Below are 230,686 nucleotides of genomic sequence, written 5' to 3' on the forward strand. Positions count from 1 at the left end.
ATAAAACTATTTCTAAACAACATTAATGGCTAACCTTTTTTTCGAAATCTGCAATCATTGCAGTGACCATTTTTAAGCGTTCACGAGGATTTGCCTCGCTAATAGCAAAGCGCAGTTTGTTTGCGCCATCCATTTTGTACACCTGCGGTGCACTTTGTATCAAACCTATAATGAAGCTAGGGTTAACCTTTGTATGTTGGCTAAACTCAAAATAGCCGCCTTTCGGGTTTGCTTCAATCTTCTTAATGCCAATATGACTTGCTTGTAGTTTTAATTGCTGCAGACTGAATAAGTTTTTCGTGGCGTCAGGCAGCAGACCAAAACGGTCAATCAGCTCGACCTGTAACTCGTCCATATCATTGAGGTTAGCACAGCTTGCAATACGTTTATAGATACCTAAACGCGCATTTACATCATGAATATAATCATCAGGTAATAACGCAGGCAGCTTTAAGTCAACTTCAGTTTGCTGACCGAGCAAGTTCTCAAGGGTTGGCTCTTTGCCTTCTTTGAGGGAGTTAACCGCCTGTTCAAGCATTTCCATGTACAAACTAAAGCCAATGGTTTGCATTTGACCTGATTGATCATCACCAAGCAGCTCACCGGCACCACGAATTTCTAAATCGTGCGTTGCTAGGGCAAAACCTGCACCTAGGTCTTCCAGTGATTCAATTGCTTCTAGGCGCTTAACGGCATCCTTAGTTAACGATTTGGGGTTGCCAGTCAGTAGGTAGGCATACGCTTGGTGGTGGCTGCGGCCAACACGGCCACGCAACTGATGCAGCTGTGCAAGACCGAGTTTATCCGCTCTATCCATAATAATGGTGTTGGCAGTCGGTACATCGATACCGGTTTCGATAATCGTGGTACACACAATCACGTTATATTTTTGGTGATAAAAATCACTCATAATTTGCTCAAGCTCGCGCTCTCGCATTTGACCATGTGCGGTTGTTACGCTGGCTTCAGGTACCCATTCAGTGATTTCTTCTGCAACTCTGTCTATGGTTTCAACATTATTGTGTAAGAAATACACCTGACCACCGCGTTTAATCTCACGCAGAATCGCTTCGCGAATAAGTTCAGCATCTCTTTGTCTAACAAAGGTTTTAACCGCTAAACGTTTCGCTGGCGGTGTGGCAATGATTGATAAGTCACGCATACCACTCATTGCCATGTTCAACGTACGTGGGATAGGGGTCGCAGTGAGCGTTAAAATATCGACATCGGCACGTAATGCTTTGATTTTTTCTTTTTGACGCACCCCAAAACGGTGCTCTTCATCAACAATCAATAAGCCCAAATCTTTAAATTGAATATCTTGTTGAATAAGTTTGTGAGTACCAATCACGATATCTAATTTACCCTCGGCCATTTTATCTAGGGTATCTTTTTGCTCTTTGGTTGAGTTAAAGCGAGATAAAACGCCCACCTCGATTGGTAAATCGGCAAAGCGGTCTTTAAAGTTTTCATAATGCTGCTGTGCAAGTAGTGTGGTGGGTACAAGTACCGCAACTTGCTTATTATCATTCACGGCTACAAAGGCTGCGCGCATTGCCACTTCGGTTTTACCAAAGCCAACGTCACCACATACTAAACGGTCCATCGCTTGCTTGCTTTGCATATCACCGAGCACAGACTCAATGGCGTTGCGTTGATCGTCAGTTTCTTCAAATGGGAAGCTGTCGCTAAACTGACGATAAGCACTGCCATCAAGGTTAAATTTATTGCCAGGCTTTGCTTGGCGTTTTGCGTAAATATCTAACAGTTCAGCAGCCACATCACGGACTTTTTCAGCGGCACGTTTCTTTGCTTTTTCCCATGCATCGGAGCCTAATTTATGGAGCGGGGCAGAGGCTTCTTCACCACCAGAATAGCGGCTAAGCATATGTAACGCAGAAACGGGCACGTATAGCTTTGCCTCGTTAGCGTAGATTATCGTAACAAATTCAGTGATCACACCGGCAGCATCGATAGTTTCAAGGCCTTGGTAGCGGCCTACACCATGATCAAGGTGAACAATTGGCTGGCCTTCGCGTAGTTCAGCAAGGTTACGAATAAGCGCATCTTGGCTGGCTTCATACTTATGTTTTCGACGGCGACGTTGCGAGACCTTAATGCCTAATAATTCTTGCTCTGTGATAATGGTTAAACGCGGTTTACCGTCTAACACCACACTTTGTTCAAGCGGTGAAACAATAAGGCCAACATCACTCGAACTATTGGTAAAATCGCTAAACGATTCAAATTCTTTAAGCTTTAAACCACTTGGTTTTAATAAGGTGAGTAATGATTCGCGGCGGCCATCCGATTCAACCGAGAGCAGCACGCGGCCTTTTTGTTTTTTCTCGCCGGCAACATAGTCAATTAAACCTTGGTACGGTTCATGTAACTTATGATCAATACGTACATTCGGCAGCTCTTTACTAGCAAGGTTTGTGTGACCCGCTTTGGTGCCTAACTTAGCTTGTGATAAACGAATACGTGCATATTTACCAAACTCACCAAATAGTTCATTAACGCTTTGATACAGCTTTACAGGTTCAAGTAAAGGTCTGAGCGGATCAACACGGCGGTTTTCATAGCGTACATTCACATCATGCCAAAACTGATCCGCAGCATGCTCGATATCGCCAAAATGCATAAACGTCGTATTGCTTGGTAAGTAGTCGAAGATGGTTGCCAGTCCATCAAAAAACAGGGGCATGTAATATTCGATACCCGCAGGCCAGGTTCCTTTAGTCACCTGCATATAAATTGAGTCTTGCTCAGAGCTTGCGCCAAATTGTTCACGATAGTTGATACGAAAACGCTCAATGTCAGCGTCGTTAGTTGGAAACTCGTGAGCGGGCAGTAACTCAATTTTGTCGACCTTTTCATCTGAGCGCTGGCTTTCAACATCAAACAAACGAATGCTGTCGAGCTCATCATCAAAAAAGTCTAAACGAAATGGGTGAGGGCTACCCATAGGGTATAAGTCAACGATAGAGCCACGGATAGCGTATTCACCGTGCTCCATCACTTGTTGTACATGTAAATAGCCCGCTTGTTCTAAGTTTTCACGCAGTGTGTGAGTATCTAAGGTATCACCCACTTTAAAGTTAAGGGTTGAACCATAAATAAACGAAGCAGGGGCAGTACGTAGCATCAAGGTCGATACAGGCACAATTAGTACGCTTTGTTGTTCTTTTTTTAAGGTATTTAACGTGGCTAAGCGCGCAGAAATAATATCTTGATGGGGCGAAAAATGATCATAAGGTAGCGTTTCCCAGTCAGGGAAGACCATGACTGGGTTTTCAGGCAATAGAAATTCGAGTTCAGTTTCAAGGCGTAGGGCGCTTGGTGTGTCTGGGGTGACAATCACAACCAGCTCGTTGTGTTGTTTTACACCTTCTGCGATGGCGATGCTAAGTCCGCTACCGGTAAGTTGTCCCCATTGAATTTTATCTTTTTCAGATTTTACCCAAGGCAATGCTGCCCATTGCGCAAACGCCATTTACTACTCCTTTAAACTGTTTTTACTGCTTAGTCTCGATAAATCTTGGTTAAGTCCTGATAGTGATCGATACGACGATCACGAAGGTAAGGCCAAATTCGACGAATGTTTTCACTACGTGCTTGGTCTAATTCAACAACTAATAATTGCTCATCGCTGTTGTTCGCTTCGGCTAAGATTTCACCTTGAGGACCCGCGATAAACGAGTTGCCCCAAAACTGAATACCTTCACTTTGACCGCTCGGATCACTTTCGTGGCCAACACGGTTACAGCTGATCACAGGTACACCATTGGCAACTGCATGAGCACGTTGTGAAATAACCCAGGCGTCTTTTTGACGTGTTTGCTCGTCTTTTTCATCACGCGGGTCCCAGCCAATAGCTGTTGGGTAAATTAAAATTTCAGCACCAGCCATTGCCATTAAGCGTGCAGCTTCTGGGAACCACTGATCCCAACACACTAATACGCCTAGTTTACCAACAGAGGTTTGAATAGGCTCAAAACCTAAATCACCCGGTGTGAAGTAAAACTTCTCGTAAAAGCCTGGGTCATCAGGAATATGCATTTTACGGTATTTACCGGCAATGCTGCCGTCAGTTTCAAGTACCACAGCAGTATTGTGATAAAGACCCGTAGCACGCTTTTCGAATAATGATGACACGATCACCACATTGAGTTCTTTGGCAAGTGCACCTAAGGAGTCTGTGCTTGGGCCCGGGATTGTTTCTGCTAAATCAAAAACGTCTACATCTTCGGTTTGGCAAAAATATAAACTGCGGTGTAGCTCTTGAAGAACAATAAGCTTAGCGCCTTGGCTTGCTGCATCACGAATACCAGCAATTGATTTAGCCATATTGTCTTGAGCATTATCGGTGTTTGATTGCTGAACAAGAGCAACCTTTAAATGCGTTGGTTTAGTCATTGTTTGTTCCTGCTAAAAAGCCGCGCGGTAATTGCATTGTAATACAGTGTAAGCTGCCAAATTGGTGAATAATTGGCACACAATTAATACCCACCACAGTGTGATCTGGGTATGCTTTGGCAACCTGACCAAGCGCCAGTTGGTCGTTTTCGTCACCATAAATTGGTACTAAAACGGTTTTATTGATAATTAAATAATTAGCATAGGTGGCAGGGAGTCTGTCACCGTCTTCATCGAATACCGCTTTTGGCCAAGGTAAGGCAATCAGCGTGTAGTTTTCACCTTCTGCTGTCTTAAATGTTTGCAGTTGCTTTTCCATTGCATCAACGGCTGCAAAGTGCTCATCATTTTTATCGTCGCACTTAACATAAACAAGGGTATTGTTTGGTGCAAAACGTACCAGCGTATCAATATGGCTGTCGGTATCATCACCCGCAAGGTAACCGTGATCAACCCAAAGAAACGACGTAGCGCCTAGTTGCTCAACCAGCGTTTGTTCTATATCTGCTTTTGTAAGTTCTGGGTTACGATTTGGGTTTAATAAGCATTCGCTGGTTGTGAGTAGCACGCCGTGTTCATTGATCTCGACACCACCGCCTTCAAGAACCAGCTCACTTTGCTGATAGCCATTTTTAGGGTTAGCCACTTGTTTTACAAGCACTTGATTAATTTGATTATCAAGATCACTTGCAAACTTATTGCCCCAGCCATTAAAAATAAAATCCATTACTTTTAACTCTGTTGCGTCATCAATATTCGCACAGGTTAATGGACCATGGTCGCGTGCCCAGGTATCGTTACACGGTGTCACTACAAAGTGAATGCGATTAGCATCGACATCTGCATTTGCAAGTAAAGCTGCAATATGTGCTTTTAGGGCATTATCATGGGCCACAATCACAACATCTTGTTGTTGGCTTATTGCTTGGCAAAGTGCTACATACACAGGTTCAACAGCTGTTAAATTTGCTGCCCAATCTGTGTCTTGGTGAGGCCAAGTGAGCATAACGGCATCTTGCTCAGCCCATTCAGGTAAAAGTCTAAATTTCATGAAGGTATTAAACAAACTAAGGTGGGGCTAGTTTAGCATTTTAGCCATAGATGTCAGCTTTTTGTGCGCGATAAAGCGTGATTTTTAACTGTCTTGCTGATTGTTTTCTTGCTGACGTTTTTTAAGTTGGCGTGTTTGTGCGTGCAAGGCCGCTCTTACGACTAAATCTTGGTCAGCATCACGAATGGCCGTAAACAATAAAGTATATTGGTATTTATCATCATCGCATTTTTCAATAGCCACTAATTCGGTATAGCAATAAATAGCTGATGCTTCGTGTTGCAAGAATAACTTAGTGCGAAATGTTTGGCCTAATTCATACACATCAGTTGAGGTAAGTTTTACACCGCCACCGCCATAACTATCGCAATAGTTTGCGTTATCGTCAGGCTGCTCTGAGGCTAAGATGTGACTCATAATTAAATCAATTTTACGAGACTGCGCCTGTAAAAAGGCTGCCAGTTCTTGTGCAACATCACCTAGATTACGCAGTGGTCGTAAGCTTGTTTGCTCAAGTTCGTTTACTTCGTTGGCAAGTTTAAATAGAGCAGGGATATCCGCTTCAAGTTCAGCATTGGTTTTTGGCACAGCACTTGGTTCAACGGCATATAAATTGACACGGTTGCTCTCGTTGATTTGAAAAAACTGTTCAAATTCGGCTAATTTTTGATTATTCATGCTGTACTCCACACATCTTTCCTTAATACTAGCGTTGGAAGCTGTAAATTGCTAGTAATCAAATAATCAAAAAAAGGGCAAACTCATTGTTTGCCCTTCATTTTTTACAGATTACCCTCTTGGGTTTTGACATGTTCTTGTTGATGATGTTCTGCTATCTCATCAGCAAGCTCTTGTCTTGAGCGTTTTTCAGTTAATTTACGCGCTGTTAACCAATAAAAGAACAGCGGCACAAAGAATACTGCAAGGAATGTTGCGGCCATCATACCGCCCATTACACCGGTACCAACACTATGACGGGCACCTGCACCTGCACCAGAGCTCAGCACTAAAGGCACTACGCCTAAAATGAATGCAAGCGAAGTCATAATGATTGGTCTAAAACGTAAACGTGCAGCCTCAAGTGCAGCAGTACTTGCGCTCCAGCCTTGTTGATGTTTCATCAAGGCGTATTCAACGATAAGAATCGCGTTTTTACTGGCAAGACCAAGTAGTGTTACCAGACCAATTTGGAAGTACACATCGTTTGTCATGCCAACAACCCAAACTGCTATAAGCGCACCAAAGGTACCAAATGGCAGGGCAAGCATAACTGAAAATGGTAATGACCAACGTTCATATAGCGCTGCTAAAATCAAAAATACCATGATCACAGCAAGGCCTAAGGCAATTCCTGTGGTGCCCGAACTGCGTTTTTCTTGGAATGCAGAGCCTGTCCATTCGTAGGTCATATTAGGGGGCAACACGGCTTGTGCAATTCGTTCAACCTCAGCAATGGCTTGACCTGAACTATAGCCTGGCGCTGCATTACCCATCAGTTTAACTGCTGGTAAGTTGTTGTAGCGGTTAAGGTTTTCTGGACCACGACTATACTCAATCGTGGTAAAGGCTGAAAGCGGTACCATAGTACCTTGGTTGTTTTTAACATAGATACGGCCAATGTCATCAGGCTTCATTCTAAACTCAGGTTCAGCAGACATTAGTACTTGCCATGCGCGACCAAATTTATTGAAGTCGTTAACGTAATAAGTACCTAAGTTACCCGCAAGGGCATTAAATGCAGCATCTATCTCAACACCCATAGCACGCGCTTGCTCACGATCAATATCTACTTTTAATTGTGGGGCATCTGGTCGCCAGAGTGTTTGCAGACCACTGATGATAGGGCTCTTTTGCGCTTCGGCTGTCATTAACTGCATGGCTTGCTGAAGCTTATCAGGGTCACTATCACCTTTGTTTTGAATGTAAAATTCAAAACCACCGGTATTACCTAAACCAAAAATAGCCGGAGGATTAAAGGCAAGCACCAGCGCCTCTTTAATACCTGCTGTTTTCATGAATAGTTCTTGCACCAATGCTTTGGTATCAACTTCACGTTCATCCCAATGCTTTTGTGTCACGAATAAAGTGGCAGCACTATTTTTATAACCACCGCCAATAAAGTCAAAACCTGTAAAGGCCACCACGTTCTCGTTAGCAGGGTTTGACTGCACTGCTTTTACAACTTGTTGCGTGACTTGTTCGGTGCGCTCAAGTGATGAACCGTCAGGTAAGAAAATCGCAGAGATGTAATAACCTTGGTCTTCATCAGGCACTAATGAACCAGGCGTATTTTGCCAAAGGCCTATAGTTGCAACAATCATCCCCGTCATAAGAATTAAACCGAGTAAACCGCGCCGAATCATAAAGCCAACGGCACCAACATATCGCCCTGTGATTTTTGTAAAAGTAGCATTAAACCATAAGAAGAAACGGGCTGTTTGCTTGTGTTCTTGTTTTAAAATAAGCACACAAAGAGCAGGCGTCATTGTTAAGGCGACCACACCCGATAAACTTACAGCAATCGAAATGGTAATTGCGAACTGGCGGAATAATTCACCAGTTAAGCCACCTAAAAATGCGATAGGCACAAACACTGAACACAGTACGAGAACAATCGCCACCACCGGGCCGCTAACTTCACCCATCGCCTTAACCGCGGCGTCTCTTGCGCCTAAGCCTTCTTCGTGCATGATACGCTCAACGTTTTCAAGCACCACGATGGCATCATCAACAACAATACCAATCGACAGCACCATGCCGAACAAGGTGAGTGAGTTAATTGAGTAACCCAGCATGTACATGCCGGCAAATGTGCCCAGTAGTGATACTGGCACTGCAAGAGTAGGTATTAAGGTCGCGCGCCAGTTTTGTAAGAATAAATACACGACTAAGAATACCAATACCATAGCCTCAAGCAGTGTTTTTACTACTTCACGAATCGATACTTCAACAAAGCGAGTTGTGTCATATGAGGTTAAATGAGCAAGCCCGATAGGGAACTGACTTTTCATTTCTTCGATAACACTGTTTACTTCTTCAGCAACATCTAGGGCATTGGCGCCAGGTTGTAAGAAGATACCCAACAGTACCGCTTCTTTGCCGTTTATTGTGCCTTTAAAGTTATAGTCTTTTGAACCTAGCTCAATGCGTGCTACGTCTTTTAATCTTAAGCTACTGCCATCAAGATTTGAGCGAATAATAATATTTTCAAATTGCTCAGGCTCTGACAAACGCCCTTGTGCCGTCACACTGTAAACCAGTTCCTGAGGAGATTTAGACGTTGGTGTCGCACCAATTTTACCGGCAGCATATTGTGAGTTTTGCACACGAATGGCGGCTGAGATTTCTTCAACAGTGACACCGAGCTGGCTCATAACATCTGGACGTAACCAAATACGCATGGCGTAATCTTTGGCACCAAATATTTGCACACTCGTAGTGCCTGGAATACGTTTAATACGATCCAGCACATTCATAGTGACATAGTTTGATGTCCACAAACTTGAGCGAGAACCATCTGGTGAATAAAAAGCGTGTACCTGTAAAAAGCTAGAAGAGCCTTTTTGTACTACCACACCTTGGCGGCGTGTTTCTTCTGGTAAGCGCGCTTCAACCTGCTTAACACGGTTATTAACATTGACTGCGGCCTGATCGACATCAGTGCCAATTTCAAATGTTACTTCGATTGTGGTCGAACCCGAGCTAGTTGATGTAGACGACATATACATCATGCCCTCAACACCAGTTATTGCATTTTCGATCGGCGCTGCCACTGTTTGTTCGAGTACCTCAGCAGATGCACCTGGATAGGAAGCTGTCACTTGCACTACAGGAGGCGCTATTTCAGGGTACTGAGCAATAGGTAAGCTGCGCATCGCAGCAAGCCCCGCAAGCACAATAACAATCGATATAACAAACGCGAAAATCGGTCTGTCTATAAAATAACGAGAAAACATAAGACTCCCTGTGCTTATTCTGCGTGGCTTGAGTTAGCGGCTGGTTTGCCAACATTGACTGGCATACCTGGGAAGAAAATACGTGCCATGCCATCAACAATAACTTGGTCACCTTCTTTTAAACCACTGCGAATTAACCAAAAATTTTGGAATTGCTCATTGTTTGGTTTTTTTATCCATTCACCCACTTCAACAGGCGCAGGTAGTGCTACATCCATACCTTGTTCATTTTTACTTACAACATAAACAAACTTGCCTGTGCCGTTATCGAGTACGGCGCGTTGTGGTACGATGATGGCATTTTTGCGTACCGCGCCAGTTAGCTCAATTCGGACAAATTGGCCAGGTCGTAACTGAAAATCAGGGTTTGGGATCACAGCTTGAAACTCGCTGGTACCGGTGTTCGGATTAATTCGTACATCAGAGAAGTTCACTTCGCCAGTTTTAGCGTATAAAGAACCATCTTGAAGTTTTATTTGCGTTCTCCAATGGCCTTGCTCTGGTAAAGTTAGTGAGCCATTTTTAACATCTTGACGCATTTGTAGTTGTTCGCGCTCTGATAAGCCAAACCGAATACGTATAGGGTCAAACTGGGTCATTTGCGTGAGTAAAACGTCAGGGCCTGAAACAAACGTACCTTCAGAAACAAATTCACGTCCCATCACACCCGCAACAGGTGCTTTTACTTGGGCATATTCAAGATTTAATTGTGCTTCTTTTAGCGCAACCTTGGCCGCTGCAAGGTTTGTTTTGGCAATATCATTAGCTGAGCTCGCGTTATCATAATCGCGTTGTGAAACTGACTTCTCTGCACGCAGTTTTCCTAAACGTTTAACGTCTCGTTCAGTTTGTACCAGCGATGCCTTAGCACCATCAAGAGCCGCCTGGGCACGATCAACAGCAAGCTGGTATGGTTCAAGATCAATAGTAAATAGTGATTGCCCTTGCTCAACACGCTGGCCTTCTTCAAAGTTACGCGATTCTAAAATACCCGCTACACGCGCTCGAACTTCAACTTCTTTAGAGCCTGATAGGGTTGCTGGTAATTCAATCGTGAATGGTGCATCTTCTGTTTTTATGGTCATTGTAGCAACAGCAGCAGGATGCATTTGCTCTTGTTGTTTAGGGGCTTCGGAACAGCCTTGCAATACAAGTGGTGCAGCGATCAAAAATAGTATAGATAATGATAATTTGGCAGGTGCGAAAGACAGACGCATGTTTACTCCACAGTCCAATTGTTAAGTATAGTAAGCATAGTCGATAGCCCACAAGTCATGAAAAGGCGAACCATGCTAGGATTAAGCGCAACCAGTGTATACCTAAAACTTTTAAAGGTACACCATTTAGTTTACTTTTTGGTTTGTTTTTTAGACTAAATAATGAATGCTCTATACATTAAAATTACTGAGTTGTGTGCGAAGCGAACAATAAAAGTATGAAGACTACCGTTTGTAGTCTTCTGAGGGTTTAATTAACGATTAAGTAGTAAAGCGAGCTCTTTTATATCATTAACAATGTAGTCAGGTTTTGTCGCTAGTGGGTATAGCGCTTTACCTGGTCTTGCAACAAAGGCAGTTTGCATACCTGCGGCTTTTGCACCAGCGACATCCCAACCGTGAGCGGCCACCATCAGCGCCTCATCTGGTGCTACATCAAGTTGTTTAAGTAGCCACTGATACGAGCGAAGATCGGGCTTATATACCTTGATATCTTCAACGCTGTATCGGTCGCTAAAAAAACTCGTCAACTCAGCGTGTTTAAATTGCGCTGCTACCCCTTTATTTGATGAATTAGTAAAGCTTACTAACTTAAAGCCTTTATCATTAAGCTGAGCAAGTCCGTGCTTTACATCAGGGTGTGCTGGAAGAGATAAAAGCGGTGGTACAATCGCTAGTTTTGCTTGCTCTTTAGTAATAATAATTTGATGGTTACTTGCCACCATCATTAATGCTGCGACACCAATTTCACCAAAATCATGGTAGTCATTCGTCACGGTGCTAACTAATGAGTGATGTAGCATGGTCGAAAACCAAAGAGGCAATAGTTGTGTTTGTCCGTTAAGTGCTTCTCCGACAGAATGCCTCATTTGTTCAAGGTCTAGTAAGGTTTCGTTAACATCAAATACAATTACTTTTGGGGTTTTAAGAGGTTGACTTTTTGCCACAGCTGCACTCCCAATAAAGGTGCTAAACATTAATATACAAGCACATAATAATTTAGTTGATAGACTGACATTACGCATTCTGCAACCCTTTTGCCACATTTAAAACATCACTTGGCTCTGCACGCAGAGTATAGTCTTCTTTAGCAAATGCATATTGAACAGTACGGTCTTTATCAATAACGTAGGTTGCAGGCAGAGGAAGTTCATAACTGTTATCCCCATTTGCAGTAGGAATATCTAAGCCCAGCTCTTTATATACTGGAATTAAGCGCTCATCTAATGTGAACACTAATCCACATGCTTTTGCTAGTGTATTTTCAACATCTGATAAGACCGTAAAGGCTAATTCATTCTGTTGTTCAGTTGATAACGAGTGATCAGGTAACTGTGGTGAAACTGCTACTAGTTGAACATGGTGTTTAGCAAACTCGTCCTTCAGTGCATTTAGCGCACGTAATTCTAAGTTACAGTATGGGCACCAACCGCCACGGTAAAAACTAAGCACCACAGGTCCTTTGTCTAATAACTGCGAGAGTGTCACGGTTTCACCATGACTATTTGGCAAGCTAAAGTCAGGAAATACGGCGCCTACTGGTAATGCATGTTGATTTAACTGCTCAGCGATCAGTTTCTCGGTGGTAATGTCCATTAAGTTTAGGATATCGCTCGGAACATTTGCTTTTTTCTGTACTTCGAATGCGTCAATTTGGCTTTTTAAAGACATAGTGTGGCTCCAGACCATTAGGATAAAAAATGCAGTATAGTGTTTTATTTTTTTATATATACTAGGCAAAAGTGAAAGCTAAATTCGAAAATGTTGAACTGAAAGTATGTATAGCCTATCCGATTTAGAAACATTTATAGCGGTTGTTGAGAACCAAGGGGTCGTGGCGGCAGCAAAAGCACAAGGCTTATCGCCAGCAACAGTGAGCCACCGTTTAAGTAAGCTCGAAAAGGCACTTTCTACCGTGCTTATCTTTCGAGATAGTCGGCGGATAAGGTTATCACCGGCAGGAGACGTCTTTTACCAACGCGCAAGTGCAATTTTGGAAGCGTTGTATGATGCTGAACATCAAATAGGTGCAAGAGGTTCGGCAATATCAGGGTTATTGCGTGTCACCATGCCGCCATGGGTTTTTTCTAAATTTGTGATGCCAAGGCTTAATCAGTTTGAGCAACAATACCCTGATTTAAAATTAGATTTTATGATCACAGATCATTTTGTGAATGTAGTGGATGACGCACAAGATGTGGCGATTAGGGTAGGACAGTTAGTTGACTCTAATTTATTATCTCGAAAACTTGCTGTTAATTCCCGTATTCTGTGTGCTGCTCCAAGTTATCTTGAAAAATATGGCATGCCGAAGTCTGTGGATGATTTAGTTGATCATTATTGGGTATGTTTACCGTGGCAGCGTCAGCTTAAGCTCATCGAAAATAATCAAGTCATTCACCATAATGCGCGTACTCGGTTTACTATTTCAAACTCAGATAACATGACTCAAGCAGCAATTGCAGGGCATGGTATTGCTATTAAATCGCGTATAGCCATTCAGGATGAACTTAGTAAAGGCGAGCTAATTGAAATATTACCCAATTGTCTCGCTGATGCAGATGCGCCAGTTTGGTTTTTAAAGCCTCAAAACAGTTTAGTCACTCGAAAAACAGAGATTTTTTATAATTTCATGAAAACTTTATTTACTTGAGGAACAGAAAATTAACAAATTGTCTTGTAATTAAAATGAAATCTCGTAACCTTAGCTATAAAATAACAAGTGCGAGTTACGGATGACGGAACAGACAGGAATTATTACCGCATTTACTGACATATCAAGCAAACTCAGACGATTTGTTGCACGTATTGTCAGCCCTGATGACGTTGAAGATATAATTCAAGAAACGTTTATTAAAAGTTACGAGGCTGATCTTAAGCAAAATATTGAATATACCCACAGTTATATGCTTAAAACTGCTAAGCACTTGGCATTAAATCACGTTGCGAAATGGGATAATAAATACAAAGAGTCCCTTGACGAGCATCAACAAGTCACCAATCAGATGCGCTCAATGGCACTTGAAGATGAAGTCACCTCAAAAGAGCGTTTTTTATTTTTTTGCCGCGTGACTAACGAGTTGAGCCCTCAAGTTAAAAAGTGTTTTATTTTAAAAAAGGTCTATGGTCTAAGCCAAAAGGAAATCGCAATTAAAATGAAGTTAAGCGAAAGTACAGTTGAAAAGCATATCGCCAAAGGGCTCCTGCATGCATTGCATGCCATGAAAGCACATGACACTCAGCAACTAAATCAATTAAATACCACTGATGTAACCGCCAAAGAGGTGAATAAATGAGTAATGTTCATCCTTTTTCGTCGAAAGATATGATTCAAGCTCAGGCGAGTCGTTGGGTAAGCGCAATTGACAGAGGCTTATCTGATAAAGAAGTGCGTGAGCTACAACAATGGGCAAAACAAAGCAATGCCCATCAAGATGCGTTATTTGAACTCGCTCAACTTTGGGATGAAATGAGTGTGCTCAATGAGCTAAGTAGCCTTTTTCCTGAAAAAACTCAGCATAAACAACCAGCGGTTTTTGGCTTGGCAACCGCAGCAAGTTTTCTAGTTGTGATGTTACTGGGTTGTGTTTTACTGATTTACTCAAGTTATTGGCAATCAGCTGAAGACGACCATGCGAAATTTACAAAGATTTATCGAACCAAAGTCGGTGAGCAGGCAACCTATGTCTTGCCAGACAGCACGATTGTTCAGCTTAACACCAATACAAAGTTAGAAGTGGTATACACGGGCGATCGTCGTCAACTTATATTGAATCGAGGCGAGGGGCGTTTCAATGTCGCCAAGGATGCGAGCAGACCTTTTACAGTCATTGCTGGGGATAAGTCTTTTACTGCTCTTGGCACCGTGTTTAATGTTCAGCGTAACACTTCATCAGATCTTGAGTTGGTAGTCACAGAGGGCAAAGTAATGATAGCAGAGCCACACACGCTTGTTGATGCAAATGACTTTGAGCATTTAAAAGATGCTTCAAACGAGAGTCTATCGATAAAAAAACTCCATGCGAACGTGGTTGTCTCGGGTGAAAAAGCGCTTATAAAACACAGTAAAACAGAGCCTGTAAAACAACTGTCGATGGATGATGTACAACGAGATTTAGCATGGCAGCATGGCATGATTATTTTTAATGGTGAGCCTTTAGGTGAAGCGCTACAAGAGGTTAGCCGTTACACGGCTACCCGTTTTGAATTGACTGATCCTGATTTAACTTCTTTAAAAGTTGCGGGCGTTTTCAAGGCTGGCGATATAAAAGGATTACTTGAGTCGTTACACGCTAATTTAGCGGTTAAACATCAACGCTTAGGCGAGCATCGTGTTAGTTTAAGTTTTGAAAGTAAAAGCTAATTTCCCTCATGAAAAAAAATGATTTTCACGTTGTTAATGTTAATCACAAAAAATTAAATAAAAAAAAGTTAAATTTACATAGTGGATTTTTCTTTCTGAACTGTTTGATTAAGTTGCGCAGTAAACAATTGCATTTATTTCCAGCGTCGATGGCTGTCTACGGCTTATGTATGGGGCAACCAGCCATTGCTGCTGAAAAGCAAATGCTGCAATTTGATATTAAAGCGCAACGAGCAGATTTAGCCTTGATTGAATTCGCTAAGCAAACAGACCAAACGGTTATTTTCTCTTTTGAGCTTGCTAAGCAATATCAAGCACAGTCGGTGTTTGGTTTTTATACCAAGCTAGATGCACTTGAGACCATGCTTCAAGGAACTAAGCTCGATGCGGTTGTTGATCAAACTGGTTTACTGAGTATAAAACTCAAACAAATCAATAGGAAAGATAACAACATGAAAAACCTTTCAGGGGTCAGTGCTGCAGTCGTGCCGTTACTACTTGCAAGCAATAATCAGGCATTTGCAGCAGAACAAGCTGCAGAAGAAAATATCGAGAAAATCGCTGTTGTTGGTAGTCGTGTAGCAGGACGCTCAGTTGAGGATTTACCGGTACCCGTTGATATTTTAAGTGCGGAGGCACTTGAAAATACAGGACAAACAGAAGTGGGCCGTATGCTTCAAGCTATCGCCCCTTCTTTTAACTTTTCCAGCTCGTCTATCAGTGATGGTACTGATGCGCTGCGTCCGGCTACACTACGTGGTTTGGGGCCCGACCAAACTTTAGTACTTATCAATGGTAAGCGTCGTCACCAAGCGAGTATCATCCATATTAATACGTCAGTAGGTCGTGGTACCGCAGGTACTGACATGAATGCTATTCCTGCGGCATCAATTAAGCGCATTGAAGTTTTACGTGATGGTGCAGCCGCGCAATATGGTTCAGATGCGATTGCCGGTGTTATCAATATCGTGTTAAAAGATGCTGAAGAAGGTGGTAAAGCAGCCATTAACTATGGTGAATACTCAGAGGGTGATGGCGAAACCGTTAATATTGATTTTAACAAAGGTTTTGCTCTGGGTGATGATGGTTATTTAAATACCACAATTAACTACCGTGATCGCGCTCCAACCAACCGTGCTGGCCTTCATGGCTCATGTCAATTTTATGGTTGTACGGAGCTTGATGACGGCACTTTACTTGCTGGTGACCCACGCGAACTCACAGCACCGCGTGATACATTTAGAATTGGTGATGCTGATTCTCAGCAATTTGCTTTAACCGTTAATACTGGTTATGAACTTGCTGGTGGTGAGCTGTATGGCTTTATCACTTATTCAAACCGTGAAAATGAATCAGCGGCATTTTTCCGCCATAACGCCAATGCGACTGGTAACCCTGTATTACAAGACGGTGATGCAACAATTCCAATGGGCTTCTTACCGAAAATTAATACCGTTATTGATGACGTGTCTTATAACGTAGGTTTTAAAAAGTCGTTCGATAATGACTCAAGTATTGACTTATCTTACACCTACGGTGAAAACAGCATTGATTACACCACAAGTGACACAATTAATGGTTCGTATGCGAACTTACTTCGTTATGAGCAAGGTTTATCAGCAGATGAAATTCGTGCCACCATCCCGCGTTCAGCGTTTGCATATGGCCTAGAATTATCTCTACAAACACTTAATCTTGATTACACAAAAGATTACGATAATTTTTCATTAGCATTGGGTGCTGAAATCCGCACAGATGAATTCCGCATCTTAGAGGGCAGTGAATATGCTTATCGTGATTACGACACCGTTGATGGTGTAAGCATTTATTCAGGCCTTAGTGGTGGTGTGGGTAGTGAAGATGCAGCCAGTGGTACACAAGGCTTTGGTGGTTCTGATCCTGCGTCGTCTGTGGATGAATCACGTGATGTGATTTCATTTTATGCGGATGCTGAAACTTACGTGATCGATGATGTTATTATCTCAGGCGCTCTTCGTTACGATAACTACAAAGGCTTTGGCGACACTGTTAACTTTAAGCTAGCGGCTAATTGGTCGATTACTGAAGATGTTTCTTTACGCGGTGCATTGAGTACAGGTTTTAGAGCACCGTCGATGCAACAGCTTTACTTTAATAATATAAGTACACAGTTTGTTGTTGGCGATGATGGCAGCTTAGTGGCTGAACAAGTAGGTACTTTTAGAAACGACAGTACACTCGCGCAATCGATTGGTATTCCTAAGTTAAAAGAAGAAAAATCGCAAAACCGTAGTTTAGGTATTGTGTATAACGTCACTGACAATATCAACGTAACCATTGACTACTATTCGATTGATATTGATGACCGTATCGTTATTTCTAACCGTTTAGGCAAAGGTTTATCAGATACACTTGATGCTGCACTTGTCAGCTCTGGCGCAGGGGCTGGTCAGTTTTTCTTAAATGGTGCGGACACAGAAACAGAAGGTGTTGATTTAGTTGCCACATGGAACACTGAAGGCCTTGGCGGCACGCTCGATTTCACCTTTGCTGCTAACTTCACCAAAACAGATGTGGTTGATTTATTTACGCCATCAGGCAGTGGTCTTGAAACGATTCCTGTTGAAGACGTGTTTTCTGCTCAAGAAACGTCAATCATCGAAGAGTGGCAGCCAGAAGATCGCATTAACTTAAGTGCACTTTACCGACTTGAAGACTGGACAGTAAACTTATCACTGAATCGCTATGGTGAGTACACTGTGGAAGACGGCGGACGTCAAACATACGGTGCTGAAATCTTAACGGATGTGAAAGTGAGTTACTTCTTTGATGAAAACTTATCGTTTAACATTGGTGCTAATAACCTATTTGATGTTTATCCAGATAAGAACACCATTGGTAATTCGCGCTCGGGTACGATTGTTGATGCAAATGGCAACACAATAGTGTCAAGCCCTGGTGTATTCACTTACTCTCGTCGCTCAGCACCATTTGGTTTTAACGGTGCATACTACTACGTAGGTGCAGAGTACAAGTTCTAAACGCTCTTTAGATTCCTTTATTATTATAAACTTGCAAAGGGCCGTTAGGCCCTTTTTTAGTTATAAAGAGCTGCTGATTGCAGTGTGGGTATCTTAATATTGTTTATAGGTACTCTAAGTTTATTAAATGCTTGTAGTATTTTTATAGGGGTAAACTATTTTTCGTTTAATGAAATCATAATGAGCTTTGTTGGGTCATCTCGATGTAACTAAGTTAAAAGGATGGATAAATGCTAAAAATTAAGTCTTTGGTTTGTGCTGTATCTCTTGTTTTACCCACAGCAAGTTTTGCGGAGCAATCAGTAAATGGGCAAGATTTCATAAATTTATTTGAGAAGCTCTCGGGTAAGCAGTCAGGTATCAGAAAAGGTCACGCCAAAGGTGTGTGCGCTGTCGGCACATTTACACCTAATCAAGCCGCAAAACAGTATTCAATCAGCCCTTTATTTAATGCGCCGTCTAAAGCGAATATCCGTTTTTCTATGGGCGGTGGTAACCCTCACGCTGATGAAAAATCACGTTCACCACGTGGTATGGGGGGGCAGTTTGTGCTAGAAAATGGCGATGTGCACAATATCGCAGGGCTTACCACACCTGTTTTTGCAGGTAACAGCCCTGAAGCATTTTTTGGTTTGCTAAGCACTTTGTTACCTGACGAAAAAACGGGTCAAATCGATTTTGCAAAAGTGAAAGCATACAGGCAACAACACCCGAGTACCTTAGGGCAGTTTAATTGGCTACAAAACTATAATCCGCCTGCATCGTATGTGTCTTCGCGTTATTTTGGTGTGCATACCTTTTACATGGTTGATGAAAAGGGTGCTAAGCATGCCTTTAGATGGACTATGGTGCCAGAAAAGCCAGAGCAGGTGCTAACTGAAGAGCAAATGAAAACATTACCCAAGTCATTTCTGGCTAAGCGACTTGAAGAGGATTTAGCGAAAGGGAAGGTTCATTATCGTTTTCAAGCAGAGTTAGCCGGGCCAGGTGATGCATTAACGGATCCCTCAGTTCGTTGGCCCGCTGAACGCACAACAATTAATTTAGGAAAGCTTACTATAGAATCTACGGGCGAATCAGGTTGCGACATCACAAATTATGACCCAAATCTATTGTCTGAAGGCTTTATGCCAAGTGATGACAAAGTACTTAAGCTACGCTCAACAGCCTACGCTATTTCATTTGCTAAGCGTTTAACGGGGCAATAAGTCTTAAGTGTATCTGTCAGGTTTGATTAAAAGGAATTAATAAACCTGACAGGTGTGTATGAGTGAGAAGCAGATTGGTAGATAAACCCTCTCTGGACATAATCGTGTCTATGACTTTACTAATTGAGTTCGTGACCAATAAGTATAAGTGTGGCAAACTTACAATTGAGTACCCAAAATTCTAAAACAATAAGTAGATTGTTAGAACTGAAAGAAAAACAACCGATAAAACTGGTATGTGTCGTGTGTATAACAGTATTTCGATATTTTCACGTAGGCAAGAAAATTTTCTCTCATCGTATTGCTGTCCTTCACTTTCAAAAATTGCTGGTAACCAGTACTCATCAATGAAGCCGTCATCCCTATTGAAAAAATCGTGCCCGCCTTTATAAAATCGATTTATAACACTAGTGCCAATAAAACCACTCCTACCGGCCATTCCCATGTCTACACACATGTAATGGCTTAATAGTAAAACAGTATCATTATACCCACATTCGTTATAAATCTTGTTAATAGAAAATCTCTTTATCATCTTCTCGAAGCAGTACTCTGATTTCATAACTGAACTAACCAAAAAAAGCTTATCTATCTTTAATTCACAACTAACTGACAATTTTTCAAGAGCTTTGACTATCGCATAAGTGCCAAAGCTATGTGAGAATACAACAAAATTTGAATCTGGGTATTTTTCTGCAAGTTTCTCAATTTTATCAGATAAATCATTTATTACTTTATCCCGATATCGAGGAAAAAGCAGTTGGATTGCTGAGAAATAATTATACCTATACTTTTCAACTAAAGGCTCGTCGTTATGGTTCTTTACCGAGCTTTCTAATTTATTCTGCCAATGACCTAAAGTTCTAATTCCATGTACAGAAAAAATAATATCTTTCCCTGTTATTCTAGGCTTAGAAGTACTCGATGATACCTCCCATGCGATTTTGTTCTGTAAAGCAACTTTCCAATCACTTAGTTCAAAATCATATAAAGAAAAGCAAAGACTCTCAAACTCTGAACTTTGTTCTTTTTTTAAGTTTTCGTATGATGTTAAACCAATAATTTGTTGTGGTAGGTTGTATTTATTTGAACTTCCTTTCAATTTACTTAGCAGTGTTATACCACCATTTTCGACCGGCTTCCCTTTTCTCGTCATAGGTAGATTCAAATCTAAAACCACCATTGAATAAATATTGGATTTTAAAAGAGTAGTAGCTTCATTAACGGAAACGACATGTTTAATATGATTATTACTAATATTGCCTTTTAACAATTCGCATTTTATTTCCTCGAACTTATCAAGGTTATCTTCAACTATTAGATACTTACCCATTGATTATTTCACTTGTTACCTTTAATAACTCTTGCTCCCAACTTTTACTTTGGGGATTGTAATAGACGCATCCTCTAAATATTTTTGGAAAGTCTTTCTTTAAGTCATCACTTAACTTATCGATACTTATTGCATCACTATGACGTCCAAAGATATCAAACTGAGTAACTACTATTACAGGAACTGATACCTTTCGATATTGCATTTTAGTCATTATATCCTTACCTGCTAGAGCTTTTAGTGACGGCCTTTCTCCAGGTTTAGGGTCGAAATTAGGCATCGACATATCAAGTATGATGATATCAAATTGTTGGTTTTTTATTTTTTTAGCTGTTCCAGAATAAGATACTGAATACTCAAAGTTAGAATCTGGATACTTGCCCCTTAGAACTGCAACTATGGAATTTGATTTATCTTCTTGGTCTTCTGCAATTAGAATATTAATATTTTTCATCAAAAACACCTCTTTCTTCCATGCGTATTGCAACACTAAAATTAAGCCCAGTCAGCTCTAGTTCAATAATATTATCTACCTTGATATCGTTGGAAATGACTTTCTTAATTTTAAAGAGTCCGCTTCCTGATTCTTTATTGGCATCATCAATGTAGGCTAAGTTTATCTTGTTATTTATAGCCCTGAGCTTTTCTACACTAATTCTGTTATCATCCGGGTCAATCTTATTTGATATAGTAAGCATAATGAAACCATCCTTACTATCAATATTGATTAATAAACTTGCTACCTCTTCTTCCTTTGTATGAACAACAGCATTATCAATCAGAATCAAGAAAATCATAACGAATTTTCTAAAGTGTTCACCTTTTATGAATTTCTTATCTATATCTTGAAATTCAATATCAACCTGTCTATTTGGATGCAATTCAAGTATCATTTCCTTTGCGGCATCAACAGAAGACCCTAGGAGAAAACTCTGACTGGTTTCGTTTTTCCACTCCATCCAGCCCATCAACTCATCTACCTTTTCATTTATCTCTCTTTGCGCAAGCCTTATTATCCTAGTAAGTTCTTCAAACCTATATCTAGATGATACTACCACTCCTTTAAGGGTATCAAAGAGTTGATTAATGCCACTACGGAAGTCACCATCGATATAATCTTTTAAGGAGGCTAAGGATTCGTCAGTTATTTCAATTAAATTGTCTATTATTTCTTCTACAATCTCCTCAACTAAAGAGTCGTTGTTTATACTATCCATTAGTCTTTCTATAAAACCTTGGTCAGTAAAATAGTTAAAAGCTTTTTCATTATCATTGAACTCGCCAGTGTTAATGTGTATATGTGATTTAATTTGTTGTATTTTGGTGTCAAGACCAATAGAAAAATCTCGAAAAGCATTATCTAATTCTATTCTAGTCTTAGGTGTCATATATGGATTTTGATCAAACCAATACTGATTTTTTTCAAAATATCCTTTATCTGTTTTTAAGTAACATAGATTATGTTTCTTAGCAGGCCCCCATAGTAGCTTTACAATACCACCATGTCTGATATTCATATTTAGAAAATAGTCTAAACCATTAGTAGGACTCAAAGTAAAAACATCTCTAACTTGAAGGTAAAAATCTAAAATATCAACGAAATATTCATTATTACTAACAGTGAAAGTGCCTTTTTTGGTCACTAATTCAGTATAATCACTATCACTAACCTTTTTCTTCTCAGATATTTTTAATGAGTCGAAAGTGTTGCTGAGACGTTTAATTACAGTGTTCTTAACTGAAAGAAAGTCAACCTCTATTTTTCCTAGCCCACACTCAGTAATACAGGTTTCTTTAATTAACTTCTCTAAGTTTCTGAATAAATCCTCTCTTAATTCATTGTTATCTAATTTAACAAGTAAGGACTTAATTATATAGAATCTAAATATATAAACCTCTTCAGATGACTCGAATATATCTATTTTTTCTAATGCTGCTGGAGTAAGAACTTCGCTAAAGAAGTATGCAAACTCCTCACCAATAGGGATTTGAATACTATTTACATCTTCAATACCCATCAGATCCAATATATCTTCACAAATTAGACCTAATATTTCACCACCTTTATTTCCTAGAAGTTTATAATATTGGTCACAAACTATAGCTCTATCTATCAGCTCAAGCTCGGATAGACCTGACTTATCTTCCTTATAAATATAATCATATATTTCTTTTACAGGTAGTAAGTTCTGTCCTTTTCCATCAACAATTAAGCGGGATAAGCTATGAATAGCTTTGTTATACAGTCCTAAATTGTAATTGCAAGAAATCAATTTTGATTGTGCATGTTCGGAAAATAGGAAATCTGAACTTCGACTTAATTCATCATAATATTCGATACAGTTACCAAAATTAAGATCTTTGTAGTGACTATCACCGATAATTTTGAGCATTCTATTGTCGTCAATCAATTCAAAGCTTTCCAAACTTTCGTCTGGGTTAAGTAGTACCCTTTGGGAAATATTTTTAAACTCCAGTTCTAAAGAGTTTTCTAGTTTAGTAAACGGATTAAATACAGAGCTATATATATCAATGTAGCCATATAATTTCTCTACATTTAATTGTTCGGGGCCGTGGGAGAACTTGTCGCAGTGAAGTTTTATAAAATATGACCAGTCTGTATGGTAGAACCTAAGGAAATATTTTTGGAGAGTTACTATAGACTTCCTTTTATCAGAAGTAGTGTATAAATCAATGATCTCATTAAATATACTACCAAGTAGATTATTTAAGCTAGACTTCAGCCCACATCTAATTAAGGATTTAATGTAAATTTCATTTATCGAAACAAAGCTAGGTCTTGTTGATAGTATTCTTTCTGACTCAACAACCACATCATCGTATTTTCCTTCTACATATAAGTCGCAAACTCTTAGCAATTCATTATCAAAATTATCTGCAATTGCGTTTGACTTTGTAATTAAGACAGAAATATTTCTAAGTGGCTTATCGTTGACCGCTTTTGCAAGGCTTTCAATTGAGTCTAAATACTTAAACAACTTCACGTTATTTAAGAAAAGAGAGTATAAGACTCTCCTAAATCCCAAAAACCTGTCTACTATGTTGCTTGCTGAGTTTTCATAAATTACGCCAGAGTAATCATCATATTTTGTTGAAGGAGAGAAGAAATGAGAGAAGTAGATTAGATCATTATTTCCTTTAGCCCCAAACTCCTCAGATTGATGCTGAATTGAAAATGAATACCTTTCAAATGAAACACTCTTATCACATCTAATAAATGGATAATTGGAATACACCTCAGATAAGCTGTCAGAACCATTAGTAGAAAAGAATTCAATCACCTCATTTCTAAATAATTCGGATTCACTATGTAAACCTCTTTCGTAAAAAAGATTAAGCTTAGATGATATATACCAGTTGCTGTATCCGAAACTGTCAAAAATCTCTTGTAACTTAACTTCAGCTCCATCTAAATCAGACAACAATATTAATGCATCATATTCTTCTGAAAGCTTTAAAAATCTTGCTATTTCAGAAGCAAAGGACTTTAAAATCTGACATTCAAAAGCAATATCGAAATCTAAACCATGTGGTGAATCCATATACCTCAAATTGCTTTTGATGTGAAAATCAGTAGGAAACTTACAATCTATAGCACTATCTCTAAGCTCAGGCTTTGCAAGCATGTTGCAAAGTTGGTGAAATGCTTCTTTTTCAGGCAACCCTCTAATTGAGGACAGTTTAATTCTAGTAGTGTTAGGCGAAGTTTTTTTCTTCAACCCTACAACTTGTCTAACTATCTTTGATTGAAGACTTAACCCTTTCTTGCGCTTTCTTTTCTTCGCCATATCAACACCTAATACATAATCTTCTGATATTATGCTCTTTCATATGATTATCGCAATAGGTCTCAAGAGTTTCAGGGGAAGATCAAGTTTTGTATGACAAAAAAGGAAGTCCATTTTGTTTTATAGACGGTTATTTCCGATTTTATAAGAATTAATCCTAACTTTATCGCAATCAGACTCAATCGAAGTCACTCAATCACGGTGCTTCTGAATATGTTCCATGGAAATTGCTGGAAGTGCTAGTATTAGTCCGGAAGCAACAGGAAATTCCGGCACTCAATTTATTCTTAGCCACAACGAGTACCGCTCCATCCTCATTAATCGGATTATATTTATAGGGAAAATATACGCCTCTACACTTTATAGAACATTTGATCTAACGGATTTAGGGGGCAGGACGAGTTATGGCTTATGTCAGCTATTGGACCTTAGCCGAACTTTGGCAAAGAACGAACTACGGATGGTGAATTAGTTCTTAGTTGTCTTTCAGATGATACCCAAATCTAATTGTTAAATTTTCAGGTAAAATACAAACCAATATCTAAATAGATAAAAGCCCAGCTGAACTGGGCTTTGATTAGTTAGCAAGTTAGTGTTTTTTAAGCTTACTCATTTCAGCGTGACAGCTTTGAATAGTAAGCAGTGTTTTTGATAACGCTGCTTCACAGTCGTGTGGCTGAGGCCTGTCGAGAGCATGCTTAATTTCAGCAAGTGTTTTGTCTTCAACTTCTTCAAGCTCATCAACGTAGGTTTTATCTTTATCAGCGCCAAGTTTAGTGATTAACGCGGTATAGGCTTTACGTGCTTCTACAGCAAATGCAGAGCCATTTTCGCGTTCACCTGTTTCATTGATGGCGTAAGGTTGTAAGCGCTCTATACTTACTTTACGAGCATCTATCATGCGTTGAAATAGTGCAATTATGGCTGGATCTTCAACCTTTTCCTGTGCTTTTTCATAAAAATCGATACCACTGTTCATAACTTGAATGATATCTGCAATATGATGAACGTCATGTCCTTGATGTGTTTGCATAATGACCTCTTTAAAATTTAAATTTAATAACTTAAAAACAATGCACGTAAATTAGAGCAAGACACGTTCCATAGTCGTCAATTATATATAAGGTCTTTATTTTCAATGGTTTGTAAAATTATAAAGAGATAAGAAAGGGGCTGATGTGTCCTCGAGAGAGCAAACATCAGCAATAATTACAGATTAATAGGTAAAATGTTACTTAAGCTCATCTGCGACTTCAGCCACTTTTTGACGTAACCATATGTGACTGGCATCACGGTGTAATAAAGGGCTCCAGATCATATCGAGCTCAAATGGAGGAATTGGGAAGGGTGGTTCAAGAATCGTTAAACCGGGGTCATCTAGGTATATATTGGCTGCTTTTGAAGGCAGAGTTGCAACCAGGTTTTGTTCTTTTGCTAAGTGAATGGCTACATGATAATTACGTGTGAAGGTTGCAATATTACGGTGCTTACCAAAATGAGCAAGTGCTTCATCTACCCAGCCAAGCTTTTGCACATCTTTAGGGTCCATACCCACGCCAACACCAAAGCCTGTTTTACTTACCCAGATATGGCGGGCTTTTAAATAGCTATCAAGGCTAAAGTCTTCAATAATAGGATTATCGGCTTTTACTAAGCAACAAAAGCTATCTTTCCAAATCTGCTTATAATGAAATGATTGTGGTAAGTTTTCAAAGCGATTTATAGCCATATCAACTTTACCGTTTTCAACATCATGAAAGGTCACATCGCTTGGTGTTAAGATATCGAGTGTTGTGTCTGGTGCTTCTTCGTGTAATTTACTTAATAAGCGTGGTGCGAGGGTGCTTGCAGCGTAGTCACTGGCCATGATACGAAAGACTCGCTTACTTTGCGATGCTTCAAATTCGCGGTTAGGGGCAAGCGTTTCTTCTAACGTCATTAAAATGCCGCGGATCACAGGTTGCAGTTCTTTAGCTCGTTCAGTTGGAACCATACCTTCACTGGTGCGAACTAAGATAGGATCGTTAAATAAATTGCGAAGACGCTTGAGGCCGTTACTCATTGCTGGCTGAGTAATACTCAGCTGATTGGCTGCTTTTGTTACATTACACTCCCTTAGCAGCGTATCGAGGTAAACAAGTAAGTTTAAATCTATTTTACTTATATTCATTGCATGTCCTTAGTGTTTACCAATAATGGATAAACCGTTGTCCGGCAGGGTACGGGTAAATATGACTCACCTTGCCTTGTTTTATATTCTTTTGCGCTTGTTGCCAAAACTCTGGGTCTTCAAGCTCTGGATGAGTACTCAGCAAGTATTGCTTATATACAGGGTTTGCCGTGACAAAGGTGCATAATTGTTCAGGGAAAACATCTTGTGGCGCAACTGAGTAGCTTTGCTCATTTGTTAAATAATCATCATATGATTTTGCTTTTGGCAATGCTCTAAAGTTCATATCAGTTAAATACTGAACTTCATCGTAATCGTAAAAAATAACGCGATTGTGTTTACTCACCCCAAAGTTTTTTAAGAGCATGTCACCTGGAAAAATGTTGACGGCAATCATTTCTTTTAGAGCTTGGCCGTACTCTTCAATGGCTTCAAACGCTTGTTGCTCAGTGGCATTCTCAAGGTACATATTAAGGGGCGTCATTCGCCTTTCAATATATAAATGTTTAATAATCAGCCACTCGCCCTCAATAATCATCGAAGAGCCAATTGTTTTATGTAATTCTTCAAGTAATTTACTATCAAAGCGAGCAAGAGGAAATACGACGTTCGAATACTCTATTGTATCTGCCATTCGACCAACGCGGTCATGGCTTTTAACGAGTTGGTAGCGTTTCAATACGGTATCACGGCCAAACGGTTTGCTTTCGCCAAAGGTGTCTTTAATCACTTTGAATACGTAACCAAACGAGGGGAGGGTGAATACCATCATCACCATCCCCGGTGTACCTGGGGCTATAACGAGGTTGTCTTTAGAATGGTTTAAGTGACTTAAAAATTCACGATAGAATTCTGTCTTGCCTTGTTTGTGAAAGCCAATAGCATTGTATAGTTCCGCTAAGGTCTTATTTGGCATAAGTTGGTTTAGAAAGCGAACGAGTGCCGATGGCGCATGGGTTTCAACCATGAAATAAGCACGTGCGAAGCCAAAAATAACTCGCATTTGTGATGACTTGGTCAGTAGCGCATCCAGATACAGGCCTTTGTCTTCATGGTGTAAAACAGCAATAATGAAAGGCTGCACACCACTTTGTGACACCACACGACCAACAATGTAGGCAGCTTTATTACGGTAAAAAGGTGCTTGCAGGATATCAAAACGCATTTGCCACGCTTGATGGTGTGTATCGGGTGCTTGTTTATAAAAGGCCTTTACCAATAGGCGGATGTCGCGTTCTAAATCTACAAATGGCGCTTTAAAATCAAATTGGGTGATGATTTTGCGAATAGTCGGTCTTAAGCCATCAACGACAGGAAAATAGCTTCTATACTCAGCCTCAACAGGAAGAGCAGGTGCATCAGCGAGTGTTGCTTCGACGAAAATAAAATCATTGTTAAAGTAGCGACGATGAAATAGTCGACAAAAAACGGAGTTATAAAATGTTTCGGCAAGCTCTGCTTGTGGGTGGAAACTTAAAAAATGTTGATAGATTTGCTTGGTTTCTAACCAGCATGTTTGATCAAGCTCGATGATTTGCTGCTCGTTTAACGATTTTAGTTTTGTAATTGTTTCGTTTACCCGATCATCGTAATGGCTGATCCTGAGTTTGCTAATTTCATTAATCTTTTGCCAATTTTGCTGAGCAAAGGCATAGGGGGCTTTAGCTGTTATTGCTTGAAAAAGTTTATAGTGATTGCGAAAGCCAGATAAAATTAGCTCTGCAATATGTTGTGGTTGCATATAAACCCCTTCTTAAAAACTCAATACACTTATATTAGAGCTTTAACTCTAGCGTGTTAAGAATATGTTATTTAATCATGAAACCCAATAGTTAAACATAACTAATTATATCGCTTTAACTTTTTTTCTAATCTAGCGAGTTTTTTAGTTAACACGTCAACATCTTGTTTGTATTGCTTATTAATTGATTTTAGCTGTTGCTTGATGTCTTTTTCGATTAGCTTTTTGTCTTGATCAGATAATATTCTGTTAAGGCGTTGCTCTTGCCGAAATTGGGCGCGATCACGCTCACGGTCTAAAATGGCAAGCTTGTGTTTATTACTGCGTATTTCAGCCTCAAGGTTACGAACAATTTGCTGGCGCTCTAATTCGTTTAACTGCTTAACAAAGTCTTTCGGTGCTTCAATATTAGGGTCAGTTACATTGATGGTGTGTTTAGTTGCGCGGCTACCGCAAGGTTGTTGACTAAAAATAGTGCCTTTATCTGTCGTACACTTATAGTATTGAGCTGCAAACTGTTTTGTAGGGTAGATAAAAAACAGAAAACTAAATAAAAAAAGGATTACGGCTTTCATGACATCCATGTCCTCTAAATTAATAGTGTTGAGTAACTATAATTAAGCCGTCATTTTTAGCATATTAAGGGGTAAAGCGTTTTAGTTTTTTTATGCTCTGTACTAAAAATGGAATGTCGAGTCCTTGCTCAATAGCAAAACCCTGTGCGGCCGATATATTTTTAAAGTTGCCATCTGAATCTATTAGTGTGATCCGATCCTTTTTAAATGCAATAAAGACATTTTGAGAATAGTTTACACCTGTGTCGTCATGGCGTTTATACAAATTACTACCCAGCATTGTTTGTTTAGCTAAGCTTTGGCATCCAAGATATTGACCAATGCTTGTTGCGATAATATCACTTGGCTGAATAAGTCCGTCAGTTTGGACAACTTTTTTATCTGAGCTATAAAGTCTTGAAGTTGTAACAATACCATTGTTTTGCTGTGCTAGGCTAAATGCAAAAATGGTGGTTGCATCTTCACGAACGTTGGTTGTGTTCGACGCATTAATGAGTCTAACGGCGGCATCTGACTGAGTAATATTCACATAATCGAATTGATTAAAGCCTTCTACATGCAATGAACGTTTTTCATTAACCCATAGCGGCAATTGCTGATTAGTAATAATAGGGGCTTTATAAAAAGCAGGTAAGCCGTATAACAAACTAAATAGTGTGTCTTCTGTTTCAATAGGTTGAAGAAATAAGTCCGTTTTGCGTAAAGTCGGCTCACCGGCTACAAACTGCTCTAATGCTTGATTATCTGAAAAGACTAAAATATCTACTTTAGCGGCAGTCTCTACACTACATTGTTCAATAGGCGAAGGTGGTAAATAGCCAACGTTATGAGGGTCGAGCCTGACATCGTGCGCTTCTTTATAGCTTTCTATATCGAGTAAATCGTTTTTAGCTAATAAGCTTTTGGCTGTTGTTGGGTATGACAGCGGGAGTACATTATCTTGTTTGGTAATATCAAACTTTAAGTTAGCATCAGCCCAGATATGAATACTATGGCTGAGTGCAAAACACACTAAAATAGTGCTAGTTGCATAACGTGCGAATTTGTATTGCTTTAAACGGGCAAGATGATGCCAAGTATAATTACTCACAAGTAACTGAAACGCGAGAATAAGCAGCACAATACCGCCTGCAAGTAAGGTTGTAAGTGCAGGAGAACTGGTTAAACGATGCCATAACAATGAGACAATTTCAGGTAATGCAGATGAATTTAAGTGATACCCTAAATTAAAATAGACATAGGCATCAAGTGTTAAAAGTGATGCCCCAACAGTGGCTATAAGTGCAGCCATACCGCGTATGTGTCGCGGGTATGGAAAGACTAAACTTAATGGAAATATCGTTAAAACAAAGGCAATAAAAGTAATAAAGCTGGTATGACTTAACCAGGTTACCAACATATATACAACCCCCATAAAGGTGGTCGGTGCGCTGTCTGCAAATAAATAACTCAGACTAATAAATAACACTAAGCCGATATTTGCGAAGGTAAACCAGTGCCCCCAGCTTAAAAGCTGACTTACTTTTGATGAGAATTGACTTTGTTGCGATAAATTCATAAATATTATTTAACCGACTGTGCTAATGCTTTTGCAAAGTTGTCGGCAACAGCTTGTCTTTTCTCTGACGGGACATGCTCTTTTAAAATATGCGTGATAGAATTTCCTAAACACATAAGACTTAAATCAACAGGCGCTTTATGCTCTGTCAGTACATCAATCAGCTGATCAACGATTTGTTCTACTTGGTCATTGGAATATTTTGATATGATAGGCATCAGTTGGTTCGATAAAAAGAGTTATATTCCCGTATTTTAACACCAGAGGCGTGAAAAACAAAGATGACAATAGATGTTAAAAAATTAGTCGTTCATTATGTAGACAAAAAGGACGACGATACAGAAATTCATTTACGCAATGATGAGATGGTTGTTAACGACAAAGTCGCTGTATTTATTGAACAGTTACACCATGCATACAATGGAAAACCGGGTAAAGGTTATTGCGCGTTTAGCGGTGATAAAAACAGTGTGGTTGCATCGGCGATGCAAAGCTATCGCAATGATGAGCTCGGCTTTTGGCATATGACCGAGCAAGCAACTAACGTATTAAAGGAAGAGCTCAATAAGTATGCCTTTAATGAAACAGGTTATTTAGTTTTTTGTCATTATCAGTATGTGGCAAGTGACTTCCTGTTAATTGCTATGATCAACATTAAAGAGCATTACTCAATTACGTCTGAGCTTGATTTAGCATCATCGCGTCACTTAGATATTTCTCGTATGCAATTGGCTGCACGTGTTGACTTAACCGCATGGGATACGCAACCAGAGGATAATCGTTATATTTCTTTCATTAAAGGTCGTGCGGGTCGCAAAGTTGCAGATTTCTTTTTAGACTTTTTAGGCTGCGAAGAGGGAATTGATCCTAAGCAACAAAGCCAAGTGATGCTAAATGCCGTAGAAGATTATTTATCAGAGCAGCAATACGATAAGTCAGAAAAAGACGAGCTACGCAAACAAGTTTTTGATTATTGTAATGACTGCGTAACGACAGGGGAAGATGCCAATGTTAAAGAGCTGTCGGCTACACTATCCAAAAATGACGATAGTCCATTTGAAAGCTTTTGCCAGGAGCAGAGCTACGACTTAGAAGAATCGTTCCCTGTAGATAAAAAGACCGTCACCAGCATGGTGAAATTTTCAGGTATGGGTGGTGGCGTAAGTGTCAGCTTTGAGCGTAAACATTTAGGTGAACGTGTGACGTACAACGAAGCAACTGATACGCTTGTGATAAAAGGCATTCCGCCTAATCTGAAAGATCAGTTGCAGCGTTTTATGGAGCAAGAAGAAGGTTAGCACTAGGTTTACTGTGAGTTGTTATTTCTTAGCCCAGCTGTTGCCGTAGTTGGGCTTTTTTTATCGCTTTCACTGACCACTCTTGGTTGTTTTTAAAACAGTGTTAGCTACCTAAGGCAGAATTGTAGTAATATTCTACGTAACTCACTAATTTTATGGAGAAATATATGCAATGGATTGCAGTTTTAGCAGCTATAGGCTGGAGCTTTTTGCAAGTATTTATGCTTTTTATAGCCACGCAATGTGTTTTTGCTCTGGTGGAGATTAGATCTAAAACAGAAAATATTTATCAAAAACTATTGTCCCGTTCAATTATTTTGCTTTTTTATTCTCTATTCATATTGCCATTAATTTCATTAGGTGTGTTTTATTATCAAGTAATCAATATAACCAGTTGGTCTGAGTTATTGCCTGCGGTATGGGTCTTTGCTATGTGGTGTGGATCATTTGTACTTTTTCTAATCTTATTGGACGTTAAAAGCTATATTGAGGACAAGAAAAGAAAATAGTATATGAACTCATGATTTTAGTAATGAATATAGTGATAACTTTTGGTTACTGGTAATCATGTTCAAGCTGTATAAGGTGCGTCGCTTTATTTGCAATAACAGAGCGGCAAAGCATTGTCTTTACGTATAAAAGTAATATTACAGTGGAAGATCTAATAAATCACTGACGAATATATAAGGATAACAAGTGAAATCAATATGCATTTTATTGCTGGCAATTGTTACGTTTAGTTCTGTAGCTAAAACGGGTTTTGTAAAAGTGAACGGCTATAAGGTTGAATACGAAATAAAAGGCCATGGCCAACACACTCTTTTTCTTGAGGCGGGTGGTTCGGCAGGTTTATCTGATTGGGATGCGATATTTGAACAATTATCAAGTAAAGCTAAGGTGATTAGATATTCGCGTATTGGCAATGGCGGCTCCGAAAAAGTAACTAAAAACTACAGTTCTGAAGAATATGCAGATGAAGCACATACCTTACTGACAGCGCTGAATATAAATGAACCTGTTATTTATATTGCTCACTCATATGGTGCTTATATAGCAAGGGTTTTTGCCTCACGTTATCCAGGTAAGCTCTCTGCACTGATGTTAATTGAGCCTGCGTCTGAACATGATGTTGATATTATGCGCCAGATAGATTTGCAACAAGCAGAAAAAGAGATAGCACAGGTAAAGTTAGACGATCTTGCGAATGGAATGTCAAATCAGTATTTGGATTTTTGGTCTAAGCGTCCATTACCTGATTATCCTGACATTCCTGATATACCCGTTACAGTCATTGCTTCTGTTAAAAAGTTTGCTAACCCTCCACTTTTATTTTTTACCGATAAAGGAAGGGAGCTTTGGGGGAAACTTCATTCAGAGTGGGCTGCGCAATTTCCGCAAGGAGAAAGTGTTCTAACCAGTAATAGTTATCACTTTGTACAAAATGATGAGCCTGATATGGTGATTGCTGAAATTGAAAAGCTGATGTCACGCACTCAGTCACAGTCGTTATATCCACAATGAGAAATCGATTTGAAAAATATTAATGTCTTTTTAGTTAACTCCTTTACTGCACAGGGGAGCGGTGGGAATCCTGCAGGTGTTGTTTTAAATGCCGATGAGCTTTCTGACAGTCAGAAATTAGCAATAGCTCAAGAAGTTGGCTTTTCAGAAACGGCGTTTGTTTCACGCGATCCTGAAGCTGATTTTGCGGTATCATTTTTTACGACCACGACTGAAGTCGATTTTTGTGGTCATGCGACACTCGCTGTGTTTTCAACTTTGTTTCGACATGGCCTTGTTAAAGCAGGTAGCTATACACAGAGAACCAAAGCAGGTTTACTTGGTGTCAGCATTGATGAAAGTGGCCTAGTTACCATGGAGCAAGCATTACCGCAGTTTTTAGGCACGTTCAGATACGATGAGATAGCAAAATTAATCGGGATTGATGTGAGTGTATTATCATCAACCAAGATGCCTATTGAGGTTATATCAACAGGCTTGGCAGATATAATTGTGCCTGTCCCTTTTGGTACACTCGATAAAATTAGTTGCGATGACTCTTTGATTGCTGATTTTAGTAAAATACATAATGTTGTAGGCATTCACGCCTTTGAGCTTGAAAACACGCAAACCCCTATAACTGCAAGCTGCCGCAATTTTGCGCCTTTATTTGGTATTTCGGAGGAATCCGCAACAGGTAGTGCGAGTGGGGCGCTAGCCTGTTATTTAACAAAGCATGTTTTTATAAATTCGAATAATCACTTTGTATTTGAGCAAGGTCGAGCAATGGGCTGTTCTTCATTAATTACCGCGTCAGTTGAATCTAATAATAAGCAAATTAAGAAAGTGATTGTCGGTGGTACAGCCAATGAAATAGGCACTAGGCGTATATCTTTAAGCTAATTCTTACATTAGGCCGCAAGGCCTTTAATTTTACACAGTATTTGCATTGCCTTTGTGTATTTTCGTTAACTTACTATTGCTCTGTAGTCAGCGTTATCAACTAACTTAGTTTATAAATCCCATCTTAAAAGGCCATTGTAACTTTACCCAACATACAGTAGGTTTGATGTACCTTATTTAGGTTTTATGTGTGTTTGGCTCTAGGGTTAACTTTATAACTAAAGGTGAAAACAATGATAAAAGTAAGTGTTATGTATCCTAATAGTGACAAGGCATTCTTTGACATAAATTATTATGTAAATACTCATTTCCCACTAGTCTCAGGGTTATTGGGAGACGCGCTGATTGGAGTGAGTGTTGACTCTGGTTTATCGGGCGGGACTATTAATGAAAAACCTGCCTTTATCGCGATTGGACATTTGATGTTTGATTCTTTAAAAGCATTTGAGGATTCATTTAGCCCCCATGCAGAGGAGATCCTTGCAGATTTACCGAACTTTACAAACTTACAACCACAAGTTCAGATCAATAAGGTTGAAATTTAAGTTAGGCCGTTAATACACTTATTAAGTGCGTTGGTATTTATGTAACTCAGTAAAAATAAAAAAGCCGCGTTATGTTGATAACGCGGCTTCATTTATTTGCTGAAGCTTATTAGTCTACTAGCATTGTTTTTGCCATTTCAGCACTTGCTTTTCCTGCAGGCTTTATTGAACCTGCACGTAAGCCGCTGTCTGGAATAGCAACACGCTTATCATGCGACATGGCTGCCGGAGTAGGCTGTGGCTCACTATCTGCAACTGGTGCAGGTTTAGCCATTGCAGCGCTTGCTGAACCTTTCACTAAAATTGTTTTCTCATTTTTAGCAGGTTCTTCAGTTTGTACTGGTTCTTCAGCTTGTACTGGTTCTTCAGCTTGTACTGGTTCTTCAGCTTGTACTGGCTCTTCAGCTTGTACTGGTTCTTCAGTTTTTACTGGTTCTTCAGCTTCTACTGGCTCTTCAGCTTGTACTGGCTCTTCAGCTTGTACTGGTTCTTCAGCTTGTACTGGTTCTTCAGCTTGTACTGGTTCTTCAGCTTTTACTGGCTCTTCAGCTTTTACTGGTTCTGCAGCTTGTACTGGTTCTTCAGTTTGTACTGGTTCTTCAGTTTGTACTGGCTCTTCAGTTTGTACTGGTTCTTCAGTTTGTACTGGTTCTTCAGCTTTCACTGGCTCTTCAGTTTTTACTGGTTCTTCAGCTTTTACTGGTTCTTCAGTTTGAGCTTGCTTTGCCTTTAGTTCAGCTTCATATTCAGCAGCAGCTTGATCTGCAACTGGGATGAATGCTGGTGCATCAGTTTTCTCATCACTCGATTTTTCATCGTGCTCTGGGCGACGACGACGTTGACCAGCGGCACGTAAGTGACGCGGCGAACGACGAGAGCGAGTACGTGGTTGGGCTTGCTCTTCTTCAGTTGATGTTTCAACCACTGATTCAGCTTGCTCTGCTTGTTTAGGCTCAGTGTCAGCTTTTACAGGTTCTGTAGGTACTTGCTTTTCAGCAACAGGTTGTTCTGCCTGTTCAGTCTCAACAGCTACAGCTTCTTTTGCAGGTTTAGCTGGTTTCTCAGCTTTAGCTGCTTGCTCAACTGTTTCAGTCGTAGTGTTTACTGTATTTGATTCATCTGCGTTTTCGTTTGTTACGCGAACTTTTTTGCGCAAGTTACGACGTTGACGACGAACCTTAGGCTTTGTCTCTTTAGGTTGCTCAGATTGTTTTTCTTGAGCAGTGTCTTTTGTCGTTTGTTCTACATCGTCATTACGTTTTTCATTACGTTTTCTGTTGTTAGAATTACGACGACGTTTGTTGCGGTTCTCGTTCCCTTCTTTTTGCTCAGGCTTATTCGAAGTGTTTGTGTTTTCTTCTTTAGCTTGTGCATCATCAGGACGCTTATTACGAGAATTGCGACGACGTTGATTGTTGCTACGGCGACGGTTGTCGTTGTTGCGACGATTGTTACTACGTCTTTGCGCTGCTTTTTTCTCTTCTTGCTCTTTTTCTGCTTCAGCTTCTGCATTGCTGAATAACGATTTGAAGAACTTACCAATTGCAGCAAATAAACCACCTTCAGACTTTTTAGCCGCAGGAGCCGGTTGTTCAGCTTTTGGTGCAGCTTGAGGAGCAGGCGTTGTAGGCATAACAACACCTTTTAACACAGGTTCTTCACGAACAGGTGCAGAAGGTGATTTAGCCATTTCGAATGATTCTGGTTCAGGCGCAACGACTTGCTCGTAGCTTACGGTTTCAATTGTTTCATCTTTGCGTAAGCGAACCACTTCATAATGAGGAGTTTCTAAATGCTGATTTGGAATAATTACGACATCAACATTATGGCGCTTTTCAATACGGTGCACGCTACGGCGCTTTTCATTTAACAAATAAGCGGCAACAGCGACAGGCACTTGCGCATTAACTTGCGATGTGTTGTCTTTAATCGCTTCTTCTTCAAGTAAACGAAGAATTGAAAGGGCAATTGACTCATTTGAACGAATAGTACCTTGGCCGCTACAACGAGGACATGGGCCTTGGCTTGCTTCACCTAATGATGGACGTAAGCGCTGACGTGACATTTCAAGTAGACCAAAGCGTGAGATCTTACCAATTTGTACACGAGCACGGTCTGGACGCGCTGCATCTTTTAAACGGTTTTCAACTTCACGTTGGTGACGAGGTGGAGTCATATCGATGAAATCAATAACAATAAGACCACCTAAATCACGTAAACGTAATTGACGGGCAATCTCGTCAGCCGCTTCTAAGTTTGTATTAAGCGCCGTTTCTTCGATATCACCGCCTTTTGTGGCTTTTGATGAGTTAATATCGATAGACGTTAATGCTTCTGTTGGGTCAATAACAATTGAGCCACCTGACGGTAAGCGAACTTCGCGTTGGAATGCTGATTCGATTTGGCTTTCGATTTGGTAATGTGTGAATAAAGGCACATCACCTTGGTACAGTTTCACACGGCTCATGAAGTCAGGGCGGAAGCGCTCAATATGCGCTTTTGCTTCTTCAAATACGCGTGCTTTATCAATTAAAATCTCACCAATATCACGACGTAGATAGTCACGAATAGCGCGGAAAATAACGTTGCTTTCTTGATGGATTAAAAATGGAGCAGGGCCGCTGTCAGCAGCTTGTTGAATCGCTTCCCAATGAACTAACAGTGCTTTTAAATCGTACTCAAGTTCTTCAAATGATTTACCAACACCGGCTGTACGAACAATTAAGCCCATACCTTTAGGTAATTCTAAACGGCTTAGTGCTTCTTTTAATTCAGTACGCTCATCACCTTCGATGCGGCGAGAAATTCCCCCAGCACGTGGGTTGTTTGGCATCAGTACTAAGTAGCTGCCAGCAACGCTGATAAAGGTTGTTAGCGCAGCACCTTTTTGGCCGCGCTCTTCTTTATCAACTTGTACGATGACTTCTTGACCTTCTTTAATTACGTCACGAATATTCGGACGACCTTGGAAAGTATAGCCTTGTGGGAAGTAAGTACGTGCGATCTCTTTTAATGGCAGAAAACCATGTCTTTCAGCACCGTAATCAACAAAGGCTGCTTCAAGAGATGGTTCGATACGGGTAATTTTACCCTTGTAAATGTTGGCTTTTTTTTGTTCGTGACCTGGGCTTTCGATATCTAAATCATACAGGCGCTGGCCATCAACCAGTGCAACGCGCATTTCTTCTTGCTGCGTCGCATTGATTAGCATACGTTTCATATTGTTACTCTACTAATTCTGTCGCTGACATGACGATTCATCTCGTCTGTTCAGTAGCTTTTGACGGTTGTTTTTGTGCAATCTCACGACTGGTTAAGGTCAAAAACCTTTATTGTATGCATACATTGAGCGTGTCTATGGTGTGGCTGACAATAACATGCTGTCACGTTATTAAATTCTTTTTGGTGCCAAAACTGCCGTTCTTATCTACGGCTCTTTATTACGAGTTCTGTCCAGAAGTCGACCATGTTCAAATTGTGATTCAATGTCTTGCTACAATTGTAAATTCTGAACGACGTTTTTACGTCGTCACTATCAGACAATTTATCTGTTCAATTGCTTTTTTAATCATTTATCAACATTCGTGCTCAAATTATGCAGGCAATATATTACGCGCATCGCCGATAATTGAACGCTCGTGTTGGCTGGGCAGTTATAAAAGCTTTGGAAAACTTAGCGCGGATCTGTATGATCGGCAACCCAGAATATGCATCACGAATGTATTAATGTGATAAAAAGCACCGTTGTTAATTGCAAACTTACGTTGCGTTAGTGATTATCCCACTATTACAACCGCGTTAGCAACTAAATTATTTACTTAAATCAGTGATTAGGCAATGTCAGAAAAAACCGGCTTACAAGTATCATTCGTTACCATCAGTGAAGACCATTTGGGTCAACGCATTGATAACTTTCTTATTACTCACCTAAAAGGTGTGCCTAAAAGTGCAGTGTATAAAATTCTTCGTAAAGGCGAAGTACGAGTAAATAAAAAGCGTATAAAACCAGTTTATAAATTACAACTTGATGATGTTGTAAGAATCCCGCCAATCAAAGTGGCTGAAAAAGAAGAGTTCGTACCTAAAAAGCTCGACAAAGTTAAACAGCTTGAAGACGCTATTTTATTTGAAGATAAGTACTTGATGGTGATTAATAAGCCTTCTGGTATGGCCGTGCATGGCGGTAGTGGCCTAAGTTATGGCTTAATTGAGGCACTGCGTGTACTTCGTCCAGAAGAGCGTAACTTAGAACTTGTTCATCGCTTGGACCGTGACACTTCAGGGTGTTTGCTGATTTCTAAAAGACGTTCAGTACTGACCGATTTACACAAGCAGTTACGTGAAAAAACCATGGAAAAGAACTATTGGGCATTAGTGGATGGCCAGTGGGATGCAAAAACTAAAAATGTCACCGAGGGTCTTCGTAAAAACACCTTGAAGTCTGGTGAGCGTGTTGTCCGTGTTGATAACACTGAAGGTAAACCATCGCATACTCGTTTTCGTGTGCTTGAGCGTTATGCAGAGTGTTCATTAGTGCAAGCGTCTCCGGTAACTGGCCGTACTCACCAAATTCGTGTGCATACACAATGTAAGGGGCATCCTATTGCCTGTGATGATAAATACGGTGTCGCAGAGTTTGACCAGTACGTGAATAAGCTGACTGGTTTAAATCGTTTGTTTTTACATGCCCATGATTTACGCTTTATGCACCCTAAAAACGAAACAACGATGCATGTTGAAGCGCCATTAGATAAAGCGTTAAGTAACTGTATTAAAAAATTACGTGCTGATAATGAACAAATTTAAGCTGGTTATTTTTGATTGGGATGGCACGGTGATGGATTCTGTGCCGAAAATTGTTACGTGTTTGCAAAATACTGCCAAACAGCTTGGTATCGATATACCAACAGAGCAGCAAGCAAAAGATGTGATTGGCTTATCGCTAGCCAAAGCGACTGAAGCACTTTTTCCGGCGCATTTACATTTAAATGATGAGCTAGTCGCAGGCTATAAAGCCCAATACCGTGAGTTAGATGTCACACCTACACCGTTATTCGCTGATGTAGAAACGGTATTAAATCAGCTAAGCGACGCAGGTATGCAATTGGCAGTGGCTACCGGTAAAGGGCGTGAAGGTATAGACAGGTTACTTAAAGAATCAGGCCTTGGTAAGTACTTTGTTAATGTAAAGTGCTCTGACGATGCTAAGTCGAAGCCATCACCAGATATGCTTGAGCAAATTTTACGCGAGCAAGACATAGCTAAGCGCGACGCTGTGATGATTGGTGACAGTCAACTGGATATGGCAATGGCCAATGCTGCGGGTATTGCCTGTATTGGTGTCAGTTTTGGTGCCCATAGTAAGGCGCAGTTAGAACAACATACGCCGTTATGTGTTGTTGATTCATACCAACAATTACTGCAAGTTTTAACTACGCCTCTTGAAGCATCAGCACATCAACATCAAATTCAGCCAGCAGTTTAGTTAAAGTGATCAGTGGCAGACCTATCAGTGTATTTGGGTCATCGCCACTGAGCTTTTCAAATAAGCAAATACCTAACCCTTCACTTTTAAAGCTGCCGGCGCAATTATAAGGCTGCTCAGCATCGCAATAAGCATTTATTTGCGCAAGTGTTAGTGTTTTGAATGTCACTTCGAAAGGCACCACAGTAGTGATAGCTTTATTGCTTTTGACATCAAAAACACTCAAACCTGTTAAGAATGTCACCGTATGACCACTGAATGAGGATAACTGTGCAACTGCATTATCTTTAGTGTGGGGCTTTCCTAAAATCGCATTGTTAAATACTGCAACCTGATCAGAGCCTATTACTAAACCTTCATCAAAATGCTGTGTTGCTACACGCGCTTTTTGTTCACTTAAACGCTTTACTAGTTGCTCAGGTGTTTCACCCGCGATAGGGGATTCATCAATTTCTGGAGAGAAACTTTGAAAAGGTAAGTTGAACTTAGTTAATAATTGCTGTCTAAATGGTGAGCTTGAGGCTAATATAAGTGTTGGTTTCATAAAAAATTCTGGATGAAAATTGTATTTCGCCAAGGATAAGCCACAATGAACCCGAAAACAAAGCGGAAGATCGTTAAAAACCGACTAAAAATGGTTTTTTACTTTGACTAACTTACTAACTATCTATATGATGCAGCCCCTATGCAAAAGGTGAAAATTCCCATCACTCTTCATCCCAGCAAAGCAGCACAACATCGTTTATCTTATGACGGTATTGTTCCGCTTGAAAAACTTTCTCGTTTAGAGCAAGTTGTGCAGGAGGAAGCAGGTGAAATAGCGGTAAAGATTCATTGCAAAATTGATGAGCAAGGTTTGGTAGTGATAAGTGGTAACTTATCAACACATGTAACTGTTACTTGTCAACGCTGTAATGGTGATTTAGGGTTGGATTTGGATCAAGACTTTGTGTATTCGCCAGTCGGTTTGGATGCAGAGTCAGATCATCTTCCTGCAGGTTACGATGAAGTAGAACTGGACGAAAACGGTGAAATCAACGTGTTTGAGTTAATCGAAGACGAATTGATTTTAGCTATTCCAATAGTGCCTACACACAACGAAGCCTCGTGCAGTTATTCATCAGAGCCTTCAAGCTTTGGTAAATTAGCAGCAGAAGATGACAAACCAAATCCATTTGATATTTTGAAACAACTTAAGAAAGATTCTTAGGAGAAGACTAATGGCTGTACAAAAAAGCAAAAAGTCTCGTGCAAGACGCGGCATGCGCCGTTCACACGATGCGATCAATGGTCCAACTTTAACTGTAGATCAAGTTTCTGGTGAGACTCATCGTCGTCACCACGTAACTGCTGACGGTTACTACAAAGGCGTTAAAGTAATTTCTAACTAAGAGATTGCTATATGCTGACCAATCTAACCATAGCGTTAGATATGATGGGGGGCGATTATGGCCCCCGTTCATCTATCCCCGCTGCCGTTAACGCGGTAAATGCTAATACCAACTTAAGACTCATCTTATGTGGTAATCAGCAAGTTATTTTAAAAGAACTCGAAGCACTCGATTCGTTATCTCATCCTCGTTTAATTATTCGCCATTGTAGCGAAGTTGTCACAAATGCGTGTGAGCCTGCTTCAGCGGTTCGTTCTAAAAAAGATTCATCAATGCGAGTTGCCCTCGATTTAGTTAAATCGGGTGAAGCGCAAGCCTGTGTAAGCTCCGGTAATACGGGCGCGTTGTTTTTTATGGCGCATTACGTATTAAAAATGCTGCCAGGTGTAAAACGTCCTGCCCTTATTTCTGCTGTTCCAACTGAACGGAAAACACCTGTTTACTTACTTGATTTAGGGGCGAATGTGCATTGTGATGCGCAAACACTTTATCAATTTGGCATTATGGGTTCTGTGGTGGCAGGGCAGGCCCTTGATTGCGAAAACCCAAGGGTCAGTTTATTAAATATTGGCTCTGAAGACATCAAAGGGCATGAAGGAATAAAACAAGCTGCACAATTAATGCAGCAGTGTAAATATCTCAACTATACAGGGTATAGCGAAGGCAGTGATATTTTCAGTGGCAAAGCCGATGTAATTGTGTGCGAAGGATTTGTAGGTAATGTGGCACTTAAAACCTGTGAAGGTATTGCCAAGCTTATTATGCATAAACTCACCAAAGCCTTACACAAACATTTCTTATACAAAAGTTTGGCTTTTTTACTGCGCCCAGTAATAAAAAAGCTCTACAAACGGGTGAACCCCGACCAGTATAACGGCGCAAGTCTGGTAGGATTGCGCGGTATTGTTGTTAAAAGCCATGGTAATGCCTCTGCGAAGGCATTTCATGCTGCTATTGATGAAGCCGCGCGGGAAGTCGAACGCCAACTCCCTGAAAAAATCGCTGCGATTTTTGAGCAAACACATCCAACAACAAAGTAGTGCAGCATAGTTAAAACTTGTTATGCTGCCTGCTACAGAATATTTTTTTGTTTAATTATAAGAGCAAAGTATGGCACATAAAATTGCACTCGTATTCCCAGGTCAAGGCTCACAAACTGTGGGTATGTTATCTGAACTATTAGCTGATTCACAAATTGCTAAAGCAACATTTGCTGAAGCATCTGAGGCTCTTGGCTATGATCTCGCTGCGCTTGTACTAAATGGTCCAGAAGAAGAATTAAATCAAACCCATCGTACACAACCAGCACTTTTAACTGCTAGTGTTGCTATTTACCGTCAATGGTTAGATGCAAACCCTGATGCTGAGGTTGTTATGGCTGGTCACAGCTTAGGCGAGTATTCAGCATTAGTTTGTGCTGGCGTTGTAAGCTTAAGCGAAGCCGTTAAACTCGTTGAAAATCGTGGTTTATACATGCAAGAAGCAGTACCTGCGGGTGTTGGTTCTATGGCTGCAATCATCGGCTTAGGTGACGACGAAATTAAAGCAGCGTGTGAAGCATCAGCAAATGGTGAAGTTGTTTCACCAGTTAACTACAACTCACCTGGTCAGGTTGTTATTGCAGGGCATAAAGCCGCGGTTGAACGTGCATCAGAAGCATGTAAAGAAGCAGGTGCTAAACGCGCTTTACCACTGGCAGTAAGTGTACCTTCTCACTGTGAACTAATGAAACCAGCCGCTGAGAAATTAGCTGCTGATTTAGCTGCATTAACATTTAATACACCTAATTGTGATGTCATCAACAACGTTGATGTAAAAGCTGAGCAGTCAAGCGAGGCAATTAAAGATGCATTAGTACGTCAACTTTACAGCCCAGTACGCTGGACTGAGACAGTACAGGCATTAGTTGCACAAGGTATTACACAAAGTTACGAGTTTGGCCCAGGTAAAGTACTTACGGGTCTTGCGAAACGAATTGATAAAGCAATGGTATGCGCTGCGGTTAATACGCAAGCTGCTATTGATGAAGCGAAATAAGTAGGAATAGAATGACAAATTTATTTTCTCTTGAGGGCAAAGTTGTCCTAATCACTGGGGCAAGCCGCGGTATTGGTAAAGCGATTGCAGAGACGTTAGTTGCACAAGGTGCAAAAGTAGCCGGTACTGCAACAAGCGAATCAGGTGCTGCTAAAATCAGTGAATACCTAGGTGACAACGGTAAAGGTTATGCCCTTAACGTTACAGAACCTGAGTCGATTGAGGCAACACTTGCTGCTATAAAGGCTGATTTAGGTGATATCGACGTATTAGTTAACAATGCTGGTATCACTCGCGATAACTTGTTAATGCGTATGAAAGACGGTGAGTGGGATGACATCATCGATACTAACCTAAGCTCAATTTTCCGTTTATCTAAGGCTGTTTTACGCCCTATGATGAAAAAGAAAAACGGCCGTATCATTAATATCGGTTCTGTCGTGGGCACGATGGGTAATGCGGGTCAAGCTAATTATGCTGCAGCGAAAGCGGGTGTAATTGGTTTTACTAAGTCATTAGCGCGAGAAGTTGCATCACGTGGTATTACAGTAAACGTTGTTGCACCAGGTTTTATTCAAACCGATATGACTGACGAGCTGACTGAAGAGCAAAAAGCAGCTACGCTTGCAAATGTACCTGCAGGTCGCCTTGGTCAACCTGACGAAATCGCAGCAGCAGTGTGTTATTTAGCGTCAGATGCAGCGGCGTATGTATCAGGTGAAACATTGCATGTAAATGGTGCGATGTATATGGTTTAATGAAAGTTAGCTTGAAAAAGCTAACGAAAGTTTATCGAAAAATATTGAATTTTTTGTGATCTTGCTTTAAACATACTTGAATTCGCTGTGAAAATAAGCGATAAATGAACAAATACCAATCAAGAGGTTTGACCAGATAAGTTATTATCAGCAAATCCTTGAATCACAGAATTATGCGGCGTAAACTACGCCGCAATCTGAAAATAACGCATTGGCGTTTTTAATAAAGGAAAGAAGAATGAGCGACATCCAAGAACGCGTAAAGAAAATTATCATTGAGCAACTAGGTGTTAAAGAAGAAGAAGTAAAACATGAAGCTTCTTTCGTAGATGACTTAGGTGCTGATTCACTTGATACTGTAGAACTAGTAATGGCTCTTGAAGAAGAGTTCGACACTGAGATCCCAGACGAAGAAGCTGAAAAGATCACTACAGTTCAAGCTGCAATCGATTACGTTACAGCTCACGCTGAGTAATTTTACGCATTTTGATTTTAAGGGCAGCATTACGCTGCCCTTAGTCTATCTGAAGAATGATACTAATAAATTTGGTATACACCCCACCTAAAATAATTTCCTTATTGGAGGCAACCCGTGGCTAAACGTCGAGTCGTCGTAACTGGCTTAGGAATGTTGACACCGCTAGGTAATGATGTTGAATCTACTTGGCAAGGTTTGTTAAACGGTAAAAGTGGTATTCAAACTATCACGCATTTCGATACCTCAAGTTTCGGCACCAAATTCGCAGGTTTGCTGAATGACTTTGATGCATCAGCTTACATGTCACCGAAAGATGCAAAGAAAATGGATTTGTTTATCCAATATGGCATTGCAGCGGGTGTACAAGCACTACAAGATTCTGGTCTAGAGATCACTGAAGAAAACGCCACTCGTGTTGGAGTAGCAGTGGGTTCTGGTATCGGTGGTTTAACTTTAATTGAAGAAAATCACATTAAACTATTAAACAGCGGTCCGCGTAAGCTTTCTCCGTTTTATGTGCCTTCGACCATTATCAATATGATCTCTGGTCATTTATCGATTATGCACGGTTTACGTGGTCCAAATATTTCAATCGTTACAGCCTGTACCACAGGCCTGCATAACATTGGTCATGCTGCGCGTATGATTGCATACGGCGATGCAGATGCAATGGTAGCCGGTGGTGCTGAAAAAGCATCGACACCAATTGGTATGGGTGGCTTTAACGCAGCACGTGCATTATCAACTCGTAACGACGATCCACAAGCAGCATCACGCCCTTGGGATAAAGACCGTGATGGTTTTGTGCTAGCTGATGGTGCAGGTGTTATCGTACTGGAAGAATATGAGCATGCTAAAGCTCGTGGCGCGAAAATCTATGCTGAACTGGTCGGTTTTGGTATGAGTGGTGATGCATATCACATGACGTCTCCACCTGAAGACGGTGCAGGCGCAGCACTTGCGATGGAAAATGCACTAAACGATGCAAAAGTTAATGCAGACCAAGTTGGCTACATTAATGCTCACGGTACATCGACTAATGCAGGTGATAAAGCCGAAACATCTGCCGTTAAAACTATTTTTGGTGATGCAGCGAAAGATGTGATGGTAAGTTCATCTAAATCAATGATGGGTCACTTGTTAGGTGCGGCAGGCTCGGTAGAGTCGATCATTACTATCTTGTCACTGGTTGATCAGAAAGTAAGCCCGACTATCAATCTTGATAACCCTGATGAGGGCTGCGATTTAGATTATGTACCGCACACTGCACGTGACGCTAAATTGGATTACGCACTATGTAATTCATTTGGTTTTGGCGGTACTAATGGCTCGTTGCTGTTTAAAAAGGTATAATTCTTTTTAACAACGGACTAAAAAGAAGAGCCCAGTTGTTTAACTGGGCTTTTTTGTATGAGCAAATTAAAACAGACAATAAAAATAACCAATTCAGATTCCACAATAAGCACCCAAGATCGTGGTTTAAATTATGGTGATGGCTTTTTTACAACAGCTTCTATTGTTGATGCTTGCATTGAGCATTGGGACTTACATAAAGCGCGTTTAGTTGAATGCGCTGAGCGATTATTTTTCCCTGAATTAGATTTAAACGAAATAGAGCAAGTAGTTAACAAAGCGATTTGCGATACACGCAGTGGCATATTAAAAGTTGTCGTGACCCGTGGCGCAGGTGGACGGGGTTATGGTTTACCTGACGAGCCAACTGTCCAAGTGCTGATCAGCGTATTACCTCAGGTTTCACATTATAAAAATTGGCAAGAGCAGGGTGTAAGCCTTGCAATCAGTGATATCAGGCTTTCACATCAACCTTTACTTGCTGGACTAAAAACCTTGAATCGCTTAGAGCAGGTGCTTATCAAACATCACATGCACTCTATCGAGTGTGATGACGTTATAGTGCTTGATTATGATGACAATGTGATTGAGTGCTCTGCAGCAAATCTATTTGCGATTAAAGACGGTCAAATCGTTTCCCCCAAGTTAGACTGCTGTGGCATCACAGGGGTTTATCTAAGCGCTTTATGTGATAAGTTAGCCATTAAGTTTAAAGCAATCCAAGTTGATGAGTTTTTAGCGATGGATGCAGTGTTTATGTGTAACAGTTTAATGGGCGTGGTTCCTGTAGCAAACATTGCTGATACACAGTTTGATATTACGTACAGTAAAGCATTATTAAAGGCGCAATTTGCCAAGGAGAGTCAGTGATTAAAGTCATTGTTAGCGTGCTATTATTAGCATTGCTATGTTGTGGTATTGGTTATCAACAACTTCAATCAGCATTGAAAATGCCGTTAAAAGTTGAAGACAATACTTTATTCAAAGTAGAGCGTGGCACTGGCTTTAATCAGCTTTGCCAAGCATGGCAAACAAATCACTGGGTTGATAGCTGCTTTAAGTTTCAAGTACTCGCTAAATTAGATCCTACGCTTACTGATTTAAAAGCGGGTCTTTATGAACTGGATACAAGCGCTGTTATTGATAATATTCGCCGCATCAATCAAGGCGCACAAGTAAGCTTTAGCTTCACCATTATTGAAGGTCAGCCACTTCGTGACGTCGTTGCCAATATCCAAAAGCAAGCCTATTTAACCCAAGATTTAGATACAGAAAATTTAGCGACGCAGATAAGTAACACACAAGAAAATTTAGAAGGCTGGTTATTTCCTGACACCTATCATTACCATAGTGAAGATAGCGCCAGCGGCTTATTAAAACGTGCATACAGTAAAATGCAGCAAGAATTAGATACAGCGTGGCAAAATCGAGCGCAAGATTTAGTATTAAATTCGCCCTATGAAGCGTTGATTCTTGCTTCTATTATTGAAAAAGAAACAGGCCTTGCAAGCGAGCGACCCATGATTTCAGCGGTGTTTACTAATCGTTTGAAAAGCAATATGCGACTGCAAACTGATCCAACCGTGATTTATGGTATAGGTGCTAATTTCGACGGAGATATTAAGCGCAAAGATCTAACTACTTACACGCCGTATAATACATACAAAATTAAAGGACTACCGCCAACACCGATTGCAATGCCATCTCGAGCAGCTTTGCTTGCAGCGGTCAACCCACCTGAGTCTGAGTATGTATATTTTGTATCGAAAGGGGATGGTAGCCATCATTTTTCGAAGACATTACAAGAGCATAACCGTGCTGTGCAGCAGTACCAGTTGAACAAATAACCAGAATAGAGTCATATGACAGCGAAATTTATAGTGATTGAAGGCCTCGAAGGTGCTGGAAAATCAACGGCAATAGCCGTATGCCAAGCTTATTTAGAGAACAAACAAGTCGATTTTATGAATGTGCGTGAGCCTGGTGGCACACCAATGGCTGAAGAACTTCGCAATATTGTTAAGCAAGATCACACAGAACAAGTAACGGGTGAAACTGAATTATTGATTATGTACGCTGCACGTTCTCAGTTAGTTGAAAATGTGATTAATCCTGCCCTTGAGAAAGGCACATGGGTTTTAGGCGATCGCCATGATCTTTCATCACAAGCCTATCAAGGCGGTGGTCGTGGCATTGAGCAAACTAAGTTATCATTTTTAGCTGATATGGTACTAAAAGGGTTAAAACCAGATTTGACCATTTATTTAGATATTGACCCTGTTGTCGGTCTTGCTCGTGCCAAAGGCCGTGGTGAACTTGACCGTATTGAACAAGAGGCGCTAGGCTTTTTTGAGCGCACTCGCGCACGCTACCTTGAAATTGCTAAAACTGACAGTAGTATCAAAACAGTGGATGCAAACCAAACAATGCCCAAGGTGCATGCGGCAATAATTACTGTACTTGACAACTTTTTTGCTGGATTAAACTAATATGCCTTTGCCATGGCTTGAAAGTCTTTATCAGCAATTAGCCCATAGCTTTTCGCAGCAGCGCTTTCATCATGCACAGCTGTTTAATGGTGATAAAGGGGTTGGTAAACAACACTTAGTCGATTCACTCGCCGATGGTCTGCTATGTGCTTCACCTGTGCAATTAAGAGCGTGTGGTCATTGTAAAAGTTGTCAGCTTAATCAAGCAGGAACGCATCCAGATAAGCGAATTGTGAGAGTTGATGGACAAACAATTGGTGTTGATGAAATTCGCGATATCACTCACTTTATTAATCATTCCGCGGCACAAAATGGCAACAAAGTAGTTGTTCTTGAACAATGTCATAAAATGACCACTGCGGCAGCGAATGCCTTATTAAAAACACTTGAAGAGCCAAGCTTAAACCGTTATTTGCTTTTAACCTGTGAGCAAACAGCTTTATTGCCCGCGACTATTCTAAGTCGCTGCGCTGTGCATGAAGTCAAAGTTGATAGTTCAATTACGACACAATGGTTAGCCTCTTTAAGTATTCCTAATTATTCTTGGTTAGCATTATTTGCTAGTCAACCGCTTTTAGTGGAGCAGTGGCATAAAGAGCATCAGTTAGAGTCTGTTGACTTACTTTATAAATTTGCAACTGAGATAAAAGACAGCCATAATTTCAGCACGTTAGTCGATATATTAAATAAAGATCATAGTCTTATTAATGTATTTGCTCTGTTTTTAACTGAACACCTTAAAACGCAATTAGTATTAGGTATGGACTTTTTCAGCTATCAAAAAGCACAAACTGCACTTTCTGAGTTTCTTTATAATAGTTCTCATGTGCTTGGCTTAAATATGTCACTTGCCATTTCACAATTAGCGTTGACTTTACGTGAGAGCCAAAATTAGGACATAGTGTGCAAGAATTACTAGTAGATATTGAAGACTTAGACGAGCTATATCGATGTTATATGCCTTATTTAAAAAACGGTGGTTTATTTGTGCGCACGAATATGCGTTTTGAGATGGGGCATTCATTAGCATTAAAAGTAACATTACCTGATGCACTTGAAGATGATGTAATTACAGGTAAGGTTACATGGATTACACCTCAAGGGGCTCAGAGCTCTAATCCACCAGGTATCGGTGTAAGCTTCATTGATGATAAAACCAATTTGAATGCTAAAATCGAAAAACTACTTGGGACTATGTTAAACTCAGGCAATCCGACCTATACCATGTAATAAAAGTTGTACCATGATTGTAGATTCACATTGTCATTTAGACCGCCTTGATTTCGATAAACTCGACCTTAATTTAGACCAAGTGTTAGAAAATGCACGGGCGAAAAAAGTTGAGCATTTTCTTTGTGTTAGCGTTACATTAGATCAGTTTCCAAGCATGTTGGATAAAATTAAAAATTACCCTGATGTATCAGCATCTTGTGGGGTACACCCGCTAGATCAAAAGGATGCGCTTGATAAGCAAACACTGATCAACCTTGCCAGTCACGACAAAGTGGTTGCGATTGGCGAAACAGGGCTTGATTATTACTACTCAAAAGATACACATATTGTTCAACAAGAAAGTTTTGTTGGTCACATTGAAGTTGCTAATGAGCTTAATAAACCGCTTATTATTCATACCCGAGATGCTCGAGAAGACACCATCAACTTAATGCGTTCACACAACGCAGAGAAATGCGGGGGGGTATTACACTGCTTTACCGAAAATTGGGATATGGCCAAAAAAGCCATTGATATGGGCTTTTATATTTCAATTTCAGGTATTGTTACGTTTAAAAATGCAGTTGAGTTAAAAGACGTTGTTAAGCAAATTCCGCTTGACCGTTTATTAATAGAAACAGATTCTCCTTATTTAGCGCCTGTTCCATATCGTGGTAAAACAAATCAACCTGCCTACGTTGAAGATGTTGCTTATTATATTTCTGAACTGAAGGGGCTTAACTTCAACGAGTTAGCCGAAGCAACAACCAATAACTTTTACTCGTTGTTTAAGCAAGCTAAAAGGGCATAATAGTGAGCGGCGTATCGAACTTACCTCAGCTAATTATGGGGCCAATGGTACGCCGTGCAGATGCAGGGCGAGTGTGCTTTCAGTTTGTTACCACCACGCCTTGCCAATACCGAATTGAGTTCACAGGTGTTGAAACCTTCTCGAACTTTGAGTCTATCCAACTTGGGCAAAACATTTATTTAAATTTTATCAATGTAATGCCTGCCAGTGGCGAATTTGCGGTTGACTCACTGATCTACTACACATTGCATGATAAAGAAAATTGCCTTGATTTGTCAGCATATTGCTATGAACGTGCGGAATCTCCTGCATTTGTGATCCCTAATAGGCTCGATAGAATTCTTCATGGCTCGTGTCGTAACCCTCATCACCCCGCAAAAGACAGTCTCGTTGCTGCAGATAATTGGCAAAATGACCAGCGTCAGTCGCTTAATGCGGGTGCTGACTTATTACTGTTATCTGGCGACCAAATATACGCGGATGACGTAGCAGGGCCTATGCTGCTCGCGATTGAAAAAGTGATTAGTTTATTTGGCGTGTTTGAAGAGGCTGAGCTTGATTTAGATTTACCAACAGGGTTCGAGCAGCAACTTTACCAGCGCCATTTAAACTTACCTAAGGTGCCTTGGCAAAAACGAAGCAAATTTGGTGTTGGTTATTGGCTTAAAAAAGACGAACCGCATTTTTCAAGCTTAAAAGCTGAGAATCACTTAATTCATTTTCAAGAGTTTATAGCGCTTTATTTACTAAACTTTAGTGCGGTTACTTGGCAGTTAATTGAGTTTGACGCAATCGAATGTCCTGCATTGCCCCCTAAATACGCTAATTTATTTAAACTTGAAAAAGAAGCGCTGGTTGGATTCGCACAAGGTCTGCGTAGTGTTGAAAGATTATTTGCGAATGTGTCGACATTAATGATGTTTGATGACCACGATGTCACTGATGATTGGAATTTAACAGCAGGGTGGGAGCAAGCTATCTATCAGCACCCAGCTAGTAAGCGTATTGTAAATAATGGCTTAATTAGTTACTGGTTAATGCAAGGGATTGGTAATGATGCCGGTGACAAAACATTTGAGCTTTTGCCTGCATTTAAGCGAAGTTTTTCAACTAATCTATGGGATTTTAAGGGATTCGATAAGCATATTTTAGATTTTAATCATTGGCACTACGAACTTAATACCATACCCAAAGTGGTGGTATTAGATACCCGAACTCACCGTTGGCGCAATGAGCAAAACTTCAATGAACCTTCAGGATTACTTGATTGGGAGAGGCTTACTGAATTGGAAGAAAGCTTATTATCTCACGATAAAGTGATTATTGTTTCCCCAGCCCCAGTGTTTGGTGTTAAATCAATTGAAGCAATCCAAGCAATTTTTAATTTTTGTGGTCAGCCTTTACTTGTCGATGTAGAAAATTGGATGGCCCATGAGGGCTCGGCCAAAAAGTTGTTGGATACATTCCGTCGTGAAGATACGCCAAAAGAAACCTTGATTCTTTCTGGTGATGTACATTATTCCTTTTGTTTTTCTGTGCAAAAACGCTTTGGTAAACATAAAAACCGTATTTGGCAGCTCACTGCTAGTGGCATTAAAAATGAGTTTCCTCGAAAGCTTATCAATGTGTTAGATAAACTAGATTCAATTCTCTATGCGCCAAAAAGCCCACTTAACTTTTTTACTAAACGTTGGCAAATGGAAGTTGATAAACACAAAACGAAAGGAGAAGGTCAAAAGTACTTAGTGAGTGATGCGGCAATCAGCTTAATTGAGCTCGACAGTGGTTTATTAAAACGCTACGAGCTCATTCATGCTGATAATCGCATCACAGAGTTTGATTTAGAAGAGCAGTAATTTAAGTGAGCGAGTTCTATCAACTCAGCAAATTTTAGCGAATTGATATCGATTATAACCTTTCTACTTTTTTCTTATTCGCTTCGGTGCAGGCAATTGATTAGTTAATATAGCCAAACATAAAATAACTATGAACATGATTGAGTTTGCACCAGCTTGCAGTGAGTAGTCGACTGATGAATGTAGCATCATTGCGACAATAGCTGTAGCACAGCCAAAAGCAACGCCTTGATACAATGCTGTTTTGCGAGTTCGCATCGTATTGATGCATAACCACAAGCAATACAAAACAAGAACTCCTAACAATAATGTAGTAGGTATGCCTAGCTCAACTGCAAACTGTACGTAATCGTTATGGGCGTTGTCGTAGTATCCAGAGTAAGGCTGAGATTGGTATGCAGGAAACGCCGTATAGAATGTACCACCGCCAGAGCCAAGCAATGGTTTATCTAAAATAAGTGGCACTGAATCGCGAACTACTTCATCACGTGTTTCAGATTGTAAGCTGGTTTCACTTATGCGTTGCTTGACTTTTTCTACATCAAAAATAGCCCCAACTACAATTAAATCAATTATAAAAAAACTGATGATAAGTGGCTTAAATGCTTTTGGTTTTTGCTTATAAAAAAATAATGCCAATAAGCTAACGACTACAAGAGCAATAAAAAATGCTGAATTACCCATCCGGCTACGAGTTAAAATGAGCGCTACTATAATGATAATTAAAGATACACGTAGGATGATTTTAGAACTCAGGGACACTTCTGCAAGTGCACGTAATTTTTGTTTAAAAGAGAGCTTATAGTCGTTCTTTGTACGCTTTAACTCGCTAACTAATAAACCTATACCTAAGCATAAACACAGGGCTAAGTAATTAGCTAAAAAATTAGAATAAGTAAATGTGCCAATGGCGCGATCTGTGTGTTTATATCCAAAAAGGGGACTCACTAAATCTGGTGATAAGTTTAAGTAGGTAGCATACAAGGCTTGAAAAACGCCGGCGAAAATAACAGTGTAAATTAACGCCTTAATCTTCTGTGTACTATTGCAATAAGTAAATATTAACCAGCTTAGCATGAGCAGGAATGTACTTTTTAATAACATCTGTTTAGTTTGAAATGGATCAATGCTAATGCTTAACAGTTGAGCAAAGCATACTAGAATAACGAGGCTCAAACTTGCCAATATAGGCCAACTATAGCGAGGAGGGAATAGCGCTTGGTCACTATTTAAAGCACTGTTAGCAAGGTGAGTAAGAAAATTAAAACAGATTAAAATGCCTATAGCTAAGACTGCCCAAGGTCTATAACTACCCAAAGGTAGAGGAAGTAAAAATAAGATTAAACAAATAAAGAAGAAAATAAAACGATTCAAAATAAACTCAAACAAAATAAAAACGCAGCCGATTGGCTGCGTTTACATAGACTAAAAGTGCAGATTAATTCTCTACTTCAGAGATACCAGCATCACCACCTGTACCACCAGCACCTGGAGGTGTAGGAAGAGTTGGTAAGCTAACTACCGGTGAAGGTGCGGGGCCGGCACCAGGTCCCGCTGCTGTTGCTTCTGATGCGACAGTCGGATCAATACCAGCGGTGATTGCAGAAAGAGTGATTGCATCACTATCAAAACCTGCATCAGAAAGTGCTGCTAAAAAGTCAGAGATCAGTGGGCTGTCAACACCAAAGTTTGCAACAACCGTAGCAACCATTGCATCCATATCTGCAGAACCACAAGCACCTTTAAACAGTTTGTCGTCTAATTTAACCTCTTCCTTGTTTTTACAAATACGTCTAATCGCTTCAACTAAATCTTCACGTAATTGCTCCGAAGAGGTTTCTGCTGTTGCGTTATTAAGAACGTCGATAATGTTATTTGTGCTAACTTCTTGAACTACAGCATCGTTGTCCGTTTGTGCGTAGGTTGGAAGGGCTGTGATAGCAGTTGCGCTAGCGACTAAGCTAGCAAGAATTAATTTTTTCATTTCTCGTCCCTTGGTTGAGTACTAATTGCAAAATTTTAACGCATCGGCGCAAAAAGTAAACTCTTTATTCACGCCATTATTATTAGATTTAATAATTTTTGATGGAGGCAGTATCAAATTACCCTGTAAACCATCACATCCTAAGTTTTCAAGCATTTCTAAAGTATCCGCTTTTTCAACTAAACAAGCTAAAACTTTAATACCAAAACCATGGCAAATATTATTAACAGTCTGGATATAAAACTGACTTTGTGGGTTAGTTACTAAATCTTGAATATAGCTGCCATCGATTTTAACATATTCTATATCAAGACCTTGCAAATACTTGAATGAGGTCAAACTTGTGCCAAAATGCTCGATACATACCCCAATGCCAAGCTCTTTTATAGCATCTATATGTAAAGAGGCTACGTGCACATTATAAAGCAAGCTTATTTCATGAAGCTCAAACAGTAAGTTAGTTTTAATAACGGGTTTCGCTTGGGAGAACAAAGTTAACCATTCTATAAAGCTTGTTGAGTACAACGAAGTCTTGCTAATGTTTAATGCAAATACCTCATCTGGGTATCGCTCTTTAATGTTGACAAAGTTCAGTATAATTTTTTTATCGAGCTCTTCGGTTAAGTTTAACTTTTCAGCCATGGCAAACAAGTGTGCATTATTTACTTTTTCGCCCTCGTGAGTGAAATGTGCAAAAACTTCAAAATAACACTGTGAATTAGCTTTGTTTGCTTTTTTTACCGGTTGAATAGAAAAGCTTACTTCCCCTGCATTTATAATTGACTTGATTAGGGTGCGCCATTGATTAACGCTAAATAGTGACCTTTTATCACTACAACTTATATTATTATCTTCGCCAGTTGTGCAGCCAGTATCCAGTAATGACAAGACTTCACCAATACTCGCCCCTTTTTCGATAGCAACGAGTGCTAAGTTTGCGTAACCGTTGATGTGCAAGCTATTTTCTTTTTGGCTTAGCTTATCATTAAGTTCCAGACGCACTTTATTTAAAAACACAGAATCGTAAGGAGCCAATAGTATAAAAGTTCCACCGTTCAGTCTAAATACTGATGAATTCGGTAGTTCGCTAGCAGACTGTGTGAGCAATTCAGCAGCATCAATAACGTGTTGGTCACCATCTTGATAACTCACTACTTGGTTTATGTTGTTTAATGAGGGAAGGGTAAGCATCATTGCCGTTATGGGTGAGTCATCCGAAATATTATTTACGACTGAGTGAAAGTAATTTTCAAATGACTTGCGGTTACCAAGTCCAGTTATTGAGTCTATGTATACTTGTTCTGTGAGCGTTTGAGTTTGTTTGGTTAATGAGTCAAAAGTACTCTGTAAGTTCTTCACCATGTTGTTAATAGCTTGAGTCACGGTACGTAATTCACGTGCAACAGGTATTTCTTCATTAAGAGTAAAACGCTTACGAGTGACTAATTTAGCTTGATTTTCCACTGCTTTTAAAGGCTTGAACACAGCGCGTAAAATTAAAAATGCCACAGCTAAGGATGCTGCAAGCAATAAGAATGAACTGTATAGACTACGCAACATGTGTTGCCACAAGGTCAAATATGATTGGCCGGTGTGGCTAGAAACATCCAGTGTACCTGCTATTATCCAGCCGCTATTGATTTCAGAATGCATCGTTGGGGCACTCAATTCAAAGAGATTAATGAACCAACTAGGAACGGACTCAACACGTTTCGGATTTTGTAACTGAAATACGACGTTATTTTGCATATCAGTAAATTTTATTTCATTGTAATAGCCAGAATCAAAAATAGCGGTCGCCATAGTTTCTGCAATCATTATGTTATCATCTTCTAAATAAGGTGATATGGAAAGCCCCAAACTAGTTGCTGTATCCTGAGCGTGGCTGGCCATTTGTGTTTGCAGGTAATGACGGGTGGTATCTACGTCAGTAAAAACACGTACAAAAAATGATGTAACAGAAATTAAAATGATCAAGCTATATACTTGAGTTTTTAAGCTTAAGCCATCTTTAAAGATTCGAGACATAACTACTAGTTCCTTTATTGTTACTATTTGAAGGCGCAAGCTCACCTTGTTCAATTCTTTCTAGCATAGTGTTCCAAGCAGACACGCCATTGCTATTCTTAACTTTGTTTCCTAAGCCTTTAGATTTGGCCAACCACAAGCCTTGGCCATTAAAGCTGTATATAGGTTTTAAATCGTTGCGTTTGTTTGCGGGTACCAATTTAGTATCAAAGTTGTCTAATACGAGTGGTATTTGGTTGGGTTTTTCGAAGTATATAAGTACCATATGTGGTTGGTTAACTGTGCGTTGGCGTACATACATTAATCTTATTTTTTCTTCAGGCACACCGAGTGCTATTAATGTAAAGTATTTAGCAATAACATAATCTTCGCAGTCACCCATACCCACACCAAGGCTCTCAAGTGGAGTGGCCCAGTAATCTTTCTTTTGCCACAGCTCTTCATCGGTTTTGTATTTTATATGTGTGTTAAAAAAGTCATTAACTAAATGAATTTTTTGCCATTCGCTTTTTTTCGCAGAATCATCAATAAAACTTAGCCATGTTTTTATTCTGTGATGGCCAGTATCTCCGTATAACTGTTTTGCACGGGTAATTATATCGCTGTTACGCAAATGCAATAGCATGTCCTGTGCACAAACAAAAAAAGACACAAATATAATTATGCAAAATCCTATACGCACAATACCATCTCTAGAAAATAAACAGGGTGATTATATTCCCATTAAAATTAAAATGATAGGTTATAAAAAAAGCAAAATCTTTAATGTTAACTTTTCGGTAACAAAAAACAATCTAAAAGGCTTCTTTTTTATATTGAGCCGTTGTTTGTGTTGTGTATAATAACGGTCCATATGGATTGTAGCACTTCAAAGTTTCGCTGAAACTAATAGATTATCAGCGATAGCTATATTGTATGAAGTTATAGAAAAGGATTGCTAGTGAAAGTTTCAAAAGCTGTTTTGCCTGTTGCTGGGTTGGGTACTCGTATGTTACCAGCTACTAAAGCAGCACCCAAAGAAATGCTCCCCTTAGTTGACAAACCTCTTATCCAATATGTTGTAAATGAAGCTGTTCAAGCAGGCATCAAAGAAATTGTTCTGATTACACATGCCTCAAAAAATGCCATAGAAAACCATTTTGATACTAGTTTTGAGTTAGAAGCTACACTTGAAGCCCGTGTAAAACGCAGTTTGCTTGAGGAAGTCCGTTCAATCATTCCTAAAGGGGTCAGTATTATTTCGGTGCGCCAGTCAGCCCCCCTAGGACTTGGGCACGCAATCCTTGAAGCTCGGCCAATAATTGGTAATAACCCATTTGCTATTTTGTTACCGGATGTAATTATCGATGAATATAAGTCAAACCTTAAGATTGATAATTTAGCACACATGATCAGGCAATTTGAGCAGAGCCAACATAATCAAATAATGGTTGAGCCTGTTCCGTATGAGCAGGTTCAAAATTATGGTGTTGTTGATCTTAGCGGTAAAACAATTAAGGCAGGTGAAAATGCAACTATCACTAATATGGTGGAAAAACCTCAGCTAGGCGCTGCCCCTAGCAATTTTGCAATAACAGGCAGATATGTTGTATCTCCAGCTATTAGGAATCTATTAGAGTGTACTCCCGCTGGGGCTGGAGGTGAAATTCAACTAACAGATGCGTTGTTGCAATTACGTCATATCGAGAAAATTGAAGCATATCATTTAAAAGGTAAGTCACACGACTGTGGCTCAAAACTTGGCTATATGCTCGCTAACGTAGAGTATGCGATGCAATCAAGCCTACTGGGTGAAGAATTTACAAAACATGTAAAAGAACTCATCGCATCATAAGAGGGATAAAATGAAAGTAACTTTTTACGGAGTTGGGTATGTTGGCTTGGTTCAAGCCGCAGTTTTTGCTGACGCTGGTCATGATGTGTGTTGTGTGGATATCGATGAAACACGCATAGAAAATTTAAAGAACGGAATAATTCCAATATACGAACCAGGTTTGACGCCTTTAGTACAAAAAAACTTTGAAGAAGGTCGTTTAACTTTCACTACCGATCCTAAATTTGGGGTTGAGTTTGGTGATCTACAATTTATAGCTGTCGGGACTCCGCCTGACGAAGATGGTTCTGCAGATTTAAAATATGTATTAAAAGTAGCGGAGACAATCGCTACTTACATGGAAACGCCCAAAGTTATTATTGATAAATCAACGGTTCCTGTAGGCACTGCAGATAAAGTAAAAGCGACTGTGCAGTCGATACTTGATAACCGTGGAAGTGGTTTAACTTTCTCGGTTGTATCAAATCCTGAATTTCTAAAAGAAGGTGCAGCGGTTAATGACTGCAAACGTCCAGACCGTATAATTATTGGCACTGACTCAGCTGATACAGAAGAGCAAATGCGTGAACTTTACGCGCCATTCAATAGAAATCACGAAAAAATAATCGTAATGGATATTAAAAGCGCTGAGCTTACTAAGTATGCTGCTAATTGTATGCTTGCAACCAAAATTAGTTTTATGAACGAAATGGCAAATATTGCTGAGCGCGTTGGTGCTGATATTGAGCATGTACGCCATGGTATTGGTTCAGATCCTCGGATTGGTTACCAGTTTATTTATCCAGGCTGTGGCTATGGTGGCTCTTGTTTCCCTAAGGACGTTCAGGCACTGGTTCGAACAACTGACAGCTTGGGTTATGACTCACAAATTTTAAAAGCTGTTGAAGCCGTTAATTATGCGCAAAAGCATAAATTATTCGAATATATTACGAAGCACTTCGATTTATTAAACAATCCTGATGCTATAAAAGGCAAGGTGTTTGCTTTGTGGGGCTTGAGCTTTAAACCAAACACTGATGACATGCGAGAAGCACCAAGTCGAGTACTGATGGAACAACTTTGGGCTGCCGGTGCAAAAGTGCAAGCATATGACCCTGAAGCGATGGAAGAAACTCAGCGCATTTATGGCGCACGAAATGATTTAAGCTTTATGGGAACCAAAGAATCAGCATTAAATAATGCAGATGCTCTTGTTATTTGTACTGAGTGGCAAAATTTTAAAGCACCTGATTTTTCGTTGATAAAGTCATTACTAACGACTCCAGTTATCTTCGACGGACGTAATTTGTTCGAACCTAAGAGGCTAAAAAATAAAGGCTTTAGTTATTATTCTATTGGTCGAAATATTTTATAGTATAAGGGTCTTAAAATGTTGACAGTTATAATACCTGCATATAATGAAGAAAAATGTATTGAAAGGACGTTATCCGAATTAACGAATTTTTCGAGTTTGGAGGTTGAGGTAATTGTCTTGCCAAATGGCTGTGTTGATAATACAGCCGAGTTCGTTAGAGCTAAATTTCCTTCATTTAAAGTAGTCGAGCTTGATACTGGCTCAAAAATATTAGCTATAAATAAAGGGCTTGAAATTGCTCAGTTTGAACATGTGCTTGTTCAAGATGCTGATGTGATCATAAGCACGGAAAGTATTAGCAGTATTTTAAGGTTTATTAAAAGTGAGCAGTATTTATTTGCCTCTCCAAAGACAAAAATAGTTCAAGATGGTAGCTTGTTAACAAACATGTACTACGGTTTTTTGAAACTTACTCCAGCTTATCGAGTTGGCATGGTTAATTCTGGTGCATATCTTATTTCTCCAAAGGCCCGTGCTATGTTAGGGAAGTTCCCACAAGTTATCGCTGATGATGGCTATGTTAAGGGAACTTTAGGTTCAGCTAACTTGACAACAATTCCTTCTTGCTATTCTGTCGTAATGAGTCCAAGAACAATTTGGTCACTTATTAAAATCAAAACGAGAAGTAAATTAGGCAATATGGAATTGAAGAAGAAGTTTACTTCACCGACTACTGGCGGTAATAGTTTTTCTTCTTTGTTTAAAATAGCCATCAAAGAGAAAGCGTTGTTTAAGTTTTTAGTTTATGCGACGGTCATTTCAATAGCGACATTTCGTGCGAAGTTGCAAATTAAAAAATTAAAGACAATTAAATGGGAAAGGGACGAGAGTACGAGAATATGAAAAGATTCATACACGTCTATGTACGACATTTTATACTATCTATTATTACGCTTTGGTATATCCATTTTTATAAAATGAATATACATAAAAGCGTTAGAATTTCATTGAAAGCGAAGCTAGATAAAACAAACCCTAAAGGTGTTCATATCGGTGCGGGTACTTATATTGCATTTGGGTCGGTAATTCTCACCCATGATATGTGCCGAGACATTCATAAAGACGTGAGAATAGGTGAAAATTGTTTCATTGGTGGTAACTCAATCATAATGCCAGGAGTTACTTTGGGCGATTCCTGTATTGTTGCGGCAGGAGCTGTTGTGACAAAGGATGTAAGTTCAGGGACAATTGTCGCAGGAAATCCTGCAGTCGCAATTCGTACAAATATTAAAACGAAAGCTTTAGGAATATTAATTAATGAGTAAGAAGCTCATAGCAATTGCATCTACGGGTGGTCATTATGTGCAATTGAGCAGAATCATGAAACAAGCTAACTTTGATTCTAATGACATTTTATTTGTGCGAACAAAAGTAAATGCGCACGATACACCTTCTTTTGAGAATGAAACCCTAATTGAGGATGTGTCAAGAGACACATTAATCCGTTCACCAATCATCGCTTTTCAGATGTTAAAACTTGTCTTAAAGCATAAACCTAAATGGATAGTAACCACAGGCGCAATGCCTGGGTTAATTTCTATCGTAATAGGCCGACTATTACTTAGAAAAACCATGTGGGTAGATAGTATTGCTAATACAAAACAATTATCTGCTTCGGGACGAATGGCAAAGAAATTTGCACATAAAACATTAACCCAATGGCCAGATTTAGCTGGTGATAATGTTGAATACAAGGGTCGAGTTATATAATGAAAGTGCTTGTAACTGTGGGTGCGCAATTACCTTTTAAACGACTGATCGAGGCTATCAGCGATATTAATAAATCACTAAGTTTGGATGTTTTTGCTCAGGTTGGTGAAGATTCGAATACTTATGATGGTATTCAAGTGATTGATTTTTTGAGTTCGAATGAGTACAAGGCGAAACTAGAGTGGTGCGATATAGTAATTGCTCACGCCGGTATGGGAACCATTATTCAATGTTTGGAATTAAATAAAAAGCTTATTGTTGTACCTAGATTAGCTAGGTTTGGTGAGCACAGAAATGATCACCAACTCGATACTATTTCAAGATTTGAGCCATTGACCTCATCAACGAGCTTAATGAGAGTGTGCCGTGATTTAGAAGACTTAGAACAGACTTTCGAGGAGATCGAGAAACTAAGCGAGACGAATGACTTCTTCACGACTGAAAAAGAGAAAGATACAGAGAGCCTTGGTTTATATATTAAAAAAATGATAGATGATGAAGTATAAATTATCTTTATTGATTGACTCGCTATTGTCTTCGGGTGCTAACTTTTTAATTACGTTTCTTTTACTCAAGTATGAAGGGAATGAGTCAGTAGTCATGTTTGGTGTTGCTATGACACTGGCATTAATTTTCTTATCTTTTCAAAGAACAATTGTACTTATTCCTTTTAATTTAAAAGAAGATAAGAGCAGTAAAATCAGGATAATTGAGTTTCTGAGTTGCTCACTTTTCCTATTAGTGCTTTTTTTAGTGTTAATTTTTATTAGCACCTATTTTGCATTTTCATATCAGGGGCAGTGGCTACTAGCTCCAGCTTTATTCGCTTTTTTATTTATACATGAATCATTTAGATATCTACTTATGGTAAGTAAGCTGTACTTTTTACCTGCTTTGGTATCTGTTGTTTTGGTATCTACTTTTGCAGTTTCTTTATTGTTTAGTGGTTTATCTATAGAGCTTTTGATAAACACCTATTTATGTTTATTTGCACTAGAATTAATTGTAATCACGCTTTTCGTCACATTTAAAAAAGCAAACTCGGGTGAGCAGAAGTTAGACATTTTTTTTTGGTTTCGTGACACACGACATTTATTAAATCGAAATGTGCAATCCATCTCTCAATTATTACTCGTACATTCCCCGTTTTTGTTAGTATCGGCTTTATATCCTGCAACAATTTCTTCTGTACTGTTCATTGCTCGCTCTGTGTTTCAACCAGTACAAATTTTGATTAAGTCACTGGAGGCTGTTGATCAAAGAAAACTCGCCAGTTTAAAAGATGATGCACACACATTTGTAAAGAGTTTGTTCAAAAAATATATGCTGATTTCTTTAGTTGCCTCATCTATTTGTCTATTAATAGCTGTTTATTTATTTCCAGTTGTGTATGCCGATCAGGCTGTTCCTAAGCTTGGTGATCTACTGTTCTGGGCAGGTATCCTTACTTGTTTATCCTGCTCTAGAAGTGTTGAAATGCTGCTCGTGAAAAAAAATATGTATAAAAAGATGAATTCGCTATACCTATTATCAGGCTTAGGTGTGTCATCTCTTTTATTATTGAATTTATTTCTTCATGTACAAATTTCACCATCATTTTCTATTTTTTTGGGGTGGCTGTTTTTGGCGATTACTTATTATTTGATTGTTATGAAAGGAGTCGACAATGAATAGGGTAAGGCTCTTTAACTTATTTCTTTTTTCAATGTTTATTATCTTTTCTTTATTTGTTTTTAGAATACGCGAATATGGAAGTGATAGTGTCGATTTTCAAATCGTGTTAAGACTAATGGCATGGGGAGGAGGCATTTTAATCGCATTTATATATTTTTATAAATTTGGTTTTAGGGTGTCTAACAATCATGAGTTGTTATTTGTTGCCTTTATTCTCTTAGCTATTTTGATGCTTCCTTTTTCAATGCTTCCTTTTCGTAGCTTTGTTGTAGTGCTTTCCTATGCTGCCTTTTATTTTTATTTTAAGTATGTAAAAAGTAGGTTTGGAGATGACTTTCTCCTGTATTCAATTTCTTTGTCATTCTTCGTAGTTGTTTGTTTCTCATACTTTTATTATTTGGCATTACCCGACTTAGGGAGACATATTTATTGGTTAAATGATGTTTTATTTGTGAGCCCGCGTATGAGTGGGGTTTTCTCTACATCGAATGCAATGGGGGGATTTTGTGCCGTATATTGCTTGTTTTTGTTACATGCATTTAACAAGAGCATTATCTCTAAGTCTTTTTTTATAGTTGCATTTGGCTTGTCTTTAATTGCTTTACTATTAAGCGATAGTAAGACCGCTTTTATATCATTTGTTTTTTCTTCTTTATTTTTATACAAAAGAAATAAGTTTATTTTATTTGTGATTTTATCAGGTGTAATTTTTACCTCTTTATTAATAATATATGCTGCATTTGATTTCTATGGTTTCCTTGAGCATGTATCCCGTCACGGTGATCCTGAAGAAGTTCTCACGTTCACAGGGAGAACATATATCTGGCCAGCTGTATTTGATATGGCACTTGATAGGCCTTTTACTGGCTATGGCATAGGTGTAACGTCTTTGGCTTTGCCAACGTTAGAAGATATTATTGGCTATACACCTGCTCATGCGCATAACTTAGTCTTACAAGCTTTTTTTTGTCTTGGTCTTGGTGGCATGTTATGTATAACTGCAATTCTCGGCTATAATCTCGTTGTAAAATGCAAGAATAGATTGGGTAACTCGATGGCTGTTTATATTGTTATTACCTCTTTATTTGAGGCCTCGTTTTTATCCGGTGTAGCTGGCTACTCTATAATCCCTGTTATTTATATGGTTTTAAGTAAAGAAAAATGAGACGCTATTTAATTTTATTTTTACTTCTTTTTATCTCATCTAATAGCCTCGCCGCTATTGATGATTACAATTTAGTCTTAGCATCAGGTCAGTCATTAAGTATAGGGCACACTGATCAAGACTTGAATCCGATAATTTTCCCTAATGAAGTTAATCCTAACAAAGTATTTTTGTTCAACGGTGTAAGGACCACTGCGCCTCGATATTATCAAAGGTTAGTAGAAAGTGACGTGAGGTTTTTGGAACCTTTGAAAGATGTGACTAGACAAACACATGCATACTCAATGTTCAAAATGTTGGAGTATTTATATTCTATTGAAAACAAACCTTTTCCTAAGTTTGTTTATGCTCCCCATGGTCGTGGAGGGCAAAAGATAAGTAAACTTGAATATGGTACTGAACCATTTGAAAATGGGCTCACAATGCTAAGAGCAGGGGAAAGGTTAGCTGCTCAAAGTGGTGAAAGTTTTAATGTTCCTTTTATTACTTGGATACATGGTGAATCTAACGCAAATTCTAATTTACAGGACTATAAGCAAAAGCTTGGTAAGTTATATAATGCTTACCAAAATAAAGTACAAACTACCTCTTCTAAAACCCGCAATCCTATATTATTCGTGGATCAAACCGGCGTTAGTTATGGGCATGATATTGCTGTTTCATTGTGGGAATTTGCAAACGATAACGAAACCGTCTCTCTAGTGATGCCAAAGTACTTTCTTAATAGAAATTACTTTAACAGACCTGATGAAAGAACCCACTTAAATACAAAAGGGTATATTCTACAAGGTGAGTATTTTGCAAAAGCAATCTTTTCTACATTTGAATCCAATAAAAAATGGAAACCACTACAACCTGAATCTTTAAAAATAGAAAATAATAAAGCCTTTGTGAAATTACATGTTCCAGAGGGGGATTTAACTGTTGACACTCATACTTTGCCAGAAGCACCAGGCTACGGTCTAAAGTATATTTCTCCAAATAATATAGAATACATTCCTCAAGTATCAATTCAGGGTGATACGTTAACGCTTGAGTTCAATACCACGCTGGAGGTGGGGGGAAAGATAGACAGTGGCTTTACCTTGGATGACAGGTATAACACTGCAAACCAGAAAACCCCAGTGACTAATATCAGAGATACATCGACATTAATTTCTTCTGTGGATCAGCAGCCGCTGCATAACTGGTTAGTGCAATTTTCTATAGAGATAACTCCTCAAACTCCCGGTATGTCTTCTTCTGTAAACCCAAGTGGCAACAATATATGGCATGATGGAGATATCGTTGCTGATATGACAGAGCCATACTCTATTATTGGCGGGAGCTATAATAACAGGGATTTAAACTATGCTTTATACCGTGTAAGTTTTGATGCCGAAATAGAATCGGGTACCCCAATTTTTAACATCGGAGATTCAAGCATTCCAATTACAAAAGAGGGAGATAATTCTTTTGTAGCAATTGTTTGTGAGCCTACAGAGGATATGGTTTCTGTAGTAAGTACGCAAACAATGTTTACTGGTGCGATGCAATCTATTTCTTTAAAACCGATACTATCCGAAACTAATTTTGACCAATATAGCGTGGAAGAGTTAGGTGACAATATTTGGCCTAATAATGTAACCGTTGAGAATTATGAAGCTGATGATTTCTTAGTTACTGGAGATTATTTTATTAAAACGAAGTTACAGTATCCTATATATTTACTTGAATACGAAGTTCAAGTGAATGAAGGATCAGCCTATATCAATATTGGCGATTTCCATAAAAGTATCAACGATACGGGAGTTTTTTATAGTAGGGTACCTATTTGTAAGCCTGAGTTTGGCCGCTTAAGATTTTCCTCAGGTAAATCTGGCTTTTCAGGGAAGATTAGTAATATTGAAATTGAACCAATTTAAAAGGTCATAGTTTGTTTTATAATTCAATTAATAATTTCCGTGCGATCGCCATTATGTTTATCGTCTTCGGTCATTCTTTCGATGTTTCAGGTGTCGCTTTAGATAGTTTTTGGGAAGTGTTTTTTAGAAATCTGTTATCTGGTGGTACCATTCTCTTTGTTTTCATTTCAGGCTTTCTTTTTGAAGTTGTATTTTTAAAAAAGTTTACTTTTTCTAAATTTTATTTCTCCAGAGCTTCAAAGCTGGTATGGCCATATTTATTATTGTCGATCATACCAATCTGCTTATATATATATGTATCTAACCCAATTTCTGATGGCTATTTTTTGCCTCACTCAGAAGGAGCTATATCACAGTTTATGGTACCTTTTCTTAAATATGAAGTAACAGGCCGCTTTATGACTGCGTATTGGTATATCCCTTTTGCGTTACTCTTATTTTTACTCTCGCCATTAGTGGTTCTTATACTTAAAAAAGATTTTAAATTTAAGGTGTCACTCATTCTTGTTCTTTCATGCGTGTCAATTTTTATTCATAGACCTGTCGATAATATGAACCACTTGCATTCTGTCGTGTTTTTTTTCCCAATTTATCTAATTGGTGCCGTGGTATCCCAGTATAGAGAACCTTTGTTAAACACTTTTCAAGGTAATCGATTTTGGCTGCTGTTTTTATTATCAATTAGTTTCACACTGGTTCAGACCTATTTAGGTGATGTAGGGAGCTACCATAAGCCATTTTTTGAATTTGGCGGCATCGATCTGATGTTTCTGCAAAAGTTATTTCTCTCTTTCTTTTTCTTCTCATTGCTAGAAAAGTACTCAAAAAGTAATTTGTTTTTCGACAATCTTGCGAGTACAAGTTTTGCAGTGTTCTTCATACATCCTTATCTAATCTTTATATTTAGAAACTTAAAACTGCCAACTCCTGATACGGCGTTTTTTCAGTGGGTATATTTCATTGCTCTATCGCTCACGTTTGTGATACTCAGTATGCTGATAGCGATATTCTTGAAAAAGTTACTCAATGATAAGAGTAAATATATTATTGGCTATTGAAAATAGAGTTTAAATAACTAACCTCCAATCGGTTATAAAGATTACCTAACAAACACTATCTGCAATAAAAGAAAAAGCCCTAAACCTGTTGGTTGATTGAGTCACTGACAGGTTTTCTTCTAAATAGAAATATTGCTCGAGATTGTCATCTAACAGACAAGTCCACTGAGTTCAGCTAAAAGTTTGGATCGTGCTTTCAAGAACCCCCTCTTAATTCGGTTAACATTAAATTAACTTTAAAGTAGTCTTTTAGGGTTGTTTTTTAGTTTGTTTTATCCTTCTTTATTACCTAACTTACTGATTTTTGTGTTTTGTACTTTTTTGTGGAACATTAAAGTGGTACTTTTGTAGTGTCTTTTGTTTATTTGCATTTAATTTGTATATATAATGCGCTGCAATTAAATCATGGACATGACTATAAGCTGAACACACAGTTTTTGGTGTTATTGACGCACTTTCATTACGAGGGAAATAATGACTAACTCTTTACTAAAATTAAAAAAGCTAAGCACAGTGATTGCTATTAGTTTAGCAAGCTCAACAACTTTGGCTGCAGACTTAGGCGTTGCCAATAATTTTTCTGCGTTTGTTTTTGAGGATTTTAAATCTAATTCAGGCCGTGCTGAGGGCGCAATAGCAGCAGGTGAGATAAGTCTGAAAGGATACAGTGTTGGTTATACAAGACCTTACAATGCTGGCGAATATTATTTAATTAGTGAATCTACTATCGCTTTCAAATCAGGTCGTCAATATGTGGGCAGTATGATCGCCAGCGGTGCTGCGGATATTAATTGGAGTGTTCGGTGGGGCATGGAGTGGGGCTCTAAAATCCTATCGAATCAAAGTGAATCTGCAATGCCATTCAACTTTGATGAGCAAGAACAATACTATAAAGATTTAAGTACTGAATTAAGTGCTCTTTCAACGACGGGTACTGTAAAGAGTATGTGGGGCGGCCTTTACTTAGAAGGTGATGGTAATTCTGCTAGACAAGTATTTAACTTAGACGCACGGGATTTTGCTAAGGCACATACCTTCGCTGTGTCAGGGATCCCCCATGGTGCAACAGTCGTTTTTAATATTAGCGGCGATGATAATGTTGTTGTAAAAGGTAAAAGCTTTGCGAGTTTACATGATCATGCAACTAAAACTGTATTCAACTTTGCGAATGCCAAAAAACTTGATATCAAAGGGAATCGTTGGCAAGGCGTTGTTTTAGCTCCGTTTGCTGATATTAGAGGTGTTCATGGTGTCGCTAAGATGCCAATTATTGGTCAAAGCTTTTATGGTTCAATGACTTTGTTAGGCGGTGAATTCAGCGGTAACTTACCTGAAATCACTGAGCCAGTATGTAATGATATTGATGTTACTGATAAATGGAGTTGGACTGGCAGTGAGTTTATGCCCGAGTTTGACCAAGTTATTTCAACGCCGATAGCTGTAAATCTAAATGATGATAATGGCGATGGCGTAATTGATGAAAAAGATGTGACGGATATTTTAGCTGTAACTTTTAATATTGCTAATTATCGTGCACAGGGCATTGTTCGAGCGTTTAGCGGTATCGATGGTGAAGAATTATGGAAAACTGAAAACCTTGACGGATCTTTTGACTACAAAACAGTTAAAGCGAGTTCAACTTATTCTATCTCTGCTGCAGATATTAATAATGATGGATTAGTTGAGGTTATAGTAAGGGATTCCTCTGATCACAGCTATAAGATTTATAGTAATGCTGGTGAATTGATTAAGGCTATTCCAAAAGGCTTTGCATATGGGAATTCGACCATATCTGATCTTGATGGAGATGGTTCTGCTGAATTTATTATTGGTAATAGTATTGTAAATCTTGATGATAATTCAATCATTAAACTTAAAAAGCCAGTGGATTATAATAAAGGCAATTTTGCTATGATTGATTCTATCGCTTTTGATGCAGATCTAGATGGCCAACAAGAAGTCTTAGTAAATGGTGTTTTATACACTAAAGATGGACATATTCTATGGAACCAAAATACACAACAAGGCTTCTCAGCAATTGGTAACTTTGACAATGATGCATACCCAGAAGTCGTGCTGACTGATTTGGATGGCACTGTTAAGCTTCTAGAACATGATGGCTCAGTTATCTGGGAGTATCAAGCAGATGACTCAGGTGGCGGTGTTCCGTCTATTGGTGATGTTGATGGCAATGGCGAACCTGATATTGTTGTTGCAGGTGGTGAATTGATTAAGGTTTTGAATAAAGACGGTGTTTTAATTAATTCCTTTGCAGTTAATGATCCTTCAAGTAAACGAGCCGGTGTTATAACGTATGACTTCAATGGTGATGGTAAAGATGAGATTGTTAACATTGATGAAACTGGTTTGAATATATTTAGTGGATTGGAAAATAGATTAATTTATACGTCGGCGCAGTCTTCAGGTACAATTTGGGAATACCCAATAGTAGTCGATTTAGACGGTGATGGTTCTGGAGAAATTATTTCTGTTTCCAATACATTACTTTTGCCAAGTGGTAAAACGGGAACTAATGGTATTTCTGTTAAAACCTCAGCAAGCTGTAAGTGGTCACCTGCTACACGTATTTGGAATCAACATTCTTTCTCTGGTTCGAATATAAATCAAGATGGCTCGTTGCCTTTACAGCAAGAGAACAGTTGGGAACAATCAAATACTTTCCGTTCTGGTAATCTAAATTAAATCATTCATCTTAACGAGCCAATTAACTTTTTTAATTGGCTCATTTTGTTAGAATAGCGCTCATTTTAAAATGGATTTAAAAGGTTTACTTTGGCTGATTTACGCGATGACCCTGCAATTAGAAGCTTGATGGAAAGAATGCCTGAGGATATTCAAGATACATTTACTGATGAGCAGTTAATGCATTTGAAAATTGCAATTGGCGCAAGGCAATGGGGGAATCATGCTGTTGACCTGCGAGGTGTCATTAAATTATTTAAATACCGGTACTACTATGTATTTTTGGCAGGCCGAAATAGGCGTAAGTTAACTTCTCAAGAGCAGAAAGTAGCTAAGTTTGGGCAAGCAGTAATTTTAAGTGTGGCAGTTTCGTTCGTCATCTTAATTATATTAGTAACCTTATATCTAGCAAAATCCGCATTGGGAATTGATATATTTTCTGGCTTTTCTTTTGGGCTGTGGGACTGGTTTAACTCCCTGTTAAATTAGAATAGCTAAAGTGGATGAGGGAATTTGGTTTTACTCACCTTTTTTTATTGGTAACTTGATGTGATTTCGCCCATATTAAGTAATATAATGTCACTACTGTCACATTAAATTAATATGAGTAATATTCATGTTTATTGCTTAAATATGTTTATTTATTGTGAATAATTTAGCTTGCTGCAATTCGTTTTTTGTAAATAAAACCCAATGTTTCAATTTTATTTTGAATGTAATTTGTTCGATTTTGTCTTTTTTGAAAAAATACATGAAAAGAAACTGCTTCTATCCCTTTGTTTGTTTGAATAATAAATGGAGGTGAACCTTCCCTGAATTGTTTAATTTAATAATGTTGAGTTTATTTTTGTTTATATTGCGTTCATTTTCATGAATGTTTCTGTTTTATACTTCTGTTTAATGCAATTATTTTCTTGGCACTTTATACTTATTTCTAGTTGATCTGTTGCTCTTGCCACTATATTATTGCAGCTGATTTTTTTTAGTTATTTGCCGTTCAAGGAAGATATAGTGAACAGAAGCAGAACATTTAAACCATCTAGTTCTTCAGATGCAAATTTTTATCGCTTATTTGACTTGTTATCTCTTTTTGTTGCATTTCAAATAGCAAATAGTATTTATACTATCCATTTTACTTCAGCTTATCTTGCAGCTGCATTATCCATCACAATTACTTATATGTATTGTGCGGAAATATTATCTACTTACCGTTCATGGCGTGCGGGCAAATTCAGAAGCATGGTCTTATGCTCTTGGGTTTCTTTAGTCGTTGCATTTTCTACGATGTTCTGTATTTCATTTGTTTTTAAGTTTACAGAGGTACTGTCTCGCTTAGGGTTAACAATTTGGTTTTTTGTTAGCTTGCTACTTTTATTCAGCTGGCGTTTGGCAGTTCATCTATATAAACGTAATAAACGTCGCTTAGGTTTAAATCTTCGTAATGTTGCAATTGTTGGTGCAACTGAAGGGGCAGCGTATTTACATAAAGAAATTGAAAAAAATAGCGAGTTAGGTTTTAAGTTTATGGGCTTCTTTGATGACCGTAAGCCAGAACGTTTGTTTGAAAAAGCTGCAAATTATGACGTAGAAGGGACCATTCAAAATGCTATTGACAGGGCACGAGATGGACAGATCGATATACTTTATATTGCATTACCATTAAAAGCTGAAAAGCGTATTGCTGATATTTTATTGCAGCTTGGTAATACGACAGTTGATGTTCATGTAATACCTGACTTCTTACTTTCTAATTTGATTCACGCAAGAATTGAACATGTCGGTAATGTAGATACATTGAGTGTCTTTGAATCACCTTTAATTGGTGCACAAGAGTTTATTAAGCGCACTGAAGATATTATTGTTTCTTCATTAATTCTTCTATTAATTTCACCATTACTGTTGGTGATCGCTGCTGCAGTTAAGCTGACGTCTCCGGGAAACATAATTTTCAAACAAGACCGATATGGCTTAGATGGGCGAAAAATCAAAGTGTGGAAGTTTAGATCTATGACTGTCACTGAAAATAGTGATGTAGTTACACAGGCGACAAAAAATGATGCACGTATTACTAAGCTTGGTGGCTTCTTAAGAAGAACAAGTCTTGATGAGTTACCGCAATTCATCAATGTTTTAAGAGGTGAAATGTCGATAGTTGGTCCAAGACCACATGCTGTAGCGCATAATGAAGAATACAGAGCCAAAGTCGATTTTTATATGATTAGACACAAAGCAAAACCAGGTATTACTGGTTGGGCTCAAATTAACGGTTGGCGTGGTGAAACAGATACGCTTGATAAGATGACTAAGCGAGTTGAATACGATTTACATTACATCAAGCACTGGTCTTTATGGCTTGATGTAAAAATAATTTTTATGACAATTTTTAAGGGATTTAAAAGTGAAAATGCGTACTAATACAATTTTATTTTTACCTATTGCACTGGGTTTATCTGCACCTGCGGTTGCAGTTGAATTAAAACCGGGCAGTTTCATGACTGAGGATGGTGCAGAGCTTACTCCTACGCTCCAATTAGGTGTTAGTAGCAATGACAACTTTTTTATGACGCCATCAGACACCCGATCTCGCTTGATATGGGAAATAGCGCCAAGCTTAAATGCGCTGTTTGAAGATGGCCCAGATAATTATGAGTTTGATGTTGCAACACGCTCATCTCTGCATAATAAAGATACAACTGATAACTTTACGCAAATAAACTTAGGTGCAGGTATGCACAAAGAGTTTACAAGTAAGCACCGTTTAGATGTAAAAGGTGATGCCGACTGGTTGTCAGAAGCACGTGGTGCAGGTTTGACAGAGGGTCAAGGTAATACTATTGATGACTTGATCACTTATAAGCAGCAGAGTTTTTCTGCTAGGTATGAGTACGGTGCTCTCAGCTCTAAAGCACAAGTAGCTTTAACTGCTGGTTACTATAATAAGAATTATGAAAACTTTTCTGAGATATCTCGTTTTCGTGATTACGACAAACCTATGCTTGGTATTACTGGTTATTACAATACTCAAGCTGGTAGCCGTGCTTTTATAGAAGTAAAGCAGGAAAACTATCGTTACGATGTAATTGATTCTAATGGTATCTCGCGTGACTCAGATGACGTAAAAGTATTATTAGGTATGGAGTGGGAAGCGACTGCCATTACAACCGGTTCGTTTAAAATTGGTTATCAAAACAAAGATTTCGAGTCAAACCTTCGCGATAATTTCAGTGGTTTAAGCTGGGAAGCTGCGGTTGTATGGAAGCCACTTTCTTATACATCATTACAACTAGTTACTAGCCGTGCAGCAAAAGATCCCCTCGTTCAAGGCGATTACATTCGTGAAAGCGTCTATGGAGCTACATGGCAACATGATTGGAGCGAATCTTTAAGCTCAGTAGTAAGTGCAAATTATGTTGACCAAGAGTACGTGGGTAACTTTAATCGTAAAGATAAAGTTAAAAATGCACGTCTTGGCTTGAACTACCTAGCAAACAACTTTGGTATGGTATCGGGTTACGTTGACTTTATTGATCGTAATTCAAACCAAGCTAATATTGAGTTTGATCGTGTAATTGTGGGGCTTAATTTTACTTTTGCATTAAAGGGTAATGAATGAAGGTCAAAATTTTAATAGCCTTAGCCTTGTTCCTAAGTGTGTGTAGTTTTGCAGATGATTCAAAAAACTACATCTTAGGGGCGGGTGACAAAATAGAAATTAAAGTATTTGGCCAGCCCGATCTAGATGTAACCTCACTGCTAGGTAATAGTGGTGAGATTAATTACCCCTTCTTAGGAAAGGTTAAGCTAGTGGGTTTAAATATTGCCCAAGTAGAGCAAACTATTAGCGAAGGCTTACAACCTGACTACTTAGTCAACCCGAATGTATATGCCCAAGTTGTCGAATATCGTCCGTTTTATATTCACGGTGAGGTTAAAGAGCCTGGTGCGTATGCATATCAACCTGCAATGACTGTAAACCAAGCAATTGCATTAGCTGGCGGATTAACTGAGCGAGCCTCAATCGATAAAATATTTATTTTTAAAGAGAAAACTAAAGAGCAGCAACAAAAGGGTAATTTAAATAGCCAAATTGCTGCGGGTGACACTATAAAAATAGAACAGCGTTTGTTTTAGGCAGTTAAAGGCAGTAATTAAAAATGAATTCATTATCAGAAAAGCCTAATAGCAACGAAGAACTTATTGATTTAGGCGCTTATCTCAATGTTATTAAGCAAAACAAATGGAAAATTTTAGGTTTTGCAATTGTTATAACTCTATTTACTATGATGGTTACCCTTACATTGGTACCCAAATATGTAGCTTCTGCGACCTTACTGATTGAGTCAGAACAAACTAAAGCTGTAAGCTTTGATGAAGTTTATGGTTTAGATTCAACAAAAAAAGAATATTATCAAACCCAGTTTGAAGTTATCAAGTCGGATAGTATTGCCCGCGAGGTAATTACCAAGCTAAATTTGGCAGAGCATCCTGACTTTGTGAATAAGCCTTCATTCACTGATGAGTTAAAGGGGATGGCGCAGCAAATCTTGCCTTTTTTGAATAAGGCGGAGCGTTCAGACCTTTCAGAGCGAGAGCTCGCTGAGCTTAAAATGTTAGACTTGCTTGCTACGTTCAGAACTAATCTGACCGTTTCACCTATTCGCAAGACTCAACTTGTGAAAGTTAGCTTTGAGTCAAGCGATCCTAAGCTTGCTGCGTTGGTTGCTAATACTGTTGGTGAGGTTTACATTGAAAGCCAAATGCGCGCTAAAATGGGAATTACTCAGCAGGCTTCAAGCTGGTTGAATACCCGCTTATCCGAATTACGAGTTCAACTAGATAGCTCTGAAGTTCGTTTACAAAACTATCGAGAAGAGCAAAAGCTGGTAGACATTGAGGGTATAGCAGGGCTTGTAACTCAAGAGCTAGAGCAAACCTCTAAGCAACTCGTAGACGCTCGTGCTACAAAAAACAATTTGGAAAGTATTAACCGAGTTATTAACGAGTATGGCAATAATAACATTGAGTTACTTGGTAGTATGCCGGAAATTACTTCTCATCGTGTGGTACAGGATGTGAAACGTGAAGTTGTATTAGCTGAGCGAAAGGTGAGTGAATTGGCTGAGGTTTATGGTCCAAAACACCCTAAAATGATTTCAGCTAAAGCTGAGCTTGCAACAGTAAAAACGAACCTTAATAAGCAAATCAAAGGCTTAATTACAGGTATCGAAAAAGAGTTGAATAGGACTTCGCGCACCGTAACAGCTCTTGAACGTGATTTAGCAAAGATCCGTGCAGAGTACCAAGATGTTACGCGTAAAGAAACGCAATATAACCAGCTAAAGCGTGAAGTAGAAACAAACCGTAATATTTTTAATACCTTTTTATCTCGTTCTAAAGAAACTGAAGTAACGAGTGATTTTAGTTCAGCAGCAGCTCGCTTTACAGACCGTGCATATGCACCGAGAAACCCAAGTAAACCAAATAAAAAGCTAATTATTATTTTAGCGTTTGTAGCCAGCTTTGGTTTCGCGATGGTTATGACATTTGTTTTTGATGCTCTAAATGACACTGTAAAGAACAAAAACGATGTTGAAAATAAACTAGCTCAGCGAATGTTAGGTTTGTTACCTCATGTAGCGATTCCTAAGAAAAGCTTCTTTCCGATCCATGCATATTTAGATGACAGCTATCGTCGCTTTGCAGAATCAGTACGTACTTTCCGTACTAGTTTACTTTTGACTCATCTTGATCGTGCACATCAGGTTATTGCAGTTACTTCTACTTCCCCAGGTGAAGGTAAAACGACAACTTCAGCCAATTTAGCAATGTCGCTAGCACAAATGGGAAGGGTATTACTTATTGATGCTGACTTACGTAAGCCAACATTAGCAAAGCGGTTTGATATACCCGTGTTCCACCCTGGTCTGAGTAACTTAATTATTGGCACAGATCAATTGGCCGATTGTGTACATGAAGATTCTCAATCTGGCGTGACAATTATGCCCAGTGGTCAAATCCCGTCTAACCCACTTGAGCTTCTATCAAATAGCCGTTTTTCTGAATTGTTAAATGAATTAAAAGCCAAGTACGACCATATTATTGTTGATACTCCGCCTACTCAAGCGGTCAGTGACGCTTTAGTAATAGCACAAAGTGTTGACTCGGTTGTATATGTTGTTAAATCAGATATAACGCGTATTAAACCTATCACGGCTGGACTAGAACGCTTGTTTGAAGTTAAAGCTCACGTTGCAGGTGTACTACTTAATCAAGTAGATATGAGCAAGTCTAAAGATGAGCATAGCCAAGGTTACTATGATTATTACGATTATTCACAGCAACCTGAAAAGCCTCAAGCGTAACTAAGTAAGTTTATGTTTGATATTCATAGTCATATTTTGCCGAGTATTGATGATGGCGCTAGAGATTTAGAGGAATCTTTAGCGCTATTAAAGCTGGCCGAAGATGATGGTATTACCCATATGGTTGCCACACCACATATACATATAGGTAGGTTCAATAATTCAAGTTCTCATATTTATGAGAGCTTGGCTAACTTACGCCTACATGCGAAAAATGAAGGTATTAGAGTAAAGTTAGCTGCTGCAGCAGAAGTTCGCCTCGATATAGAACTTATGACATTGATAATGACAAATCAGTTACCATTTATTGGCCGAATAGCTAATAAAAATGTATTGTTATTAGAGTTGCCTCATTCGCATATGCCGCAAGGTTACGACAAATTTATTCAATGGCTTGATAAACATAATATTCGAGTGATTATTCCTCACCCAGAGCGTAACCGCGATATTCAATCTAATTTGTATTATATCGAACACTTAAAGCAATTAGGCTGCGAGTTCCAGCTAACAGCATCAAGTATTCAAGGTGAGTGGGGAGAAAATGCAAAAGCGATATCATTGCAAATGCTCAAAGATGGTCTTGTTAGTTATATTGCTTCGGATACTCACTCAGTTAAACGCCGCCCCCCAGTTCTTAGCCAAGCAAAAGAAACTGTGTCGCAATTAATAGGTGCAGAACAGGCAAATTCACTTTTCATTACTAACCCTCGACGATTAACAGAATGCTTGTTTAATGATTCAGTTTAACATGTCTAAAACAGTGCCTAGCTTTATTTTAGCTATCTTAGTACTTTTTATTGCTTATACGAGTTTGCAAAGTATGCGTGCTAATGCATGGTATTTTAATGCACTAAACATCGCACAAGAGTCAGAACGTACTTTTTCTAGCATATCACTTGTAGAGGCAGAGAACGCGATGGTGTTGGCAACCGATTTGGACCCTGAGCATCCTCATTACTGGCATTTCTTGGCTCATATAAAAATGTTAGGTTTATCAAAAATTGATTTATTATCCGCTAAGCAAATTAATCAGGTTGACGATACATATCAGCAAACTGAACGTGCATTATTAAAATCGATTGAGCTTAGGGACACTTGGGCGCAAACATGGGTTGCCTTAGCTCAGGTTGTAAGTTTTCGGGAAGGGCCTTCCGAGCGAGTATATGGTTATCTCAAACAAGCGAAAAAAATGGGGCCATATGAATTTAATACTCACCTCGGCATTATTCAAGTTACTTTAATGCATTGGAGTAATTTAACTCCTGAGTATAAATTGCTTTACGTAAATGAGCTTAAGTTAGCTTCCAAACATGGTTATAAATTTAAAAATATTTTTAGTATGGCAAAGAGAATGGATCGCTTAGCTATAGTATGTTTGTCGCTTCAATTTGGAAATGAATTTCAGCAAGTTAGACAAACACTAGCTTATAAATATAGCTGTAATAATTTCAATACTTAGTATTCAATCTGAAGCAAAAGAAGTAAGTAAGCTACTCACTTCATTATTTAACAGATTAAAATCAGTGTATGTCTTTTCTATGTTCCTTAATATAGCTAGACACTTCACTAACAGTTTCTAACCAGTAACCAGCGTCTGGCTTTTGTAAGTAGTTAATTAATTCTTCCAGCGCGTTTATATCGGTAGTGTATTGACCACCTTTGCCTATTTCATGCCCAGCCAGAATGATCCAGCTATTGTTGGTTCGATGTTGTTCTATCATTGTCTTAATCTCTGCAAATGTTAGTCCATCGATCCGTAGACTTGTTAACTGTGAAAAGTCAGTAAAGTTGGGGTTGTTTGCTGTTTCGTCTAACCAAGTTCGGCCTGTGTCAAAATGTTTGGCTATTAATGGAACATAGCTTTTAGTGTTAGCCCCTCGGCCTACAAAAGTGTTGCCGCACGGGTATGCGAATGCCTTTGCATCAACACCTAACGTTTGCTTAATATACTGTTGGCTGTCTATGATATCTTTTTCTATATCCTCAAGTGAAGCTTGTTCTAAGGACAAACCTTGTTGACGTAACCATTCAAAATTACCAGTACATAAATGCTTATTAGTGTGGTTAGCTATTTCGTGACCATCTTTTACAGCTTTTTGCCATTTACTTACTCGTTCCTCAACATTAAAGGGTGAGACATAAAAAGTGGCTTTAACTTTGTATTTATTTAATAACGATAGACCATTATCGACCTGGCTGTGTCTTGCATCGTCAAAAGTAATACTAATTGCGTTGCTGGCATTATCTGGGTAGGAAAAGCCTTGGTATGAAGTATTCTGAGCGCTTACATTTAAACTGATAAATGCAGTAATTAAAAAGCGTGATGATTTTAACATGTTCAATCCTTTTTCATCTATTTTCTTTAATAGAATCAAAAAGCAATGAATAGTGCAATGCGACTTTTGCATAAAAAACGCCCAGAACGAATCCGCATTGTTCTGGGCTTAGGGGGTGGCTCTTGCGAGCCTGCGCTAACTATAAAAAAACACCTTCTAAATTCAGTAGGGAGAAGTAGAAAGTACTTTTAAGTGTAGTTAACCAGTGGAAAATTGCACGATAAATATACAATTTTTATATTGGTTTTAAATCAAGTTGTTACAACGTTTTACCTATTATAGGTATGTGTTTATTCAAGGTTTATACGCAACTTATACCCAAGTTATTAACTGGGCATTTTGGACTAAATCACGCGGTAATGAGTTCTTAATTTTATTCTTTTGCCACTTACCAAGGCCTACTGGGCAGCCACATAACATTAACACCACTTCACCATTATCTTGGGTGGGTTTTTCGAGTCGAATATCTTTGCCGTTAAAGTAATCGTTTGCTTGGCAAGCAGACATCTCAAAGGTATTTTTATCGCAATCTTGCCCAAAGACAGTGGCAAACTCGTGAGTTAAGCGAACTCCGCCTTTGTGGATCACACCAAGTTGAATACCTAAACGTGAGTATTTAATTTTATCTTGCAGTTCATCAAAGCCATCAGGAAACAACCAAAGCTCTTTATCACGCTGCATTAACGTGCCTTTGAGTGATTTTAGACCGAACTGTTTTTTAATTGTTTGCATAAATGCTTGGCTTTGCTTTTTATCAAACTCAGCAAACGGAAATGCGCCTTTTTTAACTTTTTGATTGGGGTTATCGCTTGACGCTATTTTCTTAAATTTAGCGATGAAGAAACCTTCACTGTCGTAAGTTTGCGGCCAAACATGCAAATAACCTTCGCTGGTTGTCGCTTTTTCTGCGCCATCAAACAGGCTATCGAGCGATTGTACTTCGATGCAATCAGGAAACTCTGCTAATAGATACTCACACACTTGTTGGTTCTCAAGCGGTGTTAAAGTACAGGTCGAATAAACTAATGTGCCGCCAGGCTTTAGGGCATAAAAGGCACTTTTTATAAGGGCTTTTTGCACAGCAGCAATATCAATATTAGATTCAATTGACCAATTTTTTAAGGCGTCTGCATCTTTACGAACCGTGCCTTCACCTGAACACGGGGCATCTAGCAAAATACTGTCGAAGCACTCATACATGTAATCCCCAAAGATCACACCGTCAAAATGTGATAATGCACAATTACCTACGCCCATACGTTTAAGGGTTGCTGCTAATACTTTTAAGCGTGACGATGACAATTCATTGGCCACTAACACGCCACTATTATCCATCATGGCAGCGATTTGTGATGTTTTTGAACCCGGTGCCGATGCCATATCAAGTACCGCATCGCTTTGCTGAACTTCTGCTCTAAGTGCTACCGGCGGTAACATTGAGCTGGCTTCTTGCACATACATAGCACCACTTAAGTGTAAATCGGTATTTCCGATGGCAAGGGCCGCTTCTTCGTCGCTTGGGCGTGTTAGCCAGAATCCTTCTTCACACCATGGAATTGCTGTTAATTCCCATCCTTTTTTGGCGCATTGACGCTCAAATTCAGCGACTGACATTTTTAAAGTATTTATGCGAACAGATCGTCTCAGTGGGCGGCGACAGGCTGCAATAAAGTCGTCTAATGATAAATGTTCAGGAAGGTAGCTTTTTACATCATCAATAAATGAGTCAGGAATATATGTATTAGCGTCCACTAAATGGCTCTCACATCACGTAATAATAGCTGGATCATACCATTTATAGCGCTATCAGGGGATATTTTTAGCTTTTTAAGAGCGAGATTGAAGTGTCGACATATTGCCAATATAAATGTTATTTATAGCCATTATTTTTGATAAATATCATTTTATGTCGACATTTTGCTGGTTTTTTAGTCTGTTTTTCCGATCTCAAGCTTGACACATGTAATGATAGGGCGCATAGTGAACGCACAAATTGTCGACAATCTTAATTTAGTACTTTGATACCTATTATGACAGAGCAAAAAGCAAACGATAACTACAACGATATCACGATAACAACAGCATCAGACCAAGTGTTTGTCGACATGCGCCGTGAAATTGTACAGGGCACCATTGAGCAGGGCAGCAAAATTTCTGAGCCAGAACTTGCTAAACGCTATGGTGTAAGCCGTGCCACCTTACGTGAGGCGCTAAATCGTTTAGAGAGCTGTTATTTGGTTGAGCGTAAAGCAAATGTCGGTTGCCGTGTTGTTGCACTAACAGCTGAGCGTTTAATCGAAGTCTATCAGGTTCGTAGTGCCTTAGAAGGGCTGGCTTGTCGGTTAGCTGCCGACAACATGGAACCTGAAGAAGTGCAGGGTTTAAAACAGTTATTGAATCAGCACTTACAAACACAGCGTGTAAAAGAAGGTGAATCATACTACCAAGAAGCGGGCGACCTTGATTTTCATTATCGCATTATTAAAGGGTCCAAAAACGCACACTTGATTCATCTTTTATGTAATGAGTTGTACCAGTTAATTCGTATGTACCGTGTACAAATGGGGATGGTTGGGCCGCGTGTATCAAAAGCGTTTGATGAACACTTAGCTATTATTAATGCCATTGAAAACCATGACGGTGAATTAGCCGAAATGCTTATGAAGCGCCATATTAGTGCGTCTCAGGCAAATATTCAGACGAAGTTTGACTTACTCGCAGCAAAAAATCAGTAGCGCCGTAGTTAAACAGTCACAATTTAGATTTAAAAAATAGAGTCAGCCAAAGAGCTGAAACCGTTCAAAGATAGGAGTTATCCAATGTCAGCAGGATTAAAGTTCAAACAGGCAATCGCCAACAACAAGCCATTACAAGTGGTTGGCACCGTCAACGCGTACTGCGCAATGATGGCAGAGAAAACCGGTCACCAAGCACTTTACCTCTCAGGTGCGGGTGTTGCTAACGCATCATACGGCATGCCAGATTTAGGTATGACTAGCCTAGATAACGTACTTGAAGATATTCGTCGAATCACCAGCGCTACCGACTTACCGCTTCTTGTTGATGCTGACACAGGGTGGGGCGGTGCATTTAATATTGCTCGTACGGTTAAAGAAATGACCAAAGCAGGTGCTGCGGGATTCCATATTGAAGACCAAGTAGCACAAAAACGTTGTGGTCACCGTCCGAATAAAGAAATCGTGTCTAAAGATGAAATGGTTGACCGTATTAAAGCTGCTGTTGATGCCAAAACAGACAGTGATTTTTACATTATGGCGCGTACTGATGCATTCCAAAAAGAAGGCTTAAATGCAGCGATTGACCGCGCAGCAGCGTGTGTTGAAGCTGGCGCAGACGCTATCTTTGCAGAAGCGGTACATGATCTAGCAGATTACCAAGCATTTGCTAAAGCGTTAAATGTGCCGATTCTTGCGAACATCACCGAATTTGGCCAAACACCGCTTTATACAACTGAGCAATTAAGCGAAGTAGGTGTTGAAATTGTCCTTTACCCACTCAGTGCATTTAGAGCGATGAACAAAGCCGCACTTAATGTGTATTCGTCTATTCTTAGCGAAGGCTCGCAGCAAAGCCAATTAGACAATATGCAAACCCGTGCGGAATTATATGAGTTTTTAGATTATCACTCATATGAAAACACACTCGATAACCTTTTCTCAGCTAAAAAATCATAACGACAACATATAAGGAGAACACTCATGGTAGATAAAGCATTAGGCGGCGCAGGTTTACGTGGTCAAGTAGCAGGTGAAACAGCACTGTGTACAGTAGGTAAATCAGGTTCAGGTTTAACTTATTGTGGTTATGATATTAGTGAATTAGCAGATAAAGCACAGTTTGAAGAAGTGTCTTTTTTACTGTCGCGCGGTGAATTACCAACAGAGTCTGAGCTGACTGAATATAAAGCAAAGCTAAAATCACTACGTGGTTTACCAGATGCACTTAAAACAGTGCTTGAGAACATTCCTAAAGACGCGCATCCAATGGATGTAATGCGTACGGGTTGTTCAATGCTAGGTAACCTAGAAATGGAGCAAGACTTCTCAGAAGCGAATGATGCAATTGACCGTATGGTTGCTGTATTCCCAAGTATTATTTGTTACTGGTATCGCTTTAGCCATGATGGCGTTCGCATCGACACTGAAACAGATGATGATTCGGTAGGTGCACACTTCTTACGTTTATTACATGACGAAGCACCATCAGCACTGTTTGAGCAAGTAATGAATGTGTCTTTAATTCTTTATGCAGAGCATGAGTTTAATGCATCAACATTTACTGCGCGTGTGTGTGCATCAACATTGTCTGATATTCACTCTTGTGTAACGGGTGCGATTGGTAGTTTACGTGGCCCATTACATGGTGGTGCAAACGAAGCCGCTATGGATATGATTGAAGGCTTCACAAGTGCAGACCAAGCTGAAGATGCACTAATGGGTATGCTTGAGCGTAAAGACAAGATCATGGGCTTTGGTCACGCTATCTACCGCGAATCAGATCCACGTAATGTGATCATCAAAAAATGGTCAGAAAAACTGGCTGATGAAGTGGGTGACGATGTTCTATATCCTGTGTCAGTTCGCTGTGAAGAAGTGATGTGGCGTGAAAAGAAATTATTCTGTAATGCTGATTTCTTCCATGCATCTGCGTATCACTTCATGGGTATTCCAACTAAGTTATTCACGCCAATTTTCGTGATGAGCCGTGTAACAGGTTGGACAGCACACGTGAAAGAGCAACGTGCTAATAACCGTATTATTCGCCCAAGTGCAGATTATACGGGCCCAGAAGCGCGTAGCTATACGCCAATTTCTGAGCGTTAATTGTAATTAAATCAGTGATAGGGGTAGCTTGGCTGCCCCTTTATGAAGGGGCGAAATAAATACAAAAACAATCAGCCCACCTTTGTTCACCGTCACCAAGTACAAGTAGAATCATCATGAATACAAATTTTAGAAAACCATTAGCAGGCACCGGCGTCGATTACTTTGATACTCGCGCTGCTGTTGATGCAATTAAACCAGGCAGCTATGCCACACTTCCTTACACATCGCGAGTACTTGCCGAAAACTTAGTTCGTCGCTGTGAACCTGAAATGCTAAATGATGCACTGTCGCAATTGATTGACCGTAAGCGTGATTTAGATTTTCCATGGTTTCCTGCGCGCGTTGTGTGTCACGACATCTTAGGTCAAACAGCGCTAGTTGATTTAGCAGGCCTGCGTGATGCCATAGCTGCAAAAGGCGGCGATCCTGCAAAAGTGAACCCTGTGGTACCAACACAGTTAATTGTTGACCATTCATTAGCGGTTGAACACGCAGGTTTTGAACCTGATGCATTTGAAAAAAACCGTGCTATTGAAGACCGTCGTAACGATGACCGATTCCACTTTATTAATTGGACGAAAACAGCATTTAAAAATATTGATGTGATCCCGCCGGGTAACGGCATTATGCATCAGATTAATTTAGAGAAAATGTCACCTGTGATCCAAAAACGTGATGGTGTGGCATTCCCAGATACATTAGTTGGTACAGATAGCCACACACCTATGGTCGATGCGCTAGGTGTTATTGCAGTCGGTGTAGGTGGTCTTGAAGCTGAAAGTGTGATGCTTGGCCGTGCATCTTACATGCGTTTACCAGATATTGTGGGTGTAGAGCTCAAAGGCAAGCCACAACCGGGTATTACTGCAACCGATATCGTACTAGCGATCACCGAATTTTTACGTAATGAAAGAGTTGTGTCGACCTACCTTGAATTTTATGGTGAAGGTGCCGATGCACTTACCTTAGGAGATAGAGCAACTATTTCTAATATGACGCCAGAGTTTGGCGCAACAGCTGCGATGTTCTACATCGATGACAACACACTTGATTACCTACGTTTAACTGGCCGTGAAGAAGAGCAAGTTCAACTCGTCGAAACTTACGCAAAAGAGACTGGGCTTTGGAGTGACAGTCTTAAAACGGCTGAGTATGAGCGTGTGTTAACCTTTGATCTATCGTCAGTTGGTCGCAATATTGCGGGCCCTTCAAATCCTCATCGCCGTGTTGCAACAAGCGAACTTGATAAAGCAGGTATCACTGGCGTTGTTGAAAATGAAGAAGGCTTAATGCCAGATGGTGCCTGTATCATTGCTGCAATCACAAGTTGTACGAATACTAGTAATCCACGCAATGTTATTGCCGCAGGTTTACTTGCGCGTAATGCTAACGCTAAAGGGTTAACTCGTAAGCCATGGGTTAAAACATCATTGGCACCGGGTTCTAAAGCGGTTAAGTCTTACTTAGAAGAAGCAAATTTATTACCTGAGCTTGAACAACTAGGCTTTGGTATTGTTGCCTTTGCGTGTACAACATGTAACGGCATGAGTGGTGCGCTTGATCCAAAAATTCAGCAAGAAGTGATTGACCGTGATCTATACGCAACGGCTGTACTGTCGGGTAACCGTAACTTCGATGGTCGTATTCACCCATATGCAAAACAAGCATTCTTAGCTTCACCGCCACTGGTTGTTGCTTATGCTATCGCTGGTACTATTCGTTTTGATATCGAAAAAGATGTATTAGGGCATGATCAACAAGGCAACGAAATTCGCCTTATGGATTTATGGCCAACAGATGAAGAAATTGATGCAGTGATCAAACAAAGTGTTAAACCTGAACAATTTAAAAAGGTTTACGAGCCAATGTTTGATTTAAGTGTAGATTATGGTGAAGACAACGACCCGCTTTACCAATGGCGTCCACAAAGTACTTATATTCGCCGTCCACCATATTGGGAAGGCGCGTTAGCGGGTGAACGCTCTCTGAGTGATATGCGTGCATTAGCTGTGTTGGGCGACAACATCACTACTGACCACTTATCACCTTCGAATGCGATTTTAGCGTCAAGTGCTGCTGGTGAATACCTGGCTAAAATGGGTCTCCCAGAAGAAGATTTTAACTCGTATGCTACTCACCGAGGCGACCATTTAACAGCACAGCGTGCTACATTCGCTAACCCTAAGTTATTGAATGAAATGGTTAAAGAAAATGGTGAAGTGAAGCAAGGTTCATATGCTCGCATTGAACCAGAAGGCAAAGTGACGCGTATGTGGGAAGCTATCGAAACCTACATGCAGCGCAAACAACCGCTTATCATTGTGGCAGGTGCAGATTATGGCCAAGGCTCATCACGTGACTGGGCAGCTAAGGGGGTACGCCTTGCTGGTGTTGAAGTGATTGCAGCTGAAGGTTTTGAGCGTATTCACCGCACTAACTTAATTGGTATGGGCGTATTACCGCTTGAGTTTAAAGCAGGCACCACGCGAACTACATTAGGTATTGATGGTAGTGAGAGTTTTAGTGTGAAAGGTGAGCCAACACCTAGCGCAACACTGACACTAGTGATTACCCGTGCCAATGGTGAAACCATTGAAGTACCAATGACGTGTCGTTTAGATACCGCTGAAGAAGTGTCAATTTATTCAGCGGGTGGTGTGCTGCAACGTTTCGCGCAAGATTTCTTAGAATCTGAGGAGCACTAAGCAATGGCATTTAAACCACAAATTAAGGTGCCAGCGACCTATATGCGTGGCGGCACCAGTAAAGGGGTGTTCTTTAACTTAACTGATTTACCTAAGCCTGCTCAAGTGGCAGGTGAGGCGCGCGATAACCTGTTATTACGTGTGATTGGCAGTCCCGATCCTTACCAAAAACAAACTGACGGTATGGGCGGTGCAACCTCAAGCACTAGTAAAACGGTAATTTTATCGAAAAGCGCTAAAGCTGATCACGATGTTGATTATTTATTTGGTCAAGTTGCTATCGATAAGGCGTTTGTTGATTGGAGTGGTAACTGCGGTAATTTAACTTCAGCAGTCGGGGCCTTTGCTGTGTCAAACGGTCTTGTTGATGCCAGCAAAATTCCAGAGAACGGCGTTGTCGAAGTTAAAGTTTGGCAAGTAAACATAAGTAAAACCATCATAGTGCATGTGCCAATTACTAACGGTGAAGTGCAAGAAACCGGTGATTTTGAGCTTGATGGCGTGACCTTTCCTGCCGCTGAAGTGAAGCTTGAGTTTATGGACCCTGCTGATGGCGAAGGGGCCTTATTCCCAACAGGTAACTTAGTCGATGAGCTTGAAGTTCCGGGTATTGGTATGTTGTCTGCAACGATGATCAATGCGGGTATTCCGACGGTTTTTATCAACGCCAGTGAAGTTGGCTACGATGGTACAGAGCTGCAAGAAGCTATTAACGGTGATGAATCGGCACTAGAAAAATTAGAAATAATTCGCGCCTACGGAGCGTTGAAAATGGGGCTGATTTCTCATATTGATGAAGCAAAAGCACGTCAACATACGCCAAAAGTAGCTTGGGTTGCACCAGCTAAAACTTATCATGCATCAAGCGGTAAAGTTGTCACTGATACAGAAATTGATTTAGTGGTACGTGCTATGTCGATGGGTAAATTGCACCATGCCATGATGGGCACCGCTGCGGTTGCTATAGGTACTGCAGCTGCTATTCCTGGTACATTGGTAAACCTTGCTGCAGGCGGTGGTGAGCGTCAGGAGGTAAACTTCGGTCATCCCTCTGGCACATTAAAAGTGGGTGCTGCTGCAACACTTGTTGATGGTAATTGGCAAGTCACCAAAGCGAGTATGAGCCGAAGTGCGCGTGTGTTAATGGAAGGCTGGGTTCGAGTGCCCGAGTAGTACTCAATAGCGTACTGATTTAATCAAAATAAAGCGGCGGTTACGCCGCTTTTTCTAATCCGTAGCACTGTTGTTTCATTCCTTCAATAAACTCATCAAACTTACCGCTTTTATGCATGGTGTTTATTTCATCATTGAGATCTTTTAAGGTACTTTTCCAATTTGGGCTTGCTTTGCTAACAGAGTAATAAAGTGGTTTGTATTCTAGGCTTGGCTCTATAGCAACTAGAGATTCTATAATTCTTTGCTTATCACTGTTAGATAGCTCTGATTTAAATACGCTTGCTTTTAATACTTCTAGGTCTGCAACAATAAGGCTGACACGATTGCTTAGTAATAAATGAATAAGTTGGTATTCATTATTAGCGACGATGGTATCAAGCTCTTTGTTGTCGATCATAGTATCAAGTTTTTTGGTGTTTTTATAAGCACGGACTACACCTATAACATGCTCCTTGATTGATTTAAGGTCACCATTGAATGTAATCGAGTTACCTTTTAAAGTTACAAAAGATAAGTCCCCACCTGGCATTGGTTGACTTAAAGCTAACAGACTATTGCGAGTTTGGTTGAGAAAGTTGTCAGATATTACATCGTCTTCAATGAGATATTCAGGGAATAAGATATCGGCTTTTCCTAATTTCGCTTCTCTAACAGCGCGAGCCCATGGGTAAAAGCCAATATAGACGCCATAACCTTTTTTAAGTAAAGATTGAACCGTAAATTGGTAGAGCCAGCCTTTGTTACATAGGTTTTCATCAATATAAGGTGGCCAATCCAAGGTTACTAATCGAAGCGTTTTTTTAGCACCTAAGTTGTAACCATAACCATCTTTATAGCGTACAGCATTTTCAGTAACTTCTTTGCCATCGAGTTGGTAAGTAATAGGAGTAAGTCCAGCGAATGCTTGATACGAAAAGATAAATATAATAACAGCAAGTACTTTCATAGTTTATTAAGCTTCTTTTTTTAAGTTAAGCTTAGCCCTTTTTGATTAGTCTTCAACACTGTATTTGTAATAAAATATAACGAAATTCTGGCTCCGTTAGATCACAAGTCATGGCTGGAGGCATTACTTTCGAATTATTTGCCTTAGATATTTCCATGTGATAATTTGCAATGGTCGTCGCGTTTTTTGTGATGGCGCGTCATGGGGACGACCTTATGATGTTAATTTTATTTCGGGGACGACCCTATACTAAAGAGGTCGACCATGAATTGGTTCTTACTTATTATTGCAGGCTTATTGGAAGTTGCTTGGGCATACGGCTTAAAGCAATCAAATGGCTTTAGCAAACCACTTGTTTCTTTTTTAACACTCCTCACTATGTCTGCAAGCTTTTATTGCTTGAGTTTGGCTCTTAAATCTTTGCCCTTAAGTTTAGCCTATGCTGTTTGGGTGGGTATTGGCGTAATTGGTTCAGCTCTCATAGGAATGACATTGCTAGGTGAGGGAGTAAGCTTACTAAAAGTGCTTAGCCTCTTATTTATTGCAATGGGTATCATAGGGCTTAAAGTTGCCAGCTAGTATAAGCTCAATTCGGTTTTAAGTATCAAAGAGTACTGTAAATTCAGTGCTCTTAATTATTTATTCTTAGATGAACACTCTGAAATGGAGAATTAGTACGACCGACTGGATTCGAACCACCGACTTTGGTACGGGTCATAGAGAGTGGTAGCGCTCTAACCAACTGAGCTAATTATTTTTTAGATGAAGACTCTGAAATAGAATATTGGTACGACCGAGTGGATTCGAACCACCGACCTCTACCATGTCAAGGTAGCGCTCTAACCAACTGAGCTACGGTCGTACAGGCATTTAATTCTGAAGAGGATTAAATGTTTTGGTACAACTGAGTGGATTCGAACCACCGACCTTTGGGCTGGGCCATTAAGAGTGGTAGTGCTTTTTCCTTTGGTTATACCTATATCTTGGTACAACCGAGTGGATTCGAACCACCGACCCCTACCATGTCAAGGTAGTGCTCTAACCAACTGAGCTACGGTTGTATTTTGATATAAAATTGTTGTTTGTTTGGCTAAACAACGGAGGCTAATATATAGCGACTAGTTGTGTGAATCAAGCAGGATTAGCTATTTTTGTGTTAAGTGCTGTTTTTTTATTCATAACGGGCTAATTTCACACTCTTTATAAAAGTTTTGCCACCATTGTACGTGGCTTTTCGCTGATTGCTTTAGCTGCTCTAAAATAGCATGTTCGCCAGAAGCAGACACATAACGATGCATTGAGGTATCACCCCACACTTGTAAGTAGAGTGGCTGTAGGGCTTCTAACTTACCTGTCAAAAATGATTGATAGGGCTGTAGTTGCTGCAAATAAAACTTTTTGAAGATATTACTTAATGTGCGTGCTTTTTGTTTATTTTTATTGAGAGGGCATAACTCGTTACTTGAAAACTGAGTTAAAAGTTTTGTTAGTTGGTTATTATAACTAATCTGTGTTCTTGCTGCTGATATTAAAAGTTTATTGTAATTGAACTGGTTCAAAACCTGTAAGTTTTTAACAATTGACTCAGTATCTACATTTTTTACATTACCTGAATTTATCTGCTCAGCAAGTTTGGCAAATTCTTTCATCGCCTGTTCTGTCTCAGTAAAACCAGCGGTATCTTCTGCAAGATGCACAGATGTTAGCTGCCAAGTTTGTTTAAATTCTGGTTCGTTGTTGAGCATAGCTTGAAAAAAGGTAGGTAGGGCGATTGTTTTTTGCTCTGCTGTAAATGCTATTTTTTTATAAAGCTCATCATTTTGATCAAGGGTTGCTAAGCAAGTATTTGCACTTTGTAAAAAATCTAATTGGTATTTCAATATATTTGCAGCTGAAGCGGTTTTGCCAAGTTGGTTATTGTGCTCAGCGATTAGAATCGCGAGTTTACATTGACGCAGTTGGGCAAGCTCAAGCATGCCAATGGTCGTATTATTATGTGCGTCAATTTTGTCATGTTGAACAGGGAAAGTAGTCGGCTTTTTTAACTCAAAATCGTTAAATTTCAGAACATTGTGTAGCCGCTGTGCATAGGTTTGATTAAGTTCTCCCGAAGACTCAGAACAAGCAACGACAAGGAAGCTCACCATAATCACAGTGAGCTTCAAAAAAGTTTTAGGTATGTTTAAAAGGTGCATGGTTAAATCGCCAATGTACTGTAAGCATCAACATAATAGCCGCAGCACTTAAACCTACAATAATTCCAATCCAAAAGCCGTGTGGGCCCATTGCTGATACTATTAAATCTGTACGAGCAAGTACGTAGCCAAGAGCAAAGCCGATCAACCAGTATGACACAAAGGTAATATAACCAATAGGGGCAGTGTATTTTAATCCTCGCAAAATACCATTAGCTGATACCTGTAGTGCATCGGGTAATTGATAGATACAAGCAAGCACCATGATTGATGAAGCAAGAGCGAGTACTTCAGGATTATCAGAATATAATTGACTTATCACATCACGTGCAAAAAAAGTGACAGTGGCTAATATAAAGGCAATTATTGCGGCTAAAATATAGCTGGTTTTAACTGCATTTTTAAGTTGTTCGTAATGCTTTTGGCCAAATAGGTTTCCAATACGAATACTAATCGCAATAGATAAGCTCAGCGGCATCATGAATAACAACGTTGTGACACTGGCAGCAATTTGGTGGCCCGCTACAGCAACGGCTCCTAGATGCGCTATGAATAAAGGGATACATGCAAATAGAGTCACTTCAAAAAAAGTTGCTAAAGAAATTGGAATACCCACTTTTGTAATTGTCCACATAGTCGTTACTTTAGGTAAGGCAAAGTTTGCTAATAAAGATTTGGCGTTAATTTTTTGACTGAAGTGGCAGTATATAACTTGTGTTAACGCCATTGCGCTGAACACTAGGGCGGTCGCAATACCACAACCTGCACCGCCATATGCATCAAAACCAAACTTTCCGTGAATAAATATATAATTAGCCGGAATATTTACTGCTAAGCCAATTAAGCTGATATAAAATGCAGGCTTAGTCATGCCCATACCTTCGGTTATATTCCGATATACGCTAAATAGTAAAAAGCCAAAAATCCCCCACTTAACAAAATAAATGTATTGCTCTGAAAGGGTTAAAATCGCTGGTGATGTATTTAACTGAACCAGCACTATGTCGGCAAGGCTGGCAAGTCCTAGTCCAATAACACTCAATACCAGCGCTAAATATAAGCCTTGTTGAAAATAATGGCTGATCCCTTGTTTATCGTTGGAGCCAGCAAATTGAGCAATAATCCCTGTTAGTGCTAATAGAATTCCCTGTAATGCAAGCATTAGTGGGTTCCAAATACCTGTAGCGATAGACAATGCAGCGAGATCAGTCGCACTAACTTGCCCTGCCATAATAGTGTCCACCACCGTCATCAAAATAAGGGTAACTTGTGCCAAAAATACAGGGATGGCTAGAGAAATTAACCGTTTGGCTTCCCAACTACAAAAAGACATAAAATACACGACTAAATAAACAGGCAGCCATTGTAATCTATTCATAGATCAATAAAAATCGCTGTTACTTATTTAGTGAAGAAAAGAAGGTATATCTATGTTTACCGGAATTGTGCAGACCCAAGCGCTAGTTGAACATATAGCGACTCAAGAAGGTGTTTTAAGGCTCACTTTAAACGTTAAGGACGCTTATGCTAATAACCTAGCAATTGGTGCAAGTATTGCTATCAATGGGTGTTGTTTAACGGTTGTAAAGTTTGAAAAGATATCACAAGAAAACACCATAATTAGTTTCGATGTAATAGATGAAACCCTTAAGTTAACCAATTTAGGCCTTTTAAAAGTAAATGATATGGTTAACTTTGAACGTTCTGTAACATTTGGCACAGAACTCGGTGGCCATATTGTGTCTGGGCATATCCATACCATGGCGGAAATTTTAGCAATTACACATACACAAGATAACTGCAAAATTCAGTTAGCAATAGAAAATACTTGGCAAAAGTATGTTCTATATAAGGGTTTTGTGAGTGTAAATGGCGCAAGTCTTACGGTAGGAGAGGTCGATGAAAAGGGCTTTTGGTTGCACCTAATCCCAGAGACTCTCGCTATTACAAACCTAGATAGATATAGTGTTGGTGACAGGCTCAATATTGAAGTTGATCAACAAACTTACACTATCATCAACACAGTTGAGAACTACTTAGCTCGGCAAGCAAATTAAAAAATTTGTTCATCATCACTATCAACATGCAACTCTAGTTTGTTCTGTGCGTAATCTATATGCATATTCAAGTGAATAGGGTTGCAGCACGCACTGCAATCCTCGTAGTAATCTTGGTCACCATCACTGGCATCTAGTGCAACATGAATATGGTGGCCACAATGAGGGCATGAAATACGTTGTGTGAAATGATTTTTCATCAGCTTTTACCTTAATCAGGCATGCCTGAATTAGTTAAATTGCAATCTTTATTAAACTCTAACCCATCAAAAATGAATTTATATTTAATACGATTGATATAACTTACTAGCCAGCTAATAAACAAGTGGCTAGCACCTGTATTTGAACATGTTCTAAGGCAAATTATAGTTCTGATTTTGCATTTATGACATTTGCTTTACAGCGGCAAGGAGATTATTTGAGGAGTAAATTAATTTGTTGTTTAGCTTCAGTCAGATAGTGACCAGCAAAAATATTCGCATTATTTAAAATAGGGTAAAGTTGATAAATTTGTTTGCGTTGCTGATAACCATTTTGTAGTGGGTACTGGCTATCGTATGCACTGTAGAATGCGTCTGGGAGTGGGGCAAATAACTCACTCATGGCAATATCGCATTCCCGATCACCATAATAACAGGCAGGGTTGTAAATGCTTGGAACAGCATGAATGAATCCCATGTTTCTGCGCCAAAAGTCACCATGTAACAAAGATGGCTCGACTAGATGGCCGTGTAACATGTCCTTTATAAAAGCAATAAACATATCTTGATTAACGAGTTCTATGCCTTTTTCATGCAGTAACTGAAGCTGCCAACCGATGCGCTCCTCAGCAAAAAATACATCCCATTTTTTATGCCATCTATTTGGTTGCACTGTCGGACCTAAAAAATTGTCGTTGTCATAACCAAACATAGCTTGTGTGTGTTTTTTATGTAGAGTTGCTAAGTGTTCGCCCATAATGTGCCAACAATCATGCGGTTGTTTGTCATGTTCAAGCCACTCAAGCACAATGAAAGAAAATTCGATATTACTGCCAACTGTGATGCAGTCGGGAACCATAAACAGGCTCTCTTGGGTAAGAAGTTTAAGGTTAAATGCTTCACATTCAAGGCGATCTAACTCACTGACATGTGCAACTTTTACAAAGTAACGGTGTGAATCATCGGCAAGCTCAAAATATTTATCGTTACTAGGTGATTGTAATTGGCGTTTAAAAGTATGTTTAAAGTCAAAGTGCATTGCTTGGCTAATTTGCTCATTCACTGAATTCCACATAGGTTTTGCTCACCTTTTGACCATCTAACTAAACTATGGCAAAAAGACGATGAATTAACAAACTCATAGCGTTAATATTATCAAGATTAATAAGATTTTCTGGGGAATTGAATGAACAAAAGTCTTGTGACTAATCTTGTCGCTGCGATTTTAGTATTGTTGGGCTTCTTGCTAGACAATGAAATTGTTTTATCAGTGGGTTTGTTTGCCTTGTCGGGCGCAGTAACAAACTGGGTTGCAATTCATATGTTGTTTGAAAAAGTCCCTTTTTTATATGGTTCGGGTGTTATAACAATTAAATTTGAATCGTTTAAAGTGGCGATTAAAAACTTGGTTATGACAGAGTTCTTTACTGAGCAAAAAATTGATCAAGTAATGGCAATGGCAAAGCCCAATATTGACCTTGAGCCAGTGATAGCAGACGTGAATCTGAGCCCCGCTTATGACTCATTAATCGAAGTGATTGAAGCTTCTCAATTTGGCAGTATGCTAGGAATGTTCGGTGGCCGACAGGCTTTAGAGCCGATGCGTGAGCCGTTTATCGTGAAAATGAAAGAGGCGGTAATTGACATTTCACACAGCGACGAGTTTAAAGCTATTTTAGATGACAAGCTTTTTGCAAGTTCGCATATTGGCAGCTCATTACATACGACAGTTGAGGCGCTAGTTGATGATCGCTTAAATGAGCTTACACCCACAATGGTAAAAAATATTATTCAAACAATGATTAAAGAGCATTTAGGCTGGTTAGTGATTTGGGGTGGCGTTTTTGGTGGCTTATTTGGCTTGCTAGCAGCACTTATTTAAAGGTTAGCAACAGGCATATAAAACCTGTTGCTAAGTGGCTTTACTTAGAACCAGCAATGACAATAACAGTATCATCAGCTGTTTTTGCCAAGTCATGAATACTTGTTTGGGTTGATTCTAATTTTAGATACTTTGCTGTCTTATTGAAGCCATAAATACTCGCAAATTTTGCAGTAGACATATTATTACATAGAAGCTTGTCTGAAATTACACGCTTATTGATGCCTAAGTCTCGCATTTTATGCACAAGATCTAAACGATTGTTTGAGGCAATTGCCATACACGTTTGCGTGCCAGGTGAATCATCTGCTGCTACAAATTGCGCTGCATTTGTATCAAAAGTAATCACAGATGAGCCAATAATAAGAGCTGTTCCAAGTGTTGTTGTTAACGTATTCATATTTCTCTCCAGTTGATGTCTTAGCGATTAAATGGTTTGAATGCTTATCCCATTTGGTTAGAACATCTTAATTATTAACTTATCTTTATCTGGTTGCTGTTAATGAAAATCGATAAGATGTAAGTAAGTATGAAGATATGTATAAATTAAACTAACCCATTGAAAAGTTTGTATATTAAGTATTACTTTTGACACAATTAACGAAAAGTATTTTTGTCTTTGAATTGAAAAAGCGAAATGGCGTTGGGTTTAATTTATGGTTTTAACTTCGTACTTACATTTGAGTATTTACACTAGCGCTAAATCAGTTTTACAACGCCTATTAAAACGTGAGGAGAATAAGTGACTAAAAAACTATCTGGCTATTATCAACAAGCTTATGCAGTAAACTCAAAACACTTTAATCAGTGTTTCTACTGCGGATGTGAAGCAACTGAGCGTGATTACTGTCCGCCACTGCATATGCTGCAAAGTATTGTTGATCTAGGAGAGGACGCTGAGTTTATCTCTATTCCAGCCTGTTATGAATGCTTTGCGTTACTGCATAATGAACGTGTCCTCACCATTGATGCACGTTTTATAAAAGTGAAAAAGAAAATAACAACGAAATACGCTAAGGCACTACGCATTTTCCATATGTGGCATGAAAGTGAACTTGATGATATGAGTGATGAGTTTGTTCATAGTATTCGGGCCGGTATGAAGTTAGGTGCAGAGGCGGCTGAGCGTTTAGCTTTTCAAGGTTATAGTTATGCGACTGAAGATGCCAGTGTCACTGTACGCGAAAAACGTGCAGAATTTGATGTGCAAGGTAAGACATTTTATGACTTTAAAGACGCACTCAATTATTGCATTAATGATCTTGGTGTCGATCGAAGTGAATTTTATAAGCTGGTGGTAGAAGATTATAACGGTGATTTTAACCGCGCTTTAGGCCAATACAGGCATCGCCATGACAGAGTAACCGCTGCCAGTGACGCAGATACGTTAATAAAAAGTTTTGCTAAGCAACACAAACAAAACTCTGATTTTGTTACACGAACAGTGAAACATTTTATCAACAAAGATCCGAGCTTAACTACCGAAGGTGCGTTAGAGCAGCTATATAACAATTACATAAAAAAATAGTGCTCTGTGAGGCTAGTTATTCATCTTGTATATTGGTCACTGGCCTCGTTTACTCGCATTAAAATTAACAATTAGTTAAAGTAATTAAATAATAAAAAAAGAGGAACGTAAGAATGCAAAAATTTGCACCATCCTTGTTGGTCATGGCGCTTGGTGTCGCGTTAGCCGGCTGTCAAGATAATGGCCCACAAGACCCTAGAGTCTCAATTAATAAAAACCCATATCCAAGCACTTATCAGCCACTTACTTCAACGAGTACCCTTATCACTAATGCGACTGTATTAACAGGCACCGGCGAGCGTTTAGACGAGGCTGATGTCTATTTTGTTGACGGCAAAGTACAACAAGTTGGTAAGGGGTTAAGTGTTCAAGCTGATACAACAATCGATGCACAAGGTAAATGGGTAACACCTGGGATTATTGACGTGCACTCACATTTAGGGGCTTATCCAACTCCATCGGTTGCATCTCACCAAGATGGTAATGAAATGACCAGCCCCGTGACTGCAGAGGTGTGGGTTGAGCATTCTGTATGGCCACAAGACCCTGGTTTTAATCGTGCTCGTGAGGGCGGTATTACGTCATTACAAATTCTACCAGGCTCAGCAAACTTGATTGGTGGTCGTGGTGTAACCCTTAAAAATGTTCCTTCGCATACAATGCAAGGTATGAAATTTCCTGATGCACCCTATGGTTTAAAAATGGCGTGTGGTGAAAACCCGAAACGTGTTTATGGCAGCAAAGGTGTTCTACCATCAACGCGTATGGGGAATATGGCAGGGTATCGTACTGCATGGATTGAAGCTGCTGAATATAAACGCCAATGGGATAAATACGACAGTGATTATGACGCGGGTAAGAACCCAGAAGTACCACATCGTGACATTAAGCTAGATACTCTAGCAGGTGTACTTGAGGGCGATATACTCATTCATAACCATTGCTATAAAGCAGAAGAAATGGCCATGATGATTGACCTTGGCAAAGAGTTTGGCTATCACTCAGGTACTTTCCACCACGGTGTTGAAGCATACAAAATAGCTGATTTACTGGCAGAAAATGGTAACTGTGCAGCACTTTGGCCAGATTGGTGGGGTTTTAAGATGGAAGCCTATGACATGGTTCAAGAGAACGTGGCAATTGTCGATGCAGTTAAAAATTCATGCGCTGTTGTTCACTCTGATTCAGATACAACCATTCAACGTCTAAACCAAGAAGCTGGGAAAGTTATGTATCGTGCAAACGATGTTGGTTATGACATTTCTGAACAACATGCAATTAAGTGGATCACCTCAAATGCGGCTAAATCGCTGGGTATTGATGATAAAACAGGTTCTCTTGAATCGGGTAAACAAGCTGATGTTGTTATCTGGAATCAAAACCCATTTAGTGTGTACGCAAAAGCTGAGCAAGTATTTATCGATGGTGCCAAAGTTTATGATCGTAACGATGATAAATACCAAGCACAAAGTGATTTCATGCTAGGTCAAAAATAGGAGTAACATTGATGACAAAATTAACTAAATCATTAAAGCTGTCACTTGTTGCTGCTGGCTTATTTTCTGCGACAGCAAGTGCTGCATCTGTGGCAATTGTAAATGCAACACTACACACTTCAACAGAGCAAGGTGTGCTAGAAGGCGCAAGCGTTGTTTTTGAAGATGGCAAAATTGTTGCAATTAACCCGACATCGATTAACGCAGACACAACTATTGATGCAAAAGGCCAAATCGTAACTGCAGGCTTTATCGGCACAATGAACCAACTTGGCTTAGTTGAGGTGGGAGCTGTTGCAGGCTCACGTGATGGTAGTGATGACAAAGCAACTATCGATTTTGATCCAAGTCTTGCGTTTAACCCACGTAGTAGCTTAATTCCTTACGCCCGAAAGGGTGGCATTACTCAAGATGTAATTGTCCCTAACGGCGGTGAAAGTATCTTTGCTGGCCTTGCATCTGTGGTTGATTTATCGGGTAGTTTTGAAAGTGTTAATAAAAAGCAAGTTGCACTTGTTGTTCACCTAGGTGAAAAGAGCAAGGGCTCTCGTGCGATGTCAATGAAAACACTTATCGACAAGCTTGAAGGTGAAAAGTCAGCTAAAAAAGATGACAAAAAAGCGCCTTCTCCAGAGCAAAAAGTGCTAGCAGCAGTGCTTGCTGGTGACATGCCTCTGATTGCGAGTGTTCAACGCGCATCAGACATTTATTCACTTGTTAAGCTAAAAGAAACCTATGGTATTAATTTAGTGATTCATGGCGGTGATGATGCTGTTGTAGTTGCTGATGCACTAGCAAAGGCTGATGTGCCTGTGATCATCAGTTCAATGACTAACTTACCAGGTAGCTTTGACTCATTACATGCAAACCTTGCTAACGCAGGTAAGCTTGAAAAAGCCGGTGTTAAAGTGATTATTGGTGTTGCCGGTGACTCAAGCCATAACGTATACCAATTACGCTTTGATGCAGGTAACGCTGTATCTTACGGTATGACTCAACAGGGTGCTCTGAGTGCTGTAACGAGTAACATTGCCGATGTATTTGGGCTTAATTCAGGTGCTGTTGCAACAGGTAAACGTGCCAATCTAGTTATGTGGTCTGCCGATCCTTTTGAGCTTAATTCACACGTGAGCAAAATGTGGATCAATGGTGAAGAGGTTTCTACCGAAGCACGTCAAGACAAACTACGTGAGCGTTACACAACAGATTCAGCTATGCCTCGAGCGTATACAAAATAAGCGCATTAGCTAACAAACTAAAAAGGCCGCAAATGCGGCCTTTTTCATATCAGTTAAAGGCGCTTATCAAGCACCTTATAACAGATTAAAACTAAACTAACTTAGCTAAAATATCATTAAATGTCGTGCTTGGACGCATCGCTTTGAATGCCGCATCGTCATTTGGCTGATAATAACCACCCACATTCATCGCTGGGCCTTGCGCATCGTTTAATTCAGTAACGATTTGGTCTTTTTGAGACTCAAGATCTGCGGCAATTTGTGTGAACTGTGATTTTAGTTCTGCGTCATCATTTTGTGCAGCAAGCTCTTGTGCCCAGAATAATGATAGGAAGAAGTGTGAACCACGGTTATCAATCTCTTTCACTTTACGCGAAGGTGATTTGTTTTCAGCAAGGAAAGTACCTGTTGCTTTATCTAGCGTATCAGCAAGAACTTGTGCTTTTTTGTTACCAGTATTTACCGCTAGGTGCTCTAAAGAAGCAGCAAGCGCTAAGAATTCACCTAATGAATCCCAACGTAAGTGGTTTTCTTTTTCGAATTGTTGAACGTGCTTAGGCGCTGAACCACCTGCACCTGTTTCGAATAAACCACCACCATTCATAAGAGGTACGATAGACAGCATTTTCGCACTGGTACCAAGCTCAAGAATTGGGAATAAGTCAGTAAGGTAATCACGTAAAACGTTACCTGTAACAGAAATTGTGTCTTTACCTTCTTTAATGCGCTCTAATGAGAATTGAGTTGCTTCTAGTGGCGCAAGAATACGAATGTCTAAACCATCAGTATCATGGTTTGGTAAATATGCATTCACTTTTTTGATTAACTGTGCATCGTGTGCGCGGTTTTCGTCTAACCAGAAAACAGCCGGTGTGCCTGTTGCACGAGCGCGGTTAACTGCAAGCTTAACCCAATCTTGAATTGGTGCATCTTTCACCTGACACATACGCCAGATATCGCCTTGCTCAACAGCGTGCTCAAGTAAAGTTGTACCAGCGCTGTCTACTACACGGATAGTACCTGCAGCCGCTACTTCAAACGTTTTATCATGTGAACCGTATTCTTCTGCTTTTTGAGCCATTAAGCCAACATTAGGCACGCTACCCATTGTTGTTGGATCGAATGCACCGTGTTCTTTACAGAAGTCGATAGTTGCTTGGTAAACACCTGAGTAACAACGATCTGGAATGACAAAGCTCGTGTCTTGTAATTTGCCTTCGCTGTTCCACATTTGACCGCTTGAACGAATTGCAGCAGGCATTGATGCATCAATGATCACATCACTTGGAACATGAAGGTTAGTGATACCACGGTCAGAGTCAACCATCGCAATAGCTGGGTTGTTGTCATAAACTGCTTGGATATCAGCTTCGATTTCTGCTTTTTTAGCAGCATCTAAACTTTCAATTTTAGAGAAAACATCGCCAAAACCGTTGTTTACGTCAACATCTAGTTCTTTGAAGAGATCAGCGTGTTTTGTGAATACGTCTTTAAAGAATACTTTTACAGCATGACCAAAGATGATTGGGTCAGACACTTTCATCATCGTTGCTTTCATGTGTAACGAGAACAACACACCTTTGTCTTTTGCTGCTTGAATTTCTTTTGCAAGGAAAGCTTGAAGCTTAGCAGCACTCATGCGAGAAGCATCAATTACTTCACCCGCGAGTAAAGGTGTGCTTGCTTTAAGAACTGTGATGTCACCATTCTCAGCAACGTGCTCGATTCGTACGTCAGTTGCTTGTGCAACCGTTACTGATTGCTCAGAACCAAAGAAGTCACCGTCTTCCATGCTTGCAACGTAAGATTGAGAATCTTTGCTCCATGCACCCATTGAGTGTGGATTGTTACGTGCATACTCTTTTACTGAACCTGGAGCACGACGGTCTGAGTTACCTTCACGAAGTACAGGGTTTACAGCACTGCCTTTAATTTTGTCGTAAGTTGCTTTAACTTTTTTCTCTTCGTCTGTTTTTGGCTCAGAAGGATAGTCAGGCAGGGCATAGCCTTTTTCTTGTAGCTCTTTGATTACTGCACGTAGTTGTGGAATTGACGCACTGATGTTTGGAAGCTTGATAATGTTTGCTTCAGGTGTTTTAGCCATTTCACCTAATTCAGCAAGGGCATCATTAATGCGTTGCTCTTCAGTTAGGTATTCTGGGAAGTTAGCAATTACACGGCCCGCTAATGAAATGTCACGCGTCTCAACTTCAACACCAGCTGCGTTAGTGTAAGCTTGGATAATTGGTAACAATGAATATGTTGCCAATGCTGGCGCTTCATCTGTTTTAGTATAGATAATTTTTGATGTCATCATCATTCCTAGATAGTTGGCGTAATGGTTGGTTAAGCTGTGAACAGCCACCCTTAATTAGCCATATTCAACAATGCAAATTTACTGCTATAAAATAGCAATCAGTCTGTTAGGTGTTACTACTTAATATTGGCTATCAAAATAGTCACAACTGACAGACTGTAAGGTTTTTTAGCTTAACAGCTGACAAAATAAAATTAGCCATTAGCCTTAGTCAAAATTGACTAAATCGCTAAATTTAAGCAACAAGAGTGTAACAAGCTTGACTCTAAAGGGCTAATAACAATTCAACAATTTTGTCGTCAAATAGCTATTAATAAAAGTAGAAGTGGGGTTGAAAAATAGATTTTCAAGGTCATATCAGAAACATTAGGGGAGGGAAGTAAGCGAGGATCTTAACAAGGTCGCTCGCTTGGTACTCGAACAGGTTTTACCTAAGAGAGCTCATCGTTAGGGGCAATATTCGTTGCGTGTAACCCTTTTGGACCTTGTTGCAATTCGAATGTTACATCTTGACCAGCTTTAAGTGTTTTATAACCGTCCATTACAATCGTTGAGTAATGAGCGAATATATCAGTCTCGCTGCCGTCTTCTACGATGAAGCCAAAACCTTTGGCATTGTTGAACCATTTGACTTTTCCACAAGCCATACTTCTACATCCTTCTATAAGTTGACTAATTTAGTTATTCTAAACCGTGTAATTTGCTAGACTGACTAAGGTTTAATCAATCTATCTTTGACTGTAGTTTATTTAGTCAATCAGTCAAGTGTTTTGAACTATTTTTTAACAATTTATTTATTTTTTTATTCAAGTTTGCTTGAGTTCTAAAGACAAGACTATATTTAATTATGAGTGGCATGAAAGATTCTGGTGTTATTGAAACGGTTCGCGATAGTGAGAAGCAAAAGCTGCAACCACCGCGAAAATATAAAGTCATTTTGAATAATGATGATTACACGCCTATGGACTTTGTGATAGAAGTACTAATGACGTTTTTTAATATGGATAGCGAAAGAGCAACAGATGTGATGCTTCAGGTTCATCATAATGGTAAAGCAATTTGCGGTGTTTATAGCGCTGATGTTGCACATACCAAAGCTGAGCAAGTTAATCGTTACGCACGCGATAACGAGCATCCACTGCTATGTAGTTGTGAGCAGGAATAAATACCAAGGTAGGGTGAACATTTAGCCCATCACAACGGTATATAAATATTATCTCAGTAAGGGGTTGCCAATGCTAAACAAAGACTTAGAACTAACCTTAAATGCGGCGTTTCGCGAAGCGAGAACACGCCGCCATGAATTTATGACCGTCGAGCACCTTTTACTTGCGCTGCTCGATAACCCTTCTGCTGGAGAAGCGCTCAATGCGTGTGGCGTAGATATGGGCACTTTAAAAGTCGAGTTATCTGAATTTATCGATGAAACGACGCCTGTTATTCCTGATTTAGAAGAAGACCGTGAAACACAACCAACGTTAGGTTTTCAGCGTGTTCTGCAACGTGCTGTATTCCATGTACAATCATCAGGTAAAAATGAAGTTACTGGCGTCAACGTGCTGGTGGCTATCTTTTCTGAGCAAGAAAGCCAAGCCGTCTATTTACTGAAAAAAGCGGATGTAAATCGTCTTGATATTGTCAACTTTATCTCTCATGGCATTTCCAAAGCCGATGATGAAATTGGCGGTGAAGACCATGATGATATCCATGAAGAGGTACAAGAAGTTCAAGGTGAAGAGCCGACTAAGCTCGAGAACTTTACAACAAACCTTAACCAACAAGCGATTGATGGCAACATTGATCCTCTGGTTGGGCGAGACAGTGAAGTTGAGCGTACTGTTCAAGTTTTATGTCGTCGTAAGAAAAATAACCCGCTGCTTGTTGGTGAAGCTGGGGTAGGTAAAACGGCTATTGCTGAAGGTCTTGCTTATCGTATTGTCAACAAAGAAGTACCTGAAGTAATTGCTGATGCGGTTGTTTATTCACTTGATATGGGTGCATTACTGGCCGGTACAAAATACCGTGGTGATTTTGAGAAGCGCTTTAAATCACTGCTCAAAGAGCTGCAAGCAAAACCTGGGTCTATTCTATTTATCGATGAGATCCACACCATCATCGGTGCTGGAGCGGCATCAGGTGGTGTAATGGATGCTTCTAATCTAATTAAACCGCTACTTTCAAGTGGTAAATTGCGTTGCATGGGATCTACCACTTATAACGAGTTTAAAAATATCTTTGAAAAAGATCGTGCACTGGTGCGTCGTTTTCAAAAAATTGATGTTCTTGAGCCAAGTGTTTCAGACACCACTAAGATTCTTAATGGTTTGAAAGAGCGTTATGAAGAACATCATGGCATACGCTATACACAAAAAGCACTTAAAGCAGCTGCAGAGCTAAGTGCTAAATATATTAATGAACGCCACTTACCAGACAAAGCAATTGATGTTATCGATGAGGCAGGGGCTAATCAGCGCTTACAGCCTATATCAAAACGTAAGAAAACGATTGGCGTATCCGATATTGAACTGATCGTATCGAAAATGGCGCGTATTCCACAGCAAAGCGTGTCTTCAAGTGATAAAGAGACGCTGAAAAACCTTGACCGTAACTTAAAAATGTTAGTGTTTGGGCAAGACCAGTCAATTGACGCGCTCACGTCTGCTATTCGATTATCACGTTCAGGCCTTGCAAATGAAGATAAACCAGTGGGCTCGTTCTTATTTGCAGGTCCTACAGGGGTTGGTAAAACAGAGGTGACTAAACAACTTGCTAAGTGTATGGGCGTTGAATTTATTCGCTTTGATATGTCTGAGTATGTTGAGCGTCATGCAGTCAGCCGTTTAATTGGTGCGCCTCCAGGTTATGTTGGTTTTGAGCAAGGCGGTCTATTGACTGAAGCGGTTATCAAAAACCCGCATGCCGTGGTGCTCCTTGATGAAATCGAAAAAGCACACCCTGATATTTACAACATCTTATTACAAGTTATGGATCACGGTACATTGACTGATAATAACGGCCGCAAAGCTGATTTCAGAAATGTTGTGTTGGTGATGACGACGAATGCAGGTGTGCAAGAGACTGTGCGTAAGTCAATAGGTTTTACTGAGCAAGATCATTCACACGATGCAATGAGTGAAATTAACAAGGTATTTTCACCAGAATTTAGAAATCGTTTAGATAATATTATTTGGTTCAACCACCTTGAAAAAGAGGTGATCCTACAGGTGGTTGATAAGTTTATTGTTGAATTACAAGCACAACTTGATAAAAAATCGGTTAATTTGGAGCTGACTTCTAAAGCACGAGAGCTGTTAGCTGATAAAGGCTACGATAAAGCAATGGGTGCGCGTCCTATGGCTCGCGTTATCCAAGAGGAGCTTAAAAAGCCACTCGCTAATGAAATATTATTCGGTGAGTTATCAGATGGGGGCTCTGTAAAAGTCTCCGTGAAGGATAAGAAAATTCACTTTGAATATGAAACAAGCTTAGAAACAGCCTAAAACAGGCAACAAAAAGCCCAGCAAATGCTGGGCTTTTTGTTTATTAAATGGAATTAAAACTAAGGCTAGTTTTAACACCATTTAACAAACGCTTTTAGCTCTTTGTAATAAACACATCTGCTCATTCAAAGCAGCAAAAAGCTAAATCTCTCGTTAACGCACTAGCGAGCACGGAATACGATGCGACCTTTCGATAAATCGTAAGGAGTCATTTCTACGGTTACTTTGTCGCCAGTTAAGATGCGGATGTAGTTTTTGCGCATTTTACCAGAGATATGAGCCACAACAACGTGACCATTTTCTAGCTCAACTCGGAACATTGTATTTGGTAAAGTATCAAGGACTGTCCCTTGCATTTCGATTACGTCTTCTTTCGCCATGTTTAGCGTAACACCTCTTTAATAGTTAAACGCTGCAGATTTTGCCGAAAATACAGCAATAAGTAAAGCTACAGGGCTTAATTTTGTAAATTAAATCGCCAACCACTGATCGCCAATGTGCTTTTGTGCTGGCAAAAATTGGGTTTTATATTTCATTTTATTACATTCGTCGATTTGATAGCCTAAGTAGACAAATTGTTTTTGTTGTTGCTTTGCAAATTCTATTTGGTGCATGATCATTACACTGCCGAGGCTGTACGATTCGTAGTCAGGGTCAAAAAACGTATAAATAGCAGAGACGGCATTATCCATATTATCAGTAACAGCAACTGCAACAAGTTTATCTCCATCACGTAGCTCAATAAATGTGATAGGTAACCACTGACAGAATAAAAAACTTTCGTACTGATTTTGTTCTGGTGGGTACATTGAACCATCTTGATGGCGCTGCGTTATGTATTTGCAGTAAAGAGGGTAATAGTCTGCTCGTTCATACTCACTGTAATTAACAGTGAATACTTTTTGCGCTTTGTTTAATTTACGTTTTTGTGATTTTGAGGGTTGAAACGTCTGTGCAAGCACCCTTATCGAATTACATGCCTTGCACGCTGGACAGTGCGGTCGATAAATTTGATCGCCACTGCGCCTAAATCCTAGCGCGAGTAGTTGTTCAAACTTCTCAGCGCAGTAACAGCTTGGATCAAGAATAACTAACAGTTGTTCTTTTCGGTTTGGTAAATAACTGCAATCAAATTGCTGGCTCAAACCTAGCCTAGTGGGTAAATGCTCAGTCATAAATATTTATCAACTCTTGCGGTTGCCACATGTGCGATGTTGGTACGTATTGTTGGGCTAGTTTAAGTCTAGTTAAAAATTCAGTCCGCGGGATAACTTTTGCACCTAGCGTTATCAGGTAGGGATTTTCAAGTTGGCAATCAATAAAATGTGCATTATGTTTTTTTAACCAATTGACAAGCGCCCACATAGCTAACTTCGAACCATTGGATGTATGATGAAACATTGATTCGCCACAAAATATACCGTTTTGCATAATGCCATAAAGGCCTGCGACCAAATGGTCATCTTGCCAAATTTCAAGGCTATGCGCGACACCTTGATGATGTGCTTCGATGTAGGCATGCATCATTTGTTCAGTGATCCACGTACCTTCGGCATCTAAGCGCTGCTCTCGACAGGCATTAATAACATGTGCAAACGCTTGGTTGACCGTGACGCGAACAGGAGTGCGCTTCAAATGTTTTTTCAAACTTCGGCTCACGTGAAATTCGTCCAACTCGATAACACCACGCATGCTAGGCGACCACCACATAATCGGCTCATAATCACTAAACCATGGAAAGACACCATGTTTGTAAGCATTTTTGATGCGTTCAACGGATAAATCGCCACCAATAGCTAATAAGCCATCTGGCTCGTCAAGCGCAAATTCAGGATTTGGAAAATCGACACCCTCGGCTGAGAGTTGGTATAGTTGCTTGATCATATTGCGTTATCGTTGTTATTTAGCTTAATTTTAACAAAATCTTAGTTATAAAAAAGGGGCTGTTGGTAACAGCCCCTAAATTTGTTGTGTTAGATTAACAAAATTATAGGTTATCTAAGAAACGCTCTGCATCAAGTGCTGCCATACAGCCAGTACCAGCTGATGTGATTGCTTGACGGTAAATGTGATCAGACACATCGCCTGCAGCAAACACGCCCGGGACGCTTGTTTGTGTTGCGTTACCGTTTAAGCCAGATTCAACAACTAAATAGCCGTCTTTCATTTCAAGCTGACCTTCAAACATGTCGGTATTTGGTTTGTGACCAATTGCGATAAATACACCAGCAAGATCAAGGTTTTCTGTTTCTTGTGAATCTGTAGCCTTGATACGGATACCTGTCACACCCATTTCATCGCCTAATACTTCGTCTAAAGTACGGTTATAATGTAAAACTACATTACCGTTCTGTGCTTTCTCTTTTAAGCGATCTGATAAGATTTTTTCACTGCGGAAGCTATCACGACGGTGAATTACATGAACTTCTTCTGCAATATTAGATAAGTATAACGCCTCTTCAACAGCCGTATTACCACCACCAACAACCGCAACCTTTTGACCACGATAAAAGAAACCATCACAGGTTGCACACGCTGAAACACCGCGGCCTTGGAAGTTTGTTTCAGACTCTAAGCCTAAGTATTTTGCAGAAGCACCTGTTGCAATGATAAGCGCGTCACAGGTATACGTACCAGAGTCACCAGTTAATGTGAAAGGGCGTTTAGATACATCTACTTTGTTAATATGATCAAAAACAATTTCTGTTTCAAAGCGCTCAGCATGTTCTTTCATTCGCTCCATTAACGCAGGACCCGTTAGACCATGAGCATCACCAGGCCAGTTTTCAACTTCTGTGGTGGTTGTTAATTGTCCACCCTGTTGAATACCGGTAATAAGAACCGGATTAAGGTTGGCACGGGCAGCGTAAACAGCTGCGGTGTAACCAGCAGGGCCTGAGCCTAAAATGAGAAGTTTACAATGTTTTGCGTTCGTCATGGTTTTTCCTAAATACGTTTTAATACGATTGTTAATGCGCCCGATTCTAAGAAAAACAAGGCGGATGTAAACAAAAGGGCTGATTATTTTTTTGCAGAAATCGCAAAGCTGTCAAATAATCCTTACTTAAAAAAGTATGTATAAACAAATATACGAGTCAAACCAGCAGTACGTACTTATTAAGTAAATACTCTATTAGTAGAGTTTAGAGCTCGGTTTTGGTTATTAAATAATCACAAAGTAATGTATTGCACCAACAAAGTACGTTTATTCATGACCAAGCAATTTTTTTTTGGTATGTTTTAGCTAATTTTGATATTAGCTTACACACAAGAGCTAAACAACCGAACAGGCAACTATGGTATTTTGGCAGGAAAAGCCCGCATTTGGGCTGACTACAGAAGATATAAAAGTCTTAACCAATGCAAAAGAATATCGCAGTGAGTTATTACGACTAATTCGCACAGCGACAAAAAGAATTTATATTACTGCGTTGTACTTGCAAGATGATGAAGCAGGACGTGAAATACTAAGCGCTTTACATGAAGCATCTTTGGCTAATCCCGAATTAGATATAAAGGTGTTGGTAGACTTTCATCGCGCGCAACGAGGTTTAATAGGCGCTGCAAAATCAGAGGGTAACGCCAGCATGTATTGCGACTTTCTCGAAGAGTTTCAATCTAATGTGCAAGTTTATGGTGTGCCAGTTAAGGCAAAAGAGCTATTTGGCGTACTACATTTAAAGGGTTTTGTTATTGATGACACCTTGCTTTACAGCGGAGCAAGCCTAAATAACGTGTACTTACAACAAGATGATAAATATCGCCTTGACCGTTATTTTCTTGTTAATCAAGCAGGCTTATGTAATTCGGTTATTGATTTTATCCATACGTACCTACTTAGTTCTGAAGCTGTCCCGCGTCTCGACTGCCGCCCCTTAACAAAATTTAATGATATAAAAGTTGCGCAAAAGCAGCTCATGCGAGAGCTTAAATCTGCCAGCTATAACAGTGCCAGTGAAGCAAGTTCTGCACAACTGGGGGTTCGGCTATTTTTGGGCCTCGGTCGCCGTAGTAATAAGCTAAACCGCTTAATTAAGTCTTTGTTTGATACGACAGAGCAAGAGTTAGTTCTGTACACACCTTATTTTAATTTTCCTGCGCCGTTACTGCGATCGCTACGTCGATTATTAAAACAAGGTAAACAAGTGACTATTGTGGTAGGCGATAAAACGGCAAATGATTTTTATCTTCCACCCAGTGAGCCATTTAGTAAAATTGGGGCATTACCGTATTTATATGAAACGATTTTATATAAGTTTTTAAAATCTCAAAAGCGTCATATTGTCAATGGCAACTTAAATGTCTATCTGTGGAAGCATGAAAGCAATTCTTTTCATTTGAAGGGAATTTGCAGAGATAATCGTACTCATTTATTGAGTGGTCATAATCTAAACCCTCGTGCGTGGGGATTAGATATCGAGAATGGTATTTTAATTGATGATCCTGAGCAACGAATCTTGCCACAAATTGAGCAAGAGAAAAAAGCCATTTTAACTCACTGTCGTCGACTGACAGGGCCGCAGGACTTAGAAACAATGGACGATTATCCTTTGCCAGTGAAAAAGTTACTTGGGCAAGCTAAGCGTGTAAAGGTCGACTTTATAATCAAACGGTTTATTTAATCCCAGTAATAAACAGGTATAAAAAAAGCAGCGAATTCGCTGCTTTTTTTGTGCCAAAATGCTAATTAAGCATTTTCAACCGCTGTACGTGGGTCAACATATTCCATGTTGAATGCTTCAGCTACTTCTTTATAAGTAACTTGGCCTTTGATCACGTTTAAGCCTTTTAAGAAGTGTGCATCGTCAAGAAGCGCTTTCTTGTAGCCTTTGTTAGCAAGGTTGATGATAAATGGTAATGTCGCGTTGTTAAGTGCGAACGTAGAAGTACGTGGAACAGCACCTGGCATGTTAGCAACACAGTAGTGAACAACGTCATCAACGATGTATGTAGGATCTGCGTGAGTTGTTGCTTTAGATGTTGCGATACAACCACCTTGGTCGATTGCAACGTCAACGATTGCAGAACCAGGTTTCATTGCTTTAATGTGCTCAGCAGTTACAAGTTTAGGCGCAGCTGCACCTGGGATTAATACGCCACCGATTACAAGGTCAGCTTCTAGTACGTGTTTTTCTAACGCGTCAGCAGTAGAGTAGATAGCTTGTACTTTATTACCAAATTGCGCGTCTAGAGCACGAAGTACATCGATATTACGATCAAGTACGACAACGTTAGCACCTAGGCCAACAGCCATCTGCGCTGCACTACGACCAACCATGCCACCGCCGATAACAACAACTTTAGCTGGCTCAACACCTGGTACACCACCAAGTAACATACCACGACCGTGGTTAGATTTCTCTAACGCTTGCGCACCCGCTTGAATAGACATACGGCCAGCAACTTCACTCATAGGAGCAAGAAGTGGTAAACCACCACGTGCATCAGTTACTGTTTCGTAAGCGATACACACAGCACCACTTTTAACTAGGTCTTCAGTTTGTGGAAGATCTGGTGCCAAGTGAAGATAAGTAAATAGAATTTGGTCTTCACGTAACATCGCACGCTCAACAGCTTGTGGCTCTTTTACTTTAACGATCATGTCAGCTTTAGCAAAAACGTCTGCTGCTGTAGGAAGAATTTCAGCGCCTGCAATAACATAGTCTTCATTAGTGAAGCCAATGCCCATACCTGCATCAGTTTCAACAAACACTTGGTGGCCATGGTTTACTAATTCACGAACACTCGCAGGAACCATACCTACACGGTATTCATGGTTTTTAATTTCTTTAGGTACACCAATAATCATAATTTTTCGCCTTAATAGAACGGGATGAAATTTTCGACTATTATATTCATGACAAGGCAGTGTGTCTCACCTTTTTTTATGTATTATCTAGTGATATAATCTAAAATATATTTTTTAATAGTTTAAAACTCTGGTTGGCGCTATGCATCAATTACTCGACAGAATTGACCGTAAAATTTTGATGGAATTGCAGCTTGATGGTCGGATCTCTAACGTAGAACTAGCAAGGCGTGTAGGGCTAAGTGCCACCCCTTGTTTAGAGCGGGTAAAAAAGCTCGAAAGGGAAGGTTATATAGTAGGTTACAAGGCTGTAGTTGACCCTGCTAAGCTTGGGCAAGGTTTGTCTGTTTATGTTGAAGTGACTATTACTAAAACTTCACCTGATGTATTCGAAGAATTTAATGCTGCTGTAAAAAAACACGATGAAATCATTGAGTGCCACTTAGTGTCAGGTAACTTTGACTTTTTATTAAAAACACGTGTTAACGATATGTCAGAGTATCGCAATGTTTTAGGGGATATCTTGTTAAAGCTCCCTAATGTGAGTGAAAGTCGTACTTATGTAGTTATGGAAGAAGTGAAAGGTGAGCAAGGCGTGATTATTCGCCCATATATTGCTTAAGCTGTTAAAATGCAGGTAGAGTAATAAAAACTTGTTCATTATCAGTCCATCATGGTTAAGATAAAGTGCATAAAACGGCATTTCCTGCTAAGGTATTTCACTGCTAACCGATCAGTTGTAAAGAATAATAAGGAATAGGGAGCTATGCGCCTAAATGGTGTTCAAAGACTGCTAGAAACAGGACTAATTATTAGTACCTTTGCAGCAGTATTTATTTTATGTGCATTAATTAGTTTTGATCCGGCCGATCCATCATGGTCGCAAACTGGTGAGTTCGTCAATGTAAAAAATATTACAGGTTCTGCGGGTGCTTGGGTAGCAGATATATTGCTGCTTACATTTGGCTGGTTAGCTTATCTAGTGCCTGCCGCTATCCAATTGTTCGGCTATTTACTGTTTAAACAACCACATCGTATTTTCCAGCTTGACTACACCACATTGTCGTTAAGAGTTATCGGGTTCGCTTTATTTATAACGTCAGCGACAGCAATTAGTAGTATAAATTTTGATGATATTTATAATTTCTCATCTGGCGGGGTAGTGGGGGATATCATTGCCTCAGCGATGATGCCAACGTTTAATTTTACTGGTACTTCGATTCTTTTACTCTGCTTCTTCTTTGCTGGCTTAACACTTTTAACCGGTGTGTCGTGGGTTCAATTTGTTGATTTTGTCGGTAAATGGGTCATGCAAGCTTTCTATTTCTTGCGTGAACAATTATCTGCGTGGTTACATCGAGAAAAAGAGGCTATCAAACCTGTAACAGAGACTGAGTCGGATGCTAACTTTGTTGAGCCAGATAACGAGCCGTCAATCAGCTTTAATAAAGAGAATGAAGCTAAGCAAAAATCATCGAACGAGACTAAAAAGCCAGATAGCGAGTTTGAGGGGTTCGATGAGCTAGATGATATTTTGGATCAAGAAATAGGTTTTAGTGCACTTGATGATGAATCCTTCGACACCGTATCGGCACTGAATGCACTTGACCAAAGTCCTGTAGTAGATGCCGAACCAGAAAAACCGACTACGACAGTCGTATCACCTGCGCGCCCAATGCCCAAGCCAAAGCCTGCGTATCAGCCACCGCCAACGGCGAAAGAAAAATTTGAAGCATTATTAGATGAAGAGCCGCCGGCTAATCCTTTACCGTCACTTGATTTATTAGACCGACCAGATAAAGCGAAGAATCCGTTATCACAAGAAGAGCTTGACGGTATTTCGCGTTTAGTTGAAACCAAACTCCTTGATTTCAATATTCAAGCAGCAGTTGTAGGTGTATACCCAGGCCCTGTTGTTACACGTTTTGAGCTTGATTTGGCGCCGGGTATTAAAGTGGCTAAAATCACTGGCTTAGCTAAAGATTTAGCGCGTTCACTGTCTGCTGTCAGTGTGCGTGTTGTAGAGGTTATTCCGGGTAAAACCTATGTTGGTTTAGAACTGCCAAACAAACATCGTGAAATAGTGCGTCTAAGCGAAGTTATTAACGCACCTAAGTTTGAATCAAATCCATCGCCACTGACTATGGTGCTAGGTAAAGACATTGCAGGTGAGCCTGTTTGTGCTGACCTTGGCAAAATGCCACATTTACTTGTTGCGGGTACCACAGGTTCAGGTAAGTCAGTGGGCGTTAATGTAATGATATTAAGCTTACTGTACAAATCGGGCCCTGATGATGTTCGTATGATCATGATCGACCCGAAAATGCTTGAACTTTCTGTGTACGAAGGCATCCCACATTTATTATGTGAAGTTGTTACCGATATGAAAGAAGCAGCCAATGCATTGCGTTGGTGTGTAGGCGAAATGGAACGTCGTTATAAGCTTATGTCGGCACTTGGGGTACGTAACTTAAAAGGTTATAACCAAAAGGTACGTGATGCCAAAGAAGCGGGTCATCCAATACTCGATCCTCTTTTTAAAGATACCGACGGCATGGCCGATGGCCCTGAAGAGCTAGATAAACTACCAAGCATTGTGGTGGTCATTGACGAATTTGCCGACATGATGATGATCGTGGGTAAAAAAGTGGAAGAGCTGATTGCACGTATCGCGCAAAAAGCCCGTGCTGCCGGTATTCACTTAGTGCTAGCAACACAACGCCCATCGGTTGACGTAATTACAGGTTTGATTAAAGCGAATATTCCAACTCGTATGGCGTTCCAAGTATCAAGTAAAATTGACTCGCGTACTATTTTAGATCAGCAAGGCGCTGAAAACTTACTAGGTATGGGTGACATGCTTTACTTACCGCCAGGTACCAGTGTACCAGTGCGTGTACACGGCGCGTTTGTAGATGACCACGAAGTTCACGCGGTTGTAGACGATTGGAAAAAACGTGGCAAACCAAATTATATCGATGAAATTTTAAGTGGTGATGCCGCAGAGGAAATTTTACTCCCAGGAGAAACCAGTGAAGACGGTGATGAAGAGTCAGATCCGCTTTACGATGAAGCAGTATCATTTGTAATTGAAACTGGCAAAGTGTCGGTATCGAGTGTACAGCGTAAGCTTCGCGTAGGTTATAACCGCGCAGCACGCTTAGTTGAACAAATGGAAACATCAGGCATTGTTAGCGCACCAGGACACAACGGTGCCCGCGAAGTCTTAGTGCCAAATGGTGGAGCAAATTAATGAAAAAATTTAAATACCTAGCCTTAGTTGTGGGCTGTTTATTAAGCGGTCAAAGTTTTGCAGATGACAGCGAAGCGTTGCAACAACAACTGGCTGCGATTAAAAGTTTTAAAGCAGAGTTTTCACAGCAAGTGACCGATTCGCAAGGTGAAGCTATTATGCAAGGTGAGGGGAATATTGCCCTTCAGCAGCCTATGATGATCCGCTGGCAACAACAAAGCCCAGACGATACCTTGTTTGTATCAAATGGCGATAAAACGTATTACTTCGACAGCTTTGCTGAGCAAGTTACCATTATGAATACCCACAGCCTGATTGATTCAACACCATTTGTGTTGTTGACCTCAAAAGATCCAGAGCAATGGGCTAAATACCAAGTTGTGGCAACCGATGCTGGCTTTAGTGTCACGCCAAACAAAGGCGTTGAGAGCCAAGTTGAAAAGTTAGACATTAGCTTTAATGCCAAAGAGCAAGGCCTAGCATCACTAACGGTATTAGATACTTCAGGCCAGCAATCTTTATTTACCTTTAAGGATGCCAAGGTAAACGAAACACTAGCAACTCAAACCTTTGAATTTACTATTCCTGACGGCGTTGAAGTTGACGACCAAAGCCAAGGTGATTAAGGCTTGAGTAACCTCGGATTTAACTTTGGACCTGATGTGCGCCCACTTGCGGCGCGCATGCGACCCGAAACACTCAATGACTACATAGGTCAGCAGCACCTATTAAGCCCCGATAAACCTCTTTACCAAGCGATTCTTGCAGGTCGCTGCCACAGTCTTATTCTGTGGGGACCACCTGGCGTTGGAAAAACTACATTAGCACAGATTATTGCTAACCATGCCGATGCCAGCCTTATTCAAATGTCGGCAGTCACAGCGGGTGTAAAAGATATTCGTGAGGCAGTAAGCGAAGCGAAAGCAAATCTTGCCGGGCGAGGGCAACGCACCTTATTGTTTGTCGACGAAGTGCACCGCTTTAATAAATCTCAGCAAGATGCATTTTTACCACATATCGAAGACGGTACCTTTATTTTTGTTGGTGCAACCACTGAAAACCCATCATTTGCACTTAATAACGCGATATTATCTCGTGCCCGTGTTTATGTATTAAAAGCACTTGAGCAAGCCGACTTATTTACCGTCATTGAGCGCGCCTTACGTGAAGACGTAGAGCTCAGCCAAAAACACATTGACATTGCCGAAAACGCTAAACAAGCCCTTTGCCAAGCAAGTGATGGCGATGCGCGTAAAGTGCTTAACTTGTTAGAACAAGCGGTTGATTTAACCACAGAGCAGCAGGGCAAATATCTTGTTGATCAACATGTTTTAAGCCAAGTGCTACCAACACATTTAGCCAAGTATGACAAAGGCGGCGATGAGTTTTACGACTTGATTTCAGCGTTTCACAAGTCAGTGCGTGGAAGTTCACCTGATGGTGCCTTATATTGGTATTGCCGTATTCTAGCTGGTGGCGGTGACCCGCTTTATGTGGCAAGGCGCTTATTAGCGATTGCCACAGAAGATATTGGCAATGCCGACCCACGAGCTATGGAAGTCGCACTCAATGCGTGGGATATTTTTCAACGTGTTGGCCCAAGTGAAGGTGAGCGCGCTATAGCACAAGCCACCATTTATTTAGCCAGTGCGCCGAAAAGTAACGCTGTGTATATGGCGTTTAACCAAGCGCTGCAAGATGCTAAAAATGAGCCGAGTCATCCGGTGCCAGAGCATTTACGTAATGCACCAACTAGCTTAATGAAAGACTTGGGTTATGGCGCTGAATATCGTTATGCGCACAATGAAGAAGGTGCATTTGCTGCAGGTGAAAAGTATTTCCCTGAGGCAATTAATGATCGCCAGTATTACTTTCCAACTGATCGCGGCCTTGAACAAAAAATTAAACAAAAGCTGGAATATTTAACTCAGCGCAACGAGCAAAGTGATATTAAACGTTATGAATAGTTTGAAACTTTACATGATGATTGCAATGGGCGGTGCTTCAGGGGCGTGTTTACGCTATTTTCTTAGCGAAACCATGCTAAAACTGCTCGGTAGGGGATTCCCTTTTGGCACGTTGACAGTTAATATTCTTGGTTCATTGTTAATGGGCATTTTATACGGCTTGATTGAAAAAGAAATAATCGCTGTTAGCCCCGCTAAAACCTTAATTGGTATTGGCTTTTTAGGTGCATTGACCACCTTTTCAACATTCTCAATGGATTCGTTGTTGCTGTTGCAACAAGGTCACTTTTTTAAAATGGCCCTCAATATCACCTTAAACGTGGTGGTGTGTATATTTATGGCTTGGCTGGGCCTTCAGCTGGTAATGCAAAAAGGTTAAAAACTAACATGTTAGATTCTAAATATTTACGTCAAGATATCGAACAAGCGGCTGCACGTTTAGCATCACGCGGTTACGAACTTGATACTGCAGCGGTAACTGCACTTGAAGAAAAACGCAAAACATTACAAGTAAAAACGCAAGAACTTCAAAGTGAGCGTAACGCAAGTTCCAAAGCTATCGGCCAAGCAAAAGCGAAAGGCGAGCACGAAAAAGCACAACAGCTGCTTGATTCAGTAAGTAACCTTGGTGATCAACTAGACAGCGTTAAAGCTGAGCAAGACGCAGTACTTGAAGAGCTTAAGCAAATTGCACTTGCTATTCCAAACCTACCTGATGAGTCAGTACCAGTAGGTGAAGACGAAGACCAAAACGTTGAAATCTCAACCTGGGGTACGCCTAAGTCATACGACTTTGAAGTAAAAGATCACGTTGATGTTGGTCAAGACGTAAATGGCCTAGATTTTGAAATGGGCGTTAAAATTAGTGGCGCACGCTTTACCGTTATGCGCGGTCAAGTTGCACGTATGCACCGTGCTCTTACGCAGTTCATGCTGGATACGCACACAGACAAAAACGGCTATACAGAAATGTATGTGCCTTACCTTGTTAATAGCGCAAGCTTATACGGTACAAGCCAATTACCTAAGTTTGCTGGTGACTTATTCCACACCTTAGGTTTAGTGGATGACGACGGTCAGCAACAACCTGGTTTTAGCTTAATTCCTACAGCTGAAGTACCGCTTACGAACAGTGCTCGCGACGAAATTTACGACGAAAGCGACTTACCAATTCGTTTAACAGCGCATACGCCTTGTTTCCGTAGTGAAGCAGGTAGCTATGGCCGTGATACACGTGGTCTTATTCGTCAACACCAATTCGACAAAGTTGAATTAGTACAACTAGTAAAGCCTGAAGATTCAATGCAAGCGCTAGAAGAGCTTACAGGTCACGCTGAGCAAATCTTACAAGCATTAGAACTTCCTTACCGTAAAGTGATTTTATGTACGGGTGATATGGGCTTTGGCGCAGCAAAAACTTACGATTTAGAAGTATGGTTACCTGCACAAAACACCTATCGTGAAATCTCATCATGTTCAAACATGGTTGATTTCCAAGCGCGTCGTATGCAAGCGCGTTTCCGTCGTCAGGGCGAGAAAAAGCCAGAGCTACTTCATACACTAAATGGTTCAGGTTTAGCTGTTGGTCGTACATTGGTAGCAATCTTAGAGAACAACCAGCAAGCTGATGGTTCAATTGTTATACCAGAAGTATTACGCCCATACATGGGTGGCTTAGAAGTGATTGGTAAAGCCTAAGCTTATTAGCTTAAAGCCTTAAAAATAAGAAAGCCGTTGTTTTATGAGCAACGGCTTTTTTTATAAAAGTATACTAAAAATCATACAGGGTAATCTGAATCGTGTTTATTAAGACAAGTTAAAACCGCAGATTATAAACCTGCGGCTATAAATCCTTAAAAAATCAAGCTAAACAACTTGATACTACTCAGTCCAAAAATAAGTACAAGTACGGGTAATGTCACTAGGTTTACTAGCATAGAGTTGGTGTAATCTCCCATTACAGTTTTTTGATTGACTAGCCATACCAAATACGTCGTTACAATAGGTAGCAGGAGGCCATTAGCTGCTTGTGCAAAAATAATAACAGCGACAGGATCAAGACCGAGTGAAGCAACAAATGCACCAAACAGTAAAATAGTAATTGCAACAAGTTTAAAACGCGTGTTACTCATTTGTGTTGACCAGCCAAGCATACCGCACACAGCATAAGCGCCTGCTAGAGGGGCGGTTATAGCACTTGTTAGGCCTGCTGCGCACAAACCAAGTGCGAAGAAGTAGTGAGCCATTGAACCTAATAAAGGTTCGAGTTGTACGGCCATGTTAGCTGCAGATATTTTGCCAGCTTCAGTACCATAAAAAGCCACGGAAGCAGTCGATAAAATTGCTAAGGTGATCACACCACCAAGGGTGATCGATATACCAGTATCAAGATTTGTTTCTTTTATTACTTTTTGCATGTCATTATTTTTATCATGTTTTTCGGCAAGGACACCGGAGTGCAAAAATAAATTATAGGGCACAATTGTCGTGCCAATTAATGCCAGTACAGTTGTGATTGATTCGTATGGTAGGCTTGGAATGAAGCCTTTTAAAATCGCCGTTAAAGACGGTGCAGCCATTACTAAAGTTGATATAAACACTATACTCATTAGTACAACGAGAACAATTAATGCGCCTTCTATTACCTTATGTTTACCTGTATATAAAAGTACAGCACTTAGAATTGCTATCAGTGGAGTCCATAATAATGGACTCACAGAAGGAACAATTTCTTGCAGACCCAAACTTGCACCTGTCAAATTACCCGCTTCATAAGCTGCACTACCAATACCTATGGCGCTGATCACTAAAATAGCTGCTAAAGCTTTAAAAACGGGTGTTTGAATCGTTGTTCTTAAAGCTGATGCTAAGTCATGCCCAGTTGCTACACCTAAGCGAGCAGCCATTGATTGAAGTAGAATGGTGGCAATAACAGAGAAAAGTAACGTCCATATCAAAGCAAAACCAAAATTAGCACCGGCTACACTTGCAGTGGTGATGGTGCCTGGGCCGATAAAGGCGGCAGTGACAAGAAGTCCTGGTCCTAAGCGCATAAAAAACCTTTTATTATTAGAATGTTGTTTTATTAAGGTGAAAAGTACCAAAAAACAAATGTTCAACAGATTGAACCAAAGGGTATAGGGACTAAAGAGCAGGGTAAAGTAAAATAGGTGAACAGTTACAACTTTCTTTTATGGAAGTATTACATAACGTAGGTAGATTCATCGTGATTTTAATGTAGTTGAGTGTTGTATTTTTATCAGTGGTTTAGCAAAATAAAAAACAGCAAATCACACTTGCTGAGAATACCCACTTTGATATAGGTTCAATTTTAAAATAGTATTGGCAAGGGTTTTTTACAACACAAAACTACCGATCACAACTCATCTTATTGCTAGAGAAAGATATACTCAGTAACAAGCGCATTTCCTACGATGGATCAAACGGTTACAGCTATGCGCTATTCAAGCATCTACCTGATAAAAACGTATTTACTTTTCTTGCCACCACCAATAATTGTGACGACTATCAACAACAATTATTTGAGCAACTTGATGCATATTGATTAATCAAATAGTGCATCAAGGATAGACAATCACCACTAAAAGGTTATTTAACGAGTATGAAAAGTTTATACATAACCAAGTAAATTGTAGATTGAAATATATTTTATTTATTAAAAAGGTATATTATTCAATGAGTTATTTTGGTTTGTTTTTTGCTTCCATTGTTTAGACTACTTTGAAGGAGCAATAAATGACCGAATTATCGTTAACTGTATATTTTGCGTTCTACGCATATCTCATAATGCTGCTGATTCAATGGTTGGTGGCAACTGTTTCAAAGGCAAAACGAGCGGGGGCAATCCCTGGCAAGCTTGAACCTGAATTGAGCCATGAGAGTTTCACATTTCGTGCCCATCGCACTTTTATGAATACATTGGAAAATAGCCCCTTATTTATAGGGACTTTGTTGCTCGCTTTTACACTGAACCTCACTAGTGGTGTCTTTGCCGTGTGCGTATGGTTGTATGTGGTAGCAAGAGCAGTACATATGATGCTTTATTACTCGATAGCCACTGAGAAAAATCCAAGCCCACGTAGCTATTTCTTCTTAATTGGCTTGGTATCTAATATTACAATGCTAGTACTGGTAGGAATACGTCTACTATATTAATAGAGAAGGGCTCTTTAGTAAAAGAGCCCTATTTATGGTCACTCGATGTTAATGAGGGTGCTGCTTACCTGCGAGTCATATGTCACAGTGATAACTGCGGTACCTAAATTATTAGCCTTACTCGTTACTCTAAAAGCCGCCTGCTGAGTACCAGGGTTGATTAGTTTGGCTGTTATTAAGTTGCTATCATTCGTGCTCCAAGTAGCAAACTCAGTAACATTTAAAGACTGAGGGCTTGAATTGTAATTTGCTGTTAATTGCAAATCTAATGTCTCTGATGATGAGATTGTATATTCGCTATTGCCTTCGTTTATCTGAATAGAATTGAGATCGTCATTACCTTCTATCACCAATGTCGCTATTTTTTGTTTTGGACCACACGAACCAATTAACTGCGTTATGCCTGGTTTTAAAGCTAAAATAGTTGCATTGTCACCCTCATCAGTACTGATATTTTCTGAAAGTCCAACTAAGCCTGCATTGATCACAGACCAATTGACACTCGGGTTGATATTTACAGCTTGCTCAGAAACACTTTCATCATAAGTTGCTTGCGCAGCGAGTTGGATTTGTTCGCCAACATTCAGTGTGATCTCATCCACTGTTTCTTCCGCAACAATTAGATTTAAACTTTCTAAATTGACAGGATCTGCAGTAACAACCAACTCTCCTGAAACATTATTGATTGTTCCAGTAACAGTTGTGTTTTCTATGTCTGCAGCAGAGGTATAAATGATGCCTTGGTTATTTATTCTAGCTGTGGAGTCTTCATCAATACTAAAATTAACACCTCTAATACTATTTTGGGCGATATACCCATCAGCATAGGTAATATCAGCCGATATTCTAGCAGGCATACAGGTGTTAATGCTCCCTGATGCTGGCGCTATTTGTTTTAACGAAATTGACGAGGCTGCCACATCACTGATAGAAATTTCCTCTTCATCAAAAATATCGTTAATAGTGGTTGCCGTTATGGTTAACAGCCCCTGGCTAGAGTCAGCATTTTTTAGAGCTGTTAGGAGCCCGCTACTACTTATTTTCGCGATGCTTTCATCACTTGTTTGCCAAGTTAACTCGTCAGTAATATCTCTCGAATCGCCGTTGCTATCAATACCGGTTGCAATTAATTGATGCGTTTCACCCGCTTTGAGTCGAACCTGACTATTTTCAATGCTGACGGTCTCAATAATAGTGCCATTTTCGCGAAGCTTTTCTAGCTCAACTTCTTTTGCTAGTTTTGATGAGTCAGTCTCTGAGCCGCAACCTAGAATTGAAGTGACAATAAGAGCAACAGTTGACAGCTTTGTAATGTTCGATATTTTTTTCATGGAATTCCTTTTGACTGACTACTTAAAATTGATAGGTGAAACCTAGCGTTACACCACTGATGTCAACATCATCGCCTTCAAACAAAGACTGGTAAGCAAGTCTTACATGTGTATTTTTAATGTAAGGCACTTCTTGATGTATTGCGACGCCCCATGCAAAACCATCGTAGTCATAGTCGGTAGGAAGCTCTTGGGAAGTTGAAGTTACTTTCATTTGAGTTTTCGCATAGCCCAATGAAACATCTAGGCCAAAACCATTGACGATATTTGATTGCATTACAAAATAAAGACCAACACTTTTATCAATATCGAAATTTATATTGTAGATATCATCATCATTACTTGAAACGAGGTATTGAGCTTCAAATGCCATATTTTTGTTACTTACCCCAGCTCTTAAAAAAGTGGCTGTTGGTTTGGCACTTTCGCTGCTGATCTCAATATCACTGAGCATGTAATCAACACCGAAGTAGGGCGTGTCAGCCTGCGAAGAGAAAGAGGCTGTGAGAATTAAAAGCGAGAATAAATGTTTCATAATCCATTATTTTGTGTTTATTTTAGGCGCAATGGTAACGCTTTGTAGTGACTCAAGCAAGCGAGCTTTACTTTATATATGTAGACTCGTTGATGTATGATTAAGCGAATTGGTATAACGAACATCTAAACTTTGGCTGCGGAGCGAAAAAATTTAGATGTTCATATAAAAAACGCTGATAGAGCTACTCTACACCAATAAAACCACCGGTTTGATGTGACCAAAGTGCAGCGTAAATCCCCCCTTTTTGGATTAGTTCCTCATGAGAGCCTTGTTCAACTACGCCGCCTTCATCAAGTACAATAAGTCTATCCATTTGTGCAATTGTTGATAAACGGTGGGCTATGGCAATAACCGTTTTGCCAGTCATTAAGTCATCTAGGCTTGTTTGTATAGCTGCTTCTACCTCTGAGTCTAAAGCACTGGTTGCCTCATCTAAAATAAGAATAGGGGCATCTTTTAATAACACACGGGCTATAGCGATACGTTGACGCTGTCCACCAGAAAGCTTAACACCGCGTTCACCGACTTGTGCAGCAAAACCTTTATTGCCTTTGCTGTCTTCTAAGTCTTCAATAAACTCAATTGCTTTTGCTTGTTTTGCTGCTGCTAGCATTTCTTGCTCAGAGGCATCAGGTCGTCCATAGAGGATATTATCTTTGACTGAACGATGTAATAAGGACGTATCTTGTGTGACCATCGCAATATGTTTGCGTAAGCTTTCCTGACTTACGTTGGCGATGTTTTTGCCATCAATACTAATTGAGCCTGAATCAACATCATAAAAGCGTAGTAACAGATTGACGAGTGTGGATTTCCCCGCACCAGAGCGGCCAACTAAACCTATTTTCTCGCCAGGCTTGATAGTAAGGTTTAATCCATTGATAACAGGGCCTCTGTGGGTTTCATTCGCCGCTTTTCCATAGTTAAACTGTACTGAATCAAACGTAATCTCACCTTGCGTTACAGCTAATGTTTCTGCGTTTGGTTTATCATCGACATCAATAGGTGTTGATAGGGTTTTCATGCCATCAGCTACTGTACCAATATTCTCAAATAAGCTACTGATCTCCCACATAATCCATTGAGCCATGCCATTTAAGCGAAGTGATAAGCTCACAGCAATAGCAATTGCCCCCACTGATATTGCACTAATCGACCATAGGTACAGCGACAAAGCAGCAATACTAAATACAAGAAGGTAGTTTAGTGTATTGATTGAAAAGTTTAGGCTCGTTACTAAGCGCATTTGTTGATAAACAGGCTGTAAAAATACATCCATACTATCTTTGGCATATTGTTCTTCGCGTTGTGTGTATGAGAACAATTTGATGGTGGAGATATTCGTATAGCTATCTACCACTCGACCGGTCATTTCCGAACGAGCATCAGCTTGTGAACTCGCGATCTTTTTTAATCGTGGTACAAAGTACATTTGTATAGCGGCATAAAAGAGTAACCACACTAATAACGGGATCATTAGGCGCCAATCTGAGTCTGCAACTAGAAACACCATAGCGCCAAAGTAAACAACAATGTACATCAACACATCGAGTAGCTTCATGACAGATTCACGCACTGCCAGTGATGTTTGCATCACTTTCGTTGCTATTCGTCCGGCAAACTCATTTTGGTAAAAACCGATACTTTGTCGCAGCAAATAACGGTGTGCTAACCAACGGATCGACATAGGGTAATTACCAAGCAAGGCTTGGTGTAAAATTGCAGAGTGAAAAAAAACGACGATTGGCAAAACAATCAATAATACGACAGCCATTTTTATTAACTCTGACTTTTGTTGGTCAAATAATGTCTCTGGAGTGTATTGGCCTAACCAGTCAACTAGTTGCCCCATGTAGCTAAAGAGCGACACCTCTAAAATAGCCAAAGCTGCAGCACTTAGAGACATCAGTATCAGTGATAACTCCATGCCTCGAGTATAATGGCGGCAAAATGCAAATAACGTATTGGGTGGCTGGGAAGGCTGCTCTTTTGGAAATGGATTTATCATCCGTTCAAATAAACGATACATACACGACACTTTTCAAAGTAAGATTGCCTAACTATATCACTGAGCAGAATTTTTAGCAGTTGATTTACCTAAAAAACTATTAAAATACATCATGATTCAATTGTTTACATATCTTAATTGCCATGGAACTATAATAAGAAAAAGGAACTCACCATGAAAAAACTGCTTAGCTTATTTGCACTCATGATTAGCTTACCTATAAGTGCTTATCAAACAGACACTTTCACCTTTAAAGGTAATAAGACCGCGATAGAAAAACCGCTGACAATTACTTTACCTGAAAACTACGAAGAGTCTAAAACCTACAATGTTGTTTACGTATTACATGGTTTTAGTGGTAATCACACTGACTGGACAAAGCTCACTAATATTGAACAACTTGCTGACCAGTATAATGTTATCGTTGTTAATCCTGATGGTAACTTTGGCTCTTGGTATTTAGATTCAGAGGTCGACAAAACATCGCAATATGAAACATATATTGCTGAAGACGTTGTAAACTATATTGATTCTAATTATTCGACTAATCGGTCTAAAACTGGCCGAGCAATTACAGGGTTATCGATGGGTGGCTTTGGCGCGCTGCATATTGCGATTAATCATCCCCATCGGTTTGCAGCCGTATCGGCGATGTCTGCGGGGGTTGATGTAAGACCTTTCAGTGCAGAGTTTGATCTTACTAAGGTGCTTGGTAATTATGCAGAAAATCAAGCAAGGTGGGATAGCATCGCGATAGTTAATAACCTTCATAAAATTGCAGCAGGTAATACAGCATGGAAAAAAAGCGCTGACAATCTTCCTATCATGCTCGATATTGGTGTTGATGACTTTTTTATTCAGCAAAATCGAGCTTTGCATCAAGCGATGTTAAAACTGCGTATTCGACATGATTATATTGAACGTCCAGGGATTCATGATTGGCATTATTGGAATAAAGTCATTCCCTATCAGTTTTTGTTTTTAACTTCTCATATGGCACCGTAACCACATGTTTCAACGTTTTCTTGTTCTATTAGCAATTGGTTTTTTTGGGTTTATCGGTTGGGTCATTTATCTTGCTAATACAGGTCAAAAATCGGTGTTTTTTGATTTAGTTGCTGCAATACCTTATGGCGATAAGCTAGGGCATTTTTTCTTGTTTGGATTGCTCACACTATTTATAAATTTAGCGTTTAAGTTCAAAGCCAGTGTTATTGGGGGGGTTAAAATATATTGGGCTGCTTTAATTGTATTTACTTTTGTCTTCTTGGAGGAGTTCAGTCAATACTTTATTGCCACGCGTTCTTTTGATCTCGTTGATTTACTCGCGGATTTAAGCGGCATTGTATTTTTCTGTATCGTATCTACTTTTTTATCAAAAAAGTTGTACCCAACTAATACTTAATTGCTCAGTTACTTGCTCGGTTTAGGCTATACTCATTTTATAGTCAGCTTGAAAGTCGCTTATGAAGAAAGAAACGCCTGAATACTTGTCTGATATTATTGAGCTTTTATTAGATGCTGTTTGTGTGGTAGACGCAAAGGGCTGCTTGCTTTTTACTAACCCTGCTTTTGAAACTATCTTTGGTTACACGCTTGAAGAAGCTATCGGTAGAAATATGTTAGATTTTGTCTACCCAGAAGACAGAGCTAAAACTATCAATGCTATTAATCAAATTGTTATAAATAATCAGCAACCACGTTTTGAAAACAGGTGGGTTAGAAAAGATGGCCGTATTGTGCATGTTTTATGGTCAGTGTATTGGTCTGAAGAAAAACAAGTCAGGGTGGCCATTGCTTATGATATTACCGAGCAAAAGAATCTCGAACAAAAACTGATTTATATGGCAGGTCATGATCCATTGACAGATTTACCTAATCGCAGCTTTTTAATTTCAGAGCTAGAAGAGTCATTATCTGTTGCTAATACAATATCGACAATTATCGCTGTCCTCTTTATTGACATAGATGGGTTTAAGCAAGTAAATGATTTTCATGGTCACGCAGCGGGTGACAAGCTATTAAAAACAGTTGCGAAACGTCTTCGTCACCAACTTAAAAAAGAAGATAGTGTAGGGCGTTTGGGGGGAGATGAGTTTGTTGTTATTTTAAACAGCATTAGTAATAAGCAAGATGTTGTTGAAATCGTTGACTTATTACGTCAAGAGATTTGTAAACCTCTTGAATATAATAATGAGTTTCTAAGTTACTCGCCAAGCATTGGTGCAGTTTTATTCCCCGAGCATTATGGTGATGCTGAGTATTTAATTCAATGTGCTGATAAGGCGATGTATAATGCAAAAAACTCAGGTGGCAATCGAGTCATTTTTTATCACAGCGGGATAAAACTCCCCAGTGTAAAATAGCCAGAGTAGTTTTAGAAAAAACGACCATTTAGGCTGATAAATCTTAGTATCGGCCTCATACTAAATTTAGTTTACCAATTGTTTTAACCTAATAATCTGTCTTCTAACTCATAACTATTGCGTGAAATGAAATATTAGTTAGCCTTGAATGATTCATTGAAGGAGTGAAACTATGTTTAAGCGTAAAATAATAACCACAAGTGGTGCTTTGTTTAGCTCATCACTATTATTGACAGCGGCAGCGCATGCCACGACACCTCAATACAAAGATCAACAAGCTTTGCATGATATTGCAAATGCAGTTTCAAAAACGCGTATAGAGCAAGACATTCAAACGCTGGTTGATTTTGGCACTCGTCACACCTTATCGGAAACAAAATCAAATACGCGCGGAATCGGTGCGGCAAGGCGCTGGATAAAATCTGAGTTCGAGGCTATTTCAAAAGCCTGTGGTAATTGCTTAGAAATTATCGAAGTAAAAGACACTATTTCTGGTGAAAAGCGCATTCCAAACCCAGTAGAGGTTGTCAATATCGTGGCTATTCAGCGCGGCCAAGTTGATGAAAATCGCATGATAATGATGTCCGGAGATATTGATTCGAGAGTCTCTGATGTTATGGACTATAAATCAGATGCGCCAGGGGCTAACGATAATGCATCCGGTGTGGCTGGTGTGCTTGAATCTGCGCGTGTTTTATCAAAGCATAAATTTAATGGCTCGATTGTTTATGCAGCACTATCTGGTGAAGAACAAGGCTTGTTTGGTGGTAAAATTTTAGCTAAATATGCACAAGAGCATAACTGGCGTGTTCATGGTGTTTTAAATAACGACATGATTGGTAATTCAACCGGCATTAATGGCGTTACAGATAACACAACAGCACGTATTTTCTCAGAAGGTACACGCGTTATAGAAACAAAAGAGCAAGCTCATAAACGCCGTTTTACCGGTGGTGAAGTCGACTCTGCAAGTCGTAACCTTGCACGCTACATTGATACAATTGCCGATAGATATATTGAAAATCTCGATACCATGTTGGTCTATCGACTCGATAGATTTGGTCGAGGAGGGCATCATCGTCCATTTAATGATGTTGGCTTTGCAGCGGTGCGCATTATGGAAACCAATGAAAATTACAATCAACAGCATCAAGACCTACGTACTGAAAATGGTATCACTTACGGTGACACCATCGATCATGTTGATTTTGCCTATGCGGCTAAATTAACCTCATTAAATGCTGTGACTATGGCGTCAATGGCCTGGGCACCAGCCCCGCCGACAGGTGTCAGTATTTCAGGTGCTGTAAAGCCAAGTACAACACTAGCTTGGCATAAAAGTGATGATCCAACTGTGGTTAGCTATAAAATTTATTGGCGTTATACCAGTGAACCACAGTGGCAGTTTAGCCGGGACGTTGGCAAAGTAACCGAAGCAACCCTTAAAAATGTCGTGATCGATAATTACTATTTTGGTGTCGCATCAGTGAACAAAGACGGTATTGAATCGCCGGTTGTGTTCCCAGGGGATGTGGGCGCATTTGAGTGGCCGAGTAAGTAAATTATTGTGTGTCATAGCGTACTCCAATGTGCGCTATGATTGATCCTAATTCGCATTTCGACAAAGCTATTTTCTGTAATTAACCCTCTGTTAGCAGCGTTAAAAATGTCTTCCCTTTTCATTTAAATCCACAACAAACAATATGCTCTAGCAATAAAGTTAACTTTGCGAGTGGCTCTCTCACATGAACACTTGACCTTTTAAACCGTTTTTATAGAGTAGTCTTCTCTCATTATTCTAAGTGATCGATCTTCTACAGGATAGAGTTTAAATAGTAACTAGCAATTTCAATAGCTTAAAAGAGGAGTTGGCATGCAATATCTACAAGGAATTCTGCAAACAGTAAAGGAATCTAACCCTAACGAACCTGAGTTTTATCAAGCTGTTGAGGAAGTAATATCATCTCTTAACCATGTAGTAGATGGTAATAATGATTTCAAAAAACTGGGCATTATCGAACGATTAGTTGAGCCAGAAAGGCAAATTATTTTCAGAGTTCCATGGCTTGATGATAACGGGAATGTGCACGTCAACAGGGGATATCGTATTGAGTTTAGCTCTACTCTTGGGCCTTTTAAAGGAGGTCTACGTTTTCATCCCAGCGTAAATCTTGGAGTCGTTAAGTTCTTAGGCTTTGAACAGATCCTCAAGAATGCGTTAACGGGTTTACCCTTAGGCGGCGCAAAAGGAGGAGCAGACTTTGACCCGAAAGGGAAAAGTGATAACGAGATTATGCGCTTTTGCCAATCTTTCATGACAGAGCTATATAGGCACATTGGTGCTACAACGGATGTACCAGCGGGTGATATAGGCGTAGGTTCAAGAGAAATAGGCTATTTATTTGGCCAATACAAGCGCATAACTAATCAGTTTCAAGGGGTGCTCACGGGTAAGCCTTTGCTGATGGGGGGCTCTGTATTAAGGGCTGAAGCGACAGGCTATGGCATAGCTTATTTTCTAAGTGCTATGCTTGATGCTAAAAATGACTCTTTAAAAGGAAAGCGCTGTCTCGTATCTGGCGCGGGTAATGTAGCATTGCATCTGATGGATAAGCTTAGCCAGTGTGATGCTATCGTTTTAACCTGTAGCGATTCAAAAGGGACTTTATACTGCAAAGATGGTTTAGATGTTGAGCTTGTTAAACACTTGAAAACCGAACAAGGAGCTGAGCTTCGAGACTACCTAAACACGCACGCTGAAGCAGAGTTTACACCCGTTAATCAGTACCCAAGCAATGGCCATAAAGTATGGCAATATGAAGCTGATATTGCTTTACCTTGTGCAACTCAAAATGAAATTACTAAAAATGATGCGACTTCACTTGTAGAGAATGGCTGTTTAATAGTATGTGAAGGTGCAAATATGCCAAGCACAGCAGAAGCGCTTACTGTTTTTAAAAAACATAAGGTTTATCTTGGACCTAGCAAAGCCGCAAATGCGGGTGGTGTGGCAACTAGTCAGTTTGAAATGGCACAAAATGCTAGCATGCAAACATGGCGACCAGAGCAAGTTGATGAAAAACTCCAACAAGTTATGAGGACTATCTTCGAGACTGTTTCGGCGACAGCGAAACAATATTCTCATAAGGACGACTTAAGCCTTGGTGCTAATATAGCTGGTTTCGAACGTGTAGCAGAAGCGATGATAAAACAAGGCGTTGTATAGCTGAGTAAGTGCCATTTTGGTAGCTTTAAGCGTTTATTGATTAAATCATTATGTACTTCTCTTTTCTTTAACTATGGTTAATGTGTTAACGAAAGGAGATAACTTATGTCATTTATCGATGGATTTGTAGCCGCTGTACCAACAGCAAATAAAGAAAAGTACCTAGTTCATGCAGAGTTAGCAGCCGAAATATTCAAAGAACACGGTGCATTAAAGGTGGTCGAGGCTTGGGGAAGCGATGTTCCTGATGGAGAAGTAACTTCATTTCCTATGGCTGTTAAAGCTCAAGAGAATGAAACAGTGGTGTTTTCTTGGGTGATCTGGCCATCCAAAGATGCTCGTGATAACGGTTGGCAGAACATAATGGGCGACCCTCGAATGAGCCCTGAGAACAACCCCATGCCATTTGACGGCAAGCGCATGATATATGGGGGCTTTGAGACTATTTTAGATAAATAGAAAATGTGCTTTTAGCTAAAGCTCAGGTAATGCAGAGCTTTAGCTATCTCTTAATTACGAGAATGTTTTTTCACTGAGCAACTCCTGCATTTGCTCACGCATTTTGAACTTTTGCAGTTTACCCGTAACTGTCATTGGGTATTCATCTACAAAGCGAATATGTTTTGGTACTTTGAAATAGGCAAGCTTGTCTTTTAAAAAAGTGCGAATGGCATGCTCATCTAGCACTGCATCATCTTGTGGTTGTATCCACGCACACACTTCTTCGCCATATTTTTCATCGCTAATTCCAAAAATAGCGGCATCTTGGATACCTGGATAGGTGTAAAGTACCTCCTCGATTTCTCGTGGGTATATGTTCTCACCGCCACGTATAATCATATCTTTAATGCGGCCAACAATAGAAACAAACCCTTCTTCGTCCATTACCCCTAAATCACCAGAGTGTAACCAGCCATCCTTATCGATGGTGGCATCCGTTTTCTCTTTATCGTTCCAATAGCAGCGCATGATACCCGCACCGCGACTACATACTTCACCTGGGATGCCAATCTGTTGAATATCACCCAGTTCATCAATAATTTTTACTTCGGTGTGGGCTAGAGCACGGCCGACAGTACTCACTTGCTTTTCAATTGGTGAGTCAGTTTCAGTCACATTGTTAATCGGGCTACATTCAGTTTGACCATAACCAATCACGACTTCAGTCATGTGCATTAATGAATGAACTTTGCGCATAACTTGCTCAGGACATGTCGAACCAGCCATGATGCCTGTTCGTAGACTCGATAAATCATATTGAGCGAACTCTTTGTGTTCTAATTCAGCTATAAACATGGTCGGTACACCATGAAGAGCGGTACAGCGTTCTTTTTCTACTACTTCAAGGGTTGTTTTAGGATCAAATGAATCACCAGGGAAGACTGCTGTTGCGCCCTTACTAATACACACTAAATTACCTAACACCATACCAAAACAATGGTACAGAGGCACAGGAATACAGAGCTTATCCTGGTATGTTAGTTTCATAGCTTCAGCCATTAAAAAACCATTATTGAGAATGTTTTTATGGGATAAGGTCGCGCCTTTTGGGTTACCAGTGGTACCTGATGTAAATTGAATATTGATATCTTGCTCGCAATGCAATGTGGCAGCTATCGCATCGAGCTCGAGTTTATGAGCATCTGTAGCGCGTTGCATAATATCATCAAAACTGAACATTCCTGGAGCTGGCTCATTACCAATACGGATTATGTTTTTTAAATGTGGAAGGGCATTTAGGTTTAATTCACCTGCATGTGAACTTTTTAGCTCAGGTGCAAGTTCATTAAGCATACTTATATAGTTACTCGCTTTAAACTCACTTGCGGTAATGAGCGTTGAGCACTCAACGCTGTTAAGAGCATATTTTAATTCACTCGGACGATATGCAGGGTTAATACATACCATAATGGCACCAATTTTTGCGGTTGCGAATTGCGTTAAACACCACTCAATATTATTAGGAGACCAAATACCAACACGGCCTCCTGGTTTAACGCCAAGGGAGAGCAGCCCCATAGCGAGCTGATTAATTTGCTGTTGGTATTCTTTGTACGTCAGGCGGATGTTTTGATGATTAACAATAATAGCGGGGTGTTCAGGGTTATTGTCGACAATAGCGTCAAGATACTGACCTATTGTTTTATCAATTAAGGGGACGTCCGTAGCGCCTTGAAAATAGCTCTGTGTTAATGGGAGACTGTTACCATGTATGTTATTTGCTTGCATTGTGTTCTCCGTGTCCTATTAAATTGTTGTCATGGACTTGATACGAAAATAGCTAACCCAATAGGTTGAATATTTTTTAGCATTAGCTTACATGTTTAACTAAGCATAGATTGTCGACAAATGAAAGTAATATAAGACTAATGTACAGAGTGTATTTTTAAGTACAGAGGAAAGGATGGCTTTTTACAGACACAAAAAAACGTGCATAAGCACGTTTTAAGTATTGATGATGTTTAGGCTTAGGCTTCGCCTTGCTTGTATGTTTTACGCATCAGATAAACGTAGGCATTAATAAAGGCATTTTCTTGAAACTTTTTAAGGCCTGTATCTTCAAATGCAATAGGGAGAGGGTTACGTTTTAGTTGCTCTTTTATTGCCGTTGCGCTTAATATTTCTACATCTAGTTCTTCGATAAGTTGGATAGCTGTTTCCATCTTAAAACCTTTTGCACTACCGGCAAATTTACCTTTCGGTTGACGCTCTTTAATTGCTACAGAATCAATTTGATAGTCTTGCATTAGTTTTCTGAAATCAAATTGAAATTTACGCATAACTTCAGTGTCGTTACCGTTAGCTAAGGTAAAGCGAGTTTGTCTTATATCACGGATATCAAAGACATCATTATCTTTTGTTAAAATACACAGTAGTACGTCGCTGCCGGTAATTTCTACACCGCATGTTCTCATGGTCATTCTCTAAATAACTTAATTTTCGCAATTATAGCAAGTAACGACTTGAAAAACAGTTGCTTTAAAAATGAATTTTAATTGCAATCGCACTATGGTCACTGACGCTTATGTCTTCAAGTGTTTCGGCAGGATTTAAATGATCTTCAAAGCTTGAGTATGAGACAGAGCTGACTTTTGACATTGCACACTCAGGATTGAAATGTGCAGAAACAAGTATATAGTCAAGTACGCTACCACGGCGGTGATAATAATGACTGTAAGGCTTAGTATAGCCTGCTTTATTTTCATCACTAAATTGATACACATCCGTTAATCCGACCACAGGTTCATTCTGCTCAATGCATGGTTCACAACGTGTTGGATGGAAACCTTGTGTCATAAATGACAGTGTTGGGCTTGTAAGTACATCATTAAAATCACCCATCACAATAGTTGCACATTGCTTTTCACGCTGGGTCTTTAAAGCATCGTAATAAACAATAGACGCCTCAAGGGAGCGTGATATTTGCGATTGCATGGTTCCCACTGTCTGATGTAGTAATTGAAGTAATGGGTCTTCAAGATTGTGAATGTTTAAAATATGCGCCATTGATTGCACGCGTTGTGATTTAAAGTGAACAACATAACAACAAATGTCACCAAAAAAAGGGATTGAGATTAAGCATTTGATAGGGGTTCTATTGAACTTGAACTCATTTTGGTTATTCAAGTATTCAAGCAGTTCTGGGCAGGGGGTTAGTGGTTCACAGCTTTTTAAAGGGTACTTACTGGCTAAGGCGACAATGGGGTTGAAAAGTACCTGTGGATACAGCGCATCGTGACTTGGCGTGTCAACTATTTCAAAGTAGTCGTAACCAGCTTCTTTACATTGTATTTCCAGTGCTTGATAGCTAAAAACCTCTTGAAAAGCGACTATATCGGCTTGGGTTTGGTTTAGAAATTGGGCGATAAATTGCTGCTTTTGACGCCACTGGGTTTTATTATAATGTTCATGTTGCTGATAAAAAGAATAGGGTGGTGCTGTATAATTTAGCAAATTAAACGTTGCAAATTTAACTGTGCGAGGTTTTGACATCATATTTACCCAAAAAGTTATCTTCACTAAGTATGAAATGGGATAAGTAATTGTCAATTTAGTCTTCTAACTACTTGTATTTGAATTCACTAGCGGCGACAATGGTTGTTCATGTTTGCGAAGACTCAGTGAATATGAGCCTAAATAGGCACTAAATGGCAATGCTTATTCGTAAAAGCGTTGCAGAGTTTACAAATTAATTTTTTAAAAAATACATGTGATGCATTGTAGGCATCACCACTGTAGTAAGGATTTATAATGCCAGTTATTACCCTCCCTGACGGCAGTCAGCGTAGTTTCGAAAACCCAGTAAGTACCTATGATGTAGCAAGTGATATCGGTCCTGGCCTTGCCAAGGCAACCATTGCAGGCCGTGTTAATGGCTCGCGTGTTGATGCATGTGATTTAATTACCGATGACGCACGCTTAGAAATCATCACAGCAAAAGACGACGACGGTTTAGAGATCATTCGTCACTCATGTGCGCACCTTATTGGTCATGCAGTTAAGCAACTTTTTCCTGAAGCGAAAATGGCAATCGGTCCGACCATCGATAACGGTTTCTATTACGATATCGATATGGAGCATTCTTTAAGCCAAGACGATTTAGATGCAATTGAAAAGCGTATGCTTGAGCTTGCTAAAACAAACTACGATGTGGTTAAAAAGACCGTCAGCTGGCAAGAAGCGCGTGATACTTTTGAAGCACGCGGTGAAACATATAAAATGGAAATCTTAGACGAGAATATCGCAAAAGATGACCGTCCAGGTTTATACCATCACGAAGAATATGTTGATATGTGTCGTGGCCCACACGTACCAAATATGAAATTCTGCCAACACTTCAAAATAATGAAAGTGGCGGGTGCATATTGGCGTGGTGATTCAGAAAATAAAATGCTACAGCGTATTTATGGCACGGCATGGGCAGATAAAAAGCAACTTAAAGCGTATTTAAAACGTTTAGAAGAAGCTGAGAAACGTGATCACCGTCGTATTGGTAAAGCACTTGACCTTTGGCACTGGCAAGAAGAAGCGCCTGGCATGGTGTTTTGGCACAATGATGGCTGGAGCATTTACCGTGAACTAGAAGACTTTGTTCGTGAAAAACTACGTGAGTATGATTACGAAGAAGTGAAAGGTCCATTAATGATGGACCGTGGTTTATGGGAAAAATCAGGTCACTGGGATAAATACGCAGATGCCATGTTCACAACTGAATCTGAAAAACGTGAATATGCCATTAAACCAATGAACTGCCCAGGTCACGTACAAATCTTTAACCAAGGTTTAAAATCATACCGTGATCTGCCATTACGTATGGCTGAATTCGGTTGTTGTCACCGTAACGAACCATCAGGTGCATTGCATGGCTTAATGCGTGTACGTGGTTTTACTCAAGATGATGCGCATATCTTCTGTACTGAAGAGCAAATCATGGATGAGGTATCGGCATGTATCAAAATGGTTTACGACACATACGAAACGTTTGGTTTTGAGAAGATTGTAGTAAAATTATCTACTCGCCCAGAAAAACGTATCGGTGAAGACGAAATGTGGGATAAAGCTGAGCTTGCGCTAGCTGAAGCATTAAAAGCAAACGACATTGAGTTTGATTATCTACCGGGTGAAGGTGCGTTCTATGGTCCTAAAATTGAATTTACATTGTATGACTGTTTAGACCGTGCATGGCAATGTGGTACAGTGCAGCTTGATTTTGCATTACCGGGTCGTTTAGGTGCAACTTATGTTGCTGAAAACAACGAACGTCGTACACCTGTTATGATTCACCGTGCTATATTAGGTTCAATCGAGCGTTTCATTGGTATTTTAACTGAAGAATACGCAGGCTTGTTCCCGACATGGCTTGCTCCTAAGCAAGTTGTGATTATGAATATCACAGACAAACAAGCTGATTATGTGCAAGAAATTGTACAAAAATTAAATAAACTTGGAATTAGAGCCGCTGCTGACTTGAGAAATGAGAAGATTGGCTTTAAAATCCGTGAACATACGTTAAAACGTATTCCATATTTACTTGTTGTTGGCGACAAAGAAGTTGAACAACAAGAAGTGGCAGTACGCACTCGCACAGGTGAAGACCTAGGCAAATTTAATGTTGATGATTTTGTAGCTAAAATTAGCGACGAAATAAAAAATCGACAATAAATCATGAGCGTGTAGGGCATAACAAACAGTCAACTACACGCTTTTTATTTTATATTCTTGGAGGATCGTACCATTAGAGGCGGCAAGAAAGGGCAACAAACAGCTCAAAAAAATCGTATCAACGAAGATATTACAGCTAAAGAAGTTCGTTTAATTGACATTGACGGCGAGCAAGCTGGCATCGTGTCATTAAAAGAAGCGCAAGCTATGGCAGATGATGCGGGTGTAGATCTTGTAGAAATTAGTCCTAATGCAGAGCCACCTGTATGTAAGGTTATGGACTACGGAAAGTTCATCTTTGAAAAAAGCAAAGAACTAAAAGAACAAAAGAAAAAGCAAAAGCAGATCCAGGTTAAAGAAATCAAATTCCGTCCAGGTACGGATGAAGGTGACTACCAGGTTAAGCTTCGCAACTTGCGTAAGTTCTTAGAAGCGGGTGATAAAGCTAAGATTACTATTCGTTTCCGTGGTCGTGAAATGGCTCACCAAGAAATTGGTATTGAATTATTAAATCGTGTTAAAGCTGATTTGGAAGATGTATCACAAGTTGAGTCTTTCCCAAATCGTGTTGAAGGTCGTCAAATGGTAATGATGATGGCCCCTATTGCTAAAAAGTAATAAACAAGCGATAATGCGCACCGAATTTATTTCAGGTCTCCAAGTAACAGCTTGCTGTTCACCTGAAATAACCGGTTTAAAGTAAAATTACAGTTATATTGACTGAGTTTTCACCGGATATTGGCGGTAAGTTTGGCCTTATAAAGTAGAGTTATTTATTTACCTCTCGCCTGCTTGCCTAATCGTAAAGCAATACATTTGGAGTTATTGCAATGGCTTATAAGCTAAAAACTCACAGAGGCGCTGCTAAGCGTTTCAAAAAGACTGCTTCTGGCGGTTTCAAGCGTAAACAAGCGCATCTTCGTCACATTCTGACTAAGAAAACTTCTAAGCGTAAATTACACTTACGTCCTAAGATGATGGTTCATAAGAATGACCATGGTCTAGTTTCACGTATGTTACCATTCGCTTAATAGGAGTCTTCAGAAATGGCAAGAGTTAAACGCGGTGTTATCGCACGTGCACGTCACAAAAAAGTTTTAAAGCAAGCTAAAGGTTACTACGGAGCACGTTCACGTGTTTACCGCGTAGCTTTCCAGGCAGTTACTAAAGCGGGTCAATACGCTTACCGTGACCGTCGTGCTAAGAAACGTACTTTCCGTCAACTTTGGATTGCACGTATCAATGCAGCAGCTCGTCAAAACGGTCTTTCATACAGCCGTTTTATCAATGGTCTTAAAAAGACTTCTGTAGAAATCGATCGTAAGATCCTTGCAGATATCGCAGTTTATGACCAAGTTGCATTTGCAGCACTTGTTGAAAAAGCAAAAGAAGGCCTAGCGGCTTAATTCGCTTTTCATAAAAGTTTTAAAAAGGAGCCTTGTGCTCCTTTTTTTGATCTCAAACTCAAAACATTTCTTTGCGAAATAATTATATACGCATGTCATTAGCTCCATTTTTTTGTTGAATCACCGCAGTTTACGCAATCATTTCAGATTAGTTGTTATAATTTCTTCTAATTAAATAAGTATCGCACCTGAGAGTAATATGTTTGCTAGCTTAATGTTTTTATCTGCTGCTGTGACCATGGACAGTCACTTACCACCCTTAAAACCTTGGCAAGGTGAAAGTGTGACGTTGATGCAAGAAAAAGGTCCATTAACTACAGATTTTGAATTGAGTGGCGGTATGCGTTCGCCAAATTATGAAGATACCATGGCATTTGTTGATAGACTTGTGGCTGCCAACCCCACACAGTTTAAAGTACAAACAATAGCAACAAGCAGTGCAGGGCGTAAGATAAAAATGTTAGTGGCGAATGAGCAAGGTTTGTTCGATGCAGCGCAGTTAACGTCTGATGCTAAGCCAACAATTTTTATTCAAGCAGGTATACACAGTGGTGAGATTGATGGCAAAGACGCCATGTTTATGCTGCTGCGTGACATTGCAACAGGCAAGCGCCGTGATATCTTGAGTAAAGTGAATATACTCTTCATTCCTATTTTAAATGTTGATGGACATGAAAGAAGTAGCCAATTCAATCGTATAAATCAGCGTGGCCCCGTTGAAATGGGCTTTAGAACCAATGGTTTAAATTTAAACCTTAATCGAGATTACACTAAGTTAGATACCCCAGAAGTGCGAGGTGTCTTGAAGGTTATTAATACGTTCAAACCCGATCTCTATGTCGATGTGCATGTCACTGACGGCGCTGATTATCAGTATGATGTAACGTATGGCTATAATCCTGTTTTTTCAAGTGAATCGCCCAGTGTTTCAGAAGCACTTGATACAATGTTCAAACCAATTATCGATGCTAAATTGACGAAAATGGGTCATATTCCTGGTCCGTTAGTTTTTGTTATGGATAAACGTGACTTTAAAAAGGGATTAGCCGGTTGGGTCGCAACCCCCCGTTATTCAAACGGCTGGGGTGATTTACGCTCTTTACCGAGTATTTTAGTTGAGAATCACTCTTTGAAGCCTTATAAACAGCGTGTACTTGGCACTTATGTGTTTTTAGATGGTGCAATTGATGCACTCGCAAAAAATAATCAAGCGTTACAAGCTGCGGTTAAAAAAGAACGTGAATTTAAACCTACGCAACTAGTGGTTGAGCGCAGCTATGCTACAGAACCAGATACACTGGTATTTAAAGGAATTAAATATACGCGTAGTAAAAGTGAATTATCAGGGCAAGCGGAAGTAGCTTATCTTGGTGAAGAAGAAAGTTATGATGCATTGCCTATTTACTGGCAAAAAATCGTTAAAAAAACAGTTAATGTGCCTAGCGCCTTTTATATTCCGCCAGCTTATAGTGCAATTATTAGTAAATTAAAACTACATGGTGTCGAAGTATTGCGTGTTAACGACACTGGGCCTAAATTGTTAACACAGGCTTCGGTAAAAGACTATACTTTTGCTAACGTGCCTTTTGAAGGACGTTTTCGGGTTGAAGCAAGCTTCGATTACAAGAGTATCACTGATGTTGATGTAACTGGCTGGTATAAGGTATCAACAAATCAGCCATACTCAGAGCTAGCAACTCATTTGCTGCATCCTGAAGCACCTGATTCATTCTTTGCGTGGGGAGAATTCAATACTATTTTTCAGCGCACTGAGTATATGGAAAACTATGCGTTGATACCTTACGCAAAGCAAATGTTACAAGAGCAACCAGAGCTTGCGCTAGAGTTTGATCAAAAGGTTCGTGAAGATAAAGCCTTTGCTAAAGACCCAGAAGCACGTCTTAATTGGCTATACAAGCGATCACCATTTTATGATCAGGCTTATTTGCAGTACCCAATTTTAATGGCTTTTGAACAACCTTCAATGGAGCAATAAAATGAATGTTGTTACAGTTCCAGTAACAGGCTTTGCACAAAATTGTCGTATTGTTGTTTGTACAAATACCAATAAAGCGGCATTAATAGACCCAGGCGGGGACGTCGATAAACTAAGCGCAGAGCTCTCTACATTAGGGTGTGAACTTGAGTCTATCTTTTTAACCCATGGTCACCTTGATCACGTTGGTGCGGCGAAACAACTAGCTGATAAATTTGGTGTAAAAATTATTGGGCCACATCTTGATGACAAGTTTTGGTTTGATTCGTTACCAATGCAAGCGCAAATGTTTGGTTTTGCGCCGATTACGCCATTCTATCCAGATGCATGGTTAGCTCATGGTGACACAATCCATGTTGGGGAGGCTTGTTTATCAGTTCGCCACTGCCCTGGGCATACTCCTGGGCATGTTGTTTTTTACCATGATGCATCAGAGCAAGTTTTCGTTGGTGATGTAATTTTTCAAGGCTCAGTAGGGCGTACAGATTTTCCTAAAGGGGACAGTGCGCAACTTATTGCATCTATTAAGTCTGAAATTTTGAGTCTAGCAGATGACGTTAAAATTCTTCCGGGGCACGGTCCGAATACGACCGTAGGCCATGAACGAAAAACAAACCCATTTATTAGTGGACGCTATGGCTAAAATTGCATTTTTTTTGCATAAATAATTGAAAATGAGCAGACTGATTTTTAAATCAGTAGTATAATTTAACCAATAACTTTAAAGAAAAAGAAATAAAATGTCTCTAAACCAAGTAGATCGCCAAATTTTGGCATTGTTACAGCAAGATGCTAGCTTATCAACGGCAGAAATTGCCGATAAAGTTGGTTTATCTCAATCTCCATGTTGGCGTCGTATCGCGAAGCTTGAGCAGGATGGCTATATCAAAGGTAAAGTTGCTTTGCTCGACGAAAAAAAGCTTGGCTTTGATATGTTGGTTTACGCCCACGTTCGCTTGTCTAACCACGGCAGAACAAATCTTGCTGAATTTGAACGTTTGATCATGAGTTATGATGAAGTCACTGAATGTTATAGTATGGCGGGGACAATGGACTTTATGTTGCGTATCATTTCAAAAGGAATAGAAGGTTATGAGCAGTTTGTTCGTGACAACCTTTTGAATCTAGAGTTCGTTCAAGAAGTACATTCGAATGTTACAATGACGTGTGTTAAACGTAGTACGTCTTTACCACTTTAATTCTTTTATTTACTACACTTAGTCTTTTTCAAAAAACGGCTAGCATTTTATGGTGCTAGCCGTTTTGTTGTTAATAATTGTTAACGTATCGAGTTTTTGCTAGAATTCTGCGCCTTGCCAAAATGCATTCATAAGAAAGAGGATCTTAATGTTTAACTTACTCAGCAAAGCCCCCAGCTCTGCTAAAAACGATATTTTATCAGGCCTGACTGTAGCGTTAGCATTAGTACCAGAAGCAGTTGCATTTGCTTTCGTTGCTAACGTTGAACCATTAGTCGGTTTATATGCTGCATTTATTGTTGGCTTAATAACGGCTATTTTCGGTGGTCGTCCCGGCATGATTTCAGGTGCTACAGGCGCACTGGCTGTTGTGATGGTAAGTTTAGTATTAGATCATGGTGTAGAGTATTTATTTGCCACTGTACTATTAATGGGGATATTGCAGATCTTAGCGGGTGTGTTTAAGCTCGGTAAATTTATCCGCATGGTGCCACATCCAGTGATGTTGGGATTTGTAAACGGTTTGGCAATCGTTATTTTCTTAGCGCAGTTAGGGCAGTTTAAAGTACCAGATGGCATGGGCGGTCAGCAGTGGATGGAAGGTCAAGCACTGTATATTATGCTTGGTTTAGTTGCATTAACTATGGCTATTATTCACTTTTTACCAAAGCTCACAACAGCAGTACCATCTTCGCTTGTTGCGATTGTGACCGTAACAGGTTTAGTCATTGGTCTGGATTTAGAAGCGCGTACGGTGCTTGATTTTCTAAAAGGCATGACAGATAACGAGCAAGCGACCATTGCAGGTGGCTTACCTGAATTTCATATTCCTATGGTGCCTTTCAATTTAGAAACGCTTAAAATTATTTTCCCTTACGCATTAGTCCTAGCGGCAATTGGCTTAATTGAATCATTATTAACACTCACTTTAATTGATGAGATCACAGAAACTCGCGGCCACAGTAATAAAGAGTGTATAGGTCAAGGTGCTGCCAATGTAACCTGTGGCTTCTTTGGTGCAATGGGTGGTTGTGCCATGATTGGTCAATCAATGATCAACATAAACTCGGGTGGTCGTTCACGTTTATCTGGCATTAGTGCAGCTTTATTGCTTCTTGTTTTTATCGTGTTTGCAGCAAGTTTAATCGAGATGATCCCATTAGCAGCGCTAGTGGGTGTTATGTTTATGGTCGTTTTAGGCACATTTGAGTGGGCAAGTTTCAAAATGATGAAGCGAGTACCTAAGTCAGATGCGTTTGTGATTGTATTAGTTTCAGGTGTAACCGTTGCAACCGACTTGGCAATAGCGGTTTGTGTGGGTGTTATTGTATCTGCACTGGTATTTGCTTGGCAGCATGCGAAGCACATTTACACAAGTAATTACATAGACGAACAAGGTTCAAAAGTATATGAACTGCATGGCCCATTGTTCTTTGGCTCAGTGAAAAACTTTGCTGAATTATTTGATGTTAAAAATGATCCTCAAGATGTGATCATTGAATTTAAGCACAGCCGTGTTGCTGATCATAGTGCAATTGAAGCCATAGATAGCTTAGCGGATAAATATAAGAAAGCAGGTAAGCAATTACACTTACGTCATTTGAGTCCTGATTGCATTCAACTCCTTCATAAGGCACGTGATATTGTTGAAGTTAATGTGATTGAAGATCCCAATTATAAAGTGGCTTCAGATAAATTAGCTTAAAAATAAAGCAATGATAAAGCGAAGGCTGTAGTAGTCTTCGCTTTTTTAATGCCTGAAGAATGCGGTAAGGCTATAAAAAATCAAGATAGGCGGCAGTGCTTTATTCTCGTGACTATCGGTATAATAAAAATAAGTATATAAGGTAACTCGTTATTTTGAATTGGCAATCTTTAGTTGATAATCGACAACGTTTTTTCTGGGTCCTGCAGATCGCTGGCTGGATTGGCTATGCATTAGTAAATTATATAGGCTCAAAAGTATTTGAAATGCGTGACATATACGTGTTTGTTATCGTTTTGAATGCTTATGCAGGATGCTTAATGACGATACCTTTACGCTATATGTATAGGAAAGTATGGAACGCGTCACCTTGGGTATTAATGCTCGTTGTTTTTGGTGCGTCTTATCTGACGGGAACGCTTTGGGCAGTAGTACAAAAGTTTAACTTATGGGAAATATACCGCCATGGTTATAGGCCAAATGAGTGGTTTTATTACCTTCAACAAGGTTTAGATTCTGTCTATATCATTCTGTGTTGGAGTGGTTTGTACTTTGGAATTAAGTATTACCAGCTTTTACAAAGTGAGCGACAAAAAGCGTTAAAAGCAACAACAATGGCCCATGAAGCTCAACTAAAAATGCTTCGTTATCAGTTAAACCCGCATTTTTTATTTAATACGCTTAATGCTATTTCTACATTGATATTGGTAAAAGAGAACAAAGATGCAAATCTAATGGTCTCTAAGTTAAGTGACTTTTTACGTTATACGTTAAACACAGATCCAATCAAAAAAGTCCCATTAGAGCAGGAGTTACATGCTTTAATGTTGTACTTAGAAATTGAAAGAGTACGTTTTGATGAACGTTTGCAGGTAAATGTTGAAGTGAGTGAGCAAGCAAAAGAAGCGCTAGTGCCAAGTTTAATACTGCAACCGATCATCGAAAATGCCATTAAGTATGCTATTGCACAACTAAATGAAGGTGGTGTGATTGATATAAAAGCACAAGTTTTCGCAAATGAACTATTATTGGAAGTAGGCGATAATGGTCCTGGTACCGAGCTGATAAATGGCCAACTGGTTAATTCTCAAGGCGTTGGCATAGCAAATACCAAAGACCGACTAAAAACACTTTATGAGAACAATTATTCGTTTGTACTCTCTGACAATACGCCAAGTGGATTAAAGGTAAATCTGCGTGTTCCGTTTGAAAAGGCTGTTAAATAAATGAGCAAAATTAGAACGCTGATTGTTGATGATGAACCATTAGCCAGAAAAGGCTTAGCTGTACGACTTTCTGAGTTTGACGATTTGGAAGTTATTCGTTTATGTAGCAATGGACAAGAAGCAATTGATGAGTGTTTATCTGGTAACATTCAATTAGTATTTTTGGATATCCAAATGCCAAACATGAATGGTTTTGAAGTCGCGCGAGCATTAAGCGAGAGTGTTAATCCATTACCAGCAATTGTTTTTGTAACGGCATTTGATCAGTTTGCTGTTAAAGCATTCGAAATTCATGCATTGGATTATATTCTTAAACCAGTCGATGACAACAGACTAAAACAGGCGGTAGAGAAAGTGCATACCTATTTAAAGACACAACAAGATAACGCCCATAAGAAGAAACTAGCGAGCTTTGTTGCGGGTATTACAGGTAACAACTGCGAAGAAATTTTAAAGAAATTAGCAACAGGAGATAGCCTAGCAGATAGGCGTTACCCAGAATCACTCGCTGTAAAAGAGCAGGGCGAGATTGTTCGTGTGCCTGTGGTGACAATTCAATGGGTCGATGCGGCTGGGGATTATATGTGTCTGCATTGCCAAGACGGACAAACACATATTCTTCGTAAAACAATGAAAGAGCTTGAACAAGAGCTCGACCCGCAATTATTTGTACGTGTTCATCGTAGTGCTATTGTAAATACTAAGCAAATTAGCAAGCTTGTAACGCAAGTAAGCGGTGAATATTTATTAGTGCTTGATAACGGCCAAGAATTAAAGGTGAGCCGTAGCTACCGCGATAAAGTGAAAGCAGCACTAGCTAGTTAACAACAGACACTAATTAAGTCAAAAAAGGCGCATTTAATGCGCCTTTTTAACGAATAATTGTACTAGTTTAAACTGTTACAATCTTCATTGTATTTGTAGCACCAATTGTTTCCATCGCATCACCGTGCGTTAAAATCACTGTATCGCCAGCCACTAGAGAACCAAGTTCAACCAGTGTGTTTAATGCGTCACGAACCATGCTGTCATCTTCACATTTAGTTGAATCAAAGAACACAGGGTAAACACCACGGTAAAGAGCTGTTTGCCCCAGTGTGCTTGCATGACGTGATAGTGAGTAAATTGGTAAACCAGAGCTAATACGCGACATTAACTTAGCTGTGCTGCCTGATTCTGTTAGTGTCACAATCGCTTTTACAGAATCTAAATGATTAGCTGCATACATAGCAGATAAGGCTATTGATTCAGCATTTGATGAAAAACGGCTGTCTAAACGGTGTTTAGAGACGTGCGTTTCTTTTTGTGATTCGGCACCTAAACAAACTCGGGCCATAGTAGCAACAGTTTCTTCAGGGTAGTCACCAGCGGCTGTTTCAGCTGATAGCATAACGGCATCAGTGCCATCAAGTACTGCGTTTGCAACGTCCATAACCTCTGCACGGGTTGGCATTGGGTTATCGATCATTGATTCCATCATTTGTGTTGCTGTAACAACAGTACGGTTTAGCGAGCGCGCACGGCTAATAATAAGTTTTTGTTTACCAACAAGGGCTGCATCACCAATTTCAACACCAAGGTCACCACGTGCAACCATAACAGCGTCAGAAGCAAGTACGATATCGTCAATCGCTTCAACTGTTTCAACCGCTTCTGCACGTTCAATTTTTGCAAGAAGTTGCGCGTTTGAGCCAGCTGCTTCTGCTAAAGAGCGAACATAACGCATGTCATCGCCACTACGTGGGAATGAAACAGCAATGTAATCAACGCCAATTTCAGTGGCAGTGATTAAATCTTCTTTGTCTTTATCAGTGAAAGCAGGGGCTGTTAGACCACCGCCTAAACGGTTAATCCCTTTATTGTTTGAAAGTACGCCACCAACAGTAACAGTCGTGTGAACTAGGGCACCATCTACGCTATCAACTGTTAATTGAATTAAACCGTCGTTTAATAATAGTAAGTCACCTGATTTAACATCGTTTGGTAACTCTTTATAGTCGATACCTACCGCGTTTACGTCGCCTTGGCCTTTTTCCATTTCTGCATCAAGAGTAAATTTTGCGCCTACTTCTAGGTTTACTTTACCATCTTTGAAAGTTGAGACACGAATTTTAGGGCCTTGTAAGTCGGCAAGAATAGCAACGTGCTTGCTTAAACGCTTAGCAATGCTGCGTACCGCTTCAGCGCGGTCTTTATGATCTTGTGCTACACCATGTGAGAAGTTCAAACGAACAACATTTGCACCTGCACGAATAATTTTTTCTAGGTTGTTATCTCGATCGGTTGCCGGTCCAAGGGTCGCAACAATTTTTGTGCGTCTTAGCATCAAATTCTCCTGTGCGCTTAATTAAATTAAGCAAATTGATGGTTATCTATTAAAAAGCCGTGCAATTAAACCATTTATATTGGCTTATACATAAGCACGCTGTAGAACTCATAAGTAAAAATAGTGTTCTTACGTATGAGAATCAGACTGTCTGTATTAAATTGTAATATACAAAGTAACAATGACGTTATTATGACACCGGTGTCAGGTAGCGTCAATACACATACCTTTTTAAAGGGTATTATAAAAATCTGGTCCGATGCCTGCGTTATTTTGATATACTGACCATAACGTCGCTTCATGATTTTGATGATTTATATCAACTTAGCTTACAAGCTCGCATTTTTGGGCTGCTTGGGTATAATGCGCGCGTAATTATTTTGATTAACTAACCAATAGTTGTTACCGAGGAGGACACTAAATGCAAGTTGCATTAGTAGGGTTAGGCGTTATGGGTAAAAATCTTGCCCTCAACCTGATTGAAAAAGGGCTGACATTAGTAGCTTATGATAAAAACCCTGATGCGGGTGCTGAGTTACTAAGCTGTGCGAAAACGCTTGGTTTGGCAGACCGTTTACACATAGTGTCTGATTTAAATGATATGGTTAGACGCTTAGAACCGCCTCGTTCAATCTTACTATTAGTTCCTGCTGGTGAATTGGTTGATAAAGTATGTACAGAGCTTGCAGAAGCAGGTGTTGACTGTGATGACATTATTGTAGATTGCGGCAACAGTAACTACAAAGACGGCATTAGCCGTAAACTTAAATATCAAAACAAATTTGAATTTGCCACTATGGGTATTTCTGGCGGCGCAGAAGGTGCGCGTCACGGTCCCGCTATGATGGCGAGTGGCTCAGAAGGCGGCTGGGAGCGTGTAGAGCCGTGGTTCGAAAAAGTAGCGGCAAGCTACAAAGGTGAGTCGTGTTTTGCACGTGTAGGCCAATCTGCAAGTGGTCACTTTGTAAAAATGGTTCACAACGGTATCGAATATGCGTTGATGCAATTAATTGCCGAAATGTACCAATTACTGCGTTTAGGCACCAATCGTTCACCGAAAGAAGTGGCTGATATTTTCAATGACTGGTCAGAAGGCACTTTAAATAGCTACTTACTGTCAATTTCAAGCCATATCTTAAGCCTTGAAACAACAGAAGGTGAGCCACTAGTCGATTTAATCGATAATAAGGTTGGCGCTAAAGGCACTGGCCTATGGACTGCACAAAATGCGCTAGAACTTGGCATTGCAGTGCCATCATTAGTGGCGGCTGTACAAGCTCGTCACTTAACAAATACTTGTGATACACATGCAGCGAAAGAAATGACTTACGCTGCCAAAGCAACTGACTCAGTTGATTTAGATTTGGATGAGTTAAAAGATGCATTCACACTGGCAAGTTTACTTGCTTATCGTCAAGGCTTAGCACTTATCAAAGGTGCGTCTCGTGCCCATCAGTGGAAAGTTGACCTTTCGAAAACGCTACAAACATGGCGCGCTGGTTGTATCATCCGTGCAGATTACTTAGATAATGTAGCTGAAGGTGTAGAGTTTATCGATTCTATGCAGCGTGAATCAGCAGCATTACGTAAAGTGACAGGCGCAGCAGTTGCATCTGGTCTTGCGTTCCCTGTGTTAACAGCAACACAAACTTACATTGCGACGTTAACAACACCAAGTAATGGTCACCTTGTTCAAGCACAACGTGACTACTTCGGTGAGCATGGTATTAAAACTCACAGTGGTGAGATTTGCCATTTAACAGACTTAGTTGAAATTGACGAAAAAGTTCGTTAATTATCAAAAGTATAAAAAAAGGCACCAATTGGTGCCTTTTTTGTATTCAATTGTATTGATTATCGGCTTAATTCACCACGCAGGTTGTCTTGCATCAAGTGACGAATTGTTTCTACTTCAAGCTTTTGACTAAATAAGTAGTGTAACTTGGTTAAACACGCTTCTAATGTCATATCGTAGCCACTGATCACACCACAATTTAATAAGGCATTACCTGTTGCATAACCCCCCATATTCACTTGACCTTTTAAGCACTGTGTTAGGTTAACAATCACCATACCGCGTTTACTAGCGTCATTTAGAATATCTAAAAACGCTGGATCTTGTGGGGCATTACCCACACCAAAGCTAAGTAAAACAAGTGCTTTGATGTCATCATTAACTAAGCTTTTTACCACTTTAGGGCTTATACCAGGGTATAGATAAAGCACACCAATTGGTTGTGGTGTAATATTCGATACCTGTAATTCGTTATCAACGTAAGGGCTAAGTTGCCCTTTGATAAGTTGAATATTAATTCCAGATAATGCTAAAGGTTCAAGGTTAGGTGAAGCAAACGCATCAAAACCATCGGCATGGGCTTTTGTTGCACGGTTACCACGGAACAGTTGGTTATTAAAAAACAGGCTTACTTCAGCAATTGGGTAATTAGCGGCTAAATACATTGCATTAAGTAAATTTACTTGGCCATCAGAACGAAGTTGCGAAAGTGGAATTTGCGAGCCCGTCACAATCACAGGTTTTGTTAGATTTTCGAACATGAAAGACAAGGCAGAAGCTGTGTAGGCCATGGTATCGGTACCATGCAAAACTACAAAGCCATCATAATCTTGGTATTTACTTTTAATATCGTCAGCAATGAGTTGCCAGTGGGCAGGGGACATATCTGAAGAATCAATGAGCGGGCAATATTCGTGAATATCAAACAAAGGCATTTCATCGCGATTAAACTCTGCATTATTAACCACTGTTTCGGTTAAAAAACCTTCTGCCGGAACATAACCGCGACTTGATTTTTTCATCCCGATTGTGCCGCCCGTGTAGGCGATATATATACGTTTACGTTTCATAAAAAAGCCCAGTAAAATAACTGGGCTTAGTATACCTAAAATTGCTTAGCGAAGTAAGTTATTGAATTACGTTACATACTAAACAACGAGCGTAAACACCTTGTGGATCGTTGTAATCTTTTAGGTTATCAATTTCACTACTTAACTGATTAATAAGGCTTTGTAAGTTAGCTTGCGTTGCCAGTACTGATTGTGATGAGTCAGACTTAGCAAAGAAGCTTTTAACAGCTGCTGTACCAAAGATATCTTGCAGCATTTGCTCTTGAGGAGTTAAAGACTGTTTAATAGTTTTAACATCGTAATGAGCCAGCTTAGCAAGTTCAGCCGCTGCTTTTATAGCATCTTGCTTATCACCTAGTTTATCGACTAAACCAAGTTCTTTTGCTTGGGTCGCAATCCATACACGGCCTTGTGCTATTTCATTAACTTGTTCTGGTGTCATGTTACGTGCTTCAGCTACTACATTTAAGAAGCGTTGATAAGCATCCTCTACACTCAATTGAATGATATCGGCCATTTTCTCATCAAGTGGGCGAGCAATCGAAAAGCCAGCAAGATCGGTCGTTGCCACACCATCTGAATAAATACCTAACTCAGCCATGGTATTTTCAAACGTCATGAAAGTACCGAACACACCGATTGACCCCGTAATTGTGCTAGGGGCAGCCCAAATCTCGTTAGCGGCAGATGCAATCCAGTAACCACCTGATGCTGCCACTGAGCTCATTGAAGCGATAACTGGTTTGCCAGCAGCTTTAAGCGCTAAGACTTCGGCGCGAATAACTTCAGATGCGAACATACTTCCGCCACCTGAATCAATACGAAGCACAACGGCTTTTACTTTGTCATCAAGGCGCGCTTCACGAAGTAGGGCGGCGGTAGAGTCGCCTCCAATCTCACCTGCTTTGCGTTCACCGTCTACGATGGTTCCTTTAGCTACGACAACAGCTACTTTTTCAGTGATTGGGTTATCAAATTCAATAGGTGGCTTCACAAGCGATAAATACTCACGGAAGCTAACCTGTTTAAAGGTTTTGCCTGTTTCTTCAGTACCAACTACATCTATTAATTGTTGACGAATTTGTTGTGACGTTTTCAGAGAGTCAACCCATTGGTTGTTAAGTGCATATTGACCTGAGTTACCATTAACGGCTTGCATTTTAGCAAGGTATACATCCATATCTTCATCGAAATTGCTTTCATCGAATGGACGGCTTGCAGCGACGTCTGTTTTATACTCGTTCCAAAGTGCGGTTAGCCACACATTGTTTGCCTCTTTTGCAGCCTCAGACATGTCGTTACGAATGAATGGTTCAACGGCTGACTTATAAGTGCCTACACGGAAAATATGCTGTGTTACTTTAAGCTTCTCAAGTGCATCTTTGAAATAAAGTGGGAACATGCCATAGCCTTCAATACTTACACCGCCGTAAGGGTGCATTGACACCTCGTTAGCATGAGCAGCGATATAATATTGTGCTTGTGTGTAGTAATAGCCCATTGCAACAACTTGCTTACCCGCTTCTTTAAATGCATCAATAGCGTTTGTTATTTGCTTTAACTTATTGATATGTGCACTTGGCATTTTTTGTAGATCAAGCAGCATAACTGAGATACGATCATCTTTGGTTGCTTGATTAATAACTTCAATGACATCATCAAGTAGAATTTCTGATGGTGCTTCTTGCCCCATAGTTGCATCGTTGATAGCTGCTTCAACAGGGTCAACATAGGTTTTCTCTTCAACAATTGGTCCATTTAGGTTTAGACGTAATACAGTGCCATCGGCCACTTTTACTTTGTCTTCTTCACTAGATATAGCAACAATAAATAGTATTACTAGTAGTAAAAAAATAATGTTGAGAACCAATCGGCGTGAGAAGTTAATCCCTGCCCAAATGCCTTTAAATATCTTTGCTAGCAAAATAAATCCTTAATTCAGTACAACTTAGTAGTTAACTCATCTTAGCTCAGAATAATCTTAAAATTAACTGTTAAATAGTAACAGAGTGTTTAAATCAACAAATTGCTACAGATTATTAGATGCTAAAAGTTGATTATTTACAGTTATTGCAGCAGAATCTAATTATTATAGAGGTTAGACCAGTTAACGGGGCACACATGTTAGAACAAAAATTACAATTACCGCATACTGAACTTCGTAATCGTTTGGTTATGGGATCAATGCATACAGGACTTGAAGAAGGCTGGCATAACCGTAAACGCTTACGTGCATTTTATGAAGCAAGGGCGAAAGGGGGCACAGGTTTAATTATTACCGGCGGGTATAGCCCAAATATACGTGGTAAACTAACCCCATTTGCTTCAACGTTTAGCTCTTATTATGATGTGATTAAACACCGTGCTTATACAGAGGCTGTGCATGAGCAAGGTGGAAAAATCTGCTTGCAGTTATTGCATGCTGGACGGTATGCCTATCATCCATTTAACCAAGCGCCAAGTGCAATTAAAGCACCTATCAATCCTTATAAACCTAAAGCAATGTCACTAGGTTCAATTAAAAAGACCATCAAAGATTTTGCGAACTCAGCAAAGCTTGCTGAAAAAGCTGGCTATGATGGTGTTGAAATCATGGGCTCAGAAGGTTATCTGATCAATGAGTTTATGGCTAATCACACAAATAAACGTACCGATAGCTATGGCGGTAGTTTAGAAAATCGCATGCGTTTGGCTGTTGAGATTGTTAAAGCTGTTAGAGCAAAAGTAACTAAGAAATTTATTATTGTTTTTCGCCTATCAGTCATGGATCTGATCCCTAATGGTTCAACGCCTGATGAAGTCAAGCAACAAGCTATTGCACTTGAACAGGCTGGAGTAGACATATTCAATACTGGAATTGGTTGGCATGAAGCGCGTGTTCCAACTATTGCCAGTATGGTTCCGCCTGGTGCATTTAAAGAAGCTTCGAAAAGGTTAAAAGACACTGTGTCAGTACCTGTTGTGGCTGTAAACCGTATTAATACTCCTGAAATTGCCAATAGCATTTTAGAGGCAGGTGAGTCAGATCTCATTTCTATGGCTCGCCCGCTTTTGGCTGATCCTGAGTTATTTAATAAATACATTAATAATAAGTCTGAACAAATTAATGTTTGCATTGGTTGTAACCAAGGCTGTTTAGATCATGTATTTAAAAATAAACGGGCGACATGTTTGGTCAATCCACAAGCGGCGTTTGAATTAGACTATAGTTTAGAAAAAGCATCGTCTTCACGTTTAGTGCTAGTTGTGGGAGCAGGGCCTGCTGGTCTTGCTGCGAGTTGTTATCTTGCACAAAAAGGCCATAAAGTTACACTCATTGAGCGCAAAGAGAAAATGGGTGGTCAATTCAATCTGGCTATGCAAATACCGGGTAAAGAAGATTTTAATCATACCCTTAACTACTTCACTAACGAATTAACGCGTCTTAATGTTGATCTAAAACTTGGTACTGAATTTACAGATAATATGCTTAATCAATACGATGACGTTGTGTTTGCAACGGGCGTACGTCCACGTGAAGCGAAAATCGAATGCAGTGATGGTAAACGCGTATTCGCTTATGATGAAGTGATCCGAGGTGAAGTAGAGCTCGGCGAAAAAATTGCTATATTGGGTGCTGGTGGCATTGGTTTTGATATGGTGGCATTTTTAAGTGAACACAAAGGTCAAACTATTGAGCAATTTAAAACCCAGTGGGGAATAGAGTGTGAAGCCAAGCCAGACAAAGATACACGTAAGCTTTATATGCTTAAGCGAAGTGAAGGACGCTTTGGTAGCGACTTAGGTAAAACGACAGGCTGGATACATCGCCAAGTTGCTAAACAACATGGTGTAACACAAATAGCAGAATGTCAGTACTTAAGCTTTGATAAGCAGGGTTTGAAGATCACAGTCAAAGGCGAGGAGAAAGTGTTAGATGTTGATACAGTCATAGCATGTATCGGTCAAGTGTCTAACAATGAAACGTTTGCAAATGATAAAGAAAATGCGAAAGTTCACGTTATTGGTGGGGCAAAGTTAGCGGCAGCCATTGATGCTAAGCGTGCAATTTTTGAAGCGTTACAGGTAGCTAGAAAAATCTAATTGAAATAAACGCCAGCTATACGTGGTCTTAGTCTATACTAATTATTAGTCTTATAACTGAGGCCACAATGTTGAATACTTTACTAAAATCATATGATCAATCCTTAAATAAACTCCGTATTTTTGACGGTGTACCTGCGCTTCTTATCAGATTTATCTTAGCTCCGGTTATGATAATAGCCGGCTTCAATAAGCTTGCACTGAGTGGTGATGTTTCTCATTTTTATCAATACTTTTTGGCGTCCGAAGATATCATCGCATGGTTTGGAAATGAAGAGTGGGGCCTTGGTTTACCTTTTCCTGCACTGTTAGCTTTTCTAGCCGCATGGACAGAGTTTTTGGGCGGAATACTATTGTTTTTTGGGTTTTTAACTCGACTTGTGACTATACCACTAATGATTACCATGTTAGTAGCCGCAACGACTGTTCATAGTGAACATGGCTGGTTTGCTGTTACTCCAACAGATGCGAGTACAAGCCCTGCGCGTGTTTTAAGCTGGGTAAATATCCCAGGTGCACAAGAAAGCTTAGACAATTCAGCGCAAGCCTCAGAAAGATTAACTAAAATGCGCGATTTATTAGAAACACATGGCCATACCGGTTATCTATACGAAACAGGTCGACCAGTGATTTTAAATAATGGTATAGAATTCTCAGCCATTTATTTTGTTATGCTTTTGAGCCTATTCTTTATGGGGGGCGGAAGATATTTGAGTATTGATTACTGGTTAGCTACAAAGCGAACTAATGGCTTTATTGATAACTAGAATAAGTGTTAAGCTTAAATTTTATAGCCCCTATTAATTAGGGGCTTCGTATTATGTATTTACGGATTTAAAATGGACGCTTTAACGCTATTACAAACTCGACAGTCTGATCCAAGGCTTGTTGCACCAGGCCCTTCACAAGAGCAATTATCAATTATTAAGCGCGCAGCACTGAAAGTGCCTGATCATGGTTGCATAGCACCGTGGCGATTTATTGTTGCACAAGGCGAGGCCCTACATAAGTTAGGTGAAATTTATCACCAAGCAGCAGTTGCTGAGCAGCAAGATGCAAGAACCATTGAACGAGCAAAATCTCTACCATTACGTGCACCCATGGTAATAATTGCAATTGCTAATGTTGTTGATAATCCAAAAGTACCGCGTATTGAGCAAGTACAAAGTGCTGGATGCAGCGTACTAACAATGCAACAAGCTGCTTTTGCGCAAGGACTAGGTGGGATTTGGAGAACGGGTTATTTTGCGCAAAGTCCTTTCGTGAAATTTGCTTTAGGGTGTAAAGAGGAGGATGAAATCGTCGGATTCTTATATCTAGGAACACCAGAAGTGGACTGCAAAAAGCCGGTAAGACACGAGCCATCACGATTTTTTGAAAATTTATAATTATTTTTGAACTTTCTTGTACTTTAATAGTCAGATCTGATTAAGCTTGCTTATGTTACTTTTTTCAAGTTTATCTTTGCTGTAAGAAGCGCTTGGACGCAAAACTAAAAAATCTTCTTCGGTATGTTTTTTAATCGGTTGTTTTTTGATAATGTAATGGAAGTCTCAGAAAAATAACGATAAAGAAGACGAGAAAAATGGGAAACTTATTTTTACGTGAAAAAGAAAATTGGTTCGCTTGGTCATTATGGGGATTAATTGGCGCTATTATTACGTTTTTTGTTGCAATGTCGACTAAAGCTCCCCAATTCTTAGGATTGTCGGCCGTTGGGGTGTTATTTCTACTCACATGGTGGATGCAAAGTACAAAACGGTTTGATTTTGGGCGTGCATTTAAAATATGTTGCTACGTTCTGACATTTACAAGCTTACCTGCTTTTTTACTTGTTATCGTTCCAAGCGACAACTTTAATCGCATCGATGTTGTTGTTCAAGCAGCTGCCTTTGCACTTATAAGCGTGTTAATTTGCTTGATCTGCTCATGGATAGCAAGACGGCCCAAGCAATATTATTAACTTTATTGAATATTTTAAAAATAAACCTTTACAAAAAACTCAGTAAACACTATTATGCGCGCCGTACGGAGAGATGGCAGAGTGGTCGAATGCACCGGTCTTGAAAACCGGCAGGGGTTTGTAGCCCCTCTAGGGTTCAAATCCCTATCTCTCCACCATTATTTAAAAAACCGCCTAACTGGCGGTTTTTTGCTTTCTGGAGATAAATAATGCCGACAAGCGAACCTTCAAAACTACAACGTATTATCAAACATGTGTTGCTGTGGTCAGTTTTTTCCTATTTTTATCATAGTGGTGTAACTGTTCTTGTTGCAATGGCGCATGATGCTAAGCCAGAACACAGTCTATTAACTGCCATTGCATATGGTATAGGTTTCAATACGCTTGTAGCTCATTTGATTGGTAAATATGATAAACATTGGCCAATTATTGCTGCGTCATATATCGCACTTGGCGGGTTACTTGTTGTGCCTTTGGTTCTTACAGGCACGGCAGGGTTGATGAATGTGTACTTTATTCCAGTAATGGTTATAAGCTTACCAATCGCTACCTTTATCGTTGAGAAAATAAAGCAACGAATTAGTTTAAACACTGACCAAACGCAGTAAAACTAGGCGATATTCAGTGTTTTTTTATGTTAGTATGGCTTTGTCTTTTAACTAATAAACGTGAATTTAAACATGTCAGATATTTTTACAACAGATGCTGAAAAAGCAAGTTATGGTATTGGTTTACAAATGGGTGAACAATTAAAAGCGAATCCATTTGAAGGTTTAAACCTTAACTCTGTATTTGAAGGTATGAAAGACGCGTATGCCGGTAGTGATTTCCAAGTCGAAATTCCTGCAATTCAAGCTGCTTTTGAAAAAATCAATGCTGAAATTCAAGCGCGTCGTGAAGAAGAAGCTAAAGTACTTGCTGCTGAAGGTGTTGCTTTCTTAGAAGAAAATGCAAAGCGCCCAGAGATCACTGTAACTGAATCAGGTCTACAGTACGAAGTTCTTACAGCAGGTGAGGGTGAAAAACCAACAGCTGATTCTACTATTCGTGCTCATTACCACGGTACACTCATTAACGGTACAGTATTCGACAGCTCATATGAGCGTGGTCAACCTGCTGAGTTCCCAGTAAGTGGTGTTATCAAAGGCTGGACAGAAGCTGTGCAAATGATGGGTACAGGTTCAAAGTGGCGCCTATATGTACCACATGAACTTGCTTACGGTGAGCGCGGTGCGGGTGCTGCAATCGCACCTTTCTCAACGTTAATCTTCGACGTTGAGTTATTAGAAATTATCTAATTGGTTTCTAATAGACATAAAAAACCTGCTAACTGCAGGTTTTTTTATGTCTGATACAAATATTAACTATTTGATTCAGCGTATTCTTTACACTTTTCAGTGTCAACGCATTCACCGTATAAGTATAGTGAGTGGTTAGTTAGCTTAATGCCATTTTCTTCAGCAATTTCAACTTGACGACGTTCAATAAGATCATCCTCAAATTCTACAACCTTTCCACACTTCAAGCATACAAGGTGGTCATGATGTGTACTTCCTGATAGTTCGAATACCGACTTTCCACCTTCAAAGTGGTGGCGAGATACGATACCAGCATCATCAAATTGGTTAAGAACACGATAGACAGTTGCAAGACCAATCTCTTCGCCTTTGTCTAATAAAATTTTATAGACATCTTCAGCGCTGATGTGTTGATTGTCTGGAGATTGCAGAATCTCTAAAATTTTAATACGTGGCAGTGTTACTTTTAACCCTGCTTTTTTTAATTCCAAGTTGTGATCAGTCATTCAATCTGTCTCAATTTATTTAGTTATACTAGGCATCATTAAGATGCACACGACACATTAGCAACTAGTAGAATAACGTGCCTAGTTACTAAGTGCAAAGAACAATTCGTTTAATTGCCGATTTTTCAAACAAAAGTGAATTGGTTGTGCATCTTTACAGCAGCTAGTAAATGCGAGTAATACTTGTTATTAATCAGCAAGTTCCGCTAAACACATTTCGTCATGAATCTGAGCACACCAGTCTTTAACACGCTTTTCTGTAAGATCTGGTTGACGGTCTTCATCAATACCTAAGCCGACAAAATGGTTGTCATCTACAAGTGCTTTTGATGCTTCGAAGTCATAACCTTCAGTTGACCAATTACCAACAACGATTGCACCGCGCTCTGTTACGATATCATTTACCATACCCATAGCGTCTAAGAAGTACTCTGCATAATCTTCTTGGTCACCACAACCAAATATCGCGACTAATTTTCCTTCGAAGTCGATTTCTTCTAATTCAGGGAAAAAATCATCCCAATCGCACTGCGCTTCACCGTAGTACCATGTAGGGATACCAAATAATAGCAAATCGAATTCAGCAATCTCTTCTTTAGAGCTTTTCGCAATGTCATGAACAGCGACAAGTTTCTTACCTAGCTCTTTTTGGATCATTTTAGCTACGTGTTCAGTATTGCCTGTATCGCTTCCGAAAAAAATACCTACGCTTGACATGGATTTAAAACCTTCTATCTATCAATAGCCAATCTTTCTTGTAAAATTGTTTCAATCAACGCGCTACGGCTAATATTCTGCGCATCTGCCATATCGCTTAATGCTTGATATAACTGTGATGAAACCTTAAATTCTACACGCTTTAAACCACGTGCTTTGTCTCGTTTTATTTGATTACGTTTATTCACTTTTAATTGCATATCGCGAGGTAGGGGGTTTGTTTTAGGCCTACCAGGGCGTTTTTCGTATTCAAATAAATCGGGTGTTGTTCTATCTAGTTCTGACTTTGCCATGTCTAGCCTACACCTGCGCCTTGCCAAAACACTTGTATAAGTCCTTTAGCTATAAACCCAGAGCAACCTAAAAACAGCACTAACCAAACGATGTATCGGCCAAATTTTGGTACATCACCTTTTTTAAGGACGTCTTGAATTGCCATTCCAATAAAAAAGAAAATGCCGGCTAAGCCAAAATACAACCCTAAGGTATCAAATTCGTTAATTAACTGACTGACCATCAACGTATAAACCTTCAAATTAAACGGCGCGTACTATAGCACACAAAATCATAATAATTTAGTGGGCTAGATCAAAAACGTGAATTTTCTCTTGCCTTTTATTGCTGTAAAAAATCGCTGATTGCTTTATTTACAGCAAGTGGTTTTTGCGCATGTAACCAATGACCCGCACCATGAATTACTTTTGCCTTCGCATTTGGAAATAAATTCATAATCATTGGACGATGCTCAGCCAAAATATAGTCTGAATCATTACCTTTCACGAATAAAGTATCACATAAACAAGAATCATTTTCATCAAGTTGCGACAAAATATTTTCATATTGCTGATTTAAAACATCTAAATTAAATCGCCATTGATACTGTCCTTGATCGTTTTTCGCAAAACTTTTTAATAAAAATTGTCGAACACCCATCTCGTCGATATGTTTTGCTAATAGTAGATCTGCTGCTTTTCTATCTGCAACGTTAGATTCAGCCACTTCGTTTAAACCAGCAAAAATAGCACTGTGTCGCGGTTTATTTGCTACAGGGGAAATATCTAATACAACCAACTTATTGACCACCTCATTGTACTTGAGCGCTAATTGCATCGCTGCTTTGCCACCCATTGAATGGCCAATAATATGTGCATTTGATATGTTTAAGTTCTTTAGTAAGTTGTAAATATCGTCTGCCATTACTTCGTAGTTCATCGTTTCACTATGAAATGACCTACCATGGTTTCGTAAATCAACATTAGTAACAGTGTAATTTTCAGCTAATGCTTTGGCTATAACATTCAAGTTTTCTAGTGAGCCAAACAAACCATGGATCAATACAACGTCAGGGCCTTGGCCCAATTGTTGGTAGTTTAATAGCATTTTAAACTCCTATTTTTAATCGCTGTATTTTGCCTAGCGAAATTACAAATTGCAAAACATAGAGAATTACTTCGAGCTTAGGTATAATCATTGAGAACTTTTAAAATGTGACCCGTAAAGACAGGAATAACATGAAAAAAATCGACATAGACGACGAGTTATATCAATACATAGCAAGTAACACTCAAAGTATTGGTGAAAGTGCATCAACTATTTTGCGTCGTTTATTAAACCTTTCTGATGGTAACACGGTAGCAGAAACAACGAATGAACATAGTGAACAAGAAACCTCAACCGTTGAAGCTGTAAATGACCACGCAACTGAAAATACACAACAGCCTGAGCCAGAAGTAGAAAAAACGGCTCCTAGCAAAGCTACCAGCCAAGCCAAAGGGAATGTTTTTAATGTATTGAACAAAGAAGAGCTTGCAATGCAAAAGGGTGTTGTAGGGCGTTTCTTATTCATTTTAGCTGCCTTATACCGTTCTCACAAAAATGAATTTGTGAATGTATTAGATATAAAAGGCCGTGATCGCGTTTATTTTGCTACCAGTAAAGAAGCATTACTCGAAAGTGGTAGTAGCATGAACCCGAAAAACATTACCGATACAGAATATTGGGTGATGACGAACTCAAATACAACACGTAAGAAAATGATGCTTCACGAAGTCGCGCTGTGTTTAGGTTACAGCAGTGATGACGCTGAAAAAATCCGTGACTATTTATAACCGATAAGGAAATATTATGGCGATTCACCCGGATGCAGGAAAAACCGCACCACAAGAAAGCTTAGTTAATGTACCTAAACTGGTTTCTGCCTACTATTTAAATGAGCCTGATCTTGAACAAAACCCAGAGCATTGTGTAGCTTTTGGTACGTCAGGACATCGCGGCTGCTCGTACGATGTTAAGTTTAATGAATCGCATATATTAGCTATTACTCAAGCTATTTGTGATTACCGCAAAGAAAATGATATTTTTGGCCCTCTTTTTCTAGGTAAAGATACACATGCTTTGAGTGAGGCAGCATTTAATTCAGCCATTGAAGTACTGGTTGCTAACGAAGTACAAGTTATTACGCAAGAAAACGACGAATACACCCCTACACCTGTGATCAGTCATGCGGTTGTGTCACATAATAAACAAAATCCAAATGAATTAGCGGATGGTATTGTCGTTACACCATCTCACAATCCACCAGAAGACGGTGGTTTTAAATATAATCCGCCAAACGGTGGACCTGCTGATACTGATGTAACTAAATGGATTGAAGATAGAGCAAATCAATTACTACTTGAAGATCTCGTTGAAGTAGAGCTATTTCCATTTGCTAAAGCATCTCGCTCAGGTTTCATAAAATATCAAGACCTTATTAATCCATATGTTGACGATTTAGAAAATATAATTAATCTAAAAGCCATTAGTGAAGCAAACATAAAAGTAGGTATTGACCCGCTTGGTGGTTCAGGCATTAATTTTTGGCCTGTAATCGCTGAAAAATACAATTTAGACCTAACAGTCGTAAATAAAGACGTTGATCCACGCTTTGCTTTTATGCCACTTGATAAAGACGGCAAAATTCGTATGGATTGTTCATCGCCTTACGCCATGACCAATTTAATCGCACTCAAAGATGATTATGATATTGGTATTGGTAATGACCCTGATTATGATCGCCATGGTATTGTGACGCCTGATGGTTTAATGAATCCAAATCACTTCTTAGCGGTGGCGATCGATTACTTATTAAATAACCGTGATTGGTCAAAAGATGTGGCGATTGGTAAAACGCTTGTATCAAGCGGCATGATTGATAAAGTTGTAGAGCGTAACAATCGTAAAGTAAAAGAAGTACCTGTTGGTTTTAAATGGTTTGTTGAAGGCCTAGGAAAAGGGACTCTTGCTTTCGGTGGTGAAGAAAGCGCAGGGGCGTCGTTCTTACGCTTCGATGGTACAGTTTGGAACACAGACAAAGATGGCTTTATTTTAGGTCTACTTGCTGCTGAGATTTTAGCAGTAACTGGCAAAACACCGTCGCAGCTTTACAAAGAGCTAGAACAAGAGTTTGGTGCGCCTATCTATAAGCGTATCGATGCGCCAGCAACCTCACAGCAAAAAGAACGTTTAAAAGCACTTTCTGCTAATGATGTTACTGCAAGTACATTAGCGGGTGATGCCATTACGCAAAAGCTAACCCATGCACCAGGTAACAATGCTGCAATTGGTGGCTTAAAAGTGGTCACAGAAAACGGCTGGTTTGCTGCGCGTCCATCAGGCACTGAAGATATTTATAAAATTTACCTTGAATCATTCAAAGGTGAAGAACATTTAGCATTACTTGAAAAAGAAGCGAAAAAACTAGTTGATTCAGTAATTAGCTAATCTCTTTTTTATCTTTTAAAACGGCTGATATTCTCAGCCGTTTTTGTATTCTACTCTCACGCATTATTAGGATAGAACAATGAGCTATTCAACCTCTGCATACCTAGATGAATTAAAACGTACAGGCGACTTTTTAACACTCACTCGCAGTAATGAATTTCAACTTGAACCATCATCATTCACCCTTAAAAATGGCACGGATGTAACAGTTCATGATACGGGTATCATAGAGTTTCAACCAAAAGAACAAACAAATAAAGATATTGTGCTTTCAAGTGCGATACATGGTAACGAAACAGCGCCAATTGAAATCTGCGATCAATTAATCAAAGCAATCATTGCAGAAGAACTGACACTGAAACAGCGCGTATTGTTTATTTTTGGTAACCCTAAATCAATTAATATTGGTAAGCGTTTTGTTGATGAAAACTTAAACCGTTTATTTAACGGCCACCATACTGTTGAAGGGATTGCCTCAAACCCTGAGCGCGTGCGCGCAAAGCTACTTGAAGATGTGGTTTCTGATTTCTTCGAACGAGGCAACCAGAGCAGTGAACGTTTTCACTATGACCTACATACGGCAATACGTGGCTCTAAAAATGAAAAATTTGCAGTGTATCCATTTTTACATGGCAAGCCTTGGAAAAAGTCGCAGTTACAATTTTTACTCAGCTGTGGCGTAAATACAGTTTTAATGATGAAATCTGCGGCAACAACGTTTAGCTACTACTCGTCTTATGTCCACGGCGCTGACTCATTTACGGTTGAGCTTGGTCAAGTAAAGCCATTTGGCGAAAATGACATGTCTCGCTTTGAGAAAACTAAACAAACGTTAACTGCATTAATTAGTCAAGAAACTGTTGAATATAAAGAATTCAATGCAGAAGATTTTGAGTTGTTTTCAGTTTATAGAACAATAAACCGTACTTGCGAAGACTTTAGTTTCCCATTTGCTGATGATGTGGAAAATTTCACCGGTTTTGCCAAAGGTGAATTATTAGCGATTGATGGTCAGACCAGGTATGAAGCGGACGTTGACGGTGAAGCGATTATCTTCCCAAATGCAGATGTAGCCTTAGGTCAGCGTGCTTTGCTTACCGTTATCCCTATGAAAGTTGATAGCAACTTTATTTAAATTTTTTGCATTAACACCCATCTCATTGTAGTTAACTGTATGACTTTAGTAGTTTTATTTTGTTGTATAGTTAACTTTCCATGCGTATTTAGCCATTTATCGACTATTCGTCTATGATTAGTTGAATAACAACTTACGTTAACGTAAAGTGACGGCAGTTTAATTTAATTTGATTGAATATTGCGCAAACTTTATCCTTGCAGCTCAAGCTGATAAAAACACAAATAAGGGCAGTGGCGTAGGTTTCTGACAACGAAAGAAGGTAGGTTATGAGTAATCCAAATAACGTATCGCTGAACATTAATCATGAACTGTCATTTATTGATGGTCACGCATTAACAATTCCTACATTAAGTATTCTTAATGAGGAAGGCGACATCTACGAGGGTGCAACCGCACCTGATATCGACAAAGCAACAGCAATCCATCTATACGAGACAATGCGTTTTATTCGTGCTCTTGATGAGCGTATGCAAGCTGCCCAGCGACAAGGTCGCGTTAGCTTTTATATGCAATGTTTAGGTGAAGAAGCAGCTGTAACAGCATCAGCTGCAGCGCTTGATCAAAACGACATGATTATGGCCCAATACCGTGAGCAAGCTGCTCTGCGTTATCGTGGCTTTAGCCTTGACCAATTCATGAACCAAATGTTCTCAAATGAAAAAGATTTGGGTAAAGGTCGCCAAATGCCAATCCACTATGGCTCACGCGAACTTAACTACATGACCATTTCATCACCGCTTGGTACACAAATTCCGCAAGCAACAGGTTATGCGTACGGTCAGAAAGTGCGTCATGTTGATGCCCAAACCGGCGAGTTAAATAGCACGATTGATAACATTACTATTTGTTACTTTGGTGAAGGTGCTGCCTCTGAAGGTGATTTCCATGCTGGTTTAAACATGGCAGCTGTTCATGAAGCGCCGGTGATTTTCTTTGCTCGTAATAATGGTTATGCGATTTCTACACCTGCTGATGAACAATTTAAAGGTGATGGAATTGCATCACGTGGTGTTGGTTACGGCATTAAAACAATCCGTGTTGACGGTGCTGACGCACTTGCAGTTTATGCTGCAACGAAAAAAGCCCGTGAAATAGTAACGACTAAAGGTGAACCCGTTTTAATCGAGTCAATTGCATATCGTTTAGGTGCTCACTCGACTAGTGACGACCCAAGCGGTTACCGTACAAAAGACGAAGAAGCAAAACATAAAGGCTGTCCAATTGAGCGTTTCCGTAAGTGGTTATTAAAACAAGGTTGGTTAGACGAAGCGCAAGACGCTAAAGACAAAGAAACAATTCGTGAAGAAATTTTAGCGGCTCTTAAGCGTGCTGAAAAAGTGGCAAAACCTTCATTAGAAGAGCTTATTTCAGATGTTTACGATACGCCAATTCCATCACTGCAAAAACAATACGAACAACTAAAAGAGCATATTTTGCAGCATCCTGATGCTTATCCAACTACTGCAGGGAGATTAAAGTAATGGCTAAAATGAACATGCTTCATGCAATTAACTCTGCCCTAGATATCACCATGGCTGAGCATCCAAATGCCTGTATTTTTGGTGAAGACGTTGGTTATTTTGGTGGTGTATTTCGTGCTACATCTGGCTTACAAGAAAAATATGGTAAGCACCGTGTGTTCAATACACCGTTAACTGAGCAAGGTATTTTAGGTTTTGCCAATGGTTTAGCGGCATTTGGTGCACCTGCTTTAGCTGAAATTCAATTTGCAGATTATATTTTCCCTGCATTTGACCAAATCGTGAATGAATCAGCTAAATTCCGTTACCGTAGTGGTAATGAATTCAATGTAGGCAACTTAACCATCCGTACTCCATACGGCGGTGGTATTGCCGGTGGTTTATATCACTCACAATCACCAGAAGCCTATTTTGCTCATACACCGGGTTTAAAGTTAGTTGTGCCACGTAATCCTTATCAAGCAAAAGGCTTACTTCGTGCATCCATTAAAGATGACAACCCTGTTATTTTCTTTGAGCCGAAACGTTTATATCGTGCATCAACAGGTGAAGTACCAGAAGAAGATTACAGCATCGAGCTCGGTAAAGCTGAAATCGTGCAAGAGGGCACTGATGTCACTTTACTTGCTTGGGGTGCACAGATGGAAATCATCGAAGATGCCGCTAAAAAAGCAGCTGAGCAAGGCATTAGCTGTGAAGTTATCGACTTACGCACCATTTTACCGTGGGATGTAGAGACTATTGCGAAATCAGTAATCAAAACGGGCCGTTTAGTGGTTAGCCACGAAGCACCAATCACCAATGGTTTTGGTGCAGAGATCGTTGCAACAATTCAACAAGAGTGTTTTTTACATCTTGAATCGCCAATTGCTCGCGTGTGTGGTTTAGATACGCCATACCCATTAGCACTTGAAAAAGAATATGTGCCGGATGCACTTAAAGTGCTTGCTGCGATTAAGCAATCAGTAGAGTTTTAGGAGTCAGTATGTCTAAAGATTTTATCTTGCCAGATATCGGCGAAGGCATCGTAGAGTGTGAAATCGTTGAATGGTTAGTTGCAGAAGGCGATTCTGTAAAAGAAGACCAGCCTATTTGTGATGTGATGACCGACAAAGCACTTGTGCAAATTCCAGCTGTCCATGATGGGGTGATCAGTAAACTTTATTATGCAAAAGGTGATATTGCTAAAGTCCATGCACCATTATTTGCGATGGATGTTGATGGTGAAGCACCAAGCCAATCAGTTGAAACCGCTGAGGATGCGCCAGCAAGACCAACACCGCAAACTTCAACCTCAGGAACACAGTTAGAGGACTTTATTTTACCGGACATTGGTGAAGGTATCGTTGAGTGCGAAATCGTGGAGTGGTTAGTCAGTGAAGGTGATGAAATCATTGAAGATCAAGCGGTTTGTGATGTAATGACAGACAAAGCACTGGTGCAAATTCCGGCTAAATACACAGGTAAAGTCGAAAAGCTTTATTACAAAAAAGGTGATATTGCAGCGGTTCACAGCCCATTATTCCAAATGAGTATTGCAGGACAAAGCGCAGAGCCAGATGTGAGTTCTGCGGTAGTGAAAGCGCAAAGTAATGCTGCGAATAAGCCGGCTGAAAAAACAGCCCCTAAAGTTGAAAAACAACTTAACAAAAAAGCGGTTGCTTCACCTGCTGTTCGTCGTAAAGCGCGTGAACTTGATGTTGATTTAACGCAAGTGCCAGGCTCGGGTAAAAATGGCCGGATTTATAAGCAAGATATCGAAGATTTCTTGAATCAAGCGCCAAGTCAAGTTGTATCACAAGATACTACGGCTAAAGCTTCATCATCAACTTCTGTTGGTGGTAGCCGTGTTGAGCCAATTAAAGGTATTAAAGCGGCAATGGCGAAGCAAATGGTTGCGTCAGTATCGACAATTCCTCACTTTACTTTCTGTGATGAAATTGACCTAACAAAACTGATCGCAATGCGCAGCGAGCTAAAAGAGCAGTATAAGCAACAGGGCGTTAAGCTCACTATGATGCCGTTCTTTATCAAAGCGCTGTCATTAGCTATTAAGCAATTCCCAGTACTTAACTCACAAGTTAATGATGATTGCAGTGAGCTGACTTACTTTGATGATCATAACATCGGTATGGCGGTTGATTCTAAGATTGGTTTACTTGTACCAAACATTAAGTCATGTCAGTCAAAGAGCATCGTAGATGTTGCAAACGAAGTGACGCGTTTAACAGAGGCGGCACGTGATGGTCGTGTATCACCCGATGATTTAAAAGGCGGCACGATTAGTATTTCGAACATCGGTGCGATTGGCGGCACAATTGCAACCCCGATCATCAATAAGCCAGAAGTGGCGATTGTAGCTTTAGGTAAACTGCAGCACTTACCTCGTTTTGATGAAAAAGGGAATGTGATTTCAGCAGCTATAATGCAAGTAAGCTGGTCTGGCGACCACAGAGTGATTGATGGTGGCACTATTGCTCGTTTCAACAACTTGTGGAAGTCTTACTTAGAAGATCCTGCAAAAATGATGATGGCGATGAGCTAACATTAGGGCGTGTTGACCTTTTGTGGTTGATTTTGCAGCAGTGTGTTTGGTATTTAGGCAAGGCAGAGCCTATGTAGTGTGGTTGTTCCCCATAAATAGGCGATAACGCAGCATCAATGCCAAACACGCGCTGCCCTTCGGGTTCTTCCTAGGGGCGATTAACTCTTTGTTACCTACATGGATGTAGGTAAGGGGCGTGAGCAGGATGCGGTAGCTTTGCTCGATTTTTACTTAGCCCACTAGGTTACAAATCTCGCGCCGCGATTAAATCGCCCCTAGAGTGAACAAATTTCAATCTACAAAGGTCAACACGCCCTCGTAAGCATTAAAAAACCAGCCTCGGCTGGTTTTTTTAATTCTAAATATTGTATTTGCTATATGCCGTAAAAATACAAACCATAACCGAGTAACAATGCAGGTATTGTTGAATACACCGTCGCCATTAAGGCCGCTTTTGGTGCTAGTGCAATTGCTGGGAATAGGGCATCACCATCATTCGATATTGCATTTGCTGCCATCGCACTGAACGGAATAATCCCTTGAATATAAAGTGTCATTACAACAATTTGTGGCCCGCAACCAGGTAATAAGCCGATTGCTACAGCAACTAAGGGTGCTAAGTAGGCATATTCTGAAAACCATGCAGCTAAATCTACGCCAGCCACATTCACCAAAATTTCAAACACCATAAATGAAGCAACGACCCATGCTGTAACGAAATGAGTGTCCATTAACACTTTAGTAAGCTTTGATGGAGGAGTGCAAGGGGCTTCTTCGCTAGTTACTTGCTTATAACTTGCTCCTTTTGAAGATAAAGCCCATACAATCACGGTAAAAAGTGCCATCAAGGAGCCAAAAACAGTGATTATGTTAGCAAGACCTTCACTGAAAAAGCGAGTATCTGTGTTTGTTGCGATGACAAAAGCGATAATCAAACTAGGTATTAAAGCTAACTTCCAAACAGGGCGGCTATATTCGAGTATCTTTGGTTGGCACTGTGGCTCTTCATTATACTCAGTCGCATTACTTGGTTGAAAACTTGAACTTGAATGAAATAAATTAACAATTTGACCACTAATAATACCTACGCTCACTCCTATCAACATCATTAATAGTCCATCAAGAGGGCGAGTGGCGAGTAATAAGAATGCAGCATCTCCCATTGTCGCAGTTAATACGGCTACAACGGAGCCAAAGCTAGCTTGCTTTTTGGTAAACTGAGTAACAACTATAATGGCACCGCCACAGCCAGGTAAAGCACCTAAGATAGAAGCAAAGCTGACTTCAAGAATGCCTGATTTTGCGCGTAAATAGCTAAGCTGTAATTGTGGAAGGCGATCGATTAAATAATAATAAATTAATAAAGTGGCAGCAACAAAGACCGATACTTGAAAGAAAGCATCGCTCAATGCTTGTAATGTAAATTCACGGCTTGCAGGTATTGCTAATGCAGTAAGCAATAGAAAGGGTAAGAACAAGCGCTTATTATCCGTAATGTAACACCTCGCTTTTTGAGGAACTAACCTCGTTTGGGAAAAAAAATACATACAGTGCAACCTAAAAAATTAATCAGGTTACACTGTAGTATCATTTTAAATGAAAATCAATCTCATTTGCATTTATTTGCGTTGGAATTCAGAGTTTGTATTCCATTTAGGCCATTCTTCACGCTCTGAAATATCAAAGCCTACTTGATAGAATAACTGAAGGTCCTGAATCGCACCTGATAAATCCCACTCATCACGGTAACGATCACATGGTTGATGGTAACAACCACGAAGCACTAAGCTCATTCGTTTACGGTAATTAGCGGTTTCTTCATCAAGCGCTTCACTACCGCCACCAGCGTACATTGCTGGCACACCCATGTTTGCAAATGCAAAGTGATCAGAGCGGTAGTAACCACCTGAAGACGGTTTAGGATCGCCAGATACAGTGCGACCTTGGTCTTTGGCAGCTGTTTCTAGCAAGCTATCCATTTCTGATTTGCCGATGCCAACAACACTGATGTCTTTTACTTTACCCAACAGGTTTAAGCTATCCATATTGATGTTAGCAACGGTTTGGCTTGCAGGGATAACAGGGTTAGCTGCATAGTATTTAGAGCCAAGTAAACCTTGTTCCTCTGCTGTCACTGCTAAGAATGTCATTGAGCGGCTAGGGTGCTGTGGTAAAGTAGCGAACGCTTCAGCAACTTCAATTAAGCCTGCAGTGCCTGTTGCATTATCGTGGGCACCATTATAGATTTGGTCGCCTTTACGGGTTTTATCTGTACCTAAGTGATCCCAGTGAGCAGAGTAAATAATATGTTCATTTGGTTTTTCACTACCCGGTAAAGTCGCGATGAAGTTATACGAAATCGACTTTTTAATCGTATTATTTACTTCAACGCTTGCTGTCAGGTCGCCCATATCAACATGATAAGCCCCTTTAGCAGCATTTTCTTTCATGGTGTCGAAATCTAAGCCTGCTTTTGTAAATAGCTCCTTAGCAACATCAGTTGTTACCCAGCCCTCAACAGCAACACGGTCCATGTTATTATTTTCTTTTTGGAAACCAAATTGCTCACCACTCCATGAGTTTTCAACTACAGACCATGGATAAGATGCTGGCGCTGTTTCGTGAATGATAATCGCACCTGCTGCACCTTGACGGCTTGCTTCTTCATACTTATATGTCCAACGGCCGTAATAGGTCATTGCATCACCGGTGAATAAATCAGGGTTTTTTGTCGCAAAACCCGGGTCGTTTACCAGCATTACAACTGTTTTACCCTCAACATCAAGGCCTTCGTAATCGTTCCAGTTATATTCAGGCGCGTTTACACCATAACCAACGAAAACAAGCTCAGAGTCTTTAATGCTTTGTTTTGCACTTATACGGCTACTACCCATCACCATATCTTTCTTGTATTGGTAATCTTTGCCACCAATGGTAAGTACCATGTTTGAGTCTGCTTCAAGTGAAACAAGCGGAACTTCTTGTAAAAAGCTATCACCATTGCCTGGTTGAAAACCAAGCGCTTTAAATTGATCAGTTAAATAAGCTAGAGTAAGTTCTTCACCCTTTGATGAAGGTGCTCTACCACCAAACTCATCAGAGGCTAGCACTTTAATGTGTTCAGCTAATTGCTGTGAATTTATACTCTGATAAGCGTTAGCTACATCATTTGAGGTGTTACTTGTTGAAGCACAGCCTACAAGCATCGCGCTTGCTATCACTGTCATTGAAAAATAACGTTCCATAATCAATCTTTTTTGTTTTAAGGTAGCATTAGTATATGAGGTTCTATTAATGAGAACCAGTTTTTGCGGTAAACTAGTCACAATACATCAAGAAGTTAAATGTTATAAGAAATGAAACGATTCACCGCCCCCGAACAGTGGTCAACGCAGTACCTTACAACCGGTGCGTTTGTTGACTTAGTTAAACTGTTTAATATAGATAAGTTGTCTGATTGGCCATCATGTGAATGGTTTAATCAATTTTTAACCGCCACGACTTCGCAAGGGATCCCCATTAGTTTCACTGAAGATGAAAAATTTGCAGATGAAACTCGGTATTATGAACAAATAATTTTTGAAACAGGGCAAGTACCCACACGCCAACAGAATTGGCATGATCTATTTGGTGGTTTTATTTGGTGTTTATTCCCAAAAACTAAAGCGCTGATTAATCATCAGCACATTGAAGAAATTAAACTGCACGGTCTAAAAGAGCGCAGTAAACACAGAAATGCACTTACCTTGTTTGATGAATGCGGCGTTGTATTAGCCATTACCGAACAAAGCTGGCAACAGCAATTACGTGACCATCAATGGCGGCAAGCATTTGTAGTACAGCGCGAATTATGGGGTCAAACTATACGTCCTTACATGTTTGGTCATGCTAACTACGAAATGCTTACACAACCTTATATAGGTTTAACGGGGAAAGCATTATTTATTGTTGTGCCTGATGACATATTTTGTAAAGATTTAGCCGAGCAGTATGCGTATATAGATCAACGTCTCTATGAGATGATTAAAGTTGACGATTGTTTGCGAGACAATAAAAATTTGTCACCCTTACCATTGTTAGGTGTACCTGGCTGGTGGGCTGAGAATAATAACCCAGAATTTTATAATAACACGGACTACTTTAGGCCGAAACGAAGGAAACGCAATGATTGAAGTAGCAGGGCTTAAAAAGAAGTTTAAGCTAACAAAAGATCATAAAAAAAATAACACGGATAATATTGATCCCCGAGAAGACAAGCAGTTTTTTCATTCCGTGAGAGAGGTCAGCTTTCACTGTAATAAAGGCGAAGTGTTGGGCTTGTTAGGCCCGAACGGAGCTGGTAAAACAACAACACTTAGAATGATCTCAACAGCGCTCAAGCCTGATGAAGGAACAATAACCATCTCTGGTCACGATATTGTTAAAAAACCTTTAGTTGGCCGTAAATCAATCGGCTTTTTATCAGGGAGTACTGGTTTATACGGACGTTTAACGGTTAAAGAAAACGTTGAGTACTTTGCTCGTTTGCATGGCATGAGTAAAAAGGCGGTAGCAGCACGTTGTGATGAGCTTTTCACCTTACTTGATATGCACAGCTTTATTGATAAACGTGCTGAGAATTTATCTACTGGCATGAAGCAAAAAGCCAATATTGCCCGTGCAGTTGTTCATCACCCTGATGTGGTTATTCTTGATGAGCCCACTACAGGTTTAGATATCATGACCACGCAAACCGTCATTAAGTTTATTCGTGGCCTTAAAGAGCAAGGCACACCGGTCATCTTCTCAACGCACCATTTAGATGAGGTTGCGTTACTTTGTGACCGTGTTGCGGTGATAAACCAAGGCATAAGTTGTTTTGATGGCACATTGGATGAGTTTAAACAAACTGGGCAAAGCGAAGAGCTAAACCAAGCGTTTATGAATATTTTGACGGAGAATCGTGATGTTTGAAGTATTTAAAAAGGAATTAAAAGAGCTGTTACGTGACCGTAAAACATTAATATTCGTGGTCGCACTGCCGGTTGCTGTTTTCCCATTATTATTTGCTGTAATGGCATTTATTAGTTCACAAGCAGCATTAGAGGCAGAACAAGAGGTCCATACTTACGCCATCATCAATGGTAATTACGCGCAAGAGTTTACTGATAAGGTGTTTTACCACAAGAGCTTTGCTTTATATAAAGGTGACGAAACCTTTAATACAGTAGAGGACCTGACCAAAGCAGTTAAAGCGGGCACCATAGATATGGGTATCTATTTGCCATCAGACGCTAAGCAAACTTTAGATAACGCTAAGCAAAGCGAATGGCAAGTTGTGTATAACGACGCGAAAGCAATTAATTTTTTATTTGACCGCGTTAAGGAGCTTGCGAAAGAATATGGCGATAAACTGCGCACGACTAAGCTTCTTAGTTTTGGCGTATCAGAGCAGCAACAAGCGGCAATTATCGAGCCTATTAAAGTGGTGAAGGTCGATACCGCAGATAAACGTGAAAACCTTGGTGAGAAAATTGGTGGGTTTATTCCTTATCTACTAATACCTCTGGTCCTAGTTGGTGCAACATATCCAGCGATTGATTTAGGTGCCGGTGAAAAAGAGCGCGGAACCCTTGAAACGCTTTTACTTACACCAATTACGCGTACGCAGCTTGTGTTAGGTAAGTTTGTAACCCTACTTGCTTCTTCAATTGCGACAACCACCATAACGGTACTTAGTATGGGGGTGTGGATATCAATAGCCATTGCTTTTGTGGATTTAGCGGTTGTTAAAAACGCATTTAGTTCTTTAACCGTGTTAGATTTAGGATTGATCTTTGTATTGTTATTGCCAATCGCTGCAATCTTCTCTTCATTAGCGTTGGCCATTTCTATTTATGCGCGAACCTTTAAAGAAGCGCAAAACTATATGGCGCCACTTAGCATGGGGGTTTTCTTTCCTATAGTCCTTGCAGTTTTGCCTAATATTGAACTGACTAGCAAAACAGCCTTTATTCCTGTGACAAATGTTTCACTTGCAATCAAAGATATCATTAAAGGCACAGTAGATTACACATTAGTGGGTTTGATCTTCCTAGCGACATTGATAGTGGCAGGGGCCTTACTCACGTTTTGTGTTAAATGGTTTAATAGAGAAGATGTCTTATTTAGATAAAAGACGTATTGTTTTTACCTAACAAAAAAGCACCACCTTGGTGCTTTTTTAATATTTTCAATATGTTACCTTGTGTTACATCCTTATTGATTAATATTTTTTATTTATACCCCATCTTTATTATGAAATTCTCCTATACTCTGTGAAGAATGGTAAATAAGGCTTTTTAATTCAATGGATTTGCTTAAAGCAACTAATTTCTTTTATCGGCACAAGCTTCCTTTTGTTGCTCTGTTGGTTTTGATCTCTCTTGCGTGCGTTGCGACAATAAAATTTGAATTTGATACCCGTGAAGATGTGTATGCTCGTACATTAGAGCAAATGAAACGAGAGCTAACCACAAAAGAGGATAGGTTTACCTCTACACTTAGAGAAAATATTTCTGCGCTTAATTTCTTAGACGCCACTCCCCCGATTATGGCGATTATGCGCGCTACAAACGATAAGAATATCGATCCTGTTCTTGGCACACCAATATCAGCATGGAAAGATAGGCTAGCAAAGATCTTCAGTGGTTTTATGGTGACAGATAAAGACTTAGCACAAGCTCGCTATATCTACGTTGGGCAGGAAGGTAAAGAAGTTGTCAGGGTTGACAATATTAATGGCGAAGTAAAGCGCATAGCTGAAGCTGATTTGCAGTTAAAAGGTCATCGAGACTACATGCAAATAACAAAGGGGTTACCCAATGGTCATGTTTATGTTTCGTCTATTAATTACAATAGAGAGAATGGTCATATACAAATTCCCTATGTGAGTACATATCGTGTATCAAAATTAGTACGTGATCCGTACGGAGAGCCCTTTGCTGTTTTGATCGTCAACTATTATGCCGATGATCTTTTAAACGGATTAGTTGAAAACACAGCAGATATTTTTGATGTCTACCTACTTAATGCGGATCAGCAATTTATTTATCACCCAAATGAAGCATACCGTTTTAGCTTTGAGTCAGGGGATGCGCGATTTTGGAAGCAAGAGTTTTCAACTAATCAGGCGATGGATCAAATTGATATTTTCGATTTTATGAGCTTGCCAGAGAAACTTTATTTAAAGAAAGTTATTCAGTTCTCTAATGGTATTGATATGAAGCCACTTACACTGGCAGTGTCTGTTGATACCCAGACTATGTTGCATGAGATTAAAAGTAAACGCTATAAATTCATAGCCATGCTATGTTTGATTATTATTGCTGTGATCGTGCTATTTATAATTTATCAGCGTGACATAAGCCGAAAACTCGAATTGAGCTTTTTCAAAGAAAAAAACAGCAAAATTATAGAAAGTTCCTCTGATGCAATTATTATGGTTACCCCTGATGGCACTATTTGCAATGCCAATCAAACTGCGAAAGAGTTTTTTAGCATAAAAGAAAAGGAAACAAATTTTGATAACTTGTTCAATTACAATGATGAAGATTTTCAAGGAATTGCACAAGCTATAAAAAATAATGAACGCTGCTCGTTTGAAGCCATTTATATAGATGAAACACAGTGCCATTATTTCTCAATTACTCTTGCCCCGATTTTTGATGCGCTTAAAAAACAAGTCCAAGTCGCTGCAATAATTCGTAATATTAACTCATTAAAAAGGGCACAACATCAACTTGAGCAACTAAACGAAACGCTCGAGGAAAAAGTTCAAAATCGTACAGCTGAGCTAGAAGAAGCAACAAAGCAGGCTCTGGCCGCAAGTAAGGCTAAAAGCCAATTCGTTGCTAATATCTCTCACGAAATACGCACACCAATGAACGGTGTACTCGGTATGCTAGAAATGCTTGAAATTGAGCCCCTTACAACTCAGCAAAAACAGTACTTACATTACGCCAACAGTAGCGCACAATCATTAATGACTCTGATTAATGATATTCTAGACTTTTCTAAAATTGAAGCTGGCAAACTAGATTTAGATCACCATGAGTTTGATGTTGTTTCTGTGTGTAATGATTTGATGACATCAATGGCAGTACAGGGCCAAAAGAAAGGGTTGGAAGTGCTCTTTGATTCAAGTTTAGTTAGCCACAGGGGCTTTGTTGGAGATAGCCATCGTTTAAAGCAAATACTTAATAACTTACTCAGTAACGCGTTTAAGTTTACTCACCAAGGATTTGTTAGTTTACATATCAGTGAACGAGAAATACTGGATGGTAAAGTATTATTAACTTTTAAAGTAACAGACACGGGCATAGGCATATCAAAAGATAGCCAACAAAAGCTATTTGATGTTTTTACACAAGAAGATTCAAGTACAACTAGGCACTATGGCGGCAGTGGATTGGGTCTTTCAATAAGTCGCAAGTTATCGCAACTAATGGGTGGTGATATTGATGTTGAGAGTGAAAAAGGTCAGGGTAGTTGTTTTACTGCCACGGTTTTGATGACACTCAGTCAACCAAGTAAATCGAATAGTCAAACTGCTATACTAGCGAATAAAAAAGTAGCGCTTGCTTTATTGTATGAGCCTTTGAAGCAAAACTTAATAAGCCAATTAAAATCTTTTACTCAATTGGAAGAGCAACATATAACGTCGTGGTCCTTATTAGAAAAGGGAAATAAAACCCAATTTGATCTCATCATTGTGGATCAAAAACACCCACAAATTAGTGACTTTATTGAACACGCTAATCAAGATAGCAATACTAAACTGTTAGTGATTGGCACTTTGTCCGCATTAGAAAAAAAATATTCTTTACCAACAAATGCGACAGTGATAGCAAAGCCTATAACACAAGATGAGCTTATTTATCGGCTAGCGATGTTATTTAACTATGATGAGCAAATACTCAATCATAAAAATAATATAGTAAAAGAAATTGTAGATGTTGATTTTTGCAATCGCTCTATACTTATTGTCGATGATAACCTGATCAACATTGAAGTAAGTAAAGCTATTTTGCGCGATACAAACATTCATATCGAGTCTGCTAGTGATGGTATCGAAGCATTGGAGGTACTTAAAAATAGCGAAACCCAGTTTGACCTTATTTTGATGGATTGCCAAATGCCAAATATGAACGGCTATGATTGCACCAAACAAATAAGGAAAGGTAACGCAACAGAACGTTTTCAAGATATTGTTATTATTGCCATGACCGCAAGCGCGATGGCAGGCGATAGAGAAAAGTGCCTGAGTGTAGGTATGAACGACTATATTACCAAACCGATAAAACAAGCCACACTTCGAAATAAACTCGTTATGTGGCTTAAGCTGACTAGATATTAGTTTGGCTATGCGGCATCTTTATTATGAGCGGGATTTGGCATTAGCTTGCTGATGTCTGCTGAATGAATTACTTTTTGTGTTTCACTCCAGTGAAGTAATTCAATTCTTCCACAGTCATTCTCTACAAGAGCCGTACAGTTTTCTATCCAGTCGCCATCATTACAATATAAAATACCATCAACTACTTTAACGGCTGGGTGGTGAATATGGCCACATATAATACCGTCCACACCTTGCTTTTTTGCTTCATGAATAGCTGCTTTTTCGAATGCATCAATTGCTTCGCGGGCTTTATGCACTCGTGCTTTGATCCATGACGCCAACGACCAATAATGACCACCAAATAAACGGCGAACGCGATTAGTCCAGCGATTTAAAAATAACAGTAAGTCGTATCCTGCATCGCCTGCAATACTAATTAACTTGTTGTAACGGGTTGCCGAGTCGAAATCATCGCCGTGCAAAAGTAAAAAACGTTTATTGGCTTTTGTTGTGTGGATATATTGCTGATGTACTTCAATACCAAATAAAGACTCATCGGCATACTGGCGAAACGTTTCGTCGTGGTTACCTGGTATATAGATCACGCGAGTGCCATCTTTCGCTTTTTGTTGAATAAGCGCTAACACATCATAATGGCTAGGGTGCCAGAAAAATTGTCGTTTCATCGACCATAAATCAACAATATCACCGACCAAATACAGTACATCGCATTCAATGGCATTTAAAAAGTCTAGTAAGTACTGCGCTTGGCAGTCTTTGTAACCTAAGTGAACGTCGGAAATCCAAACGGCAGGATAGTGGGTTTTATTACTGCAAGTGGTGTTTTTCATGGCATTTACTCATGGTGTAATAAAGTAAATGCTAGGCAGAATCAATGACAGTTAAAAGACGCTTTAGCGAAACATCTATGACAATTGATAAAAATAAAAAACCGCCGAAGCGGTTTTTTATATTTTCTAGAGCTGACTTAATTAGCCTTTAGTCAATGCTGCGATCTCTGCCACTGCTGTGTCTAAATCAAGCATTAACTTTTCACCGGTACGACGGTTTTTAAGCTCAACCTTATTTTCATCAAGATTACGCTCACCAATAACGAGTGTGAAAGGTACACCTAGAAGTTCCATATCGTTAAACATTACACCAGGGCGCTCTTTACGGTCATCAAATAACACATCTAAACCTGCATCTTTTAAACCTTTGTAAAGGTTATCTGCAATATCAGGAATACGGTGAGACTTATGCATGTTCATCGGTACGATCGCTAAATCAAATGGCGCGATAGGTTGTGGCCATTTAATGCCGTATTGGTCGTTGTTTTGCTCAATGGCAGCAGCCACGATACGTGAAACACCAATACCGTAACAACCCATCGTCATGACTTGGTTTTTACCTGATTCACTCAGAACGCCTGCTTTCATTGCTTCTGAGTACTTAGTACCTAGTTGGAAAATGTGACCAACTTCAATACCACGTTTAATTTGCAGTGACCCTTGACCACAAGGGCTTGGGTCGCCTTCAACGATGTTACGAATATCAGCAACTTCGTAGTTTTCTACATCGCGATCCCAGTTTATGCCGCTGTAGTGTTCGTCGTCTTTATTCGCACCCGCAACAAAATCAGCCATTATGTTAGCTGAACGGTCAACAATAATTGGCATTTTAAGACCTACTGGACCTAATGAGCCAGGTTTTGCGCCAATAGCAGCAACGATGTCTTCTTCTTTCGCCATTTCAAGCGGTGAGTCTACAAGCGGATGCTTTTCAGCTTTCAACTCGTTTAGCTCATGGTCGCCACGTAATACAAGCGCCACTAAACCACGTTGTTCGTTCTCATCTGGCGCACCATACACGATTAATGTTTTAACGCCGCGATGAGGTTTAACACCGTAGTGCTGTTTAAGCTCAGCAATGGTTTTTGCATCAGGCGTTGGGAATGCTTTTAACTCTTTAGTTGCTGCTGGGCGCTCTTCAGTTGGCGCGAGCGCTTCTGCTTTTTCGATGTTTGCAGCGTAATCACTTGCATCACTAAATGCGATTGCATCTTCACCTGATTCTGCAAGTACATGGAACTCGTGCGATACGCTACCACCGATAGAGCCGGTATCCGCGATAACAGGGCGGTAATCAAGACCAAGACGCTCGAAGATATTACAGTAAGCTTTGTGCATTACTTGGTAAGTTTTCTCTAAACACTCATCACTTAAGTGGAAAGAGTAAGCATCTTTCATGGTGAATTCACGGGCACGCATTACACCAAAGCGAGGGCGAACTTCGTCACGTACTTTAGTTTGTACTTGATAAAGAGTCAGTGGTAATTGCTTATAAGAGCTCACTTCTTTGCGTACAAAATCAGTGATCACTTCTTCGTGTGTTGGACCAAGGGCAAATGGACGGTTATGACGGTCATTGATGCGCAGTAATTCAGGACCAAATTGCTCCCAACGACCAGACTCTTCCCAAAGGTCAGCTGGTTGGATAATAGGCATTAACATTTCGATAGCGCCTGCTTTATCCATTTCTTCACGTACAATGTTTTCTACTTTTTTAAGTACGCGTAGACCAGAGGGCAACCATGTATACAAACCCGACGCAACGCGGCGGATCATGCCTGCTCGTAGCATTAATTGATGAGAAACAATTTCTGCATCAGACGGAGTTTCTTTAAGTGTTGCGAGTATATATTGACTGGTACGCATCTCTATTCCAAGTAGTGTTAAAATTATTATCGTTTACTCAAGACGTTTGAGTAATAACAAGTCGCCAAGTTTACCAGTGGACGCACTGACACTAAAGCGCTATGTGTTAAAAAAAGTGCAAAAAGTCTAGCATTTTTCAATGCTGGTCACTGTATTATGATTATCCCGAACTTGCCACCTAATATTGAAATCATATAAGGTCATGCCGTAGCTTTGCTCAGACTCGCGTTGCTTTTTATAAGCTGGGCGAGGATCTTGCTTTAATACATTACTAATGAAGGCTTTTAATTCTGGTTGTTCAGTTTGTTTTTCGATAAACGCAAGCGCTTCATCACTGAACTCGACACTCATATCGGTTTCTGGTCGGGTATCGGCAAAGCCTGCGGTGGCATCGGTCATGGCATCTGAGTAGGGCAAATATGGCTTAATGTCTAAAATCGGTGTGCCATCGAGTAAATCGATACCTGAAAGCAATAAGCTTAACTGACCATTTTTATATTCAATGCCCTCAAGTTTTACAGCACTCATGCCAATGGCATTAGGGCGAAAGGTAGCACGTGTTGCAAATACACCTTTACGTTCATTTCCGCCAAGGCGAGGGGGTCTCACCATTGCTGAGTAGCCTTTATCAGCGGTTTCATGAAATCTGAATAATAACCAAATATGGCTAAATTCATCGAGACCACGTACAAACTCTTCGCGATTGAAATCGCTACTGAATACCAGCTTCGCTTTCGCTTCAGGAACCAAACGAGGTTGACGAGGTATGGCAAACTTTTGTTTATAAGGAGATTGAATGTGGCCGACGGCAGTTAATTGGTATTCGCTCATTGTGCATTGTCGTTAAGAAAATCTGCCGACATTCTACATGCATTACATGTAAGCGCAAAAAAAGGCAGTCGAGACTGCCTTTTTAATAATTAGACTGCTAGGTCTAAATTAGAACATGTATTGGAATGATACCGAAGCCACATCCATATCAGGGTCAATATCATCTTCTAATTCGTAACGTTCATACTCTAAACGTACTTGCATGTTTGTTGTGAAAGCATACTCAATACCTGCACCATAGAATACATCGCCACCGTCAGTATCGGCACTAATGCTACCAAGTTCGCCTAAATCTTGCTCTACTTCTGCATCCCATTCAAGCCAGCCACCTTTTGCGTAAACAGAAAAGCTATCAGTGATTGGTGCCGCTAAACGCGCAGCTAGTGAGATACCATCAAGCTCAACTTTAGAATCAATATCGCTTGCTTCGTCGAAATTTTGGTACGCAAGTTCAAGGCTTAAGTATTTATTGAATTGAGTACCAACATAACCTTTTAGCATTTGTGAATCGTCATCAAAGTCAGTGTCGTTTTCACTGTCTTCAAATTCAAATGAATATTGGCCATAACCAATACCAGTATAAATACGTGGTGAATCCATCTCGGTAATATCTGCATGTGCAGCATTGTTGAAACCTAGTAGTGCTAGAGAAATTGCAGAAATTGAGATTGCTTTAATCATTTAATAGCTCCTTTATAAAATAAATAAACGAATGTTTCGCTTCATTCCCAAGGAGTATTGCAGTGACCGTGCCAGACTGTTATCTAGGCCTAAAGTATTGTTTTCAGGCCTAAATGAGTGATTTTTTGCACAGTTTGTTGAAACTGTAATCAGCCATTCAGTTTGGCAGTCGTAACAATTTCAGGCTGCCCTGTAGAAGTTACTAGGTACAGTTTAAAAATACCAAGCTGGGCCAAATTATGCTTTTTGTAGCAATGTTTCTGTTTCTATGGCTATTTCTTTCATTTTTATTGCATAGTTCTCGATTTTCTTTTCTTCATCAGTAACCGCAGTGTAAGTAGGCACCTCGATTGGGTAACCTGCTTCATCCATGGCAATAAAACTAATTACACAATGATTGGTCTCAACGAGATTTTGTGTTTTTGGGTCTCCGCAGCGTACTTGAATAAAGATTTGCATGCTGGTTTTACCTGTGTGGGCAATACTGGCTTTTACTTCGACAATTTGACCAACCAAAATAGGGCGTTGAAACTTTACACCCGCAACAGATACAGTAACGCAGTAATGACCACTCCAACCTGCAGCACAGGCATAACCAGCTTGGTCAATCCACTTCATTACTACACCACCATGAACCTTACCGCCAAAATTGACATCGGTAGGTTCAGCTAAAAAACGAAAGGTTACACTTGAAGACGGCATATTTTGCTCACTATTTTAAACACGACAATTTCAGCATAGCCTAAAAAAGGGGCCGAAGCCCCTGCAATTTAGGATAAACTTTAATTAAATGAGTAACGTGCGTTATTACATGTTAGGGTAGTTTGGCCCGCCAGCACCTTCAGGTGTTACCCATGTAATGTTTTGGCTCGGGTCTTTTATGTCACACGTTTTACAGTGCACACAGTTTTGTGAATTGATCACAAACTCTTTCTCACCTTCGACTTCTTGTACTTCGTAAACGCCAGCAGGGCAGTAGCGTTGTGCTGGTTCATCAAATTGTGGCAAATTAACTTTAATTGGAATCGAGTTATCTTTTAGCCTTAAATGACATGGCTGCGATTCTTCATGGTTGGTATTTGATAAAAACACCGATGAAAGTTTATCGAAGCTAAGCTTGCCATCTGCTCTCGGGTAGTCGATTTTTTTGGCCTGATCCGCAGCAACTAAGGTGGCATGATCTGGTATGTTGTCTTCAAAATTAAACGGTAAGCTGCCACCAAAGAGGTTTTGATCTAGGGTGTTATAAGCCCCCCCTAAGAACTTACCGAGTTTGTGCATAACAGGGCCAAAGTTACGCGATTGGAAGAGCTCTTTATACGCCCAGCTTAGTTCAAAAGCCGTTTTATATTCAGCTAAATCGGCATTTTCTTTACCGTCGCTAAGAGCTTCTACGATTACATCAGCGGCAACCATGCCTGATTTCATCGCTGTATGATTACCTTTGATCTTAGCAAAGTTTAATGTGCCGGCATCACAACCTACAAGTAAACCACCCGGGAAGTGCATTTTCGGTAATGAACGCAGGCCGCCTTTGGCAATGGCTCTGGCGCCATAGGCTATACGTTCACCGCCTTCTAAAACATCTTTAAAGACAGGGTGATGCTTCATGCGCTGGAATTCATCAAACGGGCTCAAATGTGGATTTGAATAGTTAAGGTCAACTATCAAGCCCACCACAACTTGGTTGTTGTCGCTGTGATACATAAACGCACCGCCGCTGGTATCACCGGTTAACGGCCAACCAGTGCCATGAACTACAGTGCCTTCTTTGTGTTTATTCGGATCGATTTGCCAAATTTCTTTGAACCCTAAACCGTAATGCTGTGGTGACGCATCTTTATCAAGGGCAAAGTGTTTGATTAGCTCTTTACCTAAATGGCCACGGCAGCCTTCAGCAAATACCGTGTATTTAGCTCTGAGCTCCATACCTGGCATGTAACCATCTTTTTCATTGCCGTCTTTATCAAGACCCATATCGCCAGTGATAATGCCTTTTACGGTCTCGTCTTCAATAATTAATGAGTGCGCACTAAAGCCAGGGAAGATTTCTACCCCTAGGTTTTCCGCTTGTTCAGCTAAAAAACGACAGACATTACCCATAGAGACAATGTAATTGCCTTCGTTATGGAATGTTTTAGGGCTAGCAAAGTGGGGGATGCTGGTGGCTTTCTCACTGTTATTGAACCAGTAAATATCATCTTGCGTTACTTTAGTGGTAACTGGAGCACCTAATGACTGCCAATCGGGCAGTAATTCATCCAATGCTTTGGTTTCAAAAACCGCGCCAGATAAAATGTGCGCGCCCACCTCAGAGCCTTTTTCTACCACACAGATCATTAATTCTTGTTGTTTTTCTTGTGCTTGTTGAGCCAATCTAATTGCAGTTGATAAACCTGCTGGGCCTGCGCCTACGATGACTACATCAAATTCCATGACTTCGCGTTCGACCATATAAACCTCTTCTCGGTGACGGACCTGCTGTAAAGAACCTTATTTCATACTTGCAAATGAAACGTTACAGGCTGTGAATACTTTAAGGTTATTTTAGGTTGACGTTTACGTCAACAGGAAGTAGTCTGAATTCATAAAATAAATAAGTTGACGTTTAGGTCAACTTTGAGAACACACAATTGATGGAGTCACGATGAAAGTCCTTGTTCCAATTAAAAGAGTAATTGACTACAACGTCAAAGCACGCGTTAAAGCCGACAAAACGGATGTTGATCTAGCTAATGTAAAAATGGCGATGAACCCGTTTTGTGAAATTGCAATTGAAGAAGCTATTCGTTTAAAAGAAGCAGGGACAGCCACTGAGGTTGTTGCTGTGACTATTGGTAATAAATCATCTCAAGAGCAATTACGTACTGCATTAGCACTGGGTGCTGATAAAGCCATTCATATTGAAACAGAAGAAAAGCTTGAGTCTTTACATGTTGCTAAATTACTGAGCAAGATTGTAGAGCAAGAATCACCTGAGCTGGTTATTTTAGGTAAGCAATCGATTGACTCTGACAACAATCAAACCGGTCAAATGCTTGCTGCTCTAACAGGTCGTGGCCAAGGTACGTTTGCGTCTAAAGTTGATGTACAAGCGGGTACAGTTAATGTAACGCGTGAAGTAGACGGTGGTTTACAAACAGTCGCTCTTAAACTACCTGCTATTGTAACCACAGACTTACGTTTAAATGAACCGCGTTATGCTTCATTACCAAACATTATGAAAGCAAAACGTAAACAACTTGATGTGATTGCTGCTGATAGCCTAGGTGTAGACCTTGCGCCACGTGTACAGTTGGTTGAAGTCAACGAGCCTGAAAAACGCAGTGGCGGCATTATCGTAGAAGATGTGGCGACATTGGTTGAAAAGTTAAAAACAGAAGCGAAGGTGATCTAAATGAAAACATTAGTGATAGCCGAACACGACAAAGGTGTTCTAAAGCCTGAAACCAATAAAACGATTACTGCTGCTGTTAAACTAGGCTTTGATGTAGATTTATTACTAGCAGGCGAAAATTTATCTGCAATGAGCGAGCAAGCGGCATCAATTGCAGGTGTAAGCAATGTACTTATTGCCGATGATACCGCTTATGCTCATCAGCTTGCAGAAAACCTAGCGGATCTGGTTTTATCTTTAGCAGATAATTATTCACACATTGTCGCAAGCGCTACAACAACCGGTAAAAACTTTATGCCACGTGTTGCGGCACTGTTAGATGTTGCACAAATCTCAGAAATAATCGATGTAATTGATGCAGATACCTTTAAGCGTCCTATTTATGCGGGTAATGCAATTGCGACAGTTAAATCGCTTGATAGCAAAAAGGTGATTACCGTTCGTGCCAGTAGCTTTGATGTTGCATCAGAGCAAGCGCCAGTGTCTGTAACAAGTGTTACGTGTAAAGGTTCAGTTGGCTTGAGTGAGTTTGTATCAGAAGAACAAACTGAATCAGAGCGTCCTGAGCTAACGGCAGCACCTGTGGTTATTTCAGGTGGCCGCGGTATGCAAAATGGTGAAAACTTTGCACTACTAAATGGCATTGCCGACAAACTTGGCGCAGCCATTGGCGCTTCACGTGCTGCTGTTGATGCGGGCTTTGTACCGAACGATATGCAAGTCGGTCAAACCGGTAAAATTGTTGCCCCAGATTTATATATTGCTGTGGGTATTAGTGGTGCAATTCAACACTTAGCGGGTATGAAAGACTCAAAAGTGATTGTTGCCATCAATAAAGATCCTGATGCGCCAATTTTCCAAGTCGCTGACTATGGTTTAGTTGCTGATCTATTTGATGTGTTACCAGAGCTAGAAACCGCTCTGTAACTCATAACGATTCTGGTTGTTAAAAGCTGCTGCACTTAGGTGCACAGCTTTTTTTATTTTTTGAGGCTAAAACTGAACGGGTAGGTAACCATGTTCACGTATTTTATCTTTTAGTTTTTGCGATTTAAGTAATGCAGTAAGTTTCACACCTATCTCCTTCGAACGAGGAGACTGTGTGTTTACAATTAAAATGAGCGGTCGTACAAACGCATACTCGCCGTCACTTATGCTTTGTAAAGTAGGTTTAACGCCATTTATCGATAGAGTCGTTACTTTATTGATGCGGCGATCATTTTCAAGGTTACTAATGGCACCATACGAGTCATAGGCAATCGCATTTGGAATACGCTGAACTATACCAAGTGCTTGATTAAATTGGTTATACAGTTCGACTTTTTGATTTGAAAATAAACCGCTATTACCTGCATTTTTTAGTCGTATAAAGTTACTTTCAGGGTCTTTGATATAGTCCAGTTCTAAAAATTCTAAAAACACATCGAAGCTGCCATGATGAGTCGATTTACTAAAAAGCAGTATTTCATCATTTTTATTGCTTAATTCAGGCGTTAACTGAGAGGCGTCTGACCATTTGGTTATTTTACCTTGATAAATATTTTTGAGAGTGGTGATACTCAAATTTTTAATATTTAGTTCGCTGTTAACAATAAATGTTAACGCATCTTGCGCTATGATTATCTGCCTTAAATGAGGCCATTGTTCTTGCTCTTGCTTCGTTAGGTACCGTGATGTTGTACCTATATCGATAAGACCCTCAGCAATCGCTTTTACACCTTTGTCACTGCCCATCGGTCTTATCTGCAATGTATTGTCTAAAGCGAGGCTTATATCATCTTTAAGTGGGATTAGTAACTCGGTCACAGACGTTGAACCCGCAATTAAAATAGGTTTTGTATTAATGTCTTCATCAAGTGCGAAGCTAGACTTACCTAGGAAAAAGAAAGTCAGTGTGAGTACTTTTAGTGAGCGAATGAACATAACCAATAATAGATCCTTTTTTGGCAGGTCTAATGACTATAGAACATTAACTAAAAATTTCTAGAATGAATTGTTTTATAATGATTTTTAGGCATAAAAAAACCAGCCAATAGGCTGGTTTCTATAATGACTAAAATTAGTAAGTTGCACTACCTTTAGTGCGTGGGAAGGCGATAACGTCACGAACGTTACCCATACCCGTTACATAAGCAACTAAACGCTCAAAGCCTAGACCAAAACCAGAATGTGGCACAGTTCCGTATTTACGTAGGTCACGGTACCAGCTGTAGTCTTCTTTATCTAAGCCCATTTCTTCTAGACGCTTATCTAATACATCTAAGCGTTCTTCACGTTGAGAACCACCGATGATTTCACCAATACCAGGTGCAACTACGTCCATTGCAGCGACTGTTTTGCCGTCTTCGTTTTGACGCATGTAGAATGCTTTGATGTCACGCGGGTAGTTTTTGATTACAACTGGTGCGTTAAAGTGTTCTTCAGCAAGGTAACGCTCGTGCTCAGATTGTAAATCTACACCCCATTCAACAGGGAATTCAAATTTCTTGCCACACGCTTTTAAGATTTCGATTGCATCAGTGTAATCAACTTGTGCGAAATCTTTAGTCACGAACTCTTCTAAACGAGAGATAGCTGTCTTCTCAACACGCTGTGCAAAGAATTCCATATCGTCACGACGCTCTGTTAAAACCGCATTGAAAACATATTTCAGCATGTTTTCAGCAAGTTTTGCGATATCTTCTAAATCTGCGAATGCAACTTCAGGTTCAACCATCCAAAACTCTGCTAAGTGACGAGATGTATTTGAGTTCTCAGCACGGAAAGTAGGGCCAAAGGTATAGATTTTTGACATTGCAGATGCGTATGTCTCACCGTTTAACTGCCCCGATACTGTTAAAAACGCTTCTTTACCGAAGAAATCTTCACTGTAGTCGATGTCGCCTTTATCTGTGCGTGGTAAGTTTTGCATATCTAAAGTAGATACACGGAACATTTCACCGGCGCCTTCACAGTCACTTGCTGTGATGATAGGTGTGCTGATCCAGTAGAAACCTTGCTCGTGATAAAAACGGTGAATCGCTTGAGCTAAGCAGTTACGTACACGTGTTACTGCGCCCATGATATTAGTGCGAGGGCGAAGGTGCGCGTGTTCGCGTAAATATTCAATGCTGTGACGCTTAGCAGACATAGGGTAGCTATCTGGGTTTTCTACCCAACCTAATACTTCAACAGCGTTGGCTTGAATTTCGAAAGACTGACCTTGGCCTTCTGATTTAACCAGTACACCCGTAATCGATACTGAACAGCCTGCTGTTAAACGTGTAACTTCATCATAATTATTAAGTGAATTAGGTACTACCGCTTGAATAGGATCAAAACACGAACCGTCATGAACGGCTAAAAATGAAATTCCTGCTTTTGAATCGCGGCGTGTACGGATCCAGCCTTTTACTGTTACTTGGCTGTCTACCGCAACCTTGCCTTTTAATAGCTCTGAAATCGCTAAATGGCTCATCTTCACTCCAATGATATAAGTTGCCTAATATTTAATATGCTGTGCATTGCACTTGAATCGACTATCTTACCCTCGTAAATCAAATAAAAAAACATTTCAGGCATACTCTTTAGTAGTTTTTCTTAATTTGGCTAAAATAGCAGCAATATTTGCGTAAATTTTGCGTTTATTTAAATTCTCGCTGCGCTAATTGGTTATTTTGTGGCATTATTAACAGTTCTCAATAGGATACTATACCCAAACCACCTCAAGATGCAGAATTCAGCGTTTCACAGGTGCTTAATATCAAGGCGTTACTTTGCAAGAATGGCAGTCCCTTTTAAGAAGTAACAACGATGAGAGTAAGTGCCTGTGAAGCGCCCAAAGGGTTGGTTTAAAAGCGATTTATACTGCGTTATCTATTTTAACAATAGAACCACTATTACTTGCAATCAATGCCTTGCCTAAATCGCTTTTAATTCCAACTGAAACTCGCATCTTGAGGTGGTTTGGGTATATCCTTTAGTCTTTAATTAATTTGTATAACAGGTGCTATGAAACAAGTTTTTATTCTTCGCGGCTTACCAGGCTCAGGTAAATCATATTACGCACAAAGCCTTGCTGATGAGTTGGTAGCAGGTAATGAAAGTGAGTATGTAGTGTGCGCAACAGATGATTATTTTTACAATAGCGAAGGTGTGTATCAATTTGATAAGTACAAGTTACCTGAATACCACAACCTAAACCTAGCGCGTTTTATTAATGCGCTAGCTGAAGAAATCCCGTTAGTGATTGTCGATAACACCAATATCAAAAAGTGGGAATTTATCGCTTACGCACAAGCGGCTACTGCATTGGGTTATCAAGTAAAAGAAGTGATCGTGGGTGAAATTAAAGATAAATCATTGCAGCATCTTTACGCTAAGCGCTGTGAACATAAAGTACCGCTTAGAATGATCAGTAAAATGGCATATATGTTTGAATGGTAAAGTTTAAAGGAAAAGGAAGCATCAGCTTCCTTTTTTAATGTCTAGTTTACTAATACGCCTGTTGTTCAATGGCTGCATAAATAGCATTACACAAGTTAGTTAAGCTTTGTTCATCGCTTATGTAAGGTGGCATCAAGTAAATTAATTTACCAAACGGGCGGATCCACACACCTTGCTCTATAAAAAAGCGTTGAATTTTTGCTACATCTACATTTCGATTAAGCTCTACAACGCCAATTGCCCCCAATGTTCGCACATCAACGACCGCATCGAGCAGCTTACATTTAGCAAGCTGCGTAGTTAGTACATCATTTATATATTTAATTTGTTCTTGCCAAGGCTGATCTAACAGTAAATCAATACTTGCGCAGGCCGTGGCACACGCAAGCGGGTTACCCATAAACGTTGGGCCATGCATTAATACGCCTGCTTCACCTTCACTGATACCAACAGCGACTTTGCTGGTGGTTAATGTTGCTGATAACGTCATCATGCCGCCAGTTAATGCTTTGCCAATACATAAAATATCAGGCTCTATATTGGCGTGCTCAACAGCAAACAAGGTGCCGGTGCGGCCAAAGCCTGTGGCGATTTCGTCACAAATAAGTAAAACATCATACTTATCGCAAAGAATGCGCAGGTGCTTTAAGTAATCAGGATGATAAAAATTCATGCCCCCGGCATTTTGCACTATGGGTTCAATGATAAATGCCGCAACATCTTGATGGTGAGCAGCAAAATAGCTCTCAAGGGTATCAGCTTCTGCAGGACTAAACTCGCCATTAAATTTAGCACTCGGCGCAGGTACAAAAACATGCTCAGGTAAAAAGCCTGAGTACATGCTATGCATTGAATTGACCGGATCGCAAACGCTCATGGCTGCAAAGGTATCGCCGTGGTAGCCCTTAAGCGGCGTCATTAGTTTTTGTTTGCTGGTATATTCTTGGCTAAGCCAGTACTGCAACGCCATTTTTATGGCGACTTCAACACTCACAGAGCCACTGTCGGCTAAGAACACCTTATTGAGCGACTTTGGTGTGATACTGACTAGCTTTTTACACAGCTCAACAGCGGGCTCATGAGTTAAGCCACCAAACATGACATGGCTCATTTTGTTAACCTGTGTGGTGATTGCCTCATTTAAAACAGGGTGGCAGTAACCATGGATGGCACTCCACCAAGAGGCCATACCATCTATTAGGCTTTCGCCTGTTTCTAAGAAAATACGATTTGCATTGGCATGACTGACAGGGTACACGGGAAGGGGCTGAGTCATAGAAGTATAAGGGTGCCAAATATGCTCACGATCAAAATCTAAATCTATTGGTTTCTTATTAATCATATGTAAACTTTATATCACTTCGATTCGTTGACAATGTTACGTCAAGTCGTAGACTAAGCCAATCAAACCGTCCCAATAATTTAAAAAAAGAGACTATTATGGAGCACGCAGTTGTCCGTCACGATTGGACTCACCAAGAAGTAAAAGCATTATTCGAAATGCCGTTCAATGATTTGCTATTTAAAGCGGCCAGCGTACATCGTGAAAACTTCAACCCAAATGAAGTACAAATTTCTACTTTGTTATCGATTAAAACCGGTGCTTGCCCAGAAGATTGCAAATATTGCCCTCAATCTGGTCATTATAAAACAGACTTAGACCGTGAACGCTTAATGGAAGTAGAAAAAGTGGTTGAGCAAGCGCGTGTTGCCAAAGAAAAAGGCGCAACCCGTTTTTGTATGGGCGCTGCGTGGTCTGATCCGAAAGAACGTGACATGCCTTATATTTCAAAAATGGTAAAAGAGGTTAAAGAACTTGGGCTTGAAACCTGTATGACACTTGGTATGCTAGATAACGAAAAAGCCCATGCTTTAAAAGACGCGGGTCTTGATTACTACAACCATAACCTAGATACATCACCTGAGTATTATCAACAGATCATTACAACACGTACTTATCAAGACCGTTTAAACACTATTGATAACGTGCGCGATGCCGGCATGAAAGTGTGCTCTGGCGGTATTGTTGGTATGGGCGAGCAGGCAGCTGACCGTTTTGGTTTATTAATGCAATTAGCTAATTTGCCGCAACAGCCAGAAAGTGTGCCAATTAATATGTTGGTTAAAGTGAAAGGTACGCCACTTGAAGATGTTGAAGATTTAGATCATTTTGAGTTTATTCGTACTATCGCAGTTGCACGTATTATGATGCCGAAAAGCTATGTTCGTTTATCAGCTGGTCGTACGGCGATGAATGAACAAATGCAATCTATGTGTTTCTTTGCCGGCGCTAATTCAATTTTCTACGGTGATAAACTACTGACTACAGAAAACCCTGAAGCAGACGCAGATATGATGCTGATTAAAAAATTAGGCATGAACCCAGAAACCCGTGAAGATTACTCAGATGAAGCAGTTGCGGCATCGCTTTCATCAAAAGTTGCTGATAAAGCAACATCAGAACTATTTTACGAAGCGTAAAATTTAAATGGCTTTTGATTTTATCGCCGAGCATCTTATCGAGCGCCAAGCCGATGCATTACTGAGAAAGCGTCAACTTATAGAGCAATCGAGCGGGCGCTTTATTCAGGTTGCAGGTAAACAGTATTTAAATTTTGCCAGTAATGACTACCTTGGCTTTGCGGATGATTTTATCGAAATAAAAACGCAGCAACTAGGTAGCCACAGCTCAGCATTAGTGAATGGTTATAATAAACCACAACAACAGCTTGAGCAGCGTTTATGCGAGTTATTAGGCTATGAAAGCGCTATGTTATTTAATAGTGGGTTTAGTGCTAATAGCAGCGTATTAAAAGCGCTGTTTCAAGATAAAAGCGTGGCGCAATCATCGGCAATTTTTCAAGATAAGCTCAATCATGCCAGCTTAATTGATGGTGGACTTCATTCTGCCGCTGCCATGGTGCGGTTTAATCATAACGACCTTAAGCACTTAGAATCTAGGTTACAAAAATCAAAAGCTAAGCATAAGCTTATTGTGAGTGAAGGTGTTTTTTCGATGGATGGTGATCAAGCACCTATTGAAGCACTCTGTAAACTTGCTAAACAATACAATGCGTGGCTGATGATTGACGATGCTCATGGCTTTGGCGTATTGGGCGAGCAAGGCTTAGGCAGTTGTGAGGCAATCAAGCCTGATTTACTGATCATCACCTTTGGCAAGGCACTAGCTAGTAGTGGTGCTTGCCTGCTTGCATCAAAACAAATGATTGATTACATGCTGCAGTTTAATCGCGAATACATTTATTCAACGGCGATGTCACCACTGATGGCAAGTTGTACTCTTGAGCGACTCGAAAAGTTATTAAAGGCGGATAAGAGACGCGCTCAGCTTACAGAGAATATTGCCTACTTTAGAGCGCTTGCAAAAGAACATAACTTAGCATTAATGGAATCAACAACGGCTATTCAGCCTTTGGTATTGGGCGATGCAGAACACACGCTTGCCGTTGCTAATAAGCTTAAAGATAAAGGCGTGTGGTTAACCGCTATTAGACCGCCCACGGTGCCTTTTAATACGGCACGACTTAGGGTAACCCTAAGTAGCGCACATCAAGCTGACGATATAAAACAGCTGGTTGATTCGCTAGTGGAGTGTTTATGAGTGTTCAACTGCAAGCGTCTTTAAGCTTTCAACACAGTAATAAGCTAACAACACAAACTAAGTTCTCTAAAGCAGCTGCAAATTACGCGAGCCATGCTAATGTACAAAAACAAGCAGCTGCGCATTTATTTAAAATGATGGCAAGCAAACACCAGCAGGGTACTTGTCTTGATTTAGGGGCTGGACCTTTAGTTAACACGGCAATGCTTAAAACACATTTTGATACTGTATTGGCAATGGACTTAAGTCATTCCATGCTAAGCACAGAGCAAAGCCCGCGTTGTTTAAAAGTGTGTGCTGATATGGATAACCTACCATTACAGCAAAACTCCCTTGATTGTGTGTTTAGTAATTTTGCAATGCAATGGTCTGCTGATTTAAAAGGGCTACTTAAAAGTCTTTTTTATTCCCTAAAAGCAGGTGGTAAGGTTTATTTAAGCTGCGTGGTAGATGGATCGCTCAAAGAGATCAAACAGGCTTTTGCTTGTTTAGACGAGCAAAACCATATTAATCAGTTTCATAGTGCTAGTCACATTATTGAGTATGCAAAATTGGCGGGGTTTAAACTGAATTTTGCAGCCGATAGATGTTATATAGATGCCTATAACTCTCCCTTAGAAGCACTGCGCTCGATAAAAGCGATTGGTGCTACTTCATTGCAAACTAAGCAAAAGCGCCAAGGGTTATTAACAAGGCAGGCACTTAATAGTGTTTGTAAGGCATACCCTCTGGTTGATGGGCATGCTAGAGTGAGCTATCAAGTTGTCCTTTTAGAACTAGAAAAATAGAATTAACTGAAAAATGAAAGAATTTTTTATCACGGGTACAGACACCGATGCCGGAAAAACCCATGTCACCAGTTTATTATTAAACTTACTAGCACAACATAAACAGCGTGCGGTTGGTTTTAAACCCATTGCAGCAGGTGCAGAAGAGGCATTTGGCCAACTAGTTAATGATGATGCATTAACCTTAATGGAAAGCTCATCAATTGGGGTTAAATATAACATAGTTAACCCCTTTACCTATGAGCCCCCCATTGCACCGCATATTGCAGCTGCCAAAGTAGGCGACAGACTGACATTTGACAAGCTCGATGCTGCTTATGCGAATGTAAAAGCACTCAATACCGATTATATTCTTACAGAAGGAGCTGGGGGTTGGTGTTTACCTATCAACGAAACCGATTTGCTCAGTGATTGGGTTAAATCACAGCAGCTGGATGTAATTTTAGTTGTGGGTATGAAACTAGGTTGTCTAAATCACGCTTTACTTACAGCAGCTCACTTTAAGGCGCTCGGTGTAAATTGTGTGGGTTGGATTGCAAATCATGTAGACCCAAATATGCGTGAACAAGACGCCAATTTAGAAACCTTAAAATCAGCATTACCTTTCCCGCTTTTAGCGATTAGTCCTTATACAGATGGCACCCCTAAGTTAAAAATTTACAAAACCTTACTTGAAATTTTATCTATCAACCCATAATAATTGAGTTGTTACTTTTGACATACTCTGTCACAATTGGTTGCAATTAGTTCCTTGCAACCAATTCCATAAGCCCTAAACTGAGTTGGTAGAACACCCAGATAATTTTATTAACTAACGATTTTTAACCATGTCGTTAGTTAATACAATTGGTATGTTTATTCTGAGGTTTTTATGAAGCGTGTATTTTTGTTTCTACTGACTAACTTAGCGGTAATGCTAGTGTTAGGTATTGTGTTGTCTATTGTGATGAGCGTACTGGGTATTAGCCATCGCAGTTTAGGCGGCATTTTAGTTATCTCAACTGTATTTGGTTTTGGTGGCTCGTTTATTTCGTTATTTATGTCGAAATGGATGGCAAAAAAATCAACCGGTGCACATGTTATTGAACAGCCTCGTTCTGAAACAGAGCAATGGTTAGTTTCAACGGTAGCAGCGCAAGCAAAAAAAGCTGGTATCGCGATGCCAGAAGTGGCTATTTACGATAGCCCAGAAATGAACGCGTTTGCGACAGGTCCAAGTAAGAACAACTCGCTGGTAGCTGTGAGCACAGGTTTATTACACAATATGAACCAAGATCAAGCTGAAGCGGTATTGGCTCATGAGGTGTCACACATTGCAAATGGTGACATGGTAACGTTGACACTTATCCAAGGTGTAGTGAATACCTTTGTTATATTTATGGCGAAAGTATTGGCAGGTATTGTTGATAACTTTCTTAATAGTGATGAAGAAGAGGGCGGTAGTAGCTGGACATACTTTTTATTCGATATGATTTTCCAAATGTTATTTGGTGTTCTAGCAAGTGTGATTGTTGCTTACTATAGCCGTAAACGCGAATTCTCTGCGGATGCCGGTGCAGCTAAACTAGTAGGTGCAGATAAAATGCGTAGCGCCCTTGAGCGTTTAAAACAAAACCACCCATCACAACTAGAAGGTTCGATGATGGCATTTGGTATTGCAAGCGGTAAAGGTGTTGCCGAGTTATTCTCATCGCACCCACCACTTGATGAGCGTATTAACGCATTACGTTAATTTAAACACGAAAAAGCCAGCTCAATGCTGGCTTTTTTATTGTTGGTTTTTCTCGCGCTCGAGTTGTTGTGGTAATAATACCTCAACAATTTCACGGGCTGGTAAGGTATACCTTACGCCATCGAACATCACAGATGTGTGTTCATCAATACTGGTGATGCCTGTTAAGGTCCAGCCTTCGCCACGTTCTTTACAGTAAACCGTAGTGGTAGGTTGAATTACTTTAAATTCTTCACTCATCGAACTTAATCTAATTGCTTGAAATTGCGTTTATAGTAAGACAATAATGCCAGCTCATAAAGAAAAAAGAAGAAATTAACGTGTTTAGCCACGATGACTTAGCCTTTGACTTACGCCCAATTCGTCATAGAGATTGCCAAGCGATATGGGATATTTTAAAAGATTCGCAAGTACAAACGTTTAATGATTACGGCACTGATATAACGAAAGGTGACGTGTATGATTTTATTCAAGGCGACATAGAACGTTTTTATAATCAACAAGGCATTCGTTTAGTTATTGTTTTACGAAGTAGTGGGCAAGTTATTGGTAGCGTGGGCTTATTTAACATAATTGACGGGCAGGGCATGTTGGGCTTTGAATTGGCATCGCAATACTTTGGCAAAGGAATAATGCAAAAGGTATTAGATATGCTATTTGAAAAACTGACGACCTTTGTAACGACACCACTAAACAGTGTGGTCGCCTTAGTTAACCCAAATAACAGCGCCAGTATTAAACTTTTGACTAAATGCGGCTTTCAACAACGTGACGCGCACTGGGTAAAGTACGTTTGCTAATTACTATAATAGTACAATCTTGTTCTGCTAGAGTTGCTACTATAAAATAGCGCCTTATTTTCACAAAGGAGCGCCAGCAACTATGGCAAAGGCCAAACCAATTACCAGTATTGAAAGTTACGGTATTTACAGTCATTGGGATGCAAAAGAAAAAGACCTGCCTCAAATCACCGAGTTTACAACAGACGTTCCTGCACAGTTAGATATTGAATTTGGCTTTATTATTAATATTAAAAAGGCCAAAGGACAAAAAATTAAATTTTGCGTTTTCCACCCAGATATCCCCGATGAGGATGGCGAGATCATGCCTCCATTTGAGGGGGAGCAGTACGTTAAAACAAACGATTGGCAGTTTTACTTAGGTGATACGATATGGGCACCAGTTGATAATAAAGTTGGTATTTGGCGCATGACTATTGAGTTAAATGGCCATATAATTGCCGATAAATCCTTTAACTTATCAAAGGAAGCCGAAGGCACTGCCACTGATTTTTGGAAGCATCGCGGTTATTAATCTTTAAACCTGAGAGGGGCTATGTATCAAGGAAGTTGTTTGTGCGGAAAAGTAGAAGTAACTGTTGCTGGTGGCATTGACTCAATTATTCATTGTCATTGCTCTTTATGCCGTAAAAACTCAGGTACAGCCTACGCAACCAATGGCTTTATTCAACGAGATGGTTTTAACCTCACAGAAGGCAAACAGCATCTAAGTGCCTTTGAATTTAAACCAGGTAGAATTCGCTATTTTTGTTGCAGTTGTGGTTCGCCTGTATATAGCGAGAATAAAGACGATTCAAACCGCTTACGTATTCGCTTAGGTTTACTAGATAGCGATATAAACGAGCGTCCAATCAGTCATAACTTTGTGACCTCTAAAGCAAACTGGGATACGTTTAACACAGAAATCCCATGTTACGATGGTTTTGAACCAAGTAGAGAAGTACCATGATAGCGAATACGCCAAAACCGCCTTATTACGCCGTGATTTTCACGAATACCTTATCTGACGATACCGCTGGCTATGAAGAAATGGCGAATAGAATGGTGGAGCTTGCAGAGCAACAACCTGGCTATTTAGGCATGGAGTCTGTTCGTGATGGTTTGGGTATTACAGTATCTTATTGGCAAAATCTAGATGCCATTAAATCGTGGAAGCAAAACGTAGAACACTTAACTGCACAACAGCTGGGTAAAGACAAATGGTATAGCGCATTTACAACGCGTATTGCGAAGGTAGAACGTGATTATTCATTGTAATAGTCACTGAGTATGAAAGGAACACATCATACCTTGTTTAAGTTAGAGTCTATCTCAGCTTAACTTTAAATTTAAGTATATTGGTAGACAAGGTAAGTGAATATAAAGACTCAGGTAATATACTCGTCGAATAGTCACAATATTTGCTTATTAGAAAAGTAAAATCTCGTTTTTGGTAGAGGTTAGAGTTTTCTATTATTAACTTTTCTTTTGCCTAGCAATTAGTTAATGACTCTGGTAGAAATAACCTATTCAGAAAAGTGAACAATCATGCGGTAGTTCAATCGCTATTGATGAGTTAACACTACTAATGGAGGTTGGTGAAATTATCAAATTCATTGAATACTTTTGTATTAATGGTGAAAAGGCATTACACAAGAATTTCTTGTTTTGGTTCGCTACATTATTCCCATTGATTTTAGCTTTTTGCTTTGCATATCCTTTAACTAAAGGGCTTGAATTTGCTGGTACAGTTGAAGCGTATTCTAATTTTATTTCAATTTTTAAGTTACCTTTATGGATTGCATCTGGGAGTTTGATACTCGGCGTAACTGTCAGTAGATTGCATAGCTCAGAACAGAGAGCGATTACTATTAAGCAGAGTATAAATCAGAACAACTTTTCTAATTACTTAAACCATCGAGATCATTTCCAAAAATATCTTACCCCAATATCTGAACATTTAAGTTTAGATGTGGACCCCTTTAAAATATATGGGATAATATTTAGTACTTCTACACCATACAATGTAAGTTTAAAGTTGTCAGAGGGTATATTTGATTTCTTTTCTGAAAGGTTTGAAAGCGAGTTTTGGTCGAAAATGAAATTCTCAGCACCAAATTTCACTAAACAAGAAGTTAATATTTATTTTCCTAGATTTGCTAAATCTATCGGTATCAATGCTGAAAATATAACGTTAAGTAACTTTAACGAGTTGAAGTCAATACTAATTAAAATTCGTAAAATCTATCGCCGAGCAATGGAGTATGGAATGACAAAAGACGCACTTGAATCTTTTCAAGAAATAGAAGAGTCTGGATTTGCAATGTTAATAGGTGAATTTGATCATTGGGCACATGAGAACAACTTTCATAATATATGGAAATAATACTAACAAGTAGCTCACCATAGTTCAAAACACATGACTTGTGATTATTTTTCCCTAATTTTAGACAAAAACAGTGCGTCCCATTGAGCTGCGTTTGATTTAACATGGATACTATGAAACTTCTAATCAAATTTTATTTTGCTTTTTCCTTGATAGGTTGTACTTCAACTACTCAGCATGAATTACTAGGGGAAAAGATTTCAACAAGAAAGGTTTCAGACTTTAATGAAAAAACTGCTGTTCCAAATTGGGCTAGTAAGAATAAAAGTCTAATTGAATCAAACTTATTTGTTTGCGAAGCATGTTTCGGCCATAAGGTACAGGTACATATAAATCTTGATGATAATGGTTATCTAAAAGTTTCTAAAATCGTGCGCTCTACAGGTCAAAAAGAGTTAGAAAAAGAAGCATTAAAAGCTATAAAGACTTCTGAACCGTTTGATATTTCATACTTAAATGAAGAAGACAAAAAAGTAGTGAAAAACATAATATTTACCTTTGCTCCAGTTCGCTCCAGAGAAAAGAGCATAACAAGCAATTAAACAAGGTGCGGATATGCACAAGGCTTTATTTTTCACACATGGTTAATAGTTGCTGAGTAATAGCTTTTATTGATTGATCTTGCTAAAAACAAAATATTTGAGTAGTGCATAAAATAGGGTAGGTAAAAGCCCACCAAGGTGGGCTTAAGCGTTAATTGCTAATTACAAAGTGTAATTAAATCCAATGGCTATACCATCATCTTCTGTTTGTGACATTTGAGCTTCTTGCTCAGCGTTATTACTCGAAAAGTCACTAAAATCTTTACGAGCTTCTATATACAAAATAGTGTCATCGCTCATAAAGTAGTGCGCGCCTACTACGGCAAATTGACGTTTAAATACATCTTGTGGGTCGGCGTTAAAGTTAGGTTGAATTACGTAATCATCACCTGCGTCAAATACGTTATAAGCAACGAAAGTACGAATGTCGTTGTCAAAGCGATAGCTTAAGATAGACTCTAAACCGACAGCATCTTTTATCAAACGACCTAAATTATCGGTATCGTGGTTTTCATTTTTATTTATATTGGCAGAGGCATACCAGCCTGGTTTGTAAAAGTCACCATATGTTATACCTACACCGTAAATTAAATCGGTAACAAGCTGATCACGGCCATCTGCATAAACAATATCGAATTCACCTCTGTTAAAACCGGCAGTAAGTTTTAGATTATCCGTTGCTCTATAGGTAACAGCTGCGCCATAAGTCGAGTTAAACTCAACATTTTGCGCCGCAGGATTACCTTGCTCAAATAATAGTTCGCATGAACTACGAGATATATCCGCGATGTCGCAGGTATAAAAGTCATCCGATTTCAACTGAGCTTGCAATGCAACATGAAATTTCCCCCAAGTGTTACGGTATTGAAGTACTTTATCACCACGGCCTGTGCCATTTACCGCACCATCATCTTTATTGTATGTATAGACACCTGCAGCGTTACCGTCCCACACTAAGCTATAGTTTGTATTGTAGACCACGTCATACCATGCACCCCATTGCTTTCCGATTGTTACTTGGCCATAGTCATCGTGTTTTAATCCTACATAACCTAATCGATTGTATAAAAACTCATCTTGAATCGATTCAAAGCGGTTATTGTAGATTATGTCTGTGCTGCCAACAGGGTTTACACCCCACTCAAGCAGTGCAAAAGCTTGCCAGCCATTTTTTAATTGTCGTTTAAAATCAAAGTTAATGCGTGATGCACCGTTTACAATTTCGGTTTCACCTTGAGTGTTAATAACTCTTGCATCAATAAAGCCGCCAAAAGTGACACTGTTTGTTTCATCTTTATAAATCTCAATGGCATTTGCTGTTGGGATTATCGTTAAGCCAGCGAGAAAAATGGCAGCGTGTGTTCTTTTCATAAAGTACCTTGTTTAATTGTTGTCCCTAATAGGTCTAAATTAACTAAAAGAATGAGATTATCAAAGCTAAAATGCATGAAAAAGTGAAAAAAAATCATGAAAGAACCCCTTTGTGAGGAAAATTTATTCATTTCAGGTTCACTATGTTGAATTATCAATGGCTTACTCTAGTTAAAAAATAGACACTTTTTGACTCAACGTTCTGAGCATTAGTTTGGTATTAGGGATTTCAGCATTTAACCCATAAATAAGGGTCATAAAATAACAGTCCAACAAGATGGCAGCTTTTACTTTATTAAACTGTGGTTGTTCAGAAAACACTAAAGTTTGAATTAACTCCATATGTCGCTGTTGGAATGTTTTAGAAAATAAACGTTCACTAAATAGCACTTTATAAAATTGATGATGTAAGCAATAAAATTGGTAAAAGTATTGTGCGTAATGATTGATCTTTAATCGGGGAGGGCGATGAATATCGGTTTCTTTAGCCCGCTCTAATACATCATTAAACCTCAATTCAAGACATGCCTCCAAAATAGCGATCTTACTCTCAAAATGTTTAAACAAAGTACCGACAGCAACACCACAAGCAGAAGATATTTGACGTGTAGACGTATCATTAAATCCATGCTCTGCGAAAAGCTGCCACGCAGTATTTAGAATATGCTGATGTGTCTTATTATGATTGCCCATAGCTATTATCTTGTTTTATTTAAAGTAACTTTAAAGTGAGCGCGTTCACTTATAAAAGTGAGCATGTTCACTAAAGATAGACCTAGTTAATTAAGTTGTAAAATGACTAGGTTGTTTTAAACAATCTTTCATAGCGTGCTAGGCGGCTTTAGTTTAAAATTGCACACAGTTTCGTTTTACTTTTTTACCCGCTGGAGGGTACCGCTATCATTAGTACAGCTAATATCACCATGCAATTTGGTGCTAAACCTTTATTCGAAAATATCTCAGCAAAATTTGGCGATGGTAACCGTTACGGTTTAATCGGTGCGAATGGCTGTGGTAAATCAACCTTCATGAAAATCCTAAGTGGCGAGCTTGAGCCATCTTCAGGGAATGTCAGTACAGATCCAAACGAGCGTGTTGCAAAACTAAATCAAGACCAGTTTGCTTACGAAGAGTTTTCTGTAATTGACACGGTAATCATGGGTCATAAAGAGCTGTGGGAAGTAAAAAAAGAACGTGACCGTATTTACAGCTTACCTGAAATGAGCGAAGAAGATGGTATGCGTGTAGCAGACCTTGAAACTGAGTTTGCCGAAATGGATGGTTACTCAGCAGAAGCAAAAGCGGGTGAGTTACTGATTGGTGTTGGTATTGGCACAGAACAGCACTACGGTCCTATGTCTGAAATCGCACCAGGTTTTAAACTGCGTGTGTTACTTGCACAAGTACTGTTTTCTGATCCAGACATCATGCTACTCGATGAGCCTACCAATAACTTGGACATCTACACTATTAAGTGGTTAGAAGACGTGTTAAACCAGCGCGACTGCACCATGATCATCATTTCGCACGACCGTCACTTCTTAAACTCAGTATGTACACACATGGCTGACATCGATTACGGCGAGCTTCGTATTTACCCTAGTAACTATGATGAGTACATGTTTGCTGCAACACAGGCTCGCGAGCGACTACTGAGCGAAAACGCGAAGAAGAAAAGTCAAATTGCTGAGCTTCAACAGTTTGTATCGCGCTTCTCTGCAAACGCTTCAAAAGCAAAGCAAGCGACATCACGTGCTAAACAAATTGATAAAATTCAGCTTGAAGAAGTTAAAGCATCTTCGCGTCAAAGCCCATTTATTCGCTTTGAACAAGAAAAGCAATTATTTCGTAATGCCTTAGAGCTAACAAACTTAGCACAAGGTTTCGATAACATGCTCTTCAGTGGCCTTGAAGGCTTAGTTGAAGTAGGCGAGCGTATTGCGATCATCGGTGAGAACGGTGTTGGTAAAACTACATTATTAAATACCCTTGCAGGTCGTTTAGCACCTAAACAAGGTGAGTTTAAATGGTCTGATAACGCTAATATTGGGTATTACGCACAAGACCATGCTGACGAGTTCGAACAAGATATGAACTTATTCCAGTGGATGGAACAATGGCAACAAGAAGGTGACGACGAGCAAGTTGTTCGTAGTTTCTTAGGTCGTATGCTGTTTTCACAAAACGACATTAAAAAGTCAGTAAAAGTTATTTCAGGTGGTGAGCAAGGCCGTATGTTGTTTGGCAAAATTATGATGCATAAACCAAACATCTTATTAATGGATGAGCCAACCAACCACATGGATATGGAATCTATCGAGGCGCTTAACTTAGCACTTGAAGCATACGAAGGGACTTTGTTATTCGTATCACACGATAGACAATTTGTATCCTCACTTGCTAACCGTATTTGGGAAATCAAAGACGGCAAAATTATCGACTTTAAAGGTACATACACTGAGTACCTAGCAAGCAAAGAAGCATAATGTGCTTATGAGTGATTAAAAGCCATGCATGTCATGGCTTTTTTGTGCTTCTAGAGTCGCATATTTATGTGGTTTAAAAGCGATTTATACTGCGTTATTCATTTTAACAATAGAACCACTATTATTTGTAATTAATGCCTTGCCTAAATCGCTTTTAATTCCAACTGAAACTCGCATCTTGAGGTGGTTTGGGTATATAATACCCGCCACAAAATAAGGACAAAAGTCCGCTTTTTAGAAAACAATTTAACTGAGGTGTATTTATGACAGTTGGCATTATTATGGGTTCCAAATCAGACTGGCCAACGATGGAACATGCGGCGTTAATGCTAGAAAAGTTTGGCATTGAATACGAGACTAAAGTTGTTTCTGCTCACCGTACCCCTCAATTACTTGCTGACTATGCAAGCTCAGCTGCTGAACGCGGCATTAAAATTATTATTGCTGGTGCCGGTGGGGCTGCACACTTGCCTGGTATGGCCGCGGCATTTACTTCACTGCCTGTTTTAGGTGTACCCGTTAAATCAAAAACACTTAATGGTGTAGATTCATTATTATCTATCTGCCAAATGCCTAAAGGTGTTGCGGTAGGTACACTGGCTATCGGCGAAGCGGGTGCTGCAAACGCTGGCCTTTTAGCGGCACAAATTTTAGGTTGCCAGCAGCCAGAAATTTTCGCAAAAGTTGAAGCTTTCCGTAAAGAACAAACAGACACTATCTTAGCTAACCCTAATCCTGCAGAGTAATATGAATATTCTAATTTTAGGTGCAGGTCAGTTAGCTCGCATGATGAGCTTAGCGGGTGCACCGCTTGATTTAAATGTTGTTGCCTACGATGTGGGTAGTGAAAAAATCATTCATCCGTTGACCGGTGAAGTTCACAATAGCACATTACAACAAGCTATTGATAACGCAGACGCCATTACAGCAGAGTTTGAACACATTCCTGATGATGTACTAACGCTATGCTGTCAAAGCAATAAGTTTTACCCAGGTAAAGCAGCGATTAAAACCGGTGGCGACCGCGCACTTGAAAAAGCATTACTTGATAAAACAAATGTTGAATGTGCGCCTTACCAATTAATTACAGAAAAAGCGCACCTTATTGCTGCTGTAGAGCGCTTAGGCAAGCCGCTTGTGATCAAAACTTGCCAAGCGGGTTACGATGGTAAAGGGCAGTGGCGCTTAAAGTCTGATGATCAAATTGACCAAATCTGGTCAGAAATGGCAGATTTCATCGCATCAGGCACCGAAACTGCACCGCACTCTATTATCGCTGAAAAGATGATTCCGTTTGACCGTGAAGTATCTATCATTGGCGCACGCGACAAAGCGGGTAACACAGTTATTTATCCACTGACTGAAAACCAACACACTAACGGTGTACTTACGCTTTCAGTAGCGGGTAAAGAAAAAGCTGCAATTCAAGAACAAGCTGAGGTTGCATTTAACAAGCTAGCGCAAGAGCTTGATTATGTGGGTGTACTGGCAATCGAATTTTTTGATGTGCAAGGCACGTTATTAGTTAACGAAATTGCACCACGGGTTCATAACTCTGGTCACTGGACACAGCAGGGTACGCATTGCTCACAGTTCGAAAATCATATGCGTGCAGTTGCTGGTTTACCATTAGGTAGTACAGAGTTACTTCGTCCTACAGCTATGATCAATGTACTAGGCCAGCCTTCTATTCCACACTCAGTACTTGCAACGCCAGACGTTACAAGTCACTGGTATGGTAAAACGGCTAAACCGGGTCGTAAGATGGGGCATATTAATGTTTCGGCCAATAATCTTCATCAGCTTGGTGAGCGCTTAGCGGCACTTGCTGAAGTGCTGTCCGAGCACGATTACCCAGGCGTAGCTGCTACCAGCACCCAACTTATTTTAAACTGATCAGTTTAAATTCCAAGAAGCCGAGTTTATCTCGGCTTTTTAATTTCTCTACAAGAATAACACCTCTTGTCTCAAAGCACTTGCGTCAGGTTTTTCTTTCTATAGACTAATATTTTTATATTAATATTAGCTTGTTATGTTACATCCTCGATTTAGAACAGTCGTATTTGCGTTTTTTATGGCGCTGTTTATGTCTGGATTTATGTCACTGGTGATCAGTATTTTTAATGTTGGTTTAATCGATAGCATTGCAACCATTTGGCTTAAAGCATGGGCTTTTGCTTTTTGTGTGGCATTTCCTACCGTTATTTTTGTCGCACCTGTAGTACATAAGTTAACCAACAAACTAATCAGAGCGCCGTTGTGATAGCCGAACGCACAAAACAAATACTATTTATTGCGTTATTTTTAGCATCTGCTTTGCCATTTGTTGGCTCAGCTACGGCACTTGTTGTTGGTGCTTTGTTTGCCATGTTATTAGGTAATCCATTTGCAGCACAGTCACAAAAAATGAGTAAATGGATGCTTAAGTTAGCGGTTATTGGCCTCGGCTTTGCTGTTGATTTTAGTCAAGTAATAGAAGTAGGGCGTAGCTCTATTGTGCTTACAATCGTTAGTATTACCGCGATTATTGGGCTTGGCGAAATTTTATCGCAGTTATTTAAGTTAAATAAAAATACCGGGGTACTTATCTCATTTGGTACCGCAATTTGTGGTGGTAGCGCCATTGCTGCAATGGCGCCTGTAATCAAGGCCAAAGATCACGAAGTAGCTATATCACTCGCTGTGGTGTTTTTATTAAATGCAATTGGTTTAGTGTTATTCCCAATGATTGGTCATTATTTTGGCCTGACTGAGCAGCAATTTGGGGTTTGGGCGGCACTTGCGATTCACGATACCAGTAGTGTAGTAGGGGCATCAGCCGCTTATGGTGCATCAGCGCTTGCTATTGCAACAACCATTAAACTCACCAGAGCGATGTGGATCATCCCCTACACAAGCATCGCAGGTGTGTTTTGGAAGTCTGATGAAAAAGCCAGTATACCCTTGTTTATTATAGGTTTCTTGGCGGCTGCGCTTATTAACTCAAGTTTTCCAGAGTATCAAACACTGTGGCATGCCCTTAACATCGGTGCTAAGCAAGTTTTAGTAATGACCTTATTTTTAATCGGCAGTGGTTTATCGATTTCAGTCTTAAAACAAGCGGGCATTAAACCTTTTATCATGGCGATGATCTTATGGATCATTGTCAGCAGTATTATTTTACTACTAATAGTAGACGGATTTATTTCATGAAAAATTCCTTATTAAGTTCTTCAATAGCACTCGCCGCAGGCTTATTTTCTAATAATTTAGCGGCTGCAGATCTGCGTGTTGCCACTTTCAACGTGAGCATGGATGCAACAAACTATGCTAAAAAAGGTGAGGCGGTCGATAAAGATGCATTAAGCAAAGCATTAGCAAGTAACCACCAGCAAATTCGCAACATAGCAGAGATTATTCAACGTGTAAGACCAGATGTTATTTTACTGAACGAGTTTGATTATATTGATGCCGACAAAGGCATTAACGTATTTCGTAAAAACTACCTGCAAGTATCGCAAAATAAGCAGGTTGCAATTGATTATCCGTATTATTTTATTGCACCAGTCAATACGGGGTTACCTACTGAGTTTGATTTAGATAACGATGGTGTAAAGGGGCATTACAAAGGAGACGCGCAAGGCTTTGGCTTCTTTGAAGGGCATTATGCAATGGCAGTACTTTCTCGCTACCCAATTGATTTAGATAAAGCGCGTACTTTACAAACATTCAAATATAAAGATATGCCAAATGCGCAAATGCCTATCGACCCTAAAACAGGTAAAAACTGGTATTCTGCTGAGGAATGGCAAGCACTTCACCTAAGCTCTAAATCATTTTGGGATTTACCAATTGATGTTAAAGGAAAAACGGTTCATTTACTTGCTTCACACCCAACTCCACCAGTTTTTGATGGTGATGAAGACCGTAACGGTAAGCGTAACCACGATGAAGTGCGCCTGATTGCTGATTACATCAACAATGCTAACTACATTTATGATGATAAAGGTCAAAAAGGGGGCTTAAAAGCGAAAAGTCGCTTTGTGATTGTTGGTGATTTAAATGCGGCACCAGAAGGTGGTAAAGCTCGTCCTGAAACAACAGACCAAATTTTGAAAAATCCTCTAATAAATACCTCATTTACACCTTCTAGCAAAGGGGCTAAACAATCCTATAAAGAAGAATATGCAAAAAACTACACGGCTTATTGGCAAGCCCGTGCTGATTACGTACTCCCTTCTAATTATGGTATTGAGATCAACGACGGCGGGGTATTTTGGCCAATAAAAAGTTCAGAATTATACCGTTTGATTCAAGATCGTAATGCATCATCTGATCATCGTATGGTGTGGCTTGATATCAGCTTGAAATAAGCTGTAATTAAACGGAAAAGTTTGGCTGTTTATCCTATAAAAATTGCTATTTCATCAGTGCTTCTGCTTAAATAGGGCGAATTATAATAACCCCGTAAGAAGCACTATGAAATTCAAAACCACTGCTAATAAAACGTTAGTGGCTCTCGCAGTCGCATCTAGCTTTATGCTAGCTGGTTGTCAATCAACCGCCTCAACACCTTCTGAAGAACAAATAACCAATGTAGCCCCAGTTGTTGTTACCCCTGCTGACACAGGTTCAGCCGAAATCACGCTAGAGCAAGCAATGGCTCACCCTGATTGGTTAGGCCGTCAGCCAGAACGTGCTTTCTGGAATGGTGATTCTAACAGCATTGTTTATGCACAAAAGCAACAGGGTAGTGAGTTACGCGATTTATATGTTCAAGCGGTTAATAGTCAATCTGCATCACAATTAGCGTTAAACAAATTACACACAGTAGGTGCAAAAAACGCAGTTTACTCGGCTGATAAGAAGCAACAGGCGTATGCATTTGAAGGTAATATCTTTGTTAAAAACCTAAGCACTGGTCAAATTACACAAATTACACACGACAGCGCACAGCAATCAAAGCCGCAGTTTTTAACGGATGGCAGCCTTGCGTATCGCCAAGGTAATGCATTTTATAAAGTTGATTTGGCAACAGGTCGTCAAGTTGAATTAGTTAACTTACACCTAGACGATGCACCTAAGGGTGTGCAAGAGCCAGACACGTATATTGCAAAAGAGCAGCACAAACTAATTGATTACATTGCGCTGACTCACAAAAACAAAAAAGACCGTGAAGCGCGTAAAGAGCAAATTAATGAGCAAAACGACAGTATTGCTAATTCACAGTTCTATTTAGGTAAAGATAAACGTTTGGCAGACGTACAGCTTTCACCAAATGGCCAAGCACTTGTTGCAGTAACCACTGAAAACCGCTCATGGCGCGATGAAGGCGATATCATGCCTAATTACATTGCCGATGATGCTCGCGTAAAAGCTGAAAAAGTACGTCGTCGCGTTGCGGATGAAAAACCAATCAGCTCAGATGTTATTTACATCGACCTTAAATCAGGCGAGCAAACAACCCTTGCATTCGATACCTTACCAGGTTTTGATGAAGACGTTCTTGCAGCTGTTAAGAAAGAAAACTACGCTCGTGATGGCAAAACTTATAAGTCGGAAAAAGCGCCGCGCGCTATCAACCTAATGATGGATTGGGGTTGGGATCAAAGTGCTATCCAGTGGAACACAGATGGTTCACACGTGGCTCTTATGCTTGAAGCATGGGACAACAAAGACCGTTGGTTAGCCACTGTTGATACACAGAACAACAAACTTGTTTCGCAGCACCGTCTACATGACGATGCATGGGTAAACTATGCATATAACGATTTTGGTTGGTTGAATAACTCTGATACGCTTTACTACTTATCTGAAGAGTCTGGTTACAGCCATATTTACAAAAAGCCACTTAACGGTAAAGCAACGCAGCTTACTAAAGGTCAATTTGTTGTTTCTAACTTAACGTTAACAGCTGATAACTCAGCAATTTACTACAAAGCTAACGTTGAGCACCCAGGTCTCTACGAAATCTATCGTGTAAACCCTGCAAACGGTGAGTCTGAGCAAGTAACAAACCTTGATGGTATGACTGATTACCAGTTAAGTCCAGATGAAAGCAAACTATTGCTAACCCACTCTAAGATTATGTCGCCACCTGAGCTATATATTGCTGATGCAAAAGCAAATACCCAAGCAACTCAGCTAACGCATACGGTATCTGGTGAGTTCTTAGCGAAGAAGTTAATTGCACCTAAAATCGTTGCAGTGCCTTCAAGCCACACTGATCAACCAATTTACGCAAAAGTATATTACCCAGCTGATTATAAAGAGGGCGAAACAGGTAAAAACCGTAAAGCGGTTATCTTTAACCACGGTGCTGGTTACCTACAAAACTCACACATGGGTTGGTCTGGTTACTTCCGCGAGTTTATGTTCCACTCACTACTGGCTTCAGAAGGCTACGTAGTCATGGACATGGACTACCGAGCCTCTAAAGGTTACGGCCGTGACTGGCGTACAGCAATTTATCGCCAAATGGGTACGCCAGAAATTCAAGATTTAGCAGACGGCGTAAGCTGGATGGCAGATAACGCTAACGTAGATACACAAGCGGTAGGCACTTATGGTGGTTCTTACGGTGGTTTCATGACGTTTATGGCGCTATTTACACAACCTGATCTATTCCAAGCAGGTGCAGCACTTCGTCCAGTAACTGATTGGGCTCACTACAATGGTCCTTACACGTCGAACATCTTAAATCACCCAGATGTTGACCCAATTGCGTATGAGAAGAGTTCACCAATTTATTTTGCGGAAGGTTTGAAAAATCGCTTATTAATCAACGCACCTATGGTAGATGACAACGTATTCTTCCAAGACTCAGTACGCTTAGTGCAGCGTTTAATTGAGCTTGAAAAAGAAAACTTTGAAACAGCTATTTTCCCAGTTGAACCACATGGCTTTGTACAGCCATCAAGCTGGTTAGATGAATACCGTCGTATTTATAAGTTGTTCAAAGAAACGCTTTAGTTTTAGAACTTATACAAAACAGCCACTTATTAGTGGCTGTTTTTATATGTAGACTTTAAAACATTTAAAAATACTGGCAAAGCCAGTACTGTGCCACCAAGTGCACCAATAAAATGAGCATCTATAGCCACATTTGATGCAATTAATTGGCTCACTGAATCACTAGGGCCTGCAATTTGCTCCCAAATAACTTTCGCCCATGTGCCTACGAACAACAACCAGCCTGAAAATAGGCCTGCTTGTACGTCTTTTACCGATCCCCAAATTATTACACCATGCAGTAATGCACTAAGTCCCGTATAAATATAAATATCAGGGCAAAATAACCACACGCCTAATCCACACCAAAGTGCAAGAACAGCGATGTTAAAAGCGTATCTAAATGGTGATGTATGCTCAGCATGTAATGCCCATATTAAAAAAATACCAGCGCAATTTAATAAAAGATGAGGCCAATTTGCATGAACGAATTGACTAGTGAAAATCCGCCAATATTCACCATTTGTAACTAACAACCGGTTAAATTCTAAATAATCATTTAGATTAAATGCCGCAAAAAAAGAGCTTAGTAAGATTAAACATAAGGGAGGAAGTACATATAGTGGTTTCAGGGGCAGGTTGATCATGTTATTTTTATGGCTTAGACATTTTTTGCATATTGTGCACGTTTCACACCAAGATGCCAATTAAACAAAACAACCGGGATTTAGTTTTTTATGTTTTTTAAAACCAAAGCACTTATCGTGCTCTCTTCTTCATTACTGTATTGTTCAACACTTTTAGCTGCACCGGCAAAAATTGAAACAAGAGAACCAGAAGCTGCAACGGGATTTGCTCATAAGCAAGTCGTTGAAGGCGATAAATATATGGTCGCAGCAGCCAATCCTTATGCTGTAAAAGCAGGGCAAAAAATGCTTGAGCTAGGCGGTACAGCCGTTGATGCAGCAATCGCCACTCAACTCGTTCTTACATTGGTTGAACCACAATCATCAGGCATAGGTGGTGGCACCTTTATGATGTACTTTGATAATAAGTCAAAGAGTTTAACAAGTTTTGATGGCCGTGAAACTGCGCCTAGTAATGCGGATGAAACACTGTTTTTAGATGAGCACGGTAAAGCGGTAAAATGGATTGAAGCGGTGGTTGGTGGTCGCTCAGTGGGTGTTCCGGGTATTTTACATGCCTTTGCATCAGCTCATAAGCGCTACGGCAAGCTTTCTTGGGAAACGTTATTTCAACCTGCAATAGCCCTTGCAGAACAAGGATTTGTTGTTTCGCCTCGCTTGCATAAGTTACTAGCTAAAGAACTAAACCCTGGTGTTACAAAGTTACCTGTTATTCGTGATTACTTTTTTCCAGACGGAAAGCCGCTCGCTATTGGCACTGTTAAGAAAAACCCTGAGCTTGCAGCACTTTATAAAGAAATAGCAAAACGAGGTATTGATGCTTTTTACAAAGGCGAAAATGCACAACAACTTGTTCATGCAGTGCAAAATTCAATTGTAGCGCCAGGCACACTTCGCGTAGAGGATTTAGCAAACTATCAAAGCAAAGAGCGTGCGCCAGTGTGTGTTGATTATCATCAATATGAAGTGTGCTCAATGGCACCACCTAGTAGTGGGGGAGTTGCTGTGTTACAAATTCTAGCCTTGCTTGAGCACAAAGAAATGGCAAAGCTTGAACCTAACTCAGTACAAGCGCTTCATTATTTTACTCAAGCATCGCGTTTAGCTTTTGCCGACAGAAATGTATACTTGGGTGACCCTGATTTTATGGCAATTCCTACCGAAGGCTTATTAAACAAAGAGTACATTACCAGTCGCGCTAAACTTATTTCAGAGAAAGATGTTCATGCCGAAGCAGGCACGCCGCCTAACTCACTTGCTTATGCACAAGATGATGCGTATGAATTGCCTTCAACAAGTCATGTATCTATTGTTGATAGTGAAGGTAATGCGGTTTCGATGACAAGCTCTATTGAAATGGCGTTTGGTTCAACAGTCATGGTGAACGGGTATATTTTAAACAATCAACTGACTGATTTTGCTTTATCGCCAACAAAAGATGGTAAACCTTTAGCAAATCGTGTTGAAGCAGGTAAACGCCCGCGTAGCTCAATGTCGCCAGTAATGGTGTTTAACAAAGACGGTAGCTTGCGCTTAGTGGTTGGTTCACCCGGTGGTAGTCGTATCATTGATTATGTAGCGCAAGTGGTTGTTGGTGTGCTTGATTGGAATTTAGACGCGCAAGAAGCGATAAACTTACCACGCATTACAAACCGAAATAACTATACCAGCCTTGAAAAAGGCACCGAGCTTGCAAATCATAAAGCTGATTTTGTTAACCGTGGACACAATATTCGCATCTTAGATTTAAACTCTGGTTTACATGCTGTTGAACTAAAAGAGGGTAAACTTTACGGCGCTGCTGATCCGCGTCGTGAAGGTATTGCTTTAAGTGATAAAAGCCATTAAAAACGCGCTCAGCAGCCTTAAAGCTGCTGAGTTTTCATGTATACTAAAGAGTATGCAGTTTAGAGCATAAAATTCATTTTCTTCAATGGTCTGACAAGGTGGATTGTCATTGCAATTTCACCTTCAACAGTAATAATGTCAGGTCATAATTATGACGCATCAAAGCTTGGAAATATGACTACAAATACCGATCCAAATTATCTATATATTCCTTATTCAGGCCCAGGCCTTATTGAAACGCCGCTATTAAACAAAGGCAGCGCTTTTTCACAAAAAGAAAGAGAAAGTTTCAACTTAGCTGGCTTATTACCTCCTCGTTACGAGACTATCGAAGAGCAGGTTGAGCGTTGTTATCAGCAATATTCAAGCTTTAGCGACAACCTAAATAAGCACATTTACTTACGCGCAATTCAAGATAACAACGAAACCTTATACTACCGCTTAGTGCGTGATCATCTTGAAGAAATGATGCCTATCATTTACACACCAACAGTAGGTGATGCGTGCGAAAAATTCTCGGATATTTACCGCAGTGCCCGTGGTTTATTTATTTCTTATGAAGATCGTTTCCAAATTGATGATATTTTACGTAATGCTACGAAAGGTAAAGTTAAAGTTATCGTTGTAACGGACGGTGAGCGTATTCTTGGTTTAGGTGACCAAGGTATTGGTGGCATGGGTATTCCAATCGGTAAATTATCACTTTACACAGCGTGTGGTGGTATTAGCCCTGCTTATACATTACCTGTAATGCTTGATGTTGGTACAAATAACGAAAAACTGCTTAATGACCCAATGTACATGGGCGCACGTCATAAGCGTATCTCACAAGACGAGTATGATGAATTCTTAGAATTATTTATTAAAGCCGTTAAACGTCGCTGGCCTAGTGTGCTGTTGCAGTTTGAAGATTTTGCACAACCGAATGCAATGCCTTTACTGAAACGTTACCGTAACGAAATTTGTAGCTTTAATGATGATATCCAAGGAACAGCAGCTGTTACTGTGGGTTCTTTACTTGCTGCATGTCGTGTAAAAGGTGCTAAGCTTTCTGAGCAAAAAGTAGTGTTTGTTGGCGCAGGTTCTGCTGGTTGTGGTATCGCTGAGCAAATTATCAGTACTATGGTTGCTGAAGGCATTAGCGATGAGCAAGCTCGTTCTCAAATCTTCATGGTTGACCGTTTTGGTCTACTTACTGAGGGTATGGAAGGTTTACGTGATTTCCAAGATGCACTAGCTCAACCGAAAGCACACTTAAGTGAGTGGACTTACAGTGGTGAGTACGCATCACTTCTTGATGTAATGCACTGTGCACAACCAGATATCTTAATCGGTGTATCTGGTCAACCTGGATTATTTACAGAGCAAGTTATTCGTGCAATGCATGCATCATGTGCACAGCCAATTATTTTCCCATTGAGTAATCCATCGAAGCAGGTGGAAGCGCTTCCTGCAGATGTAATCGATTGGACAGACGGCCAAGCAATCGTTGCTTCAGGTAGCCCTTTTGATCCTGTTAATTACAATGGCCAAGTATTTCCAATTCCTCAATGTAACAACAGCTACATCTTCCCTGGTATTGGCTTAGGCGTTATTGCAGCTAAAGCAACCCGTATTACAGATGCAATGTTAATTGTTTCAAGTGAAACGTTAGCAGAGTCTTCGCCTCGTGCTAACACTGGTAAAGGTAGTTTGTTACCAGCCTTAACTGAGATCCAAGTTTTAAGTAAACGTATTGCTTTTGCTGTCGCTAAAAAAGCGATGGAAGAGGGCGTTGCACTAGAATTAAGCGATGAAGCTTTATGGGCTGCAATCGAAAAGAATTACTGGTTACCTGAATACCGTAACTACAAACGTCGTAGTATTTAATTCTTTATTTCTATTTAGAAAAAACAGGCTTTTTAGCCTGTTTTTTTATCGTTATAAAAAAATTTGCGTAATCACCTTGTTCATATTGAATTAACCCTTTAAGGTGATAATGAAAGGAGTTTATAGTTAAGGAACATGAATTATGCGTAAGTTCGTTTTTGCCACAATTGCCACTGCAATCAGTTTAAATGTATTTGCTCAATCAGCACCTGATTCACCTCATATCTACATTCAAGGCCAAGCAACCGTTACCGCTATTCCTGATAACGTCAAGCTGACAGTGGGTATCGTCGAAGTTGATAAAGACCTAATAGCAGCAAAAAATAAAGCTGATACCACAATGGCTAAAGCGATAAAGTTAGCCAAAAGCCAAGGTGTAGATGAAAAAGGTATTTATGCTTCTAATATCTCGATTCATAGGCAAACCGAATACAATAGAGAAACAGGTAAACAAAATTTTGTTGGTTACCGTGTAACGCGAAGCTTATCTCTGACTCTAGAAGACTTAAAAAAATACCCTATTTTATTACAACAACTTGTTGATTCAGGTATTAATGAAATAAATCAAACTCAATTTGTTTCTAGCCGCTATGATGAGCTGCACAAACAAGCACAAAAGCTCGCGATAAAAGATGCCAAAGCAGCAGCAAAAGAGCTTGCTAGTGATTATGGTGTAGAGCTAAAAGGTTTATATACGGCTTCGAACAGTCCTCTAAAGAGCGATGTACAACCGTATATGCGTGCTGAAAAAATGATGGTTACCGCAGATGCATCAGGTAAATACGTGCCTGATGCCTATCAAAGTGGTGAAATCACCATCACGGCCAGTAGTTACGCTGTTTACCTCATCGAAAATTAATCTTCAGAATTGGTGGTAAATTTTGCCACCAATTTTTCCCCTTTGTCTTCAGATATTCTCGCAATTGCTTTTAGCATGTTGGTAATTTGCTCTCTGTCGTAATCATTATTTGTATTACGGTCTATATCCTCTACTATCGCTTCTAAATAAATGAATAGGCTCTCTGTAGCTTCACTGTTTTCAGACGATCTAAATAGAATATTTTTAAACGCTTCGAGTACGTTAACCATTACATAGGCATCACCCTTGGCGTAATTGCGTATAGGGGTAAAGTTATCGTGCAATAGCTCGTCAAAAGATGTTTCGTGGAGATATAAATACGGCTTATCACCCTCAGCATGCTTCAGCGAGTAGTTCACATCGCTAATATTGAGCCTTTTAATAAGTAGAATACTCAACATATCAATTGCTTTTACTGCCGTACCAGGATCATTAATACCTGGGCTCATTGCTTTTACTGCGATTTCAGAAATTTGCGTCATACCATAGCGGTAATGGTCACGAATGTATTCTTCGATATAAAAAATAAAACAAGCAAGCAACTCTTCTACAAGTTCAGGTTTATCTGATAAATCCGTATCACACTTTAAAAAGGGATAACCTTTAACCGTAAAAAAACCTTGTTTAACCGAGATATAAATTCTGATGTTATGTTTTTTACACAAAGCACATAATTTATCACTGTGTGCACCTTTAAAGTAACCCTCTGTTTTACTTTTAATGCTATGCCAATCATCAAAGCTAGGAAAGTCGTTAACAGGGTTCTCCTCCTGCATTGAAATAATACTCTTTAGCTCCGCTTTCGTATTCTTGAACAAATCGTTGAGAACATTATCCACTTGAATTGCTTTAGAAATTGAGTGAATAAAGTAAACAAAAAAGCCCAATGAAATAAGGCCAAAAATTAATGAAAACAAGATGCCTAAAGAAGGGATCCCCGTATCTCCATCCCCAATAGTACGGATATTTATAAGCATAATAATGGTGTAAATAATGCTGCCTAAATAGAAACCCAGTACAAGTTGATGTGATTTACGAGTAATTAGGCCAGGTAGTACTCTGGGAGATAGGCCGGCACTGGCACTATTTAATACAATCATTACCATCGAAAAGCTAAACACAGTAAGTGAAATAATACTGCCTGCTAGTGTACTTAAGATAGTTCTGGCGTTTTCTTCACTGTCGACCAGTAACACACCAATTAGCTCTTTAAATTCCATCGATAAAGACGAATACTCAATAGCCGTTGTCACTAAAGCAAAAACTAAAAACATCACCGAGAGCATAGATGGGTAAAACCCTATACTGCTTATCATTTCTCGGTAGTTATCGGCTAATTTTCTTGGCGTAAACATGCACTTCCTTAAGAACAGTTAGACTTTCGATATGATCAAGTCATAATAGTTGAGAATATACAAACAGCCTAGCAATAAACTTGGCTAAGCGTCTAATGTTAAATAAAAATTTGGAAAAAATGTGATTGTTTCAATATTTGCAGCCGTTTTGGTGATAATGTACATCCAGTTAAGTTTTAGGGTAATTAAACTACGCAGAAAAAAGAAAATCTCGTTGGGAGACGGCGGAGACAGCACATTAAATGCTGCAATTCGCACCCACGGAAATTTTATCGAATACGTGCCTTTTTCGTTGATTCTGCTATTTTTAGTAGAGTATCAAGGTCTTTCAAGTCATTACTGCTATGTTTTAGGGTTAATGTTAGTCGTCGGACGCATTTTCCACAGTTACGCACTAGCAGAAAATCAATTGAAATTCCGTGTTATTGGTATGGCGCTTACATTTTTAACGATGTTATTAAGCGCTGTTTTATTATTAATTACACGAGTTATTTAGCTTATGCAAACATCTGTTTTTACACTTGCCTTTCTTTTATGTTGTCAAAACGCGCTTGCAAGTGTAGAAATGGACAATCCAACATCAAGCATAACTTCAGAAAATCAAACGCTCCGTGTTGTCTATCCTAAGACCATGCCGAATTTAGATGAAGACGTGCTTTATCCGCTCATTTTACTTCGCTCTGCTTTAGAGCATAGTGGTGTAAAGTTCACTCTAACTCCTTCTAAACATCTTCTAGGCCAAAGCCGCGTACTAAGACAAATAGAAGTTGGCGGAGAGATCAACGTCAACTGGACCATGACAACGATTGAACGAGAGCAACGATTATTCCCGTTAAGAGTGCCTTTGTTCAAAGGTTTATACGGATGGCGTTTACTTTTAACAACCCAATCGCAATTAAAACAGCTAGAGCAACTGCACACGTTAGATGATTTAAAAACAGTTTACTTCGTTCAAGGGCAAGACTGGCCAGATACAAAAATATTACGAGACAACGGATTCGTTGTATCTACCTCTTTAGATTATACGTCACTTTTTAACATGCTAAATAAAGGGCGAGGGCAATTGTTTCCTCGTTCAATTTTGGAAGTTGATATAGAAAAAGCAATGTTTGAAAATGATATGGAACTTGAAGTGTTACCACAGCTCATGCTGAAATACCCAAGCCCAATATATTTCTTTTTTAATAAGAACAACACTGACATTGCTGATGCAGTGACTAAAGGTATTAAGATCATGCGTGAAAATGGTGAATTTGATCGCCTTTTTTATAAATATAATGGCGCAGCAATCAATAATGCCAGCATACACACTAAGACTATTATAGAATTAGAGAACAAAGATTTACCTCCACTAACCCCGGTAGACGATGCGTCTTTGTGGTTAACAATACAGACTGTGAATGAAAAATAAGATATTTATAATCGGTTTGCCACGCACAGGCACAACCAGCATATGCCATAGCTTTTTAGAGCTAGGATATAAAACCGCACACACTGCTTATACCCAACAATCAATTCACAGCGCAGAAGTAATTGCCGATACCCCTGTGTTCAATGAATATAAACTACTCGACAAGCACTTTGATAATTGTAGATTTATTAATTTAGAGCGTGAGCTAACTAAATGGTTGCCATCAATAAGACAACTACTTACAAGAATGCACACCAACTTAATGCGAGAAGATGGTGGCTTTAATACTCATCTTAAGCGTTGTTACTTAGATACTTTTGGCCGTTTTAATTTGTCCGATATTGAATCTGACGAATACCTAACACAGTGTTATAACCGCCACCAAAATCAAGTTTCTGAGTATTTTAGAGGGCGAGAGCAGCTCTTGTCTTTGGATGTTGCCGATGAGCAAAGTCCTAAACTACTTCAACGCTTTCTTCAAACAGAGCAAACTATCACCTTTAAACCACTGAATATAGCGGGCAAAGTAACAGCTTGGAATGACATAAAACACCCTAACAAAGTGGCCTCTACACGAAATGGGAAAATAGATAAGTCACTGGGTTACAATCACAAGATTTTATAGCGTAAATACGCTAAAATCGCCGCCATTATTAGTTAAGTTGCTCATATTATGTTTGAATTAAAATATCACACTCCATTTGAATGGACTGAAGGTGTTCTTGCAGACTTTGATACCTTCTTGCAAGACCATGCCGCAGCTGAAAAAAAAGCTTCTGGTATGGCTATGTCAATGCTATCTCATTATCCAGATCGTCGTAAGCTGGTTAAAGCAATGACTGATTTAGCTTTAGAAGAGATGATTCATTTTAAACAAGTACTCAAGCTTTTAATGGAACGTGATGTTTCATTAGGTAATGATCAAAAGGATCCTTATATTAAGAATATTCGCGCATTATTCAGAAATGGCCGTGATGAGTTTTTAATGGACCGTTTATTAGTCGCTGGCGTCATTGAAGCGCGAGGTCATGAACGCTTCTCTTTAGTTGCAGAGGCACTTCCTGCTGGTAAAGAAAAAGATTTTTATGTAGCTATCGCTAAATCTGAAGAAAAACATAAAAACTTATTTGTAGAACTTGCATACGAATACTTTGACAAAGCAGAAGTGGATACAAGATTAGAAGAGATCCTCGTTGCTGAAGCAGAAATTTGTAAGCAAATTCCATTTACAGCTGCACTGCATTAACGTTGATAACGTATTAGGCTTTACCTGATACGTTAAACAACATTTAAAACAATAACTAAGTGTTTAGAGAATACTTAACCCACAACAAATTGATTAAATAAACAGCAAGTATTCATCTTTCTCTCCTATAGTTAAAAGTAATTAACTGTGAGGATAGAAGCATGAAATGGATGATGACTCTCACTACGCTTTCATTAATAGGGATTGTAATCACAGGTAACTCGATTTACTCCGAGGTTAAACTCTTTAGCTCAAATGATAAGCCACGCGAAATAACCGCAAGTATGTATCGCTCACTCATATGGCATAGCGATATCTATAAAGATGAAGAGTTTTTGCAAGTCGCTAAAAGCTATTTTAGTGATGGTAAGATTGATACGCTTGAATATACAAAACTGACAAACCTAGCTAAGAAGAGCAGTGGACCTATAATCTATCTGCAGCAAACAAATGAGCAACTTTGGCACGCCCGCTATCAATATAAACAATACCTCGAAGAAAACGCAGTGACGAGACTTGCCACTTTACACTAAAAGGTTTTGTACTGATTAATTAAAGGTTCAAGCTCTACAATCGTTGGCTTCCCGCCAAGGTAGTTGGTATCTATATGGTAAGTATTGCCAAGCCAATAGGCGCGCTGAGTTGTGTTATGACCATGAATAGAAAAATCAACGCTCTGATTATCTTCAACTATCTTCTGTTTTGCTATTGTTCGTTCCCACAAAAGTGTAGACACCGCAAATTGTTTATTTTTCGAAGGGGCCAACCAATTCCAATTATGCGACACAGTGTGTGATAAACCTATTTTAACACCTTGATAATCTAACAAATATGAAAGAGGGCGTTTGCGTAAGTAATTGCAAACAAATTCAAGTTCATCATCACTTGCATCAATATGCCAGCGACCACCATTTTTAACCCATAACGAAAAATAGGCTTCATCATGTGCCAATAATGATTCCAGCAACATATGTTCGTGATTACCCAATGACATGTAAACACCCAACTCAATAAAGCGTTGAAGAAGCTTTACGCTATCATTACCTCTATCTATAACATCACCAAGCGAAAACAGCACATCGTGATTTTTATCAAAATTAACAGATTCAAGCGCTTGTTCAAATTTTGCTAAGTCAGCATCTAAATCGCCAATAACAAAGACCCGCTTGTTTTTATCTAACTGAAGTTTAACTTGCGTTTGGTTTTGTAATACAACTTGGCAATTCACTAAATTCAAAATGTAGTCCTTCAAGCACTCAATGACTTAAGACTAGCATAACTCGTTGCTATTTAGGTATTAACTGGTTATTATCTAACCTCATTTTTTAGGAGTTACCGCCAACATGAACATCTAAACCTGTTATCCAATTTCATTTTTATCTTTTTGGACCAACAGGGTTAGTAGGCGTTGCTCACTATCACTTGCATTATATTTCTCTCGTGTGATCAAACGCTTAATACCAATTCGCTTAATTAAGTAGTCTATTTTGTGGATTGGTATCACTGCCCCTGTAATACAGGAGGCACTATGCCACAACTTCAAGCTTTTAATTTATGTTACCAACATGGCAATGGCGATGTTGTATTTAACGACCTTTCATTCTCACTCACAGCTAAAGTTACTGCCTTAGTCGGCAAAAATGGCTGTGGTAAATCTATATTAGCGTCAATACTCGCTAAGCAAAAAGAGCCTAGCTCTGGCACGGTTGTTTGTAATTCAACCCCTGGCTTTTATCAGCAAATGAACGATGTAAATCAGGCTGAAAACCAAACAATTGCTGAGGCTATTGGCTTAGAGCCAATGTTTAAAGCCCTTGATGCTATAAACCAAGGGCAAGTTACAGAGCAAAATTTAACTTTACTTGAAGGCAATTGGGACTTACCAGAGCGCTTTAACGCAGAGATTTTAAGGCTAGGCGTAAGAAGCAAAACCCCTTACTCATTAAGCAAACATTTAAGTGGCGGCCAGCTCAGCCAATTAAAGCTTTGGGCACTATTTACCTGCATTAAGCCCGATATTTTAATATTGGATGAGCCATCAAACCATCTAGATGCAAAAGGCAAAAGCTGGCTTATAAATCAAATACACAACTTTAAAGGCCAACTATTGCTGATAAGTCACGACATAGAATTGTTAGAACAAGCCCATGAAATTTGGGAGCTAACAACCCTTGGTTTAACACAATATGGCACGAGTTTTTCACAATACCAAACGCAAAAACAGCAACAAGTTCATGCTCTTGAAAACAAGTTAAACCACGTTGTTAAACAGCAAACTAAACTCAAAGCAGAAGAGCAACTACAAAAGCAAAAAGCACAAAAGCGAGCAAACCAAGGTGCAAAACTTAGAAAGTCTGGCAGCCAACCCAAAAAGTTAATGGATACTAAAAAAGATAAAGCCAGCGCTAATTTGTCATCGCAAAGTAAAAACACCGCCAAGCGGGAAGGTGCGCTCACTCGTAATGAACAAGAGCTTTCTAGCCAGCTTGAACAAACTAAAGCGCAGCAATTTTATTTAGCGCAATCTGTTGAGATTAAACAGCACAAAGTACTTAGCCTGGAGGACGTTCTATTAGCGAACGGCACACAAAAACCGCTTAATTTACAGGTATTCAGTGATGATAAAATTCATTTAAAGGGCGCAAATGGCACTGGTAAATCAACCTTACTTAAAACCCTGAACCACGACATACCAGCAAAAGCAGGGCAGTTACATTGCAATCAAGCACTCTATTATTTAGACCAACATTTTACATTAATAAACGACGAGCTAACCCTGCTTGAAAACATCATGCTTTACTGCAAAAACCTAGATGAGAGTACCGCGCGTACTCTACTTGCCAGTATTGGCTTTAGAAAAGACGCTGTTTTTAAACACACCGCATTTTTAAGTGGTGGCGAGAAAATGAAGCTCGCCATGTGTATCGTCAGTAATATTAAAAGCACTGCATTTTTGTTATTAGATGAGCCCGATAATCATCTCGACCTTGAATCAAAACAGCTCTTGGCTCAGTCATTACAGGGTTATAAAGGCGGGTTTATACTCGTAAGCCATGATAAATACTTTGTAGAAAGCATTGGTTGTAGTAGGCAAATTGCGCTAACACCCTAAAAGTAGGCCGTCTAACAACGGCCTCATAATATTGGCTTTTTATAATCTTCACTAAATTAGTTAGCTTGCTCGATGTGTAATATTCCCATTATTATTCATCGAATAACGACTCAGCCCCAATCAACGGGATTAACCGTAGCAAAACATCTTCCATTACACCATTTTCAGCAGTGGTAATTTTCTTCGCGCTGCGGTCTTTCCACGAAAGTGTTTGGATCAAACTTGACGTTACAACACTTGGTTTGTCGAGGTTATTTACTGGTACTTCGGTAGCTTGCCCCCGAATACTGGTACTAATCGGGCAGCAAATTAACAACCCCGTTTGCTGATTATATTCTTTACTTGAAAGGACTAATGCAGGGCGATACTTCCCGATCTCTTTACCTCTCACGGGCTCAAAATCTAGCCAAATAATTTCATTGCGTGTAGGTACATACTGAGCCATTACTCACCCAACTCTTTACCCGATACTAACGCCAGTTCATCAGCATGAGCTGTATGAGCATCTAAACCATTCAATAGCTCCTTTTCACTGAACGGAAAGCGCTTCTTTTGACGTTTGATTGGTTCAATAATAATTTTTTTTCCATCGGCTTTAACCTCAATGTCAGCGCCTTCAACTAAGCCGAGTTGCTTGATGAAAGCGGCAGGAATTATATTGCCAAGACTATTACCGATTTTTCGTACTTGAGTGCGCATATTTCACCCCATTAGTAGGTACATTGTTATAACATGATTAATTGTACGCCGCCTATTGTTAGTGTCAACTTTGTTATAACTAATGGCTAAATTAGCCGCCACTGATAAGTGTGACGCTAACTCACGATTAAAGCCGCAACACAACATTTTAATTGATGCTTAAACCGAGTAGGGCATGGCTGTCAAGGCTCATTATGTACCACAATCGAAGAATTATAGTTAAAAAGCCTGTCCTGCAGGATGAATATAAAAACGCATTTGAAAATAGAAAACTATAAAAAAGGGTTTTGATATATCAAAGGCGGGGGCATCGTCACCCCAGACGGAATGACAATAAAAAAGGCCGCTTAATCGTGGCTTTTTTGGGAAATTTTAAGAGTTGGGTGTAATCAATTGAGGCCTCATAATTACCTTTGATTTCACATCACAGTTACCACAACATATGTCGAGCCTATCCTCGAACCGCAACTCTTGGAAATTTCTGGCAGGAACAACTAACTCCTCACCACAGCCAGAACATGAAAACTTGATAACCTTTCTAATAATTTCGAAGCTATTATTTTTCTTTTCAATGAGGTAGCTTTCTACGCAATTCGGGTTTATGCAGCTCAAAACAGTTCTATCTTGCAAGTTTTTTATAGGTCTTTTTAATTTAGTGTCGCAAGCAAGACAATTAAAGCTTAACTCCTCACCAAAAGAACCTCCCATCAACAGGTTACCCTTGATGTCCGATAGAAATGAAATAACGTCTTCAACTTTCTTTCTGATAATTTCTTTTTTACCATATATATTAATATCTCCTGAAGATATGCTTGGCACTGGTATATGCAAAGCAACTCTAGCTAGACTGTTATATAGCTTATCTAGTTTTCTTAATTTAAGTTCTGATTGAGTCCCAAGAGATGTATATGCTATCGATTCATATTCTTCTTTCGTTGCTGGAGATCTCCCATTTATCTTTTCGGCTGATATTGATACTGAGAACTCTTTTGAAACATTATGATCTATTTGCTCTGAAATCTGCTTAATAATGTGTTTGGGTTTCCAAGTAGATAAGTCACTCTTTGATAGGTAAGGGAAGTAGAGTTTAAATCGCTCGTAACATAGATACTCTAATGTTAGTCTGCATTCTAAAGCTGCATAAGTAAGACTTTCCTCAGTATCCTGCTTTAAAAGTGCGTTTATGAGTTCGATTCTTTTGGTTATATCCAACACTAAAGAGCTCCTTGGCTAGATTTTCAAACAACTTGCTATATTGGAATTGTAGATTTTTAGCTTACCCCATACGGTTAGAAAGTCCAATTTGTGTAAGTTGGTAAAAGCAATATTCAAAGTCGTTTCAAAAAGGCTTAGATTAGTAATATAAAAAAGCGAGCAATAAAAACCGCGGCAAGGCCTAAGCAGTTTTTTTGTCACCGTATTTTAAAACAATATCCTTGAGGGCTAGTTGATCGCCCATTTTAATTAAGTCATTACCAATGATATTCAGCGTTTAGCTTACTTAGAAAAATCGTACAGTTATTCAATTTGAGCTTGTAGGGCATCTACGCGGCTTTCGTTATTACGAACAGCTTGTTGTAGGAATAAATCATAGTAATGAACTTAAAGCCATAACGGTTACTGGCTGTGAAAACAAAATTGTTTTTATGTTTTTTGATAAACATACAAGAAAAACATTTCAAATCTAGGTTTGTAAAAATTCACCGTTGTGGACTTATTGGAATGAAGTCAGTTTGGTTGAAAATTTACAAAGTAAAAATGAGCATCTCATAAAAAGTTAGAAATCATGAAAACCCAAATTAACCAAAAAAGGGGCTGAAAAACCTTAAAATCTAACGACTAATGAACCTACTTATAAAGATAAATACAGAATTTAACATAATATAAATTATAGGAAGTTAAGTATCTATATATAGTCATACCTATCCTCTATGTATACTAAGTCCAATACTAGACGGTATCGGACATTAAGGAGGTGTTTTATCATATTATTCATTTTATTAGTATCTGTTTCTTGAGCTTACTTATCTCATGACTTATATTAAAACTATCAACTTGAGATGTAACGATAAGATGTAACAATATGGAATTTGTGAAGCCGTTGGAACCTATTTTGATAATTGATGATATGCAAGACATCAGAGATTATCTAAACCAAATTTTGACTGGTCTTGGCTTTGAAGATATTTTAGAAAGTCGAGATTTTGAATCAGCTAAAACTGTTATCGAAGAAAAGTCACCGAATGTTATCTTTCTTGATATTGAGCTACCCAATACTGATGGTACGGAAATTTTTGAATACTTAAACGACCATCATCCACATACACATGTTGTTATGTGCTCTGGCCATAACAGTCTTGAGAATGTTCAAAATACTTGGGAACTTGGTGCTAAAGGTTTTATCGCCAAACCATTCAACGCAAAAAAAGTCGACTCTGTTATGAAACGTCTAGAATTGATGGAAACCATAACAAATTAAGTAGTTTATGAATTCGACAATCCAACTCATTATAGATGACCTATCAACGATTATTTTTGGTAAGCAACAACAAATCAAACTCGCCCTTACGTGTTTATTTAGTGAAGGCCACCTGTTAATTGAAGATTTACCAGGCATGGGAAAAACCACGTTATCTCATGCACTTGCCGCAGTGCTTGGCTTGTCGTATCAACGTATACAATTTACCAGTGACTTATTACCTTCTGACATTCTTGGTACTAACATCTTTGATGCTAAAGAACATAGTTTTTCATTTCATCAAGGTCCTGTATTTAGCCAAGTTGTTTTAGGCGATGAAATTAACCGTGCAGGTCCTAAAACACAAAGTGCACTGTTAGAAGCAATGGAAGAAAAACAAGTAACGGTAGATTCGGTTAAACACGCCCTACCATCACCATTTTTTGTGATTGCTACGCAAAATCCTGTGCATCAATCTGGCACTTATCCGTTACCAGAATCACAATTAGACCGCTTTTTCATGCGTATTAGTTTAGGCTTTCCTGATAAACACGCTGAGAAAAACCTCATTTTAGGCTTAAACAATCGTAATTATGATGACTTGCCTGTTCGCATTAATCCTGAGCAACTTGCTGTTATTCAAAAAGAAATTAATACGGTAACGGTAAGCAACGCAGTGGTTGATTATATCCTTGAGCTCGTTGCGTTTACTCGCCAAGATAATCATTTTGTAAACCCACTATCTCCAAGAGCCAGTATTGCGCTTGCCCGCGCTGCGAAGTCATGGGCGTATATTGAAGGTCGTGATTTTGTAATGCCTGAAGATGTACAAGCGGTTTTTCCAAGTGTGACTGATCACAGACTTGGTTTAAACGCGGGTGACAGTGGCTATGCACTTAAACATGTGCCTGTAAGCTTATAAAACATGTTTAAGCGCTCTGCTTTTGTTAATCAATTTCGTCGTTTCGTTTTTAATAAGTTATTAAAAAACAAGCATAAAACTAACGAAATTGAACTCCAACATAAAACCATTTATGTATTACCTTCAAAACTCGGTGGGCAGTTTTTACTGATTGCACTACTTAATTTTGTAATGGGCATTAACTATCAAAACAACCTGATTTTAGCCATGGCGTATTTAATGGTGGTGGTTTTGGTGTTTGCGATACTCACTGGCTATAAAAATGTGCGAGGTTTGTCGGTTAAATACCAGTCAGTAAACGAAAGTTATGCGCCAGAAACTCCTCTTGCGCGTTTTCAAGTACAAGCACAATCACACTGTGAACTTATAAAATTCGTTAATGACAACCTTGAATCTGAAACTGTGTCACTACAAAATAAAGAGAAAAAGACCGTTGAAATAGCACTTAAATACAGTGAACGTGGTGCTTATGACTTTGATAGAGTTAAAATTATTAGTCACTTTCCATTTGGTTTAGTGTCTGTGTGGAGTTACATAGAGCCAACAGAAACGGTGTATGTTTACCCACAGCCTATCGCTTCTGAAAAGCTTGATACTCAGCTCCATGACAATGACGAACACGACGGCGATAACGCACAAGTTAAAGCGGGTAATGATGACTTTCATCAACTTACCCCTTTTGTGCAAGGTACAGCGCTTAATAAGGTATCGTGGAAACACTACGCTAAAACTCAGCAGCTATTAACGAAAGAGTTTACCAGTGATGCATCACAGGAATTAGCGCTTAATTTCAATATGTTAACTGGCAATAACGAACAACGTTTAAGCCAATTATGCTTTTTGGTAAACCAATTAACCGGTCAACACATGGCTTTTTCGTTAACCTTGCCCAAGAAATACATTGCTAAAGGCCAAGGGATCAATCATCAAAAAGCCTGCCTGCAAGCATTAGCGGAGTTTTAATTATGAATACGCCGCTTATAAATACTGTTTTATCACTGCTGTTTATTGTTATCAGTGGTTTTTTGTTTACTGAAGTACCTACTCCATTTTTAGCCATATTAGCTGGCTTAAGCTTTTTAAACCTGTTTTTAGGTAAGTTTTATAAAAAACTAAATGGATTGGTGGCAAATATTTTGGCTGCAGTTAGCTTAATTGCTTTATTTGTTCTGGTTGGTGTGAGCGATACGGTAAAGTTGTTTGTATCCATGATGCTACTTGCTAGCAACTTTAAATTGTTACAAGCGAAAACCGTTAAACAGTTTCAAACTGTGTGTTTACTGGTGTTTTTTAACCTTTCAACGGTGTATTTGTTTCATCAAGGGTTATTTGAAACCTTGGTAGTCAGTGTACTTTATATTGTTAACTTCGCGGTACTTGGCTATTTAACTAGCCCGCAAAGCTTTAAGGCCGCTAACAAACAAAGTGTTAAAACCATTCTACTGGCCTTACCCATAGCAGCATTTTTGATTTTGTTTTTACCCAAACTACCTGCATTTTGGCAGCTACCGGGGCCCAAGCTTGCTAAAACGGGTTTATCAGAACAAGTTAACCCCTTTTCTATTGCGAAATTAGCTGAGTCAGATGACTTGGTTTTTCGGGTAGAACAACAGCCAGGGCAAGTCCTACAAGCCCCCTATTACTGGCGAAGCCTTATTCATGATGAATTTAATGGTAGTGACTGGTTAATATCGGATATTTTAAAATCTCAACAATTTAACCCAATTCGCCGTACAATTACTCAAAGTAATAGCGTTAATTATCAGGTTATTGCAGAGCCCTCATCTTCAAATTGGCTATTTGCCCTTGGCTTTGCACAAAGTACTAATTCAGATGTGCACTCAACCTACAATGGCTTGTTAAAACGTAAAGGTAACTTAAACAAAAACATTAAATACGCGGTAACCAGCAGTGAGGCTATGCTGAGCCTGAATGCCTTTGAAAAACGCATTTATACCCGCTTACCGAACACAACCAATCCACAAACAACAGCATTGGCTAAAGAGTTGGCTGCTAAGCATGAAAATGCGCAAGGTTACTTTAACGCGCTACTTGATTACTTTAATCAGCAGCAGTTTGCTTACACATTAACACCTACGCCAATGTATGGTGATAATACGTTAGACCAGTTTGTGTTTGATACCAAACGTGGTTTTTGTGGACATTATGCCAGCACGGCTGCATTTATGTTTCGTGTCGCTGGTTACCCTGCCCGTGTTGTGTCTGGATATTTAGGGGGTGAACAAACTAAAGCCGCTACGCTTAACATTTACCAATATGATGCGCATGCATGGGTTGAAGTGTTCTTCGACCAAAAATGGCACATATTCGATGCAACCGCTGTTGTTGCCCCAGAGCGTTTAAATGGTTCACTATCACAACTGGGGGATTTAAACGAAAGCTTTAACGACAATCTTAACTTTGGTCTAAAGCGCTGGAGCCATTTTAAAGCTATAAACTGGCTTAGAATTCACCTTGAAGAGCTCGACTATAAATGGACTAACTGGGTGCTTACGTTTGACCAAGAATCACAACAAAGTTTATTTGACTCACTGTTTGGTAATAAATCAGCATGGCTTACGCCATTAGTTGTGTTAGGTACTTTATTACTGAGCTTTACTGGCTATTTTTTATATAGTAAGCGCCCAGTTCGAAGTAGCGAACCATTGGTTGATGACATCACTAAGCTTTATCAGTGGTCTAAAAAGCAAGGGTTTGAGCCTTTTGAAACCAACACACCACTACAAAATATCGCTTTGATCAGACAGCAAAAGCCTGTGTTGGAGCCTTATTTAAACGAGTTTGAGCAAATAATCGTCGAAGTACGCTATCAACAACAATCATATACTCAAAATCGCAAAAACCGTGTGCGAGTTCTGTTAAACTCTCTCAAAATAGCCAAATAGAGAACAATATGAATGCAGTAATTGTCGGCGTTATGTTGATGCTGGTTTTAACGCTTTGTCGAATTAATGTCATTGTCGCGATGACCGTGAGTGCCATTGTTGCGGGCTTAACCGCAGGCCTTGGTTTAACTGAAACTGTTAATGCATTCAATGATGGCTTATCGGGTGGTGCTGAAATAGCGCTTAGCTATGCGATGTTAGGTGCGTTTGCGGTGGCTATTTCTAAGTCGGGTTTAACACGTATTTTAGCGTCTAAGTTACTTAAGCAAGTAAACGAGAATAGTCATAGAGGCGAAACGACACTTAGTTATCTTATATTAAGTATTATTTTACTCTGTGCGATTTCATCGCAAAATTTAATACCTGTGCATATAGCCTTCATCCCAATACTTATTCCGCCATTGCTGATTGTATTTAATAAATTGCGCCTCGATAGACGCGCTATTGCATGTATTTTAACCTTCGGATTAGCCACTTCTTATATGGTATTACCTTATGGTTTTGGTGGCATTTACTTATACTCCATTTTACACAAAAACCTCACTGAAAATGGCTTAGAGATTGTTAATACACAAGTGCCGATGGCAATGATCATTCCAGCTATTGGAATGTTATTTGGTTTATTGGTTGCGGTATTTATCAGCTATCGGAAACGCCGTAGTTATGAGTCTCATAGCCTAACAGAGCAACAACAAGAGGTTGTGATTGAGCAGCCTAAAAAGGTGTTAGCTGTTGGTATTGCTGCCGTACTTTGCTCTTTAATCGCACAAAATATTAGTGGTTCTATGATCTTAGGCGGCCTTGTTGGTGTAGCGATATTTACCTTGTTTGGTGTTGTAAAGCTTGAGCAAAACGGCGATGTATTCAGTAAAGGCATTGCTATGATGGCGATGATTGGTTTTATTATGATCTCAGCACAGGGCTTTGCTTCTGTGATGAAAGCTACGGGTGATGTCGCTTCATTAGTTACCTCTGCCGCAGGAATGATTGAAGGTAACAAACCACTTGCCGCAGCATTAATTTTACTAGTTGGCTTATTAATCACTATGGGCATTGGTAGCTCGTTTTCAACAGTGCCTATTATAGCCACCCTGTTTGTACCACTTTGTATGGAACTTAATTTTTCGATAATGGCAACCGCTGCATTGGTTGGTACCGCGGGCGCTTTAGGTGATGCAGGCTCCCCTGCCTCAGACTCAACACTTGGCCCAACATCAGGCCTAAACGCGGATGGTCAACACGACCATATTTGGGATTCTGTGGTACCTACTTTTATCCACTTTAATATTCCGCTACTTATTGCAGGCTGGGTTGCGGCTATGGTTTTGTAACTAGATAAACAGTGTAGCTTCTTTTAATGGGGCTACACTAAACTATTCTAAAAAAATAAAAAGAAAGAAATCCCTCATACATCTATTCCTTGTACACACCTTGCTAAATTATTTTAACAGTTGTTGAAGGTAACTTTTAATACTTTTAGTATGATGTGTTCTTTGTATATTATAAATTAAGCACCCGAAGGTACTTAATTTATTTAAAACTTATAGTAAGTGTTATTCGAAACCATTGATCATCTTATCGCAAACTACCGGTGTTGGTCTGTGGTTATCATCAACAGCTACGAACGTGAAGCTACCTGAAATAGCTAAATGCTTGTCATCTTTATGCATTCTTTCTAAAAAGATTTCTACGTCTACTTTAAGGCTGGTATTGCCAACGTGAACAACTTTTGAGATTAGCTCGGCGAATGTACCTGCCGGAATAGCCTCTTTAAAATCAACACGGTCAGACGAAATCGTTACAAGTGGCTTACGACAAAAACGGGTTGCTGCAATAAAGGCGACTTCATCCATCCAAGCTAGCGCATCTCCACCAAACAATGTGTTATGGTGATTTGTACGGCCTGGGAAAACAGTTTTTGTTACTGACGTTGTTGAGTCAATAATACGCTGTGCAATAATAGCGTCACGATCGATTTGTTGTGTCATAGTCTCTACTTTTCATTAGCTAATGTGTCTTGCATCATTAGCGCAGGGTCAAGGCGTTCGTTTTTCCAATTAAAACGCCAGTCTAAATGAGGGCCGGTAACTCGGCCTGTTGCGCCGATCTCAGCAATTTTGTCACCACGCGTAATTTCATCCCCTACTTTTACATCCAATTTGCTTAAATGAATATAAGTCGAGGTAACGCCATGGCCATGGTCAAGAATTAAGGTACCGCCAGAGTAGTATAAATCGGCATCAGCAAACACCACCGTACCACTTACTGGTGCATACACAGGGCTGCCTGTTTTATTGGCAATGTCTAAACCAAAATGCGGGCGGCGAGGCTCACCATTAAAGTAGCGCTGGCTACCATAAACACCTGAAATACGTCCACTTGCAGGCTTATAAACCGGATCTAAAAAGTATCGTAAGTCAGAATTTACTTGTCTAGCTTTACGTACTGCAACAGCTTCACGGCTAATACGCTCAGACACTTCTTTAGGTGGCGAAACATATTTTTTTGCAACACCGGTGATTTTATCAATTTTGTAATCACGCTTAGTGATTACAATTGCTTGCTCGTGGCTCACACCAGCACTATTAACCCAAGAGAGGTTATGATTCGTATCTGCATCACGGCCAAAGCCAAATACAAACTCACCATTTGTTGAAAGCTTAAGTTGCTCGCCATTGAAACTAACACTTTTAGCGCCTTCAATTTGGCCAGTTACTAAACCGCCTTGAGTTAAATGTCCTTTTAATTCAACAGCACTTGCAGTTAAAGAAAATAATCCTGCAAATGCTGCTATTAGTAATCCTTTATGCATAACTAATAGACCCTTTGCCAACCCCTTCGTAGGCTGTAATTTTTACTTCTGATTCAGGGTATTGGTTTTTAACTTGTGAACTTAAATAATCAGCAATACATTCAACTGTCGTATCGCAAGGTAAAATGTCGCAGCGTGATTTATCTATCACCATTTCAAAATAACCTTGCTGTGATGTATAGGCAAAACACACATCGTTACTCTCAGCACTTATATGTTGAAGTTCAGCTTTACTTATTTCATCTTCAGCTGTCGCTAAGTAAATATCTTGCCATTTATCTGCCCACTCTTTTTGTAAGCGAGGCATAGCCATACCGTCAAGGCTAATTCCAATTTGTGAGCGATGACCATGGATAATACGCTGGCAATTACCATCGTGCTTTTTAAGGCCGTGGCTGTAATGATAGTAGAAGCTTTGGCTATGTTCTGGCTTTAAGCTAATTTCGATTTTTTCGATATTATTAGGAAGCTGGGGCATTATCGTTTTAATTAAAAACTCAGTCACTGAGTTTTCATCAATGATATCAGCATCTATAGAACAAAAGGCTTGATTTGGTGCACTCATTGCTAAGTGATAATTATCACCGAAGTGACAATCTAGCACGCTATGCTCTGCATGCTGTGTTAGTGAACCATTTAATTTTTCTGGCACAGCAAGTTTATGGTCAATACAGTCATCAATAATGCCTTTAATTTGCTTTTTAACTAAA

General features: G+C 39.7%; 210 protein-coding genes and 3 tRNA genes (2 of these 213 cut by a window edge). 134 read left to right on the plus strand and 79 right to left on the minus strand.

Annotated elements, in window-relative coordinates; genetic code table 11:
* The 9 genes from L3V38_RS03815 to L3V38_RS03855 form a co-directional block, all read right to left on the minus strand.
* A protein-coding gene (locus L3V38_RS03815; protein WP_237118424.1) for a peptidoglycan binding protein CsiV crosses the window boundary here: on the minus strand, positions 1-23 show its beginning. It extends 811 nt beyond the left edge of the window; 23 of the gene's 834 nt are visible here — the first part of the coding sequence; the start codon lies at positions 21-23; the stop codon falls past the left edge of the window.
* On the minus strand, positions 23-3,496 hold the full coding sequence (gene mfd / locus L3V38_RS03820) for a transcription-repair coupling factor (RefSeq protein ID WP_237118425.1): 3,474 nt from the start codon (positions 3,494-3,496) through the stop codon (positions 23-25). Before mfd ends, L3V38_RS03815 begins: the two co-directional genes overlap by 1 nt.
* A 29-nt stretch (positions 3,497-3,525) precedes the next feature.
* On the minus strand, positions 3,526-4,419 hold the full coding sequence (locus tag L3V38_RS03825) for a carbon-nitrogen hydrolase (protein WP_237118426.1): 894 nt from the start codon (positions 4,417-4,419) through the stop codon (positions 3,526-3,528).
* The gene (locus tag L3V38_RS03830) at positions 4,412-5,470 is read right to left on the minus strand and encodes an agmatine deiminase family protein (protein WP_237118427.1); all 1,059 of its coding nucleotides are present in this window, start codon (positions 5,468-5,470) and stop codon (positions 4,412-4,414) included. Before L3V38_RS03830 ends, L3V38_RS03825 begins: the two co-directional genes overlap by 8 nt.
* A gap of 84 nt (positions 5,471-5,554) precedes the next feature.
* Complete coding sequence (locus tag L3V38_RS03835; protein WP_237118429.1) at positions 5,555-6,148, minus strand: PilZ domain-containing protein; 594 nt, start codon at positions 6,146-6,148, stop codon at positions 5,555-5,557.
* 104 nt (positions 6,149-6,252) lie between these two features.
* Positions 6,253-9,426 carry a multidrug efflux RND transporter permease subunit gene (locus L3V38_RS03840; RefSeq protein ID WP_130150046.1) on the minus strand — a complete coding sequence of 1,058 codons (3,174 nt, stop codon included), beginning with the start codon at positions 9,424-9,426 and terminating at the stop codon, positions 6,253-6,255.
* A gap of 14 nt (positions 9,427-9,440) precedes the next feature.
* Positions 9,441-10,643 carry an efflux RND transporter periplasmic adaptor subunit gene (locus L3V38_RS03845; protein WP_237118430.1) on the minus strand — a complete coding sequence of 401 codons (1,203 nt, stop codon included), beginning with the start codon at positions 10,641-10,643 and terminating at the stop codon, positions 9,441-9,443.
* Positions 10,644-10,897: 254 nt separating this feature from the next.
* Positions 10,898-11,620 (minus strand): haloacid dehalogenase type II, encoded by a 723-nt coding sequence (locus tag L3V38_RS03850; RefSeq protein WP_237118762.1) that lies wholly within the window; start codon positions 11,618-11,620, stop codon positions 10,898-10,900.
* A 40-nt stretch (positions 11,621-11,660) separates the two neighbouring features.
* Positions 11,661-12,314 carry a peroxiredoxin-like family protein gene (locus tag L3V38_RS03855; protein WP_237118431.1) on the minus strand — a complete coding sequence of 218 codons (654 nt, stop codon included), beginning with the start codon at positions 12,312-12,314 and terminating at the stop codon, positions 11,661-11,663.
* 106 nt (positions 12,315-12,420) lie between these two features.
* Here L3V38_RS03855 and L3V38_RS03860 point away from each other — a divergent pair, with 106 nt between their 5' ends.
* The 5 genes from L3V38_RS03860 to L3V38_RS03880 all read left to right on the plus strand — a co-directional run bounded on the left by L3V38_RS03860 (position 12,421) and on the right by L3V38_RS03880 (position 19,234).
* Positions 12,421-13,296, plus strand: a complete 876-nt coding sequence (locus L3V38_RS03860; RefSeq protein WP_130150042.1) for a LysR family transcriptional regulator — start codon at positions 12,421-12,423, stop codon at positions 13,294-13,296.
* Positions 13,297-13,378: 82 nt separating this feature from the next.
* Positions 13,379-13,939: an RNA polymerase sigma factor gene (locus tag L3V38_RS03865; protein WP_062569255.1), complete on the plus strand. Its 561-nt coding sequence runs from the start codon at positions 13,379-13,381 to the stop codon at positions 13,937-13,939.
* A complete protein-coding gene (locus L3V38_RS03870) occupies positions 13,936-15,006 on the plus strand; it encodes a FecR domain-containing protein (RefSeq protein ID WP_237118432.1) in 1,071 nt (356 codons plus the stop codon). Before L3V38_RS03865 ends, L3V38_RS03870 begins: the two co-directional genes overlap by 4 nt.
* Before the next feature lie 8 nt (positions 15,007-15,014).
* Positions 15,015-18,026, plus strand: a complete 3,012-nt coding sequence (locus L3V38_RS03875) for a TonB-dependent receptor (protein ID WP_237118433.1) — start codon at positions 15,015-15,017, stop codon at positions 18,024-18,026.
* A gap of 230 nt (positions 18,027-18,256) precedes the next feature.
* Complete coding sequence (locus L3V38_RS03880) at positions 18,257-19,234, plus strand: catalase family peroxidase (RefSeq protein ID WP_237118434.1); 978 nt, start codon at positions 18,257-18,259, stop codon at positions 19,232-19,234.
* Between the two features lie 181 nt (positions 19,235-19,415).
* Here the strand turns inward: L3V38_RS03880 and L3V38_RS03885 are convergent, their stop codons facing one another.
* From L3V38_RS03885 to L3V38_RS03925, 9 genes are all read right to left on the minus strand, one after another.
* On the minus strand, positions 19,416-20,567 hold the full coding sequence (locus L3V38_RS03885) for a hypothetical protein (RefSeq protein ID WP_237118435.1): 1,152 nt from the start codon (positions 20,565-20,567) through the stop codon (positions 19,416-19,418).
* Positions 20,560-21,021, minus strand: coding sequence for a response regulator (locus L3V38_RS03890; protein ID WP_237118436.1), 462 nt, complete (start codon positions 21,019-21,021; stop codon positions 20,560-20,562). Before L3V38_RS03890 ends, L3V38_RS03885 begins: the two co-directional genes overlap by 8 nt.
* A complete protein-coding gene (locus L3V38_RS03895; RefSeq protein ID WP_237118437.1) occupies positions 21,008-24,376 on the minus strand; it encodes a hypothetical protein in 3,369 nt (1,122 codons plus the stop codon). The genes L3V38_RS03890 and L3V38_RS03895 overlap by 14 nt, the downstream gene beginning before the upstream one ends.
* 589 nt (positions 24,377-24,965) lie before the next feature.
* On the minus strand, positions 24,966-25,409 hold the full coding sequence (locus L3V38_RS03900) for a PA2169 family four-helix-bundle protein (RefSeq protein ID WP_237118439.1): 444 nt from the start codon (positions 25,407-25,409) through the stop codon (positions 24,966-24,968).
* Between the two features lie 198 nt (positions 25,410-25,607).
* Complete coding sequence (locus L3V38_RS03905; RefSeq protein WP_062569248.1) at positions 25,608-26,546, minus strand: LysR family transcriptional regulator; 939 nt, start codon at positions 26,544-26,546, stop codon at positions 25,608-25,610.
* Positions 26,547-26,562: 16 nt separating this feature from the next.
* Entirely contained in the window at positions 26,563-28,287 is a 1,725-nt protein-coding gene (aceK, locus tag L3V38_RS03910; protein WP_237114155.1) for a bifunctional isocitrate dehydrogenase kinase/phosphatase, read from the minus strand.
* Positions 28,288-28,388: 101 nt separating this feature from the next.
* The gene (locus L3V38_RS03915; protein WP_237118442.1) at positions 28,389-28,862 is read right to left on the minus strand and encodes a DUF4124 domain-containing protein; all 474 of its coding nucleotides are present in this window, start codon (positions 28,860-28,862) and stop codon (positions 28,389-28,391) included.
* A gap of 64 nt (positions 28,863-28,926) precedes the next feature.
* Positions 28,927-30,420, minus strand: coding sequence for a DUF3413 domain-containing protein (locus L3V38_RS03920; RefSeq protein WP_130150032.1), 1,494 nt, complete (start codon positions 30,418-30,420; stop codon positions 28,927-28,929).
* Between the two features lie 5 nt (positions 30,421-30,425).
* Positions 30,426-30,638: a DUF1414 domain-containing protein gene (locus L3V38_RS03925; RefSeq protein ID WP_054554702.1), complete on the minus strand. Its 213-nt coding sequence runs from the start codon at positions 30,636-30,638 to the stop codon at positions 30,426-30,428.
* A 63-nt stretch (positions 30,639-30,701) separates the two neighbouring features.
* Here L3V38_RS03925 and yejK point away from each other — a divergent pair, with 63 nt between their 5' ends.
* From yejK to L3V38_RS03950, 5 genes are all read left to right on the plus strand, one after another.
* Positions 30,702-31,718 (plus strand): nucleoid-associated protein YejK, encoded by a 1,017-nt coding sequence (yejK, locus tag L3V38_RS03930; RefSeq protein ID WP_130150031.1) that lies wholly within the window; start codon positions 30,702-30,704, stop codon positions 31,716-31,718.
* A 167-nt stretch (positions 31,719-31,885) separates the two neighbouring features.
* A complete protein-coding gene (locus L3V38_RS03935) occupies positions 31,886-32,227 on the plus strand; it encodes a hypothetical protein (RefSeq protein ID WP_237118443.1) in 342 nt (113 codons plus the stop codon).
* A 187-nt stretch (positions 32,228-32,414) separates the two neighbouring features.
* Entirely contained in the window at positions 32,415-33,239 is an 825-nt protein-coding gene (locus tag L3V38_RS03940) for an alpha/beta hydrolase (protein ID WP_237118444.1), read from the plus strand.
* A gap of 9 nt (positions 33,240-33,248) precedes the next feature.
* Positions 33,249-34,121, plus strand: a complete 873-nt coding sequence (locus L3V38_RS03945; protein WP_237118446.1) for a PhzF family phenazine biosynthesis protein — start codon at positions 33,249-33,251, stop codon at positions 34,119-34,121.
* Between the two features lie 233 nt (positions 34,122-34,354).
* A complete protein-coding gene (locus tag L3V38_RS03950; protein ID WP_130150027.1) occupies positions 34,355-34,666 on the plus strand; it encodes an EthD family reductase in 312 nt (103 codons plus the stop codon).
* 109 nt (positions 34,667-34,775) lie between these two features.
* Here the strand turns inward: L3V38_RS03950 and rne are convergent, their stop codons facing one another.
* Positions 34,776-37,886: a ribonuclease E gene (rne, locus tag L3V38_RS03955; protein WP_237118448.1), complete on the minus strand. Its 3,111-nt coding sequence runs from the start codon at positions 37,884-37,886 to the stop codon at positions 34,776-34,778.
* Positions 37,887-38,503: 617 nt separating this feature from the next.
* On the opposite strand from rne, the gene rluC reads away from it, so the two are divergent.
* Complete coding sequence (rluC, locus tag L3V38_RS03960; protein ID WP_130150025.1) at positions 38,504-39,472, plus strand: 23S rRNA pseudouridine(955/2504/2580) synthase RluC; 969 nt, start codon at positions 38,504-38,506, stop codon at positions 39,470-39,472.
* The gene (locus tag L3V38_RS03965; RefSeq protein ID WP_237118450.1) at positions 39,459-40,151 is read left to right on the plus strand and encodes an HAD-IA family hydrolase; all 693 of its coding nucleotides are present in this window, start codon (positions 39,459-39,461) and stop codon (positions 40,149-40,151) included. The genes rluC and L3V38_RS03965 overlap by 14 nt, the downstream gene beginning before the upstream one ends.
* Here the strand turns inward: L3V38_RS03965 and L3V38_RS03970 are convergent.
* Entirely contained in the window at positions 40,099-40,695 is a 597-nt protein-coding gene (locus L3V38_RS03970) for a nucleoside triphosphate pyrophosphatase (RefSeq protein WP_237118451.1), read from the minus strand. The genes L3V38_RS03965 and L3V38_RS03970 overlap by 53 nt on opposite strands.
* A 141-nt stretch (positions 40,696-40,836) precedes the next feature.
* On the opposite strand from L3V38_RS03970, the gene yceD reads away from it, so the two are divergent.
* The 14 genes from yceD (at position 40,837) to L3V38_RS04040 (ending at position 52,536) form a co-directional block, all read left to right on the plus strand.
* Positions 40,837-41,361, plus strand: coding sequence for a 23S rRNA accumulation protein YceD (gene yceD, locus L3V38_RS03975; RefSeq protein ID WP_130150022.1), 525 nt, complete (start codon positions 40,837-40,839; stop codon positions 41,359-41,361).
* 10 nt (positions 41,362-41,371) lie between these two features.
* Entirely contained in the window at positions 41,372-41,542 is a 171-nt protein-coding gene (rpmF, locus tag L3V38_RS03980) for a 50S ribosomal protein L32 (protein WP_062569235.1), read from the plus strand.
* A gap of 11 nt (positions 41,543-41,553) precedes the next feature.
* A complete protein-coding gene (gene plsX / locus L3V38_RS03985) occupies positions 41,554-42,582 on the plus strand; it encodes a phosphate acyltransferase PlsX (protein ID WP_130150021.1) in 1,029 nt (342 codons plus the stop codon).
* Positions 42,583-42,652: 70 nt separating this feature from the next.
* On the plus strand, positions 42,653-43,579 hold the full coding sequence (gene fabD, locus L3V38_RS03990; protein WP_237118454.1) for an ACP S-malonyltransferase: 927 nt from the start codon (positions 42,653-42,655) through the stop codon (positions 43,577-43,579).
* Between the two features lie 11 nt (positions 43,580-43,590).
* Positions 43,591-44,337: a 3-oxoacyl-ACP reductase FabG gene (gene fabG, locus L3V38_RS03995; RefSeq protein ID WP_130150019.1), complete on the plus strand. Its 747-nt coding sequence runs from the start codon at positions 43,591-43,593 to the stop codon at positions 44,335-44,337.
* A 238-nt stretch (positions 44,338-44,575) separates the two neighbouring features.
* Positions 44,576-44,812, plus strand: a complete 237-nt coding sequence (acpP, locus tag L3V38_RS04000) for an acyl carrier protein (RefSeq protein WP_016707440.1) — start codon at positions 44,576-44,578, stop codon at positions 44,810-44,812.
* A 117-nt stretch (positions 44,813-44,929) separates the two neighbouring features.
* Positions 44,930-46,168 carry a beta-ketoacyl-ACP synthase II gene (fabF, locus tag L3V38_RS04005; RefSeq protein ID WP_130150018.1) on the plus strand — a complete coding sequence of 413 codons (1,239 nt, stop codon included), beginning with the start codon at positions 44,930-44,932 and terminating at the stop codon, positions 46,166-46,168.
* A gap of 57 nt (positions 46,169-46,225) precedes the next feature.
* On the plus strand, positions 46,226-47,038 hold the full coding sequence (pabC, locus tag L3V38_RS04010; protein ID WP_237118455.1) for an aminodeoxychorismate lyase: 813 nt from the start codon (positions 46,226-46,228) through the stop codon (positions 47,036-47,038).
* A complete protein-coding gene (gene mltG / locus L3V38_RS04015) occupies positions 47,035-48,015 on the plus strand; it encodes an endolytic transglycosylase MltG (protein ID WP_237118457.1) in 981 nt (326 codons plus the stop codon). Before pabC ends, mltG begins: the two co-directional genes overlap by 4 nt.
* A gap of 15 nt (positions 48,016-48,030) precedes the next feature.
* A complete protein-coding gene (gene tmk / locus L3V38_RS04020) occupies positions 48,031-48,657 on the plus strand; it encodes a dTMP kinase (protein ID WP_237118458.1) in 627 nt (208 codons plus the stop codon).
* A 1-nt stretch (position 48,658) separates the two neighbouring features.
* The gene (locus L3V38_RS04025; protein ID WP_237118459.1) at positions 48,659-49,552 is read left to right on the plus strand and encodes a DNA polymerase III subunit; all 894 of its coding nucleotides are present in this window, start codon (positions 48,659-48,661) and stop codon (positions 49,550-49,552) included.
* Between the two features lie 8 nt (positions 49,553-49,560).
* Positions 49,561-49,887: a PilZ domain-containing protein gene (locus L3V38_RS04030; RefSeq protein ID WP_062569227.1), complete on the plus strand. Its 327-nt coding sequence runs from the start codon at positions 49,561-49,563 to the stop codon at positions 49,885-49,887.
* Positions 49,888-49,900: 13 nt separating this feature from the next.
* Positions 49,901-50,680 carry a YchF/TatD family DNA exonuclease gene (locus L3V38_RS04035; RefSeq protein ID WP_237118460.1) on the plus strand — a complete coding sequence of 260 codons (780 nt, stop codon included), beginning with the start codon at positions 49,901-49,903 and terminating at the stop codon, positions 50,678-50,680.
* Positions 50,680-52,536, plus strand: coding sequence for an alkaline phosphatase D family protein (locus tag L3V38_RS04040; protein WP_130150012.1), 1,857 nt, complete (start codon positions 50,680-50,682; stop codon positions 52,534-52,536). Before L3V38_RS04035 ends, L3V38_RS04040 begins: the two co-directional genes overlap by 1 nt.
* Before the next feature lie 63 nt (positions 52,537-52,599).
* Here L3V38_RS04040 and L3V38_RS04045 read toward each other — a convergent pair whose 3' ends face one another.
* The 4 genes from L3V38_RS04045 to L3V38_RS04060 all read right to left on the minus strand — a co-directional run bounded on the left by L3V38_RS04045 (position 52,600) and on the right by L3V38_RS04060 (position 57,230).
* Entirely contained in the window at positions 52,600-53,910 is a 1,311-nt protein-coding gene (locus L3V38_RS04045; protein ID WP_237118461.1) for an O-antigen ligase family protein, read from the minus strand.
* 64 nt (positions 53,911-53,974) lie between these two features.
* A complete protein-coding gene (locus L3V38_RS04050; RefSeq protein WP_237118462.1) occupies positions 53,975-54,520 on the minus strand; it encodes a hypothetical protein in 546 nt (181 codons plus the stop codon).
* Between the two features lie 21 nt (positions 54,521-54,541).
* Positions 54,542-56,548 carry an EAL domain-containing protein gene (locus L3V38_RS04055; protein ID WP_130150102.1) on the minus strand — a complete coding sequence of 669 codons (2,007 nt, stop codon included), beginning with the start codon at positions 56,546-56,548 and terminating at the stop codon, positions 54,542-54,544.
* Positions 56,532-57,230: a transglutaminase-like cysteine peptidase gene (locus L3V38_RS04060; protein WP_130150009.1), complete on the minus strand. Its 699-nt coding sequence runs from the start codon at positions 57,228-57,230 to the stop codon at positions 56,532-56,534. The genes L3V38_RS04055 and L3V38_RS04060 overlap by 17 nt, the downstream gene beginning before the upstream one ends.
* A gap of 258 nt (positions 57,231-57,488) precedes the next feature.
* Here L3V38_RS04060 and galU point away from each other — a divergent pair, with 258 nt between their 5' ends.
* The 18 genes from galU (at position 57,489) to L3V38_RS04150 (ending at position 77,771) form a co-directional block, all read left to right on the plus strand.
* Positions 57,489-58,382, plus strand: a complete 894-nt coding sequence (gene galU, locus L3V38_RS04065) for a UTP--glucose-1-phosphate uridylyltransferase GalU (protein WP_237118463.1) — start codon at positions 57,489-57,491, stop codon at positions 58,380-58,382.
* A gap of 10 nt (positions 58,383-58,392) precedes the next feature.
* The gene (locus L3V38_RS04070; protein ID WP_130150007.1) at positions 58,393-59,736 is read left to right on the plus strand and encodes a UDP-glucose/GDP-mannose dehydrogenase family protein; all 1,344 of its coding nucleotides are present in this window, start codon (positions 58,393-58,395) and stop codon (positions 59,734-59,736) included.
* 15 nt (positions 59,737-59,751) lie between these two features.
* Entirely contained in the window at positions 59,752-60,579 is an 828-nt protein-coding gene (locus tag L3V38_RS04075) for a glycosyltransferase family 2 protein (RefSeq protein ID WP_237118464.1), read from the plus strand.
* 104 nt (positions 60,580-60,683) lie between these two features.
* Entirely contained in the window at positions 60,684-61,001 is a 318-nt protein-coding gene (locus tag L3V38_RS04080) for a DapH/DapD/GlmU-related protein (protein WP_228074465.1), read from the plus strand.
* The gene (locus L3V38_RS04085) at positions 60,994-61,446 is read left to right on the plus strand and encodes an oligosaccharide biosynthesis protein Alg14 (RefSeq protein ID WP_130150005.1); all 453 of its coding nucleotides are present in this window, start codon (positions 60,994-60,996) and stop codon (positions 61,444-61,446) included. The genes L3V38_RS04080 and L3V38_RS04085 overlap by 8 nt, the downstream gene beginning before the upstream one ends.
* Positions 61,446-61,952 carry a glycosyltransferase gene (locus L3V38_RS04090; RefSeq protein WP_130150004.1) on the plus strand — a complete coding sequence of 169 codons (507 nt, stop codon included), beginning with the start codon at positions 61,446-61,448 and terminating at the stop codon, positions 61,950-61,952. Before L3V38_RS04085 ends, L3V38_RS04090 begins: the two co-directional genes overlap by 1 nt.
* Positions 61,942-63,120: a hypothetical protein gene (locus L3V38_RS04095; protein ID WP_237118465.1), complete on the plus strand. Its 1,179-nt coding sequence runs from the start codon at positions 61,942-61,944 to the stop codon at positions 63,118-63,120. The genes L3V38_RS04090 and L3V38_RS04095 overlap by 11 nt, the downstream gene beginning before the upstream one ends.
* On the plus strand, positions 63,113-64,285 hold the full coding sequence (locus tag L3V38_RS04100; RefSeq protein WP_237118466.1) for an O-antigen ligase family protein: 1,173 nt from the start codon (positions 63,113-63,115) through the stop codon (positions 64,283-64,285). The genes L3V38_RS04095 and L3V38_RS04100 overlap by 8 nt, the downstream gene beginning before the upstream one ends.
* Positions 64,282-66,189 (plus strand): hypothetical protein, encoded by a 1,908-nt coding sequence (locus tag L3V38_RS04105; protein WP_130150001.1) that lies wholly within the window; start codon positions 64,282-64,284, stop codon positions 66,187-66,189. The genes L3V38_RS04100 and L3V38_RS04105 overlap by 4 nt, the downstream gene beginning before the upstream one ends.
* An 11-nt stretch (positions 66,190-66,200) precedes the next feature.
* Positions 66,201-67,247 (plus strand): acyltransferase, encoded by a 1,047-nt coding sequence (locus L3V38_RS04110; protein WP_130150000.1) that lies wholly within the window; start codon positions 66,201-66,203, stop codon positions 67,245-67,247.
* 474 nt (positions 67,248-67,721) lie between these two features.
* On the plus strand, positions 67,722-69,950 hold the full coding sequence (locus L3V38_RS04115; protein WP_237118467.1) for a choice-of-anchor A family protein: 2,229 nt from the start codon (positions 67,722-67,724) through the stop codon (positions 69,948-69,950).
* 90 nt (positions 69,951-70,040) lie between these two features.
* The gene (locus tag L3V38_RS04120; protein ID WP_130149998.1) at positions 70,041-70,439 is read left to right on the plus strand and encodes a 3-phosphoshikimate 1-carboxyvinyltransferase; all 399 of its coding nucleotides are present in this window, start codon (positions 70,041-70,043) and stop codon (positions 70,437-70,439) included.
* Positions 70,440-70,961: 522 nt separating this feature from the next.
* Complete coding sequence (locus L3V38_RS04125; protein WP_130149997.1) at positions 70,962-72,365, plus strand: undecaprenyl-phosphate glucose phosphotransferase; 1,404 nt, start codon at positions 70,962-70,964, stop codon at positions 72,363-72,365.
* Positions 72,349-73,563, plus strand: coding sequence for an outer membrane beta-barrel protein (locus L3V38_RS04130; protein WP_130149996.1), 1,215 nt, complete (start codon positions 72,349-72,351; stop codon positions 73,561-73,563). Before L3V38_RS04125 ends, L3V38_RS04130 begins: the two co-directional genes overlap by 17 nt.
* A complete protein-coding gene (locus tag L3V38_RS04135; protein WP_130149995.1) occupies positions 73,560-74,081 on the plus strand; it encodes a polysaccharide biosynthesis/export family protein in 522 nt (173 codons plus the stop codon). The genes L3V38_RS04130 and L3V38_RS04135 overlap by 4 nt, the downstream gene beginning before the upstream one ends.
* 23 nt (positions 74,082-74,104) lie before the next feature.
* Positions 74,105-76,312, plus strand: coding sequence for a polysaccharide biosynthesis tyrosine autokinase (locus tag L3V38_RS04140; RefSeq protein ID WP_237118469.1), 2,208 nt, complete (start codon positions 74,105-74,107; stop codon positions 76,310-76,312).
* Between the two features lie 12 nt (positions 76,313-76,324).
* Entirely contained in the window at positions 76,325-77,059 is a 735-nt protein-coding gene (locus tag L3V38_RS04145) for a CpsB/CapC family capsule biosynthesis tyrosine phosphatase (RefSeq protein WP_237118470.1), read from the plus strand.
* 1 nt (position 77,060) lies between these two features.
* Positions 77,061-77,771: a VpsP family polysaccharide biosynthesis protein gene (locus L3V38_RS04150; protein WP_237118471.1), complete on the plus strand. Its 711-nt coding sequence runs from the start codon at positions 77,061-77,063 to the stop codon at positions 77,769-77,771.
* Between the two features lie 61 nt (positions 77,772-77,832).
* Here the strand turns inward: L3V38_RS04150 and L3V38_RS04155 are convergent, their stop codons facing one another.
* Together L3V38_RS04155 and rsmF are read right to left on the minus strand one after the other, a co-directional pair.
* Complete coding sequence (locus tag L3V38_RS04155; protein WP_237118472.1) at positions 77,833-78,648, minus strand: polysaccharide deacetylase family protein; 816 nt, start codon at positions 78,646-78,648, stop codon at positions 77,833-77,835.
* 312 nt (positions 78,649-78,960) lie between these two features.
* Complete coding sequence (gene rsmF / locus L3V38_RS04160) at positions 78,961-80,400, minus strand: 16S rRNA (cytosine(1407)-C(5))-methyltransferase RsmF (RefSeq protein WP_237118473.1); 1,440 nt, start codon at positions 80,398-80,400, stop codon at positions 78,961-78,963.
* Positions 80,401-80,678: 278 nt separating this feature from the next.
* On the opposite strand from rsmF, the gene L3V38_RS04165 reads away from it, so the two are divergent.
* The 5 genes from L3V38_RS04165 to prpF all read left to right on the plus strand — a co-directional run bounded on the left by L3V38_RS04165 (position 80,679) and on the right by prpF (position 87,373).
* Entirely contained in the window at positions 80,679-81,383 is a 705-nt protein-coding gene (locus L3V38_RS04165; protein ID WP_054554723.1) for a GntR family transcriptional regulator, read from the plus strand.
* An 84-nt stretch (positions 81,384-81,467) separates the two neighbouring features.
* Entirely contained in the window at positions 81,468-82,343 is an 876-nt protein-coding gene (gene prpB / locus L3V38_RS04170; protein ID WP_063704936.1) for a methylisocitrate lyase, read from the plus strand.
* Between the two features lie 24 nt (positions 82,344-82,367).
* Positions 82,368-83,492 carry a 2-methylcitrate synthase gene (gene prpC / locus L3V38_RS04175; protein WP_237118475.1) on the plus strand — a complete coding sequence of 375 codons (1,125 nt, stop codon included), beginning with the start codon at positions 82,368-82,370 and terminating at the stop codon, positions 83,490-83,492.
* Between the two features lie 116 nt (positions 83,493-83,608).
* Positions 83,609-86,200, plus strand: a complete 2,592-nt coding sequence (gene acnD, locus L3V38_RS04180) for a Fe/S-dependent 2-methylisocitrate dehydratase AcnD (protein ID WP_237118476.1) — start codon at positions 83,609-83,611, stop codon at positions 86,198-86,200.
* Positions 86,201-86,203: 3 nt separating this feature from the next.
* The gene (gene prpF / locus L3V38_RS04185; RefSeq protein ID WP_237118478.1) at positions 86,204-87,373 is read left to right on the plus strand and encodes a 2-methylaconitate cis-trans isomerase PrpF; all 1,170 of its coding nucleotides are present in this window, start codon (positions 86,204-86,206) and stop codon (positions 87,371-87,373) included.
* 40 nt (positions 87,374-87,413) lie between these two features.
* On the opposite strand, the gene L3V38_RS04190 is transcribed toward prpF, so the two are convergent.
* Entirely contained in the window at positions 87,414-88,322 is a 909-nt protein-coding gene (locus L3V38_RS04190; protein ID WP_237118480.1) for a transporter substrate-binding domain-containing protein, read from the minus strand.
* A 264-nt stretch (positions 88,323-88,586) separates the two neighbouring features.
* On the opposite strand from L3V38_RS04190, the gene L3V38_RS04195 reads away from it, so the two are divergent.
* Positions 88,587-88,901 carry a multidrug efflux SMR transporter gene (locus tag L3V38_RS04195; protein ID WP_130149984.1) on the plus strand — a complete coding sequence of 105 codons (315 nt, stop codon included), beginning with the start codon at positions 88,587-88,589 and terminating at the stop codon, positions 88,899-88,901.
* A 206-nt stretch (positions 88,902-89,107) separates the two neighbouring features.
* Here L3V38_RS04195 and L3V38_RS04200 read toward each other — a convergent pair.
* From L3V38_RS04200 to L3V38_RS04215, 4 genes are all read right to left on the minus strand, one after another.
* Positions 89,108-89,184 (minus strand) — tRNA-Val (locus L3V38_RS04200).
* A gap of 122 nt (positions 89,185-89,306) precedes the next feature.
* Positions 89,307-89,383: transfer RNA gene (locus L3V38_RS04205), tRNA-Val, on the minus strand.
* 114 nt (positions 89,384-89,497) lie between these two features.
* On the minus strand, positions 89,498-90,517 hold the full coding sequence (locus L3V38_RS04210) for a DUF3080 family protein (RefSeq protein WP_237118482.1): 1,020 nt from the start codon (positions 90,515-90,517) through the stop codon (positions 89,498-89,500).
* Positions 90,495-91,850: an MATE family efflux transporter gene (locus tag L3V38_RS04215; RefSeq protein ID WP_130150101.1), complete on the minus strand. Its 1,356-nt coding sequence runs from the start codon at positions 91,848-91,850 to the stop codon at positions 90,495-90,497. Before L3V38_RS04215 ends, L3V38_RS04210 begins: the two co-directional genes overlap by 23 nt.
* 97 nt (positions 91,851-91,947) lie before the next feature.
* On the opposite strand from L3V38_RS04215, the gene L3V38_RS04220 reads away from it, so the two are divergent.
* Positions 91,948-92,574 carry a riboflavin synthase subunit alpha gene (locus tag L3V38_RS04220; protein ID WP_130149982.1) on the plus strand — a complete coding sequence of 209 codons (627 nt, stop codon included), beginning with the start codon at positions 91,948-91,950 and terminating at the stop codon, positions 92,572-92,574.
* On the opposite strand, the gene L3V38_RS04225 is transcribed toward L3V38_RS04220, so the two are convergent.
* Together L3V38_RS04225 and L3V38_RS04230 are read right to left on the minus strand one after the other, a co-directional pair.
* A complete protein-coding gene (locus L3V38_RS04225; protein WP_062569194.1) occupies positions 92,571-92,774 on the minus strand; it encodes a CPXCG motif-containing cysteine-rich protein in 204 nt (67 codons plus the stop codon). The genes L3V38_RS04220 and L3V38_RS04225 overlap by 4 nt on opposite strands.
* A gap of 214 nt (positions 92,775-92,988) precedes the next feature.
* Positions 92,989-93,849, minus strand: a complete 861-nt coding sequence (locus L3V38_RS04230) for a fructosamine kinase family protein (RefSeq protein ID WP_237118483.1) — start codon at positions 93,847-93,849, stop codon at positions 92,989-92,991.
* 111 nt (positions 93,850-93,960) lie between these two features.
* Between L3V38_RS04230 and L3V38_RS04235 the strand changes: the two genes are divergently transcribed.
* A complete protein-coding gene (locus tag L3V38_RS04235) occupies positions 93,961-94,656 on the plus strand; it encodes a DUF445 domain-containing protein (protein ID WP_237118484.1) in 696 nt (231 codons plus the stop codon).
* Between the two features lie 40 nt (positions 94,657-94,696).
* Here L3V38_RS04235 and L3V38_RS04240 read toward each other — a convergent pair whose 3' ends face one another.
* Positions 94,697-95,056, minus strand: coding sequence for a DUF3718 domain-containing protein (locus L3V38_RS04240; RefSeq protein WP_237118485.1), 360 nt, complete (start codon positions 95,054-95,056; stop codon positions 94,697-94,699).
* Positions 95,057-95,398: 342 nt separating this feature from the next.
* Here L3V38_RS04240 and L3V38_RS04245 point away from each other — a divergent pair, with 342 nt between their 5' ends.
* From L3V38_RS04245 to L3V38_RS04255, 3 genes are all read left to right on the plus strand, one after another.
* Complete coding sequence (locus L3V38_RS04245) at positions 95,399-96,184, plus strand: hypothetical protein (protein ID WP_237118486.1); 786 nt, start codon at positions 95,399-95,401, stop codon at positions 96,182-96,184.
* 113 nt (positions 96,185-96,297) lie between these two features.
* Positions 96,298-97,680, plus strand: a complete 1,383-nt coding sequence (locus L3V38_RS04250; RefSeq protein WP_237118487.1) for an amidohydrolase — start codon at positions 96,298-96,300, stop codon at positions 97,678-97,680.
* Between the two features lie 11 nt (positions 97,681-97,691).
* Positions 97,692-98,918: an amidohydrolase family protein gene (locus tag L3V38_RS04255; RefSeq protein ID WP_237118488.1), complete on the plus strand. Its 1,227-nt coding sequence runs from the start codon at positions 97,692-97,694 to the stop codon at positions 98,916-98,918.
* Between the two features lie 91 nt (positions 98,919-99,009).
* On the opposite strand, the gene L3V38_RS04260 is transcribed toward L3V38_RS04255, so the two are convergent.
* Positions 99,010-101,232, minus strand: a complete 2,223-nt coding sequence (locus L3V38_RS04260) for an NADP-dependent isocitrate dehydrogenase (RefSeq protein ID WP_237118489.1) — start codon at positions 101,230-101,232, stop codon at positions 99,010-99,012.
* 434 nt (positions 101,233-101,666) lie between these two features.
* Positions 101,667-101,882 carry a cold shock domain-containing protein CspD gene (gene cspD / locus L3V38_RS04265; RefSeq protein ID WP_062569186.1) on the minus strand — a complete coding sequence of 72 codons (216 nt, stop codon included), beginning with the start codon at positions 101,880-101,882 and terminating at the stop codon, positions 101,667-101,669.
* A gap of 209 nt (positions 101,883-102,091) precedes the next feature.
* Between cspD and clpS the strand changes: the two genes are divergently transcribed.
* Together clpS and clpA are read left to right on the plus strand one after the other, a co-directional pair.
* Positions 102,092-102,400 carry an ATP-dependent Clp protease adapter ClpS gene (gene clpS, locus L3V38_RS04270; protein ID WP_193988873.1) on the plus strand — a complete coding sequence of 103 codons (309 nt, stop codon included), beginning with the start codon at positions 102,092-102,094 and terminating at the stop codon, positions 102,398-102,400.
* 70 nt (positions 102,401-102,470) lie between these two features.
* Positions 102,471-104,735, plus strand: coding sequence for an ATP-dependent Clp protease ATP-binding subunit ClpA (gene clpA / locus L3V38_RS04275; RefSeq protein ID WP_130149974.1), 2,265 nt, complete (start codon positions 102,471-102,473; stop codon positions 104,733-104,735).
* A 161-nt stretch (positions 104,736-104,896) separates the two neighbouring features.
* On the opposite strand, the gene infA is transcribed toward clpA, so the two are convergent.
* The 4 genes from infA to trxB all read right to left on the minus strand — a co-directional run bounded on the left by infA (position 104,897) and on the right by trxB (position 107,673).
* Positions 104,897-105,115 carry a translation initiation factor IF-1 gene (gene infA / locus L3V38_RS04280; RefSeq protein ID WP_002962494.1) on the minus strand — a complete coding sequence of 73 codons (219 nt, stop codon included), beginning with the start codon at positions 105,113-105,115 and terminating at the stop codon, positions 104,897-104,899.
* A gap of 90 nt (positions 105,116-105,205) precedes the next feature.
* Positions 105,206-105,910 (minus strand): arginyltransferase, encoded by a 705-nt coding sequence (locus L3V38_RS04285; RefSeq protein WP_237118490.1) that lies wholly within the window; start codon positions 105,908-105,910, stop codon positions 105,206-105,208.
* A complete protein-coding gene (gene aat / locus L3V38_RS04290; protein ID WP_130149972.1) occupies positions 105,903-106,619 on the minus strand; it encodes a leucyl/phenylalanyl-tRNA--protein transferase in 717 nt (238 codons plus the stop codon). Before aat ends, L3V38_RS04285 begins: the two co-directional genes overlap by 8 nt.
* A gap of 103 nt (positions 106,620-106,722) precedes the next feature.
* Positions 106,723-107,673, minus strand: a complete 951-nt coding sequence (trxB, locus tag L3V38_RS04295; RefSeq protein ID WP_237118491.1) for a thioredoxin-disulfide reductase — start codon at positions 107,671-107,673, stop codon at positions 106,723-106,725.
* Positions 107,674-108,031: 358 nt separating this feature from the next.
* On the opposite strand from trxB, the gene pssA reads away from it, so the two are divergent.
* Positions 108,032-109,357 carry a CDP-diacylglycerol--serine O-phosphatidyltransferase gene (gene pssA / locus L3V38_RS04300; RefSeq protein ID WP_130149971.1) on the plus strand — a complete coding sequence of 442 codons (1,326 nt, stop codon included), beginning with the start codon at positions 108,032-108,034 and terminating at the stop codon, positions 109,355-109,357.
* Between the two features lie 65 nt (positions 109,358-109,422).
* Here the strand turns inward: pssA and ald are convergent, their stop codons facing one another.
* Positions 109,423-110,544 carry an alanine dehydrogenase gene (gene ald, locus L3V38_RS04305; RefSeq protein ID WP_130149970.1) on the minus strand — a complete coding sequence of 374 codons (1,122 nt, stop codon included), beginning with the start codon at positions 110,542-110,544 and terminating at the stop codon, positions 109,423-109,425.
* Positions 110,545-110,686: 142 nt separating this feature from the next.
* Between ald and lrp the strand changes: the two genes are divergently transcribed.
* The 6 genes from lrp (at position 110,687) to serS (ending at position 117,462) form a co-directional block, all read left to right on the plus strand.
* The gene (lrp, locus tag L3V38_RS04310; RefSeq protein WP_062569178.1) at positions 110,687-111,166 is read left to right on the plus strand and encodes a leucine-responsive transcriptional regulator Lrp; all 480 of its coding nucleotides are present in this window, start codon (positions 110,687-110,689) and stop codon (positions 111,164-111,166) included.
* A gap of 144 nt (positions 111,167-111,310) precedes the next feature.
* Complete coding sequence (locus tag L3V38_RS04315) at positions 111,311-113,797, plus strand: DNA translocase FtsK 4TM domain-containing protein (RefSeq protein WP_237118492.1); 2,487 nt, start codon at positions 111,311-111,313, stop codon at positions 113,795-113,797.
* Positions 113,797-114,423 (plus strand): outer membrane lipoprotein chaperone LolA, encoded by a 627-nt coding sequence (lolA, locus tag L3V38_RS04320; protein WP_237118493.1) that lies wholly within the window; start codon positions 113,797-113,799, stop codon positions 114,421-114,423. Before L3V38_RS04315 ends, lolA begins: the two co-directional genes overlap by 1 nt.
* A 3-nt stretch (positions 114,424-114,426) precedes the next feature.
* The gene (locus L3V38_RS04325; protein WP_130149967.1) at positions 114,427-115,764 is read left to right on the plus strand and encodes a replication-associated recombination protein A; all 1,338 of its coding nucleotides are present in this window, start codon (positions 114,427-114,429) and stop codon (positions 115,762-115,764) included.
* Positions 115,757-116,143, plus strand: a complete 387-nt coding sequence (gene crcB / locus L3V38_RS04330; protein WP_082389253.1) for a fluoride efflux transporter CrcB — start codon at positions 115,757-115,759, stop codon at positions 116,141-116,143. Before L3V38_RS04325 ends, crcB begins: the two co-directional genes overlap by 8 nt.
* A gap of 8 nt (positions 116,144-116,151) precedes the next feature.
* Positions 116,152-117,462 (plus strand): serine--tRNA ligase, encoded by a 1,311-nt coding sequence (gene serS, locus L3V38_RS04335; RefSeq protein ID WP_237118494.1) that lies wholly within the window; start codon positions 116,152-116,154, stop codon positions 117,460-117,462.
* Between the two features lie 155 nt (positions 117,463-117,617).
* On the opposite strand, the gene L3V38_RS04340 is transcribed toward serS, so the two are convergent.
* On the minus strand, positions 117,618-118,817 hold the full coding sequence (locus tag L3V38_RS04340; RefSeq protein WP_237118495.1) for an Nramp family divalent metal transporter: 1,200 nt from the start codon (positions 118,815-118,817) through the stop codon (positions 117,618-117,620).
* A gap of 703 nt (positions 118,818-119,520) precedes the next feature.
* Here L3V38_RS04340 and L3V38_RS04345 point away from each other — a divergent pair.
* Positions 119,521-119,940, plus strand: coding sequence for an MAPEG family protein (locus L3V38_RS04345; RefSeq protein WP_130149962.1), 420 nt, complete (start codon positions 119,521-119,523; stop codon positions 119,938-119,940).
* Between the two features lie 38 nt (positions 119,941-119,978).
* On the opposite strand, the gene L3V38_RS04350 is transcribed toward L3V38_RS04345, so the two are convergent.
* From L3V38_RS04350 to L3V38_RS04360, 3 genes are all read right to left on the minus strand, one after another.
* Positions 119,979-121,271: an Ig-like domain-containing protein gene (locus L3V38_RS04350; RefSeq protein WP_237118496.1), complete on the minus strand. Its 1,293-nt coding sequence runs from the start codon at positions 121,269-121,271 to the stop codon at positions 119,979-119,981.
* 22 nt (positions 121,272-121,293) lie between these two features.
* On the minus strand, positions 121,294-121,806 hold the full coding sequence (locus L3V38_RS04355) for an outer membrane beta-barrel protein (RefSeq protein WP_130149960.1): 513 nt from the start codon (positions 121,804-121,806) through the stop codon (positions 121,294-121,296).
* A 184-nt stretch (positions 121,807-121,990) separates the two neighbouring features.
* The gene (locus L3V38_RS04360; RefSeq protein ID WP_237118497.1) at positions 121,991-123,838 is read right to left on the minus strand and encodes an ABC transporter ATP-binding protein; all 1,848 of its coding nucleotides are present in this window, start codon (positions 123,836-123,838) and stop codon (positions 121,991-121,993) included.
* A 153-nt stretch (positions 123,839-123,991) separates the two neighbouring features.
* Between L3V38_RS04360 and L3V38_RS04365 the strand changes: the two genes are divergently transcribed.
* The 6 genes from L3V38_RS04365 (at position 123,992) to L3V38_RS04390 (ending at position 129,868) form a co-directional block, all read left to right on the plus strand.
* Positions 123,992-124,822 carry an alpha/beta hydrolase family protein gene (locus L3V38_RS04365; protein WP_237118498.1) on the plus strand — a complete coding sequence of 277 codons (831 nt, stop codon included), beginning with the start codon at positions 123,992-123,994 and terminating at the stop codon, positions 124,820-124,822.
* Positions 124,823-124,826: 4 nt separating this feature from the next.
* Positions 124,827-125,222, plus strand: coding sequence for a VanZ family protein (locus tag L3V38_RS04370; RefSeq protein WP_130149957.1), 396 nt, complete (start codon positions 124,827-124,829; stop codon positions 125,220-125,222).
* A 61-nt stretch (positions 125,223-125,283) separates the two neighbouring features.
* Positions 125,284-126,183 (plus strand): diguanylate cyclase, encoded by a 900-nt coding sequence (locus L3V38_RS04375; RefSeq protein WP_237118499.1) that lies wholly within the window; start codon positions 125,284-125,286, stop codon positions 126,181-126,183.
* 172 nt (positions 126,184-126,355) lie between these two features.
* Positions 126,356-127,744 carry a M28 family metallopeptidase gene (locus tag L3V38_RS04380; protein ID WP_237118500.1) on the plus strand — a complete coding sequence of 463 codons (1,389 nt, stop codon included), beginning with the start codon at positions 126,356-126,358 and terminating at the stop codon, positions 127,742-127,744.
* Between the two features lie 312 nt (positions 127,745-128,056).
* Entirely contained in the window at positions 128,057-129,409 is a 1,353-nt protein-coding gene (gene gdhA, locus L3V38_RS04385) for an NADP-specific glutamate dehydrogenase (protein WP_237118501.1), read from the plus strand.
* Between the two features lie 105 nt (positions 129,410-129,514).
* Positions 129,515-129,868, plus strand: a complete 354-nt coding sequence (locus tag L3V38_RS04390) for a DUF1428 domain-containing protein (RefSeq protein WP_237118502.1) — start codon at positions 129,515-129,517, stop codon at positions 129,866-129,868.
* Positions 129,869-129,922: 54 nt separating this feature from the next.
* On the opposite strand, the gene L3V38_RS04395 is transcribed toward L3V38_RS04390, so the two are convergent.
* The 3 genes from L3V38_RS04395 to L3V38_RS04405 all read right to left on the minus strand — a co-directional run bounded on the left by L3V38_RS04395 (position 129,923) and on the right by L3V38_RS04405 (position 133,402).
* On the minus strand, positions 129,923-131,638 hold the full coding sequence (locus tag L3V38_RS04395; protein WP_237118503.1) for an AMP-binding protein: 1,716 nt from the start codon (positions 131,636-131,638) through the stop codon (positions 129,923-129,925).
* A 239-nt stretch (positions 131,639-131,877) separates the two neighbouring features.
* The gene (locus L3V38_RS04400; protein WP_130149949.1) at positions 131,878-132,324 is read right to left on the minus strand and encodes a DUF3010 family protein; all 447 of its coding nucleotides are present in this window, start codon (positions 132,322-132,324) and stop codon (positions 131,878-131,880) included.
* A 64-nt stretch (positions 132,325-132,388) separates the two neighbouring features.
* Positions 132,389-133,402 (minus strand): endonuclease/exonuclease/phosphatase family protein, encoded by a 1,014-nt coding sequence (locus tag L3V38_RS04405; protein ID WP_130149948.1) that lies wholly within the window; start codon positions 133,400-133,402, stop codon positions 132,389-132,391.
* A gap of 258 nt (positions 133,403-133,660) precedes the next feature.
* Between L3V38_RS04405 and thrS the strand changes: the two genes are divergently transcribed.
* The 10 genes from thrS (at position 133,661) to L3V38_RS04455 (ending at position 143,928) form a co-directional block, all read left to right on the plus strand.
* The gene (thrS, locus tag L3V38_RS04410) at positions 133,661-135,571 is read left to right on the plus strand and encodes a threonine--tRNA ligase (protein ID WP_237118504.1); all 1,911 of its coding nucleotides are present in this window, start codon (positions 133,661-133,663) and stop codon (positions 135,569-135,571) included.
* A 57-nt stretch (positions 135,572-135,628) separates the two neighbouring features.
* Entirely contained in the window at positions 135,629-136,189 is a 561-nt protein-coding gene (gene infC, locus L3V38_RS04415) for a translation initiation factor IF-3 (RefSeq protein ID WP_083515308.1), read from the plus strand.
* 212 nt (positions 136,190-136,401) lie between these two features.
* Entirely contained in the window at positions 136,402-136,602 is a 201-nt protein-coding gene (rpmI, locus tag L3V38_RS04420) for a 50S ribosomal protein L35 (RefSeq protein ID WP_054554888.1), read from the plus strand.
* A 15-nt stretch (positions 136,603-136,617) separates the two neighbouring features.
* Positions 136,618-136,977 carry a 50S ribosomal protein L20 gene (rplT, locus tag L3V38_RS04425; RefSeq protein WP_062569157.1) on the plus strand — a complete coding sequence of 120 codons (360 nt, stop codon included), beginning with the start codon at positions 136,618-136,620 and terminating at the stop codon, positions 136,975-136,977.
* A 199-nt stretch (positions 136,978-137,176) separates the two neighbouring features.
* Positions 137,177-138,973 carry a M14 family metallopeptidase gene (locus L3V38_RS04430; protein ID WP_237118505.1) on the plus strand — a complete coding sequence of 599 codons (1,797 nt, stop codon included), beginning with the start codon at positions 137,177-137,179 and terminating at the stop codon, positions 138,971-138,973.
* Position 138,974: 1 nt separating this feature from the next.
* Entirely contained in the window at positions 138,975-139,616 is a 642-nt protein-coding gene (locus L3V38_RS04435; protein WP_237118506.1) for an MBL fold metallo-hydrolase, read from the plus strand.
* A 97-nt stretch (positions 139,617-139,713) separates the two neighbouring features.
* Positions 139,714-140,172 (plus strand): Lrp/AsnC family transcriptional regulator, encoded by a 459-nt coding sequence (locus tag L3V38_RS04440; RefSeq protein WP_036968198.1) that lies wholly within the window; start codon positions 139,714-139,716, stop codon positions 140,170-140,172.
* A 148-nt stretch (positions 140,173-140,320) separates the two neighbouring features.
* On the plus strand, positions 140,321-141,877 hold the full coding sequence (locus L3V38_RS04445) for a SulP family inorganic anion transporter (RefSeq protein ID WP_237118507.1): 1,557 nt from the start codon (positions 140,321-140,323) through the stop codon (positions 141,875-141,877).
* Positions 141,878-142,032: 155 nt separating this feature from the next.
* Positions 142,033-143,103, plus strand: coding sequence for a histidine kinase (locus L3V38_RS04450; RefSeq protein ID WP_062569153.1), 1,071 nt, complete (start codon positions 142,033-142,035; stop codon positions 143,101-143,103).
* A complete protein-coding gene (locus L3V38_RS04455) occupies positions 143,104-143,928 on the plus strand; it encodes a LytTR family DNA-binding domain-containing protein (RefSeq protein ID WP_130149944.1) in 825 nt (274 codons plus the stop codon).
* A 67-nt stretch (positions 143,929-143,995) separates the two neighbouring features.
* Here L3V38_RS04455 and pyk read toward each other — a convergent pair whose 3' ends face one another.
* Complete coding sequence (gene pyk, locus L3V38_RS04460; protein ID WP_130149943.1) at positions 143,996-145,429, minus strand: pyruvate kinase; 1,434 nt, start codon at positions 145,427-145,429, stop codon at positions 143,996-143,998.
* 421 nt (positions 145,430-145,850) lie between these two features.
* Here pyk and gndA point away from each other — a divergent pair, with 421 nt between their 5' ends.
* Positions 145,851-147,224 (plus strand): NADP-dependent phosphogluconate dehydrogenase, encoded by a 1,374-nt coding sequence (gene gndA, locus L3V38_RS04465; RefSeq protein WP_062569150.1) that lies wholly within the window; start codon positions 145,851-145,853, stop codon positions 147,222-147,224.
* Positions 147,225-147,283: 59 nt separating this feature from the next.
* On the opposite strand, the gene ansA is transcribed toward gndA, so the two are convergent.
* Both ansA and sppA read right to left on the minus strand, forming a co-directional pair.
* Complete coding sequence (gene ansA, locus L3V38_RS04470) at positions 147,284-148,294, minus strand: asparaginase (RefSeq protein ID WP_054561413.1); 1,011 nt, start codon at positions 148,292-148,294, stop codon at positions 147,284-147,286.
* 58 nt (positions 148,295-148,352) lie between these two features.
* Positions 148,353-150,218 (minus strand): signal peptide peptidase SppA, encoded by a 1,866-nt coding sequence (gene sppA / locus L3V38_RS04475; RefSeq protein ID WP_237118508.1) that lies wholly within the window; start codon positions 150,216-150,218, stop codon positions 148,353-148,355.
* 197 nt (positions 150,219-150,415) lie between these two features.
* On the opposite strand from sppA, the gene L3V38_RS04480 reads away from it, so the two are divergent.
* The 7 genes from L3V38_RS04480 to L3V38_RS04510 all read left to right on the plus strand — a co-directional run bounded on the left by L3V38_RS04480 (position 150,416) and on the right by L3V38_RS04510 (position 155,638).
* Positions 150,416-152,377, plus strand: coding sequence for an NADPH-dependent 2,4-dienoyl-CoA reductase (locus L3V38_RS04480; RefSeq protein ID WP_237118509.1), 1,962 nt, complete (start codon positions 150,416-150,418; stop codon positions 152,375-152,377).
* A gap of 68 nt (positions 152,378-152,445) precedes the next feature.
* The gene (locus tag L3V38_RS04485; RefSeq protein ID WP_237118510.1) at positions 152,446-153,144 is read left to right on the plus strand and encodes a DoxX family protein; all 699 of its coding nucleotides are present in this window, start codon (positions 152,446-152,448) and stop codon (positions 153,142-153,144) included.
* 72 nt (positions 153,145-153,216) lie between these two features.
* Positions 153,217-153,765 (plus strand): NAD(P)H nitroreductase, encoded by a 549-nt coding sequence (locus tag L3V38_RS04490; RefSeq protein ID WP_237118511.1) that lies wholly within the window; start codon positions 153,217-153,219, stop codon positions 153,763-153,765.
* Between the two features lie 197 nt (positions 153,766-153,962).
* Positions 153,963-154,340, plus strand: coding sequence for a hypothetical protein (locus L3V38_RS04495; protein ID WP_130149938.1), 378 nt, complete (start codon positions 153,963-153,965; stop codon positions 154,338-154,340).
* 67 nt (positions 154,341-154,407) lie between these two features.
* Positions 154,408-154,498, plus strand: a tRNA-Ser gene (locus L3V38_RS04500).
* A 51-nt stretch (positions 154,499-154,549) separates the two neighbouring features.
* On the plus strand, positions 154,550-154,948 hold the full coding sequence (locus tag L3V38_RS04505) for a hypothetical protein (RefSeq protein ID WP_237118512.1): 399 nt from the start codon (positions 154,550-154,552) through the stop codon (positions 154,946-154,948).
* Between the two features lie 72 nt (positions 154,949-155,020).
* Positions 155,021-155,638: an FKBP-type peptidyl-prolyl cis-trans isomerase gene (locus tag L3V38_RS04510; protein ID WP_130149936.1), complete on the plus strand. Its 618-nt coding sequence runs from the start codon at positions 155,021-155,023 to the stop codon at positions 155,636-155,638.
* Positions 155,639-155,700: 62 nt separating this feature from the next.
* On the opposite strand, the gene fur is transcribed toward L3V38_RS04510, so the two are convergent.
* The 5 genes from fur to L3V38_RS04535 all read right to left on the minus strand — a co-directional run bounded on the left by fur (position 155,701) and on the right by L3V38_RS04535 (position 158,241).
* Positions 155,701-156,144 carry a ferric iron uptake transcriptional regulator gene (gene fur, locus L3V38_RS04515; protein ID WP_062569142.1) on the minus strand — a complete coding sequence of 148 codons (444 nt, stop codon included), beginning with the start codon at positions 156,142-156,144 and terminating at the stop codon, positions 155,701-155,703.
* 189 nt (positions 156,145-156,333) lie between these two features.
* Complete coding sequence (gene fldA, locus L3V38_RS04520) at positions 156,334-156,861, minus strand: flavodoxin FldA (RefSeq protein ID WP_130149935.1); 528 nt, start codon at positions 156,859-156,861, stop codon at positions 156,334-156,336.
* A gap of 14 nt (positions 156,862-156,875) precedes the next feature.
* Positions 156,876-157,154 carry a LexA regulated protein gene (gene ybfE / locus L3V38_RS04525; protein ID WP_062569140.1) on the minus strand — a complete coding sequence of 93 codons (279 nt, stop codon included), beginning with the start codon at positions 157,152-157,154 and terminating at the stop codon, positions 156,876-156,878.
* Positions 157,155-157,156: 2 nt separating this feature from the next.
* Positions 157,157-157,378 carry a DUF2788 domain-containing protein gene (locus tag L3V38_RS04530; RefSeq protein ID WP_062569139.1) on the minus strand — a complete coding sequence of 74 codons (222 nt, stop codon included), beginning with the start codon at positions 157,376-157,378 and terminating at the stop codon, positions 157,157-157,159.
* A 98-nt stretch (positions 157,379-157,476) separates the two neighbouring features.
* Entirely contained in the window at positions 157,477-158,241 is a 765-nt protein-coding gene (locus tag L3V38_RS04535; RefSeq protein WP_237118513.1) for an alpha/beta fold hydrolase, read from the minus strand.
* Positions 158,242-158,372: 131 nt separating this feature from the next.
* On the opposite strand from L3V38_RS04535, the gene seqA reads away from it, so the two are divergent.
* From seqA to L3V38_RS04565, 6 genes are all read left to right on the plus strand, one after another.
* On the plus strand, positions 158,373-158,969 hold the full coding sequence (seqA, locus tag L3V38_RS04540) for a replication initiation negative regulator SeqA (protein ID WP_237118514.1): 597 nt from the start codon (positions 158,373-158,375) through the stop codon (positions 158,967-158,969).
* A 16-nt stretch (positions 158,970-158,985) separates the two neighbouring features.
* Positions 158,986-160,623, plus strand: a complete 1,638-nt coding sequence (gene pgm / locus L3V38_RS04545; RefSeq protein WP_237118515.1) for a phosphoglucomutase (alpha-D-glucose-1,6-bisphosphate-dependent) — start codon at positions 158,986-158,988, stop codon at positions 160,621-160,623.
* A 79-nt stretch (positions 160,624-160,702) separates the two neighbouring features.
* On the plus strand, positions 160,703-161,758 hold the full coding sequence (gene astE, locus L3V38_RS04550; RefSeq protein WP_237118516.1) for a succinylglutamate desuccinylase: 1,056 nt from the start codon (positions 160,703-160,705) through the stop codon (positions 161,756-161,758).
* A 269-nt stretch (positions 161,759-162,027) separates the two neighbouring features.
* Positions 162,028-163,242: a thiamine pyrophosphate-dependent dehydrogenase E1 component subunit alpha gene (locus L3V38_RS04555; RefSeq protein ID WP_237118517.1), complete on the plus strand. Its 1,215-nt coding sequence runs from the start codon at positions 162,028-162,030 to the stop codon at positions 163,240-163,242.
* A complete protein-coding gene (locus tag L3V38_RS04560; RefSeq protein WP_130149929.1) occupies positions 163,242-164,219 on the plus strand; it encodes an alpha-ketoacid dehydrogenase subunit beta in 978 nt (325 codons plus the stop codon). Before L3V38_RS04555 ends, L3V38_RS04560 begins: the two co-directional genes overlap by 1 nt.
* Positions 164,220-164,227: 8 nt before the next feature.
* A complete protein-coding gene (locus L3V38_RS04565) occupies positions 164,228-165,787 on the plus strand; it encodes a dihydrolipoyllysine-residue acetyltransferase (protein ID WP_237118518.1) in 1,560 nt (519 codons plus the stop codon).
* Between the two features lie 374 nt (positions 165,788-166,161).
* Here the strand turns inward: L3V38_RS04565 and L3V38_RS04570 are convergent, their stop codons facing one another.
* Positions 166,162-167,334 carry a putative manganese transporter gene (locus L3V38_RS04570; RefSeq protein ID WP_237118519.1) on the minus strand — a complete coding sequence of 391 codons (1,173 nt, stop codon included), beginning with the start codon at positions 167,332-167,334 and terminating at the stop codon, positions 166,162-166,164.
* Positions 167,335-167,406: 72 nt separating this feature from the next.
* Positions 167,407-169,032 carry a M28 family metallopeptidase gene (locus L3V38_RS04575; protein WP_237118520.1) on the minus strand — a complete coding sequence of 542 codons (1,626 nt, stop codon included), beginning with the start codon at positions 169,030-169,032 and terminating at the stop codon, positions 167,407-167,409.
* A 111-nt stretch (positions 169,033-169,143) separates the two neighbouring features.
* Here L3V38_RS04575 and L3V38_RS04580 point away from each other — a divergent pair, with 111 nt between their 5' ends.
* The 4 genes from L3V38_RS04580 (at position 169,144) to L3V38_RS04595 (ending at position 175,163) form a co-directional block, all read left to right on the plus strand.
* Entirely contained in the window at positions 169,144-169,959 is an 816-nt protein-coding gene (locus L3V38_RS04580) for a DUF3025 domain-containing protein (RefSeq protein ID WP_237118521.1), read from the plus strand.
* A complete protein-coding gene (locus L3V38_RS04585; protein WP_237118522.1) occupies positions 169,952-170,740 on the plus strand; it encodes an ATP-binding cassette domain-containing protein in 789 nt (262 codons plus the stop codon). Before L3V38_RS04580 ends, L3V38_RS04585 begins: the two co-directional genes overlap by 8 nt.
* Positions 170,733-171,941, plus strand: a complete 1,209-nt coding sequence (locus L3V38_RS04590; protein WP_237118523.1) for an ABC transporter permease — start codon at positions 170,733-170,735, stop codon at positions 171,939-171,941. The genes L3V38_RS04585 and L3V38_RS04590 overlap by 8 nt, the downstream gene beginning before the upstream one ends.
* Before the next feature lie 174 nt (positions 171,942-172,115).
* Entirely contained in the window at positions 172,116-175,163 is a 3,048-nt protein-coding gene (locus tag L3V38_RS04595; RefSeq protein WP_237118524.1) for an ATP-binding protein, read from the plus strand.
* Positions 175,164-175,168: 5 nt separating this feature from the next.
* Here the strand turns inward: L3V38_RS04595 and L3V38_RS04600 are convergent, their stop codons facing one another.
* The 6 genes from L3V38_RS04600 to L3V38_RS04625 form a co-directional block, all read right to left on the minus strand.
* Positions 175,169-175,996 carry a UDP-2,3-diacylglucosamine diphosphatase gene (locus tag L3V38_RS04600; RefSeq protein WP_237118525.1) on the minus strand — a complete coding sequence of 276 codons (828 nt, stop codon included), beginning with the start codon at positions 175,994-175,996 and terminating at the stop codon, positions 175,169-175,171.
* 141 nt (positions 175,997-176,137) lie between these two features.
* Positions 176,138-177,862, minus strand: coding sequence for a proline--tRNA ligase (locus L3V38_RS04605; RefSeq protein WP_237118526.1), 1,725 nt, complete (start codon positions 177,860-177,862; stop codon positions 176,138-176,140).
* Positions 177,863-177,988: 126 nt separating this feature from the next.
* The gene (gene tsaA / locus L3V38_RS04610) at positions 177,989-178,693 is read right to left on the minus strand and encodes a tRNA (N6-threonylcarbamoyladenosine(37)-N6)-methyltransferase TrmO (RefSeq protein WP_237118527.1); all 705 of its coding nucleotides are present in this window, start codon (positions 178,691-178,693) and stop codon (positions 177,989-177,991) included.
* Positions 178,694-178,801: 108 nt separating this feature from the next.
* Positions 178,802-179,374 (minus strand): outer membrane beta-barrel protein, encoded by a 573-nt coding sequence (locus L3V38_RS04615; protein ID WP_237118528.1) that lies wholly within the window; start codon positions 179,372-179,374, stop codon positions 178,802-178,804.
* A 237-nt stretch (positions 179,375-179,611) separates the two neighbouring features.
* A complete protein-coding gene (locus L3V38_RS04620; RefSeq protein WP_130149918.1) occupies positions 179,612-180,076 on the minus strand; it encodes an acyl-CoA thioesterase in 465 nt (154 codons plus the stop codon).
* 105 nt (positions 180,077-180,181) lie between these two features.
* The gene (locus L3V38_RS04625) at positions 180,182-181,828 is read right to left on the minus strand and encodes an electron transfer flavoprotein-ubiquinone oxidoreductase (protein ID WP_237118529.1); all 1,647 of its coding nucleotides are present in this window, start codon (positions 181,826-181,828) and stop codon (positions 180,182-180,184) included.
* A gap of 193 nt (positions 181,829-182,021) precedes the next feature.
* Here L3V38_RS04625 and L3V38_RS04630 point away from each other — a divergent pair, with 193 nt between their 5' ends.
* Together L3V38_RS04630 and L3V38_RS04635 are read left to right on the plus strand one after the other, a co-directional pair.
* Complete coding sequence (locus tag L3V38_RS04630) at positions 182,022-182,771, plus strand: electron transfer flavoprotein subunit beta/FixA family protein (protein ID WP_237118530.1); 750 nt, start codon at positions 182,022-182,024, stop codon at positions 182,769-182,771.
* Complete coding sequence (locus L3V38_RS04635) at positions 182,772-183,698, plus strand: FAD-binding protein (protein WP_237118531.1); 927 nt, start codon at positions 182,772-182,774, stop codon at positions 183,696-183,698.
* A 66-nt stretch (positions 183,699-183,764) separates the two neighbouring features.
* On the opposite strand, the gene L3V38_RS04640 is transcribed toward L3V38_RS04635, so the two are convergent.
* Both L3V38_RS04640 and asnS read right to left on the minus strand, forming a co-directional pair.
* Positions 183,765-184,694 carry a substrate-binding domain-containing protein gene (locus L3V38_RS04640; RefSeq protein ID WP_237118532.1) on the minus strand — a complete coding sequence of 310 codons (930 nt, stop codon included), beginning with the start codon at positions 184,692-184,694 and terminating at the stop codon, positions 183,765-183,767.
* A gap of 136 nt (positions 184,695-184,830) precedes the next feature.
* Complete coding sequence (gene asnS / locus L3V38_RS04645) at positions 184,831-186,228, minus strand: asparagine--tRNA ligase (RefSeq protein ID WP_237118533.1); 1,398 nt, start codon at positions 186,226-186,228, stop codon at positions 184,831-184,833.
* Positions 186,229-186,761: 533 nt separating this feature from the next.
* On the opposite strand from asnS, the gene L3V38_RS04650 reads away from it, so the two are divergent.
* Positions 186,762-187,196, plus strand: coding sequence for an AAA family ATPase (locus L3V38_RS04650; protein ID WP_130149912.1), 435 nt, complete (start codon positions 186,762-186,764; stop codon positions 187,194-187,196).
* A gap of 49 nt (positions 187,197-187,245) precedes the next feature.
* Here L3V38_RS04650 and bioA read toward each other — a convergent pair whose 3' ends face one another.
* A complete protein-coding gene (gene bioA, locus L3V38_RS04655; RefSeq protein WP_237118534.1) occupies positions 187,246-188,538 on the minus strand; it encodes an adenosylmethionine--8-amino-7-oxononanoate transaminase in 1,293 nt (430 codons plus the stop codon).
* A 98-nt stretch (positions 188,539-188,636) separates the two neighbouring features.
* Here bioA and bioB point away from each other — a divergent pair, with 98 nt between their 5' ends.
* The 5 genes from bioB (at position 188,637) to htpX (ending at position 193,338) form a co-directional block, all read left to right on the plus strand.
* Positions 188,637-189,677, plus strand: a complete 1,041-nt coding sequence (bioB, locus tag L3V38_RS04660) for a biotin synthase BioB (RefSeq protein ID WP_054553903.1) — start codon at positions 188,637-188,639, stop codon at positions 189,675-189,677.
* A gap of 7 nt (positions 189,678-189,684) precedes the next feature.
* Positions 189,685-190,818, plus strand: coding sequence for an 8-amino-7-oxononanoate synthase (locus tag L3V38_RS04665; RefSeq protein WP_237118535.1), 1,134 nt, complete (start codon positions 189,685-189,687; stop codon positions 190,816-190,818).
* The gene (locus L3V38_RS04670) at positions 190,815-191,606 is read left to right on the plus strand and encodes a methyltransferase domain-containing protein (protein ID WP_237118536.1); all 792 of its coding nucleotides are present in this window, start codon (positions 190,815-190,817) and stop codon (positions 191,604-191,606) included. The genes L3V38_RS04665 and L3V38_RS04670 overlap by 4 nt, the downstream gene beginning before the upstream one ends.
* A 13-nt stretch (positions 191,607-191,619) precedes the next feature.
* Positions 191,620-192,303 carry a dethiobiotin synthase gene (gene bioD, locus L3V38_RS04675; RefSeq protein WP_237118537.1) on the plus strand — a complete coding sequence of 228 codons (684 nt, stop codon included), beginning with the start codon at positions 191,620-191,622 and terminating at the stop codon, positions 192,301-192,303.
* A gap of 174 nt (positions 192,304-192,477) precedes the next feature.
* The gene (gene htpX, locus L3V38_RS04680; RefSeq protein WP_054561446.1) at positions 192,478-193,338 is read left to right on the plus strand and encodes a protease HtpX; all 861 of its coding nucleotides are present in this window, start codon (positions 192,478-192,480) and stop codon (positions 193,336-193,338) included.
* Positions 193,339-193,374: 36 nt separating this feature from the next.
* Here htpX and L3V38_RS04685 read toward each other — a convergent pair whose 3' ends face one another.
* Complete coding sequence (locus L3V38_RS04685) at positions 193,375-193,578, minus strand: hypothetical protein (RefSeq protein ID WP_054561447.1); 204 nt, start codon at positions 193,576-193,578, stop codon at positions 193,375-193,377.
* An 80-nt stretch (positions 193,579-193,658) separates the two neighbouring features.
* Here L3V38_RS04685 and L3V38_RS04690 point away from each other — a divergent pair, with 80 nt between their 5' ends.
* From L3V38_RS04690 to L3V38_RS04715, 6 genes are all read left to right on the plus strand, one after another.
* Positions 193,659-194,138: a GNAT family N-acetyltransferase gene (locus L3V38_RS04690; RefSeq protein ID WP_237118538.1), complete on the plus strand. Its 480-nt coding sequence runs from the start codon at positions 193,659-193,661 to the stop codon at positions 194,136-194,138.
* 82 nt (positions 194,139-194,220) lie between these two features.
* Entirely contained in the window at positions 194,221-194,652 is a 432-nt protein-coding gene (locus L3V38_RS04695) for a DUF3859 domain-containing protein (RefSeq protein WP_237118539.1), read from the plus strand.
* 21 nt (positions 194,653-194,673) lie between these two features.
* The gene (locus tag L3V38_RS04700) at positions 194,674-195,087 is read left to right on the plus strand and encodes a GFA family protein (protein WP_237118540.1); all 414 of its coding nucleotides are present in this window, start codon (positions 194,674-194,676) and stop codon (positions 195,085-195,087) included.
* Positions 195,084-195,395 (plus strand): antibiotic biosynthesis monooxygenase, encoded by a 312-nt coding sequence (locus L3V38_RS04705; RefSeq protein ID WP_237118541.1) that lies wholly within the window; start codon positions 195,084-195,086, stop codon positions 195,393-195,395. Before L3V38_RS04700 ends, L3V38_RS04705 begins: the two co-directional genes overlap by 4 nt.
* A gap of 310 nt (positions 195,396-195,705) precedes the next feature.
* Complete coding sequence (locus tag L3V38_RS04710; RefSeq protein ID WP_237118542.1) at positions 195,706-196,503, plus strand: hypothetical protein; 798 nt, start codon at positions 195,706-195,708, stop codon at positions 196,501-196,503.
* A gap of 113 nt (positions 196,504-196,616) precedes the next feature.
* A complete protein-coding gene (locus tag L3V38_RS04715; protein WP_237118543.1) occupies positions 196,617-197,045 on the plus strand; it encodes a cell envelope integrity protein TolA in 429 nt (142 codons plus the stop codon).
* Between the two features lie 162 nt (positions 197,046-197,207).
* Here L3V38_RS04715 and L3V38_RS04720 read toward each other — a convergent pair whose 3' ends face one another.
* Both L3V38_RS04720 and L3V38_RS04725 read right to left on the minus strand, forming a co-directional pair.
* Positions 197,208-198,416, minus strand: a complete 1,209-nt coding sequence (locus L3V38_RS04720) for a porin (protein WP_237118544.1) — start codon at positions 198,414-198,416, stop codon at positions 197,208-197,210.
* Positions 198,417-198,587: 171 nt separating this feature from the next.
* A complete protein-coding gene (locus L3V38_RS04725; protein WP_237118545.1) occupies positions 198,588-199,109 on the minus strand; it encodes a TetR/AcrR family transcriptional regulator in 522 nt (173 codons plus the stop codon).
* Between the two features lie 206 nt (positions 199,110-199,315).
* Here L3V38_RS04725 and L3V38_RS04730 point away from each other — a divergent pair, with 206 nt between their 5' ends.
* The 7 genes from L3V38_RS04730 (at position 199,316) to L3V38_RS04760 (ending at position 207,853) form a co-directional block, all read left to right on the plus strand.
* Positions 199,316-200,902, plus strand: a complete 1,587-nt coding sequence (locus L3V38_RS04730) for an ABC-F family ATPase (protein ID WP_237118763.1) — start codon at positions 199,316-199,318, stop codon at positions 200,900-200,902.
* Positions 200,903-201,165: 263 nt separating this feature from the next.
* Entirely contained in the window at positions 201,166-201,648 is a 483-nt protein-coding gene (gene purE, locus L3V38_RS04735; protein ID WP_054561454.1) for a 5-(carboxyamino)imidazole ribonucleotide mutase, read from the plus strand.
* Between the two features lies 1 nt (position 201,649).
* Entirely contained in the window at positions 201,650-202,798 is a 1,149-nt protein-coding gene (locus L3V38_RS04740; protein WP_237118546.1) for a 5-(carboxyamino)imidazole ribonucleotide synthase, read from the plus strand.
* A gap of 136 nt (positions 202,799-202,934) precedes the next feature.
* Complete coding sequence (locus tag L3V38_RS04745) at positions 202,935-203,165, plus strand: DUF2798 domain-containing protein (RefSeq protein WP_130149899.1); 231 nt, start codon at positions 202,935-202,937, stop codon at positions 203,163-203,165.
* Entirely contained in the window at positions 203,162-204,094 is a 933-nt protein-coding gene (locus L3V38_RS04750) for a putative sulfate exporter family transporter (protein WP_237118548.1), read from the plus strand. The genes L3V38_RS04745 and L3V38_RS04750 overlap by 4 nt, the downstream gene beginning before the upstream one ends.
* A complete protein-coding gene (locus L3V38_RS04755) occupies positions 204,091-205,254 on the plus strand; it encodes an endonuclease/exonuclease/phosphatase family protein (RefSeq protein ID WP_237118549.1) in 1,164 nt (387 codons plus the stop codon). Before L3V38_RS04750 ends, L3V38_RS04755 begins: the two co-directional genes overlap by 4 nt.
* A 106-nt stretch (positions 205,255-205,360) precedes the next feature.
* Positions 205,361-207,853: a prolyl oligopeptidase family serine peptidase gene (locus tag L3V38_RS04760; RefSeq protein ID WP_237118550.1), complete on the plus strand. Its 2,493-nt coding sequence runs from the start codon at positions 205,361-205,363 to the stop codon at positions 207,851-207,853.
* Positions 207,854-207,882: 29 nt separating this feature from the next.
* On the opposite strand, the gene rrtA is transcribed toward L3V38_RS04760, so the two are convergent.
* Positions 207,883-208,479 (minus strand): rhombosortase, encoded by a 597-nt coding sequence (gene rrtA / locus L3V38_RS04765; protein WP_237118551.1) that lies wholly within the window; start codon positions 208,477-208,479, stop codon positions 207,883-207,885.
* Positions 208,480-208,569: 90 nt separating this feature from the next.
* Between rrtA and ggt the strand changes: the two genes are divergently transcribed.
* The 3 genes from ggt to L3V38_RS04780 all read left to right on the plus strand — a co-directional run bounded on the left by ggt (position 208,570) and on the right by L3V38_RS04780 (position 213,055).
* Positions 208,570-210,327 carry a gamma-glutamyltransferase gene (ggt, locus tag L3V38_RS04770; RefSeq protein ID WP_237118552.1) on the plus strand — a complete coding sequence of 586 codons (1,758 nt, stop codon included), beginning with the start codon at positions 208,570-208,572 and terminating at the stop codon, positions 210,325-210,327.
* Positions 210,328-210,501: 174 nt separating this feature from the next.
* The gene (locus L3V38_RS04775) at positions 210,502-212,196 is read left to right on the plus strand and encodes an NAD-dependent malic enzyme (protein ID WP_237118764.1); all 1,695 of its coding nucleotides are present in this window, start codon (positions 210,502-210,504) and stop codon (positions 212,194-212,196) included.
* Between the two features lie 142 nt (positions 212,197-212,338).
* A complete protein-coding gene (locus tag L3V38_RS04780; RefSeq protein ID WP_237118553.1) occupies positions 212,339-213,055 on the plus strand; it encodes an SIMPL domain-containing protein in 717 nt (238 codons plus the stop codon).
* Here the strand turns inward: L3V38_RS04780 and L3V38_RS04785 are convergent.
* Positions 213,052-214,410, minus strand: a complete 1,359-nt coding sequence (locus tag L3V38_RS04785; RefSeq protein ID WP_130149892.1) for a DUF2254 domain-containing protein — start codon at positions 214,408-214,410, stop codon at positions 213,052-213,054. The two genes, L3V38_RS04780 and L3V38_RS04785, sit on opposite strands and share 4 nt — an antisense overlap.
* Before the next feature lie 121 nt (positions 214,411-214,531).
* Here L3V38_RS04785 and L3V38_RS04790 point away from each other — a divergent pair, with 121 nt between their 5' ends.
* From L3V38_RS04790 to L3V38_RS04810, 5 genes are all read left to right on the plus strand, one after another.
* On the plus strand, positions 214,532-214,906 hold the full coding sequence (locus tag L3V38_RS04790; RefSeq protein WP_237118554.1) for an MAPEG family protein: 375 nt from the start codon (positions 214,532-214,534) through the stop codon (positions 214,904-214,906).
* 3 nt (positions 214,907-214,909) lie between these two features.
* Positions 214,910-215,821: a transporter substrate-binding domain-containing protein gene (locus L3V38_RS04795; RefSeq protein WP_237118555.1), complete on the plus strand. Its 912-nt coding sequence runs from the start codon at positions 214,910-214,912 to the stop codon at positions 215,819-215,821.
* A complete protein-coding gene (locus L3V38_RS04800; protein ID WP_237118556.1) occupies positions 215,811-216,446 on the plus strand; it encodes a sulfotransferase in 636 nt (211 codons plus the stop codon). Before L3V38_RS04795 ends, L3V38_RS04800 begins: the two co-directional genes overlap by 11 nt.
* Positions 216,447-216,494: 48 nt before the next feature.
* Positions 216,495-217,067 (plus strand): tRNA-(ms[2]io[6]A)-hydroxylase, encoded by a 573-nt coding sequence (locus L3V38_RS04805; RefSeq protein ID WP_062569088.1) that lies wholly within the window; start codon positions 216,495-216,497, stop codon positions 217,065-217,067.
* A 161-nt stretch (positions 217,068-217,228) separates the two neighbouring features.
* Complete coding sequence (locus L3V38_RS04810) at positions 217,229-217,600, plus strand: hypothetical protein (protein WP_130149888.1); 372 nt, start codon at positions 217,229-217,231, stop codon at positions 217,598-217,600.
* Here L3V38_RS04810 and L3V38_RS04815 read toward each other — a convergent pair.
* On the minus strand, positions 217,597-218,295 hold the full coding sequence (locus L3V38_RS04815; protein WP_237118765.1) for a metallophosphoesterase: 699 nt from the start codon (positions 218,293-218,295) through the stop codon (positions 217,597-217,599). The genes L3V38_RS04810 and L3V38_RS04815 overlap by 4 nt on opposite strands.
* Positions 218,296-218,595: 300 nt before the next feature.
* On the opposite strand from L3V38_RS04815, the gene L3V38_RS04820 reads away from it, so the two are divergent.
* Positions 218,596-220,179 carry an ATP-binding cassette domain-containing protein gene (locus L3V38_RS04820; RefSeq protein ID WP_237118557.1) on the plus strand — a complete coding sequence of 528 codons (1,584 nt, stop codon included), beginning with the start codon at positions 218,596-218,598 and terminating at the stop codon, positions 220,177-220,179.
* 91 nt (positions 220,180-220,270) lie between these two features.
* Here the strand turns inward: L3V38_RS04820 and L3V38_RS04825 are convergent, their stop codons facing one another.
* From L3V38_RS04825 to L3V38_RS04835, 3 genes are all read right to left on the minus strand, one after another.
* Entirely contained in the window at positions 220,271-220,624 is a 354-nt protein-coding gene (locus tag L3V38_RS04825; RefSeq protein ID WP_062569084.1) for a type II toxin-antitoxin system PemK/MazF family toxin, read from the minus strand.
* Positions 220,624-220,878 (minus strand): AbrB/MazE/SpoVT family DNA-binding domain-containing protein, encoded by a 255-nt coding sequence (locus L3V38_RS04830; protein ID WP_062569083.1) that lies wholly within the window; start codon positions 220,876-220,878, stop codon positions 220,624-220,626. The genes L3V38_RS04825 and L3V38_RS04830 overlap by 1 nt, the downstream gene beginning before the upstream one ends.
* 372 nt (positions 220,879-221,250) lie before the next feature.
* Entirely contained in the window at positions 221,251-222,093 is an 843-nt protein-coding gene (locus L3V38_RS04835) for a hypothetical protein (protein WP_237118558.1), read from the minus strand.
* Positions 222,094-222,961: 868 nt separating this feature from the next.
* On the opposite strand from L3V38_RS04835, the gene L3V38_RS04840 reads away from it, so the two are divergent.
* Genes L3V38_RS04840 through L3V38_RS04860 form a run of 5 tightly spaced genes read left to right on the plus strand, consistent with a single transcriptional unit; the run spans position 222,962 to position 228,495 of the window.
* Positions 222,962-223,357, plus strand: coding sequence for a response regulator (locus L3V38_RS04840; protein WP_237118559.1), 396 nt, complete (start codon positions 222,962-222,964; stop codon positions 223,355-223,357).
* A gap of 7 nt (positions 223,358-223,364) precedes the next feature.
* A complete protein-coding gene (locus L3V38_RS04845; RefSeq protein ID WP_237118560.1) occupies positions 223,365-224,258 on the plus strand; it encodes a MoxR family ATPase in 894 nt (297 codons plus the stop codon).
* Between the two features lie 3 nt (positions 224,259-224,261).
* Entirely contained in the window at positions 224,262-225,221 is a 960-nt protein-coding gene (locus L3V38_RS04850; RefSeq protein ID WP_237118561.1) for a DUF58 domain-containing protein, read from the plus strand.
* A gap of 2 nt (positions 225,222-225,223) precedes the next feature.
* A complete protein-coding gene (locus L3V38_RS04855; RefSeq protein WP_237118562.1) occupies positions 225,224-227,164 on the plus strand; it encodes a DUF3488 and transglutaminase-like domain-containing protein in 1,941 nt (646 codons plus the stop codon).
* Between the two features lie 8 nt (positions 227,165-227,172).
* Entirely contained in the window at positions 227,173-228,495 is a 1,323-nt protein-coding gene (locus tag L3V38_RS04860) for a Na+/H+ antiporter family protein (protein ID WP_237118563.1), read from the plus strand.
* 222 nt (positions 228,496-228,717) lie between these two features.
* Here L3V38_RS04860 and L3V38_RS04865 read toward each other — a convergent pair whose 3' ends face one another.
* The 3 genes in view from L3V38_RS04865 to L3V38_RS04875 are tightly spaced (at most 5 nt apart) and all read right to left on the minus strand, a layout consistent with a single transcriptional unit that may run on beyond the window.
* Positions 228,718-229,152 carry an acyl-CoA thioesterase gene (locus tag L3V38_RS04865; protein WP_062569076.1) on the minus strand — a complete coding sequence of 145 codons (435 nt, stop codon included), beginning with the start codon at positions 229,150-229,152 and terminating at the stop codon, positions 228,718-228,720.
* A gap of 5 nt (positions 229,153-229,157) precedes the next feature.
* Positions 229,158-229,976 carry a M23 family metallopeptidase gene (locus tag L3V38_RS04870; RefSeq protein WP_237118564.1) on the minus strand — a complete coding sequence of 273 codons (819 nt, stop codon included), beginning with the start codon at positions 229,974-229,976 and terminating at the stop codon, positions 229,158-229,160.
* On the minus strand, positions 229,969-230,686 hold the 3' portion of the coding sequence (locus L3V38_RS04875) for a 6-carboxytetrahydropterin synthase (RefSeq protein WP_237118565.1). 140 nt of this gene lie beyond the right edge of the window; the window shows 718 of its 858 coding nt (coding positions 141-858); its start codon lies off the right edge, out of view; it ends in the stop codon at positions 229,969-229,971. Before L3V38_RS04875 ends, L3V38_RS04870 begins: the two co-directional genes overlap by 8 nt.

It is taken from the genome of Pseudoalteromonas sp. L1, assembly GCF_021728095.1.
Lineage (GTDB): Bacteria > Pseudomonadota > Gammaproteobacteria > Enterobacterales > Alteromonadaceae > Pseudoalteromonas.

Coding starts and splice junctions, on each gene's coding strand:
- mfd (WP_237118425.1), bottom strand. CDS start 3,496: ATGGCGTTTGCGCAATGGGCAGCATTGCCTTGGGTAAAATCTGAAAAA.
- L3V38_RS03825 (WP_237118426.1), bottom strand. CDS start 4,419: ATGACTAAACCAACGCATTTAAAGGTTGCTCTTGTTCAGCAATCAAAC.
- L3V38_RS03830 (WP_237118427.1), bottom strand. CDS start 5,470: ATGAAATTTAGACTTTTACCTGAATGGGCTGAGCAAGATGCCGTTATG.
- L3V38_RS03835 (WP_237118429.1), bottom strand. CDS start 6,148: ATGAATAATCAAAAATTAGCCGAATTTGAACAGTTTTTTCAAATCAAC.
- L3V38_RS03840 (WP_130150046.1), bottom strand. CDS start 9,426: ATGTTTTCTCGTTATTTTATAGACAGACCGATTTTCGCGTTTGTTATA.
- L3V38_RS03845 (WP_237118430.1), bottom strand. CDS start 10,643: ATGCGTCTGTCTTTCGCACCTGCCAAATTATCATTATCTATACTATTT.
- L3V38_RS03850 (WP_237118762.1), bottom strand. CDS start 11,620: ATGTTTAGCACCTTTATTGGGAGTGCAGCTGTGGCAAAAAGTCAACCT.
- L3V38_RS03855 (WP_237118431.1), bottom strand. CDS start 12,314: ATGTCTTTAAAAAGCCAAATTGACGCATTCGAAGTACAGAAAAAAGCA.
- L3V38_RS03860 (WP_130150042.1), top strand. CDS start 12,421: ATGTATAGCCTATCCGATTTAGAAACATTTATAGCGGTTGTTGAGAAC.
- L3V38_RS03865 (WP_062569255.1), top strand. CDS start 13,379: ATGACGGAACAGACAGGAATTATTACCGCATTTACTGACATATCAAGC.
- L3V38_RS03870 (WP_237118432.1), top strand. CDS start 13,936: ATGAGTAATGTTCATCCTTTTTCGTCGAAAGATATGATTCAAGCTCAG.
- L3V38_RS03875 (WP_237118433.1), top strand. CDS start 15,015: ATGAAAAAAAATGATTTTCACGTTGTTAATGTTAATCACAAAAAATTA.
- L3V38_RS03880 (WP_237118434.1), top strand. CDS start 18,257: ATGCTAAAAATTAAGTCTTTGGTTTGTGCTGTATCTCTTGTTTTACCC.
- L3V38_RS03885 (WP_237118435.1), bottom strand. CDS start 20,567: ATGGGTAAGTATCTAATAGTTGAAGATAACCTTGATAAGTTCGAGGAA.
- L3V38_RS03890 (WP_237118436.1), bottom strand. CDS start 21,021: ATGAAAAATATTAATATTCTAATTGCAGAAGACCAAGAAGATAAATCA.
- L3V38_RS03895 (WP_237118437.1), bottom strand. CDS start 24,376: ATGGCGAAGAAAAGAAAGCGCAAGAAAGGGTTAAGTCTTCAATCAAAG.
- L3V38_RS03900 (WP_237118439.1), bottom strand. CDS start 25,409: ATGCAAACACATCAAGGACATGACGTTCATCATATTGCAGATATCATT.
- L3V38_RS03905 (WP_062569248.1), bottom strand. CDS start 26,546: ATGAATATAAGTAAAATAGATTTAAACTTACTTGTTTACCTCGATACG.
- aceK (WP_237114155.1), bottom strand. CDS start 28,287: ATGCAACCACAACATATTGCAGAGCTAATTTTATCTGGCTTTCGCAAT.
- L3V38_RS03915 (WP_237118442.1), bottom strand. CDS start 28,862: ATGAAAGCCGTAATCCTTTTTTTATTTAGTTTTCTGTTTTTTATCTAC.
- L3V38_RS03920 (WP_130150032.1), bottom strand. CDS start 30,420: ATGAATTTATCGCAACAAAGTCAATTCTCATCAAAAGTAAGTCAGCTT.
- L3V38_RS03925 (WP_054554702.1), bottom strand. CDS start 30,638: ATGCCTATCATATCAAAATATTCCAATGACCAAGTAGAACAAATCGTT.
- yejK (WP_130150031.1), top strand. CDS start 30,702: ATGACAATAGATGTTAAAAAATTAGTCGTTCATTATGTAGACAAAAAG.
- L3V38_RS03935 (WP_237118443.1), top strand. CDS start 31,886: ATGCAATGGATTGCAGTTTTAGCAGCTATAGGCTGGAGCTTTTTGCAA.
- L3V38_RS03950 (WP_130150027.1), top strand. CDS start 34,355: ATGATAAAAGTAAGTGTTATGTATCCTAATAGTGACAAGGCATTCTTT.
- rne (WP_237118448.1), bottom strand. CDS start 37,886: ATGAAACGTATGCTAATCAATGCGACGCAGCAAGAAGAAATGCGCGTT.
- rluC (WP_130150025.1), top strand. CDS start 38,504: ATGTCAGAAAAAACCGGCTTACAAGTATCATTCGTTACCATCAGTGAA.
- L3V38_RS03965 (WP_237118450.1), top strand. CDS start 39,459: ATGAACAAATTTAAGCTGGTTATTTTTGATTGGGATGGCACGGTGATG.
- L3V38_RS03970 (WP_237118451.1), bottom strand. CDS start 40,695: ATGAAACCAACACTTATATTAGCCTCAAGCTCACCATTTAGACAGCAA.
- yceD (WP_130150022.1), top strand. CDS start 40,837: ATGCAAAAGGTGAAAATTCCCATCACTCTTCATCCCAGCAAAGCAGCA.
- rpmF (WP_062569235.1), top strand. CDS start 41,372: ATGGCTGTACAAAAAAGCAAAAAGTCTCGTGCAAGACGCGGCATGCGC.
- plsX (WP_130150021.1), top strand. CDS start 41,554: ATGCTGACCAATCTAACCATAGCGTTAGATATGATGGGGGGCGATTAT.
- fabD (WP_237118454.1), top strand. CDS start 42,653: ATGGCACATAAAATTGCACTCGTATTCCCAGGTCAAGGCTCACAAACT.
- fabG (WP_130150019.1), top strand. CDS start 43,591: ATGACAAATTTATTTTCTCTTGAGGGCAAAGTTGTCCTAATCACTGGG.
- acpP (WP_016707440.1), top strand. CDS start 44,576: ATGAGCGACATCCAAGAACGCGTAAAGAAAATTATCATTGAGCAACTA.
- pabC (WP_237118455.1), top strand. CDS start 46,226: ATGAGCAAATTAAAACAGACAATAAAAATAACCAATTCAGATTCCACA.
- tmk (WP_237118458.1), top strand. CDS start 48,031: ATGACAGCGAAATTTATAGTGATTGAAGGCCTCGAAGGTGCTGGAAAA.
- L3V38_RS04025 (WP_237118459.1), top strand. CDS start 48,659: ATGCCTTTGCCATGGCTTGAAAGTCTTTATCAGCAATTAGCCCATAGC.
- L3V38_RS04035 (WP_237118460.1), top strand. CDS start 49,901: ATGATTGTAGATTCACATTGTCATTTAGACCGCCTTGATTTCGATAAA.
- L3V38_RS04050 (WP_237118462.1), bottom strand. CDS start 54,520: ATGAAAAAATTAATTCTTGCTAGCTTAGTCGCTAGCGCAACTGCTATC.
- L3V38_RS04055 (WP_130150102.1), bottom strand. CDS start 56,548: ATGTCTCGAATCTTTAAAGATGGCTTAAGCTTAAAAACTCAAGTATAT.
- L3V38_RS04070 (WP_130150007.1), top strand. CDS start 58,393: ATGAAAGTAACTTTTTACGGAGTTGGGTATGTTGGCTTGGTTCAAGCC.
- L3V38_RS04075 (WP_237118464.1), top strand. CDS start 59,752: ATGTTGACAGTTATAATACCTGCATATAATGAAGAAAAATGTATTGAA.
- L3V38_RS04085 (WP_130150005.1), top strand. CDS start 60,994: ATGAGTAAGAAGCTCATAGCAATTGCATCTACGGGTGGTCATTATGTG.
- L3V38_RS04090 (WP_130150004.1), top strand. CDS start 61,446: ATGAAAGTGCTTGTAACTGTGGGTGCGCAATTACCTTTTAAACGACTG.
- L3V38_RS04095 (WP_237118465.1), top strand. CDS start 61,942: ATGAAGTATAAATTATCTTTATTGATTGACTCGCTATTGTCTTCGGGT.
- L3V38_RS04100 (WP_237118466.1), top strand. CDS start 63,113: ATGAATAGGGTAAGGCTCTTTAACTTATTTCTTTTTTCAATGTTTATT.
- L3V38_RS04105 (WP_130150001.1), top strand. CDS start 64,282: ATGAGACGCTATTTAATTTTATTTTTACTTCTTTTTATCTCATCTAAT.
- L3V38_RS04115 (WP_237118467.1), top strand. CDS start 67,722: ATGACTAACTCTTTACTAAAATTAAAAAAGCTAAGCACAGTGATTGCT.
- L3V38_RS04135 (WP_130149995.1), top strand. CDS start 73,560: ATGAAGGTCAAAATTTTAATAGCCTTAGCCTTGTTCCTAAGTGTGTGT.
- L3V38_RS04140 (WP_237118469.1), top strand. CDS start 74,105: ATGAATTCATTATCAGAAAAGCCTAATAGCAACGAAGAACTTATTGAT.
- L3V38_RS04145 (WP_237118470.1), top strand. CDS start 76,325: ATGTTTGATATTCATAGTCATATTTTGCCGAGTATTGATGATGGCGCT.
- L3V38_RS04150 (WP_237118471.1), top strand. CDS start 77,061: ATGTCTAAAACAGTGCCTAGCTTTATTTTAGCTATCTTAGTACTTTTT.
- L3V38_RS04155 (WP_237118472.1), bottom strand. CDS start 78,648: ATGTTAAAATCATCACGCTTTTTAATTACTGCATTTATCAGTTTAAAT.
- L3V38_RS04165 (WP_054554723.1), top strand. CDS start 80,679: ATGACAGAGCAAAAAGCAAACGATAACTACAACGATATCACGATAACA.
- prpB (WP_063704936.1), top strand. CDS start 81,468: ATGTCAGCAGGATTAAAGTTCAAACAGGCAATCGCCAACAACAAGCCA.
- prpC (WP_237118475.1), top strand. CDS start 82,368: ATGGTAGATAAAGCATTAGGCGGCGCAGGTTTACGTGGTCAAGTAGCA.
- acnD (WP_237118476.1), top strand. CDS start 83,609: ATGAATACAAATTTTAGAAAACCATTAGCAGGCACCGGCGTCGATTAC.
- prpF (WP_237118478.1), top strand. CDS start 86,204: ATGGCATTTAAACCACAAATTAAGGTGCCAGCGACCTATATGCGTGGC.
- L3V38_RS04190 (WP_237118480.1), bottom strand. CDS start 88,322: ATGAAAGTACTTGCTGTTATTATATTTATCTTTTCGTATCAAGCATTC.
- L3V38_RS04195 (WP_130149984.1), top strand. CDS start 88,587: ATGAATTGGTTCTTACTTATTATTGCAGGCTTATTGGAAGTTGCTTGG.
- L3V38_RS04210 (WP_237118482.1), bottom strand. CDS start 90,517: ATGCACCTTTTAAACATACCTAAAACTTTTTTGAAGCTCACTGTGATT.
- L3V38_RS04215 (WP_130150101.1), bottom strand. CDS start 91,850: ATGTCTTTTTGTAGTTGGGAAGCCAAACGGTTAATTTCTCTAGCCATC.
- L3V38_RS04220 (WP_130149982.1), top strand. CDS start 91,948: ATGTTTACCGGAATTGTGCAGACCCAAGCGCTAGTTGAACATATAGCG.
- L3V38_RS04225 (WP_062569194.1), bottom strand. CDS start 92,774: ATGAAAAATCATTTCACACAACGTATTTCATGCCCTCATTGTGGCCAC.
- L3V38_RS04230 (WP_237118483.1), bottom strand. CDS start 93,849: ATGTGGAATTCAGTGAATGAGCAAATTAGCCAAGCAATGCACTTTGAC.
- L3V38_RS04235 (WP_237118484.1), top strand. CDS start 93,961: ATGAACAAAAGTCTTGTGACTAATCTTGTCGCTGCGATTTTAGTATTG.
- L3V38_RS04240 (WP_237118485.1), bottom strand. CDS start 95,056: ATGAATACGTTAACAACAACACTTGGAACAGCTCTTATTATTGGCTCA.
- L3V38_RS04250 (WP_237118487.1), top strand. CDS start 96,298: ATGCAAAAATTTGCACCATCCTTGTTGGTCATGGCGCTTGGTGTCGCG.
- L3V38_RS04255 (WP_237118488.1), top strand. CDS start 97,692: ATGACAAAATTAACTAAATCATTAAAGCTGTCACTTGTTGCTGCTGGC.
- L3V38_RS04260 (WP_237118489.1), bottom strand. CDS start 101,232: ATGACATCAAAAATTATCTATACTAAAACAGATGAAGCGCCAGCATTG.
- cspD (WP_062569186.1), bottom strand. CDS start 101,882: ATGGCTTGTGGAAAAGTCAAATGGTTCAACAATGCCAAAGGTTTTGGC.
- clpS (WP_193988873.1), top strand. CDS start 102,092: ATGAAAGATTCTGGTGTTATTGAAACGGTTCGCGATAGTGAGAAGCAA.
- clpA (WP_130149974.1), top strand. CDS start 102,471: ATGCTAAACAAAGACTTAGAACTAACCTTAAATGCGGCGTTTCGCGAA.
- infA (WP_002962494.1), bottom strand. CDS start 105,115: ATGGCGAAAGAAGACGTAATCGAAATGCAAGGGACAGTCCTTGATACT.
- L3V38_RS04285 (WP_237118490.1), bottom strand. CDS start 105,910: ATGACTGAGCATTTACCCACTAGGCTAGGTTTGAGCCAGCAATTTGAT.
- aat (WP_130149972.1), bottom strand. CDS start 106,619: ATGATCAAGCAACTATACCAACTCTCAGCCGAGGGTGTCGATTTTCCA.
- trxB (WP_237118491.1), bottom strand. CDS start 107,673: ATGACGAACGCAAAACATTGTAAACTTCTCATTTTAGGCTCAGGCCCT.
- pssA (WP_130149971.1), top strand. CDS start 108,032: ATGGTATTTTGGCAGGAAAAGCCCGCATTTGGGCTGACTACAGAAGAT.
- ald (WP_130149970.1), bottom strand. CDS start 110,544: ATGATTATTGGTGTACCTAAAGAAATTAAAAACCATGAATACCGTGTA.
- lrp (WP_062569178.1), top strand. CDS start 110,687: ATGCATCAATTACTCGACAGAATTGACCGTAAAATTTTGATGGAATTG.
- L3V38_RS04315 (WP_237118492.1), top strand. CDS start 111,311: ATGCGCCTAAATGGTGTTCAAAGACTGCTAGAAACAGGACTAATTATT.
- lolA (WP_237118493.1), top strand. CDS start 113,797: ATGAAAAAATTTAAATACCTAGCCTTAGTTGTGGGCTGTTTATTAAGC.
- crcB (WP_082389253.1), top strand. CDS start 115,757: ATGAATAGTTTGAAACTTTACATGATGATTGCAATGGGCGGTGCTTCA.
- serS (WP_237118494.1), top strand. CDS start 116,152: ATGTTAGATTCTAAATATTTACGTCAAGATATCGAACAAGCGGCTGCA.
- L3V38_RS04340 (WP_237118495.1), bottom strand. CDS start 118,817: ATGCGCTTAGGACCAGGACTTCTTGTCACTGCCGCCTTTATCGGCCCA.
- L3V38_RS04345 (WP_130149962.1), top strand. CDS start 119,521: ATGACCGAATTATCGTTAACTGTATATTTTGCGTTCTACGCATATCTC.
- L3V38_RS04350 (WP_237118496.1), bottom strand. CDS start 121,271: ATGAAAAAAATATCGAACATTACAAAGCTGTCAACTGTTGCTCTTATT.
- L3V38_RS04355 (WP_130149960.1), bottom strand. CDS start 121,806: ATGAAACATTTATTCTCGCTTTTAATTCTCACAGCCTCTTTCTCTTCG.
- L3V38_RS04360 (WP_237118497.1), bottom strand. CDS start 123,838: ATGTATCGTTTATTTGAACGGATGATAAATCCATTTCCAAAAGAGCAG.
- L3V38_RS04365 (WP_237118498.1), top strand. CDS start 123,992: ATGAAAAAACTGCTTAGCTTATTTGCACTCATGATTAGCTTACCTATA.
- L3V38_RS04370 (WP_130149957.1), top strand. CDS start 124,827: ATGTTTCAACGTTTTCTTGTTCTATTAGCAATTGGTTTTTTTGGGTTT.
- L3V38_RS04375 (WP_237118499.1), top strand. CDS start 125,284: ATGAAGAAAGAAACGCCTGAATACTTGTCTGATATTATTGAGCTTTTA.
- L3V38_RS04380 (WP_237118500.1), top strand. CDS start 126,356: ATGTTTAAGCGTAAAATAATAACCACAAGTGGTGCTTTGTTTAGCTCA.
- gdhA (WP_237118501.1), top strand. CDS start 128,057: ATGCAATATCTACAAGGAATTCTGCAAACAGTAAAGGAATCTAACCCT.
- L3V38_RS04390 (WP_237118502.1), top strand. CDS start 129,515: ATGTCATTTATCGATGGATTTGTAGCCGCTGTACCAACAGCAAATAAA.
- L3V38_RS04395 (WP_237118503.1), bottom strand. CDS start 131,638: ATGCAAGCAAATAACATACATGGTAACAGTCTCCCATTAACACAGAGC.
- L3V38_RS04400 (WP_130149949.1), bottom strand. CDS start 132,324: ATGAGAACATGCGGTGTAGAAATTACCGGCAGCGACGTACTACTGTGT.
- L3V38_RS04405 (WP_130149948.1), bottom strand. CDS start 133,402: ATGTCAAAACCTCGCACAGTTAAATTTGCAACGTTTAATTTGCTAAAT.
- thrS (WP_237118504.1), top strand. CDS start 133,661: ATGCCAGTTATTACCCTCCCTGACGGCAGTCAGCGTAGTTTCGAAAAC.
- rpmI (WP_054554888.1), top strand. CDS start 136,402: ATGGCTTATAAGCTAAAAACTCACAGAGGCGCTGCTAAGCGTTTCAAA.
- rplT (WP_062569157.1), top strand. CDS start 136,618: ATGGCAAGAGTTAAACGCGGTGTTATCGCACGTGCACGTCACAAAAAA.
- L3V38_RS04430 (WP_237118505.1), top strand. CDS start 137,177: ATGTTTGCTAGCTTAATGTTTTTATCTGCTGCTGTGACCATGGACAGT.
- L3V38_RS04435 (WP_237118506.1), top strand. CDS start 138,975: ATGAATGTTGTTACAGTTCCAGTAACAGGCTTTGCACAAAATTGTCGT.
- L3V38_RS04440 (WP_036968198.1), top strand. CDS start 139,714: ATGTCTCTAAACCAAGTAGATCGCCAAATTTTGGCATTGTTACAGCAA.
- L3V38_RS04445 (WP_237118507.1), top strand. CDS start 140,321: ATGTTTAACTTACTCAGCAAAGCCCCCAGCTCTGCTAAAAACGATATT.
- L3V38_RS04455 (WP_130149944.1), top strand. CDS start 143,104: ATGAGCAAAATTAGAACGCTGATTGTTGATGATGAACCATTAGCCAGA.
- pyk (WP_130149943.1), bottom strand. CDS start 145,429: ATGCTAAGACGCACAAAAATTGTTGCGACCCTTGGACCGGCAACCGAT.
- gndA (WP_062569150.1), top strand. CDS start 145,851: ATGCAAGTTGCATTAGTAGGGTTAGGCGTTATGGGTAAAAATCTTGCC.
- ansA (WP_054561413.1), bottom strand. CDS start 148,294: ATGAAACGTAAACGTATATATATCGCCTACACGGGCGGCACAATCGGG.
- L3V38_RS04480 (WP_237118509.1), top strand. CDS start 150,416: ATGTTAGAACAAAAATTACAATTACCGCATACTGAACTTCGTAATCGT.
- L3V38_RS04485 (WP_237118510.1), top strand. CDS start 152,446: ATGTTGAATACTTTACTAAAATCATATGATCAATCCTTAAATAAACTC.
- L3V38_RS04490 (WP_237118511.1), top strand. CDS start 153,217: ATGGACGCTTTAACGCTATTACAAACTCGACAGTCTGATCCAAGGCTT.
- L3V38_RS04495 (WP_130149938.1), top strand. CDS start 153,963: ATGGGAAACTTATTTTTACGTGAAAAAGAAAATTGGTTCGCTTGGTCA.
- L3V38_RS04505 (WP_237118512.1), top strand. CDS start 154,550: ATGCCGACAAGCGAACCTTCAAAACTACAACGTATTATCAAACATGTG.
- L3V38_RS04510 (WP_130149936.1), top strand. CDS start 155,021: ATGTCAGATATTTTTACAACAGATGCTGAAAAAGCAAGTTATGGTATT.
- fur (WP_062569142.1), bottom strand. CDS start 156,144: ATGACTGATCACAACTTGGAATTAAAAAAAGCAGGGTTAAAAGTAACA.
- fldA (WP_130149935.1), bottom strand. CDS start 156,861: ATGTCAAGCGTAGGTATTTTTTTCGGAAGCGATACAGGCAATACTGAA.
- ybfE (WP_062569140.1), bottom strand. CDS start 157,154: ATGGCAAAGTCAGAACTAGATAGAACAACACCCGATTTATTTGAATAC.
- L3V38_RS04530 (WP_062569139.1), bottom strand. CDS start 157,378: ATGGTCAGTCAGTTAATTAACGAATTTGATACCTTAGGGTTGTATTTT.
- L3V38_RS04535 (WP_237118513.1), bottom strand. CDS start 158,241: ATGCTATTAAACTACCAACAATTGGGCCAAGGCCCTGACGTTGTATTG.
- seqA (WP_237118514.1), top strand. CDS start 158,373: ATGAAAAAAATCGACATAGACGACGAGTTATATCAATACATAGCAAGT.
- pgm (WP_237118515.1), top strand. CDS start 158,986: ATGGCGATTCACCCGGATGCAGGAAAAACCGCACCACAAGAAAGCTTA.
- astE (WP_237118516.1), top strand. CDS start 160,703: ATGAGCTATTCAACCTCTGCATACCTAGATGAATTAAAACGTACAGGC.
- L3V38_RS04555 (WP_237118517.1), top strand. CDS start 162,028: ATGAGTAATCCAAATAACGTATCGCTGAACATTAATCATGAACTGTCA.
- L3V38_RS04560 (WP_130149929.1), top strand. CDS start 163,242: ATGGCTAAAATGAACATGCTTCATGCAATTAACTCTGCCCTAGATATC.
- L3V38_RS04565 (WP_237118518.1), top strand. CDS start 164,228: ATGTCTAAAGATTTTATCTTGCCAGATATCGGCGAAGGCATCGTAGAG.
- L3V38_RS04570 (WP_237118519.1), bottom strand. CDS start 167,334: ATGTATTTTTTTTCCCAAACGAGGTTAGTTCCTCAAAAAGCGAGGTGT.
- L3V38_RS04575 (WP_237118520.1), bottom strand. CDS start 169,032: ATGGAACGTTATTTTTCAATGACAGTGATAGCAAGCGCGATGCTTGTA.
- L3V38_RS04580 (WP_237118521.1), top strand. CDS start 169,144: ATGAAACGATTCACCGCCCCCGAACAGTGGTCAACGCAGTACCTTACA.
- L3V38_RS04585 (WP_237118522.1), top strand. CDS start 169,952: ATGATTGAAGTAGCAGGGCTTAAAAAGAAGTTTAAGCTAACAAAAGAT.
- L3V38_RS04590 (WP_237118523.1), top strand. CDS start 170,733: ATGTTTGAAGTATTTAAAAAGGAATTAAAAGAGCTGTTACGTGACCGT.
- L3V38_RS04595 (WP_237118524.1), top strand. CDS start 172,116: ATGGATTTGCTTAAAGCAACTAATTTCTTTTATCGGCACAAGCTTCCT.
- L3V38_RS04600 (WP_237118525.1), bottom strand. CDS start 175,996: ATGAAAAACACCACTTGCAGTAATAAAACCCACTATCCTGCCGTTTGG.
- L3V38_RS04605 (WP_237118526.1), bottom strand. CDS start 177,862: ATGCGTACCAGTCAATATATACTCGCAACACTTAAAGAAACTCCGTCT.
- tsaA (WP_237118527.1), bottom strand. CDS start 178,693: ATGAGCGAATACCAATTAACTGCCGTCGGCCACATTCAATCTCCTTAT.
- L3V38_RS04615 (WP_237118528.1), bottom strand. CDS start 179,374: ATGATTAAAGCAATCTCAATTTCTGCAATTTCTCTAGCACTACTAGGT.
- L3V38_RS04620 (WP_130149918.1), bottom strand. CDS start 180,076: ATGCCGTCTTCAAGTGTAACCTTTCGTTTTTTAGCTGAACCTACCGAT.
- L3V38_RS04625 (WP_237118529.1), bottom strand. CDS start 181,828: ATGGTCGAACGCGAAGTCATGGAATTTGATGTAGTCATCGTAGGCGCA.
- L3V38_RS04630 (WP_237118530.1), top strand. CDS start 182,022: ATGAAAGTCCTTGTTCCAATTAAAAGAGTAATTGACTACAACGTCAAA.
- L3V38_RS04635 (WP_237118531.1), top strand. CDS start 182,772: ATGAAAACATTAGTGATAGCCGAACACGACAAAGGTGTTCTAAAGCCT.
- L3V38_RS04640 (WP_237118532.1), bottom strand. CDS start 184,694: ATGTTCATTCGCTCACTAAAAGTACTCACACTGACTTTCTTTTTCCTA.
- asnS (WP_237118533.1), bottom strand. CDS start 186,228: ATGAGCCATTTAGCGATTTCAGAGCTATTAAAAGGCAAGGTTGCGGTA.
- L3V38_RS04650 (WP_130149912.1), top strand. CDS start 186,762: ATGAAACAAGTTTTTATTCTTCGCGGCTTACCAGGCTCAGGTAAATCA.
- bioA (WP_237118534.1), bottom strand. CDS start 188,538: ATGATTAATAAGAAACCAATAGATTTAGATTTTGATCGTGAGCATATT.
- bioB (WP_054553903.1), top strand. CDS start 188,637: ATGGAGCACGCAGTTGTCCGTCACGATTGGACTCACCAAGAAGTAAAA.
- L3V38_RS04665 (WP_237118535.1), top strand. CDS start 189,685: ATGGCTTTTGATTTTATCGCCGAGCATCTTATCGAGCGCCAAGCCGAT.
- L3V38_RS04670 (WP_237118536.1), top strand. CDS start 190,815: ATGAGTGTTCAACTGCAAGCGTCTTTAAGCTTTCAACACAGTAATAAG.
- bioD (WP_237118537.1), top strand. CDS start 191,620: ATGAAAGAATTTTTTATCACGGGTACAGACACCGATGCCGGAAAAACC.
- htpX (WP_054561446.1), top strand. CDS start 192,478: ATGAAGCGTGTATTTTTGTTTCTACTGACTAACTTAGCGGTAATGCTA.
- L3V38_RS04685 (WP_054561447.1), bottom strand. CDS start 193,578: ATGAGTGAAGAATTTAAAGTAATTCAACCTACCACTACGGTTTACTGT.
- L3V38_RS04695 (WP_237118539.1), top strand. CDS start 194,221: ATGGCAAAGGCCAAACCAATTACCAGTATTGAAAGTTACGGTATTTAC.
- L3V38_RS04700 (WP_237118540.1), top strand. CDS start 194,674: ATGTATCAAGGAAGTTGTTTGTGCGGAAAAGTAGAAGTAACTGTTGCT.
- L3V38_RS04705 (WP_237118541.1), top strand. CDS start 195,084: ATGATAGCGAATACGCCAAAACCGCCTTATTACGCCGTGATTTTCACG.
- L3V38_RS04710 (WP_237118542.1), top strand. CDS start 195,706: ATGGAGGTTGGTGAAATTATCAAATTCATTGAATACTTTTGTATTAAT.
- L3V38_RS04715 (WP_237118543.1), top strand. CDS start 196,617: ATGAAACTTCTAATCAAATTTTATTTTGCTTTTTCCTTGATAGGTTGT.
- L3V38_RS04720 (WP_237118544.1), bottom strand. CDS start 198,416: ATGAAAAGAACACACGCTGCCATTTTTCTCGCTGGCTTAACGATAATC.
- L3V38_RS04725 (WP_237118545.1), bottom strand. CDS start 199,109: ATGGGCAATCATAATAAGACACATCAGCATATTCTAAATACTGCGTGG.
- purE (WP_054561454.1), top strand. CDS start 201,166: ATGACAGTTGGCATTATTATGGGTTCCAAATCAGACTGGCCAACGATG.
- L3V38_RS04740 (WP_237118546.1), top strand. CDS start 201,650: ATGAATATTCTAATTTTAGGTGCAGGTCAGTTAGCTCGCATGATGAGC.
- L3V38_RS04745 (WP_130149899.1), top strand. CDS start 202,935: ATGTTACATCCTCGATTTAGAACAGTCGTATTTGCGTTTTTTATGGCG.
- L3V38_RS04755 (WP_237118549.1), top strand. CDS start 204,091: ATGAAAAATTCCTTATTAAGTTCTTCAATAGCACTCGCCGCAGGCTTA.
- L3V38_RS04760 (WP_237118550.1), top strand. CDS start 205,361: ATGAAATTCAAAACCACTGCTAATAAAACGTTAGTGGCTCTCGCAGTC.
- rrtA (WP_237118551.1), bottom strand. CDS start 208,479: ATGATCAACCTGCCCCTGAAACCACTATATGTACTTCCTCCCTTATGT.
- ggt (WP_237118552.1), top strand. CDS start 208,570: ATGTTTTTTAAAACCAAAGCACTTATCGTGCTCTCTTCTTCATTACTG.
- L3V38_RS04775 (WP_237118764.1), top strand. CDS start 210,502: ATGACTACAAATACCGATCCAAATTATCTATATATTCCTTATTCAGGC.
- L3V38_RS04780 (WP_237118553.1), top strand. CDS start 212,339: ATGCGTAAGTTCGTTTTTGCCACAATTGCCACTGCAATCAGTTTAAAT.
- L3V38_RS04785 (WP_130149892.1), bottom strand. CDS start 214,410: ATGTTTACGCCAAGAAAATTAGCCGATAACTACCGAGAAATGATAAGC.
- L3V38_RS04795 (WP_237118555.1), top strand. CDS start 214,910: ATGCAAACATCTGTTTTTACACTTGCCTTTCTTTTATGTTGTCAAAAC.
- L3V38_RS04800 (WP_237118556.1), top strand. CDS start 215,811: ATGAAAAATAAGATATTTATAATCGGTTTGCCACGCACAGGCACAACC.
- L3V38_RS04805 (WP_062569088.1), top strand. CDS start 216,495: ATGTTTGAATTAAAATATCACACTCCATTTGAATGGACTGAAGGTGTT.
- L3V38_RS04810 (WP_130149888.1), top strand. CDS start 217,229: ATGAAATGGATGATGACTCTCACTACGCTTTCATTAATAGGGATTGTA.
- L3V38_RS04820 (WP_237118557.1), top strand. CDS start 218,596: ATGCCACAACTTCAAGCTTTTAATTTATGTTACCAACATGGCAATGGC.
- L3V38_RS04825 (WP_062569084.1), bottom strand. CDS start 220,624: ATGGCTCAGTATGTACCTACACGCAATGAAATTATTTGGCTAGATTTT.
- L3V38_RS04830 (WP_062569083.1), bottom strand. CDS start 220,878: ATGCGCACTCAAGTACGAAAAATCGGTAATAGTCTTGGCAATATAATT.
- L3V38_RS04840 (WP_237118559.1), top strand. CDS start 222,962: ATGGAATTTGTGAAGCCGTTGGAACCTATTTTGATAATTGATGATATG.
- L3V38_RS04845 (WP_237118560.1), top strand. CDS start 223,365: ATGAATTCGACAATCCAACTCATTATAGATGACCTATCAACGATTATT.
- L3V38_RS04850 (WP_237118561.1), top strand. CDS start 224,262: ATGTTTAAGCGCTCTGCTTTTGTTAATCAATTTCGTCGTTTCGTTTTT.
- L3V38_RS04855 (WP_237118562.1), top strand. CDS start 225,224: ATGAATACGCCGCTTATAAATACTGTTTTATCACTGCTGTTTATTGTT.
- L3V38_RS04860 (WP_237118563.1), top strand. CDS start 227,173: ATGAATGCAGTAATTGTCGGCGTTATGTTGATGCTGGTTTTAACGCTT.
- L3V38_RS04865 (WP_062569076.1), bottom strand. CDS start 229,152: ATGACACAACAAATCGATCGTGACGCTATTATTGCACAGCGTATTATT.
- L3V38_RS04870 (WP_237118564.1), bottom strand. CDS start 229,976: ATGCATAAAGGATTACTAATAGCAGCATTTGCAGGATTATTTTCTTTA.